General features: G+C 71.7%; 215 protein-coding genes, 1 tRNA gene, 1 pseudogene and 1 riboswitch (2 of these 218 running past the window's edge). Of the genes and pseudogenes, 75 read left to right on the top strand and 142 right to left on the bottom strand.

Annotated features, from left to right (window positions below; genetic code table 11):
* The 8 genes from allB to ACNKF0_RS04540 form a co-directional block, all read right to left on the bottom strand.
* Positions 1–1,123 carry the 5' portion of an allantoinase AllB gene (gene allB, locus ACNKF0_RS04575; RefSeq protein ID WP_416956145.1) on the bottom strand. 215 nt of this gene lie to the left of the window's left edge, so only the first 1,123 of its 1,338 coding nucleotides appear in the window; the start codon lies at positions 1,121–1,123; the stop codon falls past the left edge of the window.
* A 2-nt stretch (positions 1,124–1,125) separates the two neighbouring features.
* Positions 1,126–1,446 carry a hydroxyisourate hydrolase gene (uraH, locus tag ACNKF0_RS04570; RefSeq protein WP_416956143.1) on the bottom strand — a complete coding sequence of 107 codons (321 nt, stop codon included), beginning with the start codon at positions 1,444–1,446 and terminating at the stop codon, positions 1,126–1,128.
* Positions 1,446–1,964 carry a 2-oxo-4-hydroxy-4-carboxy-5-ureidoimidazoline decarboxylase gene (gene uraD, locus ACNKF0_RS04565; RefSeq protein WP_416956140.1) on the bottom strand — a complete coding sequence of 173 codons (519 nt, stop codon included), beginning with the start codon at positions 1,962–1,964 and terminating at the stop codon, positions 1,446–1,448. The genes uraH and uraD overlap by 1 nt, the downstream gene beginning before the upstream one ends.
* Positions 1,961–2,815, bottom strand: a complete 855-nt coding sequence (pucL, locus tag ACNKF0_RS04560; RefSeq protein WP_416956138.1) for a factor-independent urate hydroxylase — start codon at positions 2,813–2,815, stop codon at positions 1,961–1,963. The genes uraD and pucL overlap by 4 nt, the downstream gene beginning before the upstream one ends.
* A 3-nt stretch (positions 2,816–2,818) precedes the next feature.
* Complete coding sequence (locus ACNKF0_RS04555) at positions 2,819–4,072, bottom strand: DUF6986 family protein (protein WP_416956136.1); 1,254 nt, start codon at positions 4,070–4,072, stop codon at positions 2,819–2,821.
* Positions 4,073–4,092: 20 nt separating this feature from the next.
* Positions 4,093–4,413, bottom strand: a complete 321-nt coding sequence (locus tag ACNKF0_RS04550) for a hypothetical protein (RefSeq protein ID WP_416956134.1) — start codon at positions 4,411–4,413, stop codon at positions 4,093–4,095.
* 11 nt (positions 4,414–4,424) lie between these two features.
* Positions 4,425–6,137 (bottom strand): sodium:solute symporter family protein, encoded by a 1,713-nt coding sequence (locus ACNKF0_RS04545; protein WP_416956132.1) that lies wholly within the window; start codon positions 6,135–6,137, stop codon positions 4,425–4,427.
* 90 nt (positions 6,138–6,227) lie between these two features.
* The gene (locus ACNKF0_RS04540) at positions 6,228–6,611 is read right to left on the bottom strand and encodes a glyoxalase (RefSeq protein ID WP_416956130.1); all 384 of its coding nucleotides are present in this window, start codon (positions 6,609–6,611) and stop codon (positions 6,228–6,230) included.
* A 513-nt stretch (positions 6,612–7,124) separates the two neighbouring features.
* Between ACNKF0_RS04540 and ACNKF0_RS04535 the strand changes: the two genes are divergently transcribed.
* Positions 7,125–8,369, top strand: a complete 1,245-nt coding sequence (locus ACNKF0_RS04535; protein ID WP_416956128.1) for a hypothetical protein — start codon at positions 7,125–7,127, stop codon at positions 8,367–8,369.
* Between the two features lie 72 nt (positions 8,370–8,441).
* On the opposite strand, the gene guaA is transcribed toward ACNKF0_RS04535, so the two are convergent.
* The 3 genes from guaA to ACNKF0_RS04520 form a co-directional block, all read right to left on the bottom strand.
* Complete coding sequence (gene guaA / locus ACNKF0_RS04530) at positions 8,442–10,019, bottom strand: glutamine-hydrolyzing GMP synthase (RefSeq protein ID WP_416956125.1); 1,578 nt, start codon at positions 10,017–10,019, stop codon at positions 8,442–8,444.
* A 246-nt stretch (positions 10,020–10,265) separates the two neighbouring features.
* On the bottom strand, positions 10,266–12,002 hold the full coding sequence (locus ACNKF0_RS04525; RefSeq protein ID WP_416956122.1) for a GMC oxidoreductase: 1,737 nt from the start codon (positions 12,000–12,002) through the stop codon (positions 10,266–10,268).
* Positions 11,999–13,615: a succinic semialdehyde dehydrogenase gene (locus ACNKF0_RS04520; RefSeq protein WP_416956120.1), complete on the bottom strand. Its 1,617-nt coding sequence runs from the start codon at positions 13,613–13,615 to the stop codon at positions 11,999–12,001. Before ACNKF0_RS04520 ends, ACNKF0_RS04525 begins: the two co-directional genes overlap by 4 nt.
* Positions 13,616–13,737: 122 nt before the next feature.
* Between ACNKF0_RS04520 and ACNKF0_RS04515 the strand changes: the two genes are divergently transcribed.
* Positions 13,738–14,265, top strand: a complete 528-nt coding sequence (locus tag ACNKF0_RS04515) for a hypothetical protein (RefSeq protein ID WP_416956118.1) — start codon at positions 13,738–13,740, stop codon at positions 14,263–14,265.
* On the opposite strand, the gene ACNKF0_RS04510 is transcribed toward ACNKF0_RS04515, so the two are convergent.
* The 4 genes from ACNKF0_RS04510 to ACNKF0_RS04495 form a co-directional block, all read right to left on the bottom strand.
* The gene (locus tag ACNKF0_RS04510) at positions 14,262–15,974 is read right to left on the bottom strand and encodes a glycerol-3-phosphate dehydrogenase/oxidase (protein WP_416956116.1); all 1,713 of its coding nucleotides are present in this window, start codon (positions 15,972–15,974) and stop codon (positions 14,262–14,264) included. The genes ACNKF0_RS04515 and ACNKF0_RS04510 overlap by 4 nt on opposite strands.
* Positions 15,975–16,018: 44 nt before the next feature.
* Positions 16,019–17,128, bottom strand: a complete 1,110-nt coding sequence (locus ACNKF0_RS04505) for a GuaB3 family IMP dehydrogenase-related protein (RefSeq protein ID WP_416956114.1) — start codon at positions 17,126–17,128, stop codon at positions 16,019–16,021.
* A 94-nt stretch (positions 17,129–17,222) separates the two neighbouring features.
* Positions 17,223–17,930: a TetR/AcrR family transcriptional regulator gene (locus ACNKF0_RS04500; RefSeq protein ID WP_416956112.1), complete on the bottom strand. Its 708-nt coding sequence runs from the start codon at positions 17,928–17,930 to the stop codon at positions 17,223–17,225.
* Positions 17,931–17,955: 25 nt separating this feature from the next.
* Positions 17,956–19,791: an NAD(P)-binding domain-containing protein gene (locus ACNKF0_RS04495; protein ID WP_416956109.1), complete on the bottom strand. Its 1,836-nt coding sequence runs from the start codon at positions 19,789–19,791 to the stop codon at positions 17,956–17,958.
* Positions 19,792–19,895: 104 nt separating this feature from the next.
* Between ACNKF0_RS04495 and ACNKF0_RS04490 the strand changes: the two genes are divergently transcribed.
* Both ACNKF0_RS04490 and ACNKF0_RS04485 read left to right on the top strand, forming a co-directional pair.
* Complete coding sequence (locus ACNKF0_RS04490) at positions 19,896–21,116, top strand: GAF domain-containing protein (RefSeq protein WP_416956107.1); 1,221 nt, start codon at positions 19,896–19,898, stop codon at positions 21,114–21,116.
* A 147-nt stretch (positions 21,117–21,263) separates the two neighbouring features.
* A complete protein-coding gene (locus tag ACNKF0_RS04485; protein WP_416956105.1) occupies positions 21,264–22,907 on the top strand; it encodes a CHAP domain-containing protein in 1,644 nt (547 codons plus the stop codon).
* A gap of 10 nt (positions 22,908–22,917) precedes the next feature.
* Here the strand turns inward: ACNKF0_RS04485 and guaB are convergent, their stop codons facing one another.
* Positions 22,918–24,420, bottom strand: a complete 1,503-nt coding sequence (guaB, locus tag ACNKF0_RS04480; protein WP_416956103.1) for an IMP dehydrogenase — start codon at positions 24,418–24,420, stop codon at positions 22,918–22,920.
* Between the two features lie 136 nt (positions 24,421–24,556).
* On the opposite strand from guaB, the gene ACNKF0_RS04475 reads away from it, so the two are divergent.
* Both ACNKF0_RS04475 and ACNKF0_RS04470 read left to right on the top strand, forming a co-directional pair.
* Positions 24,557–25,078, top strand: coding sequence for a SigE family RNA polymerase sigma factor (locus ACNKF0_RS04475; RefSeq protein WP_416956101.1), 522 nt, complete (start codon positions 24,557–24,559; stop codon positions 25,076–25,078).
* Entirely contained in the window at positions 25,072–26,442 is a 1,371-nt protein-coding gene (locus tag ACNKF0_RS04470; RefSeq protein WP_416956099.1) for a hypothetical protein, read from the top strand. The genes ACNKF0_RS04475 and ACNKF0_RS04470 overlap by 7 nt, the downstream gene beginning before the upstream one ends.
* Before the next feature lie 10 nt (positions 26,443–26,452).
* Here the strand turns inward: ACNKF0_RS04470 and ACNKF0_RS04465 are convergent, their stop codons facing one another.
* From ACNKF0_RS04465 to groES, 3 genes are all read right to left on the bottom strand, one after another.
* Positions 26,453–27,322: a GNAT family N-acetyltransferase gene (locus tag ACNKF0_RS04465; RefSeq protein ID WP_416956097.1), complete on the bottom strand. Its 870-nt coding sequence runs from the start codon at positions 27,320–27,322 to the stop codon at positions 26,453–26,455.
* Between the two features lie 148 nt (positions 27,323–27,470).
* Positions 27,471–29,093, bottom strand: coding sequence for a chaperonin GroEL (groL, locus tag ACNKF0_RS04460; protein ID WP_299922535.1), 1,623 nt, complete (start codon positions 29,091–29,093; stop codon positions 27,471–27,473).
* Between the two features lie 80 nt (positions 29,094–29,173).
* On the bottom strand, positions 29,174–29,467 hold the full coding sequence (gene groES / locus ACNKF0_RS04455; protein WP_056605525.1) for a co-chaperone GroES: 294 nt from the start codon (positions 29,465–29,467) through the stop codon (positions 29,174–29,176).
* 189 nt (positions 29,468–29,656) lie between these two features.
* Here groES and ACNKF0_RS04450 point away from each other — a divergent pair, with 189 nt between their 5' ends.
* Complete coding sequence (locus ACNKF0_RS04450) at positions 29,657–30,847, top strand: THUMP-like domain-containing protein (RefSeq protein WP_416956094.1); 1,191 nt, start codon at positions 29,657–29,659, stop codon at positions 30,845–30,847.
* A gap of 13 nt (positions 30,848–30,860) precedes the next feature.
* On the opposite strand, the gene ACNKF0_RS04445 is transcribed toward ACNKF0_RS04450, so the two are convergent.
* The gene (locus tag ACNKF0_RS04445) at positions 30,861–32,645 is read right to left on the bottom strand and encodes a glycoside hydrolase family 3 N-terminal domain-containing protein (RefSeq protein ID WP_416956092.1); all 1,785 of its coding nucleotides are present in this window, start codon (positions 32,643–32,645) and stop codon (positions 30,861–30,863) included.
* Between the two features lie 249 nt (positions 32,646–32,894).
* Between ACNKF0_RS04445 and ACNKF0_RS04440 the strand changes: the two genes are divergently transcribed.
* On the top strand, positions 32,895–34,289 hold the full coding sequence (locus tag ACNKF0_RS04440) for a uracil-xanthine permease family protein (protein ID WP_416956090.1): 1,395 nt from the start codon (positions 32,895–32,897) through the stop codon (positions 34,287–34,289).
* 65 nt (positions 34,290–34,354) lie between these two features.
* Here the strand turns inward: ACNKF0_RS04440 and ACNKF0_RS04435 are convergent, their stop codons facing one another.
* Together ACNKF0_RS04435 and ACNKF0_RS04430 are read right to left on the bottom strand one after the other, a co-directional pair.
* Positions 34,355–34,981 (bottom strand): MBL fold metallo-hydrolase, encoded by a 627-nt coding sequence (locus ACNKF0_RS04435; RefSeq protein ID WP_416956088.1) that lies wholly within the window; start codon positions 34,979–34,981, stop codon positions 34,355–34,357.
* The gene (locus tag ACNKF0_RS04430) at positions 34,978–36,096 is read right to left on the bottom strand and encodes an S-(hydroxymethyl)mycothiol dehydrogenase (protein WP_416956086.1); all 1,119 of its coding nucleotides are present in this window, start codon (positions 36,094–36,096) and stop codon (positions 34,978–34,980) included. Before ACNKF0_RS04430 ends, ACNKF0_RS04435 begins: the two co-directional genes overlap by 4 nt.
* Before the next feature lie 135 nt (positions 36,097–36,231).
* Between ACNKF0_RS04430 and ACNKF0_RS04425 the strand changes: the two genes are divergently transcribed.
* Positions 36,232–36,789, top strand: a complete 558-nt coding sequence (locus tag ACNKF0_RS04425; RefSeq protein WP_416956084.1) for a SigE family RNA polymerase sigma factor — start codon at positions 36,232–36,234, stop codon at positions 36,787–36,789.
* The gene (locus ACNKF0_RS04420) at positions 36,786–38,024 is read left to right on the top strand and encodes a hypothetical protein (protein WP_416956082.1); all 1,239 of its coding nucleotides are present in this window, start codon (positions 36,786–36,788) and stop codon (positions 38,022–38,024) included. The genes ACNKF0_RS04425 and ACNKF0_RS04420 overlap by 4 nt, the downstream gene beginning before the upstream one ends.
* A 6-nt stretch (positions 38,025–38,030) precedes the next feature.
* On the opposite strand, the gene ACNKF0_RS04415 is transcribed toward ACNKF0_RS04420, so the two are convergent.
* Positions 38,031–38,690 (bottom strand): hypothetical protein, encoded by a 660-nt coding sequence (locus ACNKF0_RS04415; protein WP_416956080.1) that lies wholly within the window; start codon positions 38,688–38,690, stop codon positions 38,031–38,033.
* A 118-nt stretch (positions 38,691–38,808) separates the two neighbouring features.
* Between ACNKF0_RS04415 and ACNKF0_RS04410 the strand changes: the two genes are divergently transcribed.
* The gene (locus tag ACNKF0_RS04410; protein WP_416956078.1) at positions 38,809–39,255 is read left to right on the top strand and encodes a hypothetical protein; all 447 of its coding nucleotides are present in this window, start codon (positions 38,809–38,811) and stop codon (positions 39,253–39,255) included.
* Positions 39,255–40,841, top strand: a complete 1,587-nt coding sequence (locus ACNKF0_RS04405; RefSeq protein WP_416956076.1) for a hypothetical protein — start codon at positions 39,255–39,257, stop codon at positions 40,839–40,841. Before ACNKF0_RS04410 ends, ACNKF0_RS04405 begins: the two co-directional genes overlap by 1 nt.
* 73 nt (positions 40,842–40,914) lie before the next feature.
* Here ACNKF0_RS04405 and tsaD read toward each other — a convergent pair whose 3' ends face one another.
* The 9 genes from tsaD to glmS are packed head-to-tail and all read right to left on the bottom strand — an operon-like array spanning position 40,915 to position 49,800.
* Positions 40,915–41,961: a tRNA (adenosine(37)-N6)-threonylcarbamoyltransferase complex transferase subunit TsaD gene (gene tsaD / locus ACNKF0_RS04400; RefSeq protein ID WP_416956074.1), complete on the bottom strand. Its 1,047-nt coding sequence runs from the start codon at positions 41,959–41,961 to the stop codon at positions 40,915–40,917.
* Positions 41,954–42,409 (bottom strand): GNAT family N-acetyltransferase, encoded by a 456-nt coding sequence (locus tag ACNKF0_RS04395; protein WP_299922564.1) that lies wholly within the window; start codon positions 42,407–42,409, stop codon positions 41,954–41,956. Before ACNKF0_RS04395 ends, tsaD begins: the two co-directional genes overlap by 8 nt.
* Positions 42,406–43,044 (bottom strand): tRNA (adenosine(37)-N6)-threonylcarbamoyltransferase complex dimerization subunit type 1 TsaB, encoded by a 639-nt coding sequence (tsaB, locus tag ACNKF0_RS04390; RefSeq protein WP_416956072.1) that lies wholly within the window; start codon positions 43,042–43,044, stop codon positions 42,406–42,408. Before tsaB ends, ACNKF0_RS04395 begins: the two co-directional genes overlap by 4 nt.
* Before the next feature lie 10 nt (positions 43,045–43,054).
* Positions 43,055–43,945, bottom strand: a complete 891-nt coding sequence (tsaE, locus tag ACNKF0_RS04385) for a tRNA (adenosine(37)-N6)-threonylcarbamoyltransferase complex ATPase subunit type 1 TsaE (protein WP_416956070.1) — start codon at positions 43,943–43,945, stop codon at positions 43,055–43,057.
* Positions 43,942–45,009, bottom strand: coding sequence for an alpha/beta fold hydrolase (locus tag ACNKF0_RS04380; RefSeq protein ID WP_299922570.1), 1,068 nt, complete (start codon positions 45,007–45,009; stop codon positions 43,942–43,944). Before ACNKF0_RS04380 ends, tsaE begins: the two co-directional genes overlap by 4 nt.
* Positions 45,006–46,175: an alanine racemase gene (gene alr, locus ACNKF0_RS04375; protein WP_416956067.1), complete on the bottom strand. Its 1,170-nt coding sequence runs from the start codon at positions 46,173–46,175 to the stop codon at positions 45,006–45,008. Before alr ends, ACNKF0_RS04380 begins: the two co-directional genes overlap by 4 nt.
* Positions 46,176–46,183: 8 nt before the next feature.
* Positions 46,184–47,584 (bottom strand): NAD(P)H-hydrate dehydratase, encoded by a 1,401-nt coding sequence (locus ACNKF0_RS04370; RefSeq protein WP_416956065.1) that lies wholly within the window; start codon positions 47,582–47,584, stop codon positions 46,184–46,186.
* A 3-nt stretch (positions 47,585–47,587) separates the two neighbouring features.
* The gene (locus tag ACNKF0_RS04365) at positions 47,588–47,941 is read right to left on the bottom strand and encodes a holo-ACP synthase (protein WP_416956063.1); all 354 of its coding nucleotides are present in this window, start codon (positions 47,939–47,941) and stop codon (positions 47,588–47,590) included.
* Between the two features lie 14 nt (positions 47,942–47,955).
* Positions 47,956–49,800 carry a glutamine--fructose-6-phosphate transaminase (isomerizing) gene (gene glmS, locus ACNKF0_RS04360; protein WP_416956061.1) on the bottom strand — a complete coding sequence of 615 codons (1,845 nt, stop codon included), beginning with the start codon at positions 49,798–49,800 and terminating at the stop codon, positions 47,956–47,958.
* Positions 49,801–49,865: 65 nt separating this feature from the next.
* On the opposite strand from glmS, the gene coaA reads away from it, so the two are divergent.
* Entirely contained in the window at positions 49,866–50,834 is a 969-nt protein-coding gene (coaA, locus tag ACNKF0_RS04355; RefSeq protein WP_416956059.1) for a type I pantothenate kinase, read from the top strand.
* 120 nt (positions 50,835–50,954) lie between these two features.
* Here the strand turns inward: coaA and ACNKF0_RS04350 are convergent, their stop codons facing one another.
* Together ACNKF0_RS04350 and ACNKF0_RS04345 are read right to left on the bottom strand one after the other, a co-directional pair.
* Positions 50,955–51,911 (bottom strand): hypothetical protein, encoded by a 957-nt coding sequence (locus ACNKF0_RS04350; protein WP_416956057.1) that lies wholly within the window; start codon positions 51,909–51,911, stop codon positions 50,955–50,957.
* Positions 51,912–52,185: 274 nt separating this feature from the next.
* Positions 52,186–53,178, bottom strand: a complete 993-nt coding sequence (locus ACNKF0_RS04345) for a GNAT family N-acetyltransferase (RefSeq protein WP_416956055.1) — start codon at positions 53,176–53,178, stop codon at positions 52,186–52,188.
* Between the two features lie 141 nt (positions 53,179–53,319).
* Between ACNKF0_RS04345 and ACNKF0_RS04340 the strand changes: the two genes are divergently transcribed.
* Positions 53,320–53,670 carry a hypothetical protein gene (locus ACNKF0_RS04340; protein ID WP_416956053.1) on the top strand — a complete coding sequence of 117 codons (351 nt, stop codon included), beginning with the start codon at positions 53,320–53,322 and terminating at the stop codon, positions 53,668–53,670.
* Here the strand turns inward: ACNKF0_RS04340 and ACNKF0_RS04335 are convergent.
* From ACNKF0_RS04335 to rplM, 4 genes are all read right to left on the bottom strand, one after another.
* Positions 53,667–54,197, bottom strand: coding sequence for a hypothetical protein (locus tag ACNKF0_RS04335; protein ID WP_416956051.1), 531 nt, complete (start codon positions 54,195–54,197; stop codon positions 53,667–53,669). The two genes, ACNKF0_RS04340 and ACNKF0_RS04335, sit on opposite strands and share 4 nt — an antisense overlap.
* Before the next feature lie 13 nt (positions 54,198–54,210).
* The gene (glmM, locus tag ACNKF0_RS04330; RefSeq protein ID WP_416956049.1) at positions 54,211–55,557 is read right to left on the bottom strand and encodes a phosphoglucosamine mutase; all 1,347 of its coding nucleotides are present in this window, start codon (positions 55,555–55,557) and stop codon (positions 54,211–54,213) included.
* 121 nt (positions 55,558–55,678) lie between these two features.
* Positions 55,679–56,179: a 30S ribosomal protein S9 gene (rpsI, locus tag ACNKF0_RS04325; protein ID WP_299922592.1), complete on the bottom strand. Its 501-nt coding sequence runs from the start codon at positions 56,177–56,179 to the stop codon at positions 55,679–55,681.
* Between the two features lie 14 nt (positions 56,180–56,193).
* Positions 56,194–56,637: a 50S ribosomal protein L13 gene (gene rplM / locus ACNKF0_RS04320; RefSeq protein WP_299922594.1), complete on the bottom strand. Its 444-nt coding sequence runs from the start codon at positions 56,635–56,637 to the stop codon at positions 56,194–56,196.
* 53 nt (positions 56,638–56,690) lie between these two features.
* Between rplM and ACNKF0_RS04315 the strand changes: the two are divergent.
* The 3 genes and pseudogenes from ACNKF0_RS04315 to ACNKF0_RS04305 all read left to right on the top strand — a co-directional run.
* A pseudogene (locus ACNKF0_RS04315) lies at positions 56,691–57,359 on the top strand (FAD-dependent oxidoreductase); the annotation flags it as partial.
* A gap of 62 nt (positions 57,360–57,421) precedes the next feature.
* Positions 57,422–58,222 carry an NAD(P)/FAD-dependent oxidoreductase gene (locus ACNKF0_RS04310; protein ID WP_416956046.1) on the top strand — a complete coding sequence of 267 codons (801 nt, stop codon included), beginning with the start codon at positions 57,422–57,424 and terminating at the stop codon, positions 58,220–58,222.
* A gap of 137 nt (positions 58,223–58,359) precedes the next feature.
* Positions 58,360–59,664 (top strand): citrate synthase, encoded by a 1,305-nt coding sequence (locus tag ACNKF0_RS04305; RefSeq protein WP_416956044.1) that lies wholly within the window; start codon positions 58,360–58,362, stop codon positions 59,662–59,664.
* A gap of 64 nt (positions 59,665–59,728) precedes the next feature.
* Here the strand turns inward: ACNKF0_RS04305 and pulA are convergent, their stop codons facing one another.
* Complete coding sequence (gene pulA, locus ACNKF0_RS04300) at positions 59,729–65,428, bottom strand: pullulanase-type alpha-1,6-glucosidase (protein WP_416956042.1); 5,700 nt, start codon at positions 65,426–65,428, stop codon at positions 59,729–59,731.
* Positions 65,429–65,720: 292 nt separating this feature from the next.
* Here pulA and ACNKF0_RS04295 point away from each other — a divergent pair, with 292 nt between their 5' ends.
* The 9 genes from ACNKF0_RS04295 to ACNKF0_RS04255 all read left to right on the top strand — a co-directional run bounded on the left by ACNKF0_RS04295 (position 65,721) and on the right by ACNKF0_RS04255 (position 76,209).
* The gene (locus tag ACNKF0_RS04295; RefSeq protein WP_416956040.1) at positions 65,721–68,000 is read left to right on the top strand and encodes an ATP-binding protein; all 2,280 of its coding nucleotides are present in this window, start codon (positions 65,721–65,723) and stop codon (positions 67,998–68,000) included.
* 164 nt (positions 68,001–68,164) lie between these two features.
* Entirely contained in the window at positions 68,165–68,875 is a 711-nt protein-coding gene (locus ACNKF0_RS04290; protein WP_416956038.1) for a hypothetical protein, read from the top strand.
* A gap of 13 nt (positions 68,876–68,888) precedes the next feature.
* Entirely contained in the window at positions 68,889–69,410 is a 522-nt protein-coding gene (locus tag ACNKF0_RS04285) for a SigE family RNA polymerase sigma factor (RefSeq protein WP_416956036.1), read from the top strand.
* 13 nt (positions 69,411–69,423) lie between these two features.
* Positions 69,424–69,951 carry a GNAT family N-acetyltransferase gene (locus ACNKF0_RS04280; protein WP_416956034.1) on the top strand — a complete coding sequence of 176 codons (528 nt, stop codon included), beginning with the start codon at positions 69,424–69,426 and terminating at the stop codon, positions 69,949–69,951.
* Positions 69,952–70,039: 88 nt separating this feature from the next.
* Positions 70,040–71,338, top strand: coding sequence for a S1C family serine protease (locus tag ACNKF0_RS04275; RefSeq protein WP_416956031.1), 1,299 nt, complete (start codon positions 70,040–70,042; stop codon positions 71,336–71,338).
* A 136-nt stretch (positions 71,339–71,474) separates the two neighbouring features.
* On the top strand, positions 71,475–72,626 hold the full coding sequence (locus ACNKF0_RS04270) for an acyl-CoA dehydrogenase family protein (protein ID WP_416956029.1): 1,152 nt from the start codon (positions 71,475–71,477) through the stop codon (positions 72,624–72,626).
* A gap of 10 nt (positions 72,627–72,636) precedes the next feature.
* On the top strand, positions 72,637–73,773 hold the full coding sequence (locus ACNKF0_RS04265) for an acyl-CoA dehydrogenase family protein (protein WP_416956027.1): 1,137 nt from the start codon (positions 72,637–72,639) through the stop codon (positions 73,771–73,773).
* Positions 73,773–74,945 (top strand): acyl-CoA dehydrogenase family protein, encoded by a 1,173-nt coding sequence (locus ACNKF0_RS04260; protein ID WP_416956025.1) that lies wholly within the window; start codon positions 73,773–73,775, stop codon positions 74,943–74,945. The genes ACNKF0_RS04265 and ACNKF0_RS04260 overlap by 1 nt, the downstream gene beginning before the upstream one ends.
* Positions 74,946–74,970: 25 nt before the next feature.
* On the top strand, positions 74,971–76,209 hold the full coding sequence (locus ACNKF0_RS04255; protein WP_416956023.1) for a WD40 repeat domain-containing protein: 1,239 nt from the start codon (positions 74,971–74,973) through the stop codon (positions 76,207–76,209).
* A 3-nt stretch (positions 76,210–76,212) separates the two neighbouring features.
* On the opposite strand, the gene ACNKF0_RS04250 is transcribed toward ACNKF0_RS04255, so the two are convergent.
* The 4 genes from ACNKF0_RS04250 to ACNKF0_RS04235 form a co-directional block, all read right to left on the bottom strand.
* Entirely contained in the window at positions 76,213–77,481 is a 1,269-nt protein-coding gene (locus ACNKF0_RS04250; protein ID WP_416956021.1) for a glycosyltransferase, read from the bottom strand.
* Complete coding sequence (locus tag ACNKF0_RS04245; protein ID WP_416956019.1) at positions 77,478–78,509, bottom strand: hypothetical protein; 1,032 nt, start codon at positions 78,507–78,509, stop codon at positions 77,478–77,480. Before ACNKF0_RS04245 ends, ACNKF0_RS04250 begins: the two co-directional genes overlap by 4 nt.
* 91 nt (positions 78,510–78,600) lie before the next feature.
* Positions 78,601–79,629, bottom strand: a complete 1,029-nt coding sequence (locus tag ACNKF0_RS04240) for a GNAT family N-acetyltransferase (protein ID WP_416956017.1) — start codon at positions 79,627–79,629, stop codon at positions 78,601–78,603.
* Positions 79,626–81,305 carry an ABC-F family ATP-binding cassette domain-containing protein gene (locus ACNKF0_RS04235; protein WP_416956015.1) on the bottom strand — a complete coding sequence of 560 codons (1,680 nt, stop codon included), beginning with the start codon at positions 81,303–81,305 and terminating at the stop codon, positions 79,626–79,628. Before ACNKF0_RS04235 ends, ACNKF0_RS04240 begins: the two co-directional genes overlap by 4 nt.
* Positions 81,306–81,413: 108 nt before the next feature.
* Between ACNKF0_RS04235 and ACNKF0_RS04230 the strand changes: the two genes are divergently transcribed.
* Complete coding sequence (locus ACNKF0_RS04230) at positions 81,414–82,685, top strand: Nramp family divalent metal transporter (protein WP_416956012.1); 1,272 nt, start codon at positions 81,414–81,416, stop codon at positions 82,683–82,685.
* Positions 82,686–82,688: 3 nt separating this feature from the next.
* Here ACNKF0_RS04230 and ACNKF0_RS04225 read toward each other — a convergent pair whose 3' ends face one another.
* From ACNKF0_RS04225 to mgrA, 3 genes are read right to left on the bottom strand one after another with little or no spacing between them, the layout of a single operon-like run.
* Complete coding sequence (locus ACNKF0_RS04225) at positions 82,689–83,423, bottom strand: N-acetyltransferase (RefSeq protein ID WP_416956011.1); 735 nt, start codon at positions 83,421–83,423, stop codon at positions 82,689–82,691.
* Positions 83,424–83,465: 42 nt separating this feature from the next.
* Positions 83,466–84,842 carry an FAD-dependent oxidoreductase gene (locus ACNKF0_RS04220; protein WP_416956009.1) on the bottom strand — a complete coding sequence of 459 codons (1,377 nt, stop codon included), beginning with the start codon at positions 84,840–84,842 and terminating at the stop codon, positions 83,466–83,468.
* Entirely contained in the window at positions 84,839–85,873 is a 1,035-nt protein-coding gene (mgrA, locus tag ACNKF0_RS04215) for an L-glyceraldehyde 3-phosphate reductase (protein WP_416956006.1), read from the bottom strand. Before mgrA ends, ACNKF0_RS04220 begins: the two co-directional genes overlap by 4 nt.
* A 98-nt stretch (positions 85,874–85,971) precedes the next feature.
* On the opposite strand from mgrA, the gene ACNKF0_RS04210 reads away from it, so the two are divergent.
* The 3 genes from ACNKF0_RS04210 to ACNKF0_RS04200 are packed head-to-tail and all read left to right on the top strand — an operon-like array spanning position 85,972 to position 88,995.
* Positions 85,972–87,234, top strand: coding sequence for a cytochrome P450 (locus ACNKF0_RS04210; RefSeq protein WP_416956004.1), 1,263 nt, complete (start codon positions 85,972–85,974; stop codon positions 87,232–87,234).
* A gap of 30 nt (positions 87,235–87,264) precedes the next feature.
* On the top strand, positions 87,265–87,984 hold the full coding sequence (locus tag ACNKF0_RS04205) for a class E sortase (protein ID WP_416956002.1): 720 nt from the start codon (positions 87,265–87,267) through the stop codon (positions 87,982–87,984).
* Positions 87,985–88,044: 60 nt separating this feature from the next.
* A complete protein-coding gene (locus ACNKF0_RS04200) occupies positions 88,045–88,995 on the top strand; it encodes an aminoglycoside phosphotransferase family protein (protein WP_416956000.1) in 951 nt (316 codons plus the stop codon).
* On the opposite strand, the gene ACNKF0_RS04195 is transcribed toward ACNKF0_RS04200, so the two are convergent.
* Together ACNKF0_RS04195 and truA are read right to left on the bottom strand one after the other, a co-directional pair.
* Positions 88,992–89,600: a class I SAM-dependent methyltransferase gene (locus tag ACNKF0_RS04195; protein WP_416955998.1), complete on the bottom strand. Its 609-nt coding sequence runs from the start codon at positions 89,598–89,600 to the stop codon at positions 88,992–88,994. The genes ACNKF0_RS04200 and ACNKF0_RS04195 overlap by 4 nt on opposite strands.
* The gene (gene truA, locus ACNKF0_RS04190; RefSeq protein ID WP_416955996.1) at positions 89,593–90,429 is read right to left on the bottom strand and encodes a tRNA pseudouridine(38-40) synthase TruA; all 837 of its coding nucleotides are present in this window, start codon (positions 90,427–90,429) and stop codon (positions 89,593–89,595) included. The genes ACNKF0_RS04195 and truA overlap by 8 nt, the downstream gene beginning before the upstream one ends.
* Before the next feature lie 127 nt (positions 90,430–90,556).
* Between truA and ACNKF0_RS04185 the strand changes: the two genes are divergently transcribed.
* Genes ACNKF0_RS04185 through ACNKF0_RS04165 form a run of 5 tightly spaced genes read left to right on the top strand, consistent with a single transcriptional unit; the run spans position 90,557 to position 93,588 of the window.
* On the top strand, positions 90,557–90,919 hold the full coding sequence (locus ACNKF0_RS04185; protein WP_416955995.1) for an ArsR/SmtB family transcription factor: 363 nt from the start codon (positions 90,557–90,559) through the stop codon (positions 90,917–90,919).
* Positions 90,916–91,437, top strand: coding sequence for an SRPBCC domain-containing protein (locus ACNKF0_RS04180; RefSeq protein ID WP_299922650.1), 522 nt, complete (start codon positions 90,916–90,918; stop codon positions 91,435–91,437). The genes ACNKF0_RS04185 and ACNKF0_RS04180 overlap by 4 nt, the downstream gene beginning before the upstream one ends.
* Positions 91,437–92,015, top strand: coding sequence for a maleylpyruvate isomerase family mycothiol-dependent enzyme (locus tag ACNKF0_RS04175; RefSeq protein ID WP_416955992.1), 579 nt, complete (start codon positions 91,437–91,439; stop codon positions 92,013–92,015). The genes ACNKF0_RS04180 and ACNKF0_RS04175 overlap by 1 nt, the downstream gene beginning before the upstream one ends.
* On the top strand, positions 92,012–92,611 hold the full coding sequence (locus ACNKF0_RS04170) for a dihydrofolate reductase family protein (RefSeq protein ID WP_416955990.1): 600 nt from the start codon (positions 92,012–92,014) through the stop codon (positions 92,609–92,611). Before ACNKF0_RS04175 ends, ACNKF0_RS04170 begins: the two co-directional genes overlap by 4 nt.
* 20 nt (positions 92,612–92,631) lie before the next feature.
* Positions 92,632–93,588: a ketopantoate reductase family protein gene (locus ACNKF0_RS04165; protein WP_416955988.1), complete on the top strand. Its 957-nt coding sequence runs from the start codon at positions 92,632–92,634 to the stop codon at positions 93,586–93,588.
* Positions 93,589–94,020: 432 nt separating this feature from the next.
* Here ACNKF0_RS04165 and rplQ read toward each other — a convergent pair whose 3' ends face one another.
* From rplQ to ACNKF0_RS04110, 11 genes are all read right to left on the bottom strand, one after another.
* Positions 94,021–94,623: a 50S ribosomal protein L17 gene (gene rplQ, locus ACNKF0_RS04160; RefSeq protein ID WP_416955986.1), complete on the bottom strand. Its 603-nt coding sequence runs from the start codon at positions 94,621–94,623 to the stop codon at positions 94,021–94,023.
* 113 nt (positions 94,624–94,736) lie between these two features.
* Positions 94,737–95,753 (bottom strand): DNA-directed RNA polymerase subunit alpha, encoded by a 1,017-nt coding sequence (locus tag ACNKF0_RS04155; protein WP_299922660.1) that lies wholly within the window; start codon positions 95,751–95,753, stop codon positions 94,737–94,739.
* 125 nt (positions 95,754–95,878) lie between these two features.
* Entirely contained in the window at positions 95,879–96,487 is a 609-nt protein-coding gene (gene rpsD / locus ACNKF0_RS04150) for a 30S ribosomal protein S4 (RefSeq protein ID WP_299922661.1), read from the bottom strand.
* A gap of 28 nt (positions 96,488–96,515) precedes the next feature.
* Entirely contained in the window at positions 96,516–96,911 is a 396-nt protein-coding gene (gene rpsK / locus ACNKF0_RS04145) for a 30S ribosomal protein S11 (RefSeq protein WP_056906616.1), read from the bottom strand.
* A gap of 82 nt (positions 96,912–96,993) precedes the next feature.
* Positions 96,994–97,368, bottom strand: a complete 375-nt coding sequence (gene rpsM, locus ACNKF0_RS04140) for a 30S ribosomal protein S13 (RefSeq protein WP_172262137.1) — start codon at positions 97,366–97,368, stop codon at positions 96,994–96,996.
* A 164-nt stretch (positions 97,369–97,532) separates the two neighbouring features.
* Positions 97,533–97,646: a 50S ribosomal protein L36 gene (gene rpmJ, locus ACNKF0_RS04135; protein ID WP_004008316.1), complete on the bottom strand. Its 114-nt coding sequence runs from the start codon at positions 97,644–97,646 to the stop codon at positions 97,533–97,535.
* 30 nt (positions 97,647–97,676) lie between these two features.
* Positions 97,677–97,898 (bottom strand): translation initiation factor IF-1, encoded by a 222-nt coding sequence (infA, locus tag ACNKF0_RS04130; protein WP_056599768.1) that lies wholly within the window; start codon positions 97,896–97,898, stop codon positions 97,677–97,679.
* 220 nt (positions 97,899–98,118) lie between these two features.
* Positions 98,119–100,584: a transglutaminase-like domain-containing protein gene (locus tag ACNKF0_RS04125; RefSeq protein ID WP_416955981.1), complete on the bottom strand. Its 2,466-nt coding sequence runs from the start codon at positions 100,582–100,584 to the stop codon at positions 98,119–98,121.
* Positions 100,581–101,762 (bottom strand): DUF58 domain-containing protein, encoded by a 1,182-nt coding sequence (locus tag ACNKF0_RS04120; protein ID WP_416955979.1) that lies wholly within the window; start codon positions 101,760–101,762, stop codon positions 100,581–100,583. Before ACNKF0_RS04120 ends, ACNKF0_RS04125 begins: the two co-directional genes overlap by 4 nt.
* Before the next feature lie 7 nt (positions 101,763–101,769).
* On the bottom strand, positions 101,770–102,741 hold the full coding sequence (locus ACNKF0_RS04115) for an AAA family ATPase (protein WP_416955977.1): 972 nt from the start codon (positions 102,739–102,741) through the stop codon (positions 101,770–101,772).
* A gap of 46 nt (positions 102,742–102,787) precedes the next feature.
* The gene (locus ACNKF0_RS04110; protein ID WP_416955975.1) at positions 102,788–109,057 is read right to left on the bottom strand and encodes an Ig-like domain-containing protein; all 6,270 of its coding nucleotides are present in this window, start codon (positions 109,055–109,057) and stop codon (positions 102,788–102,790) included.
* Between the two features lie 206 nt (positions 109,058–109,263).
* Between ACNKF0_RS04110 and ACNKF0_RS04105 the strand changes: the two genes are divergently transcribed.
* Positions 109,264–110,403, top strand: coding sequence for an FHA domain-containing protein (locus ACNKF0_RS04105; RefSeq protein ID WP_416955973.1), 1,140 nt, complete (start codon positions 109,264–109,266; stop codon positions 110,401–110,403).
* Complete coding sequence (locus tag ACNKF0_RS04100; RefSeq protein WP_416955971.1) at positions 110,400–111,863, top strand: protein kinase domain-containing protein; 1,464 nt, start codon at positions 110,400–110,402, stop codon at positions 111,861–111,863. The genes ACNKF0_RS04105 and ACNKF0_RS04100 overlap by 4 nt, the downstream gene beginning before the upstream one ends.
* A 27-nt stretch (positions 111,864–111,890) precedes the next feature.
* On the opposite strand, the gene ACNKF0_RS04095 is transcribed toward ACNKF0_RS04100, so the two are convergent.
* From ACNKF0_RS04095 to rpsJ, 25 genes are all read right to left on the bottom strand, one after another.
* Entirely contained in the window at positions 111,891–112,922 is a 1,032-nt protein-coding gene (locus tag ACNKF0_RS04095; RefSeq protein ID WP_416955969.1) for a TerC family protein, read from the bottom strand.
* A gap of 216 nt (positions 112,923–113,138) precedes the next feature.
* A complete protein-coding gene (map, locus tag ACNKF0_RS04090; protein ID WP_416958419.1) occupies positions 113,139–113,909 on the bottom strand; it encodes a type I methionyl aminopeptidase in 771 nt (256 codons plus the stop codon).
* Positions 113,910–113,979: 70 nt separating this feature from the next.
* The gene (locus tag ACNKF0_RS04085; protein WP_416955967.1) at positions 113,980–114,555 is read right to left on the bottom strand and encodes an adenylate kinase; all 576 of its coding nucleotides are present in this window, start codon (positions 114,553–114,555) and stop codon (positions 113,980–113,982) included.
* Positions 114,556–115,851 carry a preprotein translocase subunit SecY gene (secY, locus tag ACNKF0_RS04080; protein WP_416955965.1) on the bottom strand — a complete coding sequence of 432 codons (1,296 nt, stop codon included), beginning with the start codon at positions 115,849–115,851 and terminating at the stop codon, positions 114,556–114,558.
* Between the two features lie 206 nt (positions 115,852–116,057).
* Complete coding sequence (gene rplO / locus ACNKF0_RS04075; protein ID WP_299922687.1) at positions 116,058–116,498, bottom strand: 50S ribosomal protein L15; 441 nt, start codon at positions 116,496–116,498, stop codon at positions 116,058–116,060.
* A gap of 1 nt (position 116,499) precedes the next feature.
* Entirely contained in the window at positions 116,500–116,682 is a 183-nt protein-coding gene (rpmD, locus tag ACNKF0_RS04070) for a 50S ribosomal protein L30 (protein ID WP_056599717.1), read from the bottom strand.
* The gene (rpsE, locus tag ACNKF0_RS04065; RefSeq protein WP_299922690.1) at positions 116,682–117,299 is read right to left on the bottom strand and encodes a 30S ribosomal protein S5; all 618 of its coding nucleotides are present in this window, start codon (positions 117,297–117,299) and stop codon (positions 116,682–116,684) included. The genes rpmD and rpsE overlap by 1 nt, the downstream gene beginning before the upstream one ends.
* 46 nt (positions 117,300–117,345) lie before the next feature.
* A complete protein-coding gene (gene rplR, locus ACNKF0_RS04060; protein ID WP_299922692.1) occupies positions 117,346–117,729 on the bottom strand; it encodes a 50S ribosomal protein L18 in 384 nt (127 codons plus the stop codon).
* Between the two features lies 1 nt (position 117,730).
* Entirely contained in the window at positions 117,731–118,273 is a 543-nt protein-coding gene (rplF, locus tag ACNKF0_RS04055) for a 50S ribosomal protein L6 (protein WP_254182544.1), read from the bottom strand.
* Between the two features lie 34 nt (positions 118,274–118,307).
* Positions 118,308–118,727 carry a 30S ribosomal protein S8 gene (gene rpsH, locus ACNKF0_RS04050; protein ID WP_172262165.1) on the bottom strand — a complete coding sequence of 140 codons (420 nt, stop codon included), beginning with the start codon at positions 118,725–118,727 and terminating at the stop codon, positions 118,308–118,310.
* A 69-nt stretch (positions 118,728–118,796) separates the two neighbouring features.
* On the bottom strand, positions 118,797–118,982 hold the full coding sequence (locus ACNKF0_RS04045; protein ID WP_011757321.1) for a type Z 30S ribosomal protein S14: 186 nt from the start codon (positions 118,980–118,982) through the stop codon (positions 118,797–118,799).
* Between the two features lies 1 nt (position 118,983).
* Positions 118,984–119,550 (bottom strand): 50S ribosomal protein L5, encoded by a 567-nt coding sequence (rplE, locus tag ACNKF0_RS04040; RefSeq protein ID WP_191278207.1) that lies wholly within the window; start codon positions 119,548–119,550, stop codon positions 118,984–118,986.
* Between the two features lies 1 nt (position 119,551).
* Positions 119,552–119,905 (bottom strand): 50S ribosomal protein L24, encoded by a 354-nt coding sequence (gene rplX / locus ACNKF0_RS04035; RefSeq protein WP_216659223.1) that lies wholly within the window; start codon positions 119,903–119,905, stop codon positions 119,552–119,554.
* A 3-nt stretch (positions 119,906–119,908) separates the two neighbouring features.
* Complete coding sequence (gene rplN / locus ACNKF0_RS04030) at positions 119,909–120,277, bottom strand: 50S ribosomal protein L14 (protein ID WP_299922704.1); 369 nt, start codon at positions 120,275–120,277, stop codon at positions 119,909–119,911.
* Between the two features lie 103 nt (positions 120,278–120,380).
* Entirely contained in the window at positions 120,381–120,665 is a 285-nt protein-coding gene (gene rpsQ / locus ACNKF0_RS04025; RefSeq protein ID WP_210439927.1) for a 30S ribosomal protein S17, read from the bottom strand.
* Positions 120,662–120,904, bottom strand: coding sequence for a 50S ribosomal protein L29 (gene rpmC, locus ACNKF0_RS04020; protein WP_206054509.1), 243 nt, complete (start codon positions 120,902–120,904; stop codon positions 120,662–120,664). Before rpmC ends, rpsQ begins: the two co-directional genes overlap by 4 nt.
* Positions 120,904–121,323 carry a 50S ribosomal protein L16 gene (rplP, locus tag ACNKF0_RS04015; protein ID WP_210650189.1) on the bottom strand — a complete coding sequence of 140 codons (420 nt, stop codon included), beginning with the start codon at positions 121,321–121,323 and terminating at the stop codon, positions 120,904–120,906. Before rplP ends, rpmC begins: the two co-directional genes overlap by 1 nt.
* A 3-nt stretch (positions 121,324–121,326) precedes the next feature.
* Positions 121,327–122,130, bottom strand: a complete 804-nt coding sequence (gene rpsC, locus ACNKF0_RS04010; RefSeq protein ID WP_299922711.1) for a 30S ribosomal protein S3 — start codon at positions 122,128–122,130, stop codon at positions 121,327–121,329.
* Positions 122,130–122,573, bottom strand: coding sequence for a 50S ribosomal protein L22 (gene rplV / locus ACNKF0_RS04005; protein WP_299922713.1), 444 nt, complete (start codon positions 122,571–122,573; stop codon positions 122,130–122,132). Before rplV ends, rpsC begins: the two co-directional genes overlap by 1 nt.
* Positions 122,570–122,851 carry a 30S ribosomal protein S19 gene (gene rpsS / locus ACNKF0_RS04000; RefSeq protein ID WP_090969263.1) on the bottom strand — a complete coding sequence of 94 codons (282 nt, stop codon included), beginning with the start codon at positions 122,849–122,851 and terminating at the stop codon, positions 122,570–122,572. The genes rplV and rpsS overlap by 4 nt, the downstream gene beginning before the upstream one ends.
* 5 nt (positions 122,852–122,856) lie before the next feature.
* Positions 122,857–123,693, bottom strand: coding sequence for a 50S ribosomal protein L2 (rplB, locus tag ACNKF0_RS03995; protein WP_299922718.1), 837 nt, complete (start codon positions 123,691–123,693; stop codon positions 122,857–122,859).
* A gap of 25 nt (positions 123,694–123,718) precedes the next feature.
* Positions 123,719–124,024: a 50S ribosomal protein L23 gene (rplW, locus tag ACNKF0_RS03990; protein ID WP_186342465.1), complete on the bottom strand. Its 306-nt coding sequence runs from the start codon at positions 124,022–124,024 to the stop codon at positions 123,719–123,721.
* Positions 124,021–124,893: a 50S ribosomal protein L4 gene (gene rplD, locus ACNKF0_RS03985; protein ID WP_416955956.1), complete on the bottom strand. Its 873-nt coding sequence runs from the start codon at positions 124,891–124,893 to the stop codon at positions 124,021–124,023. The genes rplW and rplD overlap by 4 nt, the downstream gene beginning before the upstream one ends.
* Positions 124,894–124,895: 2 nt before the next feature.
* Positions 124,896–125,573 carry a 50S ribosomal protein L3 gene (gene rplC / locus ACNKF0_RS03980; protein WP_299922725.1) on the bottom strand — a complete coding sequence of 226 codons (678 nt, stop codon included), beginning with the start codon at positions 125,571–125,573 and terminating at the stop codon, positions 124,896–124,898.
* A 9-nt stretch (positions 125,574–125,582) separates the two neighbouring features.
* Positions 125,583–125,891: a 30S ribosomal protein S10 gene (gene rpsJ, locus ACNKF0_RS03975; RefSeq protein ID WP_008360994.1), complete on the bottom strand. Its 309-nt coding sequence runs from the start codon at positions 125,889–125,891 to the stop codon at positions 125,583–125,585.
* 436 nt (positions 125,892–126,327) lie between these two features.
* Here rpsJ and ACNKF0_RS03970 point away from each other — a divergent pair, with 436 nt between their 5' ends.
* A complete protein-coding gene (locus tag ACNKF0_RS03970) occupies positions 126,328–126,735 on the top strand; it encodes a hypothetical protein (RefSeq protein WP_416955953.1) in 408 nt (135 codons plus the stop codon).
* Here ACNKF0_RS03970 and trmB read toward each other — a convergent pair.
* From trmB to ACNKF0_RS03955, 3 genes are read right to left on the bottom strand one after another with little or no spacing between them, the layout of a single operon-like run.
* Entirely contained in the window at positions 126,711–127,451 is a 741-nt protein-coding gene (gene trmB, locus ACNKF0_RS03965; protein WP_416955951.1) for a tRNA (guanine(46)-N(7))-methyltransferase TrmB, read from the bottom strand. The two genes, ACNKF0_RS03970 and trmB, sit on opposite strands and share 25 nt — an antisense overlap.
* Before the next feature lie 43 nt (positions 127,452–127,494).
* Positions 127,495–128,874: an aspartate aminotransferase family protein gene (locus ACNKF0_RS03960; protein WP_416955949.1), complete on the bottom strand. Its 1,380-nt coding sequence runs from the start codon at positions 128,872–128,874 to the stop codon at positions 127,495–127,497.
* Entirely contained in the window at positions 128,871–129,329 is a 459-nt protein-coding gene (locus ACNKF0_RS03955) for an Lrp/AsnC family transcriptional regulator (protein WP_299922733.1), read from the bottom strand. Before ACNKF0_RS03955 ends, ACNKF0_RS03960 begins: the two co-directional genes overlap by 4 nt.
* Positions 129,330–129,523: 194 nt before the next feature.
* Between ACNKF0_RS03955 and ACNKF0_RS03950 the strand changes: the two genes are divergently transcribed.
* The 12 genes from ACNKF0_RS03950 to ACNKF0_RS03895 are packed head-to-tail and all read left to right on the top strand — an operon-like array spanning position 129,524 to position 142,155.
* A complete protein-coding gene (locus ACNKF0_RS03950) occupies positions 129,524–130,969 on the top strand; it encodes a gamma-aminobutyraldehyde dehydrogenase (RefSeq protein ID WP_416955947.1) in 1,446 nt (481 codons plus the stop codon).
* Positions 130,970–131,004: 35 nt separating this feature from the next.
* Positions 131,005–132,255, top strand: coding sequence for an ABC transporter substrate-binding protein (locus tag ACNKF0_RS03945; protein WP_416955945.1), 1,251 nt, complete (start codon positions 131,005–131,007; stop codon positions 132,253–132,255).
* A gap of 1 nt (position 132,256) precedes the next feature.
* Positions 132,257–133,363 (top strand): ABC transporter ATP-binding protein, encoded by a 1,107-nt coding sequence (locus ACNKF0_RS03940; RefSeq protein WP_416955943.1) that lies wholly within the window; start codon positions 132,257–132,259, stop codon positions 133,361–133,363.
* Positions 133,360–134,271: an ABC transporter permease gene (locus tag ACNKF0_RS03935; RefSeq protein WP_416955941.1), complete on the top strand. Its 912-nt coding sequence runs from the start codon at positions 133,360–133,362 to the stop codon at positions 134,269–134,271. Before ACNKF0_RS03940 ends, ACNKF0_RS03935 begins: the two co-directional genes overlap by 4 nt.
* 10 nt (positions 134,272–134,281) lie before the next feature.
* A complete protein-coding gene (locus ACNKF0_RS03930; RefSeq protein ID WP_416955939.1) occupies positions 134,282–135,157 on the top strand; it encodes an ABC transporter permease in 876 nt (291 codons plus the stop codon).
* A gap of 51 nt (positions 135,158–135,208) precedes the next feature.
* Positions 135,209–136,585, top strand: a complete 1,377-nt coding sequence (locus ACNKF0_RS03925) for a saccharopine dehydrogenase family protein (RefSeq protein ID WP_416955937.1) — start codon at positions 135,209–135,211, stop codon at positions 136,583–136,585.
* Complete coding sequence (gabT, locus tag ACNKF0_RS03920; RefSeq protein ID WP_416955935.1) at positions 136,585–137,946, top strand: 4-aminobutyrate--2-oxoglutarate transaminase; 1,362 nt, start codon at positions 136,585–136,587, stop codon at positions 137,944–137,946. The genes ACNKF0_RS03925 and gabT overlap by 1 nt, the downstream gene beginning before the upstream one ends.
* Positions 137,946–139,400, top strand: coding sequence for an NAD-dependent succinate-semialdehyde dehydrogenase (locus ACNKF0_RS03915; RefSeq protein WP_416955933.1), 1,455 nt, complete (start codon positions 137,946–137,948; stop codon positions 139,398–139,400). Before gabT ends, ACNKF0_RS03915 begins: the two co-directional genes overlap by 1 nt.
* 10 nt (positions 139,401–139,410) lie before the next feature.
* Positions 139,411–140,772: a transaminase gene (locus tag ACNKF0_RS03910; RefSeq protein ID WP_416955931.1), complete on the top strand. Its 1,362-nt coding sequence runs from the start codon at positions 139,411–139,413 to the stop codon at positions 140,770–140,772.
* Complete coding sequence (locus ACNKF0_RS03905) at positions 140,769–141,245, top strand: helix-turn-helix domain-containing protein (RefSeq protein ID WP_416955929.1); 477 nt, start codon at positions 140,769–140,771, stop codon at positions 141,243–141,245. Before ACNKF0_RS03910 ends, ACNKF0_RS03905 begins: the two co-directional genes overlap by 4 nt.
* Positions 141,246–141,254: 9 nt before the next feature.
* On the top strand, positions 141,255–141,698 hold the full coding sequence (locus tag ACNKF0_RS03900; protein WP_416955927.1) for a VOC family protein: 444 nt from the start codon (positions 141,255–141,257) through the stop codon (positions 141,696–141,698).
* Between the two features lie 31 nt (positions 141,699–141,729).
* Positions 141,730–142,155, top strand: coding sequence for a hypothetical protein (locus ACNKF0_RS03895; protein WP_416955925.1), 426 nt, complete (start codon positions 141,730–141,732; stop codon positions 142,153–142,155).
* An 8-nt stretch (positions 142,156–142,163) separates the two neighbouring features.
* Here the strand turns inward: ACNKF0_RS03895 and ACNKF0_RS03890 are convergent, their stop codons facing one another.
* From ACNKF0_RS03890 to ACNKF0_RS03855, 8 genes are all read right to left on the bottom strand, one after another.
* Positions 142,164–142,754, bottom strand: a complete 591-nt coding sequence (locus tag ACNKF0_RS03890) for a mismatch-specific DNA-glycosylase (RefSeq protein WP_416955923.1) — start codon at positions 142,752–142,754, stop codon at positions 142,164–142,166.
* A gap of 106 nt (positions 142,755–142,860) precedes the next feature.
* Positions 142,861–144,054: an elongation factor Tu gene (gene tuf / locus ACNKF0_RS03885; RefSeq protein WP_416955921.1), complete on the bottom strand. Its 1,194-nt coding sequence runs from the start codon at positions 144,052–144,054 to the stop codon at positions 142,861–142,863.
* Between the two features lie 89 nt (positions 144,055–144,143).
* The gene (gene fusA / locus ACNKF0_RS03880) at positions 144,144–146,210 is read right to left on the bottom strand and encodes an elongation factor G (protein ID WP_416958417.1); all 2,067 of its coding nucleotides are present in this window, start codon (positions 146,208–146,210) and stop codon (positions 144,144–144,146) included.
* Positions 146,211–146,350: 140 nt separating this feature from the next.
* Positions 146,351–146,821: a 30S ribosomal protein S7 gene (rpsG, locus tag ACNKF0_RS03875; protein ID WP_135838828.1), complete on the bottom strand. Its 471-nt coding sequence runs from the start codon at positions 146,819–146,821 to the stop codon at positions 146,351–146,353.
* Positions 146,821–147,192, bottom strand: coding sequence for a 30S ribosomal protein S12 (gene rpsL / locus ACNKF0_RS03870; RefSeq protein ID WP_056906817.1), 372 nt, complete (start codon positions 147,190–147,192; stop codon positions 146,821–146,823). Before rpsL ends, rpsG begins: the two co-directional genes overlap by 1 nt.
* Positions 147,193–147,390: 198 nt before the next feature.
* Complete coding sequence (locus ACNKF0_RS03865; protein WP_416955918.1) at positions 147,391–148,608, bottom strand: MFS transporter; 1,218 nt, start codon at positions 148,606–148,608, stop codon at positions 147,391–147,393.
* Positions 148,609–148,703: 95 nt separating this feature from the next.
* Positions 148,704–149,147 (bottom strand): MarR family winged helix-turn-helix transcriptional regulator, encoded by a 444-nt coding sequence (locus tag ACNKF0_RS03860; protein ID WP_299922773.1) that lies wholly within the window; start codon positions 149,145–149,147, stop codon positions 148,704–148,706.
* Positions 149,148–149,344: 197 nt separating this feature from the next.
* Positions 149,345–150,832 (bottom strand): NCS2 family permease, encoded by a 1,488-nt coding sequence (locus tag ACNKF0_RS03855; protein ID WP_416955916.1) that lies wholly within the window; start codon positions 150,830–150,832, stop codon positions 149,345–149,347.
* 69 nt (positions 150,833–150,901) lie between these two features.
* Between ACNKF0_RS03855 and ACNKF0_RS03850 the strand changes: the two genes are divergently transcribed.
* A complete protein-coding gene (locus tag ACNKF0_RS03850; RefSeq protein WP_254182517.1) occupies positions 150,902–151,189 on the top strand; it encodes a DUF2530 domain-containing protein in 288 nt (95 codons plus the stop codon).
* Positions 151,186–151,797, top strand: coding sequence for a class I SAM-dependent methyltransferase (locus ACNKF0_RS03845; RefSeq protein ID WP_416955913.1), 612 nt, complete (start codon positions 151,186–151,188; stop codon positions 151,795–151,797). The genes ACNKF0_RS03850 and ACNKF0_RS03845 overlap by 4 nt, the downstream gene beginning before the upstream one ends.
* 12 nt (positions 151,798–151,809) lie before the next feature.
* Here ACNKF0_RS03845 and ACNKF0_RS03840 read toward each other — a convergent pair whose 3' ends face one another.
* Complete coding sequence (locus ACNKF0_RS03840) at positions 151,810–152,604, bottom strand: DUF3027 domain-containing protein (RefSeq protein WP_416955911.1); 795 nt, start codon at positions 152,602–152,604, stop codon at positions 151,810–151,812.
* A 111-nt stretch (positions 152,605–152,715) separates the two neighbouring features.
* Between ACNKF0_RS03840 and ACNKF0_RS03835 the strand changes: the two genes are divergently transcribed.
* Positions 152,716–154,164 (top strand): MFS transporter, encoded by a 1,449-nt coding sequence (locus ACNKF0_RS03835; RefSeq protein WP_416955910.1) that lies wholly within the window; start codon positions 152,716–152,718, stop codon positions 154,162–154,164.
* Positions 154,165–154,203: 39 nt separating this feature from the next.
* Here the strand turns inward: ACNKF0_RS03835 and ACNKF0_RS03830 are convergent, their stop codons facing one another.
* Positions 154,204–154,599: a cold-shock protein gene (locus ACNKF0_RS03830; protein WP_299922787.1), complete on the bottom strand. Its 396-nt coding sequence runs from the start codon at positions 154,597–154,599 to the stop codon at positions 154,204–154,206.
* A gap of 201 nt (positions 154,600–154,800) precedes the next feature.
* Here ACNKF0_RS03830 and ACNKF0_RS03825 point away from each other — a divergent pair, with 201 nt between their 5' ends.
* Positions 154,801–156,915, top strand: coding sequence for a S8 family serine peptidase (locus ACNKF0_RS03825; protein ID WP_416955907.1), 2,115 nt, complete (start codon positions 154,801–154,803; stop codon positions 156,913–156,915).
* Between the two features lie 22 nt (positions 156,916–156,937).
* Here the strand turns inward: ACNKF0_RS03825 and ACNKF0_RS03820 are convergent, their stop codons facing one another.
* Genes ACNKF0_RS03820 through ACNKF0_RS03810 form a run of 3 tightly spaced genes read right to left on the bottom strand, consistent with a single transcriptional unit; the run spans position 156,938 to position 160,063 of the window.
* Positions 156,938–158,080: an RDD family protein gene (locus ACNKF0_RS03820; RefSeq protein ID WP_416955905.1), complete on the bottom strand. Its 1,143-nt coding sequence runs from the start codon at positions 158,078–158,080 to the stop codon at positions 156,938–156,940.
* A gap of 43 nt (positions 158,081–158,123) precedes the next feature.
* Positions 158,124–159,251: an FHA domain-containing protein gene (locus ACNKF0_RS03815; protein ID WP_416955903.1), complete on the bottom strand. Its 1,128-nt coding sequence runs from the start codon at positions 159,249–159,251 to the stop codon at positions 158,124–158,126.
* On the bottom strand, positions 159,248–160,063 hold the full coding sequence (locus ACNKF0_RS03810; RefSeq protein ID WP_416955901.1) for a PP2C family protein-serine/threonine phosphatase: 816 nt from the start codon (positions 160,061–160,063) through the stop codon (positions 159,248–159,250). Before ACNKF0_RS03810 ends, ACNKF0_RS03815 begins: the two co-directional genes overlap by 4 nt.
* 332 nt (positions 160,064–160,395) lie before the next feature.
* Here ACNKF0_RS03810 and ACNKF0_RS03805 point away from each other — a divergent pair, with 332 nt between their 5' ends.
* The 3 genes from ACNKF0_RS03805 to ACNKF0_RS03795 all read left to right on the top strand — a co-directional run bounded on the left by ACNKF0_RS03805 (position 160,396) and on the right by ACNKF0_RS03795 (position 164,715).
* A complete protein-coding gene (locus ACNKF0_RS03805) occupies positions 160,396–162,399 on the top strand; it encodes a helicase-associated domain-containing protein (RefSeq protein ID WP_416955899.1) in 2,004 nt (667 codons plus the stop codon).
* A gap of 103 nt (positions 162,400–162,502) precedes the next feature.
* On the top strand, positions 162,503–163,069 hold the full coding sequence (locus ACNKF0_RS03800) for a CGNR zinc finger domain-containing protein (RefSeq protein ID WP_416955897.1): 567 nt from the start codon (positions 162,503–162,505) through the stop codon (positions 163,067–163,069).
* Positions 163,066–164,715: a DNA repair helicase XPB gene (locus ACNKF0_RS03795; RefSeq protein ID WP_416955895.1), complete on the top strand. Its 1,650-nt coding sequence runs from the start codon at positions 163,066–163,068 to the stop codon at positions 164,713–164,715. Before ACNKF0_RS03800 ends, ACNKF0_RS03795 begins: the two co-directional genes overlap by 4 nt.
* Positions 164,716–164,787: 72 nt before the next feature.
* Here ACNKF0_RS03795 and ACNKF0_RS03790 read toward each other — a convergent pair whose 3' ends face one another.
* Positions 164,788–165,828, bottom strand: a complete 1,041-nt coding sequence (locus ACNKF0_RS03790; protein ID WP_416955893.1) for an NAD(P)-dependent alcohol dehydrogenase — start codon at positions 165,826–165,828, stop codon at positions 164,788–164,790.
* A gap of 48 nt (positions 165,829–165,876) precedes the next feature.
* Positions 165,877–166,347: a MerR family transcriptional regulator gene (locus tag ACNKF0_RS03785; RefSeq protein ID WP_416955891.1), complete on the bottom strand. Its 471-nt coding sequence runs from the start codon at positions 166,345–166,347 to the stop codon at positions 165,877–165,879.
* A gap of 93 nt (positions 166,348–166,440) precedes the next feature.
* On the opposite strand from ACNKF0_RS03785, the gene ACNKF0_RS03780 reads away from it, so the two are divergent.
* Positions 166,441–167,889, top strand: coding sequence for an oxygenase MpaB family protein (locus ACNKF0_RS03780; protein WP_416955889.1), 1,449 nt, complete (start codon positions 166,441–166,443; stop codon positions 167,887–167,889).
* Between the two features lie 6 nt (positions 167,890–167,895).
* Here the strand turns inward: ACNKF0_RS03780 and ACNKF0_RS03775 are convergent, their stop codons facing one another.
* On the bottom strand, positions 167,896–168,618 hold the full coding sequence (locus ACNKF0_RS03775; RefSeq protein WP_416955887.1) for a GntR family transcriptional regulator: 723 nt from the start codon (positions 168,616–168,618) through the stop codon (positions 167,896–167,898).
* A gap of 118 nt (positions 168,619–168,736) precedes the next feature.
* On the opposite strand from ACNKF0_RS03775, the gene ACNKF0_RS03770 reads away from it, so the two are divergent.
* Complete coding sequence (locus ACNKF0_RS03770) at positions 168,737–169,348, top strand: alpha-ketoglutarate-dependent dioxygenase AlkB (protein ID WP_416955885.1); 612 nt, start codon at positions 168,737–168,739, stop codon at positions 169,346–169,348.
* Between the two features lie 11 nt (positions 169,349–169,359).
* Here ACNKF0_RS03770 and ACNKF0_RS03765 read toward each other — a convergent pair whose 3' ends face one another.
* From ACNKF0_RS03765 to ACNKF0_RS03735, 7 genes are all read right to left on the bottom strand, one after another.
* A complete protein-coding gene (locus ACNKF0_RS03765) occupies positions 169,360–170,055 on the bottom strand; it encodes an SRPBCC family protein (protein WP_416955883.1) in 696 nt (231 codons plus the stop codon).
* The gene (locus ACNKF0_RS03760) at positions 170,056–170,901 is read right to left on the bottom strand and encodes an FAD binding domain-containing protein (protein WP_416955881.1); all 846 of its coding nucleotides are present in this window, start codon (positions 170,899–170,901) and stop codon (positions 170,056–170,058) included.
* Entirely contained in the window at positions 170,898–173,360 is a 2,463-nt protein-coding gene (locus tag ACNKF0_RS03755; protein WP_416955880.1) for a xanthine dehydrogenase family protein molybdopterin-binding subunit, read from the bottom strand. Before ACNKF0_RS03755 ends, ACNKF0_RS03760 begins: the two co-directional genes overlap by 4 nt.
* Positions 173,357–173,842 (bottom strand): (2Fe-2S)-binding protein, encoded by a 486-nt coding sequence (locus ACNKF0_RS03750; RefSeq protein ID WP_416955878.1) that lies wholly within the window; start codon positions 173,840–173,842, stop codon positions 173,357–173,359. The genes ACNKF0_RS03755 and ACNKF0_RS03750 overlap by 4 nt, the downstream gene beginning before the upstream one ends.
* Positions 173,843–173,969: 127 nt before the next feature.
* Positions 173,970–175,034, bottom strand: a complete 1,065-nt coding sequence (locus ACNKF0_RS03745; protein WP_416955876.1) for a ScyD/ScyE family protein — start codon at positions 175,032–175,034, stop codon at positions 173,970–173,972.
* Positions 175,035–175,147: 113 nt separating this feature from the next.
* Complete coding sequence (locus ACNKF0_RS03740) at positions 175,148–176,365, bottom strand: transcriptional regulator (protein ID WP_416955874.1); 1,218 nt, start codon at positions 176,363–176,365, stop codon at positions 175,148–175,150.
* Positions 176,366–176,490: 125 nt separating this feature from the next.
* Complete coding sequence (locus ACNKF0_RS03735) at positions 176,491–177,405, bottom strand: hypothetical protein (protein ID WP_416955872.1); 915 nt, start codon at positions 177,403–177,405, stop codon at positions 176,491–176,493.
* A gap of 278 nt (positions 177,406–177,683) precedes the next feature.
* Here ACNKF0_RS03735 and ACNKF0_RS03730 point away from each other — a divergent pair, with 278 nt between their 5' ends.
* Positions 177,684–179,153 carry a DUF222 domain-containing protein gene (locus ACNKF0_RS03730; protein ID WP_416955870.1) on the top strand — a complete coding sequence of 490 codons (1,470 nt, stop codon included), beginning with the start codon at positions 177,684–177,686 and terminating at the stop codon, positions 179,151–179,153.
* 82 nt (positions 179,154–179,235) lie between these two features.
* Here ACNKF0_RS03730 and ACNKF0_RS03725 read toward each other — a convergent pair whose 3' ends face one another.
* From ACNKF0_RS03725 to ACNKF0_RS03700, 6 genes are read right to left on the bottom strand one after another with little or no spacing between them, the layout of a single operon-like run.
* Positions 179,236–179,637: a PIG-L deacetylase family protein gene (locus ACNKF0_RS03725; RefSeq protein WP_416955868.1), complete on the bottom strand. Its 402-nt coding sequence runs from the start codon at positions 179,635–179,637 to the stop codon at positions 179,236–179,238.
* Positions 179,634–179,957, bottom strand: coding sequence for a PIG-L deacetylase family protein (locus tag ACNKF0_RS03720; protein WP_416955866.1), 324 nt, complete (start codon positions 179,955–179,957; stop codon positions 179,634–179,636). Before ACNKF0_RS03720 ends, ACNKF0_RS03725 begins: the two co-directional genes overlap by 4 nt.
* Before the next feature lie 50 nt (positions 179,958–180,007).
* The gene (locus tag ACNKF0_RS03715; protein ID WP_416955864.1) at positions 180,008–181,141 is read right to left on the bottom strand and encodes an XdhC family protein; all 1,134 of its coding nucleotides are present in this window, start codon (positions 181,139–181,141) and stop codon (positions 180,008–180,010) included.
* Complete coding sequence (locus ACNKF0_RS03710) at positions 181,134–182,261, bottom strand: vWA domain-containing protein (RefSeq protein ID WP_416955862.1); 1,128 nt, start codon at positions 182,259–182,261, stop codon at positions 181,134–181,136. The genes ACNKF0_RS03715 and ACNKF0_RS03710 overlap by 8 nt, the downstream gene beginning before the upstream one ends.
* Entirely contained in the window at positions 182,258–183,136 is an 879-nt protein-coding gene (locus ACNKF0_RS03705; protein WP_416955860.1) for an AAA family ATPase, read from the bottom strand. The genes ACNKF0_RS03710 and ACNKF0_RS03705 overlap by 4 nt, the downstream gene beginning before the upstream one ends.
* 41 nt (positions 183,137–183,177) lie before the next feature.
* Complete coding sequence (locus ACNKF0_RS03700) at positions 183,178–183,723, bottom strand: nucleotidyltransferase family protein (RefSeq protein WP_299922845.1); 546 nt, start codon at positions 183,721–183,723, stop codon at positions 183,178–183,180.
* 155 nt (positions 183,724–183,878) lie between these two features.
* Here ACNKF0_RS03700 and ACNKF0_RS03695 point away from each other — a divergent pair, with 155 nt between their 5' ends.
* Positions 183,879–184,634 carry a DsbA family protein gene (locus ACNKF0_RS03695; RefSeq protein ID WP_416955858.1) on the top strand — a complete coding sequence of 252 codons (756 nt, stop codon included), beginning with the start codon at positions 183,879–183,881 and terminating at the stop codon, positions 184,632–184,634.
* Positions 184,631–185,278, top strand: a complete 648-nt coding sequence (locus ACNKF0_RS03690; protein ID WP_299922849.1) for a vitamin K epoxide reductase family protein — start codon at positions 184,631–184,633, stop codon at positions 185,276–185,278. Before ACNKF0_RS03695 ends, ACNKF0_RS03690 begins: the two co-directional genes overlap by 4 nt.
* Positions 185,279–185,306: 28 nt before the next feature.
* Here the strand turns inward: ACNKF0_RS03690 and ACNKF0_RS03685 are convergent, their stop codons facing one another.
* Genes ACNKF0_RS03685 through ACNKF0_RS03660 form a run of 6 tightly spaced genes read right to left on the bottom strand, consistent with a single transcriptional unit; the run spans position 185,307 to position 192,876 of the window.
* Positions 185,307–185,651: a cupin domain-containing protein gene (locus ACNKF0_RS03685; RefSeq protein WP_299922851.1), complete on the bottom strand. Its 345-nt coding sequence runs from the start codon at positions 185,649–185,651 to the stop codon at positions 185,307–185,309.
* Positions 185,648–186,067, bottom strand: a complete 420-nt coding sequence (locus tag ACNKF0_RS03680; RefSeq protein ID WP_416955856.1) for a hypothetical protein — start codon at positions 186,065–186,067, stop codon at positions 185,648–185,650. Before ACNKF0_RS03680 ends, ACNKF0_RS03685 begins: the two co-directional genes overlap by 4 nt.
* On the bottom strand, positions 186,064–186,795 hold the full coding sequence (gene narI / locus ACNKF0_RS03675) for a respiratory nitrate reductase subunit gamma (RefSeq protein ID WP_299922855.1): 732 nt from the start codon (positions 186,793–186,795) through the stop codon (positions 186,064–186,066). Before narI ends, ACNKF0_RS03680 begins: the two co-directional genes overlap by 4 nt.
* On the bottom strand, positions 186,792–187,490 hold the full coding sequence (gene narJ, locus ACNKF0_RS03670; RefSeq protein WP_416955854.1) for a nitrate reductase molybdenum cofactor assembly chaperone: 699 nt from the start codon (positions 187,488–187,490) through the stop codon (positions 186,792–186,794). Before narJ ends, narI begins: the two co-directional genes overlap by 4 nt.
* Complete coding sequence (gene narH, locus ACNKF0_RS03665; RefSeq protein WP_416955852.1) at positions 187,490–189,154, bottom strand: nitrate reductase subunit beta; 1,665 nt, start codon at positions 189,152–189,154, stop codon at positions 187,490–187,492. Before narH ends, narJ begins: the two co-directional genes overlap by 1 nt.
* A 23-nt stretch (positions 189,155–189,177) precedes the next feature.
* Positions 189,178–192,876, bottom strand: coding sequence for a nitrate reductase subunit alpha (locus ACNKF0_RS03660; protein ID WP_416955850.1), 3,699 nt, complete (start codon positions 192,874–192,876; stop codon positions 189,178–189,180).
* A gap of 215 nt (positions 192,877–193,091) precedes the next feature.
* Between ACNKF0_RS03660 and ACNKF0_RS03655 the strand changes: the two genes are divergently transcribed.
* Positions 193,092–194,450 carry an MFS transporter gene (locus ACNKF0_RS03655; protein ID WP_416955848.1) on the top strand — a complete coding sequence of 453 codons (1,359 nt, stop codon included), beginning with the start codon at positions 193,092–193,094 and terminating at the stop codon, positions 194,448–194,450.
* Positions 194,447–195,844: an MFS transporter gene (locus tag ACNKF0_RS03650; RefSeq protein WP_416955846.1), complete on the top strand. Its 1,398-nt coding sequence runs from the start codon at positions 194,447–194,449 to the stop codon at positions 195,842–195,844. Before ACNKF0_RS03655 ends, ACNKF0_RS03650 begins: the two co-directional genes overlap by 4 nt.
* Positions 195,845–195,857: 13 nt before the next feature.
* On the opposite strand, the gene ACNKF0_RS03645 is transcribed toward ACNKF0_RS03650, so the two are convergent.
* The 9 genes from ACNKF0_RS03645 to ACNKF0_RS03605 all read right to left on the bottom strand — a co-directional run bounded on the left by ACNKF0_RS03645 (position 195,858) and on the right by ACNKF0_RS03605 (position 205,777).
* Positions 195,858–196,358: a hypothetical protein gene (locus tag ACNKF0_RS03645; protein WP_416955844.1), complete on the bottom strand. Its 501-nt coding sequence runs from the start codon at positions 196,356–196,358 to the stop codon at positions 195,858–195,860.
* Between the two features lie 85 nt (positions 196,359–196,443).
* Positions 196,444–197,244, bottom strand: coding sequence for a hypothetical protein (locus ACNKF0_RS03640; RefSeq protein ID WP_416955842.1), 801 nt, complete (start codon positions 197,242–197,244; stop codon positions 196,444–196,446).
* A 240-nt stretch (positions 197,245–197,484) separates the two neighbouring features.
* On the bottom strand, positions 197,485–199,017 hold the full coding sequence (locus ACNKF0_RS03635; RefSeq protein ID WP_416955840.1) for a hypothetical protein: 1,533 nt from the start codon (positions 199,015–199,017) through the stop codon (positions 197,485–197,487).
* A gap of 189 nt (positions 199,018–199,206) precedes the next feature.
* Positions 199,207–200,835 (bottom strand): chaperonin GroEL, encoded by a 1,629-nt coding sequence (gene groL, locus ACNKF0_RS03630; RefSeq protein ID WP_299922874.1) that lies wholly within the window; start codon positions 200,833–200,835, stop codon positions 199,207–199,209.
* 218 nt (positions 200,836–201,053) lie between these two features.
* Positions 201,054–202,583 (bottom strand): pilus assembly protein TadG-related protein, encoded by a 1,530-nt coding sequence (locus tag ACNKF0_RS03625; protein WP_416955838.1) that lies wholly within the window; start codon positions 202,581–202,583, stop codon positions 201,054–201,056.
* Positions 202,583–203,008, bottom strand: coding sequence for a TadE family protein (locus tag ACNKF0_RS03620; RefSeq protein WP_299922878.1), 426 nt, complete (start codon positions 203,006–203,008; stop codon positions 202,583–202,585). The genes ACNKF0_RS03625 and ACNKF0_RS03620 overlap by 1 nt, the downstream gene beginning before the upstream one ends.
* A 199-nt stretch (positions 203,009–203,207) precedes the next feature.
* Positions 203,208–204,074 (bottom strand): ATP-grasp domain-containing protein, encoded by an 867-nt coding sequence (locus ACNKF0_RS03615; RefSeq protein ID WP_416955836.1) that lies wholly within the window; start codon positions 204,072–204,074, stop codon positions 203,208–203,210.
* Positions 204,071–204,928 carry a hypothetical protein gene (locus ACNKF0_RS03610; protein ID WP_416955834.1) on the bottom strand — a complete coding sequence of 286 codons (858 nt, stop codon included), beginning with the start codon at positions 204,926–204,928 and terminating at the stop codon, positions 204,071–204,073. Before ACNKF0_RS03610 ends, ACNKF0_RS03615 begins: the two co-directional genes overlap by 4 nt.
* A 9-nt stretch (positions 204,929–204,937) precedes the next feature.
* A complete protein-coding gene (locus ACNKF0_RS03605) occupies positions 204,938–205,777 on the bottom strand; it encodes an SGNH/GDSL hydrolase family protein (RefSeq protein WP_416955832.1) in 840 nt (279 codons plus the stop codon).
* Positions 205,778–205,901: 124 nt separating this feature from the next.
* On the opposite strand from ACNKF0_RS03605, the gene ACNKF0_RS03600 reads away from it, so the two are divergent.
* Entirely contained in the window at positions 205,902–207,131 is a 1,230-nt protein-coding gene (locus ACNKF0_RS03600) for a DUF2157 domain-containing protein (protein ID WP_416955830.1), read from the top strand.
* Entirely contained in the window at positions 207,128–207,625 is a 498-nt protein-coding gene (locus tag ACNKF0_RS03595) for a GDYXXLXY domain-containing protein (protein ID WP_416955828.1), read from the top strand. Before ACNKF0_RS03600 ends, ACNKF0_RS03595 begins: the two co-directional genes overlap by 4 nt.
* 18 nt (positions 207,626–207,643) lie before the next feature.
* On the opposite strand, the gene ACNKF0_RS03590 is transcribed toward ACNKF0_RS03595, so the two are convergent.
* The 5 genes from ACNKF0_RS03590 to ACNKF0_RS03570 form a co-directional block, all read right to left on the bottom strand.
* Positions 207,644–207,919 (bottom strand): MoaD/ThiS family protein, encoded by a 276-nt coding sequence (locus ACNKF0_RS03590; RefSeq protein WP_299922890.1) that lies wholly within the window; start codon positions 207,917–207,919, stop codon positions 207,644–207,646.
* A 136-nt stretch (positions 207,920–208,055) separates the two neighbouring features.
* Positions 208,056–209,336 carry a threonine synthase gene (thrC, locus tag ACNKF0_RS03585; protein WP_416955825.1) on the bottom strand — a complete coding sequence of 427 codons (1,281 nt, stop codon included), beginning with the start codon at positions 209,334–209,336 and terminating at the stop codon, positions 208,056–208,058.
* 10 nt (positions 209,337–209,346) lie between these two features.
* A riboswitch (SAM riboswitch) is annotated at positions 209,347–209,486 on the bottom strand.
* 76 nt (positions 209,487–209,562) lie between these two features.
* Positions 209,563–210,393: a trehalose-phosphatase gene (gene otsB, locus ACNKF0_RS03580; RefSeq protein ID WP_416955823.1), complete on the bottom strand. Its 831-nt coding sequence runs from the start codon at positions 210,391–210,393 to the stop codon at positions 209,563–209,565.
* A gap of 59 nt (positions 210,394–210,452) precedes the next feature.
* Complete coding sequence (locus ACNKF0_RS03575) at positions 210,453–210,998, bottom strand: LytR C-terminal domain-containing protein (RefSeq protein WP_416955821.1); 546 nt, start codon at positions 210,996–210,998, stop codon at positions 210,453–210,455.
* A 65-nt stretch (positions 210,999–211,063) separates the two neighbouring features.
* Positions 211,064–211,357 (bottom strand): DUF3263 domain-containing protein, encoded by a 294-nt coding sequence (locus tag ACNKF0_RS03570; RefSeq protein ID WP_299922899.1) that lies wholly within the window; start codon positions 211,355–211,357, stop codon positions 211,064–211,066.
* Positions 211,358–211,540: 183 nt separating this feature from the next.
* On the opposite strand from ACNKF0_RS03570, the gene ACNKF0_RS03565 reads away from it, so the two are divergent.
* Positions 211,541–212,983, top strand: a complete 1,443-nt coding sequence (locus tag ACNKF0_RS03565; protein ID WP_416955818.1) for an alpha,alpha-trehalose-phosphate synthase (UDP-forming) — start codon at positions 211,541–211,543, stop codon at positions 212,981–212,983.
* Here the strand turns inward: ACNKF0_RS03565 and ACNKF0_RS03560 are convergent, their stop codons facing one another.
* The 4 genes from ACNKF0_RS03560 to ACNKF0_RS03545 are packed head-to-tail and all read right to left on the bottom strand — an operon-like array spanning position 212,984 to position 216,641.
* Entirely contained in the window at positions 212,984–214,555 is a 1,572-nt protein-coding gene (locus tag ACNKF0_RS03560; protein WP_416955816.1) for a glutamate synthase-related protein, read from the bottom strand. It abuts the gene before it with no gap.
* A gap of 60 nt (positions 214,556–214,615) precedes the next feature.
* Complete coding sequence (locus tag ACNKF0_RS03555) at positions 214,616–215,335, bottom strand: anti-sigma factor domain-containing protein (protein WP_416955814.1); 720 nt, start codon at positions 215,333–215,335, stop codon at positions 214,616–214,618.
* Entirely contained in the window at positions 215,322–215,963 is a 642-nt protein-coding gene (locus ACNKF0_RS03550) for an RNA polymerase sigma factor (RefSeq protein ID WP_416955812.1), read from the bottom strand. Before ACNKF0_RS03550 ends, ACNKF0_RS03555 begins: the two co-directional genes overlap by 14 nt.
* Before the next feature lie 39 nt (positions 215,964–216,002).
* Positions 216,003–216,641 (bottom strand): fasciclin domain-containing protein, encoded by a 639-nt coding sequence (locus ACNKF0_RS03545; protein ID WP_416955810.1) that lies wholly within the window; start codon positions 216,639–216,641, stop codon positions 216,003–216,005.
* A 126-nt stretch (positions 216,642–216,767) separates the two neighbouring features.
* Between ACNKF0_RS03545 and ACNKF0_RS03540 the strand changes: the two genes are divergently transcribed.
* From ACNKF0_RS03540 to pdxY, 6 genes are all read left to right on the top strand, one after another.
* On the top strand, positions 216,768–218,021 hold the full coding sequence (locus ACNKF0_RS03540; protein ID WP_416955808.1) for an alpha/beta fold hydrolase: 1,254 nt from the start codon (positions 216,768–216,770) through the stop codon (positions 218,019–218,021).
* Positions 218,018–219,367 (top strand): MFS transporter, encoded by a 1,350-nt coding sequence (locus tag ACNKF0_RS03535; protein WP_416955806.1) that lies wholly within the window; start codon positions 218,018–218,020, stop codon positions 219,365–219,367. The genes ACNKF0_RS03540 and ACNKF0_RS03535 overlap by 4 nt, the downstream gene beginning before the upstream one ends.
* Positions 219,364–220,800, top strand: coding sequence for a pyridoxal phosphate-dependent decarboxylase family protein (locus tag ACNKF0_RS03530; RefSeq protein WP_416955804.1), 1,437 nt, complete (start codon positions 219,364–219,366; stop codon positions 220,798–220,800). Before ACNKF0_RS03535 ends, ACNKF0_RS03530 begins: the two co-directional genes overlap by 4 nt.
* Complete coding sequence (locus ACNKF0_RS03525; RefSeq protein WP_416955802.1) at positions 220,797–221,507, top strand: uracil-DNA glycosylase; 711 nt, start codon at positions 220,797–220,799, stop codon at positions 221,505–221,507. Before ACNKF0_RS03530 ends, ACNKF0_RS03525 begins: the two co-directional genes overlap by 4 nt.
* 72 nt (positions 221,508–221,579) lie before the next feature.
* On the top strand, positions 221,580–222,353 hold the full coding sequence (locus ACNKF0_RS03520; RefSeq protein ID WP_416955800.1) for a dioxygenase: 774 nt from the start codon (positions 221,580–221,582) through the stop codon (positions 222,351–222,353).
* A 9-nt stretch (positions 222,354–222,362) separates the two neighbouring features.
* Positions 222,363–223,226, top strand: coding sequence for a pyridoxal kinase PdxY (gene pdxY / locus ACNKF0_RS03515; RefSeq protein ID WP_416955798.1), 864 nt, complete (start codon positions 222,363–222,365; stop codon positions 223,224–223,226).
* On the opposite strand, the gene ACNKF0_RS03510 is transcribed toward pdxY, so the two are convergent.
* Both ACNKF0_RS03510 and ACNKF0_RS03505 read right to left on the bottom strand, forming a co-directional pair.
* A complete protein-coding gene (locus tag ACNKF0_RS03510; protein WP_416955796.1) occupies positions 223,223–223,624 on the bottom strand; it encodes an HNH endonuclease in 402 nt (133 codons plus the stop codon). The genes pdxY and ACNKF0_RS03510 overlap by 4 nt on opposite strands.
* Before the next feature lie 29 nt (positions 223,625–223,653).
* Positions 223,654–223,728: transfer RNA gene (locus tag ACNKF0_RS03505), tRNA-Thr, on the bottom strand.
* A 49-nt stretch (positions 223,729–223,777) separates the two neighbouring features.
* Here ACNKF0_RS03505 and ACNKF0_RS03500 point away from each other — a divergent pair.
* Both ACNKF0_RS03500 and ACNKF0_RS03495 read left to right on the top strand, forming a co-directional pair.
* Positions 223,778–225,622, top strand: a complete 1,845-nt coding sequence (locus ACNKF0_RS03500) for a glycoside hydrolase family 13 protein (protein ID WP_416955794.1) — start codon at positions 223,778–223,780, stop codon at positions 225,620–225,622.
* Positions 225,623–225,638: 16 nt separating this feature from the next.
* Positions 225,639–225,847 carry the start of a DUF4032 domain-containing protein gene (locus tag ACNKF0_RS03495; protein ID WP_416955792.1) on the top strand. It continues 1,000 nt past the right edge of the window, so 209 of the gene's 1,209 nt are visible here — the first part of the coding sequence; the start codon lies at positions 225,639–225,641; the stop codon falls past the right edge of the window.

The following is a 225,847-nucleotide window of genomic DNA, read 5'->3' as shown; positions in this document are numbered from 1 at the left end:
TGCCGGCCAGGCCCACCCGGCGGGCAGGCGCCGTGGCCATCCAGCGCACCACGTCGGCGAGGGGTACGCCGCGCTCGCGGGCGCCCGTCCAGACGACCGGCAGGCCGAGCTGGAGGGAGGCGATGCCGCCCCAGGCGTCGGCGAAGTCGCCGGTGTCGCGGTGCTTGAGGTCGGCGGTGCACGGCGAGTGGTCGGAGACGACGAGGTCGATGTCGCCGTCGCCCAGCGCCTGCCACAGGGCGTCGCGGTTGGTGGCGTCGCGGATCGGGGGGCAGCACTTGAGCTCGGTGGCGCCGTCGGCGACGGTCGCGGCGTCGAAGTGGAGGTAGTGCGGGCAGGTCTCCACGGAGACGTCGACGCCGTCGGCCCGCGCGGCCCGCAGGGCCGGCACCGCGCCGGAGGCGCTCAGGTGCACCACGTGGGCACGCCCGCCGGTGCGGCGGGCGGCGTCGATGACCAGCGAGACGGCCCGCTCCTCGGCGGCGTCCGGCCGGCTCTCCAGGAAGCCTCGGTAGGCCGTGCCGTGGGCACACTCGGTGATCTCGTCGCCGTCCTCGGCGTGCACGATCATCAACGAGCCGATCCGGGCGGTCTCGGCCATCGCGGTGGCGAAGTCGGCCGCGGCCAGGTGCGGGAACTCCTCGACCCCGGAGTCGAGCAGGAAGCACTTGAAACCGAGGACGCCGGCCTCGTGGAGCGGAGCCAGGTCGGCGACGTTGCCGGGGACAGCGCCGCCCCAGAAGCCGACGTCCACCCACACCTGGTCGACCGCGACGCGACGCTTCTCCTCCAGCGCCGCGACCGTCGTGGTGGGCGGGACGCTGTTGAGCGGCATGTCGACGATCGTGGTGACGCCGCCGGCGGCCGCGGCCCGGGTGGCGCTGGCGAAGCCCTCCCAGTCGGTGCGCCCCGGCTCGTTGACGTGGACGTGGGTGTCGACCAGCCCCGGCAGCAGCACCTCGTCGTCGGCGAGCTCGACGACCTCCGGCGCCGCGAGATCGTCGTACGCCGCCAGCGCGACGACGCGACCTTCGCGAATGCCGACCGCGACGGCTTGCTCCGTGCCGTCGACGACCGCGCGAGCGGCACGGACGACGGTGTCGAGATCCGTCGCGGGTGCCACGCTCAGCTGCCCCGGTAGGTCGAGTAGCCGAACGGGCTCAGCAGGAGCGGCACGTGGTGGTGCCGGTCGTCGACGACGCTGAACACGACGACGACCTCGGGGTAGAAGGCGGTCCGGTCCTGCGCGGCGAACCACGCCCCGGTGTCGAAGCGCAGGACGTGGTCCTCGGCGACCAGGTCGGCGGCGAGGTCGCCGACCCGGCCGTCGGTGTCGGTGACGGCCTCGGCGAGGACGCTCCCGTCCGCGGACTCGAGGGTGACGCGCAGCCCCGCGGCCGGCCGTCCGGTCGCGGTGTCGAGGACGTGGGTGCTCAGCGACGCCATCAGGACCCTCCCTCCCCTCTCGTCTCCCCCATCAGCTCCCGCATCCGCAGGACGGCGATCTGGGTCAGCTGGTCGATCGTGGCGGCGCGCTCGAGGTCGTCGCTGTTGTCGAGGCGCTGCTGCAGGTGCTCGAGGATGTCGTGCCCGTCGCGGCCCGCCGCCCGGACGATGAAGACGCGACCGAAGCGCTCCTCGTAGGCGCGGTTGCCCTCGGCGAGCCTCCGGGCGAGGTCGGCGTCGTCATGGTCGACGCCGGACTGCTCGCGCGCGGAGTGGTCGGCGTCGTGCAACGCTGCGTCGGCAAGCTCGCCGATGCGGGGGTGCCGGGCCAGCGCCTGCGTGAGGTCCTCGTCGGAGATGGTCGCCGACGCGGCGACCATCGCGGCCTCGACGTCGCCGAGGGTGTCGTACGGCCTGCCGGCGACGACCCGGTCGGCCCACCGCGGCGCGTCGAGACAGGTCAGCAGCAGCCGCCGGGCCTCGTCGTCGCTCGCGGCGTCGAAGCGGGAGACGCTCACGGCTCCTCCCGCATGACGGTCGCCTCGATCAGCCCGTAGGGCCGGTCCGCGGCGATGAACACCTCGCCCGCGTTGTCGAGCCCGAAGGGCTCGAGGTCGACGAGGAAGTGGTGCTTGTTGGGGGCCTCGAAGGAGATCCGGTCGATCTCGTCGTGCGCCTCGAGCACCGCGCGGCCCATCGCGTAGAGCGTCTCCTGCAGGGCGCGGCTGTAGGTCGTCGCGAAGGTCGCCAGGAGCCTTGCGCGCACCGCGTCCCAGGTGGTGTTCCAGTCGACGTCGTCGACGCGAGAGAAGCGCCAGTCGGCCTTCAGCGCGGTCGCCAGGACGCGGTCGTCGGCGTCGGCGAGCGTCGTGTACTCGTCGCGCAGGAAGCCCGTGAACTCCGAGCCGGTCGACTTCAGCACCACCAGGTCGCGCAGCCCGGAGGTGACCACCGGTCCCGCCGACGTCACCTCGACCACCGTGGTGCGCACCTCGCCGCCACGCCGCACGAAGGCGTGGTCGTGACCGAAGCCGTTGACGGGGATCCGGTCCCACGCGTGCTCCTCGACCCGCACCACGGCTCCCTCCGCGGCCGGCGTGGCCTCGAGCAGGCGGCTGCCGAGCGCGATCGCGTAGTCCTCGGGCGAGCTGACACCGTGCTTCTTCGCGTAGGCGAACGCCGTGTTCTTCTGCGTGTCGGTGGGCAGCACGTGCGACTGGTCGCCGTCGGTGTGCGCCGCCGCGAAGTCGCCGTGGAGCGACGTCGACACGGTGAGGTCGCGGATCTGGTGGCGCTCGGTGTCGCGCACGATGCGCACCACGCGCGTCTCCGCCTTGCCGTAGCGGTTCGGTCCAAGAACGATCCCCATGCCTCAGCCTTCCTCTCGGGTGCGGTGCGCCAGCCCGGCGAGCCGGTGCGGGTCGAGCCCGGTGCCCTCGCCCACCTCGTCCTGCGACAGGGCGCCGCAGTCGGTCCCCCGCAGCAGGAAGTCGGCGAGCGCGCGGGCGGTCGCCGGCTCGTCGAGGACGCCGGAGTCGCGGCGCTCGACGTAGGTGCGCAGCCGATCCGCCGCGGCTGCGAGCCCGTCGCGGTAGAACCCGAACGTGGCCGCGAACCGGGTGGGCAGCTGCGCCGGGTGCAGGTCCCACCCCTGGTAGTAGCCACGCGCGAGCGAGCGCCGCACGAGCCGCAGGTGGTTGGCCCACGCGGCCTCGACCTCGTCGGCACCCCCGACCGGCAGCAGGTTGGTGGATCCGTCGGAGAGGCGTACGCCGGTGCCGGCGGCGGCGGCCTGCATGACCGCCTTGGCGTGGTCGGCGACGGGGTGCTCGAGGCTCTGGTGGGCCGCGGCGATGCCGCAGGAGGCGGAGTAGTCGTAGGTGCCGTAGTGGAGGCCGGTGCAGCGGCCGGCCGAGGCGTGCACCATCCGCGCGACGAGCGCGCTGCCGTCGGGGCCCAGGATCGACTGCGGGGTCTCGACCTGGATCTCGAAGCGCAGGGCCCCGTCGGCGAGGCCCAGCTCGCGCTCCAGTCGCGTGGCCACGTGGACGAGCGCCTCGACCTGCTCGACGGCGGTCACCTTCGGGAGCGTGACGACGAAGGTCGGCGGCAGTGGGCCGTCCTCGACCAGCCCGGCGACGAAGAGGGTCAGGGTGCGCACGCCTCGGGCCCGGGTCGGGGCCTCGCACCCCTTGAACCGGATGCCGGTGAAGGGCGCGGCCGTCCCGGCGTCGAGGGCCGCCCGCAGGTCGCGCGCCGCACGTCGTACGTCGTCGTCCTCCTCGTCGTCGGGCCGGGTGCCGTAGCCGTCCTCGAAGTCGATGCGGAGGTCCTCGACGGGCTCGCGCTCGAGCTTCGCGCGCACCAGCGACAGCAGGTCGCGATCACCGTCGAGGAGCGCGAGCAGGCGGTCCTCGTGCCGGCCCACCGCGTCGAGCGCGGCCGCGCCGTGGTCGCCGACCAGGCCCGGGTGGAAGCGGTCGGCCGGGACGTACACGGTGTGGACGGGCTGACGCCCGGCGCGCTCACCCGGGTAGTGGGCCGCGAGCGCGGCGTCGACGTCCGCGAGGCGCGCGTCGAGCTCGCTCGCGAGACCACCGACGAGGTGGTCGAGGTCCGGGCGCATGTCGGCACCCTAGACCCGGGTCAGTGGGACGGGGGGCGCTTCCGCTGCGGGGCCGGGCGGGTCGGGTCGTCGTCGGGCCGGTCGAAGTTCTCCGGCACGACGATGGGCCGCAGCCGCGCCCAGCCGATGAAGACGGCGGCGACCACGATCAGCGCCAGCCCGGTCCACAGGTTGGCGTTGATGCCCCCGGTCTTGTCCGGCTCGTGCTCGCCCAGGAGCCCGGCGAGCACGAGGATCACGCCGTAGATGCCCATGAGGGCGCCGATGATGTTGCGGATGTCGAACGCGCCGGCCTTGTGCGGAGCGGCTGAGGTGTCGGACGTGCCGGACGTGTCGGTCATGGTGGCCCCTCTCAGAAGGCGAAGTTGAGGATGATGACCATCGCGAGCGAGATGCCGGCGAGCGGGAGCGTGCGGCGCCACCAGGGGTACGACGCCTCGTTGGGGTCGGTGCGCTCCTCGCGCGGCGTCTCGGAGTAGACCAGGCCCCTGAGCTCGGAGGCGGGCTTGGGCTTGGTCACCAGGGAGACCACGACGCTCAGCACGATGTCGACCACGAAGGCGACCGACGCCGCGAGGAAGGCCACCCCCTGGCCGGACAGCTCGAAGACACCGGCCGCCGCGGTGCGGTCGACCGCGACGGCCGACAGGGTGCCGGCCACGAGTCCCACCCAGCCGGCCGTCGGGGTCATCCGCTTCCAGAACATGCCCAGGATGAAGGTCGCGAACAGCGGTGCGTTGAAGAACCCGAACAGCGTCTGGAGGTAGTTCATGACGTTGTCGTAGCCGAGCGCGATCTGGGCGGTGAAGATCGCGACGACCGTCGCGCCCACGGTGGCGATCCGGCCGATCCGCAGGTAGTAGTCGTCGGAGTGGTCCTTGCGGATGTAGCGCTGCCACAGGTCGTAGGAGAAGACCGTGTTGAAGGCGGAGATGTTGGCCGCCATCCCGGCCATGAAGGCCGCGAGCAGGCCGGCGATCGCGAGGCCGAGCAGCCCGTTGGGCAGGACGTCGCGCATCAGGAGCAGCAGCGCGTCGTTGTAGGCGACGCCCTCCCCGGACGCGCCGCCCTCGGGGCTGCCGCCGTTCTTGAGGTCGATCATCTCCTTCACCAGGACGGCGGAGATCATGCCCGGCACGATGACGATGAAGGGGATGAACATCTTGGGGAAGGAGCCGATGATCGGCGTCTTGCGGGCCGAGGAGATGGAGTCGGAGGCCATCGCCCGCTGCACCTCGACGAAGTTGGTCGTCCAGTAGCCGAAGGACAGCACGAAGCCGAGCCCGAAGACGATGCCGATGACCGACAGGAGCGGGGAGTCGAAGCCGGAGAGCGCCTGGCCCGGCCAGGCGTTGAGCTGTTGGTCCGCTGGCGGCGCCTCGGACGCGGACGACGCCCCGGCAGACGCGGCGGTGATCTTGTCGGTCAGTCCGTCCCAGCCACCGACGCGGTGCAGGCCGATCAGCGTGAGCGGGACCAGGGAGGCCACGATGACGAAGAACTGCAGCACCTCGTTGTAGATCGCCGCGCTCAGTCCGCCGAGGGTGATGTAGGAGAGGACCACGACGCCAGCCACGATCAGCGCGATCCAGATCTCCCAGCCGAGCAGGGCACGTACGATCCCCGCCAGCAGCGCGAGGTTGACACCCGCGATCAGCAGCTGCGCGACCGCAAAGCTGATCGCGTTGACGAGGTGCGCGCCCGTCCCGAACCGTCGGAACATGAACTCCGGCACGGAGCGCACCTTCGAGCCGTAGTAGAACGGCATCATCACGACGCCGAGGAACAGCATCGCCGGGACCGCGCCGACCCAGAAGTAGTGGAACGTCGGCAGGCCGAGCTCGGCACCGTTGGCCGACATGCCCATGATCTCGACGGCCCCGAGGTTGGCGGAGATGAAGGCGAGACCGGTCACCCAGGCGGGGAGCGAACGACCCGAGAGGAAGAAGTCGATCGAGTCCGACACCGACCGCCGGGCCATCACGCCGATGCCGAGCACGAAGCCGAAGTAGATCGCGACCAGCAGGTAGTCCAGCCAGGTCGCGTTGATCAGGGTTTCGGACACGCGTTCCTCCCGAGCGTCAGCGGTGATTCAGTTGGGGCCACCGAGAAACCTAGACCCGGGCGACGGCGGGCGCGACCACCCCTCGGGAGGTCAGTCGCCGACGACGACCTCCACCTCCAAGCCCTCGGAGCTCTCCAGGTAGAGCGCGACGTGCTGCTCGCCACCGGCGTGCGGGTAGCGGTCGGCGTACATCTCGTGCCAGCCGTGCTCGGTCGACTCCGCCCGCATCCGGTCGAGATCGGCCCGGGTGCCGACCGTGAGCGCGAGGTGGTTGACGCCCGGCCGCAGCCGATCGTGCTCGCCGTGCTGGTGGGGCGAGTGCTCCATGAACAGGTAGGTGCCGTCGGGGTGCACCCACGACAACACTCCCTTCTCGCGCCGCCAGTCACACCACGCGAACAGCCACCCCCACTCCCCCTCCGCGGTGGCCACCTCGTCGATCCACAGGTCCAGGTGGTGCAACGCGCGCGACATGGGGACAAGACAACGGGAGTACGGCCGCCAATGGGGCCAGTGCGAGCTCAAGCCTCGGTAGATCAAGCGTGAGCACAACAAGCCTCGAAACAAGGCATTGCGGACTAAAGGAGTCACCGCGAACTTGGGACTCCGCCGTCTTCTGTCGCGCGATAGAGGTGTGTTGCCCAGCCACGTCGCACCCCCTCCCGATAGTGGATGAGCACTTGCAGCTGGCCGGGTAGGGAGACGGCGATTGTGTTGCTGAACCCATGCTGGCAGTCCCCCTGGCCCGGGAGGACTGGGAGTGGTGAGACTCCCTGTTGCCAGTAGCCAGCCAGGGTGGGGTGGCGCATGCTGTGACCGAACCGCCCCAGGGCGCCTCCGCGAACGGCATGGAACCTTGAGCTAAGCAATTCAGCTCGCAACTGTCACAACTGTGCGATTATCGGCCCGCTCGTGTCGCGATTACATCGCGCAACGCCTGCACAATGGAAGGGAATTGCTTTGTCCTCAGATTGGCTTGAGCAATGGATGGAAACAAACAACGTCCTGTCACGTCGTGATGCCGAGCGCGTGCTGGCCGATCCGCGGCAGCGCGCCGCTATCGTTGAACACCTCACTACAGTCAACGAAACCCAGGTGCCGACCCTGGACCGTCACTCAATCCTTGCCGGCAGTGTCCTCGACTTGTCCGGGCCGCCAATCTCGTGCCCGGGGGCCGAATGCATGAAGTTGCAGGTTGATGTTCTTTTTAAACGCGTATGGCACTACTTCGATCAGGTCGTGATCGTCGGTCCCTCCGCAAGCAGAATCCTAAGCGACTATCAACGAGACCCCAATTATGCCCAGTTTAGGATTCTGGAGTATGTGGACCTTTTGAGTCATCTAAAGGCTATCGGCGCTTCGGACTTATTGGTATTCATGGATAAGCCAGTTCCAAGCGGTGCCCACGAACTTCATGACTGGCTGGACGACCTCGGCTTGCAGCATGTAACTGAGACTGCCGACGCAATGGTCGAACGAATCGCCCATGAGTATACAATTCACCGCGAGGGGCTTAACGGTGAACCGCTAGTTCGACTGTCGCATCCTTGGTGGGAGTCGAGTCAGGTGCTGCCAGTCGACGTCGACGCTGAGATCACCGACGAGATGTTGCACGAAGCGGCGAGCGCAGTGGTCGGTAGCAACCTGTTCATGGGAGTGGCCGATGTCGCAGCAGCCCGGCGATTGGGCGTGCCGCTTGCCGCGTCAGCAGCCCTGCAGGATGAATTGGTACATCAAGCGCCGGACCCGGAGATACAGGCGGGGCTGGTCGCATTCCACCTCGAGTTACCATATTTGGAGGGGGTCTCAACTAAGGAGCTTCTCCAAATCCGAACCGACGAATGGACGTACTTCGAGCAATTCAGAAACTCGATCAGACTGGCAGTTCGCGAGCGAGTCCAGGCAGGGGCCGTCGAGAACCCTTCGCAAGTGGCAGCCGAAATACACGAAGACGTCATTCAGGTCGACATCGCTCGCATAATCAGCCGACTGGCCGCCGCTGAGCGTGCTTGGAGTCGGAAGACAGGCGCGTCAGTAGTGGTGGGTGCGGTTACAACGACGGTCGGACTCTTGACTGCTGCCCCTCTGGTCATCGGAGCTGGGGTCGCCACCATGGCGGGTTCTGCAGCGCTGCCCATGACGAAGTACTTCGAGGACAAGCAACAGGTTGAACTAGAGGACATGTACTTCCTCTGGCGGCTGTCGAAGCACGACCGGAGACATGCGTCCTGAGTCCTGCCTAGGGCACTTGGCACGCGAAAGATGCGCTCCTGACACCGGCCATCTATCGAGGTATGCGGAAGCTCACTCCCACTCGATGGTGCCCGGAGGCTTGGAGGTGATGTCGAGGGTGACCCGGTTGATCTCCTCGACCTCGTTGGTGATCCGCGTGGAGATGCCCTCCATCACCTCGTAGGGCAGGCGGGCCCAGTCGGCGGTCATCGCGTCCTCGGAGGTGACCGGACGGATCACGACGGGGTGGCCGTAGGTGCGGCCGTCGCCCTGGACGCCGACGGAGCGGACGTCGGCGAGGAGCACGACCGGCATCTGCCAGATGTCGCGGTCGAGGCCGGCGCGGGTGAGCTCCTGGCGGGCGATGGCGTCGGCGCGGCGCAGGATGTCGAGGCGGTCGGCCGTGACCTCGCCGATGATCCGGATGCCCAGGCCCGGGCCGGGAAACGGCTGGCGCCACACCATCTCCGCCGGCAGGCCGAGCTGCTCGCCGACGAGGCGGACCTCGTCCTTGAACAGGGTGCGGAGCGGCTCCACGAGTGCGAACTCGAGGTCCTCGGGCAGGCCGCCGACGTTGTGGTGCGACTTGATGTTGGAGGTGCCGGCACCGCCGCCGGACTCCACGACGTCGGGGTAGAGCGTGCCCTGCACGAGGAAGCCCACCTTGTCGCCGTGCTCGGCCGCCTCGCCGAGCACCTGCACCTCGGCTGCCTCGAAGGCGCGGATGAACTCGCGACCGATGATCTTGCGCTTCTCCTCCGGGTCGGTGACCCCGGCGAGGGCGGACAGGAACGTCTCGCGCGCGTCGTAGACGTGGAGGTTGACGGCGGTCGCGGCGACGAAGTCGCGCTCGACCTGCTCGGCCTCGCCCTCGCGGAGCAGGCCGTGGTCGACGAAGACGCAGTGGAGGCGGTCGCCGATGGCGCGCTGCACGATGGCGGCCGCCACGGCGGAGTCGACGCCGCCGGACAGGCCGCAGATCGCCAGGCCGCTGTCGCCGATCTGCTCGCGGACGCGCTCGATCTGCTCCTCGGCGATGTTGAGCATGGTCCACGTCTGGCGCGCGCCGGCGATGTGGTGCAGGAAGTGCTCGAGCACCTTCTGGCCGTGCTCGGAGTGCAGGACCTCCGGGTGCCACTGGACGCCGGCGAGGCCGCGGCCCACGTCCTCGAAGGCGGCGACCGGGGTGTCCTCGGTGGAGGCGAGCACGGTGAAGCCCTCGGGTGCCCGCGCGACGGAGTCTCCGTGCGACATCCAGACCTTGTGCTCGGCCGGGAGGCCCTCGAGGAGGGTGCCCGGCTCGGAGACCACGACCGGCGTACGTCCGTACTCGCGCGCGCCGGTGTGGGCGACCTCGCCGCCGAGGCCCTTGGCCATCAGCTGGAAGCCGTAGCACATGCCGAAGACCGGCACCCCGGCCGTGAAGACACCGGAGTCGATGCCCGGGGCGCCCTCGGCGTAGACGCTCGACGGGCCGCCGGACAGGATGATCGCCTTCGGCTTGCGCGCGAGCATCTCTGCCACCGGCATGGTGTGCGGAACGATCTCGGAGTAGACCCGCGCCTCGCGGACGCGCCGCGCGATCAGCTGGGCGTACTGCGCCCCGAAGTCGACGACGAGGACCAGGTCGTGCTCTCCAGGCTGCGTCACGCGCCGAGTCTATCGACGTACGCCCCCGAGTCGGGACGGGGCCGAGACGCGGCCAAGACGCGGTCCGAAATCGCCCCAGGGCCCGATCGGGGAGGGAGGGTGATCGGGCCCTGGGGCTTTGGCTCCCAGCCACTGCGAGCAGCGACGGGACGAGAGACCCGGCCCTTGGGAGGGAGCATGACTGCCGGGTCCCTCACCCGGCCCAACGATGTCTCCGAGAGGTGGTTACGGCCCGATCGGGTGTTTTCAGCTCACGCCGACGATGGGCAGGCGCAGTGCTCCCGGCGCGGCCTCCGGGACGGCGGGGTTCTTCGGCGCCACCGGGGTGAGCCGGCGGTAGGCCGAGCCGAGCGCCGGGCGCGGGTCGGCCTCGCCCTTGTTGGGCCAGAACGACATCGCGCGCTCCGCCTGTGCGGTGATCGTGAGCGACGGGTTGACCCCGAGGTTCGCCGACACCGCCGAGCCGTCGACCACGTGCAGGCCGTCGTAGCCGTAGAGGCGCTGGTAGGGGTCCACGACACCGGTCGCGGGCGAGTCGCCGATGGCGCAGCCGCCGATGAAGTGCGCCGTCAACGGCATCCCGAGCGGCTCGCCGATCGCGCCGTAGGCCCGACGGGCGCCCATGATCCGCGCCAGCCGGCGTACGGCGTCGTAGGCAGGTGCGATGTAGGTGGGGTTGGGGGCGCCGTGGCCCTGGGTCGACGACAGGTAGCCGAAGCCGCCGCGCTTGCGCCACACCGTGGTGATCGAGTTGTCGAGCGTCTGCATGACGAGGGCGACCACGGTGCGACGCGACCACGTGTCGAGCGAGTAGAGGTCGCGCAGCCCGTCGCGCTGGCGCCACAGCTCCTTGCCCCACGTGCGCCACCGCTTCTCGCCGAGCACCTCGTCGACGAGCACGGTCGCCATCAGCGGCATCACGTTGCGACCGCGGCCGTAGCGGACGGGCTCGACGTGCGTGTGCTCGTCGGGGTGGAAGCTCGAGGTGATCGCGACGCCGTCCGTCCAGTCGACGGCGTCGTCGTTGGCGGTGGCCCAGAGGATGGCTTCGGAGTTGGTGCGCGTGAGGACGCCGAGCCGGTCGGAGATCCCGGGCAGCGAGCCCTCGGCCTTGAGGCGGTGCAGCAGGCGCTGCGTGCCGATCGCGGCGGCGGAGAACACGACGTGGTCGGCGGTGAAGGTCCTGACCGCTCGCCGGCGCGACAGCTTGGCCTTGGTCCAGCGGGCCGTGACCTCGTACCCGCCCCCGGCGCGGGGTCGTACGTCGGTGACGGTGGTCAGCGGGTGCACGACCGCGCCGTTGCCCTCGGCGAGGTGGAGGTAGTTCTTGACCAGGGTGTTCTTCGCGTTGTGCCGGCAGCCGGTCATGCACGAGCCGCAGTTGATGCAGGTGGACCGCTCCGGCCCGGCGCCGCCGAAGAACGGGTCGGGCACCGTTTCACCCTCGGCCTGCCCGGGCTCCCCGAAGAAGACGCCCACGGGCGTCGGCACGAACGTGTGGCCGACCCCCATCTCGTCGGCGACCTTCTTCATCGCCACGTCGGCGGGCGTGGTCCTGGCGTACGTCGTGACCCCCAGCATCCGCTTGGCCTGGTCGTAGTAGGGCGCCAGCTCGGACCTCCAGTCCGTGATGTGCGACCACTGCGGGTCCTGGAAGAAGGGCTCCGGGGGCTCGTAGAGGGTGTTGGCGTAGTTGAGGGAGCCGCCGCCCACACCGGCGCCGGCGAGGATGAAGCAGTCGTGGACGATGTCGATGCGCTGGATGCCGTAGAGACCGGCCTCCGGGCGGAAGAGGAACTTCTTCACGTCGCCGCCGTGCTCCGGCAGCTCGTCGTCGGCGAAGCGGGCCCCCGCCTCGAGCACCCCGACCGAGTAGCCCTTCTCGGTCAGCCGCAGGGCCGTGACCGAGCCGCCGAAGCCCGACCCCACGACGAGGACGTCGTAGTGCGTGGCCTCGGGGGCGGTTTGCGGGGTGGACCTCATGCCAGGCCCAGCTTGTTCATCAGCCGCAGCGCCCCGGTCATGACCTTGGCGTTGGTCTCCTCCGACATCCCGAACATGGGCGCGATCGGCATGAGTCGCTGCGTGGCGACGGACTGTGCCTCGGTGTAGCGGTGGATGCCCTCGGCGCCCTGGCGGCGGCCGAGGCCGGACTCGCGCATGCCCCCCATCGGGGCGCCCAGCGAGCCGAACGTCGCGCCGTAGGCCTCGTTGACGTTGACGGTGCCGCACCTGATGCGACGTGCGAGCGCGCGACCGCGCGCAGCGTCGCGGGTCCAGACCGAGGCGTTGAGACCGTAGCTGCCGTCATTGGCGCGCTCGACCGCCTCGTCCTCGCTGTGGAACCGGTAGAGCGAGACGACCGGGCCAAAGGTCTCCTTGCCGAAGCACTCCATGTCGGCCGAGACGCCCTCGAGGATCGTGGGCTCGAAGACGAAGGGGCCGAGGTCGGGACGGTGCCGGCCGCCGGTGAGCACGCGCGCACCCTTGGCGACGGCGTCCTCGACGTGACGGGTCACCGTGTCGAGCTGGGCCTGGGAGATCAGCGAGCCGATGTCGACCGACCAGTCCTGGCTGGCGCCGAGGGTCATCGCCTGCGTGCGCGAGACGAAGGCGTCGACGAAGCGGTCGTAGACCTGGTCGGCGACGAAGAGGCGCTCCATCGACACGCACAGCTGGCCGGCGTTGGAGAAGACCGCGCGGGTGGCACCCTCGGCGGCCCGCTGGACGTCGGCGTCGCGGAGCACGAGCATCGGGTTCTTGCCACCGAGCTCGAGGGAGCAGCCGATGAGCCGCTCGGCGCACCCCCGCGCGATGAGCCGGCCGGTGGCGGTCGAGCCGGTGAAGCAGACGTAGTCGGCGTGGGCGACGATCGCGCCGCCCACCTCGGGACCGGGGCCGGCGACGACCTGCCACGTCTCGGCCGGGATGCCCGCCTCCTCGAGGAGCTGCGCGGCGAGCAGCGCCGTCAGCACGGTCTGGGCGTCGGGCTTGGACACCACGGCGTTGCCGGCCAGCAGCGCCGGGATGCCGTCGCAGAGCGCCATCGAGAGGGGGTAGTTCCAGGGCGAGATGATGCCGACGACGCCCTTCGGCACCCGGTTGACCTCGGCCCGGGTGAGCACCGGGAACATGCCGCCGACCCGCCGGGTGTCGAGGTGCTCGTGGGCGGTGCGGGCGTAGTAGCGCGCCGTGAGCGCGAGGTGCGCGACCTCGAGGTACGCGTCCTTGCGGGCCTTGCCCGACTCCCACACCACCAGGTCGATGAGCTCCTGCTGCCGGTCGAGCAGCAGGTCGTGCAGGCGGAGCAGCGCCGCGGCCCGGTCGTCGACGGAGGTGGCCGCCCACGACACCTGGGCGCGGCGGGCCCGGGTGAACGCCTCGGCGACGTCGGCGGGACTCGACTGGGGGACGTGCGCGAGCGGCGTGCCGCCGATCGGCGACGCCACGGCGACCGTGTCCCCGGTGGTGCTGACGAGGCGCCGCGTGAGGCTGGCGACGTAGGCCCGGTCGAGGCCGTAGGCCGCGGTCGCGTCGTGCTCGGGGTCCGCGGGCCCGTCGGTGATGGGACCTGAGGCGGGGGTCTGCTCACTCATTCGTGCAGCGTAGGTCGCGGTCGACGCCGTTGCTACCGGTTGGTCACTTCGTCCCAGCATTCGACATATCGTCCATATTTGTCCAACGGCGTCCGGGCGCCCGCTGCGTCTAGGCTCGCCGCATGACGACGCCGGTGCCCGCCTCCGCGCCCTTCGCCCTGTCCACCCGCATCCTGGCCGGCTCGCTCATGGGCGCCCTGGTCGTGATCGGGGTCGCCCTGACGGTGGTGCTGCCCGCACCGGACGCGTTCCCCCTCCTGCCGCTGGCGGTGCAGGTGCTGGCCGGCGTCGCCGCGCACCTGCTGCTCGAGACCGTCGGCTACCGCACCCCGGCCCTGGCCGCGGACCTCTCCGACGACGAGGCGGCCGCGCAGGCCCGTACCCGCTGGCAGGCGCTGATGATCATGCGGTTCGCCATCGCGGAGTTCATCGCGATCGCCTCGGTCGCCGCCGCGTTCGTGCTGCCCGACGGCAGCATCCTCACCTACCTCGGCGGCGCCGCCGTCTCGCTGGTCCTGATGGTGGTGCACGTGTGGCCGGGTGCCCGACCGGTCGGCAAGGTCGCCGACGCGCTGGAGGCCGGCGGCAAGCGCTCCGGCCTGCGCGAGGCCTTCGGCCTGTCGGCGCCGGGTCCGATCCAGCGGCTCTAGACGATGTCGGGGGCCCGGACCCGCGCCTCGTCGGCCTCCTGGTCGGTCGGCATGAGCTGGCTCTGCCGCTCGGCCTCGACGCGTCGCAGGTAGTGATCGACCTCGTCCGTGAGCTGCGCCTCGTCCCAGCCCAGCGCCTCGGCCATCAGCTCGGCTGCCGGCCTGGCGGCGGCGATCCCGCGGTCGAAGGTCTCGATCGACACGCGCGTACGCCTGGCCAGCACGTCGTCGAGGTGGCGCGCGCCCTCGTGGGTGACGGCGTAGAGCACCTCGGCGCGCAGGTAGTGCTCGGCCCCGGGCAGGGGCTCGCCGAGATCGGGACGACGGTGGATCAGGGCGAGCAGCTCGTCGACGAGCCCGCCGTAGCGACCGAGCAGGTGGTCGATCATCCCGATCTCGAGGCCGGACGCGCGGCTGAGCGCGACCCGCTGGTTGGTGCGCGCCTCGTGGCCCCACGCCCCCATCAGCGGCACCCGGTCGGTGATCGAGGCGGGGGTGGCGTCGAAGTCACGGATCGCGTGGTCGACGGCGTCGCGCGCCATGACGCGGTACGTCGTCAGCTTGCCGCCGGCGACCAGCACGAGGCCGGGCACGGGGTTGGCGACGGTGTGCTCGCGGGAGAGCTTGGTGGTCTCCCCCATGTCGCCCTCCTTGCGCATCGGCTTGAGGAGCGGGCGGAGGCCGGCGTAGACCCCCACCACGTCACGGTGGTCGAGCGGGTCCTTGAGGAGCCGGTTGGCGTGCTCGAGCACGTAGTCGATGTCGGTCTTGCTGGCGGCGGGGTGGGCCAGGTCGAGGTCCCAGGCCGTGTCGGTCGTGCCGATGATCCAGAACTGGTCCCACGGGATCACGAACAGCACGGACTTCTCGGTCTTGGTGATGAAGCCGCACTCGGACCGGATCCGGTCCTTGGGCACGACGACGTGGATGCCCTTGCTGGCGTCGACGTCGAGCTGCGCCTCGCCGCCCACCAGGTCCTGCACCTCGTCGGTCCACACGCCGGCCGCGTTGATGACGACGCGGGCTCGGATCTCGAGGTCGCGCTGGCCCTCGAGGTCGCGGGCCCGTACGCCGACGACGCGGTCGCCCTCGCGCAGGAAGCCGGTCACCTTGGTCCGGGTCGCCACGTGGGCGCCGTTGTTGGCGGCAGTGCGGGCGATGGTCATCACCAGCCGGGCGTCGTCGACCTGGCAGTCGTAGTAGCGGATCGCGCCGTGGAGGTCGTCGGTGCGGATGTCGGGTGCCATCCGGGCGAGCTGCTTGCGGAAGACGTGCTTGTGCTTCGGCACGCCCATGTCGTACTTGCCCGTCATCGCCATCGTGTCGTAGAGCGCGACGCCGGCACCGACGTAGGGGCGCTCCCACGCGTGCTCGAGCGGGTAGAGGAACGGCACGGGCCGGACCAGGTGCGGCGCGAGCCGGGTGAGCAGCAGGCCGCGCTCCTCCAGCGCCTCCTTGACCAGCGCGAAGTCGAACATCTCCAGGTAGCGCAGTCCGCCGTGCACCAGCTTCGACGAGCGCGAGGAGGTGCCGGAGGCGAGGTCACGCTGCTCGACGAGGCCCACCTTGAGGCCGCGCGTGACCGCGTCGAGCGCGGCGCCCACGCCGACGATGCCGCCGCCGACGACCAGCACGTCGAGCTCGCCGGACCCCAGCTGCTGGAGCGCGTCGGCGCGCTGGTCGGCATCGAGGGCCTTGGCGAGCGTCATGCGGTCAGTGTCTCAGGGGCGCCCCAGCCCGGACCGGCCGAGGATCAGTGCTGGACGACGACCTCGATGCGCTGGAACTCCTTGAGCTCGGTGTAGCCCGTGGTCGCCATGGCGCGACGCAGGGCGCCGACGAGGTTCATCGTGCCGTCGGCGGTGCGCGAGGGACCGAACATGATCTCCTCCAGCGACCCGACCGGCTCGAAGCCGACCCGCTGGCCGCGCGGGAGCTCGGCGTGCGTCGCCTCGCTCCCCCAGTGGAAGCCCCGGCCCGGGGCCTCGCTGGCACGGGCGAGCGGCGAGCCGATCATCACCGCGTCGGCACCGCACGCGATGGCCTTGGCGATGTCGCCCGAGCTGCCGATGGAGCCGTCGGCGATGACGTGGACGTAGCGGCCGCCGGACTCGTCGAGGTAGTCACGGCGGGCGGCGGCCACGTCGGCGACCGCGCTCGCCATCGGCACGGCGACGCCGAGGACCGTACGGGTGGTGTGGGCGGCCCCGCCGCCGAAGCCGACGAGCACACCGGCGGCGCCGGTGCGCATGAGGTGGAGCGCGGCCTGGTAGGTCGCACAGCCGCCCACGATGACGGGGACGTCCAGCTCGTAGATGAACTCCTTGAGGTTGAGCGGCTCGGCGTTGCTGCTCACGTGCTCGGCGCTGACGGTCGTGCCGCGGATGACGAACATGTCGACCCCTGCGTCGACGACGGCCTTCACGTGCTCCTTGGTGCGCTGTGGCGACAGCGACCCGGCCACGGTGACACCGGCGGCGCGCACCTCCTTGAGGCGCGCGGTGATCAGCTCGGGCTTGATCGGCTCGGTGTAGATCTCCTGCATCCGGCGGGTGGCGTCGGCGCCCTGGAGTCCGGCCACCTCCTCCAGCAGGCCGGTCGGGTCGTCGTAGCGCGTCCAGAGGCCCTCGAGGTTGAGCACCCCGAGGCCACCCATCTGCCCCAGGGCGATCGCCGTCGAGGGAGACATGACGGAGTCCATCGGCGCGGCCAGCACGGGGATGTCGAAGCGGTAGGCGTCGATCTGCCAGGCGGTGCTGACCTCCTCCGGGTCGCGGGTGCGCCGGGAGGGCACGATCGCGATGTCGTCGAAGGAGTAGGCGCGGCGACCGCGCTTGGCACGGCCGATGTCGATCTCGCTCATGACTGGCAGCCTATCGGCGAGCAGCAGGCCCGGCCGGGCCCCCACCCGACCGGACCTTCTGGACCCGGGATCCATACCCCACGTTTGGATCCGATCAGATGGTACCCAATTCTGGGGCGGGTGGCACACTTCCGCCGATCGAGCTGCTGGGAGGTCCGCCGGTCGGTCCGTCGGTCGCCCCGTCGATGGCCGTGCGCAGCGACCGGCGCAGCCACGCGGCGTACCGCTCGACCGTCCAGCCGCGGTGCTGCGCGAGCGTCAGGTAGGTCTCCGCGCGGGTCAGCAGGTAGACCTCGTCGACGGCGTCCGGCGCCGGCTCCCCCCGCGCGAGCAGCCGCACGACGTCCTCGCACACCGCCGCGTGGCCGAGGTGCGCGCCGCGGACGAGCTCGCGCAGGTCCGGGTCCTGCTCGGCGCCGTGCCCCAGCACCGACACCAGCGGACCCATCGGTACGACGATGCTGCAGGCGAGCTCGACGAACCGGTCGACCCGCACCTCGACGTCGGGCTCTTCGTCGAGCCGCAGGGCGGCGAAGGCCTCCAGCAGCCCGCCGCGGCGCCCGAACCCGGCGGACCGGAAGGCCGCCATGAAGACACCGGCCTTGGTGCCGAAGGTCTTGGTCACCAGCTCGACGGACACCTCCGACTCGGCAGCGACCAGGGCGAGGGTGGTACCGCTCCAGCCCCGCTCGGCGAACAGCCGCGCGGCCACCTCGGCGACGTGGATCCGTCGTCGCTCGGCGGCCGCGCGGCGCCCGCTGGCGTCGTACGAGCGGCGCTCCGGGGCGGCGTCCTGCTCCACCCCGCGAGCCTAGGTGACCCGGGTGCTACCCGATGTGGTGGACCTCCTGGAGCCCGTGGACGGGCGTCTCGATCCCCTCGTGGCGCGCCTTGAGCTGCAGCGCGAGGTAGAGGGAGTAGTGCCGCGACTGGTGGAGGTTGCCGCCGTGCATCCAGAGGTTGTCGACCTGCGTCGGCTTCCACATGTTGCGCTGCTCGCCCTCCCACGGGCCGGGGTCCTTGGTCGTCTCCGACCCGAGTCCCCAGCACTTGCCCAGCCGGTCCGCCGTCTCCTGGTCGACCAGGTCGGCCACCCAGCCGTTCATCGAGTTGTAGCCGGTGGCGAGGACGACCACGTCGGCAGGAAGCGTCGTCCCGTCCTCGAGCACGACCGCGTCCTCGGTGAGGTGGTCGACCTGGCCCTGCACGAGCTTCACGTCACCGTTGGCGACGAGCTCGGCGGCACCGACGTCGATGTAGTAGCCCGAGCCGCGGCGGAGGTACTTCATGAACAGCCCCGAGCCGTCGTCGCCCCAGTCGTGGCGGAACCCGGACGCCTCGAGCCGCTCGTAGAAGTCCTTGTCCTTCTCGGCCATCGCCTCGTAGGCGGGGATCTGGAAGGTGTGCAGGATCCGGTACGGCAGCGAGGCGAAGATGAGGTCGGCCTTCTCGGTCGTCACGCCCGCGGCCAGCGCGCGCTCGGAGTAGAGGTCGCCGAGCCCGAGCTCCATCAGGCTGTCGCTCTTGACGATGTGGGTGGACGAGCGCTGCACCATCGTCACGTCGGCGTCGTGCTCCCACAGCGCGCCGCAGATGTCGAAGGAGGAGTTGTTGCTCCCGATCACGACGGCCTTCTTGCCGGCGTACGCGTCGGGGCCGGGGTGGGCGGACGAGTGGTGCACGTCGCCGCGGAAGACGTCCGTGCCGGGCAGGTCGGGGATGCGCGGCTTGCCGCTCATCCCGGTGGCGAAGACCAGCTGGGTCGGCCGGAGCGTGAGCGGCTTGCCCTCGCGCTCGACCTCGACCGTCCACTGCTGCGTCTCGTCCGACCAGGTCGCACTGGTGGCGACGGTGCTCGACCAGTAGGGCACCTCCATGATCGACACGTAGGACTCGAGCCAGTCGCCGATCTTGTCCTTGGGCGCGAAGACCGGCCAGTTGTCGGGGAACTTCAGGTAGGGCAGGTGGTCGTACCAGACCGGGTCGTGCAGGCAGAGCGACTTGTAGCGGTTGCGCCACTGGTCGCCTGGACGCGGGTGCTTGTCGATGACCAGGCTGGGCACGCCCAGCTGGCGGAGGCGGGCGCCGAGCGCGATCCCGCCCTGGCCGCCGCCGACGACGAGGACGTACGGCTGCGTCGTGCTGCCGAGGCTCTCGGCCTCCGCCTGACGCCGCTCCTGCCACGTGACCCGGTCCTTGGTCGCGCCGTGGTGGGTGCCCATCGGTCGGTGGGTGCCGCGCGGCTCCTCGTGGCCCTTGAGCTCGTAGAGCGCCGTCAGCAGCGTCCACGCCCGGTCGTCGCCGTCCTCCTGGGTCAGGCGGAGCAGGCCGTTGCCCCGACCCACCGCGGTCTCGAAGCCGATCCACGCCGTCACGACGCCGTCGGCCTCGTCGGGAGGCTCGGTGGTCGCCATGCCCGACGGGGCGACCCGCGCCCCGACGTCGGCCACGAGCCCGGCCACCTGGTCGTGACCCTCGAAGGTCTTGATGTTCCAGGTGAAGGCCACCAGGTCGCGCCAGTAGCAGTCGGTCGCGAACAGCCCGGCCGCCGCCTCGCCGTCTCCGGCGGACACTGCGGCCTCGAAGCGGGCGAGCCACGCGTCGACGCGTGCCTGCGGGTCTCTCGAGTCGCTGGCGGTCTCGGGTTCCAGGGTCTGGGTCATCGTCTCTCCTTCGCCTACGCTGGTGTGACCGAGCACACACCTCGTACGCCGGGTGGCGACAGGGTTGCGAGACGTTGCAACGGGCCCGGCCCGGAGGGACACCCATGACCGACCGCGAGCTGCACCGCAGCCGTGAGGCTGCGATGTCCGGTGGCGCGCACGGACCGCGGGCCCGCACCGAGATCGCGGCCTCGTGGCGACGCGTGGCCGCCACCGGCCTCGACCCGGGCGCGGGCGCCGAGATCCCGCCGCTCGTCGAGCTCGAGCTGGAGCGACGCCGTGCCGCGAGCGGCCTGGCCGACCTGGTGCCCCGCCTCGCCGAGTCGCTCGCACCTGTCGTCGACGCCGGGCAGCTGGTGGTCGTGGCCGACGCCGAGGGGCGGGTGCTGTGGCGCCTGGGCAGCAGCGCGGTGCGGCGGATGGCCGACGGCCTCGGGTTCGTCGGCGGCTCCGCGTGGACCGAGGCCAACGTCGGCACCAACGCGATCGGCACCGCCCTCGTCCTGGGCACCGCCGTCCACGTGCAGGGGCCCGAGCACTTCGTCGAGTCGCACACACGGTGGGGCTGCGCCGCGGCGCCGCTCGTCGACCCGTGGACCGGTCGCACCCTCGGCGTGCTCGACGTCAGCGGCCCGAGCCGCGGCATGCACCCCGCCGAGCTCGCGCTCGTGCAGCTGGCGGCGCAGATGACCTCGTCCGAGCTGGTCGCCAGGCACCGCGCCGACCTCGACCGACTGCGGGCACGCGCGGCTCCCCTGCTGGCCGGGCTGAGCGGTGACGCCCTCGCCATCGACCACGCCGGGCACCTGGCTGCCGCGATCGGCAGCCGCAGCCCCGACCGGGTGGCGCTGCCCGATCGCCTCGTCGCCGGCCGGGTGTGGCTTCCCACGCTCGGACACGCCACCGCGGAGCCGCTCGACGGCGGCTGGCTGCTGCGCCTCGAGGGCGACGAGCGGGCCGAGCCGTCGACGTCGTCGCTGGTGCTCGAGCTCGACGGGGACCCCCGCCTGCGGGTCACCGGCTCCAGCGGCTCGTGGTCGCGCAGCCTGTCGCCGCGGCACGCCGAGATCCTGCTGTCGCTGCTGACCTCCGGCGCGGAGGGGCGGACGGCGACCCAGCTCTCCGAGGACCTGTTCGCCGACCCCGGCCGCACCGTCACGGTCCGTGCCGAGATGTCGCGGCTGCGCCGCCTCGCGGGGAGCCTCCTGCTCTCCGCGCCCTACCGCCTGGCGCCCGGTCTGTCGACGGAGGTCCGCGGCGACCGGATCTCGGCGATGCCACGCTCCTCCGCACCGGTCGTACGCCGGTGGCGCGCCGACGTGTGAGCGTTCGGCAACGGCTCGTGCACGGCTCGGCAAAGACGGTCACGCACCCCTGACGCCCTGCCTACCGTCGTGCAGGTGGGGAGACGAGGGAGCAGAAGGCTCGCGCGCGCTGTCGCGGCGACCTGCCTGGCCAGTGGGGTGCTGGGTGTGGGCACCGCGGCAGCGCACGCGGCCGACGACTACCCGTGGGCCTGGCAGGGCCAGTGCCCGATCGTCCCGCAGGCGCCGATCGAGGAGCCCGCGCCGGCTCCCCCGCCCGCTCCCGAGCCCGGCCAGCAGCCCGGACAACCCGGCCAGCCGGGCCAGCCGGGCGAGTCACCGGCGCCCGTCGTCGAGCCCCCGCCGCCTCCGCCGCCGGTCCTGGACCCGGTCTCCGGCCACCTCTACGACCCGCGCGGGCCGCGGCCGACGTGTGCCCGCAACGTCTGGTCGATCAACGGCTCGATCGGCGACCCGTGGGGCTTCGTGCTCCGCAACTGCACCAGCTTCGTCTCCTGGCGCCTGCACGAGCGCAACGGCCTCGCGGGCTTCGCCAACCACTACCGGGGCGAGCACTGGGGCAATGCCAACCGCTGGGACGACGTGGCGCGCCGGCTGGGCTACCGGGTGGACTCCGTGCCCGCCATCGGTGCCGTCGCGCAGACCGACGCGGGGCGCGTCGGCCACGTGGCGTGGGTGAGCGCGATCGGCCCCGGGACCGTGACGATCGAGGAGTACAACCACGCCTCGCCCGGCGGCTACGGCACCCGCACGGTCCCGGTCGGCGAGTTCCGCTACCTGCACCTCGCCGACGTCGCTCCCTCGCCGCTGGTCGGCTCGGACCGGCCCGTCGTCGCGGTGTCCGACGACCGCGGCGGGTCGTGGACCGCGCGCGTCGACGACAGCGGCACGCTGCTCGTGGCCGCCCCCGGCCGACCGGCCCGCGTCGCCGGCACCCGGGGCGCCTTCACATCCTTGGTCGCGCCGGCGCTGAGCCTCGACCACCGCGGGCGGCCGTGGGTCGCCGCCACGACACGTGACGGTGGGGTCCTGGTCGGTACGACGCGTCGCGGGCGCCTCGTCCTGCGCCCGGTCGGCACCTCGGCCCCGACCGCGAGCCCCGCGCTCGCCCCGTCTCGCACCCGCCGACCGGTGCTCGCGACGGTCTCGGCGGACGGCACGCTCCTCACCCGGCGCCTCACCCGCGCGGGTCGCTGGAGTCGTCCCGACCGCGTCGGACGGCCGGCGTCCTGGTCGACCCACACCGCGCCCGTGCTCGGCACGGACGCGACCGGCCGTACGTGGCTGGTCGCGGTCGGCGCACGGGGCGCGACCTTCGCCCAATCGCTCGAGCGCGGTCGCCTGCAGCGGCTGGCCGGACCGACGGCGTCGCCCACCTCGACGCCCGCGCTCACCACCGCCGGTGACGGCACCACGCGGCTGCACCAGGTGAGCGCGACGGGACGCCTCGTCGTACGCACCCTCGCCGGTCGTCGGTGGACCCGGCCCGCTGCGCTCGCCGGGCAGTGGTCGCCGTACGCCTCACCGGCCGTGGGTGAGGCCGGTGGCGGCCTGCACGTGGTGGCCACCGACCGCACCGGTGCCGTCGTGGTGCGGAGCGCGGTGCCCGGCCAGCCCTCGCGCCTGCCGGTGCGCGTGCGCGCCCCGCGTGACCTCACCCGCTCGCCCGGTCTGGTGATGCGTCGCGGGGCCGGCCTGTTCGTGGTGACGCGCTCCGGACCACGCCTGCTGGCCCGCCCGACGCCGGCCGTCGTCGACCCGCTGCCGGCCCGGAGCAGCTCCGCTCCCTGAGGAGCGCGGGTCAGCTGCCGCTGTAGTTGGGCGCCTCGACGGTCATCTGCACGCCGTGGGGGTGGCTCTCCTTGAGCGAGGCCGACGTGATCCGGACGAACCGGCCCTTGTCCTGCAGCTCGGGGATGGTGCGGGCGCCGACGTAGAACATCGACTGGTTGAGCCCGCCGACGAGCTGGTGCGCGACCGCGGACAGCGGCCCGCGGTAGGCGACCTGGCCCTCGATGCCCTCGGGCACGATCTTGTCGTCGCTGGCGACCTCGGCCTGGAAGTACCGGTCCTTGGAGTAGGACTTCTTGCCGCGGCTGCTCATCGCGGCGAGCGAGCCCATGCCGCGGTAGGACTTGAACTGCTTGCCGTTGACGAACACGACGTCGCCCGGCGACTCCTCGCAGCCGGCGAGCATCGAGCCCACCATCACCGCGTCGGCTCCGGCGACGAGGGCCTTGGCGATCTCTCCGGAGTGCTTCATGCCGCCGTCGGCGATCAGCGGGACGCCGGCCGGCTTGGTGGCCAGCGACGCCTCGTAGACCGCGGTCACCTGCGGCACGCCCACGCCCGTGACGACGCGGGTGGTGCAGATCGAGCCAGGCCCCACGCCCACCTTGACGGCGTCGGCGCCCGCGTCGACGAACGCCTGCGCGCCCTCGCGGGTCGCGACGTTGCCGCCGATGACCTGCACGTGCTTCGTCGCCGGGTCGGACTTGAGCCGGCGGACCATGTCGAGCAGGAGGTGCACGTGGCCGTGGGCGGTGTCGGCGACGAGCACGTCGACGCCGGCCTCGACCAGCGTGGTCGCGCGCTCCCACGCGTCGCCGAAGTAGCCGATGGCCGCACCGACCAGCAGCCGGCCGTCGGCGTCGTAGGACGCGTGCGGGAACTGCTCGCCCTTGACGAAGTCCTTCACGGTGATCAGGCCGCTGAGCCGGCCCTCAGCGTCGACGAGCGGCAGGCGCTCGCGCTTGTGGGCGCGCAGGAGGGTGGTGGCCTCGTCGCGGGAGATCCCGACGTGCCCGGTGATCAGGCCGTCGCGGGTCATCACCTCGTCGACCTTGGTGGTCGCCCACTCCGCGACGGGGGTGAAGCGCAGGTCGCGGTTGGTGATGATGCCGAGCAGGTGGTCGTCGAGGTCGACGACCGGCAGGCCGGAGACGCGGTACTCACCGCACAGCCGGTCGAGCTCCTCCAGCGTCGCGTCGGGGCCGATGGTGACGGGGTTGGAGATGATCCCGGTCTGGGTGCGCTTGACCAGGTCGACCTGGCGGGCCTGGTCCTCGATGGAGAGGTTGCGGTGCAGGACGCCGATGCCGCCCTCGCGGGCCATGGCGATCGCCATCCGCGCCTCGGTCACGGTGTCCATGGCCGCGCTGATGAGCGGGACCCGGATCGAGATCTCGCGGGTCAGGCGGGTGGTGGTGTCGATGTCGCTCGGGGCGAGGTCGGACTCCCCCGGCAGCAGCAGCACGTCGTCGTAGGTGAGGCCGAGCGCAGCGAACTTCTCCGGGATCTCCACGCGGCCATTCTACGGTGCGGCGGCAGGGCGCCCGGCCCGGGTGACCCGGCTGGTCCAGGGGTGGTCGAGGATTGCCGGGACGCACGTGCAACCTCCCGGCGGCATCACTGCGTTCAGACGGACATGGAGCAGAACAGTGCGTGACGAGGCGGCGTTCGTGGAGTTCGCCGCGTCGTCGCGAGCACACCTCCGGCGCACCGCCTACCTGATGTGCGGCGACTGGGAGCGGGCCTCGGACTTCGTCCAGGAGGGCCTGATCCGGGTGTACGTCCGGTGGCCGCGGCTGGAGCGCAACGGCGGCGAGCTCGCCTACGCCCGCAAGGCCGTGATGAGCGCGTGCCTCGACCACGCCAGGCGGCGGTCCAGCACCGAGCGGCCGCAGGAGGCCGACCCCACGACGGCCAGCGGCGAGGACGTCGCCACCGCCGTGGCGACCCGGGAGACGTTGATGTCCGCGCTGGCCGACCTCGCACCGCGGCAGCGCGCGTGCGTGGTGCTGCGCTACTTCGAGGACCTCTCGGTCGCGGAGACGGCCGCCCTGCTGAGGTGCACCGAGGGCACCGTGAAGAGCCAGACCTCGCGTGCGCTGTTCTCACTCCGGTCCGTGTTGAGCGACTCGCCGACCAGCGAGCAGTCCGAGGGAGCGGTGTCATGGTGAACGAGCTGCGCGAGCTGATGCGGGAGGCCTCGGCCAGCCCGCCCCACGACCGTACGGACATGAGGGCCGTGCTCGGCCGAGGTCGGCGCCGGGTACGCGTCCGGCGCGCGGCGGTCGTCGCGGGAACGTCGCTCGCAGCGGGCGCCATCGCGCTCGGGTCGGTCGCCTGGCTCGACCCCGCGCCGGCCGACCTCGCGGCAGCCGGCGTCCCCCGTCCGGTGGGGCCGACCGTCCGCCTCACCGACGCCGGGCCGGCCGTCGAGGGCCAGGACTACCGCGAGCTGGCGGCGTACACCAACGAGGACCTCGACGCCGACAACGGACAGTACTTCGACGGGGTCACCGACGACGGCCTCGTCCTCTTCCGGGACGGTCCGCGGTCCACCCAGCTCTACCCGCGATTCGCGCTCATGGACCCCGGGACCGGTGAGAAGGACTGGCTGCCGGAGGCGCGCGAGATCGGCCAGAGCCAGCTGTGGGCCGTCGAGCTCAGCGAGCAACGGCTCGTGCTGGTCGGCCCCGGCGAGCCAGCGGAGTCCGGTGACGACGGGGCGATGGCGCTCACAGCACACGTCTTCGACCGTGCGAGCGACACCTGGAGCACGTTACGCTGGACCGGCCTCCCCGCGATCGACGGCCCGTGGGGCGTCCGGATCGGCCCGGACGGTCGCCTCTACGTGCCGGCGCTCGCGACCCGTGGCGAGGTCCCCGAGGGCGGCTGGCCGATGGGCCCCGGCGGTGAGGCAGACGACGCTGATGCGGAGGGCGACACGTACGACCTGTGGTCGGCGTCGCTGACCCACGTGCGCGACGTGCGCGACGAGGGCCTTCGGGTGGGCGCGTTCGCCTTCACCGAGGACGCGATGGTGTGGACCGACTCCGCCAACGGCGCCGCTGGTCGGGTGCACGTGCGCGACCTCGCCACCGGCGACGAGACGTCCTTCGACCCCGCGCTCGGCGAGCGGTGCAACCTCCTCGACTTCAGCGCGGACGGCGATCGCATCGCCATGTCGCAGTACTGCGGCACCTATGAGGGCGGCGTGCGCGACGACCGCGTCCAGGTCGTCACGACGGACGGCGACCAGGTCATGACCGTCCAGGACAACGGGGTCGAGGGCGGTCAGCTGGTTGCGGGTGGCGACTTCCTGACCATGACCGCGTACGACAGGGCCACCGGAGGCACCTACCTCTACGACTTCGAGGAGGGACGGCTGCTGCGGGTCAGCGAGGGCATGTCGTCGTGGACGGTCGCCCACGGGCCCGCACCCGGCGACCGGTTCCTCTGGACCACGCCGGCCGGAGACTCCGCGCTCGGCTTCGGGAGCGAGGGCGCGACCGGCCACCTCGGCGAGATCATCCGCTGACCCCAAGAACCTAGGCTCGTGCGAGCCTCCGCACCGGGATCCGCACGGTGAGGTCGTCGCTGCCCATCCGGATCCGTCCGCGCAGGCCCGTGCCGAGGACGAGAGGCAGCACGGCCGGATTGTCCGCCGCGGTCCGTACGACGATCTCGTCGGCCTCGGAGGTCCGCGCCGCCCGCGCGGTCTCCAGGAGCAGCCGCGACCCGATCCTGCGGCGCCGCCAGGCCGGGTCGACCCCCAGGTCGACGTGCCAGGCGCCCTCGTCGTCGACCACCCAGGTGGCCTGGCCGACGACGACGCCCGCGACGACGGCGCGCACCTCGCCCTCGTGCACCTCGAGGACCGGCTCCTGGTCGGCCGACAGGTCCTGCGGGCCGGGCGCCGGGGTCGCCGCCGCGGCAGCGAGCACGTCCGCCACGAGCTCGGCGAGCGCCCTGCCGCGGGCGTGCTCCGCGGCCGTGAACGGCGCCGTGCGCCGCAGCTGGACCACGACGTCGCCGATCTCGAGGTCCATGCCGTCCATCAACGGCGAGAGCCCCGCGGCGTCCCGGTCGGCCTCGGCGTCGAAGAGCTGCGCCACGACGTCGGGGAAGGTGGCCGGCTCGGCGAGGATGCTCCGCGCCGCCAGGACGTAGCGGGTCGGTTGGTCGGCCAGAGCGGCCTCGGTGCACGGGAGCACGCTCACGCGGGTGGCGCCCGACCGCTCGACGAGGTCGGCGAGGTCGGCGAGCCCCCAGTCGCCCGGCGTACGGAGCACGAGCTCGTCCGTCACGCGGTCCACGCCGGGGAAGACCTGGAGGCCCAGGATGTTCACGCCAGCCGCCCCGCAGGCGGTGGTCAGCTCGGCCAGGGCACCGGGACGGTCGTCCAGGGTCGTCCGCACTCTCCACAACATGTGCCGATGGTGCCCGGGCGATGTTTCGAACGGTGGTGCGAGGTGTGACGCGCGCGTCACATGGCGACGGCCCGCCCCGCCCCCGCCGAAGTGGCGGAGCGCGGAGCGGGCCGTACGGACCTGGTGGAGCGGCCGGTCAGTGGCCGTGGCCGTGACCGTGGCCGGCGGCGGCCGCCGGCTCCTCCTCCTCGGGCTTGTCCACGACGAGCGTCTCCGTCGTGAGCAGCATCGCGGCGATGGACGTCGCGTTGACGAGCGCCGAGCGGGTGACCTTGACCGGGTCGAGGACGCCCTGGGCGACCAGGTCGCCGTACTCCTCGGTGGCGGCGTTGTAGCCGTTGCCGACGCCGAGCTCGCGGACCTTGGAGGTCACGACGTAGCCGTTGACGCCGCCGTTCTCGGCGATCCAGCGCAGCGGCTCGTCGGCGGCCTTGCGGACCACGCGGACACCGGCGGCCTCGTCACCGGTCAGGCCGAGGTTGTCCTCGAGCACCGACACGGCGTGGATGAGCGCGGAGCCACCGCCGGGGACGATGCCCTCCTCGATCGCGGCACGCGTCGCGGAGACGGCGTCCTCGATGCGGTGCTTCTTCTCCTTGAGCTCCACCTCGGTGGCGGCGCCGACCTTGATCACGCAGACACCGCCGGCGAGCTTGGCGAGGCGCTCCTGGAGCTTCTCGCGGTCCCAGTCGGAGTCGGTGTTCTCGATCTCGGCCTTGATCTGGTTGACGCGGCCATCGACAGCCGTGCTGTCGCCGGCGCCGTCCACGATCGTGGTGTGGTCCTTGGTGATGACCACGCGGCGCGCCTGGCCCAGGACCTCGAGGCCCACCTGGTCGAGCTTGAGGCCGACCTCGGGGGCGACGACCTGACCACCGGTCAGGGTCGCGATGTCCTGCATCATCGCCTTGCGGCGGTCACCGAAGGCCGGGGCCTTGACGGCGGCGACGTTGAAGGTGCCACGGATCTTGTTGACCACGAGCGTCGAGAGCGCCTCGCCGTCGACGTCCTCAGCGAGGATGAAGAGCGGCTTGCCGGTCGCGATGACCTTCTCCAGGACCGGGAGGAGCTCCTGGATCGAGGAGATCTTGCCCTGGTGGAGAAGGATGTAGGGGTCGTCGAGGACGGCCTCCATCGACTCCGGGTCGCTGACGAAGTAGGCCGAGATGTAGCCCTTGTCGAACTGCATGCCCTCGGTGAACTCGAGCTCGGTGCCCATGGTGTTGGACTCCTCGACCGTGATCACGCCGTCCTTGCCGACCTTGTCGAAGGCCTCGGCGAGCAGGTCGCCGATGTGGCTGTCGCGGCTCGAGATCGTCGCGACGGACGCCATGTCCTCGCGGGACTCGACCTCGCGGGCCGCCTCGCGCAGGGCGTCGCCGACGGCCTCGGCCGCCGCGTCCATGCCGCGCTTGAGACCCATCGGGTTGGCACCGGCCGCGACGGCGCGCAGGCCCTCGTGGACCATGGCCTGCGCCAGGACGGTGGCGGTGGTGGTGCCGTCACCAGCGATGTCGTTGGTCTTGGTGGCCACCTCCTTGGTGAGCTGGGCACCGAGGTTCTCGAACGGGTCGTCGAGCTCGATCTCGCGAGCGACGGTCACTCCGTCGTTGGTGATGGTGGGGGCGCCCCACTTCTTGTCGAGGACGACGTAGCGGCCCTTGGGGCCGAGCGTCACCTTGACGGCGTTGGCGAGGGCGTCGACGCCGCGCTCGAGCGCGCGGCGGGCGTTCTCGTCGAACTCCAGGATCTTGGGCATTGCTGTGCTCCTCTAGGGGTGTTCGGGGCCGAACGGCACGGATCCCGGCTGGCGCGAGGCCAGCCGGGATGCCAGGTGCGTCAGGAGACGACGGCGAGGATGTCGCGGGCAGACAGGATGAGGTACTCCTGGCCGGCGTACTTGACCTCGGTGCCGCCGTACTTGCTGTAGATGACCTTGTCGCCCACGGCGACGTCGAGCGGGACGCGGTTGCCGTTGTCGTCGATGCGACCGGGACCGATCGCCACGACCTCGCCCTCCTGGGGCTTCTCCTTGGCGGTGTCCGGGATGACCAGGCCGGAGGCGGTGGTCTGCTCGGCTTCGAGCGTCTGGACGACGATGCGGTCCTCGAGGGGCTTGATGTTGACCGACACTTCGGATCAACCTCCACTTTCTCGTACGAGAGATCTTCAGGACGTGGGCTCGTGATCCGGCGGCACGCCGTCGCGGGGGTCGTGCCAGGCTCACGAGCGCTGGCGCTCTCGGGGTGAGAGTGCCAGAGCAGACGCTAGCACTCTGCCCGATCGAGTGCTAGCGGGAGCCGCCGCTGACAGGATGGCGGCGTGGAGATCGAGACGCTGGACTGGCTGCGCACGGCCGAGGGCGCCCGCCTGCTCGCGGCCGCCGACCGGGCTTGGGCGGACCACCCGGGCGACCCGGTGCGGGTCGCGGGCGACGTACGCCGGGTCGAGCCCGACGCGGAGAAGGCCGCGGCCGCCACCACGCAGGCCCAGCTGCGGGCGAAGGCCGTGGTGAAGTTCGGCGAGGCCGCCCACCTGATGTTCTTCACCCCCGACGCGCTCGAGCAGGCGACGCGGGCGCGGGTCGCTGACCACCGGGCCGCCCGGCTCGCCGCCGCGATCCCCGGCGGCAGCGTCATCGACCTCGGCTGTGGGATCGGCGGCGACCTCGTCGCCTTCGCCCGGGCCGGGCTCGTCGCAGGCGGGGTCGACCTCGATCCCGTCCGCGCGGCGATGGCACGCGCGAACCTCGAGGTGCTGGGGCTCCCCGGCGCCGCGCAGGTGGGTGACGCGACGACCGTCGACCCGCGCGCGTTCGACGCCGCCTTCGCCGACCCGGCACGTCGGGGTGGTCGGGGGCGGGTCTTCGACGTGGAGGGCTGGACGCCGCCGTGGCCGTGGGTGCTGGACCTGCTGGCCCGCCGGTCGCTGGTCAAGGTCGCGCCCGGCATCGGTCACGACCTGGTCCCGGTCGGCGTCGAGGCGGAGTGGGTCAGCGACGGCGGTGACGTCAAGGAGGCGGTGCTCTGGTCCCCCGACCTTGCGACCACCGACCGCCGCGCCACCGTGATCGGCGAGCACGGTCTCGCCACCCTCACCGACGAGGACTCCCCCGCCGACGGGGAGGCGGGGACCGAGGTCCGCGAGGTCGGGGCCTACCTCTACGAGCCCGACGGCGCCGTGATCCGCGCCGGCCTGGTGACCGCGGTCGCCGCCGGCGTGGGTGGCGGCCTGGTCGACCCCCACATCGCCTACGTCACCAGCGACGCCTCGTTCCGTACGCCGTTCGCGCGGGGATACCGCGTCGTCGAGCACCTGCCCTACCGCGAGAAGCAGCTCCGTGCGGCCCTCCACGAGCGCGGGATCGGTCGCCTGACGATCAAGAAGCGCGGGGTGCAGGTCGTCCCCGAGGAGCTGCGCAAGCGGCTGTCGCTGCGGGGGGACAACGAGGCGACACTGGTGCTCACCCGGGTGTCGGGGCAGGGGACGGCCCTGCTCGTCCAGCCGTTCTGACCGGCGCCTCTCGTCAGCAGCCGGGGCGTGCGACGCCCGCCACGGTCACGGGCAGCCGACCCGGCGCTGCGGCCTGTCCGGTCAGCACCTCGACCAGCACCTGCATCGCGGCGGGGGTGTCCCCGAAGGTGGCGATCCGGGTCGGAGCGGCCACCCGGCCCAGCACCCACGGGCTGTCGGTGGCCACGGCGACCTGACCGTCGACCGGCGCGTCCTTGAACCCGGTGAAACCGACCTGCGTGCCCGCGGCGAGCCTGGCCTCCTCGCCGGCGTTCCACGCGTCGAGACGCCGTTCGCGGCGGGCCTCGGACCTCTCCCAGGCGCGCACGCGGCTCTCGTAGGCGCGCTTGCGCTCCTTCTTCCGCCTCTCGGGTCGCGGCTTCGCGTCGGTGAGGGTCGCCGGTGCTGCGCGGCGCGCCAGCACCGTGATCCCGGCCGCCTGGGCCGCAGGGGTGAAGGTCCCCACCGCGCCCGGGTCGCCGTAGGCGTGCACGACGTCGCCGACCAGCCGTCCCGAGCACGCTCCGTCGGTGACGGTCACGGCGGCGGCGGACAGCCGTCGCGAGGCGGCCGGCGCCGAACCGCGGGCCTTCCCTGGACCGGAGAGGTGGGTCAGCAGCGCGATCTGCCGCGCGGCCGCCTGCTCGAGGCGCCGTCGGGGCAGGTCGCCGCGGCGCACGGCGCGGACCAGCGCCGCCCGTGCGACGGCGGGCGACGGGGGCATGAGCAGGACGTCCGAACCGGCGCGCAGGGCCTGCACCGCCGTCCGCCCGGGGTCGCGGCCGCGGGTGACCGCCGCCATCTCGAGCGAGTCGGTCACCACGAGTCCCTCGAAACCGAGCTCATCGCGCAGCAGGCCCGTGACGACCTTGCGCGACAGCGACGACGGCACCCGGGGGTCGATGGCGCGGACGTCGAGGTGTCCGACCATCACCGCCGGGAGCCCCGCCTCGACACCGCGGGCGAACGGGACGAGGTCGGACGCCTCGAGCTCCGCCCTCGTCCTGGTCTGCACGGGCAGGGTCAGGTGGCTGTCGGCCGGCACGGACCCGTGTCCCGGGAAGTGCTTGATCACGGGCAGCACGCCGGCCTGGATGAAGCCGGTGGCCGCGGCGACGACGTGCTCGGCGACGACGCCGGGCCGCGACGAGGCTGACCGCGAGCCGATCGTCGGGTCGCCGGGGCCCGAGGTGACGTCGGCGTCGGGCGCGAAGTCGACCGTGAAGCCGAGCCCGCGCAGCTCGCCCGCCCCAGCGGCGTACGTCGCCTGCGTCAGGCCGGGGTCGTTCGCGGCGCCGGTGCTCATGAAGGTGGGGAAGCGGGTCGCCGCTCCCCGCAACCGCTCGACCACGCCGCCCTCCTGGTCGACGCCGAGGAAGAGCGGCCACTTCCGGGGCACCTGACGGGTGAGGGTCCGGTTGACGGCCCTGACCTGGTCGGCCGAGGCGACGTTGGCGCTGAAGGCGATGACCCCGCCGAGGTGCAGGTCGCGGACCATCCGCACCGGGGCCCGGGTGCCTTGCCAGTCGGCGACGATGACCTGTCCGGCGAGGTCCGGCAGCGCCATCCGACCGACGATCCGCGCCGCCCGGTCCAGCTCGTCCCGGGCGGGCCCCCAGCCCTCCGCCAGCCCGAGCTCCTCCGACGGCGTCGGCGGGACGGTGGGCGTGCTGGTCGCCGCGGGGCTCTCGGCCGACCGGGCATCGCCGCCATCGTCGTCACCGCTGCTGCCCGTGCACGCCGCGAGCGAGGCCACCAGCGCGAGGGTCACGAGCAGCGAGGTCGGACGGGGCGGCACCACGCCATGGTGGCACGGACGCCCGGCCCGCTCGTCGGGGAGACGCCCCCGGGAGATCACGGAATCCGCGGGGCGACCCACAGGCGATCCACGAGTGATCAACGTGCAACCCACAGGCGACCCACGGGCGACCCCTGACCGCGTCGGCAGACCTTCACACCTGGCGGGGCCGATCGTGTCAACTTGTTGCGTGGCCCGGGTCGGAGGGCTCTTGTGAGGATCTGCGGAACCCCTTGGGAGAGGAACACCATGACCTCCGACCGATCACCCCGCACCGAGCCGTCGACGCTGCCGGCCCACGTGAAGTACGACATCGACGAGATGCCTCCTGTCGGGGAGGCGATACTGCTCGCGCTCCAGCACGTGATGGTGATGATGGCGAGCAACGTCACCATCCCGATCATCCTGGCCACCGCCATCGGGGCGACGACCGGGGAGACCGTCTTCCTCGTCCAGGTCGCGCTGTTCGCCGCCGGTCTCACCACGCTGATCCAGACGATCGGCATCGGTCCGGTGGGCGCGCGGCTGCCGGTGGTGCAGGGCACGAGCTTCGGCTTCCTCGTGGTGTCGATCCCGCTGGCACGGGACTACGGGCTCGCAGCGGTGCTCGGCGGCGCGCTCTTCGCCGGCTTCGTGAAGTTCGCACTGGGCTTCAGCCTGAGGTGGCTGCGCAACCTGTTCCCTCCCCTGGTCAGCGGCATCGTGGTGCTGGTCATCGGTATCGGCCTGCTGCCGACCGGCATGCTCCTCTTCGCTGGCGGCAACGGCGCGGAGGACTTCGGCTCCTGGGAGAACCTCGGCCTGGCCAGCCTCGTCCTCGTGGTGCTGCTGCTCGCCTACCGCTTCGGCCGCGGGATCATCGCCTCGGCCTCCGTGCTGGTCAGCCTGGTGGTCGGCTACCTCGTCGCGATCGCGCTCGGGAAGGTCGACTTCACCCCCGTGGCGGACGCGTCGTGGTTCGCCTTCCCGACCCCGCTCGAGTTCGGAATGGACTTCCCGGCAGCGGCCTTCATCGCCATGGGCGCGATGGCGATCGCGGTCTCGATCGAGACGATCGGCGACCTGTCGGCCATCACCAAGGCAGGCGCCGGACGCGAGGTGACCGACCGCGAGCTCGCCGGTGGCGTCATGGGCGACGGGGCAGCCACCAGCATCGCCGCCCTGTTCTCCGCGCTCCCCAACACCACCTTCGGGCAGAACGTGGGCCTGGTGGCCCTCACCGGCGTGATGAGCCGCCACGTCGTCTCCATCTGCGCCGGTTTCCTCATCGCCCTGGGCCTCGTGCCCAAGCTGGCCGCGGTCATCACCGTGATGCCCGCCGCGGTGCTGGGCGGGGCGGCGGTCGTCATGTTCGGCATGTTGCTCGGGGCCGGCATCCAGCTGCTCTCCGAGTGCCGCCTGGACCGTCACGACCTGATCGTGATCGCCGCGTCCATCGGCGTGGGCCAGGGCTTCGCGGCCGTTCCCGCCGCGGCCGAGGTCATGCCCGAGTCGCTCCGGGTGCTGATGATCTCGGGCATCCTGCCTGCCGCGCTCATCGCGGTCGTGCTCAACCTCGCCCGTCCGGCACCCGAGGTCGGGGCCGCGTTCGTCGACGTGGACACCGCCCTTCCCGAGACCGTGCGCCGGCCCGACCGGCAGTAGGCACCCGGGCAGCAGGCAGCGGCTGAGCCGCCCGGCGTCGTACGCGCCGGGCGGCTCAGGGCGGCTCAGACCGAGAGGCCCTCGCGCTCGGCACCGATGGTGGTGTCGGGGCCGTGCCCGGTGTGCACGACGGTCTCGTCGGGCAGCTCGAGCAGGCGACGACGGATGGAGTCCACGATCACGTCGGAGTCGGAGTAGGAGCGACCCGTCGCACCCGGCCCACCCTGGAACAACGTGTCACCGGTGAAGACGCAGCCGAGGTCGTGGACGTAGAGGCACACCGCACCCGGCGCGTGGCCCGGGGTGTGGATGACCGTCACGGCCGCACCACCGATGGTGAGCGTCTGGCCGTCGGACAGGTCGACGTCCCACAGCTCGGCGCCCTCCTCGTCGCCACCGTGGGTCAGCTCCCACAGCGGCCGGTCGTCGGGGTGCAGCAGGATCGGCGCACCCGTACGACGACGCAGCTCGGGCGCCACGCGTACGTGGTCGTCGTGCGCGTGCGTGCACACGATCGCCTTCACCGTCCGGCCCGCGACGAGTCGGAGGATCGCGTCGACGTCGTGGGGGGCGTCGACGACCAGGCACTGCTCGTCGTCGCCGATCACCCACACGTTGTTGTCGACCTCGTGGGTCTCCCCGTCCAGGGAGAAGGTGCCCGAGACGACGGCGTGGTCGACCCGCGCGCTCACAGGACGACCACCGATCGCAGCACGTCGCCGTGGTGCATCTTCTCGAACGCGGCCTCGACGTCGCCGATGCCGATCTCCTCGGTGACGAAGGCGTCGAGGTCCAGCCGACCCTGCTGGTAGAGGTCGACCAGCATCGGGAAGTCGCGCGAGGGCAGGCAGTCGCCGTACCAGCTCGACTTGAGCGACCCACCGCGACCGAACACGTCGATGAGCGGGATGTCGGGCATCTTCATCTCCGGCGTGGGCACCCCCACCAGGACGACGGTCCCGGCCAGGTCACGCGCGTAGAACGCCTGCTTCCACGTCTCCGGGCGACCGACGGCGTCGATCACCACGTCCGCGCCACCCTCGTGACCCGTCCCGTCCGGCGGCGGCGTCAGCGACCGGATCGCCTCGACCGCGTCGACCTCCTTCGAGTTCACCGTGTGGGTGGCACCCAGCGTGCGGGCCTGCTCGAGCTTCCGGTCGTCGATGTCGACGGCGATGATCTTCGAGGCTCCCGCCAGCGCGGCGCCGGCGATCGCGGCGGCACCGACGCCGCCGCAGCCGATCACGGCGACCGTCGAGCCACGCCCGACATTGCCGGTGTTGATCGCCGCACCCAGACCGGCCATCACGCCGCAGCCGAGGAGACCCACGGCCGCGGCCCGGGCCGACGGGTCGACCTTCGTGCACTGGCCGGCGGCGACCAGCGTCTTCTCCGCGAAGGCGCCGATGCCCAGCGCCGGCGACAGCTCGGTGCCGGCCAGGTCGCCCTCCGCGAGCGTCATCTTCTGGGTGGCGTTGTGGGTCGCGAAGCAGTACCACGGCTCACCCCGGTCGCACGCCCGGCAGTTGCCGCACACCGCGCGCCAGTTCAGCACCACGAAGTCGCCGGGAGCCACCGACGTCACGTCGGGGCCGACCGACTCGACCACGCCCGCGGCCTCGTGGCCGAGCAGGAACGGGAAGTCGTCGTTGATGCCGCCCTCGCGGTAGTGGAGGTCGGTGTGGCACACCCCGCAGGCCTGGATCTTGACCACCGCCTCGCCCGGGCCGGGATCGGGGACGTTGATCGTGGTGAGCTGCACCGGCTCGCCCTTCGCGAGCGCGACGACGGCCTGGACCTGCTGCATGTGTGTGCCTCCTGTGGGTCGGGTCGACGAGAGCCTTGCAACGTCGACCAAACAGATGCAACCACCTCCCGGTCGGTCGCGTCCTCATCCCGACACGCCACGCACGACGGCACGAGGACCACGGGGAGGTGCAGGGTGACCACGACACTCGTGGACATGGGTTCGCAGGGTGCAGGATCCGCCAAGGACGCCGACTTCTCGGCGTACATGTCGGCGCGCCAGCCGGCGCTCTACCGGACGGCGTACCTCCTGGCCGGCGACCACGCCGCAGCCGAGGACCTGCTCCAGACGGCCTTCGCCAAGCTCTACCTCTCCTGGGACCGGATCCGCGACCGCGAGGCGCTCGACGGCTACGTCCGCCGGATCATGGTCAACGAGAACAACTCGCTGTGGCGGCGGGCGTGGAAGCGGCGCGAGCACGCGACCGACACGATGCCCGAGACCGGGGCGCTCGACACGTACGACGACGGGATGGGCGGCGAGCTGTGGTCGTTCGTCCAGACCCTGCCGCCCAAGCAGCGCTCGGTCGTGGTGCTGCGCTACTACGAGCAGCTGAGCGAGGCCGAGATCGCCGACGTGCTCGGGATCTCCGTCGGCACCGTCAAGTCCCAGGCCAGCCGCGCGCTGGCCGCGCTGCGGGCCCGTGCGCCGCAGTCCCTCCACCCCCACCAGCCCGGAGACGATGCACGATGAGCCGAACTCCTCTCGAGGACCAGGTGCACGACGCGCTCCACCGCACCGCCGCACCCCTGCAGCGCGCACCCTTCACCGTCACCGACGTCCGGACCCGCGCCCGCCGCATCCAGCGCCGACGCACCGCCGTCGCCGGAGCCGCCGTCGCCGTCGTCCTCGCGATCGCGATCCCGGTCGGCGCGAGCATGGTCGGGCCCACTCCTCGCAGCGACGTCCCGCCCGCGACGCAGCCGCCGGCGCCCCGGATCACCGGGACGGTGCGCATCGACCCGCTCAGCGCACCGACGGGTCCCGACCTCGCCGTGCCCCTCATCAACGTCGACGACCCGAGCCTGGTCGTCGGCGGCGAGACCATCGACCTGCCGCGGCGCTACGACCAGCTGACGCCGTACGTCGAGGGCTGGATCGGCACCGCCCCCACTGACGACGGCGGCGGGCGCTCCGTGCAGGTCCTCGACCCCGACTTCCGGGTCCTCGACGCGGTCGCGCCGGCCAGCCCCATGGCCGTGTCGGCCGACGGCTCCCGCATCGCCTGGGCGAACCATGACGGGGTGCGCTGGACGCTCGTCGACCGGGACCGCGACGGGGACCGCGCGGAACGAACGACCTCCCTCGCACCCGGCCCCGCGGACGCCCGGGTCCGACCCGTCGGCTTCCTGCCCGGCGAGGCGATCCTCGTGGCCACGACCGATCCCGACACAGGTCAGGAGTCGGCGCTCGTCGTCACCCCCGACGGCAGCACCGCGCCGCTCTCCGCCGCCCTGGGAGTGGGCTCGTCGTCCGAGGTCACCGGCCTCTTCTCCGTCCAGACGGAGTTCACCGGAGACGGCTCCTGCTGGGAGGTCCGCGACGCCGGCGCAGACGGCGCCGAGGTCTGGCGGACGTGCGACTACTCGCTCCTGGGCTTCAGCCCGGACGGCCGGCACCTGCTCGGCTTCACCGACTACCTGACGCCAGAGGGCTCCCCCACGCTGGCGGTCCTCGACGCCGCGACCGGCGAACGGGTGGTCGACTTCGAGGTGGTCGGCTCCCGCACCGACGTCGTCGGCATCAACCCCGAGGTCGCGTGGGAGGACGCCACCACGGTCGTGGCCACGCTGGTGACCGGCGGGCGGCAGTACGTCGTACGCCTCGGGCTCGACGGCACGGTCGAGCGGGTCGGCGGCGAGGCGGTCGACCTCCGTCCGGGTCAGGTCGCGCTCAAGCTCGCCGCCCCCGGCGTCACCTCGGGCTGAGGAGGCTCACAAGCGCATCCGCGGGCTGGAGTAGCTCGCGACGACCGACTGGAGCAGCTCCTGCTGCACCTCGTCCGGCACCTTGGGGTCGAAGTTCAGCTGGACCTTCGTGACGTGGTTGTCCTCCCAGAGCGTGACGGCGTGCATCTCGTAGAACTTGTCCCTCGCCGTGTAGTAGCCGGAGGTGAGCCCGCCCATCAGGACGTCGTCCTGCTTCTCGTAGTTCGGCGGCTCCTGCCCGCGCTTCCAGAAGTACCTCTCGGCCTGCTTGGGCGTCAGCACGTCGCCACCCGTCGGGGACACGCTGAGCAGCGCGCCCCCGCTCTTCCCGTCCACGCGCCCGAGAGCGGTGTCGACGACCACGGAGTCGAAGGTCTGCTGCCACCCCTTGGGCACGTTGACCCGGATGTCGTCGACCTCGAGCCGCGGCCCGGACGCAGGCTCGACCGTCTCGGCCTCGGGGACGAGCAGCGGCTGGGTCGGGCTCGGGGTCAGGGTGTCCGTGGGGTCGTCGCTCGGGGACGTCGACGACGTCTCGGTCCCGGACGGGTCGGTCCCCCCGCCGTCGCTCCCGCACGCGCCCAGCGCCAGCACGGTCATGATCGAGACCGCCACCGCCGCGGTTCCGCGTCCGCCCATCGTCGTACCCCCGAGTCGTCGTCGCACGCCCAGACGGTAGCGGACCGCACCTGTTCCCCCGCTTTTCGCCGGGGGGCGAGGGCGTCTGTGAAAATGCCTCCGACAACGACGTTTCACCGCCGGGCACGGCGGGAATGGGGGACGCATGCTGACCGCTGCCGACGTAGGACTCGTGACCAACGTGATGAAGGGCATCAACGCGCCCGAGAGCCTCATCCAGAGGATCACCGCGCTGCTCACCAGCAACTCCGACGGACTCGTCGGCACGGAGGTCATGCCGGTCGGGACCGGTCACTTCGGCGGCTCCACCACCGGTCACCGACTGGGCGTCAACGCCCAGATGGCGCACCAGGAGGCCGTGGACGAGTTCCGGAAGCTCGCCGACTCCCTGCGCACCTACAGCGACGCCATCAAGCTCTGGGCCGACGAGGTCCGTGACGTCGACGGCAGCACCAACGCCGAGATGACGATGCGTGCGGCCGCGCTCGCCCAGGTCACCGACCACATCGACCAGGCGCGCGACCAGTCCTCGAGCACCACCATGGGTGACGGCCAGTACACCGAGCCCCCTGCCGCTGGGGACGGTGCCTGATGACCGACGGAGTCGAGCGCGCACGGCTGCGCACCTACCTCACCGGCGCCCAGCACGAGACGACCGACATGGCCGGGGACAACTGGAGGCAGTGCGGCTACCTCCTCGCCGAGACCGCCGCGGCGCTGCGCAAGGGAGCGTCCCAGATCCGCGACGGTGAGGGCGAGGGCCAGGACGGCGGGCTGTCGGGGATGATGGCCGACACCCTGCTGGCGGCCTTCGAGGCGTCCTCCACGAGCATGGAGGACAAGGGCACCCGTCTCGTCGGCGGAGGCGACGCCCTCAAGGACACGGCTCGCGTGATGAGCAACGCCAAGACCGCCGAGGCGGGCATGGCCGACCTCCAGCAGCCGCCGGCCTACACGGCGCCGACCCCGATGCCGGGCGTCCAGCCCACGCCGCAGGAGATCCAGGCCGAGGCCAACAAGCGGCAGGCAGCCAACCAGGAGATGGCGGCCTACAACACCGCCCGCGCGCAGCAGGAGGCCGCGGCCGCGCAGTGGACGCAGAAGCTCGACGCCGTCTTCCTCGGGTCGATCCCGCCGATGCAGGCGATCCACGGACAGCCCGACCCGACCGAGCCGCCGCCGTCCGTGCCGAGCAGCCCGACCGGCCCGTCGCTGCCGACGACGCCTTCCACCCCGGGCACGCCCAGCACCCCCGTCTCGACGCCTCCGAAGGATCCGACGGTGGGCAGGGAGCCGCAGTTCGACCTGGACAGGGACCCGCAGTTCGACCTGGACAGGGACCCGCAGTTCGACCTGGACAGGGATCCGGACCAGGACCCCGAGAGGCCCGAGAGGCCCGACCCGGTCGACCCGGAGAGGCCCGACCCGATCGACCCGCAGCCTCCGCGCCACCCGATCACCACGCCCACCCACCCGACACACCCGACCGAGGTCCAGGGCCCCACCAGCACGGTGACGGGCTCGTCGCAGAGCGGTGTCACCTACACCCCCTCCGCGGGTCAGGCTCCCGGTGCGGTGTCGACGGGCGGCGCAGCCGGCGGCGTGAACGCTGCGGCGATGGGCGCCGCAGGTGCCGCCGGCGGTGCCAGCGGCATGGCGGGCGGCATCCGTGCCGGCTCCGCTCCTGCCCCGACCGGCGGCTCTCCTGCCCGTCCGATCGGCGCGACCGGTCGCAGCGGCAGCGCGGGTGCGCTCTCGCGTCCCGCCGGTTCGACGGGCTCGGCCGCAGGGCGCGGCGCGTCGGCGGGCTCGCCCGCGCCTGCCCGCGGCGCGGGCTCGGCCTCGGCGCGTGGCGCGTCGGCGGGCTCGCCCGCCTCTGCCCGCGGCGCGGGGTCGGCCTCCGCCCGCGGTGCCGGTGCAGCAGGTGCCCGTGGCGCCGGCTCGGCAGGTGCGCGCGGTGCCGGTGCAGCAGGTGCCCGTGGCGCCGGCTCGGCCGGTGGTCGCGGCGCGGCCCAGGGCTCCGGCCGCGGATCGAGCGGTGCCCGCGGCGGTGCCGGCGGGGCCTCGGGTCGCGGCGGCCGCAAGGGTGAGCGTGACCAGACGACCGACCGCGACAGCCTCGTCTACGAGCAGGACTGGCTCGGTGACGACGACGTCGCCCCCGGAGTCCTCGACTGAGCGTCGTCTCGTTCGAGCGTTCGTGATGCAGGCCCCCGCTCTCGGGCGGGGGCCTTCCTCATCTCCGAGGCCGTCAGGCGACGACGGTCGTGATCGGCTGGGACGAGTCGGCCGGCAGGTCGAGCAGGGACGGCGTACGACCTCGGGCGACGAGCTCGGCCCCGAGGGCGGCGACCATGGCGCCGTTGTCGGTGCACAGGCCCGGCCGCGGGACGCGCACCCGGATGCCCTGCGCCGAGGCCCGCTCCTCGGCCATCGCGCGCAGCCGGCTGTTGGCGGCCACGCCGCCCCCGATGAGGATGTCCTCGATCCCGCGGCTCGTGGCTGCGTCGATCGCCTTGCGGGTCAGCACGTCACAGACCGCCTCCTGGAAGGACGCGGCGACGTCGGCGACGTCGATGGTGACGCCCTCACGCTGCTGCGTCTCGACCCAGCGGGCGACGGCGGTCTTGAGACCGGAGAACGAGAAGTCGAAGCGGTGCCGCTCGAGGTCGCGGCGGCTCGTGAGACCACGCGGGAAGTCGATGGCGACGCTGTTGCCGCTGCGCGCCTGCTTGTCGATGTGGGGTCCGCCGGGGAACGGCAGGCCGAGCAGCCGGGCGACCTTGTCGAAGGCCTCCCCCGCCGCGTCGTCGATGGTCGAACCCATGGGCTCGACGCCGACCGTGACGTCGGTGACCTCCAGCAGGCTCGAGTGGCCGCCGGAGACGAGCATGGCCAGGCACGGCTCGGGCAACGGGCCGTGCTCGAGCTGGTCGACCGCGACGTGGGCGGCGAGGTGGTTCACGCCGTAGATCGGCTTGCCCAGGCCGAGCGCCAGGGCCTTGGCGCTGGCCACGCCCACCAGCAGCGCGCCGGCCAGACCGGGGCCGCTGGTGACGGCGACGGCGTCGATGTCGCTCAGGGCGATGCCGGCCGTCTCCGCGGCACGCTCGATCGTCGGGACCATCGCCTCGAGGTGGGCGCGGCTGGCGACCTCGGGCACCACGCCGCCGAAGCGGGCGTGCTCCTCGACGCTGCTCGCGACCGTGTCGGCCAGGAGGGTGTGGCCGCGGACGATGCCGACCCCCGTCTCGTCGCAGGAGGTCTCGATCCCGAGGACCAGCGGCTCGTCAGTCATGGGCCGTCGCCGTGTGCTCGCGGGCGGCGCCCGGCAGCCAGCGGCACATCACCAGCGCCTCCGACCCGTCGCGGTAGTAGTGCGGGCGCACGTCGATGACGCTGAACTGCCGCGCCACGTAGAACCCGAGCGCGGAGGAGTTCGTCACGCTCACCTCCAGCAGCATCCGCGAGGCGCCCTCGGTGTCGACGAGCAGCTCGTCGAGCAGGCGCGAGGCGATGCCCGTGCGGCGCGCGTCCGGACGTACGCCGATGCGGAGCAGGTCGACGATGTCGCCCGCGGTCATCGTGACGGCATAGCCGGAGAGGTCGTCGGCGACGACGAAGCGACGCCCGAGTCCCTCGATCTCCTGGCGGATCAGCGCCTCGTTCCACGCGTCGGGGCCGAAGAGCTCCTGCTCGAGGGCGCTCAGGGCGGGGAGGTCGGCGAGCGTGGCGGGACGGATCAAGACACGGTCTTTCTGGGTGTGCCGGCGACCGCGTCGGGGCGCCGCAGGTAGAGGGGCTCGGGGTCCAGCAATTCTACGAGCTCGGCCGTGACGCCCGCAGCCAGCCAGCCCGCGCCCGGGCGGACGGGGGCGATCGCGTGCGGGAACGCCTCGGGGTAGAGCTCGGGCCCGGCGCCGGCCACGGGCGCGTCGGTCGCGACCTCGGCCGGACGCGTGACGACCGGGCCCTCGAGCCGTCGGCCGTCGGCGTCGTAGGAGGCCAGGTAGACCTCCTTGCGCCGGGCGTCGGTGGCGACGAGGAAGCTGCCGGGGGTCGTGCGCCTGCTGACGACCTCGAGGGCGACGGCGTCGAGGGAGCAGACCCCGTAGACGGGGATGTCGAGCACGAACCCGAGGGTGCGGGCCGTCACCACGCCGACCCGGAGTCCGGTGAACGGCCCCGGGCCGACCCCGACGGCGACGGCCGTGAGGTCCTGTCGTACGACGCCGGCCTCCTCCATGGCGCGGGCGATGAGCGGCGCGAGGTGCTCGCCGTGCTTCATCGGCTGCTCGGACGAGTGCTCGACGACCACCCGCTCGCCGTCGTGGAGGGCGACGGAGACCAGCGGGGTCGCGGTGTCGAAGGCGAGGAGCACGGCGTCGAGGCTACTGGCCGACGATCCAGCGCAGCGAAACCCGCCGCGGGTCGAGCTCGTCGGTGGCCGGCGCGTCGCCGACGGTGCGCTCGATGACGACCTCGAGGCGCGAGTCGGCCAGGCCCTCGGCCAGTCCCGCGCCCCACTCCACCACGGTCACGGCCGAGTCGAGGGAGGCGTCGAGATCGAGGTCGTCGAGCTCGTCGAGCCCGCCGAGCCGGTAGGCGTCGACGTGCACGAGGTCGGGCCCCTCGCCCAGGGCCGGGTGCACGCGGGCGATCACGAACGTCGGTGAGGTCACGCCGCCGCGCACGCCAAGGCCCTCGCCGAGGCCTTGGGTGAAGGTCGTCTTGCCGGCGCCCAGCTCACCCGTGAGCACCACCAGGTCACCGGCGACGAGGCCGGAGCCCACGCGGGCGCCGAGCGCGCGCATCGTCTCGGCGTCGGGGGCGTCGAACGTCGTGCCGAGCCACCGCGCGAGCTCGACGTAGGGGCTCGTGCCACCGGTGACGACGAAGTCGTGCGCCTCCCAGAAGGCGACGGTGCCGGGCAGCTCCTCGCGGGCGACGACGCGCACCGCCGAGCGCCCGGTGGCCGCCTCCACGGCCGCGTCCACCAGCGCGGAGGCCACTCCCCTGCCCTGCGCCGCGGGTGTCACGCCGAAGCGGCGCAGCACCAGCGCGTCGGGCGTGGGGTCGAGGACGACGCAGCCCACCGGCTTCCCGTCGAGGACGGCGAGCAGGCCGCCCCGCCGGGCCAGCAGCCGCCGGACGGAGTCGAGGTCCTCGCCGAGCGCATCGGCCGGCGGGTCCAGGACCGGCCGGGCGCCGAACGCCTCCTGCACCACCGCGAGGACGTCGGCGGCCGCCTCGGGACCGATCCGGCGTACGACGACGCTCACAGCAGGCCCTGGCCCTGGGCGAGGGAGATCAGGTCGTCGAGCTCGGCGGTGACCTGCTTGTGCCGCTCGAGCAGCACCATGTGGCCCGCGCCCTCGCACTCCAGCAGGCTCGAGCCCGGGATCCGGCTGTGCAGCTTGCGGCTGTGCCCGATGGAGGTGATCTTGTCCTCGGTCCCGCAGATGATCGACGTCGGCACGCGACCGAGCGGCTCGAGGTGGTCGAAGTGGTCGAGGGTCGCGAAGGCGGGGTAGAAGTCGGCGACCACCGCGAACGGCGTCGCGTCGAGCATCGAGAAGACGAACTCGACGTGCGAGGCGGGGACAGGGTCGGTGCCGAACGCGTAGCGGTCGGTGACGACGTCGGCGACGGCGTGGCCCCACCCGCGAGCGAGGTCGACGATCCTGTGGCCGCGGTCGAGGGTGCGCACGGCCCGACCGAGGAAGCGGCCGCCGAGGCCGAGGGGCAGCATCGGGAACAGGATGCGGCCCGGGTCGAGGCCGCCGGCCGTGGTGGACATCAGGGCAGCACCGACCACCGTGTCGCCGAACAGCTCGGGGTAGTGCTCGGCAAGCGAGATGACGCTCATCCCGCCCATCGAGTGACCGACGACGACGCAGCGTCCGGGGACCGTGTGCTCGATGACGCGGCGCAGGTCGTGACCGAGCTGCTCGAGCGTGCAGTGCTCCTCGTCGGAGCGCGCGGAGCGCCCGTGGCTGCGCTGGTCGTAGAAGACCGTGCGGACCTGGCCGCGGTAGGCGGCACGCTGGAAGTGCCAGGAGTCGAGGTTGAGCGAGTAGCCGTGCACGAAGACGACCGTCAGGTCGTCGTCGGTCGCGGGCACCCCGCCGAAGTCCTCGGGCTCGTCGATCTCGACGTGCAGGTCGACCGCGTCGTCGGCGACGACCACCCGCGGCGCGCTGTGGAGCTCGCCGAACCCCACCTCCTCGCCGGCGACACGGTTGCCGATGACGCGGTTCTGGCGCGCGATGCCCACGGCGCCGGCAGCAGCGGCCAGGCCGGCTGCGCCCACGACGGTGCCGAAGATGCGGCCCTTGATGCTCAACGGGTGGTCCTCACGGAGTCCTCGGTGTCGGTATCGGTGTCGGTGTCGACGTGGCGGCGGGTCAGCCGCCCGCCGACCCGGGTCACGATCTCGTAGCTGATCGTGTCGACGGCGTCGGCCCAGTCCTGGGCGGTGGGCTCGCCGAGGTCGCCCGGGCCGAAGAGGACGACCTCGGTCCCGGCCGGCGGCAGCTCACCGTGGAGCTCGACGACGAGCTGGTCCATGCACACCCGCCCGCGGATCGGTCGCTGCGAGTCGTCGACCCAGACGTGGGCGGTGTTGCCCGCGGCCCGTGGGACACCCTCGCCGTAGCCGACCGGCACGACGCCGACGGTGGTGTCCTCGTCGGCGTACCAGGTGTGCCCGTAGGAGACGCCCTCCCCGGCCTGCACGACCTTGCTCATCACCAGGCGTGCGCGCACGGTCATGGCGGGCCGCAGGCCGACGCGGGGGCTGGTGCCGGGCGCCGGGTCGAGGCCGTAGGTCGCGATGCCGCAGCGGACGAGGTCGAAGTGCGACGAGGGCCGCAGGAGCGTCGCGGCGGAGTTGGCGAGGTGGGTGACGTCGGGATCGAGCCCGGCCGCGTCGGCCAGGGCAAGCGCCTCGCGGAAGGCCGCCTCCTGGGCGTCGTTGGCCGGGTGGGCGGGCTCGTCGCTGGCGGCGAAGTGGGACCAGATGCCGGTGACGGTGATCCGCCCCTGCCGCTCGAGGTCTCTCGCGACCGCGAAGAGGTGCTCCCACTCCGAGCGGGACGCTCCCCCGCGGGAGAGGCCGGTGTCGACCTTGAGCTGCACCCGGGCGGGGCCGACCGCGGCGATCTCCTCGAGCTCGGCCACGGAGTAGGCGGTCAGCTCGATCCCGGCCGCGACCGCGGCGGCGAAGTCGTCGCCGGGGGCGCTCAGCCAGCAGAGCAGGTGGCCGTGGTCGCCGGCGGCCCGCAGGAGGAGTGCCTCCTCGATGGTGGCCACCCCGAGCCAGTCGGCGCCGGCGTCGCGGGCGGCGGCGGCCACCTCGACCATGCCGTGCCCGTAGCCGTCGGCCTTGACGACCGCCATCAGCTGGACGGGACCGTCGACGCTCACGAGGTCCTTGAGGATGCGGACGTTGTGCCGCACGGCAGCGAGGTCGACCACGATCTCGGCGCGTGCGGGGCCGGGATCGCTCATGCGTGCGATCATCCCAAACCTCTGAGCGTGTCGCGCACCAGCCGCGGGATCTGGACCGCGACCCGGCCCGCGGTCAGCGGTCCACCACCGGCCGCCTGGGTGGCGGCAGCCCCGTGCAGCCACGACCCGACGGACGCGGCGTCGTAGGGCGTGAGCCCCGCTGCCAGCAGGGCGCCGACCAGTCCGGCGAGCACGTCGCCGGCGCCGGCGGTGGCCAGCCACGGCACCCCGGTGGTGGTCACGCGCACCCGTCCGTCGGGGTCCGCGACGAGCGTGTGGTGGCCCTTGAGCAGCACGACGCAGCCGAAGCGCTCCGCCGCGGCGCGGGCGTGTGCCAGCGGCGAGGCCTCGACCTCCTCGCGCTCAGCCCCGAGCATCGCGGCCAGCTCGCCGGCGTGGGGGGTCAGCACGCAGCCGGGGACCGGGCCGTCCACGTGGCGCAGGGCGTCGGCATCGACAACGACGGGTACGTCGTCGGCGCGGGCCTCGGCGAGCATCGCGCCGGCGTCGTCACCGCCGCCGGGGCCCACCACCCAGGCCTGGACCCGGCCGGCGCCGACCACCTCGGGGTGCGCACTGCGGACGGTGTCGGCGATCGCCTCCGGACCTACGTAGCGCACCATCCCGGCCAGGCCGCCGTTGGCTCCCGCCACGGCGAGCAGCGCAGCGCCCGGGTAGGTGCCCGAGCCTGCGCGGACGCCGACGACACCGCGGGTGTACTTGTGGGCGACGTCGTCGGGTCGCGGCAGCAGGTCACGCACGTCGGCGGGCTGGAGCGCCTCGACGGCCGGCGGGCCGAGGTCGGTGGCGTCGAGGCCCAGGTCGACGAGGTGCACGGCGCCGCTGGCGAGGGCCGCGGGGTCGACGAGGTGGGCGACCTTGTGGGTGCCGAAGGTGACCGTCAGGTCGGCGCGGACGTGCGGTCCGTCGACGGTGCCGCCGTCGACGTCGACTCCGGACGGCACGTCGACCGCCACCACGGGTACCTCGGGGAACCGCTCCAGCGCCGCGACCGCGTCGGGGCGGAGTCCGGGGCGACCGCCGATGCCGACGATGCCGTCGACCAGCACGTCCGGCTCGGAGGACAGGGCATCGAGGTCACGGACTGCGCGCCCTCCGGCACGCTCGAGCGCGGCGAGGCCGGCCGGGTGCACGCGATCAGCGAGGAGCAGCGCCTCGACCGCGGCGCCCCGGGCAGCGAGTCGCGCACCCGCCCACAGCGCGTCACCGCCGTTGTCGCCGGGTCCGACGAGCAGCAGCACCCGCCGGCCGTAGCCACCACCGAGCAGGTCGAGCACCGCGGCGGCCAGGCCTGCGGCGGCGCGCTGCATCAGGGCGCCCTCGGACAGGCGGGCCATCACGGCCGCCTCGGCTCGGCGTACGTCCTCGACGAGGTGCGCGCGCAGCATGGCCTAGGACTCCAGGACCACGACGGCGGAGGCGATGCCGGCGTCGTGGGACAGGGACACGTGGACGTGGGCGACCCCCAGCGCATCCGCGCGGGCGGCCACCGTCCCGCGGATCTCGAACCGCGGACGCCCGGTCTCCTCCGAGACGATCTCGGCGTCGTGCCACGCCATCCCGACGGGCGCCCCGAGCGCCTTGGCCATCGCCTCCTTCGCAGCGAAGCGCGCAGCCAGTGAGGCCGGTGGGCGCGACGCCTCGTCGTCGGTGAACAGCCGCCCTCGCAGGGACGGGGTGCGCTCGAGGGCCTGGACGAAGCGGTCGATGTCGACCACGTCGATGCCGACGCCGATGACCGGCATGTGCTTCGCCGGCCTTACTCGACCGTGACGGACTTGGCGAGGTTGCGCGGCTGGTCGACGTCGTGGCCGAGCTGGGTGGCCAGCTCGCACGCGAACAGCTGCAGCGGCACGACGGCGACGAGGGGCTGCAGCAGCACCGGCACCCGGGGCAGCGTGATCAGCTCGTCGGCGTACGGCTCGATCGTCGTGTCGCCCTCCTCGGCCAGGCACAGGGTGCGCGCGCCGCGGGCCCGCACCTCCTGGATGCCGCTGAGCATCTTGTCGTGGAGCTGGTCACGTCCGCGGGGCGGCACCACGCACAGGATCGGCAACCCCTCCTCCACCAGGGCGATGGGCCCGTGCTTGAGCTCGCCGGCCGCGAAGCCCTCGGCGTGGAGGTAGGCGATCTCCTTGAGCTTCAGCGCGCCCTCGAGCGCCACCGGGTAGCCGGCGTGACGGCCGAGGAAGAGCACCGAGCGGTTGTCGACGTGGTCGCGCGCGAGGGCGTACACCTGCTCGGCCTTGCCGAGGACCGTCTCGACGTGCCCGGGCATCTCCTCGAGCTGGTCCATGACCTCGGCGATCTCGTCGCCGTAGCGGGTGCCCTTGACCTGCGCGAGGTAGAGCGCGAGGAGGTAGCAGGCGACGAGCTGGGTGAGGAAGCCCTTGGTGGACGCCACGCCGATCTCGGGCCCGGCATGCGTGTAGATCACGCCGTCGGACTCGCGCGGGATCGTCGAGCCGTTGGTGTTGCAGATGGCGAGCACCTTCGAGCGCTGCACCCGGGCGTGGCGGATCGCCTGCAGGGTGTCGGCGGTCTCGCCGGACTGGCTGATCGCCACGACGAGCGTCGAGGCGGTGAGGATGGGGTCGCGGTAGCGGAACTCGCTGGCGAGCTCGACCTCCACCGGGATGCGGCACCAGTGCTCGATGGCGTACTTGGCCACCATGCCGGCGTAGAACGACGTACCGGCAGCGATGATGATGATCTTGTCGATGTCGCGCAGGTCCTGGTCGGACAGGCGCATCTCGTCGAGCTGCAGCAGGCCGTCGGTGCCGCGGCGACCGAGCAGCGAGTCGGCGACGGCGCGCGGCTGCTCGAAGATCTCCTTGCGCATGAACCAGTCGTGACCGTCCTTCTCGGCGGCCGAGAGGTCCCAGTCGACGTGGTAGCGCCGGCCCTCGGCGGGCGTGCCGTCGAAGCCCGAGACGCTGACGCCCTCGCGGGTGATGGTGACGACCTGGTCCTGGTCGAGCTCCATCGCCTCGCGGGTGTGCTCTATGAAGGCCGCGACGTCGGAGCCGAGGAAGTTCTCGCCCTCGCCGATGCCGACCACGAGGGGTGAGTTGCGGCGGGCCGCGACGACCCGGTCCGGGTCCTGCGAGTCGACGGCGACGAGCGTGAAGGCGCCCTCGAGGCCGCGGCAGACGTTCTGCATAGCGACCGTCAGGTCGACGCCGGTCTCGAGCTGCTCCTCGAGCAGGTGGGCGGCGATCTCGGTGTCGGTGTCGGAGGCCATCTCGACGCCCTCGGACTCCAGGCGGGCGCGCAGCTCGGCGAAGTTCTCGATGATGCCGTTGTGCACCAGCGCCACCCGGCGCGCGCGGCCGAGGTGGGGGTGGGCGTTGCGGTCGGTCGGCGGGCCGTGGGTGGCCCAGCGGGTGTGGCCGATGCCGGTGGTGACCTGTGGCAGCGGGGAGTCGGCGATGGCCTTCTCGAGGTTGGCCAGCTTGCCGGCGCGCTTGTCCGACACGATCGTGCCGCCGTCGACGAGGGCGATGCCGGCGGAGTCGTATCCGCGGTACTCCAGGCGCCTGAGGCCTTCGATCACGACGCCTTCAGCCGGTTTGGCACCTACGTACCCGACGATTCCACACATGGCCGGGGAGTCTATCGGCAGGCCGCTGCACGGCTGCGCCCCCGTGCGGTGCCACAATCGCACCCATGTCCGAGGTCGCACCGCCCTCCAACGGTGGCGAGACCTCCCCCTACGTCGAGCTCGAGCGGGCGGCGTGGGCGCAGCTGGCCGGCACGGCCGAGACGACGCTGACGCGCGACGAGGTCGCCCGGCTCCGGGGCCTCGGCGACCAGCTCGACCTGCGGGAGATCGAGCAGGTCTACCTCCCGCTCTCCCGCCTGCTGAGCCTCTACGTCGCGGCCAACTCCCGGCTCCACCGCGAGCAGGAGGAGTTCCTGCACCGCGTCACCCCGCCGCGTACGCCGTTCGTGATCGGCCTCGCGGGCTCCGTCGCGGTCGGCAAGTCGACCACCGCGCGCGTCCTGCAGCAGATGCTCGCCCACTGGCCCGAGCACCCCAACGTCGCCCTGGTGACGACCGACGGCTTCCTGCTGCCCAACGCCGAGCTCGAGCGCCGCGGCATCCTGCACCGCAAGGGCTTCCCGGAGTCCTACGACCGCCGGGCGCTGCTCAAGTTCGTCATCGACATCAAGTCGGGCCGCGACGAGGTCGAGGCGCCGATCTACTCGCACCTCGTCTACGACGTCCTCCCCGACGAGAAGGTCGTGGTCAAGCGCCCGGACATCGTGATCGTCGAGGGCCTCAACGTCCTCCAGCCCGCCCGCATGCGCGACGACGGTCGCACCGGCCTCGCGGTCAGCGACTTCTTCGACTTCTCCGTCTACGTCGACGCCGCGCTGACCGACATCAAGCGCTGGTACGTCGACCGCTTCCTGCGCCTGCGCGAGACCGCCTTCCGCGACCCGGCGTCGTACTTCCGCAAGTACGCCGCACTCTCCCACGACGAGGCCGTCGACCAGGCCACCCGCATCTGGGACTCCATCAACGAGCCCAACCTCGTGCAGAACGTCGCCCCCACCCGTTCCCGCGCCAACCTGGTCCTCCGCAAGGACGCCGACCACTCCGTGCGCTACGTGCGCCTGCGCAAGCTCTGAGCCCCGGCCCCGGGACGTCATGGAAATCCGGTCGTCCCCTCCACCACCACCCATGACGTCCGCGTCGACGTCATGGCGCCCGGTCGTCCCCGCAGCCGCCACCCATGACGTACGACGTCGTCACGCCGCGCCGCACCACCCGCCGGCGCGGAGCCCGCGGTCGATCTGGTCGAAGAACTCGTCGGCGGCGACCCGCAAGCCGAGGAGGGGAAGCCGGAGAACGGTCGCACGACCGAGACTGACCTCGTTCTGGCGAAGCGCGTCAGGGACCACCGAGGTCGCCCAGGAGTGGTGGATGCCGTCGATCTCGACGACCAGGCCGAAGTCGTCCCAGATGACGTCGAGGTAGTAGCGGCCGTCCTTGCCCCTGCGCACGCGCTGACGGCTGGGCTCGGGGAGACCGCGACGACGACACTGTCTCGCGAAGTCGAGCTCTCCGAGTGACCGGACGCCCCCGATGAGATCAGTCACGACGGCGTGCATCAGGCGGCGGCGACGATCCCGCCGGACGGTCAACAGTGCCCGACCGATGAGTTCGGGCGTCGTCATCCCTTGCTGCACGGGCATGGTCAGCAGGAGCGCCGCCTGCTTGTCGCTCGCCGCCCACATCGCCGCCCGGACTGCGGCGACCGGCACGCGGGTGCGCGGCACTCCTGTCACCACGCGCTCGGCGGCGGACCAGCGCCGCGTCCGGCGGATGTCGAGGCCCGTCGCCCGCAGCGGCTTCACCCCACGCGGCACGGAGACCCGGAGCACCGAGACCCGGTAGTTCTGCAGCCCCGACGCGACCAGCGACGCCTCGCCGTCGAGCATTGCCCGGTCGCCTCCTTCGAAGACGGCTGCCCACTGCCGGCCCCGCGCGGACACCTCCCCGGTGTGCACGCAAACAGACCGGGTCCAGACCCGTTGCCAGCGGCGCGCGGCGATCTGTGCCCGAAGCTCGCCACGGGTCAGCCCCGCGGCGTACGCCTGCGCACGCGAGACGACGCCTCCTTGCGTGTCAGCGAGGTCGGACACCGCGTCGAGGATGTTGCGGCGGTCCTGCACGGTGTGGCGCTTGTTCTCCTTCGTCTCCATCGGACGAGCGTGCGCGTGATGGCCGGCAACGGGCACCCAGGCAGGAGCCGGCCTGTGGACGGAGCACTGCCTCGCCTGCCTGTGGACACTGCACGGCTCGTCACCCGTGGCGCTCAGGCACGGATGCGCGGGCACCAGCGCGTGACGTCATGGCGCCCGGTCGCCCCGACCGCACGCCGCCATGACGTTGTCGTACGACGTCATGGCGCCCGGTGGGCCCAGCAGCCATCCGCCATGACGTCACGCACCCGCGAGCCCATGACGTCCAGCGGGGTCACAGCCGCTTCTGCAGCTCCAGGAGCGTCTCGATCGTGTGGTAGCCCAGCGCCTCGTTGACGGCGTTCATCCGGGTGTTCACCTCGGCGTTGGAGGTGTCGACCGTGACCAGGTCGGGGTACGTCGCCACCGCGAGGTCGTGGGTCGCGAGCTTCAGGGCCAGCCCGAGCCGCCTGCCGCGGTGGGCCGGGTCGACGAGGGTGATGCCGACCTGGGCGTGCGCCCGGTCGGTGTCGTTGACGCGGATGTCCGACACCCCCGCGACCGAGCCGTCGGGGGCGAGCGCCATCGCGGTGTGCACGTGCCGACCGACCGACACCTGGAGCCGCTCGGCCTCGCGGATGCGCTCCGGCGTCCACTCCGATGCCCGGAGGTCGAGCTCACCCAGCGGGATCTCGGAGAACAGCATTCCGAGCAGCCGGCCGAAGGATGCCAGGTGCTCCTCGGGGCAGACGGTGTCGAACGTGATGATCCGGTAGCCGTCGGTCGTCGGCGCCCGAGCCGCCAGCGACTCGCGACGACCGAGGTAGTCGACGACGGCCAGCTCCTTGATCGACTCGCGGCTCGCCACGTCGAAGTCCCGCGCGTCGGCGAACGCCTCCGCCGGTGCGGTTCCCCCGGGCGGCAGGTAGGCCTCCCCGGTCACGGTGGTGCGACCGTGCCCGCGCGCGAGGACCTCGATCTCCGCGAGCAATGCCGACCCGATGCCCTGTCGGCGGCGCGCGGCGTCCACGTATACCGCCGCACCCGCGAGGTGCAGGTTGTCCTGCTGGGTGAGGATCGCCATCCCGGCCCCGACCATCACACGGCCGTCGATCGCCCCCAGCAGGGTGGTCGAGCGCTCGGGGTTCTCCGCCTGCAGCCCGATGCGGCTCTGCGCCCACAACGGCCACGGCGTGCCGGGTCGATCGGCGGTGGCAGCGTGCCCGACCTCCCACCACGCCCGCAACGCCGCTTCGTTGCGCGGGTTGATCTGCTCGATGTCGACCACGCGGTGACTGTAGCCGCGCACCCCTGCCCGCGCACGCCGATATCTGAGGACGGGGTGAACGTCCGGTCGGGCCGTCGACGTCCGCGACGTCCTCAGATAACGGGGTGCGTGACCGGCTCCTGCTTTGGCAGGGTCACCGGCATGACGACCGCCTCGCCCCTTCGCGACCGACTGCGAGCCGCGATGCTCGACGCCCGGCGGGCCCGGGACGCCGAGACCACCTCGACGCTGCGGACCGCCCTCGCGGCGCTCGAGAACGCCGAGGCAGTGCCCGCCGGTGCGCGCGCCGGCGCGCTCGAGGACGCACCGGTCGGCGCCGGGGCCACCGAGGCGGAGCGGCGGCAGCTCACCGACGCCGACGAGCTGGCCGTCCTCGACGCCGAGATCACCTCGCTCCTCGAGGCCGGACGGGCGTACGCCTGCTCGGTCCCCGAGCGCGCGGCCGCCGCCCGCAGGGCGGCGCAGACGTTGACGGGCCTGCGCGGCGACTAGCGGCGCGAGGCGCGCCGAAGCCGCGCCGCCTCGATCCGGTCGGCCTCGCGGACCGCCGACCTCGCCATCACCCGCCCCCGCCAACGCACGATCGCCCCGATCACGAGGACGAAGGCAGGCAGGCCGATCCCCAGCCAGAGCCAGGTGGCGAGCGGTGAGCTCGTCTCCACCGACGAGCCGTCCGGCGAGACCCACAACGTCCAGGTGTCACCGACCTCACGTTGCGGGGGCCCTGAGCGACGGAACGTCGCGGTCCGCACGACGCCGCCCTCGGACCAGCGCAGCTCGTAGGAGGTCAGGGTGCGGTCGTCCTCCCCAGGGCGGGGGCCCTCACGCACGGCGACGACCGTCGTCTCCTCCTGATCGGTCCCGCCCAGCAGGTGAGCGCGCGTGCCCGGCATCAGGACGACCAGCACCGCGGCGAGCACCAGCCCGATCCCGACCCCGAAGACGACGTCACCAGGTGAGAGCCACCCGCGCTGCTGGGGCTCAGCCTCGTCGAAGCCGGGTCGTGGGTCGGCGGTCACAGCAGGTCGCTGCCTACAGCGCCAGCTGGCGGCGTACGACGTCGGCGAGCCGCGAGGCGACGCCCTCGGCCTCGTCCTCGGTGGGCGCCTCGACCATCACCCGCACGATCGGCTCGGTGCCCGAGGGGCGCAGCAGGATGCGGCCCCGCTCCCCCAGCACGGCCTCCTCCTCCGCGACGGCCGCCGCCAGCACGGCGTCCTCGTCGGCGCGGGACTTGTCGACGCCGGACACGTTGAGGAGCACCTGCGGGAGCCGCGTCATCACGGAGGCGAGGTCGGCCAGCGACCGACCGGTGGTGGCCATCCGCTCCATCACGTGCAGCGTGGTGAGGATGCCGTCGCCCGTCGTGGCGTGGTCGCTGAGGATGACGTGGCCGGACTGCTCGCCGCCGAGGTTGTAGCCGGAGACCTTCATCGCCTCGAGGACGTAGCGGTCGCCGACCTTGGTCTGGCGCACCCCGACGCCGCCCGCGCGCATCGCGTGGACGAAGCCGAGGTTGCTCATCACGGTCGCGACGACCGTGTCCTTGGCCAGCCGCCCCTGCTCGAGCAGCGAGAGGGACAGGATCGCGAGGATCTGGTCGCCGTCGACGACGTTGCCCTCGGCGTCGACCGCGAGGCAGCGGTCGGCGTCGCCGTCGAGTGCGAAGCCGGCGTGGGCCCCGTGCTCGACGACGGCCTTCTGCAGGTCGCCGAGGTGGGTGGACCCGCAGTCGTCGTTGATGTTGAGGCCGTCGGGGTCGGCGTGGATCGCGATCACGGTCGCGCCGGCGTCCTCGAGCGCGCGCGGGCCGGCGGCGTGTGCGGCGCCCTCGGCGCAGTCGAGGACGACCTTGAGGCCCACCAGGGGGTGGCTGATCGTGCTCTCGAGGTGGGCGGCGTACTCCTCCACCGCGCTCTCGTAGACCTCGACCCGGCCGACGGCGCCGCCGGTGGGGCGCTCCCACGGCTCGCCCATGCGGCGCTCGATGGCGATCTCGATCGCGTCGTCGAGCTTGTGGCCGCCCCGGGCGAGGAACTTGATCCCGTTGTCGGGCATCGGGTTGTGCGACGCCGAGAGCATCACGCCGAGGTCGGCGCCGAGCCGGTCGGTCATGTAGGCCACGCCGGGCGTCGGCAGCACGCCCAGCAGGAGCACGTCGACCCCGGCCGAGGCGAGGCCCGCGACGACCGCGGCCTCGAGGAACTGCCCGGAGATGCGGGTGTCACGGCCCACCACGGCGAGAGGACGGTGCCCCTCGAACTCGCCGCGGTCGGCCAGGACGTGTGCGGCGCAGACCGAGAGGTCGAGGGCCAGCTCGGCGGTGAGATCGGCGTTGGCCAGGCCCCGGACGCCGTCCGTGCCGAAGAGTCGCGTCATGGCCCGGGAGCCTACGGGTCGCGCCCGCCCGCCGCAGAAACGAGGTCTGCCGGACGCGGGTGCAGATGCGACGAGGCCCGCACCGTCCGACGACGGTGCGGGCCTCGAGGTGCAGGCTGGGTCAGCGCTTGCTGAACTGCGAGGCCTTGCGGGCCTTCTTGAGACCGGCCTTCTTGCGCTCGACGACGCGGGCGTCGCGGGTGAGCAGACCGGCCTTCTTGAGCGCCGGGCGGTTGGCGTCGGTGTCGATCCCGTTGAGGGAGCGCGCCACGCCGAGGCGCAGGGCACCGGCCTGGCCGGCGATGCCGCCGCCGTGGATGCGGGCGATCACGTCGAAGCGACCCTCGAGCTGCAGCTCGACGAACGGCTCGTTGGCGATCTGCTGGTGCAGCTTGTTGGGGAAGTAGCTGTCCATCGAGCGGCCGTTGATGGTCCACTCGCCGGTGCCCGGGACGATGCGCACGCGGGCGACGGCCTCCTTGCGGCGGCCGGTGGCCGCGCCGGGGGCGATGGTGGCCGGACGGGCCGGGGTGTCGGCCGAGGCGTCGCTCTCGGACGTGTAGGAAACGCCCTCGGCGTTGGCCTCGAAGGTCTCCTCGACCTCGGTGGTGTTCTCAGTCATCTGTGAGTCCTCAGTCACTGGGAGATCTGCGAGATCTCGAACGGGGTGGCCTGCTGGGCCAGGTGCGGGTGGTCGGGGCCGGAGTAGACCTTGAGCTTCTTCAGCACCTGGCGACCGAGCTTGTTCTTCGGGAGCATGCCCCACACAGCGCCCTCGATGGCCTTGCGGGCGTCCTTCTCCAAGAGCTCACCGAAGGGGGTGGCCGAGAGGCCGCCCGGGAAGCCGGAGTGGCGGTAGGCCATCTTGGTGGTCTTCTTCGACCCCGAGAGCGACACCTTCGAGGCGTTCACGATGATGACGAAGTCGCCCATGTCCATGTGGGGGGCGAAGGTCGGCTTGTGCTTGCCGCGGAGGAGGTTGGCGGTCTGGACGGCGAGGCGGCCCAGGACCACGTCGGTGGCGTCGATGACGTGCCACTCACGCTGGATGTCAGCGGGCTTGGGGCTGTACGTGCGCACGGCGGTATCCCGTTCTGGTTCGTTGGTCCCGGCCCTCGGACGAGGGCCGACTGGTGCTGCTGCGGCTTCTGACGAACACGGCCCGGATCGCTCCCCGGCTCCGCTGGGAGACTGGGGATGACGTCCGGATCTGCACCCGGTCCCTGAGGGATCGGGCGCGGCAGGAGTCGCGACCAGCAAGACTACGGCTCACGCGCGAGAGGGGTCAAAACGAGGAGCGGGCCGCCGGAGCGCGGTCGCGTGAGCACAATGGCCCCGTGCGCAACGGCGGCGTCTCCTTCTGGTGGCAGCAGGTCGGGCTGCCCACTCCCACCGACCGGCTCGAGGGTGACACGTCGTGCGACGTGGTGGTCGTCGGCGGCGGGCTCACCGGGCTGTGGACGGCGTACTACCTCGTCGAGGCCGATCCCGACCTCGACGTCCGGGTCGTCGAGGCGGAGTTCGCCGGCTTCGGTGCCTCGGGTCGCAACGGCGGGTGGCTCTCGAGCGAGCTCGCCGGGAGCGCGCGGACGTACGCCGCGGTGGCGGGCGAGGACGGCGTACGTCGGCTGCGTGACGCGCTGCGCGGCACGGTCGACGAGGTCGTCGGCGTGGCCGCGCGTGAGGGCATCGAGGCCGACATCGTCCGCAGCGGCGTGCTGACCGTCGCGCGGTCGGAGGCGCAGCGCCGGCGCCTCGGCGGCGAGCTCACCGCGGCCCAGGTGGCCGAGCGGATCCGGGTGGCCGGCGCCGTGTCGGGCCACCTCGACCCCGACTGCGCGCGGGTGCAGCCCGCGAAGGCCTGGTGGCCGGCGTCGCCCGCGTCGTGCGAAAGCGCGGCGTACGCATCCACGAGGGCACCCGCGCCACGGCGGTCTCCCCCGGCACGGTCGTCACCGAGCGCGGCACCCTGCGCGCCCCGGTGGTGCTGCGCTGCCTGGAGGGCTTCACCGCCGGGCTCGCCGGGCACCGGCGCGACTGGCTGCCGATGAACTCCGCGATCGTGGTCACCGCGCCGCTCACCGCCTCGCAGTGGCGCGAGATCGGGTGGGAGGGCGAGGAGCTGCTCGGCGACGAGGCGCACGCCTACTGCTACGCCCAGCGCACCGCCGACGGCCGCATCGCGATGGGTGGACGCGGCGTGCCCTACCGCTTCGGCTCGCGGACCGACGTCGACGGCCGCACCCAGGACCGGACCGTCGAGCAGCTGCGCTCCACGCTGACGACCCTCTTCCCCTCGCTGGCCGGCGTGCGGCTCGACCACGCCTGGTGCGGGGTGCTGGGCGTGCCGCGCGACTGGAGCGCCAGCGTGGCCTACGACCCCGCGACAGGCCTCGGCCATGCCGGCGGCTACGTCGGCTCGGGCCTCACCGCCACCAACCTGGCCGGTCGGACGCTGCGCGACCTGGTGCTCGGCCACGACATCGAGCTGACCCGGCTGCCGTGGACCGGGCACCGGGTCCGGAGGTGGGAGCCGGAGCCGCTGAGGTGGGCCGGCGTGCACGCGCTGTACGGCCTCTACCGTGCCGCCGACCGTCGCGAGGACGCCGGCCTGGCACGCACCAGCCGCATCGCCCGGGTGGCCCACCGCGTCGCCGGACGGTGACGCCGTCCGGTGCCGCCGGACGTCCCACTGCTGGACACCTGATTCGCGGTCGTCACGCGCTCCGGTCTAGGTTGAGGGGACCCCACAGACGTACACAAGACGCTCGAAACGCATCGAGCGCAGAGACAGGAGCCGACGTGACCGACGTTGCGGCCAAGGATTCCCTGACTGTCACCGACAACCGGACCGGTCAGACGTACGACATCGCGATCACCGACAACACGATCGCCGCGAAGGACCTCGGACAGATCCGCCTCGATGAGGAGCAGCCCGGTCTCGCGACCTACGACCCCGGGTTCGTCAACACCGCCTCGTGCCGCTCGTCGGTGACCTACATCGACGGCGACAAGGGCATCCTGGAGTACCGCGGGTACCCCATCGAGCAGCTCGCGGAGAAGTCCAACTTCCTCGAGGTGGCCTACCTCCTCATCCACGGTGAGCTGCCCACCAAGGAGCAGTACGACACCTGGGTGCACGAGATCACCTACCACACGTTCGTGCACGAGAACGTGAAGTCGTTCATGCAGGGCTTCCGCTACGACGCCCACCCGATGGGCATGCTGATGGCCTCCGTCGGCGCGCTGTCGACGTTCTACCCCGACGCCCGCAACATCAGCGACGCCGACAACCGGCACATGCAGATCGTGCGGATGATCGCGAAGATGCCGACCCTCGGCGCCTGGGCGTTCCGCCACGCGCAGGGCAAGCCCTACGTGTACCCCGACAACGACCTGGGCTACACCGCCAACTTCCTCTCGATGCTCTTCAAGATGAGCGAGTCGAAGTTCGAGGCCGACGAGCGCCTGGTGAAGGCCCTCGACGTGCTCTTCATCCTCCACGCCGACCACGAGCAGAACTGCTCGACCAATGCGGTCCGCTCGGTCGGCTCCTCGCAGGTCGACCCCTACTCCGCCGTCTCGGCGGGCGTGGGCGCGCTCTACGGACCGCTCCACGGTGGTGCGAACGAGGCCGTGCTGCGGATGCTCAAGCGCATCGGCAGCAAGGAGAACATCCCCGCCTTCATCGACGGCGTGAAGGACGGCAACGAGCGCCTGATGGGCTTCGGGCACCGGGTCTACAAGAACTACGACCCGCGCGCGAAGATCATCAAGAAGTCCGCCGAGGACGTCTTCGAGGTCACGGGCACCAACCCGCTCCTCGACATCGCGCTCGAGCTGGAGAAGATCGCGCTCGAGGACGAGTACTTCGTCAAGCGCAAGCTCTACCCCAACGTGGACTTCTACTCGGGCCTGATCTACGAGGCCTTCCAGTTCCCGCCGGAGATGTTCACCGTGCTCTTCGCCATCGGCCGTACGCCGGGCTGGCTGGCGCAGTGGTCGGAGCTGGTGCAGGACAAGGACCAGAAGATCGCGCGTCCCAAGCAGATCTACACCGGCGACCGCGAGCTGACCTTCACCGCGGCGGCCGAGCGCTGGAGCTGAGCCCCCGCACCACCGTCGTACGACAGGACGCCCCCGGCCTCGCGGCCGGGGGCGTCCGTGCGTCTCAGCGCTCGAAGACCGCCGTCGTCCGTGCCGGCACCGTCACCTCGTCGGCCCCGGCCGTGCTCCCCTTCACCACCGCGTCGGAGCCCGAGGCCTGCACGTCGTGCAGCGACCAGCCCGCGCCGGCACCGGTGACCGTGGTCGCCTGCGGGGTGGCGTTGAAGACCACCAGCACGCCGTCGCGGTCGGCGTCGGCGTCCGCGCCCACGGTGTCGTCGACCAGCATCGCGATCACGCCCGGCTCGGTGTCGAGGAAGGACACCTTGGCCTGGATGGCGTCGAGGTCACCGAGACGGAAGAGCCGCGACGACGTGCGGATGCGCAGCAGGTCCTGGGCGCGGGCGTGTGCCTCGTCCATCGCCGCCGGGGTGGGGTCGAGCGCCGCGTCGGCGAGCAGCGGGCGCATGAAGTCCCACTTGGCCTCGTTGTCCACCCGCAGCGGCAGCCCCGAGCCGAACGTGTTGTCGCGACGCTGCCAGTCGACCCGGTTGAACCAGTCGCCCGAGTCGTAGGAGTTGCGGTCCAGGCTCTTGGAGCGGAGCAGGTCGGTGCCGGCGTGCCAGAAGACCACGCCCTGCGAGAGCGCGACCGTCGAGAGCGAGACGGTGTTCATCCGCACCCGGTCCTCCATCGAGGTGCCCTGCGGCAGCTTGAGGGCGAGGGAGTCGAAGAGCGTCTCGTTGTCGTGGGCGTCGACGTAGGTCACCGTCTCGGCCGGGTCGGCGGCGTAGCCCGCGGGCTGCCCGTTGTAGTCGACCTCGGAGCCCACGACCTCCTCGCCGGTCGACGACGACCGGAAGCGGAAGTCGGCCAGGTTGCCGGCCAGGCCGAGCTTGACGAGGTCCTCGAGGTGCAGCAGCTCCTCGCGCTGCTCGTCGGCCGAGCCGTTGACGGCGGCACCGTTGGGATCGGTGAAGAGCCCGGATCCGAAGCCCTGCACCCGCGGGTCCTCGTCGAAGGGCCCGCCCCCGCGCACGGCGTCGCGCAGGCGGTCACTGAAGGAGCCGATGCCCGATCCGGCGAGGTTGCGCTGCGTGGCCTGCGTGAAGCGGGCGTCATCGGCGACCTCGCCGAAGTTCCAGCCCTCGCCATAGAGGTAGACGGCCTTGCCGTCCACGCCGTCGCGCTTGACCGTGAGGCCGTCGAGCGCGGCCCGCAGGCGGGTCATGTTCTCCAGCGAGTGGTGCCCCATCAGGTCGAAGCGGAAGCCGTTGACCTTGTAGTCCCGCGCCCAGGTGAGCACGGAGTCGATCATCAGCTTCTCCATCATCCGGTGCTCGGTCGCGGTGTTGGAGCAGCACGTGGAGGTCTCCACGGCGCCCGACGCGTCGAGCCGGTGGTAGTAGCCGGGCACGATCCGGTCGAGCACCGACTTCGGGTCCTGGCCGCTCGCGGCGGTGTGGTTGTAGACCACGTCCATCACGACCTGGAGACCGGAGGCGTTGAGTCCCTGCACCATCCGGCGGAACTCGACGGTGCGTCGGGGGCCCTCGGGATCGGTGCTGTAGGAGCCCTCGGGGGTCGTGTAGTGCAGGGGGTCGTACCCCCAGTTGAAGCCGTCCTTCGTGCGCACCGCGTCGACGCACTCCTGCTGCTCGGTGGAGTCCGGCGGGAGCGAGGCCAGGTCGCAGGCCGGGGTCTGCTGGGCCGAGCGGCGCTCCTCGATGGTGGCGATGTCGAAGGCCGGCAGCAGGTGGACCGTGTTGAGGCCTGCGTCGGCGAGCCGACGCAGGTGACGCATGCCGGCGGAGTCGTCGCGGGTGAACGCGAGGTAGGTGCCGCGCTCGGCGGCGGGCACGGTCTCGTCACCGATGGAGAAGTCGCGCACGTGCAGCTCGTAGACGTTGCGGTCCTCGGGCTGCGCGACCACCGGCGGCGTGGTGCGCGCCCAGCCTGCCGGCGCCAGCGCCGGGTCGGCGAGGTCGACGAGCAGCGAGCGCTCGGAGTTGGTCGTCAGCGCCACGGAGTAGGGGTCGGTCACCCGGTTGGTGACCACCGCGCCCGCGGCCGGCGACCAGACCGTCACCTCGAAGGCGTAGGCCGCGCCCTTCCACGAGGCGGGTCCCGACACCGTCCAGGTGCCGTCGCGCCGGCGGTCCATGGCGACGCGCCGTCCGGCGACCACGGCCACGACGTCCTGCGCGGTGGGTGCCCACAGGGCCAGGGTGGGCCGGTTGCCGCGCCAGGTGGGCCCGAGGTCGGCCTCGGCCGCGTCGGCGTAGACGTCGTCGAGGACGCCCGGCACCTGCACGCCGGTGGCGTCGTGCAGCGTCCCGCCCGGGTCGTACGACGCGACCGCCAGCTGCCCGGTGAGGATCTCGGGCACCTTGCGCACAGCGGCCCGGTCGAGGCGGAAGGCCTCGTGGCCGGCGAGGTGGGGGAAGTCGGCGAGGACGTCGTCGGGCAGGCCTGCGGGGTCGTGGGCGAGCGGCACGCTCGAGCCGCCGGTGACGGCCTCGGCGTCGACGCCGAGGTCGCCGGCCTGCGACCAGTGCAGGCGGTAGCGACGGCTCGCTGCGTCGGGGACGTCCCAGGCGACGAGGTCGTCGCGCAGCCACTTCGCCTTCGCCTTCGAGAGCTCCGGTGCGGCGCCGGCGGCGCGGCTGGACACGGTGAGCCGATGGGTCGCCACGTCGTAAGTGAAGACCATCTCGACCCCCGTCGCGGGGACGTCGAAGGCGATGTCGGCGCCGCCTGCCGCGCCACCGTCGCCGTAGTTCTCGTCCCACGACAGGCCGTGGGCGACCTTGGTGGCGTAGCTGCCGGCGGGCAGGGCGGTCGTGGTGAACGTGAAGGTGCCGTCACCGTCGGGGTCCTTCAGCCAGCCGCGCATGCAGTCGGGAGCCCAGTCACCGGCGCAGCCCAGCTCCGACTGCATGCTGCCGGCCAGCGTGACGACGGGTGAGTTGGCGTCGGTGGTGACCCAGTGCGAGCCGTGCTCGTAGTAGAAGGCCACGTCGCGCGGCGCGTCGAGCACCAGCGGGACGTCACCGCCGCCGGGGGCGCCACCCGCGCCGTAGTTCTCGTCCCACGACCCGTCGATGGCGGCCTTGTAGGCGTAGTCACCGGCCGGCAGGGAGACGGTCCGCTTCCACACCAGGTCCTGCGGGTCCAGCGACAGCTGCGCCTCGGCGCAGTCGGGCTGCCAGTCCCCCGGGCAGCCGATCTCGGCGTTGTGGCTGCCCGGCATCGAGACCGCGCCCGGCTGGGTGACCGGTCCGCCGGTGCCCCCGCCGCCGGGCGTCGGCTCGGCCTCGGGGTCGCCGACGACGGCGTAGGTCGAGGCGACGGACAGGTTGCCGCTGCTGTCGCGGAGCACCGCGCGGTACTCGACCAGCGACCCCTTCGCGAGCGCCCGCACGTCGTGGAAGACGCGGTAGGGGGCGTTGTCGTCGGTGCCGAGCGTGGTCCACGCCTCCGCACCGACCGGCCGCCAGGCCAGGGTGACCTGGTTGAACCCGCCGTCGGGGACGCCGACCGTGATCGGCGCCCGCCCGCCGACGGTGCCGCCGGCCGAGGGCTTCTGGAACTGCACCGCCGGCGCCTCCGCGCGTCCGGGCAGCCTGCCCGCCGCGCGCCACACCACGGCCGACAGCGGCGGGACGGTGATCGTCGTACGCCCCTCGGCGTCGGTGCGCAGCGACGACCTCACCGCCGGCCACACCTGCCTGAAGGTGCTGCGACGCATCTCGGTGCCGACGGTGACCGTCTTGGCGGTGGTCGCGTTGTTGAGGGCCACCAGGTGCTCGCGGCGCTCGTCGGCGTCGATCCGGCTGAAGGCGAAGATGCCGGCGTCGCTCGAGGCGTAGCGGTGCAGCTGCGCGCCGTCGGCCAGCGCGGGGTGGTCCTCGCGCAGGTCCGCGAGGCCGCGGATCGTGCGGTAGAGCGGGTGGGACGTGTCGTAGTTGGCCTGCGCGGTCGTGGCGTCGGTGCCGATGAGGTCGTTGTCGTTGTAGGACGCGACCTTGCTGGGGAACATGTCCTCGCGGGCGTCCTTGTCGCCGCCGTCGCCGACGAAGCCCTGCTCGTCGCCGTAGTAGACGACGGGCTGGCCGCGGGTGAGGAACATCAGCGCGTGGGCGAGCCGGTCGCGCTCGAGCTCGGAGCCGGTGCCCTTCAGGAAGGTGCCGATCCGGCCCATGTCGTGGTTGCCGAGGAAGGTCGGTGACGCGTAGGCATTGGAGTCGGCGTCGGTGTACCAGTCGTCGGCGGCGTAGAAGTCGCGCAGCCGCGTCGTGGCACCGCCCTTGGCGAAGCCCGTGCCGACCGACTGGAAGCCGAAGTCGAGCGTGGCGTCGAGGCGCCCCTCGGTGCTGAAGGTCGACAGGTAGGCCGGGTCCGCGTCGTAGACCTCGCCGAAGGCGAAGAAGTCGTCGTTGCCGACCGACGCGGCGTGCTCGCGGATGGCGGGGGCGAACTCCTGCCAGAACTCCATGTTGACGTGCTTGGCGGTGTCGATGCGGAAGCCGTCGATGCCGAGGTCGACCCAGGCCTCGTAGATGTCGGTCATCCCGTCCACGACGTCGGGCTGCTCGGTGAAGAGGTCGTCGAGCCCGACGAAGTCGCCGTAGGTGGAGGACTCGCCGGCGAAGGTGGAGTCACCCCGGTTGTGGTAGTTGGTCGGGTCGTTGAGCCAGGCCGGGACCTTGACCGTGCGGTCGGCCTCGGACCGGAAGACCGGCGTGTAGGGGAAGGACGTGGCGGCGTCGAGCTCGGGGAAGTCGGGCGAGCCCACGACGTCGCGGTCGTCGAACTCGTTCCCGGCCGCGTCGCGGTAGGGCTCGTCCTCCTTGGAGACGTAGCCGTACTGCTTCTCCTCGTAGTCGATGACGTCAGCGGTGTGGTTGGTGATGATGTCGAAGAAGACCTTGATGCCCCGCCCGTGGGCCTCGTCGATGAACGCCTCGAGCTCGGCGTTGGTGCCGAAGTGGGGGTCGATCTGCGTGAAGTCGGTGACCCAGTACCCGTGGTAGCCCGCACTCGCGTCGGCGCCGGCGCCCTGGACGGGCCGGTTCTTGAAGCTGGGGGTCAGCCAGATGGCGGTGGTGCCCAGGTCGGCGATGTAGTCCAGCCGGTCGGACAGGCCCTGGACGTCGCCACCGTGGAAGAAGCCCTTGTCCGTCGGGTCGAGCCCGGTGGTGAGCCGGTCGCCGGAGAGGCCGCCCGTGTCGTTGGTCGGGTCGCCGTTGGCGAACCGGTCGGCCATGACGAAGTAGAAGCTCTCGCGCGTCAGGGGACCGCGCAGCGAGGTGCCGGCGAGCTCCCGGTCGACCTTGGTCGGCTTGGCGGAGGGCTGCTCGGCCGGGGCCACGGCGATCCGGTGGGACGCGTCGTCGTACGTGAAGCGCAGGCGCGCGGGGTGCTCGAGCACGAGCGGCAGGTCCGGACCGCCGGCAGCGCCTCCGGCACCGTAGTTCTCCTGCCACGACCCGTTGACCGCGACCTTGTAGGCGTAGGTGCCGGCAGGCACCTCGGCGAGGAGCTCCCACGACCCGTCGGGCAGGCGCTCGAGACCCGAGGCCTCGCACGCCGGCGCCCAGTCCTCCGGGCAGCCGACCTCGTCCTGAAGGCTGCCGACGAGGGTGACGGTCGCCGGTGGTTCGGCCCGGTGGTCCGCCGCTGCGGGCGCGACGGGGGCGAGGGCGGCCACGACCGTGGCCAGGCCGGCGCGGGTGAGGACGGCGGGGGACGGACGACGCACGATGGGCTCCCGAGACGGTGCAGACCCCGGCCGCGGATGGCCGGGTGGCGCCGGTCACACTAGGGTCGGCGTGAGAGAACTTGCAACACCTGCAAGATCTTTCAGCGGTCCCCCGCGTGGGAACGGCCGGTTCTTGCAGAACCGGCTCTCCGGAGCCCGTCGCAGTCCACCCCTCCGATCGTGCGTGCCGCGGCTCGCGGATCACTACACTCGCCACCACTCGGGGGACGAGACGGCGCGACGCGGTCACGGAGGTGACGTGGCGACACGGGGGAACGGCACTCTCGGCGGGATGCTGCGTGCCCTGCGCGAGGACGCGGGGCTCTCGCAGGAGGAGCTGGCGGAGCGCGCCGGGCTCAGTCCGCACGCCATCAGCGCCCTGGAGCGGGGCACCCGCACCCGGCCCTACCCGCACACGCTCCGCTCGCTCGCCGCCGCGCTCGAGCTGACCGAGGACCAGCGCACCGAGCTGCTCGCGGCCGTCCCGCCGAGGTCACCGCGCCCCGCCACCGACGCGCCGGTGCGCACCCGCGAGCTCCCCGTGCCCGCCACCCCCCTGCTCGGCCGTGACGACGACGTCGGCCGCGTCGCGGACCTCCTGCGGACCAGCCGCCTGGTCACCCTGAGCGGTCCCGGCGGGGTCGGCAAGACCCGCCTGGCCCTGGCCGCCGCGGCACAGGTCCGCGACCGCTACGCCGACGGCGTACGCCTCGTCGAGCTCGCCCCGCTCCTCGAGCCCGAGCAGGTGCTGACGGCGGTCGCCGACGCTGTCGACGCCCCGCGGGACCCGTCCCGCACGGTCGGCGACGACATCGTCGCCCGCCTGCGCGGCCAGCACCTCCTGCTCGTCCTGGACAACGTGGAGCACCTGCTCGACGCGGCCCCCGACGTCGCCGCGCTCGTCGAGGCGGTGCCCGACCTGTCCGTGCTGACGACCAGCCGCGCGCCGCTGCGGGTGCGGGGCGAGACCGAGTACGCCGTGGACCCGCTCGAGGTCGTGGACCTCCCGGACGGCTCGCCCTCCCCCGCCGCACTGCTGCTGCTCGACCGCGCGCAGCGGGTCAACCCCGGCTGGGGCGCCGGCCCGTCCGACGCCGCAGCGGTCACCGCCACGTGCGAGCGACTGGCCGGGCTGCCGCTGGCCCTCGAGCCTGCCGCGGCGCGGGCGCGCCTGCTCGACCCGGCCGCGCTGCTCGACCGGCTCGACACCGCGCTGCAGACCGGCCCGCGCGACCTCCCGCCCCGCCAGCGCACGATGCGCGCCACCCTCGACTGGAGCCAGGGGCTGCTCGACGCGCCCGCACGCCGGCTGCTGCGGCTGATGGGCGTCTTCGTCGGCGGCACGACCCTGGCCGACCTCGAGGCCGTCGCGTCCCGCGCGGGGATCGCGGAGCACGAGGTGGTGACCAGCCTCGAGGAGCTGGTGGAGCACTCGCTCGTCCTCGCCGACGGCTCGGGACGCCTGCGCATGCTGGAGCCGGTCGCCCAGTACGCCCGCGACCTGCTGCGGGAGGCGGGCGAGTGGCAGGAGGCGGCGCGGGCCCACGCGGCTCACTACCTCACGGTTGCCGAGACCAACCACTCGAGCTATCGCGACGGGGGCCAGGTCGCGGCGCTCAACCGCATCGACCTCGAGCACGCCAACCTCATGGCGGCCGCCGAGCGCTCGCTGGCGGGCGGTGACATCGAGACCCCGGCCCGGATGGCATGGGAGCTGTGGCTCTACTGGTGGCTGCGCGGCGGCCACGACCACGGCCGGCGGTTCGCGGAGACCGCCCTCCAGCACGCCGCGGACCTGCCCGACGACGTGCACGCCCGCGCTGCGCTCGCCGCCGCCACGATGGCCTTCGCCATGGACGACGTCACAGCGGCCGGCGGATGGTGGGCACGCTCCCGTGAGCGCGCCGGCGACGACCCGGCGATCCTCTCCAACGCCGTGGCGGGCGAGGGCCTGGTGGCTCTCGTCGAAGGCGACCTCGCTCGGGCCCGCGACCGTTTCGAGACGGCCAGGCACCATGCGGAGGTCGCCGGCCCCGAGGTCCAGTGGACCTGGGGGTTGACGCACGTCTGGCTGGGGACCGTGGCACTCCTCGAAGGTGACGCGGACGAGGCCGTCCGGCTCATCGAGGCCGGCCTGGACTCGGCGAGGAGCAGGGAGGACCGGCTGTCGTCCTACATCGCGCTCTACAACCTCTTCCAGGTCGAGCTCGCACGCGGCGACCACGACGCCGCCCGCCGCCACCTCGAGGAGGGCACCCGGCTGTCCCTGGAGACCGGCGACCAGGCCAACCTCGCCTACCTCCTCGACGCGGGTGCGGTGCTCGCCGCCGCCTCCGACCAGCACGCACGCGTGCCGCTGCTGCTCGGCGCCGCCCAGGCGATCCGCGAGGCCCAGGGGGCGGCCGGATACGGCTACTACCGGCCCGACCCGGCCGCCATCACCGCGGCGGCCGACGACGCGCGGTCGCACCTCGGTGCCGACCGCTACGACGACGCCCTCGACACCGGACGCGGGTTCTCCACCCTGCAGGCGGCCGGCATGCTGCGCGACCCCGGACGGCCCTCGGGCTGACCCGGGCCGCACCTGACCCGCTCGGACCCCGTACACCGCTCGTACACCTGCGGCTGTCCGTGGCCCGCCGGCGTCGTACGCCTCGATGGTGGTCGCACGGCACACACCCGTGCCCATCCACCTGAAGTCACTGAGGCCACGCGAGGCCACCCGAGGAGCCGCACATGAGCACCACGCTCGACCCGTCCACCGCGTCCGGTCCGCACCGCGACGCCAGCACCGGCGCACCGACCCGGCCACCCGGCCGCGGGTGGATGCGCGCCGGCCTCGGCGCCGGCCTCGCCGGGATCGCCTCCGTCGTGGCCAGCACCACGGTGGACGCGGTGTACGAGCCAGACAACCTGGGCGACGCCGAGGCCATCGCGGAGGCGATGGCCGACCTCGTGCCGCAGGTCCTGGTCTTCCACACCGCGACCATGGTGTCGTGCGCCCTGCTGGTGGTGTTCGCCGCGGGCCTGCACCGGCACCTGCAGCGGCGCACGCACCCCGACAGCATCGTGCCCGGCGTGGCGGCGATCGGTGTCGTGCTGGTGTGCGTCGCCCAGCTGATGGGCGCCGGCCTGACGACCGAGTTCGCCTTCGCCTTCGCCGCGCCCGAGGACGCCTACGTCCCCGAGACGGTCGTCTTCTTCGGGCACTGGATCGGCACGATCCCGTGGCTGTGGGGCGGCATCGGCCTCACGGCGCTCGCCATGGTGAGCGCGACCTTCCGGCAGGGCGCGTTCCCGCGCTGGGTCGGCTGGACCAGCCTCGTGCTCGGCGGGCTGACCACGCTGTTCCTGGTCAGCCCCGTGCAGTACATGGCCGGCATGACCGGCCCGATCTGGCTGGTCGTGGTCTCGGCGGCGCTCCTGCGCTCGGTGCGCCGGGCCTGACGTGCCACCCGTCGTGCCGGACGAGTCGGTCCCCGACTTCGCGTCGTACGTCGCCGCGCGGCGGCCCGCCCTGCTCCGCTGGGCGCGCGCCGTCGCCGGCGACCCGCACAGCGCGGAGGACCTGCTCCAGGACTCACTCGTCCGGGTGCTTCCCCGGTGGGACGGTCTCCGCGAGGGGGCGGCGGCGGACGCCTACGTCCGACGCACCATCACCCGCCAGTACGTCAGCTGGCAGCGACAGCCGTGGCGGCGCGACGAGGTCGCCTCGGCCACCGTCCCGGAGTCCGTGCGGGCTCCGCGGCAGGACGTGACGGTCGAGCCGGCCGCACGGCTCTGGGACCTCGTCCTGGCGCTCCCACCCCAGCAACGCGCCGCGGTCGCCCTGCGCTACTACGAGCAGCTGAGCGTCGCCGAGACGGCCGCGGTCCTCGGCTGCTCGACCGGCACCGTCAAGTCCAACACCAGCCGCGGCCTCGCGGCGCTCCGCCGGCTCGCGTCCCACCCGGGCAGCAGCCCGACGACCACCACCCCCTGAGAGAGGACCTCCCATGTCGACCCCGTCCACGACCCCCGCCCGTCCGGCCTGGCTGCCCGCCGACTTCCGCCACCCGGCCAGGGTCGAGGTCCCCTTCGGGCACCACCTGCGACCGATCCGCGCCGAGGACACCGACCTCGACATGGTCGCCGTCATGGGCTCGCGCGAGCGGCTCTGGAGCATCTACGGCGAGGCCTGGGGATGGCCCCCCGCCGACATGACCCACGAGGCCGACCGCGCCGACCTCGCCCGCCACGCAGCGGAGATGGAGACCCACGAGTCCTTCAACTACGCGCTCCTCGACACCGACGAGACGGCGTTGCTGGGGTGCGTCTACATCGACCCGCCGGAGAAGCCGGAGGCCGACGCCGAGATCTCGTGGTGGGTCGTGGACGAGTGCGTGGGCACCGAGCTGGAGGCCGCCCTCGACGAGCTCGTCCCCCGCTGGATCGCCACGGAGTGGCCGCTGGAGCGGCCCCGCTACGTCGGCCGTGACCTCAGCTGGGCCGAGTGGCTGGCCCTCCCCGACCTGCCCCGTTGAGGGTCGTGCCGTGATCCGCGGCGAGGTCTCTGCACCTTCCCAGCGCGTTCTCAGCGCGTCCACAGGGTCCCGACGCATGGTGGTAGACATGAGCGACGGACAGACCCCCCAGCACGGCGGCCAGCACCACCCCCGGCCGACCCAGGACAACCCCTACGAGCGGGCCTCCGCCGGGTGGACCGGAGCCGGCCCGCAGCCCGCGCCCGGGGCACCCACCGGACATCCCGGGTTCCCGGCCCAGCAGCCCACCCAGACGCCCCCGCGCGGGCGGTCCGGGCGGGGACGGGCCGGACTGGCCGCCGCCGTCGTCGCCACCTCCCTGCTGGTCGGCGGAGGAGCCGGCATCGGCGGCGCCGCCTGGTGGGACGCGACCCAGGACGGCTCGAGCGGCTCGTCGCAGGAGAGCCCGGTGTCGACCTCGCAGGTGTCGTCGCAGCCGGACACGCCCCCGGCCGACGGGTCGGTGGAGTCGGTGGCCCAGAAGGTGCTGCCCAGCGTCGTGAAGATCGACGTCACGACCGCCGAGGGTGCCGGGTCCGGCTCCGGCATCATCCTCACCGCCGACGGCACGATCCTGACCAACAACCACGTGGTGGAGGGAGCCGAGGGAGGCACCGTCACGGTGTCCTTCGACGACGGCACCAGCGCCGAGGCCGAGGTCCTCGGCACCGACCCGCTCACCGACACCGCCGTCATCAAGGCCCAGGGCGTCTCCGACCTCACCCCGGCCACGATCGGCAAGTCGGCCAACCTCGGCGTCGGCGAGGGCGTCGTCGCCGTCGGCTCGCCGTTCGGCCTCGACGCGACCGTCACCAGCGGCATCGTCAGCGCGCTCGACCGTCCGGTCAACGTCGGCTCCGACGACCAGGGCAACTCCACGACGTACCCCGCGATCCAGACCGACGCCGCCATCAACCCCGGCAACTCCGGTGGCCCGCTCGTCGACATGACCGGTGCGGTCGTCGGCATCAACTCCTCGATCCGCACCGCCGCGTCGCAGTCGCCCTACGGCCAGGCGCAGGGCGGCTCGATCGGGCTCGGGTTCGCGATCCCCATCGACGAGGTGATGCCGATCGTCGACCAGATGGCGGCCGGCGAGACCCCGACGCACGCCCGCCTCGGCATCCAGGTCGGCGACCCGCGGACCGGCGACCCCGCAGGCGCGGTGGTGAGCGAGGTGACGCCCGGCTCGACCGCGGACGAGGCCGGGCTCACGGCGGGCAGCGTGATCACCCAGGTCGACGACCAGCGGATCACCGGTGCCGACTCCCTCGTCGCGACGATCCGCTCCTACCGCCCCGGCGACTCCGTGACCGTCACCTGGACGAGCGGCGGCGACGAGCAGAGCGCGGACCTCGTCCTCGACTCCGACGCCACCCAGGGCTGACCCGCTCGCCCACCCCGGCGTCGGCAACGGGTCGACGACGACACTCCCGTCCCCACTGGTGGGGGCGGGAGTGCGTGCATGGACCCGTTACCGGGCGACGGACATGATGGGGCCAGCCGTCGACCCGAGGAGTCACATGCAGCTCGAGCTCAGCCCCGCCGACGCGGAGTTCCGGACGAGGATGCGGGAGTTCTTCACCACCCGGGTGCCGCAGGAGATCCGCGACACCGTCCTCGAGGGCAGGCACCTCACCAAGGACCAGATCGTCGAGGCCCAGCGGACGCTCAACGCCGAGGGCCTCGCCGTGCCGCACTGGCCGGTCGAGTGGGGCGGCCAGGACTGGACCGAGCTCCAGCGGCACCTCTGGCACGAGGAGATGCAGCGCGCGGGCGTGCCGATCCCGCTGGCGTTCAACGCCTCCATGATCGGGCCGGTCATCGCCCACTTCGGGACGCAGGAGCAGAAGGAACGCTTCCTCCCCGCCACGGCCAACCTCGACATCTGGTGGTCGCAGGGGTTCTCCGAGCCCGACGCCGGCTCCGACCTCGCGAGCCTGCGCACGACCGCGGTCCGCGACGGCGACGACTGGGTCGTCAACGGCCAGAAGACCTGGACGACGCTGGGCCAGCACGGCGACTGGATCTTCACCCTGGTGCGCACCGACCCGGAGGTGAAGAAGCAGGCCGGCATCTCGATGCTCCTCATCGACATGACCACCCCCGGGGTCGAGGTGCGGCCGATCGAGCTGATCGACGGCGGCCACGAGGTCAACGAGGTGTGGTTCACCGACGTCCGGGTGCCGGGCGACCTGCTGGTCGGCGAGCTCAACGGCGGCTGGACCATCGCCAAGTTCCTCCTCGGCAACGAGCGCGTCGGCGTCGCACCGGTGGGCGCGACCAAGCGCGCCCTCGCCGGGCTCAAGCGGTCGGCGGCCGCGCAGATGGACGACCCGCTCGTCCGGGCCCGTGTCGCCGAGCTCGAGACCGCGCTGCTGGCGCTCGAGCTCACCGCGCTGCGGGTGGTCGCGCACTCCTCGGACGGCGCGCCGCACCCGGCCTCCTCGGTCCTCAAGCTGCGGGGCACCGAGCTCCAGCAGGCGGTCAGCGAGCTCGCGCTCGACCTCGCCGGGCCTGCGTCACTCGCCGCCCACGCGGGCGACGACTCGCCCCAGGAGGGCTGGGCGCGCCGTGCGGCGCCGACCTACCTCAACCTGCGCAAGGCCTCCATCTACGGCGGGTCCAACGAGATCCAGCGCCAGATCATCAGCCGCACGATCCTGGGACTCTGAGGGGGACGACGTGGACTTCACCTACGACGACGAGCAGCAGGCGCTGCGCGAGGCCGTCCGCGGCCTGCTCGCGACGGCGTACGCCGACCACGAGGCGCGGCGCCGCACGGTGGCCGACGACCCGGGCTTCGACAGGGCCCTGTGGGGGCGCCTGGCCGAGATGGGCGTCCTCGGGCTGCCCTTCAGCGAGGCCGACGGCGGCGTCGGCGCCGGTCCGGTCGAGATCGGGATCGTGTGCCAGGAGCTGGGCCGCGTGCTCGCACCCGAGCCCTACCTGTCCGGGGTCGTCCACGCCGGAGGCCTGGTGGCCGCGGTCGGGACGGCGGCGCAGAAGGCCGACCTGCTGGGGCGCCTCAGCGCCGGCGAGGTCCTGCTCGCCGCGGCCGACACCTCCCCCGGCGACCGCTGGACCTCGGACGCCGACGGCGTACGTGCCTCGGTGGCCGACGGCACCTGGACCCTCGACGGCGTCGCCGACCCGGTCATGGGCGGCGCGTCCGCCGACCACCTCGTCGTCACGGCAGCGCTGCCCGACGGTGGCACGGGCGTCTTCGTCGTGGACGCGACCGCGGCGTCGGTGACCGGCTACGCAGCCGCCGACCTGACCCGGGCAGCCACGGTCCGCTTCGAGGGCAGTGAGGCCACTCCGCTGGGCGAGCCCGGCCGCGACCTGTCGGCCAGCATCGCCACGATCAGCGACCTGACCCGCATCATGGGCGCCAACCAGGCGCTCGGCGTGATGCAGAGCCAGGTCCGCGCGACGACCGACTACCTCAAGAGCCGCAAACAGTTCGGGGTCACCCTCAACACCTTCCAGGCGCTCACGTTCCGCGCTGCCGACATGTACGTCTCGCTCGAGCTCGCCCACAGCACCGTCGACTGGGCGACCATGACCATCGCGGGCGGCGACCGCGAGGTCGTGGCCGACGCCGCCGACCGCGTCGGGCTCCAGGTCGGCCGGGCGGCGCGCCACATCGGGCAGGAGGCGATCCAGCTGCACGGCGGCATCGGCATGACCGCGGAGTACGCCGTCGGCGTGGGGACCGCGCACCTCACGGTGCTCGAGCAGTGGCTCGGCAACGCCGGGCACCACCTCGGCCGGCTGTCCGCGCGCGTCACCGACCACGAGCTGGTGGACGCGGTCTGATGGACCTCTCGCTCACCGACGAGCAGCAGGCCTTCCGCGACCTCGCCCGCGACTTCCTCGAGCGGGAGGCCGTCCCGCACCGGATGCGGTGGGACCACGACGAGTCCGTCGACCTGGCGATCGTGCCGAAGATGGCCGAGCTGGGGTTCTTCGGGCTCACCATCCCCGAGGAGTACGGCGGCGTGGGTGGCGACTACGTCACCTACTCCCTCGCGATGGAGGAGCTCGGCCGGGCCGACTCCGCGCTGCGCGGCATCGTGTCGGTGAGCAGCGGCCTGGTCGGCAAGTCGATCCTCGACCACGGCTCCGAGGAGCAGAAGCAGGAGTGGCTGCCCCGGCTCACCTCCGCGACGGCGCTCGGGTGCTTCGGGCTCACCGAGCCGGGCACCGGGTCCGACGCGGGCAACCTCACCTCCCGGGCGGTCCGCGACCCTTCGACAGGCTCAGGACAGGCGGCCGACTGGGTGATCGACGGCCAGAAGCTCTTCATCACCAACGGCACGTGGGCCGACGTGGCCCTCGTCTTCGCGCGCACGAGCGACGACGGCCCGCGGGGCGTGACCGCGTTCCTCGTCCCGACCGACTCTCCCGGGTTCGAGGCCCGCGAGGTGCGCCACAAGCTCGGGCTGCGCGGCCAGGCCACCGCCGAGCTGTTCCTGTCCGGCGTACGCGTCCCGGACTCGGCCCGGCTCGGCGAGGTCGGCCAGGGCTTCAAGATCGCGATGGGCTCCCTCGACAAGGGCCGTCTCGCCGTCGCCTCGGGCTGCGTCGGGATCGTGCAGGGCTGCCTCGAGACGTCGGTGGCGTACGCCACGGAGCGCACGCAGTTCGGCAAGCCGATCGCGTCCTTCCAGCTCGTGCAGGACCTCATCGCCGGCATCTCGCTCGACGCCGACGCCGCGCGGCTGCTGGCCTGGCGGTGCGCCGACCTCATCGACCGGGGCCAGCCCTTCGGGGTCGCTGCCTCCAAGGCCAAGCTCTTCGCCTCGGAGGCTGCCGTGCGCGCCGCGAACAACGCGATCCAGGTGCACGGCGGGGCGGGCTACGTCGACGACTTCCCGGTCGCGAAGTACCTGCGGGACGCACGGGTGATGACGCTCTACGAGGGCACGTCGCAGATCCAGAAGCTCATCATCGGCCGCGCCGAGACGGGCATCAGCGCCTTCGGCTGACGCCGTACGCCCCTAGACTCCGGGCGTGCGCCAGGCAGCCGTAGTGCCTCCCGTCGTCGGCCTGGCCGTCGCTGCGCTCGTCGTCGTCCTCACCGGCCAGGGCGGCAGCCCGACGACCGTCGCCGCACCCGCGGTGCCGGCGGAGATGGCGGGCTACTCGCACCTGACCGGCTCGGTCTCGTCGTCACCACCGGGGCCAGTCGTCGCGCTGTGGCAGCACGGCTACGGCGTCGAGTTCCTCGACTTCCCGCAGGCGGTCGTGCTCGGGTCCGGTGGCGACGCCTACCGCCGCGTCGACGTGGCCGAGGAGCGGGCGGGCGGCGAGACCCAGGGCGACCCGGCGCCGATGCTGCTGTCGCCCGACGGCACCCGGGTGGCGGTCGGCGACCACGACATGGACCGCCCCGACGTGGTCGTCGTCGACCTGAGCACCGGCGACACCACCCGCCACCCGCTCCCCACCGGGCGCAGCGTCGTCCCGGTGGCCTGGTCCGCGGACGGTCGGACGCTCGCGAGCCTGGTCTCCGACGAGGCGACGAACCCCTACTCCGGAGGCCGGATCACCGGCGACATCGCCCTGCTCGACCTCCCCGACGACGCGGCCGAGGTGCTGGAGCTCGACAGGTCGTCCACCGGGGCGGCGTTCTCGCCCGACGGCTCGGAGCTCGCGGTCGACCAGTCGGGCGTGGTCACCGTCGTGGACCTGCAGGACGGTGCCGAGCGCAGCCTCGAGGTCGACGGGGTGCTGGCGGGTCCCGCCGCCTGGTCCCCCGACGGCCGGCTGCTCGCGGTCACGACGACGAAGCCGGTACAGGCACCGCCGGGTGTGGAGGCTCCCGGCATCCCGACCGGGCTGGCCTTCGTCGACGCGACCGGGAGCGCCGGCGACGTGCCCGACTCCCTTCCGCTCGACCTCACCGGTCCGGGGCGCGTCCTGGGCTGGTCCGGCCCGGACGGGGTGCTCACCGTGCTCGCCGTCGAGGGCACCGACACGTGCTGCGGGGACGACCAGCAGACCCTCTCCGTGGTCCCGCTCGACGGCACCGAGCCGCGCACCCTGATGCGGATGTCGGACCTGACGTCCTTCGGCGTTGGTCGCTTCCAGCTGGCCGCGTCCGTCGCCGCCTCGCTCGAGGTCGTCACCCCCGACGACGTCGACCGGGGTCCGTGGCCGTGGCCGCTCCGTGGCGTGCTCGCCGTCGCGGCCGGCCTCCTGGCGTGGGCGCTCGCGCGCGCCGTGCTGCGCCGCACGCGTCGTTCGTAGCCGTCAGGCCCAGCCCCCGAGCCACGCCGCCAGCGTGACGTCCTCGGTCCACGGCCGCAGCGTCGCGTCGAGCGGCGGGCCTGCGGTCGCGAGGTCGGGGCGCCCCCACCGCTCGGCCCGACGGTGCAGGCGCAAGTCCTGCAGCTCGGCGTTACCGGCCGCGACCTCGCGGGAGCCCGGGCCCCCGTCGAGGCCTTCGAGGATCGACGTCCACGCAGCGACGTCGCCGAACAGGCCCTGGCGCACCTCGAGGTGGAGCCGTGCCGCTGCCGGCACGTCCTCGTCGGCCGGCACCACCCGGGGGTCGTCGCCCACCAGGTCGCGCTGCCGCTCCGTGAGTCGTACGACGGTGCGCGGCAGCGCGGCCAGCAGCGAGTCGACGCTCACCAGCAGCTCCGCATCACCCAGGGTCGGGGCGAGGGTGACGACCAGGTCGGCCGGACCGCGCGTCAGTCCGCGCCAGGTGGTGCCGGGCGCGGACGTGCGATCGGCGACGGCCACGGTCTCGGCGAGGAGTGCGCCCGGGTCCGCCTCACGGGCTCCCGCGTCCGGTCCGTCGTGCCAGGCGACGGCGTCGCGGCGGTGCGCCACCAGACCGCCGGCGGTCCAGGAGCGGTGGGCGAAGTCCCAGTCCTCGCCGCCGTATGCGGAGAAGGTCTCGTCGAAGCCACCGACCTCGTCGTACCACCAGCGGCTGCACGCGAGGACGGCGCTGATGACGAAGCGGTGGCTGGTGTGGTCGGCGTCCAGCAGGTCGCGGCTGTCGGCGTACGCGTCGCGGAGCCAGGCCGGCTCGGGCAGCTCCAGCGGTGGCGCGACCTCCTCGATCGCCCCGTCCGGCGCGGTGCCGGCGAGGTCGGCGTGCCGGCGGCGTCCCACGACCAGCGCCTCGGGCAGGGCCTCGGGCAGGGCGACCATGCGCTCGACGAAGTGCGGCTCGGGGACGGTGTCGGCGTCGAGCAGCACCAGCACCTCGCCGGTGCTCGCCGCGACGCCGAGGTTGCGGGCGGCTGCCGCCCGGAAGCCGTCGTCGTGCTGCCGGACCACGCGCACCCCGGGCGGGACCTCGGGCGCCCGGTGCGACCCGTCGTCGGTGACGATCACCTCGTCCGGCAGCCGGGTCTGGCGGCGAAGTGCCGCGAGCGTGCGGTCGAGCTCGTCCTGCTGCTCGAAGTGGGTGACCACGACCGACACCCGCCGCCGGGGCGCACCGTCGGGCGCGAGGTCCCAGCGGTTGCCCGGCACCGAGGTGCCCCAGGGCGGCGCGGTCATCCGACCGACGCCCACCACGCGCGGTAGGCCGCGGCCGTGTCCTCGATCCGCGGACCGAGGTCGGCGTCGGGAGCGGTCCACGTCGACGTCGGTCGGCGCAGCACGGCGTCGAGGCGCGGGACGAGGGTGGAGTCGTCGAAGAGGCTGAGGGTGCCGGGACGGAGCGCGGCCATCTCGCGGGCGTAGGAGCCGTCGCGCACGAGGGGGCGCCGACCGGCGGCGATCCAGGAGTTGAGGCTGCCCGACGCGGAGACGTTGCGGTGCGCCGTCACCCCGACCGCCACGCCGCGGAGCGCGCGGACCAGGTCGTCCTCCGGGACGCGGCCGGTGACCTCCACCGGCACTCCCCTGTCCCGGGCCGTGCGGACCAGCCCGTCGACCTCGTCGGCGTGGCCCGGCGCAGCGTCGCCGAGGATCCGCACCGAGGCCATGGTTCCGGCCCGTCGCAGCGCGGCGACCGCGCGGACGACCTGGCGGTGGCCCTTGCCGGGGTAGACGAAGCCGAAGACGCCGACCACCGGCTCCGGGTCGACGGCTCCGCCCGCCGCAGCGGACGGAGCGGGTCGACCGGGTCGGCCGGGCGCGACGGGCACCGGCAGCGGGATGACGGTCCCGCGGGCCCCGGTGGCGCTCCAGCGGTCGACGAGCGCGTGCTCGTGCCACGAGTTGGTGGCCCATGCGTGGCTCGCGCGCACGATGCGTCCGTACGCCTCGGCACGCGCGGCGAACACGGGGCCGTCGGTGGGCTGTGGGACGTCGTGCAGGGTCACCGTCAGGCGCACCCGCCGGGCGAGCCGCTCCACCGTGTCCGCTGCCTCTCCCGGCTCGCGGCCCAGCAGCCGGTCGGTCAGGTGCAGGTGCACCGCCGCCCCGGGCACCAGCAGGGCGACGTCGCGGACCACGGGCGCCCGGGCAGCGCCGGCCACCTCGCCGGCGTATCGGGTGACCCCGTGCGTGTCGGGGCCGAGGAGCAGGTGGTGCGGCGCGGCGAGGTCCGTGTCGTGGAGGTGGGAGGCGGGCCTGAGCACCCGATCATCCTCATCGACGTTGGACAGACCCGTGCTCCCCCCAAGGCATGGGGCGCGGCCACACGGGCGTGAGCGTGCGCACGCTGCGGGGTCAGGTCGCGGCGAGCTTCTTCTGGAAGTCGCCCAGGCGGGCGACCGGACGGAAGCCGAGCGTCTCGTTGACGCCGATCATGTGGCTGTTGACCTCGGCGTTGTAGGTCGTCAGCCGGGTGATGTCGGGCCGCTCGCGCTGCAGCAGGCGGAGGTTGGCGACCTTGACCGCGACCCCGAGCCGGTGGCCCCGGTGGGCGCGACGCACGAGGGTGCCCCACTGGTAGGCATGACCCGTCTCGTGGGCGGTCGTGGCGAGGTCGGAGTAGGCGACCACCTCCCCCGAGGACGACAGCGCGACGGTGTTGTACTTCGTGCGCCCCTGCCGCGCGACCGTCTCCTCACGCTCGCGCACGGCTTCGGTGCTGACCGCCTCCGGCTCGAGCTCGAGGTCGCCCGTGGGTGCCTCGGTGGCCAGGATCGACGTGATCTCGGCCCATCCCTGCAGCAGGTCGTCTGGCACCGGACCGCTCCACGAGCGGAGCGTGTACGCCGCGTGGGAGCCGGCCGCGTCGTCGGCGAGCCCGGCGAGCAGGACGTCGTCGACCGGCAGCCGGAGCTCGCGCTGCACCTCGGACAGGGCGAGCTCGTACCCACGTGCCCGGGCGAACTCCGGCCCGGAGGCCCCGTCGCCCGCGGACCCGGCGTCGTACGGCCACGACGACAGGCCGGTGAGCACGCGACGGCCGCGCGCGCGGGCCTCGTCCTCGAGCAGCCTGAGCAGGGCCGTGCCGGTGCCCCGGCGCCGGTGGGTGGGCAGCACGTGGACGTCGAGCTCGGCCAGCTCGACGTTGTCGAGCAGCGGGGTGCGCAGCCACCCCGCTCCGACCGTCGTCCCGCCCGCGACGGCCGACCAGGCACCCGATCGGCTGTGGCTGCCGTCGGCCTGCATCGTCGCCCGCAGCTCCTCCAGCTGCCACGGCGTCGCCACCTCACCCAGCTCGTGGCGCGCCGAGGCCTCGTACACGTGGTGCCAGGCGGCGAAGGCGGTGTCGTCGTTCGGGGCGACCGGCAGGATCTCGAGGCTCATCGGGCGCGGGACACCCGGCCCTCGTCCCAGACCGGGCCGTCGGACTCGTAGACCTCGCCGTCGGCGCCGTAGACCAGGAACCGGTCGAAGCCGCGGGCGAACCATCGGTCGTGCGTCACCGCCAGCACGGTGCCGTCGAAGGCCTCGAGACCCGCCTCGAGCGCCTCGGCGGACTGCACGTCGAGGTTGTCGGTGGGCTCGTCGAGCAGCAGGAGCGTGGCCCCCGACAGCTCGAGCAGCAGGATCTGGAACCGCGCCTGCTGACCGCCACTGAGCGAGTCGAACCGCTGCTCGCCGGCGTGCGCGAGCTCGTAGCGGTCGAGCACCCGGCTGGCGGCCTCGCGCCCCATGCCGTCGCGGTGGTCATCGCCGCGGTGCAGGATCTCCAGCAGCGTGCGCCCGACCAGCTCGGGGTGCTCGTGGGTCTGCACGAACCAGCCCGGCCGCACCCGCGCCCCCAGCTTGGCGCTGCCGGTGTGCGCGACCGGCGCAGGCGGTACGCCGACGGGCTGGTGCTCGACGTCGGGGTCGCTGCCGCCGGCGGCGAGGAGCCGCAGGAAGTGCGACTTGCCGGAGCCGTTGGAGCCCAGCACGGCCACCCGCTCGCCGTACCAGACCTCGAGGTCGAACGGCTTCATGAGGTGGGTCAGCTCGAGGTCGGTGCACACCACCGCCCGCTTGCCCGTACGCCCGCCCTTGAGCCGCATCTTCACCTGCTGCTCGCGCGGCTGCTCGGTGGGCGGACCGGCGTCCTCGAACTTCTTCAGCCGGGTCTGCGCCGCCTGGTAGCGGCTGGCCATGTCGGAGTTGTAGGCCGCCTTCTGCTTGTACATCAGCATCTGGGCGCGCAGCTTGGCGTACTCCTCGTCCCAGCGGCGGCGCAGCTCCTCGAAGCGCTCGAACCGCTCGGCCCGCGCCTGGTGGTAGCTCGCGAAGCCGCCGGGGTGGGTCCACACCAGGTTGCCCGCACTGCCGAGCTCGACGGTGACGATGCGGGTGGCGGTGTTGTCGAGCAGCTCGCGGTCGTGGCTGATGAACAGGATGGTCTTGGGCGACTCCCGGATGCGCTCCTCGAGCCAGATCTTGCCGGGCACGTCGAGGTAGTTGTCCGGCTCGTCGAGCAGCAGCACCTGGTCGGGCCCCTGCAGCAGGTACTCCAGCACCAGCCGCTTCTGCTCACCACCTGACAGCGTGGTGAGCGCGCGGTACTTCGCGCGGTCGAAGGGCATCCCCATCGCCGCGGTGGTGACCTTGTCCCACACCACCTCGAGGTCGTAGCCGCCGACGTCGCCGTAGTGCCCCAGCGCCTCGGCGTACGCCATCTGCACCGGCTCGCTGTCGTCGTCCATCAGCCGCAGCTCCTGCGCCGCGACCTCCTGCGACCAGCGGCGTACGTCGGCGGGCGCGACCGACAGCAGCAGGTCGGCGACCGTCTCGTCGGCGCCCCCGTGACCGACGAACTGGCGCATCACCCCGAGCCCGCCCGAGCGCGTGACCACACCGGCGTGCGGCTTGAGGTCTCCGGTGACGATCCGCAGCAACGTGGTCTTGCCGGCGCCGTTGGCGCCGACCAGCGCGACCTTCTGCCCGTCGCCGACCCGGAAGCTGACGTCGTCGAGCAGCACCCGCCCGTCCGGCAGCTCGTAGCGCACTCCGGCGACATCCACATGACCCACGGCCGCATTCTCGCAAGCCACCCGTCCCGCCGTCGCGTGGATATCCCCCGCTCGTGCGCGGAGACGTGACGGGCGCAGCTGGTCCAGACCACCGTTAGGGTGCTGGCCATGGCTGACACGACCTCCACCGGCTCGACGAGCTCGACCGAGCAGACCACCGCCCCCCGTTGGCGGATCATCGGCCCCGGGCTCGTCGTCGCCGCGACCGGCGTCGGGGCGGCCGACCTCGTCGCGACGCTGATCGCGGGGCAGAAGTTCGGCTACACGCTGCTGTGGTGCGTGGTCGTGGGCTGCCTGATGAAGATCGTGCTCGTCGAGGGCGCCGGTCGCTACTCGCTCTCCACCGGACGCACGATCTTCGAGGGCTGGCGCTCGCTGGGCGCCTGGACGACGTGGTACTTCGCGCCCTACATCGTGATCTGGGGCTTCGTCTACGGCGCCGCCGCGATGGCCGGCACCGGCCTCGCGCTGGCCGGCCTGACCGGCGCCCTGTCGGTCACCTGGTGGGGCATCCTCTCCGGCCTGCTCGGCCTGGTGCTCGTGTGGACCGGGCGCTACAGCGTGTTCGAGAAGGTGCTCGCGGCGCTGGTGGGGATCATGTTCGTCACGATGGTGGGCGCCGCGCTGCTGACCGTGCCCAACCTCGGCGAGGTGCTCACCGGCCTGGCGCCGAGGATCCCCGAGGACGGGCTGGTCAACACCCTGGCCCTCGCCGGCGGTGTCGGCGGCACCATCACCCTCGCCGCCTACGGCTACTGGCTGCGCGAGAAGGGGTGGAACACCCCGGCCTACATGCGGGTCATGCGCATCGACAACACCGTCGCCTACGTCGTCACCGGCATCTTCGTCCTGGCCACCCTCGTGGTCGGCGCCGAGCTGCTCTACTCCACCAGCGTGGCCATCGAGTCCGGCGACGCGGGCCTCCTCGACCTCGGCGTGGTGCTGCAGGAGCGCTACGGCGACTGGGCCGGCAAGCTCTTCCTGGTCGGCTTCTGGGCCGCCGCGATGTCGTCGCTGGTCGGCGTCTGGAACGGCGTCAGCCTGATGTTCGCCGACTTCATGACCAACGTGACCGGCGGCGAGGAGAAGGACGCCCGCGCCGGCGGGAAGTGGTACAGGGTCTACATCCTCTGGCTGACGTTCCCGCCGATGGTGATGATGTTCCTCGGCAAGCCCGTGTGGCTGATCCTCGCCTACGGCGTCCTCGGCGCGTTCTTCATGCCGTTCCTCGCGATCACCCTGCTGTGGCTGCTCAACACCGACCGCACGCCCGCCGAGTGGCGCAACAAGCTGCACTCCAACGTGCTCATGGCGATCATCGCGCTCGCCTTCGTCGCGCTGTGCGTCAACGAGGTCCGCAAGCTCGTCAGCGGCGCCTGAGGGTCACGCGCCGGTGGGGTGCCTGACCCAGACGTTGGGCTCGACGTAGGTCGCCGTGCCGTGCTCGGCGTCGCACATCACTGGCGCCAACGCCCCTGGTACGACGACGGGGCCGGTCGTGTCGAACGCCAGCCCGGTCCACTCCCGCCACTCCTCGACCGTGCCGGGGATGACCATGGAGCGCGGCGCCACCCGGTCGATCCGACCGCCCGCCCGGACGTGCACGCGCAGCCACGGGTCGGTGGGCAGCCCGTCGTCGCGGGTGCGAGCGGCGTACGCCGTCATCGACTCGTGCACGTCGCTCTTGCCGTTGGGGCGCACGGGCGCGAGCAGCTCGGAGAAGCCGAGCCGGCCGGCGTTGTCACGCAGCGCGGCGACGATCCGGCCCGACAGCCCGGTGCCCTGCAGGCCGGGCTCGATGGCGATCTCGACCGCGGAGACGGCGTTGGGCTCCTCGCCCCACAGCGCGGTCAGCAGGCCGCTGCGGATCGCGAAGTCCCACCCCGCGTCGGGCAGCTCGTCGTCGTCGAGCCGGAAGGGCACGGAGTGCGCCTTGGCGACCTGGCGCCCTGACGCGTCGAGGCAGACGAGCACGAACTCGGCGAAGTGCTCCAGCGAGGCGTAGTAGCCGTTGCCGATGGGGTCGTGCTTCATGAATTCCGGCCACGACGTCTCCATGTCCCAGAAGGTGTCCATGAGGTCCGGCCGCTCGGCGAGGGTGACGATCTCGACGTCCATGTCGTCATCCTGACCGACCCGGACGGCCGACGCCCGCCTTTTTCAGAGCCGCTCGGCCACCCGCCGCGCCGCGATCTGCAGGACCTCCCACGTCGTGGCGAACGGCGGGGCGTAGGAGAGGTCCATCCAGGCGAGGTCGTCGACGGATCCGCCCGCCCACAGCACCGCGGCCGCGGTGTCGATGCGCTTGCCCGCGCCGTGCCCACCGACGACCTGCACGCCGAGCAGCCGGCGGGTCGTGCGGTCGGCCATCACCCAGATCGCGATCGGCTCGGCCTCGGGCATGTAGCCAGCGGCCGTCGAACCCTCGGTGACGAGGGTGACCGGGTCGAAGCCGGCGCTCGCCGCGTCGGCGCGGGACAGTCCCGTGCGGGCGATCTCGAGGTGCACCTCGCCCGAGGAGAAGCGCGTGATCGACGTGTCGACCATCCCGTCGAACGACAGGTCGCCACCCGCCAGGCTGTCGCCGAGCGCCCGCCCGTGCTTGGTCGCGTGGGTGCCGAGCGGTCGGAAGACCCACTGGTCGTCGATGCGGCGGCGCACCTCGCAGCAGTCCCCGGCCGCCCAGACGTGGTCGGCCACCCGCCCGTAGGGGTCGGGCCGCAACGCCCCGTCCTCGGTCATCTCCAGTCCGCTGCCCGCCAGGAACTGGGTGGCCGGCTTGACGCCGACCGCCACCACGACGAGGTCGGCCTCCCGCGAGCCGCCTTCCCAGTGCACCCCGGTCACCCGGTCGCCGTCGAGCTCGAGACCGGTGACCTCGGCGCCGAGCACCAGCTCCACCCCCGCATCGACCAGCCCGGTGTTGACCCGGTCGGACATCTCGTCCTCGAGCATCCCCATGCCGCGCGTGCGGGTCAGGACGGTGACACCGAACCCCTGCTCGAGTGCCGCCTCCGCGACCTCGACGCCCACATAACCCGCACCCACGACCACCACGTGCGCGCCCGGTCCGACGCGCGCGAAGCTGCGCACCCACGCGGCGCCGTCGTCGAGGGTCTTGACCACGCCCACCCCGTCGTACGACGTCCCCTCGGGGCGCAGCGCCCAGTCGGGCACGACCGCCGGGGCACCGGTGGCGACGACCAGGTCGTCGTAGTCCAGCACCTCCCCCGCGGCCGTCGTCACCGTGTGCGCCGCCAGGTCGACCGCGACGGCCTCGGTCCCGAGGCGCAGGTCGATGCCGGCTTCGCGGTGCTCGTCGGCGGTGCGGGCCACCAGGTCGTCACCGCTGCCGACGTCTCCGGCCATCCAGTAGGGGATCCCGCAGGCGCTGTAGGACGTGTGCATCCCGCGGTCGAGCACGGTGACCGCCAGGTCGCGACCCAGCCGCCCAGCCGTACGGAGGGCCTGGTGGGCCGCCGACATCCCGGCGGCATCGGCGCCGACGACCACCACGCGCCTGAGGGCCGGGCTCATTCCTCGATCTGCTTCGCCCAGAGGTTGACTCCCGAGTCGACGGCGTACCGGTCGATCTCGGCGAGCTCGGCCTCCGTCAGCGGCGTCGCGTCGAGTGCGTCGAGGTTGGTGTCGAGCTGCTCCACGCTGGAGGCCCCGATCACCGCGCTCGTCACGCGGTCGTCGCGGAGCACCCACTGGAGCGCCAGCTGGGCGAGCTTCTGCCCGCGCCCCTCGGCGATCGCGTTGAGCGACCGCACGCGCCCGAGCGTCTCGTCGTCGAGGCCGGTGATGGTGGAGCCGTCGCGGGCCGCACGGGAGTCCTCCGGGACGCCGGCGAGGTAGCGGTCGGTGAGCAGTCCCTGGGCGAGCGCGGTGAAGGCGATGCAGCCCATCCCCTGCTCCTCGAGCTCGTCGAGCAGCCCGCCCTCGATCCAGCGGTTGAGCATCGAGTAGGACGGCTGGTGGATGAGCAGCGGCGTGCCGAGCTCGCGTGCGACGGTGGCTGCCTCGCGCGTGCGCTCCGGGGAGTACGACGAGATGCCGGCGTAGAGCGCGCGCCCGGACCGCACCGCGGTGTCCAGCGCCATCATCGTCTCCTCGACGGGCGTGTCCGCGTCGAAGCGGTGGCTGTAGAAGATGTCGACGTAGTCGAGCCCCATCCGCGCGAGCGACTGGTCGAGGGAGGCCAGGACGTACTTCCGCGAGCCGCCGCCCTGGCCGTAGGGGCCCGGCCACATGTCGTAGCCCGCCTTGGTCGAGATGACGAGCTCGTCGCGGTAGGGCGCGAAGTCGTCGGCGAGGTAGCGGCCGATGTTCTCCTCCGCGCGGCCGTAGGGCGGGCCGTAGTTGTTGGCGAGGTCGAAGTGGGTGACCCCGCGGTCGAACGCCCGTCGCAGGATCGCGCGCTGCGTCTCCTCAGGACGGTCGGTGCCGAAGTTCTGCCACAGCCCGAGGGACAGGGCCGGCAGCCGGAGGCCGCTGCGGCCGGTCCGCCGGTAGTGCATCCCGGTCGTGTCGTCGTACCTGTCGGGGGCTGCTTCGTAGGCCATGCCCCACATCCTGCACGGTCGGTCATCGGGGACGCCCCCGGGCTGGACCGGGGCGATACCGGATGGCCCCAGGCACGCACCCGGCGTGTACTGGACGCATGACCTCCTCGCTGCGCGGGACCGCCTTCCGGCTCGCGCTGTCGACCGCACGGCGGGTGCCCTACGTGCGCCGCGTGCCGGCGGGGATCCGGTTCCCGCTCGAGCGCGACGGGGTCGACCCGGTCGCCCGGCTGGCGACGACACGCGAACGCGGTGACGTGGTGCGCCTCGCGAGCCTGTTGGGCACCCGGGTCTGGCTGGTCACGGGGTACGGCCCGGCGCGGGCCGTGCTGGCCGACTCCGGCTCGTTCGCCAACGACGTGCGCGACATCATCGGCCGTCAGGACCGATCGCCGGCCGAGCGGATCGGTGGGCTCGGGATGACCGACCAGCCCGACCACGGACGCCTGCGCGGTGTGCTCACGCCCTGGTTCACCCGCCGCAGGATGGCCGAGCTCCAGGACGACATCGACCGCGTCGTCGCTGCCGCGCTCGACGACATGGCCGCCCACGGACCGGTGGTCGACCTCGTCGAGCGGTTCGGCTTCCGGGTCCCCTTCGGGGTCATCTGCGACCTGCTCGGCATGCCCGAGGTCGACCGCGACGAGTTCCGGCGGCACGGCGCTGCCCGCTTCGACCTCCGCGACGCGGGCAGCGGCATCTTCGACACCGCCGCCGGCACCCGGCAGTTCCTCATCGACCTGGTCGCGTCCGAGCGCCGCTCCCCGCACCTGCCGGACGGGTTGATCGCCCGGATGGTCGCCGACCACGGCTCCGACTTCGACGACGTCGAGCTGGGCGGCCTGGCCGACGGGGTCTTCCTCGGCGGCTACGAGACCAGCGCCAGCATGCTCTCGCTCGGCACCTGGGTGCTGCTCCAGCACCCGGCAGCGTGGGCGACCCTGCAGCGAGGCGAGCCCGCCGAGGTCGACCGGGTGGTCGAGGAGCTGCTGCGCTTCGTGTGCCCCGTGCAGATGGCGTTCCCTCGGATCGCACGCCACCAGGTCACGGTCGGCGACCAGGTCGTCCAGCAGGGCGACATCGTCCTCGTCTCGCTGACCGGGGCCGAGCGCGACCCTGCCCACCGCGTCGCCCCCGAGCAGTTCGACCCGACCTCCGCCGTCGCTGGCACGCTCGCCTTCGGCCACGGGCTGCACCGGTGCGTCGGCGCGGAGCTGGCCCGGATGGAGCTGCGCACCGCCCTCGTCGCACTGGCGCGTCGCTTCCCCGACCTCGCGCTCGCCTGCGACCCCACCGACCTGCGGTTCACCGAGCTGGCCATCGTCCACGGAGTCGCAGGCCTGCCGGTCCGGCTCGGGTGAGGCCCACCACCCGCTGCGTACGGTGGAACGGTGGTCCGGAGCGTCGTCGCCCTCCTCGCCGCGGCCGTCGTCGCGGTGGTGTCGGGCTGCTCGGCCGAGGGCGCGCGACGTACGACGAGCGAGCCTGCCCGGACGCCGACCGGCACACCCACCAGCCCACCCAGCAGCCCACCCAGCGCGACGCCGTCCTCCCCACCCGCCGAGCAGCCGACCCCGCCCGTCGAGAGGACGACACCCGAGCCGCGCCGCTCGTTCGTCACCATCCCCGCGATCGGCCTGCGCGACTTCCCGGTGGTGCGCTACCGCGGGTCACCCGACGACGCCCCCGGGACCGCCCTGCAGAACGCCGGCGAGATGGCCTCGCCCCGCGGACCCCGCGGCGGCACGGGGCCCGGCGAGGTCGGCAACTACATCGTCACCGGGCACCGGCTGACCGGGACCGCTCCCCTGCGCAACTCGCCCTCGCTGGACCGCGGTGACCGGATCCTGGTCCGCACCGGCGACACCGTCCACGTCTACGAGGTACGGCGCACCCGCTGGACGTCGTTCCGACAGCCGGCCTCCCTCCGCGCCCAGCGCGCCGAGGTGCCCGGCCGGCCTGCCGCGGACGCGACGAGGCCGATGATCACGCTGTCCACGTGCGCCACGCTCGAGGACCACGCCGCCGGCAACTACTGGTCCGACGAGTTCGACAACCCCGAGCACCGCATCGACAAGATCGGCGTCCTCGTCGCGACGCGGCCGGCCTGACGACCGGTCCGCCCGGAATGGCGTTGCCGGCGCGGCACGGACCGGGGTTGGATGCCCGCCATGCCGACCACACCTGCCACGCCCGGGCTCAGCGACCGGTGGCGCGACCCCGGCTTCCTCGACGCCGCCCACACCTGGATCGCCGACCGACTGAGCGAGCGCGACCGCGCCGCCGTCGGGGCGATCGAGCAGCACCACGTCACCGACTGGTCGACGGTCATGCGGGTGCCGACGGAGGACGGACCGGTGTGGTTCAAGGCCAACGACGAGAGCATGCGCCACGAGGCGGCCGTGACGGCACTGGTCGCGCCCCGCTCGGCCGGGCGGGTGCCGACGCCGCTGGCCGGGGATCCGCGCACCGGCTGGCTGCTGCTCGCGGACGCCGGCCCCCGCCTGCGCGACGTCATCCCCGTCGAGCGCAGCCTCGAGCGGTGGCACGACGTGCTGGAGGCCTACGCCCGGATCCAGGTCGCGTGCGAGGACGAGGTCGACGCGCTCCTGGCAGCCGGGCTCCCCGACCGGCGGCTCACCACGCTGCCCGAGGCGTACGACGACCTCCTCGCGGGCCTCGACGACACGGACCCGCGCCTGCCGGACGCAGACGCGATCGCCGACCTGTGCGAGCGGCTGGCCGCGTTCGGGATCGAGGAGACCGTCCAGCACGACGACCTCCACGACGGTCAGGTCTTCCTCGGCAACGGCGTGCACCAGGTGCTCGACTGGGGTGACGCCTGCGTCTCCCATCCCTTCTTCACCCTCGCGGTCACGCTGGAAGGCGTGGTGGCGTGGGGTGTCGACGACGAGGAGGGGTCCGAGGACGTCGAGCCCTACCGGGCGTCCTACCTCCGCCCCTACGCCGAGCGCTACCCGCTGACGGACGCCGACCTCCGCGAGGCGGCGCGGGTCGCCATGCGCCTGGGCTGGATCTGCCGCGCGGTCAACGGCCACCTGCCGCAGGACCCCGGCCACACCCGCACCCGGCTGCGGATGTTCCTGGACGGCGGAGCCTAGACGGGCGGCTCGGCCCGCCGGGTCTCCAGCACGCGGAAGCCCTTGCTGCTGGCGAGGCGCTCGGTCGGCCAGCCCTGCTCGGTCAGCCACCGATGGAGGGAGTCGGCGCCGAGGTTCTTGCCGACGACGCTGACCATCCGGCCGCCGGGGGCCAGACGGGGCAACCAGGTGAGGAGCAGCTCGTGGAGCGCCTCCTTGCCGATGCGGATCGGCGGGTTGGACCAGATCTCGTCGAAGACCTGGTTGCCCGGCACCTGCTCGGGCAGGCAGGCCACGAAGCGCGAGTCGAGGCCGGCCGCACGGGCGTTGTCGTTGGCGAGCAGCAGCGCGCGCTCGTTGACGTCGACACCGGTGACGTTGGCCAGCGGCACCGCCTTCGCGATCGCCAGGCCGATCACGCCGTAGCCGCAGCCCAGGTCGAGGAACTGGCCCTGCACGGGCGGCTCGAGCTCCTTGAAGAGCACGGCGGTCGCGTGGTCGAGGTGGCCGCGGCTGAAGACACCCGACCCGGTGTCGAACGTCAGGGCGTGGCCCCACAGGTCGGCGGTGAAGCTCTCCCGCTCGAAGGGCACGCCGGGGTCGGCGGTGAAGTAGTGCTCAGGCATCGATCGCCTCTCGTCGGGCTCGTGCGCGCTCAGCCTGGGCGGCCAGCTCGTCGTCGTCGGGATAGCCGACCTCCTCCAGCGTGAGGCCGTGGGCGTGCACCACACGCACCCCCTGGTCGCGTCGCCGCCCGGCCATCACCTCGGCCGGCCAGCCGACGGGCTGCCGTCCCTCCCCGACCGCGATGAGGCAGCCGACCAGCGCGCGCACCATGTTGTGGCAGAAGGCGTCGGCGCGGACAGTGCCGACGACGAGGCCGGCGTCGTCGCGGCGCCAGTCGAGGTCGAGCAGGGTGCGGACGGTGGTCGCCCCCTCCCGCTGCTTGCAGAAGGAGGCGAAGTCGCGGAGGCCGAGCAGCGGCGCGGACGCCTCGTTCATCGCGTCGAGGTCGAGGCGCCGGCCCCAGGTCAACAGGTGGCCGCGCACGAGCGGGTCGGCGAGCTCCTGGGCGTCGGCGATGCGGTAGGCGTAGCGCCGCCAGGTCGCCGAGAACCGGGCGTCGAACCCGTCGGGCGCCTCGCCCATCCGGCGTACCCGCACGTCCGGCGGCAGGATCCCGTCGACGCGCCGCGCCAGGGCCTGCGCCGGGGGGTCCTGGGAGCGTCCGGCGGAGGCGGCCAGCAGGTCGTCGGCGACGTCCACGTGCGCCACCTGCCCGCGCGCGTGCACGCCGGCATCGGTGCGACCGGCCACGGTCACCCGCACCTCCGGCACCCGCAGCGCGGTGGCCAGCGCGGCTTCGAGCGTCCCCTGGACCGTACGACGCCCCGGCTGGGCGGCCCAGCCGGAGAAGTCGGCGCCGTCGTAGGCACAGTCGATCCGCAGGCGCACGACAGCGATCCTAGGCGTCGACCGCGCCCGCCCCGATCCCGGCCGACCTTTGTCAACCACATGGTTGACAACTGCTGCCGCCGCAGCCTACCTTCTATTCAACCAATCAGTTGAAGAAGGGTGCTCCGTGACCGACCAGCTCTCCCGTGTCTTCGCCGCACTGGCCGACCCGACCCGGCGCGACATGGTCGCCCGCCTCACCGAGGGCGACCACTCCGTCAACGACCTGGCGGCGCCCTACGACGTGAGCCTGCAGGCCGTCTCGAAGCACCTCAAGGTGCTCGAGGACGCCGGCCTGGTGACGCGGACGCGGGAGGCCCAGCGACGTCCGGTGCACCTGGAAGCCGAGGTGTTCGACCTCATGACGAAGTGGATCGAGCGCTACCGCCGACAGGCCGAGGAACGCTTCGGGCGCCTCGACGCCGTGCTCGCGCGGATGCAGGACGACGACCCGAGCTCCACCCACCCGCAGGAAGGAACCGCATCATGACCACCGTGCAGAGCAACGACGCTGCCACCCGCTACCCCGAGGCCGCCATCGAGGCCGACCCGACCGTGCCGGCCATCCACATCTGGCGCGACTTCGCCGCGACACCCGCCCAGCTGTTCCGGGCCCACACCGACCGCGATCTCTTCGCCCAGTGGAGCGGCCCGAGCAGCGTCGGCGCCGAGATCACCGAGTGGGACGCGCGCGAGGGCGGCTGCTGGCGCTACACCGCCCGCGGCCTCGAGGGCCGCGACGAGTTCGAGACGTCCTTCCACGGGTGCTTCCACACCGTGCGCGAGGACCGCCTCGTCCAGACCTTCACCTGGGACGGCATGCCCGACGCCGTCGCGCTGGAGACGATGACCTTCGAGGACCTCGGCGACGGCCGCACCCGGCTCCACGCCTTCAGCCTGTGCGACTCCTTCGAGGCACGCGACGGCTGGCTGAGCAGCGGCATGGAGGTCGGCGTCCACGACGGCTACGCCGCCATCGACCGGATGCTCGCCGAGGGCACCCTCTGATGGCCCTCCCCGACGACCCGGCGGACCGCCACGCGGCGGTCGCCGGGGGCTTCGGGCGACTGGTGGCGCAGACGACCGACTGGTCGGCGCCCGCCCCGGTCGACGGGTGGACGGCTCGCGACGTCGTCGGCCACCTCGTCGGCTGGTTCCCGCCCTTCCTGGCAGGCGGCGGAGTCGACCTGCCCGCCGGACCCTCCGCGGACGACGACCCGGTCGCCGCGTGGCGGCACCATGCCGACGCCGTGCAGGCCCTCGTCGAGGAGCGGGGCCAGGAACCGTTCACCCATCCCCGCGCCGGCAGCCACCGGCTCGCCGACGCGGTCGACCGCTTCTACACCGCCGACGTCTTCATGCACTCGTGGGACCTCGCCCGCGCCGGCGGCCATGAGCCGGGGCTCGACGAGGACTACGCCGGCCGGCTGCTGGAGGGGATGCGCCCGATCGAGCAGCTGCTCCGCGACTCCGGGCAGTACGGCCCTGCGGTCCCCGTGCCGGACGACGCGCCCGTCGTCGACCGGCTCATGGGCTTCGTCGGTCGCGATCCCTCCTGGCGCGCCGGCACCGGAGGCACCCCATGAGCACCGTGGTGATGAACAACGTGGTCTCGGTGGACGGCTTCATCGCCGACCTGCACGACGATCCGGGCCCCCTGTTCGAGTGGTACTTCAACGGCGACCGGGCGCTGGACGCCCAGGACATGGCCGACCCGGCGCCCGGCGGACTGCGGGTGTCGCAGACGTCGTACGACTACGTCCGCCCCGTGTGGGACTCCATCGGCTGCATGGTGATCGGGCGCCACCTGTTCGACATCACCAACGGCTGGGAGGGGCGTCCCCCGACTGGTGACCACGTGGTCGTGGTGTCGCACCGCCCTAAGCCCGAGGGCTGGCACCCGGAGGCGTCGTACCACTTCGTCGACGACGTGACCACGGCGATCGCCACCGCGCGTGAGCTGGCCGGCAACCGGACGGTGTCCGTCGCCGCGGGCGACGTGGGCGGACAGGCCCTCGCCCTCGGTCTCGTCGACGAGGTGGCCATGGACGTCGTGCCGGTGGTCTTCGGCACCGGCAAGCGCTACTTCGGCGCGGTCGAGACCCAGCACCTCCTCGACGACCCGGAGGTCGTCGTCCAGGGCGACCGCGTCCTCCACCTCCGGTTCCGCGTGCGCCGCTGACCCCTCGTAGGGTCGAGGACATGAGGTACGTCGTCTACGGTGCTGGCGCCGTCGGTGGAGTCATCGGCGGCACGCTCGCCCGGGCCGGCCATGCGGTGACGCTGGTGGCCCGGGGCGCCCACCTCGAGGCCATCAGGGCGGAGGGCCTGGTGCTCGACGCGGGTGACGGCCGCCACCGCATCGACGCCCCGGCCACCGACACGGCGGCCGAGGTCCGGTGGACCGACGACACCGTCGTGCTGCTGGCGGTGAAGTCCCACCAGGCGACCGCCGCCCTCGCCGACCTCCGCGCCCACGCCCCTGCCGACGTACCCGTGGTGTGCGCCACCAACGGCATCGCCACCGAAGTTGCCGCGCTGCGCCTGTTCGCGAGGACGTACGCCGTCTGCGTGATGCTCCCGGCGACCCACCTCGAGCCCGGCGTGGTGGTGGCGTCGTGCCACCCGACGCCGGCGATCCTCGACATCGGCCGCTTCCCCGGTGGCACCGACGCCACCACCGCTGCCGTGGCCGCAGACCTCCGCGCCGCAGGGATCGCGTCGGAGGAGCGCGTCGACATCATGGCGATGAAGCGCCGCAAGCTCGTGATGAACCTCGGCAACGGGGTCGACGCGTCCTTCGCCCAGGGCGACGCTGCCGACGAGCTCGCCGAGCGGGCCCAGGCCGAGGGCGAGCGGGTGCTGGCCGCGGCCGGCCTGACCGTCGTCACGGCCGAGGAGGACCGGGAGCGGCGCGGCTCGACCCTGCAGCGCCGGCCGGACCTCGAGCGTCGCGGCGGCTCCACCTGGCAGAGCCTCACCCGCGGCACCGGCGACTCCGAGATCGACTACCTCGCGGGGGAGGTCGTGCTCCAGGGCCGGCTGCACGGCGTCCCCACGCCGGTCAACGACGCCGTGGTCGCGGCCACCCGCCACCTCGCCGCCACCGGCGGCGCCCCCCGCAGCCTCGACGCCGCCGGGGTCCTCGCCCGCCTCTGAGCCCACCGAGCGGTGCGTGAGACACCTTCTCGGCCTGCAGGACCTGCACCACTCACCGCCAGGACGACCAGCGGTGCGTGAGCCGCCTTCCGCGCGCCCGGAACGTGGCTGGGCCACCGCTCCCCCGCGTGTCGTCGTACGCCGCCCCCGCGGGCGGTGCGTGAGACACCTTCTCGGCCGGCAGAACGTGCACCACTCACCGCCAGGACGACGAGCGGTGCGTGAGCCACCTTTCGCGCGCCCGGAACGTGGCTGGGCCACCGCTCCCCCGCGTGTCGTCGTACGCCGCGCCCGCGGGCGGTGCGCCACCCACATCCCCAGCTCCCAGAACGTGGCTGGGCCACCGCCCGACCAAGGGTTGTCGTACGCCGCCCCGGACGCACGAAGGCCCGCCACCCCAGCGGGGTGACGGGCCTAAGTGAGGACCTGGGATCAGGCCTTGGGCTCGTCCGACTCCTCGGCAGCCTCAGCGGCGGCCTCGTGCTCGGCGGCAGCAGCCTCGTGCTCCTCGGCGGCAGCCTCGTGTGCCTCGGCAGCAGCCTCGTGCTCAGCGGCCGCGGCCTCGTGCTCCTCGGCCGAAGCGGTCTCGGCGGTGGTGTCCTCGACCGGCTCGTCGGCGGCGGGCGCCGGAGCGGCAGCAGCCGACGTCTTCTTGGTCGAGGGCGCCTTCGGGTTGTAGGCCTCGGTCACCAGCTCGATGACCGCCATGGGGGCGTTGTCGCCCTTGCGGGGGCCGATCTTGGTGATGCGGGTGTAGCCACCGGGACGCTCGGCGAAGGTCGGCGCGATCTCGGTGAACAGCGTGTGCACGACCGACTTGTCGCGGACGGTCTTGAGGACCTCACGACGGTTGTGCAGGTCGCCGCGCTTGGCCTTGGTGATCAGCTTTTCCGCGACCGGGCGCAGGAGGCGCGCGCGGGTCTCGGTGGTGGTGATCCGGCCGTGCTCGAACAGGGCGGTGGCCAGGTTCGACAGCATCAGGCGCTGGTGGGCGGGGCTGCCGCCGAGGCGGGGGCCCTTCTTGGGCTTGGGCATGTGGTGCCTTCCTTCTCTCGGGCCGTGTCAGGTACCCGGGTAGACGACCGGCCCAGTCGTGTCGGCTGGGCCCGGTCGGTTTGGTGGTACGACCCCGCGGCGGGGTCGGGAGATCAGAGCTGCTCGTCCTCGATGAACGCGTCGTCGTCATCGTCGCCGTAGGCGGCGAGGGCGGCGTGCGGGTCGAAGCCGGGCGCGCTGTCCTTGAGCGAGAGGCCCATCTCGACGAGCTTGGCCTTCACCTCGTCGATGGACTTCGCGCCGAAGTTGCGGATGTCGAGCAGGTCCTGCTCCGAGCGCGAGATGAGCTCGCCCACGGTGTGGATGCCCTCGCGCTTGAGGCAGTTGTAGCTGCGGACCGTGAGCTGCAGGTCCTCGACCGGCAGGGCCAGGTCGGCGGCCAACTGCTCGTCGACGGGCGACGGGCCGATGTCGATGCCCTCGGCCTCGACGTTGAGCTCACGGGCCAGGCCGAACAGCTCGACGAGCGTCTTGCCGGCCGAGGCGATCGCGTCGCGGGGACGGATCGACTGCTTGGTCTCGACGTCGATGACGAGCTTGTCGAAGTCGGTGCGCTGCTCGACACGGGTGGCCTCGACCTTGTAGGTCACCTTCATGACGGGGCTGTAGATCGAGTCGACCGGCATCCGGCCGATCTCGTTGTCGGCGCCCTTGTTCTGCACGGACGAGACGTAGCCGCGGCCGCGCTCGACGACGAGCTCCATCTCCAGCTTGCCCTTGTCGGACAGCGTGGCGATCTTGAGGTCGGGGTTGTGCACCTCGACGCCGGCGGGCGGGGTGATGTCGGCGGCGGTGACGTCACCGGCGCCCGACTTGCGCAGGTACATCACGACCGGCTCGTCGTGCTCGGAGGAGACGACGATGCCCTTGAGGTTGAGGATGATCTCGGTCATGTCCTCGGTGACGCCCTCGATGGTCGAGAACTCGTGGAGCACCGAGTCGACCTTGATGCTGGTGACGGAGGCACCCGGGATGGAGCTGAGGAGCGTACGACGCAGCGAGTTGCCGAGCGTGTAGCCGAAGCCGGGCTCGAGGGGCTCGATGACGAACCGCGAACGGAACTCGTCGACGGTCTCTTCCGTGAGGGTAGGGCGCTGAGCGATAAGCACGGAGTTTTTCCTTTCCGGATCCACCCACTATTTGACGGACCCGAACCTGATGAGGTTGGCGGAGAAGAAGGAATGGGACGAGCTGAGCCGGTGGTCGCCCGCCGAGGGCGACCACCGGCGGTGGATCACTTCTTGGAGTAGAACTCCACGATCAGCTGCTCCTGGACCGGGACGTCGATCTGCGCCCGGACCGGGACCTGGTGGATCAGGACGCGCATCCGCGACGGGATGACCTCCATCCAGGCGGGGGTGACGCGCTCGCCGTGGGTCTCGCGGGCCACGATGAGCGGGGTCAGCTCGAGCGACTTCTCGCGCACGTCGATGATGTCGTGGTCGGTGACCTGGTAGGACGGGATGTCGACCTTCTTGCCGTTGACCAGGAAGTGGCCGTGCACGACGAGCTGGCGGGCCTGACGACGCGTGCGGGCGAACCCGGCGCGGTAGACCACGTTGTCGAGGCGGCACTCGAGGAGCTGCAGGAGGTTGTCGCCGGTCTTGCCCTGGCGACGGCTGGCCTCCTTGTAGTAGCGGACGAACTGCTTCTCCATCACGCCGTAGGTGAAGCGCGCCTTCTGCTTCTCACGGAGCTGCAGCAGGTACTCGGACTCCTTGATGCGACCGCGGCCGTGCTGGCCGGGGGCGTAGGGACGCTTCTCGAAGGCAGCGTCGCCGCCGACGAGGTCGACACCGAGACGGCGCGACTTGCGGGTCATGGGACCGGTGTAGCGGGCCATGTGTCAGTCTCTCTTTCTCAGTCTCGGGTCAGACGCGGCGGCGCTTGGGCGGCCGGCATCCGTTGTGCGGGGTGGGCGTGACGTCCTGGATGGTGCCGACCTCGAGGCCGATGGCACCCAGTGACCGGATGGCGGTCTCACGACCCGAGCCCGGGCCCTTGACGAAGACGTCGATCTTCTTCATGCCGTGGTCCATGGCGCGACGGCCGGCGGCCTCGGCAGCCATCTGGGCGGCGAAGGGGGTGGACTTGCGCGAGCCCTTGAAGCCGACGGTGCCGGCAGAGGCCCACGAGATCACCGCACCGGTCGGGTCGGTGATCGTGACGATGGTGTTGTTGAACGTGCTCTTGATGTGGGCTTCGCCCTGAGCGACGTTCTTCTTCTCCTTGCGGCGCACCTTGGTCGCGCGGCTCTTGGGAGGCATTCAGTAACTCCTGATGAGGTCTGGTCTGGAAGCTTGCGTAGGGACTGAAGTGATCAGCGCTGCACCCGATGAGGGGCGCAGATCACTTCGCCTTCTTCTTGCCGGCGACGGTGCGCTTGGGACCCTTGCGGGTGCGCGCGTTGGTCTTGGTGCGCTGACCGCGGACCGGGAGGCCCATGCGGTGGCGGCGACCCTGGTAGCTGCCGATCTCGATCTTGCGGCGGATGTCCGCCTGGACCTCACGGCGGAGGTCACCCTCGATCTTGAAGTTGGCTTCGATCTCGTCGCGAAGCTTGACCAGCTCCTCGTCACCGAGCGTGTGAACGCGAGCGTTCGGGTCGACGCCGGTGGTCTCGAGCAGCTGCTGGGCGCGGGTACGGCCGATGCCGTAGATGTAGGTGAGAGCGACCTCGATGCGCTTGTCGCGCGGGAGGTCAACACCAACGAGGCGTGCCATGTGGCGGTTCCTTGTCTGTTCTCGCATCGGTTTCGGTTCGTGTCGCGTCCCATCCCGCCTCGGGTGGGCTCCGGCCGGTGCTCCGGAGGTGACTTCGACTCAGGCGGTGCCCGGTCTAGCGATCACGTTGTGGGGTGGTGCAGGTGGTGCAGGTGCTGCTGGTCTCAGCCTTGCCGCTGCTTGTGGCGCGGGTTCTCGCAGATGACCATGACCCGACCGTGACGGCGGATGACCTTGCACTTGTCACAGATGGGCTTGACGCTGGGGTTGACCTTCATGTCAACGATCCTTGCTACTCGGCTGGCTGGTTACTTGTAGCGGTAGACGATGCGACCCCGCGTGAGGTCGTACGGCGAGAGCTCCACCACGACCCGGTCCTCGGGGAGGATCCGGATGTAGTGCTGTCGCATCTTGCCGCTGATGTGCGCGAGCACCTTGTGCCCGTTGGCCAGCTCCACGCGGAACATGGCATTGGGAAGGGCCTCCACGACGGTGCCCTCGATCTCGATCACGCCTTCTTTCTTCGGCATGTCCTCCACAATCTGTTGCAGTGCTGGATCAAAATGCTGGTGTCTACCGTGGCCCGGGAACCGCCCGGCACGCTGCTGCGCAGGTGGCCGGTGGACCTCGTGAGGCGGTCCGGGGAGCCTCTTCCCCGGGCACGCGTGCAGCCGTCTGGGACGATCGCACGAGATTCCGGCAGCCGCGAGGCGCCACGAAACACAGCCCACGTTGGGCCGACGCACCAGTTTAGTCAGGCGTGCGTCGAGAACGCCAATCACCGAGGCCGCGCAGGCGCTGGGTCACCGCCGCGACACGCCCGGGCGCGGGGGCGGGATCCTCGACCGGGGCCGGCGCCGCGTCGCGCGTGGGCGCGGACGTCGTACGCCGCAGGGAGCGGAGGCTGATGGCAGCGCGGACCCGCTGCCACCGGCCGACGTCGTGCGACATCGCCCGGCGCTCGGCGTCGACCGACTCCCAGTAGGTGCTCGCCGCACCCACCTCGGGCACGCTCGGGCCGAAGACGAAGCTGTCGGCCCGGCGGGCCAGCGCACCGGCCTGCCCGGACACGATCCCGACCGACTGCTCGCGGCGGGTGACGGTCGGGCCCAGCGGCACGGGCTGACCGAGGTCGCGGGCGTGGTCCACGAGCTCGCGCCAGGCACCGACGAAACGCGCCGAGGGCGAGGCCGCGCTGCGCCGACGGTGCCGACGGAACGCCTTGAGCCCGACGACGGCGGCCAGCAGCAGCGCGGCCACGAGCAACGGCACCCCGACGTACGTCAGCACGATGCCGACCCACGCGGGGAGCCCCGGGATCAGGCTCTCCTCGTCTTCCTCGGCCTTCTTCTTCTTGCGGGTGGCCTTGCGCTCCTTGAGGTCGGCGTCGCTCTGCTCACCCGCGTCCGAGGGCGGCGGGATCGGGTTGGGCGGCGGGATGACCGTCCCGGACATCGGCGTGTTGGTCTCCGGCACCTGGTCGGCCGGCGGCGTGTCCGACATGAACATCTCGGTCGGCAGGGTCTTCCACGACCCGTCGGCGGCGCGGAGCTCGACCCACGCCGCGACCTCCTTGCCGGTGACCCGACCGCCCTCCGGCACGACGGCGCCCAGCACGACACGGGCCGGCACGCCGATGTCGTTGGCGATCAGTGCCATCGTCGCGGCGTACTGCTCGTCGTTGCCGACGATCTGCGGCGCGTTGACGAACTCGTCGGACAGCCGCCAGGCGCTGTGGCCGGCGACGTAGATGCGCTCGGTGCGACCGATGCCGTCGGAGTACTTGCCCTCCGAGCGGAGGTGCTCGGCCGCGGCCAGCACGCGGTCCATCGGGTCGGTGCCGGCCTCCTCGCTCCACTTCTCGGCCGGGCCCTGGATGAACGCCGCGCCCGCCGGCAGCGGCGTCAGGTCGGCCGACCCGACGGTCTCGTCGGTGAGCTCGTCGTCGGGAGCGACGGCGGTGAAGGAGTAGCGGTCGCCGGGCTGCATCCCGGTCGGGACGACGGCGGTCGAGGTGGCGAGGTTGTAGCGGAACACCTCGGCCTTGGCACGAGCGTCACCGGTCTCGAAGGCCATCGACCGGAGCGCGCCCACGGTGGGCAGCCACACCCCGCTCCACCCCTCGCCGAGGGTGACGCTCGCCTCGACCTCCGTGCCCCGGACCGGGTTGTCGATCGTGGACGAGACACGCTGGAAGGAGTCGTCGGCAGGGCCCGGCAGGGCGTTGTCGGTGGCGCCCCACACCATCCCGTCGTAGCGGTCCATGGCCGCGAACCGCACCCGGGTCCCGACCGGGACGCCGTCGATGTCCAGCAACGTCTTGTCGTAGACGTTGGCGGGGTTGGGCTCGCCCTTGAGGTCGACGTACTTGCGGAAGCCGGCGAGCGGGGAGGGGTAGCGGCCGATGTCGAAGGGCGGCTCCACCCAGGAGCGGGCCACGGCACGGCGGGAGTCGTCGGCGACGAACAGCGCGCTCACCGGGTGCGCGAGGAGCGCCGCGAGACCCAGCATCACGACCACGCCGACACCGCGGACGTACGACGTGCTGCCCCCGTGGACGGTGGCGCTCGCCCGGCGGGCCCGGACCGCCAGCCAGCCGAGGGCGAGCGCGGTGAAGACGGCGCCCTGCAGGACGAGGGACTGGGGGTGCCGCACCCCGAGCAGGATCGCCGCGGAGAGGACGACGGTCATCCCCGCAACCGGCAGCAGTGCCGCGAGCCAGGCCCGACGCACCGGCTGGTGGGCGAGCGCGGTGCCGACCAGTCCGGCGACCATGCCCGCCAGCCACGGCAGCACCAGCAGCGGGCCGTCGCCGTCGACGGGCGGCAGCGTGGTCAGCAGGTCCTTCCAGCCGAAGATCGCCTGGTCCGCGACGCGGGCGAGGGTCGATGCCCCGGGGAGGGTGTAGGTGTCGCCCAGCGAGCGCAGGCAGAGCGGTCCCCCGAGCAGGAAGAACAGCACGAGGCAGATCACGACCGCGGAGATGACCGGCCAGCCCGCGGCGCGGGTCAGGTGGGTGACCACGACTGCGAGCACGGCGCCGAGCAGGCCGACCACGAGGTAGGCCGAACCGGTGAACGAGGACCCGAAGGCCGACAGCGCGACCGCGGCCAGCGCGAGAGCGAAGCCCATGTCGACCCACGAGTCGCGGTCGGGCACCAGGGCGCTGCGGCGCACGCGCGTGCGGGTGCCCGTGGCCGACGTGTCCGGTCTCATCGGACGCTCCACCGGAGGAGACCGCCGAGGTCTTCCTTGGCGGCGAGGTGGAGCACCGGGAGACCGCCCGTCTCGGTGACGCGGCTGGTGCCGTGGGGGTCGACCACGATGCCGAAGCGACGCACCTCGGGCGGGAAGGCCGCGGACGAACGCAGCAGGTCGGTGAACGGCGACTCGCTGCCGCCGATGAAGAAGGCGAGGCTGGTGTCGGGCGCCAGCATGGTGGCCTGGCGACCCGACTCCACCAGGCCGCGGTCCCCGAAGTCGGCGCGGCAGACGGCGTCGAGGGCGAGGTGGCCGTCGGCGCCCGAGGACGCGTGCGTGCCGCACACGAACGACACGTCGAACTCGTCGAGCACCGCTCGCACCGCGATGGAGGCTGCCACCGCCATCGCGGTCTCGAAGTCGTCGGGGTCGGACCAGGCCTCGAGCCGGTCGTCGACGACGATCGTGGCGTGGCTGCGGCGGGTGTCGAGGTACTGCCGCACGAGCAGGGCCGACTCGCCGGTCGAGGCCATCACCTTCGCCGACGACCGCCAGTGGATGTGGCGCAGGTCGTCACCCGGGACGTACTCGCGCAACGCGTGGAAGGCGAGGTCGCTCTGGCTGACGGCGTCGGTCGAGACTCCCTCGAGGTCGCGCATCAGGCCTGCGCCCAGGGACTCCATCGGGACGAGGTGCGGGCGCACGAGCACCTCACGCACCGGCGTCCAGACCACGTCGCGGGAGAAGATGCCGACCGGGTCGCCCCGTCGGGTCATCGCCGGCCCGACGGCGATCACGCCGCGGCGCTCGGTGCGGATGGTGAACGACTCCTCGTGGGCCGCGCCGGGCGCGAGCGAGCTGATGCCGTAGCGGTGGACCGCCGACCCGACCGGGACCTCGAGCGTCGTCGGGACCAGGCGGGAGGAGGCGCGGTTGACGACCTGGACGCCGGCCGCGACCGACTCCCCCGCCGCCACCCGCTCGGGCTGCAGGCGCAGGTCGACCGTCACGGACGTCCGGCCGAGGAGGAAGGGCAGCGCGAGCACCGTCAGCACCAGGCACCCCGTGCCCAGCACCGCCAGCTCGCGCCACTGGGCGAACACGGCGACCAGGAGCGCGCCCAGGCCGAGGCCGAGGACCAACCAGCCGATCGGCTTGATGACCTCGAGCGCGTGGTTCAACCGCTGCCTCATCGACGCGTCAGGCCCCTACGCGGTCGGTCGGCGGCGCGACGGCGTCGAGCAGGCGCGAGATGACGGTCTGTACGTCGACACCGCTGAACTGCGCCTCGGCGTCGAGCAGCAGCCGGTGCGAGAGCACCGGCTCGGCGAGGTCCTTGATGTCGTCGGGGACCACGTGGTCACGACCGTCGGCGGCGGCCCACGTCTTCGCGACGCGGACGAACGCCAGGCAGCCGCGCGCCGACAGCCCGAGCTTGACGTGCGGCTGGCGGCGCGACTCCTCGGCCAGCTCGGCGACGTAGCCGATGACCGCGGGGTCGACGTAGACCTCGTCCGCCAGGCCGCTCATCTGCGCGATCGTGGCGGCGGTGATGACCGGCGTGACCAGGGCGGCGCGGTCACGGACGGCCGCGTTGTTGAGCAGCTCGACGGTCGCCTGACGGTCGGGGTAGCCGATCGAGGACTTCATCAGGAAGCGGTCGAGCTGGGCCTCGGGCAGCCGGTAGGTGCCGGCCTGCTCGATGGGGTTCTGCGTGGCGATGACGAGGAACGGCCGGCCGACGGGGTGCGCGACGCCGTCGACGGTGACGCGCCCCTCCTCCATCACCTCGAGCAGCGCCGACTGCGTCTTGGGCGAGGCACGGTTGATCTCGTCGGCCAGCACGATGGTGTGGAAGATCGGGCCCGGGTGGAACTCGAACGTGCCCTTGTGCTGGTCGTAGACCGTGACGCCGGTGACATCGGAGGGCAGCAGGTCCGGCGTGAACTGGATGCGGGCGTGGCTGCCCTGCACCGTGTTGGCCAGCGCCCGGGCCAGCATCGTCTTGCCGGTGCCAGGGAAGTCCTCGAGCAGGATGTGCCCCTCCGAGAGCAGGCAGGTCAGCGCGAGCCGGACGACGTGGCGCTTGCCGAGAACGGCCTTCTCCATGTTGTCGGTGAGCTGGTCGAAGGTCGACCTGAACCACTCGGCCTGTTCGTGGCTGATCGTCAAGAGGTGCTCCTGGTGGTGTGGGGCGGATCGGGCGTGCGGGGCGGCGCTAGGGGAACGTCGTGTCGAAGACGACCCTGCCCAGCCCGTTGGCGAAGGTGCAGTTGCCCACGACGCGTTCGCCGGACGCGTAGTAGGACTTGACCTGTCCGGAGAAGTCGCCCGAGCCGCTCTCGGAGCGACGGGGCCAGAACTTGTCGAAGTCGCAGCGCCAGTTCGTCGCCGTGCCCTCCGCGAACCTGAGGGTGAGCACGGCCAGGGCGCACGAGTCGGCGGTGCACTTCGGCTCGCCGAACTCGGCGCACGCCGGCATCCCCTCGGTGTCGTCCTGGCAGCGGTCACCACGGCTGATGCTGACCGTCGGTGCAGGCGGGGGCGCCGAGGTCGCGCGGTTCGACCCCGTGTCCTCGCCCCGTCCGCCGGGCGCGTCGTCGCCGACCGCCACGAAGATCTCCTGCTCCTGGGCCCAGTTCTCGGTGCTGAACGCGGGCGTGGTGAAGCTGAACGCGCCGACCCCCGTGGGCCGGAAGCGCTGGGTGCCGGTGCTCCCGCCGCCCTTGTTGCGGATCTCGTACTCCACGACCGCAGGGTCGCCGTTGCTGGTGCCGGAGATCACCCACTGGATGGACTTGCCGTTGACGACGGGCTGGATGGAGCCGAGTGCGTCGTCGAGGCGGCCGAAGCTCTGGACGTTCTGCACGCCGCTCAGTGTGCAGCCGGCCGGAGCCCTCTCGTTGCAGACCCGGAGCTGGACGGAGTAGGCCTGCTCGTTGCTGAAGGTCGAGATCCGCTGGGTGTGGGTGCCGGTCTGCTGCGGGATCGACTGCACGACCTGACCGGCCACGAGGAAGTCCACCCGGCTGGTGTTGCCGCGCGAGTCGGGGACCGTGTACCGGACCTCGGCCTCCTGGCTGGTGCCCGTGGGGTAGACGTCGAACGCACCCCAGGCCGCCGGGCGGCCCACGGCCTCGATGGAGGTGCCCGCGCTGGGCGTCGAGCGCTTGCCGGGCTGCTCCCCGGGCTGGTTGGCGGCGACGACCGTGTAGGTGTAGGTGCGGCCGTCGTAGGGCACGCCCGTGTGGGTGCAGGTCAGCGAGGCGAGCCGCTGGCAGCCGGGCACCGTCCCCGAGGACACGCCGTTGGTGTAGCTGACGGTGTAGACCGTCGGGCCGGGGCCCTCGGCGGGCACCGCCTGCCAGTTGACCCGGATGCTCGTCTGGTTGGCACCCGCCTCCAGGTCGGCCACCACCGGCGCTGCCGGGGCGGGCGGCGTGCCGAGGGGCTGCATCGGCGCGGAGGTGCGGGACAGCGAGTAGCCGACCTGGTTCTGGGCCTTGATCGTGAAGTCGTAGAGCCGGTTGTTGTCCAGGCCCGTCGCGACGAAGGTCGTCGTGCCTCCTGCGACGACCGAAGGCCCACCGCCCGGCCAGGTGATCGTGTAGTCGAGGATCCTCGAGGTGTTGGTGGACGGCTTGTCCCACGCGATGGAGATCTGGCCGTTGTCGCGACCGGTCATGCGGATGTTCTGCACCCGGCCCGGCTGGGTGTCGGCCCGCGCGGAGCGGGACAGGTTGCTCCACTCGCTGCCGCCCACGCGGTTCACCGCCTGGACGCGGAAGCTGTAGTTCCCGCCCGTCTTGAGCTTGCGGAACACGCACTCGTTGGTGTCGCACCGCTGCTTGGTGCCGGACCCCTCCTCGCGCACCACGTAGTGGGTGACGGGAGCACCACCGTCGTCGTCGGGGGGCGCCCACCCCATCTTGATGGTGCCGACCTCGTCGGACAGCGGGTAGGGGCGCGGCTCGCCGGGAGCCGACGGCGTACCGATGACCCGGAACTGGATCCGGCCCTCGGCCCGCCGCGAGGACGGCGGATCGCCGTCGGAGACGTCACTGACGACCAGCCGGAAGCTCGCCTCGGCTCCGCGGGTGTCGCGGTCGGCCGTCAGCGTCAGCCGGCTGCCGTTGACGGCGGCCCGCACACCGGGCGTCCCGGTGTTCTGCACGGTCACGATCCTGGGGTCGGGGTTGGCCACCCCTGCCTCGAGGTAGGCGCCGATGTCGAAGGAACGGCTCTGCCCTGCCTCCATCGTCTCGACCCGGATCGGCGACAGGGTCGGCGGCGGGGCCTGGGCCAGCCGGAAGCGCACGTCCTGCGGGTTGCTGTCACCCGCGCGCACGGTGAGGACGGCCTCGCCGCCCTCCGTCGCGTCGTCCGAGGCCGTGACCGCGACGACCGACCCCTGGGGGGCGCCGACGTCCACACCGTCGACGGTCTGGCTCCACTCCGCGGTGAAGTCGAGGCCGACGGCGTCGCGGGGGTCGACGGTGAAGACCTTGCAGTAGCTCGCGATGTCGAGGGCGTAGCGCTGACCGGCCGACATCGGGATGACGTTGGCGGGGCACTCCAGCGACGGGGTGTCGTCGCCGACCACCACCGGGATCGAGAGCACGGCGGTCACGCCGTCGTCGGTCGTCGTGGCGTCCTCGTTGCCGCTCGCGTCGGTCGCGGTGGTGACCTCCACGAGCACGGAGCCCGGACCCTGGAAGCCCACCGGCGCCGACAGCGAGAAGCGGTTGTCCCCGTCCGGGCCGACGGTGAGGGCGGCGGGCGAGGCGGACCAGGAGCGACGGCCGGACGCGAGGCGGACCTTGCCCCCGTCAGGGGCAGCGATGTAGTCGGAGACCTTGCCGGTGGTGCTGGAGCCGGAGTCGAGCTCGATGAGCGAGCCGGGCAGGACGTAGGGCAGGCCGTCGCCCGTGGGCGGGATGTAGACCGAGGCGGCCGCGGTCGCCCCGTCGGCGTCGCGGACCTCGAAGGGCAGCACCTTCGGCGCCTCACCGCGGTCGGCCCGCACCTGCACGCCGTCGACCACCCGGGCCGACGGGTCGCCCGACACGTCGACCACCTCGAGGTCCTCGGCTGAGCCGTCGGGGTCGTAGGCGCCCTCGAGGACGTCGACGACGACGCTCCCGCTGTCGTCGGCCCGGCCGAAGGCGTCGTAGACGATCGGCGGGTTGTCGTAGTCGTCCGCGGTGGTCAGCGTCATGGTCGCGCGCGACTCGTCGATGCCGTTGGTGACCCGGTAGACGAGCACCGTCGGCGGCGCCTTGGCGGACTCGGGTGCCGGCACCGTCACCAGGTTGGTCTCGGGGTCGAGGCGGGCGGCCTCCGGGCCGTCGAGGATCTCCACCTCCACCGAGTCGCCTGCGGCGATGAAGTCGTTGGCGAGCGGGTCGAACGTGGCTGTACGTCCCGGCTCGACCGTGAGCCGGTCCTCGACCGCCAGCGGCGGCTGGGGCTGCCCGGGCTCGACGACCGCCACGCGGACCGTGCCGGTCGCGAAGGCGCCCTGGGAGTCGACGACGGAGTAGGTGAACTCGTCGGTGCCGACGGTGCGGGGGTAGGCCTCGTACTCCAGGAAGTTGCCGCCGACCGCCTCGATCCGGCCCAGTCGCGGGGCGGACGTGATGCCGGTGACCGTGACGGGGTCGCCGTTGCGGTCGACACCGACGCCGGGCACGCGCACCTTCACGGTGTCGCCGGAGACCACGCGGCCCTCGAGGGTCGGCGGCTCAGGCGCGTCGTTGGGCTCGTCGGCCGGCACCACGGTCACCTTGAGGGTGCCGTCGGCCCGCTTGCCCTCGAGGTTCTGGGCGACGTAGGTGACGGTGTAGGTGTCGCGCTCGACCACCTTCTCGGGCGCGACGTAGCGGACCACCCGTCCGGACACGAAGGCCTTGCCCACGTCACCGGTGACGTCGATGGGCGCGACGACGTCGAGCTGGCCCGGGGTGTCGCTGCTCGACAGGTCGTTGAGCAGGGTGAGGCGGTCGCCGGCCGGGGACACGTCGTTGTCGAGCACCGGCGCCGCGACGACGCCGCCGGCTCGGACCACGACCTTGTCGGAGACCGTGACGGGGGTGTTGTCCGCCGGCGCCGGGCGCTGGGTGACCACCACCTCGCCCCGGACGGCGGAGCTGGTGCCGTTGCTGATGGTGTAGGAGACGGTCTGCGTCACGGGTGCGAGGTCGGGGCCTGCTGCCGAGATGCGCAGCCACCGTCCGTCGACGATCGCCACGTCGAGCTGACCGGCCCGGTCGCCGACGGCCCGCTGGACCACGAGCAGCCCGCCCGCCGGGTCGAGGTCGTTGGCCAGCACGTCCACGATCCCCGGTGCCTGCCCGTAGACGGTGAGGGTGTCGGGCATGGCGATGGGTTCGGCCGCGCGCTTGGGCCGTGCCCGCACGTCGACCCGGATCGTCCCCTGGTCGAGGGGCGCGTTGCCGAAGGCCGCGTCATAGCTGAGGAAGTAGGTCCCGGCACGCTCACCGGTGAAGGTCAGCTGGCCGGAGTCGAGGTCGGAGACGACCTCGACGCCGGGCTGCCGGGGCACCTTGCCGCCCAGCGAGAGCTCGGCGTCGGTGGCGTTGGGGTCCGACCCGGGCAGGTCGTTGAGCAGGGGCCGGATCTTGATCGGCTTGCCGACCTCGCCGCGTACGACGTCGGGCTCGGCCTGCGGGGCGTAGGCCTTCTGGTCCTTGGGCGCCTGGACCTGGAAGCTCATCGACTTCGTCACGGGTGCGGAGCGCCCGTCGGTGACGGCGAACTCCACGCGGACCAGCTGCGGTCCGTCGGCCGCGCCGGACGGGGCGGTGAAGCGGATGCGGCCGTCGGCGGTGGTGCGGGCAGCGGCACCCGTCTGCTCGCCACCCACGGCCGTCGCGGAGTCCAGGAGCAGGGTGTCGCCGTCCCGGTCGTCGCGCCAGTCCGCGAGCACGGGTACGGCGAGCTCGCCCCGGTGAGGCACCTTGTAGGTCGGCTTCTTCCAGCCCTCGCGCAGCGTGGGCTGCTCGTTCTGCTCGGTCCCACGCACCTCGACGTCGACGGAGGCGTTGGCCGAGACGCCGTTGCGGCCGTCGTCGATGAAGTAGTCGAACCGGGCGGGGCGGGCGTCCTCGGGCATCTGGAGGACGAGCGTCTGGCCGTCGGGGCTGATCTCGACGCGCGCGCCGCCGGACGGCTGGTCCACGTCGACGATGCTCAGCAGCCGACCGGCGGGGGCGGAGTCGTTGTCGAGCGGGTGGAGCACGGTCGTACGACCGGCGCGGACGCCGTAGGAGTCGGGCTTGGCGCGCGGCGGTCGGCTGTCGGCGTCGCTCTGGTTCTCGTTCTCGTCGTCGTCGTCCTTGTTCTTCTTCTTCGACGTGAAGGCTTCCCAGTTGTCGATGCGGACGGGCTTGTCCTGCTGCACGTCCCAGACGTTGCCGCTGTTGGCGTCGTTGAGGACGATCTCGCCGCGGTTGACCCGGAACGCGAGGTTGGTCGCGTTGCCGCCGAGGTCCTTCTCGTTGACGTCCTGCGACCCGCACTGCACGGCGAGCGCTCCGAGCCCGCCGGACCAGGCGCCGAAGACGCACGCGCCGAGGCGGACCGGCTCGACGGGCGTGCCGGAGCTGTCGGAGACGGTGGTGACGTCGCCGGAGTCGAGGTCGACGCTCAGGAGCCCGTCGGGCGCCCCGACCAGCACCGCGTCGTAGGCCGGCCCCGGCTGCTGCAGCCGGCTCCCCGGCGGCACGGACACGATGGCCCCGTCGACGACGCCGAGGACTCCTGCGTCGGCATCGAGGGTGACGACGCGGTCGCCGACGGTGGTGACGTCGGAGACCTGACCGGCGTCACCGGACAGGTCCCGCGCGCGCGGCTTGCGGAACCCCGTGTCGGTGGGGGCCATCGTCGTGACGGTGGCCTCCTCGGTGGACGTCACCACCACCGTCCCCGTCTGGCTGACGGTCAGGGCCGCACCCTCGCCCACTTCGGCGAGCGGCTTCGCCTGCCGGTCGACGGCGCTCACCACCGGCTTGCCGAGCTGGTCGTCGTAGCGCACCGCCCACACCTCGCCGGTCTCGGCGTCCGCCGTCGCGAGCGTGCCGCCGGCCATCGCGACGTCACCGGAGACCGGGACCGCCGCGGAGCCGCCGTCCTGGGCCTCGAGCCGGCTGGTCTCGATGACCTGCCCGCGGCTGGTCCCGGCGTCGAGGGTGACGACGGCCGCACCGTCCTGGACGACGTCGAGGCGGGCCTTGCCGTTGTCGCCCGGCACCACGCCGTCGAGCTGGTTGATCGGCTTGTTGAGCCGGCCGGACCAGCCCTTCTTGCCGTTGACGACCCACACCCCGCCGTCGTTGAGCTCGGCCTCGTGCTTCTTGTAGCCCTCGGCGGAGACGGCGTAGACGATGACGGCGGTCGCTGCGATCGCCAGCGCGACGCCGGAGGCGATGCCCGCCCGGTGTCGACGCAGAGCAGTCACACGTGCCACGCGAGTCCCCCTTGGCCCCACGGATGAGGTACGCCCGCCGCACTCACCCAGGCAGGAGCGTATGTATGTCTCAGACGTTCGGACAAGTTTCCGACAAATCCCGACCATGTGCGCGGGACAGGCGTGATGGGTGATGATGGAACCGTGGGCGTGTACGAGGGGAGCCGACGTTGATCGTGGAAGCGCGGTACGCCAGTGGGTCTGGCGTGCTCGTCGGCAGCGGCGCGCACTGGGTGCTGCTGACCGACCCCGGTGACGAGCGGGTCGTCCAGGAGATCTGGGAGGCCCTCGCGCTGACCGCGCCGTCGGAGGCGAGCGCCGCCGAGCGGGTGCTGGCGATCGCCGAGAAGGCGTTCGAGGGCGATCCGCCCGGCCTGGCCCTCGTCGACTTCACCTCCGGCGCCTCGACGACCGTGTCCCGCGGCGCCGGGCACGTGCGCCTCGCCGGACCGGCACGGGTGCTCAGCCTCGACGCCGGCGCCGACCCCGACGGCCTCGCGAGCACCAGGCGCCTCGTGGGCGGGGTCGTCGCCGCAGACCGGGTCGAGCTCACGCCCGTCTCGGCCCGCACCGCCCCGGTGCACCGCGCCCAGGAGACCTCGCCGCCCGCGACTGCCGCCCTCATCGACGGCATCCCCGACGCCATCCTGGCCGCCAAGGGTCCCGACGGCCCTCCCCCGCGCACCCGCGTACGCCGTCCGGTCGAGGACACCGGCTCCCTGGTCGACACCTCCGAGCCCGACCCGCTGATGATGCAGCGGATCGAGGAGGGGGCACACACCACGATCCGGCCTCCGTCGGCTCCGGCGTCGGCTCCCGAGCCCGACGACCATGACGGCGCCACGTCACTGCGACCGGCCCACCTCACCCACAGCACGACCCCCACGGTGCTCGCCGTCAGCTGCCCGCTGGGCCACCTGACCCCACCGATCTCGCCGCAGTGTCGGGTGTGCCACCAGCGGGTCGCGCCGCAGGAGCCACGGCGGGTGGACCGGCCGTCGCTGGGGGGCCTGCGCCTCCCGACCGGCGAGGTCGTCCCCCTCGACCGGGGCGTGATCCTGGGCCGCAAGCCCGCGCCCGCCCAGGGCAGCACCGACTGGCCGCACCTCGTCCACCTGCCCTCCGACCACTCCTTCGTGTCGAGGCAGCACCTGCAGCTCGAGCTCGACGGGTGGGACGTGATCGCCCGCGACCTCGACAGCCGCGGGGGCACCACGATCGCTCCCCCGGGTCGCGACCCGGAGCGGATGAAGCCCGGCGACGCCTACGTGCTCGAACCCGGCACGGTGCTCGACATGGCCCACGTCTACAGCGTCCGCTACGAGTCGGGGGCGGTCGCCCGGTGAGCGCACCTGTCATCCCGGGGTTCGCGTTCGTCGAGCACCTGGGCAGCGGCGGCTTCGCCGACGTCTTCCTCTACGAGCAGCAGTGGCCGCGCCAGCGCGTCGCGGTCAAGGTCGTCCGTCCTGACGTCCCGCTGACCGACCGCGAGAAGTACCTGTTCACGGCCGAGGCCAACGCCATGGCACGCCTCGCCGACCACCCCTACATCGTCTCGGTGATCACGGCCGGGGTCACGGCCGAGGGCGGCCGCCCGTTCCTCGTGATGCGCTACTGCCCCCCGCCCGACCTCGGCGTGCGGGTCCGCGCCAACCCGATGGCCCCGGTGGACGCGGTCTCCACCGGCATCAAGCTCGCGAGCGCGATCGAGACCGCGCACCGCTCGGGGATCCTGCACCGCGACATCAAGCCCAGCAACGTCCTCGTGACGACCTACCACGAGCCTGCGCTGACCGACTTCGGCATCGCCGGCCACATCGCCGACGTCGAGGGCGACAGCGACGTGCGCATCTCCTACCCCTGGTCGCCGCCCGAGCTCCTCGACGGCCGGTCCAACGGGTCGGTGGCCTCCGACGTCTACTCCCTCGGCGCGACGATCTGGCACCTGCTCGTGGGCAGGTCCCCCTTCTCGATCCCGTCGGGCGACAACTCGACCCGCGCCCTGAGCGCCCGCATCCTGCACGCCGCTCCCCCGGCCACCCAGCGCCCCGACGTCCCGCCCGCGCTCGACCGGCTCCTGCAGCAGTGCCTCGCCAAGCGTCCCGAGCACCGTCCGGCGAGCGCCCTCGAGCTCGCCCGCGCGCTCCAGCGCATCGAGTCGGCGGCCGGCTGGGCGCGCACGGCCGTCGCCGTGGAGGGCGACCGGCCCGACGCGTCCGTCAGCGTCGGTGAGGCACCCGCCGCATCGGGCCCGCCCGGCTCGTTCGGGTCCTCCGGGCCGGCGGGGTCGACGGCTCCTGCCGAGGACGCGACGGCGATGAAGCCGGTCACGGTGATCTCGGCGAGCGGCCCGCGGCGGATCGCGGCCCAGGACCCCTCACCGCTCGCCCCGGACGGCGAGGAGGAGCGCGCCGGCGTGCCGGGCCTGGTCTGGGCCGGCGTCGGTGTCGCGGTCCTCGCGCTGCTGGTCGGCTTCCTCGTCCTCGGCGGCAACGACCGGGCCGAGGACCCCGGCGTGGTGGTCCCGACGGAGTCCCAGACGCCGGGCGACGTGGTCCCCGACGTCCTCACCGAGGCGGTCGCGCTCACCGGCAGCCGTACGCCTCGCGGCGTGCTGTTCGAGTGGCGCCCGCCCGTGCCGGTGGAGGACGGCGACTCGTTCAGCTGGCACCGGGACGACACCGACGAGTACGGCAGCACGTCCCGCAGGCGCCTGCTCGTGCGCACCGACGACCCGGTGTGCCTCGACGTGCGGATGACCCGCGGATCGGACAACTCGCCCAGCGCGAGCCAGTGCGTGTCCTGACCCGCGGGTCCCGACGTCAGGCGGTCGTCAGTCGTCGTCCCAGTCGCGGCGCGGGCCGGTGGCCGCGTCCTGCTTCTCGGCGGACATGCGGCTCGAGGCCCACAGCGACAGCACCGCGGTGATCGCCAGCGTGGCCACGATGACCACGAGCGAGAGCCAGATCGGGATCTCCAGCCAGGCGTAGTCGAGGGGCTCGCCGCCGTTGATGAACGGCAGCTCGTTCTCGTGCAGGGCGTGGAAGAAGAGCTTGACGCCGATGAACGCCAGCAGGAACGCGAGGCCGTAGGAGAGGTAGACCAGGCGCTGCAGGAGGCCGCCGATCAGGAAGTAGAGCTGGCGCAGACCCATCAGCGCGAAGATGTTCGCGGTCAGCACCAGGTAGGGCTCCTTGGTGATGCCGAAGATCGCCGGGATCGAGTCCAGCGCGAACAGCAGGTCGGTGGTGCCGAGAGTGAGGATCACGATGAACATCGGCGTGATCATCTTCTTCGCGTTCTCACCGCTGACCAGCAGCTTCTTGCCGTGCCACTCCGACGTGGCCGGGAAGCGCCGCTCGACGAACGCGACGAGCTTGTTCTCCTCGAACTCGTCGTCCTCGTCCTCGGCCCCTTCCTTGGCGAGCTTGACGGCCGTGTAGATCAAGAAGATGCCGAACAGGTAGAAGACCCAGCTGAACTGCTCGATCGCCGCGGCGCCGACACCGATGAAGATCGCCCGCATGACCAGCGCCATCACGATGCCGATCATCAGGGCGTACTGCTGCAGCTCCTTGGGCACGGCGAACTTCGCCATGATGATGATGAAGATGAAGAGGTTGTCGATGGACAGGGAGTACTCCACCAACCAGCCGGAGAAGAACTCCAGACCGTGCTGGTGATCCCAGGTGACCCACACACCGATGCCGAACAGGATCGCCATCCCGACGTAGATCGAGAGGTAGGTCGCACACTCCTTCATGCTCGGCTCGTGCGGCCTCCGCCCGACGATGACGAGGTCGAAGGTGAAGATCACGATCGTGACGGCGAAGGTCGCGATCCAGACCCAGGTGGGTACGTCCACGCTGTTGCTCCTAGGGATGAGGCGAGATCGGTGTCCGCGCAGCGCGCGGACGCCAGAGGTCTCTTCCGCTCGCACGCCCAGGAGGACCTGGGCGACGAACCAGTGGCACCGGGCGCCGCTCGCGCGGACGCCGTACTGACGACACCACTGCCGAGGAATACTCCCCTCCAACCGCGTCAGTCTGTCATGCGGCTCGGGGAGGGAGTGAAATCGACGTCAGCGTCCGCCGAATGGGACGCCGAGCGCGGACAGCCGGTCATGCCCGCCGTCGACCGCCGTGAGCACCCAGGCGCCCTGCGGCGTGACGGTGAACGTGTGCTCGAAGTGGGCGGCGAACGACCCGTCCACGGTCGCGACGGTCCACTCGTCCTCGAGCAGGTCGGTGTGCTTGCTGCCCAGCGTGACCATCGGCTCCACGGCGAGCGCGAGGCCCTCGACGATGGACGGACCGCGGCCGCGTCGGCCGACGTTGGGCACGTTGGGTGGCATGTGCATCTCCGTGCCGATGCCGTGGCCGGTGTAGTCCTCCAGGACGCCGTAGCGGCCCTGCGAGCGGACGTAGGTCTCGACGGCGTGGCTGATGTCGCTCACCCGGCCGCCGAGCCGCGCAGCGGCCATGCCGCGCCACAGCGACTCCTCGGTCACCCGCAGCAGCTCGGTCACGTCGTCGGACACCTCGCCCACCGGGACGGTGATCGCAGCGTCGCCGTGCCAGCCCTCGACGATCGCGCCGCAGTCGATCGAGATGACGTCACCCTCGGCCAGCGTGCGCGGGCCCGGGATGCCGTGCACCACCTCGTCGTTGACCGAGGCGCAGATCGTCGCCGGGAACGGCGGGTGGCTGTAGCCCTTGAAGGACGGCACGCCCCCGTGGTCGCGGATGTTGGTCTCGGCCAGCGTGTCGAGCTCGAGGGTGGTGACCCCCGGCCGGACGGCGGCACGGAGCAGCTCGAGGGTCTCCCCCACGAGCCGTCCCGCCACACGCATAAGGTCGATCTGCTCGGGGGTCTTGATCTCGATCCCCCGGTCCCGGAACGCCACCGCGCTGCGCCGGCCGTCAGCTCTGGGGTACGACGTCGAGCGCGTCGAAGATGCGGGTCGTCACCTCGTCGACCTCGCCCATCCCGTCGACCTCGACGAGGATCCCGCGCTCGCGGTAGACGCCGATGAGGGGCTCGGTCTGCTCGGCGTAGACCTCCTGGCGGCGGCGGATGACCTCTTCGGTGTCGTCGGCGCGGCCATCGGTCTGCGCCCGCTGCAGCAGGCGCTGCACGAGCTCCTCGGCGTCGACCGTCAGCACGACGACGGCGTCGAGCTGGTGGCCGGTGAACGCGATCATCCCGTCGAGCTCGGTGACCTGGGCCAGGGTCCGCGGGTAGCCGTCGAGCAGGAAGCCGGACGCGGCGTCGGCCTCGTCGATGCGGTTGCGCACCATCAGGTTGGTGACCTCGTCGGGGACGTACTCGCCGGCGTCCATGAAGCGCTTGGCCTCGATGCCGAGCGGCGTGCCCTGGGACACGTTGGCGCGGAAGATGTCGCCGGTGGAGATCGCCGGGATGCCGAAGTGGTCGGCCACGAACCGGGCCTGGGTGCCCTTGCCCGCCCCCGGCGGGCCCATCAGGATCAGTCTCATCTACTTAAGGAATCCTTCGTAGTTGCGCTGCTGGAGCTGGCTCTCGATCTGCTTCACGGTGTCGAGTGCCACGCCGACCATGATGAGGATGGACGTGCCGCCGAACGGGAAGTTCTGGTTGGCCTGGATCATCGCGAAGGCGACGAGCGGGACCAGCGAGATCAGACCGAGGTAGAGCGCTCCAGGGAACGTGATGCGGGACAAGACGTAGGACAGGTAGTCCTCGGTCGGCTTGCCCGCCCGGATCCCGGGGATGAAGCCGCCGTACTTCTTCATGTTGTCCGCCACCTCGACGGGGTTGAAGGTGATCGAGACGTAGAAGTACGTGAAGAAGATGATCAGCAGGAAGTACGTCGCCATGTAGAGCGGGTGGTCACCGTTGACGAAGTAGGTCCCGATGAAGTCGAGCACGGGGTTCTGGCTCTCGGGGTTGAACTGCACCGCCATCGCCGGGAGGTAGAGCAGCGACGAGGCGAAGATGACCGGGATGATGCCGGCCTGGTTCACCTTGAGCGGGATGTAGGTGGAGTTGCCACCGAACATCTTGCGCCCGACCATCCGGCGGGCGTACTGCACCGGGATGCGGCGCTGCGCCTGCTCGATGAAGATGACGCCGGCGACGAGGATCAGGCCGATCACCATGACGATGGCGAAGGTGACCCAGCCCTGCGAGGTCTGCACGCTCCACAGGGACGCCGGGAAGGTGGCGACGACCTGGGTGAAGATCAGGATCGACATGCCGTTGCCGATGCCGCGGTCGGTGATGAGCTCACCGAGCCACATGATCACCGCGGTGCCGGCGGTCATGGTGACGACCATGACCAGGAACGTCGCGGTGCCGTCGTCGTGCAGCAGGTCGCGGGTGCAGCCCTGGAGCAGCGCCCCGCTGCGGGCGAGGGCCACGATGCCGGTGGCCTGCAGCACGGCAAGGCCGAGCGTCAGGTAGCGGGTGTACTGGGTGATCTTCGTCTGACCGGCCTGGCCCTCCTTCTTCAGCGCCTCGAGCCGTGGGATCACCACGACGAGCAGCTGCAGGATGATGGAGGCCGTGATGTAGGGCATGATCCCCAGCGCGAAGATGGTGAGCTGAAGCAGCGCACCACCCGAGAAGAGGTTGATCAGGCTGTAGAGGCCGCCCTCTTCGAGCTGGTCGATGCACGCCTGGACGTTGGCGACGTGCACACCCGGGGTGGGCACCTGGGAGCCGAGCCGAAAGATCGTGATGATCAGCAGGACGAAGAGCAGCTTGCGCCGCAGGTCCGGAGTCCGGAAAGCGTTGGCGAACGCGCCTAGCACTGGTTCCTCTTTCGTATGGGTGCCCAGCCAGGATCGGCGGGCGGACGAGACACCCTCGCCGTCGTACGGCGGAGGGCCCGGGGAAGCCTAACAGTCGGGGTTCGGCCCGCTTCCTCCCCGCTGACGACCAAGGGGAGAACGACGAAGGCCCGGCCGACAGTTCCCACTGTGGGCCAGGCCTTCACCGGATGAGCGAGATCGCAGCCTCAGGCCACGGTCGCGGTGCCGCCGGCAGCCTCGATCTTCTCCTTGGCGGAGCTCGAGAACGCGTCGGCGCTGATCTGGACGGCGACCGAGATGTCGCCCTGGCCCAGGACCTTGACGGGCTGGTTCTTGCGAACCGCGCCCTTGGCGACGAGGTCCTCGACCGTCACGGTGCCACCCTCGGGGAAGAGCTCCCCGAGGCGGTCGAGGTTGACGACCTGGAACTCGACGCGGAAGGGGTTCTTGAAGCCCTTCAGCTTGGGCAGGCGCATGTGGATCGGCATCTGGCCACCCTCGAAGGCAGCAGGCACCTGGTAGCGCGCCTTGGTGCCCTTGGTGCCGCGGCCGGCCGTCTTGCCCTTGGAGCCCTCACCGCGACCCACACGGGTCTTGGCGGTCTTGGCGCCCGGAGCGGGACGCAAGTGGTGCAGCTTGAGCGTCATGTCACTCCACCTCCTCGAACGTCACCAGGTGACGGACAGTGTTGATCATGCCCCGGATCTCCGGGCGGTCTTCCTTCACGACGACGTCGCCGATCCGCTTGAGACCGAGCGAGCGCAGCGTCTCGCGCTGGTTGGCCTTCAGGCCGACCAGTCCGCGCTTCTGCTGGACCTTGAGCTGTGCCATCAGGACTGCACCCCCGCGGTCTCGGTCTGGCCCTCGGCGCGCGCCTTGAGCAGCGCGGCGGGGGTCACGTCCTCGACGCGCATGCCACGGCGAGCAGCCACGGCCTCGGGCTCCTCGAGCATCCGCAGCGCCTCGACGGTCGCGTGGACGATGTTGATCTGGTTGGACGAGCCGAGCGACTTGCTCAGGACGTCGTGGATGCCGGCGCACTCGAGCACCGCGCGCACCGGGCCACCGGCGATGACGCCGGTACCGGGAGCGGCGGGACGCAGCAGGACGACGCCCGCGGCCTTCTCGCCCTGGACCGGGTGCGGGATGGTGCCCTGGATGCGGGGGACCTTGAAGAAGTGCTTCTTGGCCTCCTCGACACCCTTGGCGATCGCGGCAGGGACTTCCTTCGCCTTGCCGTAGCCGACGCCGACCAGGCCTTCACCGTCGCCGACGATCACGAGGGCGGTGAAGCTGAAGCGACGACCACCCTTCACGACCTTGGCGACACGGTTGATCGCCACGACTCGCTCGATGTAGACAGACTTCTCGGCCTGGCCACGACCGTTGTCGCGTCCGCGACGGTCGCCCGAGCCACCGCTGCGCTGTCCGCGCTGGGCTCCGCTCATGAGATGTGCTCCATATCTAAGTTCTCTCTCTGGTCGCGTGAGGCGATCAGAAGGACAATCCGCCCTCGCGGGCGGCATCGGCGAGGGCCGCGATGCGGCCGTGGTACTTGTTGCCGGCCCGGTCGAAGACGACGTCCTCGATACCGGCGGCCTTGGCACGTGACGCCACCAGCTCGCCGACGAGCTTGGCCTTGGCGGTCTTGTCGCCCTCGGTGCCACGGACGTCGGCCTCCATGGTGGAGGCGTAGGCCAGGGTGGCGCCCTGCAGGTCGTCGACGACCTGCACCGACAGGTGCTTGGCCGACTTCGTGACCACCAGGCGCGGACGCTCGGCGGTCCCGTTGATCCGCTTGCGACCACGCGCCTGACGGCGCAGGCGCGCCCGGACGCGGTTGGCGGTGTGCTTGTTGTTGCTCAGCGAGATCGCCATGTCACTTACCGGCCTTTCCGACCTTGCGGCGGATGTGCTCGCCGGCGTAGCGCACGCCCTTGCCCTTGTAGGGCTCGGGCTTGCGGAGCTTGCGGATCTTGGCCGCAACCTCTCCGACGAGCTGCTTGTCGATGCCGACGACGCCGAGCTTGGTCGGGCCTTCGGTGGTGAAGGTGATGCCCTCGGGGGCGTCGAAGATGATCGGGTGCGAGTAGCCGAGCTGGAACTCGAGCTGGGTCGGACCCTTGGGCAGGACGCGGTAGCCCACGCCCACGATCTCGAGCTTCTTCTCGTAGCCCTCGGTGACGCCCACCACCATGTTGTTGATGAGCGTGCGGGTCAGGCCGTGGAGCGAGCGGCTGTTGCGCTCGTCGTCGGGACGCTGAACCTCGAGGACGCCGTCCTCGCCCTTGGCGACCGTGATCGGCGCGGCGATGGTGTGCGACAGGGTGCCCTTGGGGCCCTTGACGGTCACCAGCGACTCATCGATCGCGACGTCGACACCGGACGGGACCGCGATGGGGAGCTTGCCAATGCGCGACATGCTTCTCTCTCTTCCTGGTCTCAGATGGTCCGGGTCACCAGACGTAGGCGAGGACTTCGCCGCCCACGCCCTTCTGGTTCGCCTGGCGGTCGGTGAGCAGGCCCTGCGACGTCGAGATGATCGCGACGCCGAGGCCACCGAGGACCTTGGGCAGGTTGGTGCTCTTGGCGTAGACGCGCAGGCCGGGCTTGCTGATGCGGCGAACACCCGCGATGGAGCGCTCCCGGTTGCGGCCGTACTTGAGGGTCACGGTCAGCGTCTTGCCGACCGAGGGCTCGCCCTCGGCGGTGACGTTGTCGGCGACGTCGTAGGAGGTGATGTAACCCTCCTGCTTGAGGATCTCCGCGAGGCCGGCCTTCATCTTGCTGTAGGGCATCGACACCACGTCGTGGTACGCCTGGTTGGCGTTGCGCAGACGCGTGAGCATGTCTGCGATCGGGTCAGTCATCGTCATGATGTGGTTCTTTCTCGTCGTGGTTTCCCGCAGCTCACGGCCGCGGGACCTTCAACGTGTGTGAGGTGATTACCAGGAGGACTTGGTGACGCCGGGGAGCTCGCCGCGGTGGGCCATCTCCCGCAGGCAGATCCGGCACAGGCCGAACTTGCGGTAGACGGCCTTCGGGCGACCGCAGCGCTGGCAGCGGGTGTAGCCGCGGACAGCGAACTTCGGCTTGCGGGCGGCCTTGACCTTGAGGGCAGTCTTCGCCATGTCAGTTCTCCTTGAACGGGAACCCGAGCTGCTTCAGCAGCGCGCGGCCCTCGTCGTCGTTGGTGGCCGTGGTGACGACCGTGATGTCCATGCCGCGCGACCGGTCGATCTTGTCCTGGTTGATCTCGTGGAACATGACCTGCTCGGTCAGACCGAAGGTGTAGTTGCCACGCCCGTCGAACTGCTTGGGCGAGAGACCGCGGAAGTCGCGGATGCGGGGCAGCGCCAGGGACAGCAGGCGGTCGAGGAACTCCCACATGCGGTCGCCGCGCAGCGTGACGTGGGCGCCGATCGGCATGCCCTCGCGCAGCTTGAACTGCGCGATCGACTTACGCGCCTTGGTCACGGCCGGCTTCTGGCCGGTGATCGCGGTCAGGTCGCGGATCGCGCCCTCGATGAGCTTGGAGTCACGCGCAGCCTCGCCGACGCCCATGTTGACCACGATCTTGGTCAGGCCGGGCACCTGCATGATGTTGGCGATGTCGAACTCGGAGCGCAGGGCGGGGACGATCTCCTCGCGGTAGCGCGCCTTGAGACGGGGAATCTCAGTGGTCTGGGTCTCGGCCATCTCAGATCTCCTTGCCGGACTTGCGGGACACGCGGACCGACCGGGTCGCGGCGTAGGTCGAGCCGTCGGGACGGCGCTTGGTGACCTCGTCGCGGCGGAAGCCGACGCGCGTGACGCCGTCACCCTCGACCAGCATCACGTTGGAGACGTGGATGGGGGCCTCGCGGGTGATGATGCCGCCGGTGGTGTTGGTCTGCTGAACGGACTTGGTGTGGCGCTTGACGAGGTTGACTCCCTCGACGATCACCCGGTCCTCCTCGCGGAGCACCGAGATGACCTTGCCCTGGGCACCCTTGTCCTTGCCAGCGATCACCTTGACGGTGTCGCCCTTCTTGATGTTCATGTTCTTACCCATCTCTCACAACACCTCCGGGGCGAGCGAGATGATCTTCATGAAGCGCTTCTCGCGCAGCTCGCGGCCGACGGGGCCGAAGATGCGCGTGCCACGGGGCTCGCCGTCGCTCTTGAGGATGACGGCAGCGTTCTCGTCGAAGCGGATGTAGGAACCGTCGGCGCGGCGACGCTCCTTGACGGTGCGCACGACCACGGCCTTGACGACGTCGCCCTTCTTGACGTTGCCACCGGGGATCGCGTCCTTGACGGTGGCGACGATGACGTCACCGATGCCGGCGTAGCGACGCCCAGAGCCACCGAGAACACGGATGCAGAGGATCTCCTTCGCACCGGTGTTGTCGGCGACCTTGAGTCGCGACTCCTGCTGGATCATTGATTTCTCCTGGTTGTCGAGCTGGTTCTCGCCCTCTCAACGGAGAGCGAGCCTGGCCGAACTGATATGTGGAAACTTGTGCTCGAGGCCGCGGGGCCTCAGGTCACTTGGCCTTCTCCAGCACCTCGACGAGGCGCCAGCGCTTGGTGGCCGACAGCGGACGGGTCTCCATGATGAGGACCCGGTCGCCGATGCCGCACTGGTTGGTCTCGTCGTGCGCCTTCAGACGCGACGTCTTGCGCAGGACCTTGCCGTAGAGGGCGTGCTTCACGCGGTCCTCGACGGCGACGACGATGGTCTTGTCCATCTTGTCGCTGACGACGAGGCCCTCACGGACCTTGCGCTGGTTGCGCTCGTCGGCCGACTGGGTCGCAGTGTTCTCGCTCATGCCTTCGCCTCTTCGTTGGTGCCCGGGGTGGTACGGATGCCGAGCTCGCGCTCGCGGACCACGGTGTAGATGCGGGCGATGTCCTTCTTGACCACGCGCAGGCGGCCGTTGCTCTCGAGCTGGCCGGTCGCGGCCTGGAAGCGCAGGTTGAACAGCTCCTCCTTGGCCTCGCGCAGCTTGGCCTCGAGGGCGGTTGCGTCGAGCTCGTCGAGCTCGTGTGCGTTGAGCTTGGTAGCCATCAGAATTCACCGGCCTCACGGGAGATGAACCGGCACTTCATCGGGAGCTTGTGCATCGCGCGGCGCATGGCCTCACGAGCAGTCACCTCGTCGACACCGGAAAGTTCGAACATGACGCGGCCGGGCTTGACGTTCGCCACCCACCACTCGGGCGAGCCCTTGCCGGAACCCATGCGGGTCTCGGCGGGCTTCTTGGTCAGGGGACGGTCCGGGTAGATGTTGATCCAGACCTTTCCGCCACGCTTGATGTGACGGGTCATGGCGATACGGGCCGACTCGATCTGTCGGTTGGTCACGTAGTGACCCTCGACAGCCTGGATCCCGAAGTCACCGAAGGCGAGCGACGTGCCGCCCTTGGCGGCGCCGCGACGCTTGGGGTGGTGCTGCTTGCGGTGCTTGACACGACGGGGCATCAACATGGCTCAGGCCTCCGTTCCTGCGCTCGGTGCCGCCTCGGCCGGAGCCTCGGTGGACTCGGCGCGAGGTGCGCGGTCGCCGCGCGAGCCACGGCTCGGGCGCTCGCCACCACGGGTGTTGGGACGACCGCCGCGACCCGGAGCACCGGCGCGGGCGGCCTGCTGGGCCTGGCGCTCGGCACGGGTGCCGGCGACCTCGCCCTTGTAGATCCAGACCTTCACGCCGATGCGGCCGAAGGTGGTCTTGGCCTCGTAGAAGCCGTAGTCGATGTCGGCGCGGAGCGTGTGCAGGGGCACGCGGCCCTCGCGGTAGAACTCCGTGCGCGACATCTCGGCACCGTTGAGGCGACCCGAGCACTGGATCCGGATGCCCTTGGCACCGGAGCGCATCGAGGTCTGCATGGCCTTGCGCATGGCGCGGCGGAACTGCACGCGGCCGGCGAGCTGCTCGGCAACGCCCTGGGCGACCAGCTGCGCGTCGATCTCGGGCTGCTTCACCTCGAGGATGTTGAGCTGCACCTGCTTGCCGGTGAGCTTCTCGAGCTCGCCGCGGATGCGGTCGGCCTCCGCGCCGCGGCGACCGATGACGATGCCCGGGCGGGCGGTGTGGATGTCCACCCGCACGCGGTCACGGGTGCGCTCGATCTCGACCTTGGAGATGCCCGCCCGCTCCATGCCCTTGGAGAGCAGCTTGCGGATGGCGACGTCCTCACCGACGTACGACTTGTAGAGCTTGTCGGCGTACCAACGGCTCTTGTGGTCGGTGGAGATGCCCAGGCGGAAGCCGTTCGGGTTGATCTTCTGACCCATCAGGCACCCCTTCCGTTCTTGTTGGCGCGGCCGTTCTTCGTGGCCAGCGCGTCGGCCGGCTGCACCGCGAGGGTGATGTGGCTGGTGCGCTTGTTGATGCGGGTCGCACGGCCCTGGGCACGGGGACGCCAACGCTTCATCGTCGGGCCCTCGTCGACCATGGCGACGGAGAGCACGAGGTCGGCCCGGTTGAGGCCCTCGGTGGTCTCCGCGTTGGCGATCGCGCTCTCCAGCACCTTGTAGACGGTCTCGGAGGCGGCCTGCGGCGCGAACTGCAGCAGGGTCAGGGCCTCGTCGACCTGGAGGCCGCGGACCATGTCGACGACACGGCGGGCCTTCATCGGGGTGATCCGCACGTAGCGTGCGCTCGCATAGGCGCCCGGCTGGTCGCCGAGCAGCGTGCTGCGGCGCGCACTGGTGCGGCTGCGCTCGGTGGTGCTCATCGACGGCGTCCCTTCCGGTCTTCCTTGACGTGCCCGCGGTAGGTGCGGGTGGGGGCGAACTCCCCGAGCTTGTGGCCGACCATGGAGTCGGTCACGAAGACCGGGACGTGCTTGCGACCGTCGTGCACGGCGATGGTGTGGCCGATCATGTCGGGCACGATCATCGACCGGCGCGACCAGGTCTTGATGACGTTGTGGCTGCCCTTCTCGTTCTCGGCGTCCACCTTCTTCTGAAGGTGGTCGTCGACGAAGGGGCCCTTCTTGAGGCTGCGAGGCATGTCGGTTACTTCCTACCCTTGCCGGACTTGCGACGACGGATGATCTGGGAGTCGCTGGCCTTGCGCTTGCGCGTGCGGCCCTCGGGCTTGCCCCAGGGGGAGACGGGGTGGCGACCACCGGACGTCTTGCCCTCACCACCACCGTGCGGGTGGTCCACCGGGTTCATGACGACACCGCGGACGGTCGGGCGGACGCCCTTCCACCGCATGCGGCCGGCCTTGCCCCAGTTGATGTTGGACTGCTCGGCGTTGCCGACCTCACCGATCGTGGCGCGGCAGCGCACGTCGACGAAGCGCATCTCGCCCGAGGGCATGCGCAGCGTGGCGCGGCTCCCCTCACGGGCGACCAGCTGGGCGGAGTTGCCGGCCGAGCGGGCGATCTTCGCGCCGCCGCCCGGACGCATCTCCACGCAGTGGATGGTCGTACCGACCGGGATGTTGCGCAGCGGCAGGTTGTTGCCGGGCTTGATGTCGGCGTTGGGGCCGGACTCCACCGGGGTGCCCTGGGTCAGACCCTTGGGCGCGACGATGTAGCGCTTCTCGCCGTCGGCGTAGTGCAGCAGCGCGATGCGAGCGGTGCGGTTGGGGTCGTACTCGATGTGAGCGACCTTGGCCGGGACGCCGTCCTTGTCGTAGCGACGGAAGTCGATGATGCGGTAGGCGCGCTTGTGACCGCCACCCTTGTGCCGGGTGGTGATGCGGCCCTGGTTGTTGCGACCGCCGTTCTTGGGCAGCGGGCGCGTCAGCGACTTCTCGGGCGTGGACCGGGTGATCTCGACGAAGTCGGCCACCGACGAGCCACGACGGCCCGGGGTGGTCGGCTTGTACTTGCGGATAGCCATATCAGTTTCCTAGTCAGGAGCCCGGTCAGGAGACCGGACCTCCGAAGATGTCGATGCGGTGACCCTCGGCGAGGCTGACGATCGCGCGCTTGGTGTTGGGCCGCTTGCCCAGGCCGTAGCGGGTGCGACGCGTCTTGCCCTGGCGGTTGATCGTGTTGACCGAGGTGACCTTGACGTCGAAGACCTTCTCGACCGCGATCTTGATCTCGGTCTTGTTGGCGTCCGGGTGGACGATGAAGGTGTACTTGTTGGCGTCGAGCAGGCCGTAGCTCTTCTCCGACACGACCGGGGCGATCAGGACGTCGCGGTGGTCCTTGTGCAGGGTGCTCACTTGTCGCTCTCCTTCTGGTCGGCACGGGTCAGACCGGCGGCCTCCGCGTCCTCGGCGGACTTGAACCAGAAGTCGCCACCGGAGACGTCGTAGGCGGCGTCGCCCTCGACGAGGTAGGTGCCGGACTGCAGGCCCTGGACCTCGTAGCCCTTCGGGTTCTTGCCGCTCTTGAGCGGGGCCTTCGCACCGGCGGGGAGCGCCGGCTCGTCGGTGGCCTGCTCGGTCGCGACGGGCGCGGCCGACTCGGACTTCGCGGTGGAGGCGCCAGCGACGCTGGTGCCGTTCACGAAGGCGTCGTAGGCACCCTTGGTGAAGACCACGTCGTCAGCGGCGACCACGTCGTAGGTGTTGAGCTGGTCGACGGCGACGATGTGGACCTCGGGCGCGTTGCGCAGCGAGAGCCAGGTGAGGGCGTCGGAGCGCTCGAGCACCACGAGGTAGCCCACGCGGTCGGTCAGCGACGTCAGCGCGGCGATCGCGGCCTTGGTGGAGGGCTTGTCGCCCGACACCAGACCGTCGACCACGTGCACGCGGCCGTTGCGGGCCCGGTCGGAGAGGGCACCGCGCAGGGCGGCGGCCTTCATCTTCTTGGGGGTGCGCTGGGAGTAGTCGCGCGGCTGCGGGCCGTGGACGGTGCCACCGCCGGCGAACTGCGGGGCGCGGGTCGAGCCCTGGCGGGCGCGGCCGGTGCCCTTCTGCTTGTAGGGCTTGCGGCCACCGCCGCGGACCTCGCCGCGGGTCTTGGTGGCGTGCGTGCCCTGGCGTGCAGCAGCCTGCTGCGCCACGACGACCTGGTGGATCAGGGGGATGTTGACCTCGACGTCGAAGATCTCGGCGGGGAGGTCCACCTTGACGGTGTTGACAGCCATGCTCAGGCCTCCTTGCCAGTAGCGGCGGAGTTCTTGGCGGCCGAGCGAAGGACGACGAGACCGTTCTTGGGGCCGGGAACGGCGCCCTTGACCAGGATCAGGCCCTTGTCGGCGTCGACGGCGTGCACCGTCAGGTTCTGGGTGGTGACCGTGTCGGTACCCATGCGGCCCGACATGCGGGTGCCCTTGAACACGCGACCCGGGGTGGCGCAGGCGCCGATGGAACCGGGCTTGCGGTGGTTGCGGTGCGCACCGTGCGAGGCGGAGACGCCGGAGAAGCCGTGACGCTTCATGGTTCCGGCGAAGCCCTTGCCCTTGCTGGTGCCGGTGACGTCGATCTCCTCGCCGGCGGCGAAGGTCTCGACGGTCAGCTCCTGGCCCACGGTGTAGCTCGCGGCGTCGGCCGTGCGGATCTCCGCGACGTGGCGACGCGGCGTGACGCCGGCCTTGGTGAAGTGACCGGCCTCGGGCGAGTTGACCTTGCGGGCCTCGATCTCGCCGAAGCCGACCTGGATGGCGTTGTAGCCGTCCACCTCGGGCTGGCGGACCTGGGTCACGACGTTGGTCGCGGCCGCGATCACGGTGACGGGGACGACCTTGTTGTTCTCGTCCCAGAGCTGGGTCATGCCGAGCTTGGTGCCCAGCAGCCCCTTCACGTTGCGTTCGAAAGTCTTAGCCATGTCGTCGCCTCAGAGCTTGATCTCGATGTCGACACCGGCAGGCAGATCGAGACGCATCAGCGAGTCGACGGTCTTCGGCGTCGGGTCGATGATGTCGATCAGGCGCTTGTGCGTGCGCATCTCGAAGTGCTCGCGGGAGTCCTTGTACTTGTGGGGCGAACGGATGACGCAGTACACGTTCTTCTCGGTCGGCAGCGGCACAGGGCCGGCGACCTTCGCACCCGTACGGGTGACGGTGTCCACGATCTTCCGCGCCGAGGTGTCGATCACCTCGTGGTCATAGGCCTTGAGCCTGATGCGGATCTTCTGTCCCGCCATAGGTCCCTGTCCTCTTCGATCTCGTACGCCTGGTCTGGTTTCGGCTCTCCGCCCCTGGTGGGCGGGTGCCGCCTGTCTCTCCTCCACCCTCCGACCCCCGCGGTCGGGCGTGTCGCGCTGCCAACTGAAACTGATCTGGCTCGTGACACGACCCCGAGGGGAAGCGGTGATGCTCTGGGTGGCACCCGACGGTTGTCGGATCTGGTCGGGTCTCCGATCACCATGTGACCTGGTGCGGTGCACGCAGACGACTGGCTCGATCAAGGAGACGCGATTCAGAAGTCAAGGTGTGTGCCGCACCCCGGCGACCCGCCGGAGCAACCGGAACATCTTGACAGACCGGACGCGCCCACGCCAAATCGCACACGTCGGACCGGCCGGCGGCCCGGGCCGAAGGCCTCTTGCCGCGCCCCGGAGGCCGACCTACCGTCGACGGATGGCCGGCCCGGTCGCGCTCCTGCTCTGCACCCTGATGCTGGGTGCGGCGGTGGGGCTGGCCCTCTACCAGGCCGAGCTGGGCCGGGTGGTGCGCGGCGTACGCACCCGCCTCTCCCCTCCCCCGGCCAGGCCGTCGGCCCCGTCGATCGAGCAGCTCGCGGCGTCCCTGCGGCGGGTGCGGCGCGAGGTCGTCTCCCCCGTGCCCGGGACCCCGATGGCGCGCCGGCGCGGCACCGTGGCGGCGTACGACGACCTGCTGGCGCTGGCGGCACGCGCGCTCGGGGTGCCGGACCTGCTGACCGGCATGCGCGAGGGCGCCGACCGCGACCCCGAGCGGCTGCGCCTCGAGCACCTCCTCCGCGACGCCGGCCTGGTGCTCGATCAACCGCGGTCGGACCGCCGGTAGCAGAAGTCGGCGATGTCGCGGCCGACGTCGCGGCCCTTCCGCTCGAAGCGGGTGACCGGCCGCTCGTCCCACCGCTCGACGCGGCCGCCCTCGAGGGTCGGCTCCGCGTCGAGGACCTCGCGCATCTGGTCGGCGTAGTCCCCCCAGTCGGTGGCCAGTCGCCACGCGCCACCGGGCACCAGTCGCGACGAGGCGAGCGCGGCGTTGGCGGGGTTCACCAGCCGCCGCTTGCGGTGCTTGGTCTTGCGCCACGGGTCGGGGAAGAAGGTCCAGAGCTCGGCGAGGCTGGCCGGGCCGAGGAGGTTCTCGAGGGTCCAGACGGCGTCGACGGAGCAGAAGCGCACGTTGTCGGCGCCTGCCTCCGCGACGCGCCACAGCGAGTCGGCGATACCGGGGAGCCACACCTCGAGCCCGAGCACGTTGTGGTCGGGGCGCGCGGCAGCGAGCACCGACGTGGCCTCACCGATGCCCGGCCCGATCTCGACGATCAGGGGCGCCTCGCGACCGAACCACTCCGTGAGCGAGAACCCCGGGCGGTCGACGGCCTCCTCGGGGATCACCCAGTCGGCGTGGTGGGCGGCCCACGACTCGGCCTGGCGCGGCGTGAAGCGGCTGCCCCGCCGCGAGTAGGTGAGCACCTCCCGCATCCGGCGCCCGTCCGCGGTGAGCTTGTGGTGCGGGCGGGCGGGGCGTACGACGTCGTTCACGAGGTCCATCCTCCCCGCTCCCCCGGGTCGGACGCACATCTGCGCCGACGGGTCAGAGGTGCTCGAGCGCGCCCGTGAGCACCGAGCGCAGCCGCTGCTCGATGTCGTCGAACTCGGGCTGGCCGATGATGAGCGGCGGCGCGAGCTGGATCACCGGGTCGCCGCGGTCGTCGGCCCGGCAGTAGAGGCCGGCCTCCCACAGCGCACCGGAGAGGTAGCCGCGCAGCAGCCGCTCGGACTCCGCGTCGTCGAACGTCTCCTTGGTCTCGCGGTCCTTGACCAGCTCGATGCCGTAGAAGTAGCCGTGCCCGCGCACGTCGCCGACGATCGGGATGTCGAGCAGCTTCTCCAGGGTCGCGCGGAACGCGGGGGCGTTCTGCTGGACGTGGTCGGTGAGGCCCTCCCGCTCGAAGATGTCGAGGTTGGCCATCGCCACCGCCGACGACACCGGGTGGCCGCCGAAGGTGTAGCCGTGCGCGTAGGCCGTCGCGCCCTGCTTGAAGGGCTCGAACAGGCGGTCGCTGGCGATCATCGCGCCGATGGGCGAGTAGCCCGAGGTCATGCCCTTGGCGCAGGTGATGATGTCGGGCTGGTAGCCGAACTCGGTCGCACCGAACATCTCCCCCACCCGGCCGAACGCACAGATCACCTCGTCGGAGACGAGCAGGACGTCGTACTCGTCGCAGATCTCGCGGACCCGCTCGAAGTAGCCGGGCGGCGGCGGGAAGCAGCCGCCGGCGTTCTGGACCGGCTCGAGGAACACGGCCGCCACGGTGTCGGGGCCCTCGAACTCGATGGCCTCGGCGATCCGGTCGGCGGCCCAGCGGCCGAACGCCTTCTCGTCGTCGCCGACATACTCGGGACGCCGGTAGAAGTTGGTGTTGGGCACCTTGTGGGCACCCGGGACCAGCGGCTCGAACATCTCCTTCAGCGGCGGGATGCCCGTGATGGACAGCGCGCCCTGCGGGGTGCCGTGGTAGGCGACGGCACGGGAGATGACCTTGTGCTTGTTGGGCCTGCCGGTGAGCTTGTAGTACTGCTTGGCGAGCTTCCAGGCCGACTCGACCGCCTCGCCGCCGCCGGTGGTGAAGAAGACGCGGTTGAGGTCGCCGGGGGCCATCGCCGCGATCCGGTCGGCGAGCTCGACGGCACGTGGGTGCGCGAAGGACCAGAGCGGGAAGAACGCGAGCTCCTTGGCCTGCCTCGCGGCCGCCTCGGCGAGCTCCTCGCGGCCGTGGCCGACCTGGACGACGAACAGGCCGGCGAGGCCGTCGATGTACTCGCGTCCGTGGCTGTCCCAGATCTTGTGCCCCTCGCCCCGCACGATCAGCGGCATCTCGCCGCCGTTCTCGTAGGTCGAGTGCCGCGTGAAGTGCAACCAGAGGTGGTCGCGCCCGGCGGCCTGGTAGTCGAACGACTGGTCGATGCTCATCGTGTACCCCAGTTGTAGTGCTGCTTGTTGAGCTTGAGGTAGACGAACGTCTCCGAGGAGACGACGCCCTCGAGCTCTCGGACCTGACGGATGACGTCGAGCAGGTGCGGGTCGTCCTCGCACACCACCTCGACGAGGAGGTCGAAGCTGCCCGCGGTGGTGACCACGTAGTCGACCTCGGGCACGGCGGCGAGCCGGTCGCCCACCTTCATCGGGTCGCCCTCGGTGCGGACCCCGATCATGGCCTGGCGCGTGAAGCCGACCTGCGTGGGATCGGTGACCGCGACGACCTGCATCACCTCGGAGTCCAGCAGCTTCTGGACCCGCGCGCGGGCCGCGGCCTCGGAGAGGCCCACCGCCTTCGCGATGGCGGCGTACGAGATCCGGCCGTCCTCCTGGAGCAGCTCGATGATGCGCTTGGCGGTCGCGTCGAGCCGCACGGTCCCCTCACCCACGCCCGTCCCCGCTTCGCTCGCTCATGGCGCCCATCGTGGTGCCCGAACCGGCGGTCCGCAAGTCATCGAGCGCGGAATCCGCATTTCGCGGCTGTTAATTCTGCGATTCCCGCACAATCTTCGGCAACAACTATGGCGATGGTCGCCCCACCCGTCCTAGTCTCCCCTCACTGCACCCGACCGGGAGGACCCCCGTGACCAGCCCACGCACGCTGCGCAACTTCATCGGTGGCACGTACGTCGACGGCGGCGCCGGCGCCACGAGCGACGTCGTCGACCCGACGACCGGCCAGGTGGTCGCCCACGCCCCCGTCAGCGGCGCGGAGGAGGTCGACGCGGCCTACGAGGCGGCCGGGCGGGCCTTCGGCGAGTGGGGTCGTACGACGCCCTCCGAGCGGCAGCAGGCGCTCCTGGGCATCGCCGACGCCATCGAGTCGCACGCCGAGGAGCTGATCGCCCTCGAGTCGGCCAACACCGGCAAGATCAAGGCGCTCACCGCGAGCGAGGAGATCCCGCCGATGGTGGACCAGCTGCGCTTCTTCGCCGGCGCGGCGCGGGTGCTGGAGGGCAAGGCCGCGGGCGAGTACCTGGCCGGCCACACCTCGTGGATCCGGCGCGAGCCGATCGGCGTCGTCGGCCAGGTGACGCCGTGGAACTACCCGCTCCTCATGGCGGTGTGGAAGATCGGCCCGGCCCTGGCGGCCGGCAACACCGTGGTCCTCAAGCCGAGCGACACCACGCCGGAGAGCACCCTGCGGCTGGCCGAGATCGCCGCGGAGCACCTGCCCGCGGGCACGCTCAACGTGGTGACCGGCGACCGCGAGACCGGACGCCTCCTCGTCGAGCACCCCACGCCGGGACTGGTGGCGATCACCGGCTCCGTCCGAGCCGGGGCCGAGGTCGCGGCGAGCGCCGCACCCCAGGTCAAGCGGGTGCACCTCGAGCTGGGCGGCAAGGCGCCGGTCGTGGTCTTCGACGACGCCGACATCGAGGCCGCCGTCGAGGGCATCGCGATCGCCGGCTACTTCAACGCCGGACAGGACTGCACCGCGGCCACGCGGGTCCTCGTCGCCCCGGGCATCCACGACGACTTCGTCGCCGCGCTCGCCGACTACGCGAAGGGGTCGGCCCCGGTGGGTCTGCCCGACGACGAGGACGCCCTCTTCGGCCCCGTCAACAACGCGACCCAGCTGGCCCGGGTGAGCGGGTTCATCGAGAACCTGCCGGCCCACGCCACCGTGTCCGCCGGCGGCAACCGGCGTACGGACCTCGGCGACGGCTACTTCCTCGAGCCGACCGTCCTCTCCGGGCTGCGGCAGGACGACGAGGCGATCCAGAACGAGATCTTCGGCCCCGTCATCACGGTGCAGCGCTTCACCGACGAGGAGGAGGCGGTCCGCTGGGCCAACGGCGTCGACTACGGCCTCGCGTCGTCGGTGTGGACCAGGGACTTCGGCCGGGCGATGCGCATGTCGAAGGCGCTCGACTTCGGGTGCGTGTGGATCAACACCCACATCCCCCTCGTCGCGGAGATGCCGCACGGTGGCTACAAGAAGTCCGGCTACGGCAAGGACCTCTCGATGTACGGCTTCGAGGACTACACCCGCATCAAGCACGTCATGGCCAACATCGAGATCTAGAGGGCGAGAGCCGAGCGACGCGAGGAGATGCACTGATGACACCCATCCCGAGGCGGCGGCGACCTCTGTCCCCGCCGGCCGCTGCGCTGACGGCTGCCGCCGGCGGCGGACTGAGTCGTCGGGCCCTGCTCGGCACCGGCGTCGCCGCCGGCGCCGGCCTGGCGCTCAGCGGGTGCGCCCCGCCCGAGCCGCCGGCGGCGGGCGGGCTCGCCGCCCTCGACCTGCCCACCGACGTCTCCGACACCGAGAAGACCCTCAAGTGGGCCAACTGGACGGCCTACCTCGACATGAACGGCAAGGAGACGACGTCCCCGACCCTGGACGCGTTCCGGGAGCAGAGCGGCCTCGACGTCGGCTACTTCGAGGAGATCGACGACAACGACTCCTACTACGCCAAGGTCGGCCCCCAGCTGCGTGCCGGCCAGGACATCGACCGCGACATCATCACCCTGACCGACTGGATGGCGGCCCGGCTCATCCGCGACCAGGTGGTCCAGCCGCTGGAGCTCATCCAGATGCCCAACGTGGTCAACAACCTCCTGCAGCCGCTCAAGGACGCCTCCTTCGACCCCGGCCGGCTCCACTCGATCACGTGGCAGAGCGGCTTCGCGGGCATCGGCTACAACCGGGAGAAGGTCGGTCGTGAGCTCAAGTCGCTCGACGACCTGTGGACCGACGACCTCAAGGGCAAGATCGTGGTGCTCTCGGAGTTCCGAGACACGGCCGGCCTGGTCATGCAGTCCCAGGGCGTCGACATCGAGAGCGACTGGGGCCAGGCGGAGTTCGAGAAGGCGCTCGACTTCATCGAGCAGAAGATCGACGAGGGCTACATCCGCAAGGTGAAGGGCAACTCCTACATGGAGGACCTCACCAGCGGCAACGCGGTCGCGGGCATCACGTGGAGCGGCGACATCTTCGTCCTCGCCTACGACACCGAGGACCCCAGCTGGACCTTCACCCTGCCCGAGTCGGGCGGCACGCTGTGGTCGGACAACATGATGGTCCCCATCACCTCGACGCACCGCAGGAACGCCCAGCGGCTGATGGACTACTACTACGACCCGGCCGTCGCGGCGCAGGTGGCCGCCTGGGTCAACTACGTGTGCCCCGTCGAGGGCGCCCAGGCCGAGATGGAGAAGATCGACCCCGAGCTCGCCGAGAGCCCGTGGATCTTCCCCACCGCCGACTTCATCGCCGACAACAACGTCCAGCAGTTCCGGGTGCTCGACGCGGACGAGGACATCCTGTACGCCGACCTGTGGTCCACGAAGGTGATGGGGAACTGACATGGCCGGATTCCGCGAGGCGCGAGGCGACCTCCAGCTCGAGAGCGTGACCAAGACCTTCGGCGACTTCACCGCCGTCGACGACATCGACCTGACCGTCCCGCGCGGCTCGTTCTTCGCGCTGCTCGGGCCCTCGGGCTGCGGCAAGACCACCACCCTGCGGATGGTCGCCGGCCTCGAGCAGCCCACCGCCGGGCGGGTGCGGATCGGCGACACCGACCTCACCGGGTCGCGGCCATATGAGCGGCCGGTCAACACCGTCTTCCAGTCCTACGCGCTCTTTCCCCACCTGACCATCCACGACAACGTCGCGTTCGGGCCGAAGCGTCGCAAGGACAAGGACGCGGCGCAGCGGGCCGAGGACGCCCTCGAGCTGGTGCAGATGACGTCCTTCGCGGCCCGCAAGCCCGCGCAGCTCTCCGGCGGGCAGCAGCAGCGCGTGGCGCTGGCTCGGGCGCTGGTCAACCACCCCGAGGTGCTGCTGCTCGACGAGCCGCTCGGCGCCCTCGACCTCAAGCTGCGACGCGAGATGCAGGTCGAGCTCAAGCGCATCCAGACCGAGGTGGGCCTGACCTTCATCCACGTCACCCACGACCAGGAGGAGGCCATGACCATGGCCGACACGGTCGCGGTGATGAACAGGGGCCGCATCGAGCAGCTCGGCCCTCCCGCCGAGCTCTACGACCTCCCCCGCACGCGGTTCGTGGCCAACTTCCTCGGCCAGGCCAACACCGGGGTCGGCACGATCGAGGGTCGCGACGGCGACCACCTGGTGGCCGACGTCCTCGGCACCAAGGTCAAGGTCCTCGAGGCGCGCTCGCAGGTGCACGACGGCGAGATGCTGTTCGGCGTACGTCCCGAGAAGGTGACCGTCTCGCGGAAGCAGCCCGACGGCGTCGGCAACGACGTGAAGGGCGTGGTGCGCGACGTCTCGTTCCTCGGGGTGGCGACCAGCTACCTCGTCGACATGCCCAGCGGCACCACGTGGAGCTGCTACGAGCAGAACCTCGACGTCGAGCCGCTCGACCTCCGACCCGGTGACGAGGTCTGGCTGACCTGGAACCCCGGTCACGCGTTCGGGGTGCCGGTGGAGGAGATCGCCGTATGAGCGCCCTGGCCCACGTGGCCGGCGACCCGGCGGCGGCTCCGGCTCCCCCGGCGCCGGAGACGAGGAAGCGCGGCTGGACGGCGTACCTCCTGCTGTTGCCGGGCGTGCTGTGGCTCGGCGTCTTCTTCATCCTGCCGCTCGTGCAGCTGGCGTCGGTCAGCCTGCAGAGCCGCTACCCGGGCTTCCCCGGCTACTACTACCGCGACCTGAACTTCGAGAACTACGTCAGCGCCCTGACCGACTACGCGCCGCACTTCGCGCGCTCGTTCCTCTACGCCGGCCTGGCGACGTTCTTCGCCTTCGTCGTGGCCTACCCGCTGGCCTACGCGATGGCGTTCAAGGTCGGCCGCTGGCGCAACCTGATGCTGATCTGCGTCATCGCGCCGTTCTTCACCTCGTTCATCCTGCGCACGTTCGCCTGGTCGCAGATCCTCGCCGACGAGGGTCCCGTCGCGGCGGTGCTCAACTTCCTGCACCTGCTGCCCGGCGGCAACATCATCAACACGCCGCTGGCCGTGATCGCCGGTCTCACCTACAACTTCCTGCCGTTCATGGTGCTGCCGATCTACGCCTCGCTCGAGCGGGCCGACCCGCGGGTGATCGAGGCGGGGGGCGACCTCTACGCCAACGGCTTCACGACCTTCCGCACGGTGACCCTGCCCATGTCGATGCCCGGCGTGCTCGCCGGGACGCTGCTGACGTTCATCCCGGCGGCCGGTGACTTCGTCAACATGGAGCTGCTCGGTCCCCAGCGCGGGAAGATGGTCGGCAACGTCATCAACGACCAGTTCCTCGCCGTCCCGGGCGGATACCCGGTGGCCGCGGCCCTGTCGTTCACGCTCATGGCCGCGATCCTGGTGATGGTCTTCCTCTACGTACGCCGCTTCGGCACCGAGGAGCTGGTGTGACGTGGCCACGATGACTCCCCCGACGACGACGCCGGCCCCGACGGCCGACCGCTCGCCCGCCTACCGGCCCTCGAGCGCCAAGCGGGTCCAGCTGTGGCTGGCCAACCACTTCGCGGTCCTCACGGCCGTCCTGGTGCTCCTCTACCTCTTCCTGCCCGTCGCCTACACGTTCGCCTTCTCCTTCAACGACCACGGCAAGACCAACATCGTGTGGCAGGGCTTCACCTGGGTGCACTGGCAGGACCCCTGCGGCGTGCCGGGTGTCTGCGAGTCGCTGGTCACCTCGCTGCAGGTCGGCGTGATCTCCACCGTCGTCGCCACGGTCCTCGGCACGCTCATGGCGCTGGCCATGGTCCGCTACCGCTTCCGCGGCAAGGCCGCGAGCAACCTGCTGATCTTCGTGCCGATGGCCACGCCCGAGATCGTCATGGGTGCGGCGCTGCTGACGATCTTCGTGCAGGGCTTCGCCAACATCGGCATCAACCTCGGCTTCACGACCATCGTCTTCGCCCACATCATGTTCTGCCTGAGCTTCGTGGTCGTCACCGTCAGGGCCCGCATCCAGTCCCTCGACCCCCGGATCGAGGAGGCCGCGCAGGACCTCTACGCAAGCCCGATGCAGACCTTCTGGAAGGTCACCTTCCCGCTGATCCTGCCCGGCATCGCGGGCGCCGCGATGCTCGCCTTCTCGCTGTCCTTCGACGACTTCATCATCACGAACTTCGTCTCCGGCAACGAGGCGACGTTCCCGAAGTTCGTCTACGTCGCCTCCCGCCGGGGCATCCCGGCCGAGGCCAACGTCATCGGCTTCTCGATGTTCGTGATCGCCGTGCTCCTCGTCGTGGGTGCGCAGGTCGTGAGCTCGCTCCGGGCCTCCACGAAGTGACCCCCTGCCCCGCACACCACCCTGACCGACCTGACAGAGAAGAGACGACGAGTGCCTGAGCCGATGCGTGTGCTGATGGTCGGGGCCGGCGGGGTCGGTGACGCCGCGGCCCGGATCGCGGTGGAGCGCGACTTCTTCGAGGCCTGGGTGGTGGCCGACTACGACCTCGCCCGGGCCGAGCGGACCGTCGCCGCTGCGCGCGGGCGCCAAGACAGTCGGGGATCGTCGGGCGAGGAGCGCTTCACCGCCGCGCAGGTCGACGCCTCCGACGCCGAGGCGGTGACGGCGCTCGCCCGGCAGGTCCGCGCCACCCACGTCTTCAACGCGGTGGACCCCCGCTTCGTGATGCCGATCTTCACCGGCGCGCTGGCCGCCGACGCCGACTACCTCGACATGGCGATGAGCCTGTCGGTGCGCCACCCCGACGCCCCCTACGAGGAGGTCGGGGTCAAGCTCGGCGACGAGCAGTTCGCCCGGGCCGGCGAGTGGGAGGCCGCCGGCCGCCTCGCGCTGCTCGGCATCGGCGTCGAGCCGGGGCTCTCCGACGTGTTCGCGCGCTACGCCGCCGACGAGCTCTTCGACCACATCGACGAGCTCGGCACCCGCGACGGCGCCAACCTCGTCATCCGCGACGACGACGGCAACGAGGTCTTCGCGCCCGGCTTCTCGATGTGGACGATCATCGAGGAGTGCCTCAACCCGCCGGTCGTGTGGGAGCGGGAGCGGGCCGGCGGCGACCTCGAGAAGGGGTTCTTCACCCTGCCGCCCTTCTCCGAGCCCGAGGTCTTCGACTTCCCCGAGGGGATCGGACCGGTCGAGTGCGTCCACGTCGAGCACGAGGAGGTCCTCCTGATGCCGCGCTGGGTCGAGGCCGACCGGGTCACCTTCAAGTACGGCCTGGGCGAGGAGATGATCGCGATCCTCCGCACCCTCCACACGCTCGGCCTGGACTCGACCGAGCCCGTCTCGGTCAAGGGCGTGGAGGTCTCGCCCCGCGACGTGGTCGCGGCCTGCCTGCCCGACCCCACGACGATCGGTCCGCGGATGGAGGGCAAGACCTGCGCCGGTCTCTTCGTGACCGGCACCGGCAAGGACGGCGCGCCGCGATCGACCTACCTCTACCACGTCGTGGACAACGCCGACTCCATGCGCGACTACGGCGCCCAGTGCGTGGTCTGGCAGACCGCGATCAACCCCGTCGTCGCGCTGGAGCTGCTCGCCGACGGGACCTGGTCGGGCAGCGGCGTCCTCGGCCCCGAGGCGCTGCCTCCGAAGCCCTTCCTCGACCTCCTCGCCGCACCCAAGCCCGACGGGTACGGATCCCCGTGGGGCCTCCAGGACAGAACACCCCACGACGTTCTTCTCCCCCGCTCCGCTCCTCCGAACAACGCCGCAGGGACCCCGAAGGACCGGACCAAGGACCACTGATGACCCTCTCCCAGCAACGCATCCTCGCCACCGAGATCCCCGGCCCGCGCTCGCAGGCCCTCCAGGCCCGCAAGGTCGCGGCCGTGTCGGCCGGCGTCGGCACGACCCTGCCGGTCTACGTCGAGCAGGCGGGCGGCGGGATCCTCCGCGACGTCGACGGCAACCAGCTCATCGACTTCGGCTCGGGCATCGCCGTCACCACGGTCGGCAACGCCGCCCCGCGGGTGGTCGAGGCGGTGCAGCGGCAGGTCGCCGACTTCACCCACACCTGCTTCATGGTCACGCCCTACGAGGAGTACGTCGCGGTCTGCGAGAAGCTGGCAGATCTCACTCCCGGCGAGCACGAGAAGCGCTCGGCGCTCTTCAACTCGGGCGCCGAGGCCGTCGAGAACGCGGTGAAGGTCGCGCGCCACCACACCGGTCGCGACGCGATCGTGGTGTTCGACCACGCCTACCACGGCCGCACCAACCTGACCATGGCGCTGACCGCGAAGAACATGCCCTACAAGCACCGCTTCGGGCCGTTCGCCGGCGAGGTCTACCGCGCCCCGATGGCCTACCCCTACCGCTGGCCCGGCGGCGCGGACGCCTGTGCCGAGGAGGCCTTCGACGCCTTCGTCGCCACCGTGCACACGCAGGTGGGCGAGGCGAACTGCGCGGCCGTGCTCATCGAGCCGATCCAGGGCGAGGGTGGCTTCATCGTCCCGCCCCCGGGCTGGCTGCCGCGGGTCGCCGAGTGGTGTCGCGAGCAGGGCATCCTGCTCATCGCCGACGAGATCCAGACCGGCTTCGCGCGCACCGGCGACTGGTTCGCCTGCGACCACGAGGGCGTCGTGCCCGACCTGGTGACCACGGCGAAGGGCATGGCCGGCGGCCTGCCGCTCGCCGCCGTGACCGGTCGCGCGGAGGTGATGGACTCCGTCCACGTCGGCGGTCTGGGCGGCACCTACGGCGGGAACCCGGTCGCCTGCGCGGCCGCGCTCGCCGCGATCGAGACCATGGAGGCCGAGGACCTGCCGGCCCGGGCGCGGCAGGTCGAGGCCGCCTTCCTGCCCCGGCTCCGCGCACTCGCCGAGCGGCACCCCGACCGGGTGGGCGACATCCGCGGGCGGGGCGCCATGCTGGCGGTCGAGCTGGTCAGCGACGGCCCGGGACGTACGCCGGACCCGGCGCTCGCCGCGGCCGTCCACCGGGCCTGCTCCGCGGACGGGCTGGTCACGCTCACCTGCGGCACCTTCGGCAACGTGTTCCGGTTCCTGCCGCCGCTCGCGATCGGGGACGACCTGCTCGCCGAGGGGCTCGACGTCTTCGAGGCCGCCTTCGACGCGGCGGTCGACGGCACCAGTGGCAAGGTGGGGTGATGGCTGACAACACCGTGCTCGAGACCGTCCCGACCCGGCTGCTCATCGGCGGAGCGTGGGTCGATGCCACCGGCGGCGGCACCTTCGAGGTGCACAACCCTGCCGACGCCGGCGTCCTGACCCGGGTGGCCGACGCGACCCCCGCCGACGGCGAGCGCGCGCTGGCCGCCGCTGCAGCCGCCCAGCAGGAGTGGCGCGCCACGGAGCCGCGCGCTCGCGGCGAGATCCTGCGCAAGGCCTTCGAGCTGCTGACCGAGCGTGCCGACGACTTCGCCCGGCTGATGACCCTCGAGATGGGCAAGACGCTCGCCGAGGCGAAGGGCGAGGTGACCTACGGCGCCGAGTTCTTCCGGTGGTTCTCCGAGGAGGCCGTGCGCATCCACGGGCGCTACTCCCCCGCGCCCTCCGGCAGCACCCGGCTGATCACCATGAAGGGCCCCGTCGGCCCGACCCTGATGATCACGCCCTGGAACTTCCCGCTCGCCATGGGGACGCGCAAGATCGGTCCGGCCATCGCCGCCGGGTGCACCATGGTGGTCAAGCCCGCCGCCGAGACGCCGCTGACGATGCTCGCCCTCGCCGCGCTCCTCGAGGAGGTCGGCCTGCCGGCCGGCGTGCTCAACGTCATCACCACCACCGACTCCGGCGGGGTCTGCGAGCCCATCATCACCGACCCCCGCCTGCGCAAGCTCACCTTCACCGGGTCGACGGCGGTGGGCAAGAAGCTCGTCGCCCAGGCCTCCGACCAGCTCCTGCGGGTCTCGATGGAGCTCGGCGGCAACGCCCCCTTCCTCGTCTTCGAGGACGCCGACCTCGACGCCGCGGTGGACGGCGCGATGCTCGCCAAGATGCGCAACATCGGCGAGGCGTGCACCTCGGCCAACCGGTTCCTGGTGCACGAGTCGGTCGCCGAGGAGTTCTCCCGCCGGTTCGCCGAGCGGATGGGCGCACTGAGGGTCGGTGACGGCACCCAGGACGGTGTCGACGTCGGACCGCTGATCACCGACAAGGCACGGGCGGGTGTCCACGAGCTGGTCGACGATGCCGTGTCCGCCGGGGCCCGTGCGCTCGTCGGCGGCGAGGTCCCCGCGGGGGCGGGTCACTTCTACCCGCCGACCGTGCTGGTCGACGTACCCCCGAGCGCCCGGGTGTTCCGCGAGGAGATCTTCGGCCCCGTTGCCCCGGTCTCGACCTTCGCCGACGAGGAGGAGGCGCTGCAGCGGGCCAACGACACCGAGTACGGCCTCGTCGCCTACGTCTTCACCCGCGACCACGCCCGCGTGCTTCGGGTCAGCGAGGCGCTGGAGTTCGGGATGGTCGGCGTCAACACCGGCATCGTGTCCAACCCGGCGGCCCCCTTCGGCGGCGTGAAGCACTCCGGCTTCGGCCGCGAGGGCGGCTTCGAGGGCATCGAGGAGTACCTCGAGACCAAGTACGTCGGCAGCGCGCTGTGAGCCGCCGACCTTGACCACCATCGACCGCGGGCGGCTGGCGGCGCTGCACGCCGAGGAGGAGCAGCGCTTCGTCGACCTGCACCCGACCTCGGCGCGACTGGCGTCGGAGGCCGGCGAGCACCTGCTCGCCGGCGTCCCGATGCCGTGGATGACGCGGTGGCCGGGGTCGTTCCCGCTGTTCGTGGAGTCGGCCGCAGGCGGTCGTTTCACCGACGTCGACGGCCTGGCCTACGTCGACCTGTGCCTCGGCGACACCGGGTCGATGACCGGTCACTGCCTGCCGGCCGTCGCCGACGCCGTGCGGGAGCGCACCGAGCGCGGCATCACCACGATGCTGCCCTCGACGGACGCCGCCTGGGTCGCCGGCGAGCTGAGCCGACGCTTCGGGCTTCCCCGCTGGCAGATGGCGATGACGGCCACCGACGCCAACCGCTTCGTGCTCCGCTTCGCCCGCCACCTCACCGGACGGCCCCGGATCGCGGTGATGGACTGGTGCTACCACGGCACGGTCGACGAGACGCTCGGCGTCCTCGAGCACGGCCGCGCGGGTGACCGGGTCGTCCCGCGGCCGGGTGCGCTCGGCCCGCAGGTCGACGTGGCCCGGACGACCGCCGTGGTCCCGTTCAACGACCTCGACGCGCTGGACACCCGGCTCGCCGAGGGTGACGTCGCCTGCCTGCTGATGGAGCCGGCGCTGACCAACATCGGGATCGTGCTGCCCGACGACGGCTACCTCGCGGCGGTCCGCGAGGTCACCCGGCGCCACGGGGTGCTGCTCGTCAACGACGAGACCCACACCATCTGCGCCGGTCCGGGCGGAGCCACCGCGGCCTGGGACCTCGAGCCCGACCTCGTGGTCATCGGCAAGCCGATCGGTGGTGGCATCCCCGTCGCGGCCTACGGCATGACCGAGGAGGTCGCCGCCCGCCTCGAGGGCCCGATGCTCGGTCACGACATCGACGTCGCCGGCGTCGGCGGCACCCTGTCGGGGTCGGCGCTGGCCATGGCCGCCGTGCGGGCGACGCTCTCCACCGCCCTGCGGCAGGAGGACTTCGAGGTCTCCATGCCCCTGGCCGAGCAGTTCACCGACGGCATCCGCGACGTCATCGCCGAGCACGACCTGCCCTGGCACGTGCAGCGGCTCGGCTGTCGTGCGGAGTACTGGTTCTGCCCGCCCCCGCGCACCGGCGCGGAGGCCGCGGCGGCCGTCGACGAGGAGCTCGACGCGTTCTTCCACCTCTGGACCGTCAACCGCGGGGTGCTGCTGGCGCCCTTCCACAACATGTCGCTGTTCTCGCCGTTCCACGACCGGACCGACGTCGACGCGCACACCTCGGCGTTCCGCGGCGCGGTGGAGGCGCTGCTCGGATGACCACCCGCCCGACCGGGCAGCGCCGCGTCCCCGGCGACGTGCTGGTGCACCTGCGCCGCACGCGCGACCACCTCGACCGGCACTTCGCCGAGCCCTTCGACCTCGACCACCTCGCCGGCCTCGCCGGGATGAGCCGCTTCCACTTCCTGCGGTCGTTCGCGCTGACGTACGGCGTGACGCCGGCGGCGTACCTCTCCCAGCGACGCGTCGAGCGGGCCCAGGACCTGCTGCGCGCGGCGAACCTGACCGTGACCGAGGTGTGCCACGCAGTGGGCTACAGCAGCCTGGGCTCGTTCAGCGCGCGGTTCCGGGCGATCGTCGGGGAGAGCCCGAGCGACTTCCAGCGGCGCTACGCGTCCGCGGGCAACCCGCGCATCCCCGGGTGCTACGTCTTCATGGCCGGGCTCGTCGAGAAGCGCGACGCGGAGAGCACCGCAACGCAGGAGAAGCACGGCGACACCGGACGTTCCTAGGCTCGTCGCATGATCACCAACATCTCCCTGCTGTCCGTCTGGGTGAAGGACATCGACGAGTCCCTCGCCTTCTACACCGACGTGCTCGGCTTCGAGGTCGGCGACGACCTCCAGCTCGGGCCCGACTTCCGCTGGTGCACGGTCGTGCACCCGAAACAGCCCGAGGTCCACCTCCACCTCACCACGCCCAGCGGTCCCCTCCCCGACTACCTCATCGAGGCGATGAGGCGCGCCCAGGACGAGGGCGGGCTGCCCGGGGTCGGGCTGAACGTCGACGACTGCCGGGCGACCTACGAGGACCTCCGGGCCAAGGGCGTGGAGTTCCTGCAGGAGCCCGAGGAGCGGCCCTACGGCGTCGAGGCCCTGATGCGCGACAACTCCGGCAACTGGATGGTCCTGGTCGAGAAGCGCGACTACGTCCCCGAGGACTTCGAGGGCGTCGACATGGGCTGACGCCCGGCTCCGCCCGGCGTACCGTGGACGGATGAGGAGCTGGCTCGCGACCGTCGGCGTGCTGCTGCTGGCCCTCGTGGTGCTCCGGGTGGCCTGCGCGGCCCTCCGCGGCGACCTGGGCGAGTGGCGCAGCGCCCGCGCTCTCGGGCGGGTCGCGCAGCGGGCACGGCGTCTCAGGCACGGGGCCGAGGTGGTCCCGGTCGGCCGGCCGGTCGAGCAGGTGGCCGCCGACCTGCGCCGGCTCCACGCCGCCTTCCACCGCGGCGGGATGCGTTTCGCGAAGTACGAGGGCTGCCGGCTCGCCTACGACCGGGTGCTCGGCGAGGCCGCCGACATCGCGGGCTGCCCGCACCTGCTGGCGGTCCTGCCTCCCGGGGAGGAGCTCGACCACGAGCGTGAGCGGGTGGAGTGGCTGCTCGTCCACCACGGCCTGCTCCCGCCGCCGTACGCCGTCTGACCCGGGTCTCAGGACCCAGGCGTGCGCTCGAGCACCCCGGCGGCCCGGGCCGCCTCGGCGTAGGCCGCGGCGAGCGTGTCCACGGTGTCGTGCGCGTTGAGCCCCGAAGGGTTGGGCACCACGAACACGCGCGAGCTGCCCCAGCGTCCGGGCTGCTCCCCGACCTTCGCGCCACGCTGGCCGAACGCCGTGCGGTAGGCGGTGACACCGGCGACGGCCACGACGGACGGGCTCCGCTCGCCCACGAGTGCGCGAAGACGCTCCCCGCCGGCGCGCAGCTCCTCGGTCGTGAGCTCGTCGGCCCGCGCGGTGGCCCGCGGCACCACGTTGGTGATGCCGATCCCCCGCCGGCGCAGCTCGTCGCGGTCCTCGTCGGTCATCCCGGCCGACGGGTCGATCCGCCTCGGGACGATCCCGGCCCGCAGCAGCGCGGGGTAGAAGCGGTTGCCCGGGCGGGCGAAATGGCTCTGGGTCGCGGCGGTCCACAGCCCCGGGTTGATGCCGACGAACAACAACCGGAGCGGCTGGTCGTCGGCCGGGAGGAGGTCCGGGACCTCGACGTCGCGGAACGACTCCAGCTCCGCCCTGGTGAACCCCATGACCCCATCCTGCCGGGCCGGACCCACGACGGACGCACGAGACCCCGCCTCCCTTGCGGGAGACGGGGTCTCGGGTGCTGCGGTGCCGGTCAGCGACCGGCGGTGATCACTTGGTGATCTTGACGACGCGGCCCGCGCCGACGGTGCGGCCGCCCTCGCGGATGGCGAAGCGCAGGCCCTCGTCCATCGCGATGGGCTGGATGAGCTCGACCGACATCTCGGTGTTGTCACCCGGCATGACCATCTCGGTGCCCTCGGGCAGGGTCACAACACCGGTCACGTCAGTCGTACGGAAGTAGAACTGGGGACGGTAGTTGTTGAAGAACGGCGTGTGACGGCCGCCCTCGTCCTTGCTGAGGATGTAGACGGAGGCCTCGAAGTTGGTGTGCGGGGTGGTCGTGCCCGGCTTGATCACGACCATGCCGCGCTCGACGTCCTCGCGCTTCGTGCCACGGAGGAGCAGACCGACGTTCTCGCCCGCCTGGCCCTCGTCGAGGAGCTTGCGGAACATCTCGACACCGGTGACGGTGCTCTTCTGCGAGCCCTCGCGGATGCCGATGATCTCGACCTCCTCGTTGACCTTGACGATGCCGCGCTCGATGCGACCGGTGATGACGGTGCCACGACCGGTGATCGTGAAGACGTCCTCGACGGGCATGAGGAAGGGCTTGTCGGTCTCGCGCTCGGGGGTCGGGATGTAGTCGTCCACGGCCTGCATGAGCTCGGCGATCGAGTCGCCCCACTTGGCGTCACCGTTGAGGGCCGGGAAGGCCGCCACGCGCACGACGGGGATGTCGTCGCCCGGGAACTCGTACTCGGAGAGGAGCTCGCGCACCTCCATCTCGACGAGCTCGATGAGCTCCTCGTCGTCGACCATGTCGCACTTGTTGAGCGCCACGACCAGGGCGGGCACGCCGACCTGGCGGGCGAGCAGCACGTGCTCGCGGGTCTGCGGCATCGGGCCGTCGGTGGCGGCGACCACGAGGATCGCGCCGTCCATCTGAGCCGCGCCGGTGATCATGTTCTTGATGTAGTCGGCGTGACCGGGGCAGTCGACGTGCGCGTAGTGACGCACCTCGGTCTGGTACTCGACGTGCGCGATCGAGATCGTGATGCCGCGCTGGCGCTCCTCGGGAGCCTTGTCGATCTGGTCGAACGCCGAAGCCTCGTTGAGGTCCGGGTGCTTGTCGTGCAACACCTTGGTGATCGCCGCGGTCAGCGTCGTCTTGCCGTGGTCGATGTGACCGATGGTGCCGATGTTGACGTGCGGCTTGGTCCGCTCGAACTTCGCCTTAGCCACTGGGGCTCCTCCTGATTGTTGTTCTCTGCGTGTGAGAGTTGGTGACTCGTGGGTGTGGGTGGTGCTGGTGCCGAGGATCCGAGGCGCGATTACTCGCCGCGGACCTTCTTGATGATCTCGTCGGCGATGTTCGTGGGAACCTCGGCGTACGAGTCGAACTCCATCGAGTACGACGCCTGACCAGAGGTCTTGGACCTCAGGTCGCCAACGTACCCGAACATCTCGGACAGCGGCACGAGGGCGCTCACGACCATGTCGCCGTGACGCTCCTCCTGCGCCTGGATCTGGCCGCGGCGCGAGTTGATGTCGCCGATGACCGTGCCGAGGAAGCTCTCGGGGGTGGTCACCTCGACGGCGAACATCGGCTCGAGCAGCACCGGCTTGGCCTTGCGTGCGGCCTCCTTGAAGGCCTGGTTGCCGGCGATCTTGAACGCGAGCTCGGACGAGTCGACGTCGTGGTAGGCGCCGTCCTCGAGCGAGAACTTCACGTCGACCATGGGGTAGCCGGCGAGCACGCCGAACTCCATGGCCTCCTGGCCACCCTGGTCGACCGAGGGGATGTACTCCTTCGGGACGCGACCACCGGTGACGTTGTTGACGAACTCGTAGCCCGCGCCGACGCCGGTCTCGGGGTCGATGTTCGGCCCCAGGTTGACGACGACCTTCGCGAACTGGCCGGAGCCACCCGTCTGCTTCTTGTGGGTGTAGGAGTGCTTCTCGACCGTGTTGCGGACGGTCTCGCGGTAGGCGACCTGCGGCTTGCCGACCGTCGCCTCGACGCGGAACTCGCGCTTCATGCGGTCGACGAGGATCTCCAGGTGGAGCTCGCCCATGCCGGCGATGATCGTCTGCCCGGTCTCCTCGTCGGCCTTGACCGTGAAGGTCGGGTCCTCGTCGGAGAGACGCTGGATGGCGGTACCGAGCTTCTCCTGGTCACCCTTGGTCTTGGGCTCGATCGCGACCTCGATCACCGGGGCCGGGAACGTCATCGACTCGAGCACGACCTGGTTGTTCGGGTCGCTCAGGGTGTGGCCGGTCTTGGTGTCCTTGAGGCCCATGACGGCCACGATCTGGCCGGCGCCGACCGACGCGATCTCCTCACGCTTGTTGGCGTGCATCTGGTAGACCTTGCCGATCCGCTCCTTGCGGCCGTTGACCGAGTTGACCACGGTCGAGCCGGCCTCGAGCTTGCCCGAGTAGACGCGGACGTAGATCAGCTTGCCCAGGTGCGGGTCGGAAGCGATCTTGTAGGCCAGGCCGGAGAACGGCTCGTCGTCGGAGGGCTTGCGGGAGATGGCCTCCTCCTCGTCGCGCGGCGAGTGACCGACGATGGCGTCGATGTCGAGCGGCGAGGGGAGGTACTTGACGACCGCGTCGAGCAGGGGCTGGACGCCCTTGTTCTTGAAGGCGGTGCCGCAGAGGACCGGGTTGACCTTGTCGGCCAGCGTGGCGCGACGGATCGCGGCCTCGAGCTCCTCGACGGTGAAGTTCTCGTCACCCTCCTCGAGGTACTTCTCCATGATGTCGTCGTCGGCCTCGGCGAGCGTCTCGATGAACTTCTCGCGGTACTCCGCGGCCTGCTCGGCGAGGTCGGCCGGGATCTCCTCGACGTCGTAGTCCTCACCCATCTTGGTCTCGCCGCGCCAGGTGAGGGCACGCATGCCGACCAGGTCGACGACACCGAGGAAGTCGGACTCCGCGCCGATCGGCAGCTGGAGCACGAGCGGGGTGGAGTTGAGGCGCTCGACCATCATGTCGACGCAGCGGAAGAAGTCCGCGCCGGTGCGGTCGAGCTTGTTGACGAAGCACATGCGGGGGACGGAGTACTTGTTGGCCTGGCGCCACACCGTCATGGTCTGCGGCTCGACACCGGCAACACCGTCGAAGACCGCCACGGCGCCGTCGAGGACGCGCAGCGAGCGCTCGACCTCGGCGGTGAAGTCCACGTGGCCGGGGGTGTCGATGATGTTGATCTGGTGGTTCTTCCACCAGCAGGTCGTCGCGGCCGACGTGATGGTGATGCCGCGCTCCTGCTCCTGCTCCATCCAGTCCATCGTGGCGCCACCCTCGTGGACCTCACCGATCTTGTAGGTGATGCCGGTGTAGAAGAGGATGCGCTCGGTGGTGGTGGTCTTGCCGGCGTCGATGTGCGCCATGATGCCGATGTTGCGGACCTTGTTGAGGTCGGTGGTGATGTCGACAGCCACTGTTGTGTCTCAGTCCCTCGGAAGTTGGTGGGAGCTCGTGGGGTGAGGGGCCGTACGACGCGCGCTGCGGGTCATACGGCCCCTCGCCGTCACCAGCGGTAGTGGGCGAAGGCCTTGTTGGACTCGGCCATCTTGTGGGTGTCCTCGCGCTTCTTCACAGCGGCACCGAGGCCGTTGCTCGCGTCGAGGATCTCGTTCATCAGACGCTCGGCCATGGTCTTCTCACGGCGGTCGGCGGCGTAGCCCACGAGCCAGCGCAGGGCCAGCGTGGTGGAGCGGTTGGCCTTGACCTCGACGGGGACCTGGTAGGTCGCGCCGCCGACGCGGCGGGACTTGACCTCGATGGCCGGCTTGACGTTGTCCATCGCGCGCTTGAGCGTGACGACCGGGTCGGTGCCGGTCTTCTCGCGGCAGCCCTCGAGTGCGGTGTAGACGATGCGCTGCGCCACAGCCTTCTTGCCGTCCTGCAGGACCTTGCTCACGAGCTGGGTGACCAGCTGGGAACCGTAGACCGGGTCGACGACGAGGGGGCGCTTGGGAGCGGGACCCTTGCGAGGCATTACTTCTCCTTCTTCGCGCCGTAGCGGCTGCGGGCCTGCTTGCGGTTCTTGACACCCTGGGTGTCGAGCGAGCCGCGGATGATCTTGTAGCGGACACCGGGAAGGTCCTTCACACGGCCGCCGCGGACGAGCACGATCGAGTGCTCCTGCAGGTTGTGACCGACACCCGGGATGTAGGCGGTGACCTCGACGCCACTGCTCAGGCGCACGCGGGCGACCTTGCGGAGGGCGGAGTTCGGCTTCTTCGGGGTGGTCGTGTAGACGCGGGTGCAGACGCCTCGGCGCTGCGGGGATCCCTTCAGGGCAGGCGTCTTGTTCTTGGACACCTTGTCCTGGCGGCCCTTGCGGACCAGCTGGTTGATGGTGGGCACCTGGTGGTTCCCTCTCTCTGTCTGCTCATCACGGTCCGACGCGGTGCCGGACTCGGGTGTCGTGCGCTGCTGCATGTGCCTGTTGCGAATACCGTGGCCAGCCGGGGCGCGGCCTGGAACGCCGCGAAGTCCGAGCATGGGCATGGGTCTGGACGTGCCAGACACGAAGATTGAGGCTACTCGGGCGCCACGGCAGGGTCAAAATGCCGCTGGCACCGCCCGGACGCCCGGTTCGACGACCTGCCGCTCCCGCTCGCGCCGCGTGCGGTCGAGCCGGAGGTAGAGCGCTGCCGAGAGCGCCACACCGGCGATCGTGAGCAGCCCGCCGCCCAGCAGCGTCCAGCGGGCGCCGTACTCCTGGCCGATCCAGCCGATGACGGGCGCACCGACCGGGGTGCCGCCCATGAAGATCATCAGGTAGAGGGCCATCACGCGACCGCGCACGCCGGCGTCGGTGTTCAGCTGCATGTAGGTGTTGGCGCTGGTGATGAAGGTCAGGGCGGTGAGGCCGGTGACCGGCGCGAGCAGCGCGAAGGTGAGGTAGGAGGGCATCAGCCCGGCCAGCATCACCGAGGCACCGAAGGCCAGGGCGGCCCCCACGACGAGGCGCTGGCGCACGTGGCTGCGGCGGGCGGCGAGCAGCGCGCCGGCGAGGGAGCCGACGGCCAGGAACGAGCCGAGCAGCCCGAACTCCTCCGGCCCCTTGCCGAACACCTCGGTGGCCATCAGGGCCGAGGTGATCTGGAAGTTGAGGCCGAAGGTGCCGGCGAAGAACACCAGCCCGAGGACGAGCAGCAGGTCGGGGCGGGCCCGGACGTAGGCCACGCCCTCGCGGATCGCGCCGGGTCCGCGGTCGGCGGGCGCCGCGGCGTCGATCCGGCTGGCGTCGAGGTGGCGCAGCGACCAGATCGGGGCGGCGTACGACACCGCGTTGAGCAGGATGACCCACCCGGTGGCCACCGCTCCCCCGCCGAAGGCGGCGATGAGGACGCCGGCCAGGCCGGGGCCGACGAGGCGGGCGGCGTTGAAGCTGGCGGAGTTGAGGCCGACGGCGTTGGTCAGATCGACCGGGTCGACGAGCTCGGAGACGAAGGACTGGCGAGCCGGCGCGTCGAAGGCCGACGCGGAGCCGAGGAGGAAGGCCAGGACGTAGACGTGCCAGACCTCGGCGACGCCGGTGACGGCGAGGATGCCGAGGACGGCAGCGGGCAGCGCCATGCCGAGGTTGGTGAGCTGCAGCAGCCGCTGCTTGGGCATGCGGTCGGCGATCAGGCCGGCGAACGGCGTCAGCAGCAGGAACGGCAGGAACTGGAGCCCGGTCGTGATGCCCAGCGCGGTGGCGCCGGACCCGACGGCGAGCTCGAGCACCAGCCAGTCCTGGGCGACGCGCTGCATCCAGGTGCCGGTGTTGGACACGACCCCGCCGGCTGCGTAGCGGCGGTAGTTCGGGTTGGAGAGGGAGCGGAACGTGGGACTCGTGGTGACTCCTCAGTCGGTCATGGGTCAGGTGGTCAGTCGGCGACGGCGAGCCGGGCCAGGATCGGGGCCGCGTCGCGGAGGGTGGCGCGCTCGGCGGGCGTGAGCTCGCTCAGGCGCCGGGACAGCCAGGCGTCGCGGCGCTGGCGGTCGGCCAGCACGGCGGCGCGGCCGGCGTCGGTGAGGGAGACGACGACCTGGCGGCCGTCGGTCTCGTGGGGGCGCCGCTCGACGTAGCCGTCGGCCTCGAGGCAGTTGACGGTGCGGGTCATCGACGGCGGCTGGACGCGCTCGGCGCGGGCCAGGTCGCCGACGGTCTGCTCGCCCGTCCGGACCAGCAGCCCCAGCACGACCATCTGCGGGATGCTCAGGTCGTTGTCGGGGTGGCGCTCGGAGACGAGGCGGCGGCGCAGGCGCATGACACCGGCCCGGAGCTCGGAGGCGAGCCCGGCGTCGGTACGGAGGTCGGCGGTCGGCATGTCGTTAGCGTAACTCATTACCTGTGCTAACCATTCCGTCGGCCTCGCGCACCGCCGGGGAGTCCCCGCTCATGCGGGGAGTCCGTCACCTGGAGGCCGTTGCAACCCCCACCAAGTGGCAGAGTCCCCGCTCGAGCGGGGACTCTGCCGAGGAGGTCCGGGCGAAACGCGGGCCGGGGCCGCGGTGACTCAGGCGGTCAGGAGAGCCAGCCGCTGATCGGCGTGTAGGCGAAGTAGACGACGAACAGGGCCGCGACGACCCACATGAGCGGGTGGACCTCGCGGGTCTTGCCGACGACGACCTTGATGAAGACGTACGCCACGAAGCCGGCGCCGATGCCGACCGAGATCGAGTAGGTGAACGGCATGAGGACGACGGTGAGGAAGGCCGGGATGGCCACCTCGAGGTCGCGCCAGTCGATCTCGGTGACCTGCTGCATCATCAGGAAGCCCACGAGCACCAGCGCCGGGACGGCCGCCTCCGAGGGGATGGCCGCGACGAGGGGCGTGAAGAAGGTGGCCAGCAGGAACAGCGCGCCGGTGACGACGGACGCCAGACCCGTGCGGGCGCCCTCGCCGACGCCCGAGGCGCTCTCGATGTAGGACGTGTTGGACGAGACGCCGGCGGCACCGCCGGCGATCGCGGCGACGGAGTCGACGACCAGGATGCGCTGGGCGCCCGGCGGGGTGCCCTCCTCGTCGTTGAGGCCGGCCTCGGCGCCGATCGCCGTCATCGTGCCCATCGTGTCGAAGAAGTCGGCCAGCAGCAGCGAGAAGACGAGGAGCAGGGCAGCCAGCACGCCGGTGCCGGCGCTGCCGAAGGCGCCGAAGAGGTCGACCTCGCCCAGGGTGTCGAAGGACGGCAGGCCGACGACGTCGCCGCTGAGCGTCGGCACGCTGAGCGACCAGCCCTTGGGGTTGTCGGCCGAAGCCGCACCCAGGCCGGCGATGGCCTCGACGACCACGGCGACGACGGTGGTGACGAGGATCGAGATGAGGATCGCGCCGCGCACCTTGCGCACCCAGAGGGCGACCATGAGCGCCAGGCCCAGGCAGAACACGAGCACCGGCCAGCCGCCGAGGTGGCCGTCCGCACCGAGCTGGACCGGCACGGTGGTCTGGAAGGCGTCGGGGATGCGGGTCACGACGCGGGCGTCGACGAAGCCGATGAGGGCGATGAAGAGGCCGATGCCGACCGAGATGGCGACCTTGAGCTGCTGGGGCACGGCGTGGAACACGGCCTTGCGGAATCCGGTGAGCACCAGCAGCAGGATGATGATGCCCTCGAGGACGACGAGCCCCATCGCCGCGCCCCACGTGGACTGCCGGGCGATGGTGTTGGCGACGAACGCGTTGAGCCCCAGGCCGGTGGCCAGCGCGAGCGGGAAGTTGGCGAACCCGCCCATGGCGATGGTCAGCACGCCGGCGACCAGCGCCGTGCCGGCGGCGATGGCCGGGATGCCGCTGCCGGGCTCGGCGCCGCCGCCGAGGAAGGCGCCCGTCGAGTCGGGCACGAAACCGAGGATGAGCGGGTTGAGCACGATGATGTAGGCCATCGTCAAGAAGGTGACGACGCCTCCGCGGACCTCCTGGCCGACGGTCGAGCCGCGCTGGCTGATCCGGAAGTAGCCGTCGAGGCCGGAGCCCTGCGGTCGCTGTCGCTGTGTCTGCGTCTGGTCGCTCACAGGACCGCAGTGTGGCACGACTGCGCCACGCCCGTGTTTCGCGTCTTCCCCCGCGTGTAGCGTGAGCGCGTGGACCTGGGCGACGAGCAGCCGACGCAGCACGAGATCGGGCGCCGCACCTACATCGTGGCGCAGGTCGAGCCGCTCGACGTCGACGGTGTCCGCACCACGGAGGTCGGCACCGCCCTGTGGTTGCTGGGCTTCCTCGGTCTGCTGCCGTTCTGGGGCGCACTCGAGGACAGCGGCCGCACCTGGTGGCTGTGGACCTGCCTCGCCGGCTTCGGCCTGGGCCTGTGCGGCCTGGAGTACTGCCGCCGCCGGCGCAAGGAGCGGGCCTCGCAGCAGGCCGTCCGATGAGCACCCCGACGAGCCGGGCGAAGACGCGCTGGGAGCTCGCCGGCCCGGCCAACCTGGGCTACGGCCGGCACTTCGCCGACCTGGTCGACCGGGGCGCCGACGTGGCGGGCGAGGCCCGGCTCGCCGACGCGCTCGTGCCCCGCGGTGCCCGCGTCATCGACATCGGCTCGGGCATGGGTCGCGTCGCTGCCGCGCTGGTGGACCAGGGACACGACGTCGTCGCGACCGAGCCCGACCCCGCGCTGCGGGCCCAGTCACGGGCGACGTACGCCGACCTCGAGGTCCTCCCCCACGACGCGCTGGCCCTCGACCCGGCGGAGGTCGGCACGTTCGACCTCGCGGTGCTCGTCGGCAACGTGATGGTCTTCCTCGCCGAGGGCACCGAGCGGTCGGTGCTGGCACGCGTGGGCGAGCTGCTCGTCCCGACCGGGCGGGCGCTGGTCGGCTTCCACCTGCAGCCGGTCAAGGCCGGCAGCCGCACCTACCCCGCCGACGAGTTCGTCGCCGACGCGGAGTCGGTGGGCCTGCGGGTGGTGCACCGGTTCGGCAGCTACGAGCTGCACGAGCCCGTCGACGACTACGCCGTGTGGGTGCTGGCGAGGGACTAGCCCGGGCGGGTCCTAGAAGGTCTCGAGCTCGTCCTCGACGAGGGTGTCGAACACGTGGTCCGGGAGCGGGAGCGGCTGCTGCTTGCGCGCGAGCTTGACCTCCGAGTGGGCGCCGCAGCCGTGGTCGAGGGCGACCACGCGACCGTCGTCGTTGGCGTTGCCGTTGGCACAGACCCCGAAGCGGGTCGAGAGCGAGCCGTTGAGCCGTACCAGGAAGCCGCATGACCAGCAGGTGTCCGGGGCGCTCTTCGCCAGCGGCGCGTCGGGACCACCAGGTCCGGCCTGCCAGCGCTCGGCCGCCATGTCGATGCCCTCGCGGCTCAGGGTGCGCACGCGACCCAGGCCGAGGTCCTCGGCCACCTGTCGCACCTGCGCCCGGGCATCGCCGTCGAGCGGCGTGTCGAGCGGGTCGTCGCCGACCAGGTAGGTCGGGACCAGCCGGACGTCCTCGTCCTCGACGGGAAGCAGGTCGCCGGGCGAGAGGTCACCGGGCTGGAGCCGCTCCTTGTAGGGCACCCAGTCGGGCGCCACGATGGCCTCCTCGCCGGGCAGCAGGACCACCTCGTTGACGGTGAGGTCCTTGCCGCGCTTGGCCCGCGTCATCGTGACCGACCAGTACCAGCCCGGGTAGCCCCGGCGGGAACAGGCGAAGTGGTGGGTGACGACGCGCTCACCCTCCGCGCGCGCGCCGAGGTGCTCGCCGAGGTCCGCCGGCTCGGCGACCTCGAGGACGACGCTGCGCGCCAGCTCCACGGCCTTGGCGAGGACCGAGTCGGGCTTGCCGGCACGAGTGGGGAGAGCGATCACCTGCGCATCATGGCAAATGGTCGGTGGCCCTGTCCCGTCGGGGACCCTCGGCGAGACCGGACCTCCGGGTGTCGGCGGCGGAGGTGGAGGCGGTAGGTCAAGATGGTGCTCGTGACCTCCGACCGTCCCGATCCCGCCCCGGGGCCGCAGTCGGGACCGCAGTCGGGGCGGTCCGAGACGGCCACCGACGCGCCCCGCGCGGGTGCCGCCGCGCCCCCCTCGGGCACCGTACGACGCTCGCTCTCGGGTGCGGCGCGGGGAGCCCGGGCCGCGGGCCGCGGCGCGGGGACCGCCGGGCACTACGCGGTCACCCAGGCGCGGCGGGCCACCCGCGCGGAGGGGGCCGGCGACTCGGGTCTCTCCCGCCTGATCGAGCTCCACGCCTTCAACGCCGCCGGCGACGCCGCCGTCGCCATCTCGCTCGCCGGCACTCTCTTCTTCCAGGTCCCGACCGGGGAGGCGCGCGGCCAGGTCGCGCTCTTCCTCGGCCTGACGATGCTGCCCTTCGCGATCGTCGCGCCGCTCATCGGCCCGTTCCTCGACCGCTTCAGCCACGGTCGACGGTGGGCCGTCGGCGCGACCATGGCGATCCGCTGCTTCCTGTGCTGGGTGCTGGCGACGGCGGTGGTCAGCGAGTCCGACTGGCTGTTCCCCGCCGCACTGGGGTGCCTCGTCGCCTCGAAGGCGTACGGCGTCACGCGCGCCGCCGCGGTCCCCCGGCTGCTGCCGCCCGACCTGACCCTGGTCAAGGCCAACGCCAGGGTGTCGCTGGCCGGCGTGGTGGGGGCGGGCCTGTCCGCGCCGCTCGCGATCCTCGCCTCGACCTTCGGCCCGGAGTGGTCCCTGCGCTACGGGTTCCTGGTCTTCGTGCTCGCGACGATCTGGGCCATCCGGTTGCCCGAGAAGGTCGATGCCAGCCGGGGCGAGGGCGAGATGGTGCTCACCGGCCCGACCGAGGCGGGGCGCACCGGGCGACGCCCGCGCACCCGCATCCCCGGGGACGTGGCGTTCGCGCTGCGCGCCAACTGCGGGCCACGGTGGCTCTCGGGGTTCCTGACGATGTTCATGGCGTTCCTGCTGCGCGACAACCCGATCGGTGACATGCGACCCGAGGTGCTGCTCGGGCTCGTGATCGGCGCAGCGGGTCTCGGCAACACCCTCGGCATCACGATCGGGTCGCTGCTCAGACGCCTCAACCCGGCCGTGACGGTGGTGCTCGCCCTGCTGGCCGACGCCGTGGTCGCGACCCTGGCCGCGGTGTTCTACGGACTCGTCACCCTGGTGCTGCTCGGCCTGACGGCAGGGCTGGCGCAGGCCCTGGCCAAGCTGTCGCTCGACTCGACGATCCAGCGCGACGTCCCCAGCCGCATCCAGGCCAGCGCGTTCGCCCGCTCCGACACCACCCTGCAGCTGGCCTGGGTCATCGGCGGTTTCGTCGGGATCGCGATGCCGCTGATGCCACAGCTCGGCCTCGGCATCGCCGCCGGCGTGCTGGGCCTCTGGGCGTCGTTCGTGCTGTTCAGCCGCTCAGGCCGGGCGTCGCGACCGGCCCGCACCTGACGTCGTACGACGCGTGGCGCGGGCTGGGCCGGAGTCGCCTCAGACGTCGAGCTCGTCGGCCAGGGCGCGCAGCACCTTGGCCGTGCCGCGCGCGGCTGCGCGCTCGGGGTGCCGGCCCCGGCGGTAGGTCTCCTCGACACCCTCGAGCATCTTGATGAGGTCCTCGACGATGGTCACCATCGCCTCCGGCTGCTTGCGCTGGGCGTTGCGCTGGTTGCGTGCGACCGAGGCCGGAGCGTCGATGACGCGCACCTGCAGGGCCTGGTCGCCGCGGCGGCCCTGGGCGATGCCGAACTCCACCTTGGTGCCGGCCTTGAGCGTGGCCGTGCCCTCGGGCAGCGCGTCGGCGTGGACGTAGACGTCCGGGCCGTCCTCCTGCGACAGGAAGCCGAAGCCCTTCTCCGCGTCGTACCACTTCACCTTGCCACTCGGCACGGTCCACCCCACTCAGCTCTGCGCTCGGCGCCGCGTGGAACCACGCGGCGGGCACAGGATAGGGGGCCGCACCGCGCGCGGACCAACCGGTTGTCACCCGGGGGGCTTTGATCTGGTGACACCCCTGCTGGGACCATGGGAGGCTCGGGGGTCCCACCGCGGGGGCGGGGGGCGACACGGACGACCAAGCGGGAGAGACACGTGCGCACACGACGGACGAGACGGTTGCTCGGTTGCGGCGCGCTCGCGCTCGCCCTGGGCCTGTCCGTGGCGCCGGGCGCCGCGACCGCCGACGACGCCCCTGCGGCCGCTGCTCCGGGTGACCTCGTCCTCGTGACGCTGACCGGCGCCGGCACCTCCGCCGGTCGCGCGGAGGCGCCCGAGCTGCTGGCGGAGCAGGACGCCGTCCTCGCCGCCGTCGGCGCGGGCGAGCCCGTCTACCGCTGGACCACGGCGCTGAACGGGTTCGCCGCCCGGCTGACCGCCGACCAGCTGGCCACCCTCGACGACCAGCCCGACGTCACCTCGATCGAGGTCGACTCGATCCGCCCGCTGGCGGGACGCCCGTCGCTGGCCGCCGTCCGCGGCGCCGCCGCCAGCCCCCGCCTGCGCGGCGGGGCCGGCGTGGTGATCGGCGTCGTCGACTCGGGGATCGCGCCGGAGTCACCCGCGTTCGCCGAGGTCCCGGGCCTCGGGGCGGACCCGGAGGCGTTCGCCGGTGCGTGCGTGGAGGGCGACGGCTGGACCCCCGAGGACTGCACGCGCAAGATCGTCGGCGCCCGCTGGTACGTCGACGGCTTCGGCGCCGAGCGGGTGAGGTCGTCGGAGTCGCTGTCCCCCCGCGACGCCCTCGGCCACGGCACGCAGGTCTCCTCGGTCGCCGCCGGCAACGCCGGTGTCAGCGTCCGGGTCGACGACCGCGACGCGGGCTTCTTCGGCGGCGTGGCACCGCAGGCTCGGATCGCCGCCTACAAGGCCTGCTGGGGCGCACCCGACCCCGCCGACGACGGCTGCTCGACCGCTGACGTCGTCTCGGCGGTCGACGCCGCGGTCGCCGACGGCGTCGACGTCCTGAGCCTCGCCCTCTCCGGTGGCGAGCGCATCGACACCCTGCAGCTGGCGCTCCTCGGCGCGGCCGAGGCCGACGTGGTCGTCATCGGCGCCTCCGGCAACGCGGGCAGGTCGGCCTATGCGGCCCACGCGGGTCCGTGGGTCACGACGGTCGGCGCCGCCGTCGGCCGCATGTCGCGGGCCCGTGTCTCCCTCCCGGGCGGCCGGTCGTGGGCGGGCGGCGGACGCCCCTCGGAGGTGAGGGGCCGCGCCGTGCTCGCGCAGGACGCGGCGGCGCCGGGGGCGTCGCGACGCGCGGCCGCGCAGTGCCGGCTCGAGGCCCTCGACTCACGCCTGGTCGCGGACCGGGTGGTGGTCTGCCGGCGCGGGGCGATCGGGCGCATCGACAAGTCCGAGGCCGTCGCGCAGGCGGGCGGCCGCGCCATGGTCCTGGTCAACCGTCGTCCCGGCTCGGTCACCGCCGACCTCCACTCCGTGCCGACCGTCCACCTGTCGGCGTCCGCCGGTCGGTCGTTCAGCCGTTGGGTGTCCCGACACCCCGACGCGCGGGTCACGGTGTCGCGCGTCGCCGGCGACCCCGGCACCCGGCGTACGGCCCGGTGGAGCGCCGCGGGCGACCCGCGCGGGATCACGGTCAAGCCCGACGCCGTGGCCGACGGCGACGCCGTGCTGGGCGCCCTGCCGGGGTCCACCGGCCGCACGTGGGGCGTCTTCAGCGGCAGCTCCGCGGCGACGGCACACGCCAGCGGGCTCGCGGCGCTGGTCCTCGGCGAGCACCCGGAGTGGTCCGCCTCCGTCGTCCGGTCGCTCCTGGTGACGTCGGCCCGGCCGGTTCCCGGCTCCTCCGTCCTGGAGCAGGGGTCGGGCGCCCTCCCGACCCGGGCGCCGACCGCGCACCTCGCCCTCGACGTCGCTCCCGAGGAGTGGCGCCGCGCCGTGCGCCGCCACCGTCTGGCGCGCCTCAACACGAGCTCGCTCCTGATGCCCGCGCGGCAGCGCCGCGCGGTGCGCACGGTGACCAACATCGGCACCCGTCCGGAGTACTTCTCTGTCACCGCTCGCGGCTTCACCTCGCACCGCGTGCGCGTGCAGCCGCTGGCCGTACGCCTCGCGCCCGGCGAGTCGGCCGACTTCACCGTCACGGTGTCCGGGCCCACCGCGCCCGGCCGCCTCGACGACGGCATGCTGGTCTGGCTCGGCGCCCGCGGAGGCGTCACCCGCGTGCCGGTCGCCCTGACCCGCTGACGCCGCCGGAGGGCCGCCGTCCTCAGCCCTCCCGCGAGACGACCATCTCGCGATCGCCGTAGACGACCTTGTCGCCGTCGACCAGCGCCGCGGGCTTGCCCGGGGCGAGCTGGCGCGAGACACCCTGGCGCACCAGGACGGTGCCGTTGGTCGAGCCGCGGTCCATCACCACGATCGTCCCGTCGGGCGCGGGACCGAACTGGGCGTGCGTCTTGGAGACCGACATGTCGGCCGAGGCCAGCGGGATCAGGTGGGCGACCTGCTCGCCGGCCCGGGCCTCGGGACGGCGACCGACCAGCGCGAGGCCGGCGATCACGAAGCTCTCGCCGTTGTCGAAGTGCACCCGCCAGCGCGGCGGCGCCATCGGCGTCCCCGGCGCCGGATGGGGACGCACCGGTGGGGCGGGCAGGCGGTGCGACGGCGGCTGGGACGGCGGCGCCGGCGTCTGAGCCGGCGGGGACGACCACTGCTGGGCGGGCACGGGCTGCGGCTGCGCGGGCTGGTGCTGCATGGGCTGCGGGTGTGCGGGCTGGTGCACGGGGGCGGGAGCCGGGGCCGGAGCGGGCGCGGGGCGTGCGAGGTCGGCGGGAAGCGGCTGGCGGCGCATGGAGTGCTCGGAGCGCTCGGGCGTCCTGACCTGCTCGACAGGTGGAGCCGGCACGAGCCGCATGGCGGTGAGGTTGACGATGTGGCGCGGGGCGTCGTCGGCAGCGGTGTCGGCGACCTCGACGACGGGACGTACGTCGACCACGACGGTGTGGGCGAGGTGGTCGTGCCAGCCGCGACGCTGGCGGCCGCGGTCCTCCACGGCCGTCCACGCCAGGGTGGCCACGCCGATGCCGAAGGTGGGCAGTCCGGCCACGCCGAGCACGAGCGAGCGCAGCAGGGCCGGGCCGACCCCGATGGGGGTGCCCGTGCCGTGGTGCACCACCCGCAGCCCCGAGACGGCCTTGCCGGGCGACGTGCCGCTGACGCCCTGCACGACGGCCAGCACGAGCCAGATCACGACCGTCGCACCGGCGACGGCGCCGACGACGGTCCACAGGTCGTCGGAGACGAACAGGGCGGTCGCGACGCCGACGGCGGCGATGAGGCTCCAGGCGAGGAGCCGGTCGACGGCGAAGGCGGCGAAGCGTCGTTCGAGCTCGGCGACGGGATAGGTCATGGACTGGGGGTGCTGGGTCACGGCTGGTCTCGGTGGGCGCTGGTCAGGGGTTGGTGACCTGGATGGTGACACCGTCGCCGAGGTCGAGGACCGCGCCGGGGATCAGGCTGACGGCGATGCCGGGCTTGAGCTCCTCGGGGTCGAGACCGGGCTGGGCCAGGACGGTGCCGTTGGTGGAACCGAGGTCGGTGGCGATGGCGGCGCCGTGGTCGGCGCCCGCTCCGGGCCGGATCTCGAGGTGGGTGGAGGAGATCTCCTGGTGGGGACTGGGCACCGTCACCACGTGCGGCTGGTCGTGGGAGGCGAAGCGGCGTGCCTCGGGCGCGCGACCCACGAGCACGGTGCGGTCGACGGACACCACGTCACCGGTGGAGAAGACGAGCGAGGCGACCGGCTGCGCGACCACGTCGGGGGCGATCTCCTGCCCGGGGATGGGCGGACGCTCGAAGTCGGAGACCGGGCCGCCCACCTGGGTCTGGCCGTCGCGGTCGGCCCAGTCGTCCTCGACGGCCGGGGTCTCGCCCGTCGGCGTGGGGTCGTCCTCGGGCGAGCCGAACTGCATCGGCGCTGCCGGGGGCACCGGCACAGGCGCCTGCGCCTCCTCCGGGCTGGGCGCGAGCTCCGGCTCCGGCTCCGGCTCGCGCTCTGCAGCGGGGTCGGGACCGACGGCGTCGGTGGAGTCGTCGACCGGGGGCTCCTCGGCAGCGGGCTCGGGCGCCACGGGCTCGTCGGCGACGGACGCGGACGGCGTACCGAACTCGACGACCGAGACCCGGGCCAGGCCCGGGGTGAGGTGGCGGTCGGCGGAGCCCTCACCGGTCAGGGTCACCCGGACGCTCGAGACGCCCACCAGGACCTGCTCGGCCCAGGTGGTGCCGGGCGCGGCGCTGAGGACCTCCTCGCCTCCGGCCGAGGAGACGGTCGCCGTCGGCGCACCCCGCACGATCAGGCGGGTCGCGTCGTCGTCGTGGGAGACGAGGGCGAAGTGGTCGAGGGTGGACAGCCCGCCCGCGAGGAGGGCGTCGAGCAGCGCATCGACCCCGGCACCGGAGTCGGCGAGGTCCCACAGCGTGGCCACCCGGCCGCGCTGGCTGCCCGGCAGCAGGACGGTCGCCCGGTCACCGACCACGGCGTACCAGTCCCCCGGCGCGAACCTCGCCTCAGTGCTCACAGTCGTCCCCCCAGCTTCGATTCGAGACTCTCCAGCTGGCGCCGGGAGTCATAGGTCGCGTCCTTCACCAATCCCACCACATCGACGACGACCGCCGTGGCGTTGTCACGCCCGCCGGCGGCCACCGCTGCGCGCACCAGCGCGTCGGCGGCGTCGCGCGGGTCGGCGACCGACTCGAGGATCTCCTCGATCTCCCTGTCCTCGATCATCCCGGTCACGCCGTCGCTGCAGAGCAGGAGGCGCTCGACCGAGCCGAGGGGCAGGAGGAAGAAGTCGGGCTGGATGCCCTCGGGGCTGCCGAGCGCCCGCGTGATGACGTGCCTCTCCGGGTGGACCGCGGCCTCCTCGGCCGTGATGTGGCCGGCGTCGATCAGCTCCTGGACCACGGAGTGGTCCACGCTCACCTGCTCGAGGCGGCGCTCGACGATGCGGTAGATGCGCGAGTCGCCGAGGTTGGCCAGGAGCCACTTGGTGGCACCGTCGTCGACGACCAGGACCGCCACCACCGCGGTGGTGCCGGCGTGCCAGCCGGGGTGCAGCGCGCGATGGGCGTCGCCGTAGTCGACGATGCGCGCCTGCGCACGGGCGAAGGCGTCGGCGACGAGCTCGGCGCCGCGCCGCGGGTCGTAGGACTCGGCGAGGCGCTGGAACTCCTCCACGACCATCTGGCTGGCGACGTCGCCGCCGGAGTGGCCGCCCATGCCGTCGGCCACGACGAAGACGGGAGGCGCGACGAGGTAGGAGTCCTCGTTGACCTTGCGCACCAGTCCGACGTCCGTCGACGCCCCGTGGTGCAGATCAACGTCCAGCATGTCGGCCCTCTTCGCCCCGTGTCGAGATGTGGGGCCGCGGTGCCGGCCCGGCGAGTAGCGTAAGAGGGATGTCCAGTTCAGCGCGGACGACACCCGCACGCACCCTTGCCGACCAGCTGCGCAGCTGGCCGGACGATCGGCTCGTGGCGCTGCTCAGGGCCCGTCCAGACCTCGCCACACCCGCCCCTCAGGATTCCTCGCAGCTGGCCTCGCGGGCTGCCACACGGTCGTCGATCCATCGCGCCCTCGACGGGCTCGACCGCCTGGAGCTTTCCGTGCTTGATGCCCTCCTGGTTGCAGGTCAAACCACTTCGGCCGACCTGATCTCGATCGTGCGTGCCGACGAGGCGCGTACGGCAGCCGCCCTGCAGCGGCTGCTCGACCTGGCCCTGGCCTGGGAGGCCCCGGGCGGTGTGCGGGCGCTCACCGGCGTGGCCGACGCGATGCGGGGCATGCCGGGCCTGGTCAGCGGCCTGCGACCCTCCAGCCCCGAGCCCGCGAGCCCCGACGAGGTGGCGGCGCGGATCGCCGAGCTCACCCCGGCCGCGACCGCGCTGCTGCGCCACGTGGACGACCACGGCGGCGAGGGCACGACCGGCTCGGCGAGACGCACCGTGTCACCGGCCGAGGCCCGGTCGCCGGCCGAGGAGCTGATCAGCAGGCGCCTGCTCGTGCCCCGCGAGGGTGACGCCGTCGTGCTGCCGGGCGAGGTGGGTCTCGCCCTGCGCGGTGGCCGTACGACCCGGGAGCCGGTCGACGAGGTGCCGCCCCTGGCGACGTCGTCGCGCGACGTCTCGCTCGTCGCCCGGACCGCCGCGGGCGCGGCCTTCGACGTCGTACGCCGCGTGGAGCTGCTGCTCGACCACTGGGGCGTGCAGCCGCCGAGCGTCCTGCGCAGCGGCGGGCTCGCCGTCCGCGACCTGAAGGCAGTGGCCCGCGAGCTGCACGTCGACGAGCCGGGGGCTGCCCTGGTCGTCGAGGTCGCGCTGACCGCGGGGCTCGTCGCCGAGGCGGCCGACAGCAACGGCACCCCCTCCTGGTTGCCCACCGACGACTTCGACGTCTGGTCGGGCCTGCCGCTCGCCGAGCGGTGGACCCGTCTGGTGGGCGGGTGGCTGGCCAGCAGCCGGGTTCCCTCGCTGGTGGGGTCGCGCGACCCGGCCGGCAAGGCCTGGAACGCGCTCGCGCCCGAGCTCTCCAGCGGGCTCGCCGAGGAGGCCCGGCGGCTCGCGTTGCAAGTGCTGGCCGAGGTGCCCGAGGGCGAGGTGCTCGCGGTCGGAACGGGCATCGCGTCGCTCGTGCAGCGCCTCTCCTGGCTGCGTCCGCGCCGACCGACGGTCTTCGCCGACCTGGTCACCGCCGCGCTGTCGGAGGCCGCCGTGCTCGGGGTCACCGGCGCCGGGGGCCTGCCGCCCAGCGGACGCTCCGTGGCGCTCGGTGACCTGCCGGCGGCCGCCGAGGCGATCGACCCGCACCTCCCCCGCCCGGTCGACCACGTCCTCCTCCAGGCCGACCTCACGGCCGTCGCCCCGGGTCCGCTCGAGACCGAGGTGGCCCGCCGCCTGCACCTGCTCGCCGACGTGGAGTCCCGCGGCGGCGCGACGGTCTACCGCTTCACCTCCGGGTCGCTGCGCCGCGGCTTCGACGCAGGGTGGTCGAGCGGCGAGGTGCGCGACTTCCTCACCTCGGTCTCGCACACGCCGGTGCCCCAGCCGCTCGAGTTCCTGGTCGACGACGTCGCCCGCACCTTCGGCACGGTGCGGGTCGGGCACGCCGAGGCGTTCCTGCGCGCGGACGACGAGGCGGCCCTGGCCGCCCTCGTGCACGACCCGCGTGGGCGGAGCCTGGGCCTGCGCCTGCTCGCGCCGACGGTGGCGATCGCCACCTCGCCCCTCGACGTCCTGCTGCCGCGGCTCCGCGAGCCTGGGCCCCCCCCGGTGGAGGCGGCCGACGGCACCGTCCGCGTGAGCCGCCCCGACCTCCAGCGCGCCCGCACCCGTCGCGGCCGCCGGCCCGCCGGTGCGGTGGAGGCGCGGCAGGCAGCGCAGGTCCAAGCCGTGGCGACGGCCATCCGCGCCGGCGACCGGGCCGAGTCGTCGCGGCCCGCGAGCGCCGAGGCGACGACCACGCCCTCCGGCGCGCTGGCCGCCCTGCGCGAGGCCATCGAGGCAGGGAGCACGGTGGTCATCGGCTACGTCGACAACCACGGCACGACCGGCGAGCGGGTCGTCGACCCGCGCCGTCTCGACGGCGGTCGGCTCTCGGCGTACGACCACCGTGCCGACGACGTCCGGGAGTTCGCCGTGCACCGCATCACACGCGTGCGCCACGCCTGATCACCCCACGACGTTCTCCTCCTCCGCTCCGCTCCCCCGGACAACGCCGCAGGGACCCCGACACGCTGATCACCCCACGAGGCAGCCTCCGTAGACTCGGACGATGGACTTCATCCGGTACGCCGAGCGCGCGGCCGCGCTCGTCAACGCCGACCTGCCCGACGAGGAGGCGCTGCGCGAGCACCTCGCCGACCGCTCCTGGCTGCACCGTTCGGTGGTCGGGGCCGACGTGGACTCCGTCCGGACGTTCCAGGACGAGCTGCGGCCCGTCTTCGAGGCCTCCGACGTCGACGACGTGGCGCTCGTGGTCAGCTCGCTCAACGACCTGCTCGCCGAGCACCCCGTCACGCCGATGATCTCCGACCACGACCCCGACAACCTCCACATGCACGTGGCCAACCAGGCTGCGTCGGTCGCCGAGCTGCTGGTCGGCGAGGCGCTGATGGGGCTCGCCAACCTCGTGTGCGACCTCGGCGCGACCCGGCTCGGCATCTGCTCGGAGCCCCGCTGCGACCACGTCTTCGTCGACACCTCCCCCAACCAGTCGCGCCGCTACTGCTCCGACCGGTGCTCCTCGCGCGCCAACGTCGCGGCCTTCCGCGCCCGGCGCCGGGCCGAGCAGGTGGGCGACGACCCGGCCGCGGGCCGGGCCGAGGCGGCCACGCGATGAACGACGGCCCCCTCATCGTCCAGTCGGACAAGACGCTGCTGCTCGAGGTCGACCACCCCTCGGCCGCCGAGGCCCGCAAGGCGATCGCGCCCTTCGCCGAGCTCGAACGCTCCCCGGAGCACATCCACACCTACCGCCTCACGCCGCTGGGGCTCTGGAACGCCCGCGCCGCGGGGCACGACGCCGAGCAGGTCGTCGACGCCCTGCTGACCTGGTCGCGATACGCCGTGCCGCACGCGCTCCTCGTGGACGTCGCCGAGACGATGGGCCGCTACGGCCGGCTGCGGCTGGAGAAGCACCCCGTCCACGGACTGGTGCTGTCCTCCACCGACCGCCCGGTGCTCGAGGAGGTGCTCCGCGCCAAGAAGGTGGCCGGGATGATCGGCGCGCGGATCGACGACGACTCGGTCGTGGTCCACCCCAGCGAGCGCGGCAACCTCAAGCAGGCGCTGCTCAAGCTCGGCTGGCCGGCCGAGGACTTCGCGGGCTACGTCGACGGCGAGGCGCACGACATCGACCTCGCCGAGGAGGGCTGGACGCTGCGCCCCTACCAGCGCGAGGCCGCCGAGTCGTTCTGGGACGGCGGGTCCGGCGTCGTCGTGCTCCCCTGTGGGGCCGGCAAGACCATCGTCGGTGCCGCGGCGATGTCCCACGCCCGCGCGACCACGCTCATCCTCGTGACCAACACCGTCAGCGCGCGGCAGTGGAAGGACGAGCTCGTCGCGCGCACCTCGTTGACCGAGGACGAGATCGGCGAGTACTCCGGTGCCGTCAAGGAGGTCCGTCCCGTCACGATCGCGACCTACCAGGTGCTGACGACGAAGCGGAAGGGCGTCTACCCGCACCTCGAGCTGCTCGACGCCCGCGACTGGGGGCTCATCGTCTACGACGAGGTGCACCTCCTGCCGGCCCCGATCTTCCGGATGACCGCCGACCTGCAGGCCCGGCGCCGACTCGGGCTCACCGCCACCCTCGTGCGCGAGGACGGGCGTGAGGGCGAGGTCTTCTCCCTCATCGGCCCCAAGCGCTACGACGCCCCGTGGAAGGACATCGAGGCGCAGGGCTACATCGCGCCCGCCGACTGCGTCGAGGTGCGGGTCAGCCTTCCCGACGGCGAGCGGCTCGCCTACGCCACGAGCGACCCCGACACCCGCTACCGCCTCGCCTCGTGCACCCACGCCAAGATCGACGTCGTACGACGCCTCGTGCAGCAGCACGCCGGGCAGCCGACCCTGGTGATCGGGCAGTACATCGACCAGCTCGACGAGATCGCCGAGCTGCTCGACGCCCCGGTCATCAAGGGCGAGACCCCGGTCAGGGAGCGGCAGCGGCTGTTCAACGCGTTCCGCTCCGGCGAGATCGGGCTGCTGGTGGTCAGCAAGGTCGCCAACTTCTCCGTCGACCTGCCGTCGGCCGAGGTGGCCATCCAGGTCAGCGGGTCGTTCGGCTCGCGCCAGGAGGAGGCCCAGCGCCTCGGGCGACTGCTGCGGCCGAAGACGGAGGGCCGCAGCGCGCACTTCTACACGATCGTCTCGCGCGACACCGTCGACGCCGACTTCGCCCAGAACCGGCAGCGGTTCCTCGCCGAGCAGGGCTACGCCTACCGCATCGTCGACGCCGGGGACCTGTCCGCCGAGTCGAGCTGAGCCGGGCACACGTAGAACAGTGGAGCCCGCGGCCGTACCTACCGGCCGCGGGCTCCACTGTCGACGCCTCGATCAGACGAGGGTGCTCGTGTCGATCACGAAGCGGTAGCGCACGTCGGAGGCCAGCACCCGCTCGTACGCCTCGTTGACCTGGTCGGCGCCGATCACCTCGATCTCGGAGACGATGCCGTGCTCGGCGCAGAAGTCGAGCATCTCCTGGGTCTCGGCGATGCCACCGATCATCGAGCCGGCGAACGAGCGCCGGCCGCCGATGAGGGAGAACGCGTTGACCGGCAGCGGCTCCGGCGGGGCGCCGACGTTGACCAGGGTGCCGTTGACGGCGAGGAGGCCGAGGTAGGCGTTCACGTCGATCTTCGCACTGACCGTGTTGATGACCAGGTCGAAGGAGTCGGCGAGGGCCTCGAACGTGTCGGGGTCGCTGGTGGCGAAGTAGTGGTCGGCGCCCAGACGGAGGCCGTCCTCCTGCTTCTTCAGCGACTGCGACAGCACGGTGACCTCGGCGCCCATGGCGTGGGCGATCTTGACGGCCATGTGGCCCAGGCCGCCGAGCCCTACGACGGCGACCTTCTTGCCGGGGCCGGCCTGCCAGTGCTTGAGCGGGGAGTACGTCGTGATGCCGGCGCACAGCAGCGGCGCGGCGGCAGCGGCGTCGAGGCTCTCGGGGACCGAGAGGACGTAGTCGGCATCGACGACCACGTGGGTGGAGTAGCCGCCCTGGGTGGTGGTGCCGTCGCGGTCGGTGGCGGCGTACGTACCGACCATGCCCTGGCGGCAGTACTGCTCGTCGCCGGCCTTGCAGTTGTCGCACTCCCCGCACGAGTTGACCATGCAGCCGACGCCGACGCGGTCGCCCACCTGGTGGCGGGTCACGCCCTTGCCGACCTCGGTCACGGTGCCGACGATCTCGTGGCCGGGCACGACGGGGAAGGGCTGCGGGCCCCAGTCGCCGTTGACGGTGTGGATGTCGGAGTGGCAGATGCCGGCGTACTCGATCGCGATGAGCACGTCGTGGGCGCCGACCTCGCGGCGCTCGATGGTGGTGGGGGCCAGCGGCTCGCCGGCCGAGGGGGCTGCGTAGGCGTTCACGCGCATGTGGGGGTGTTCCGTCCTTCTGTGGGGTGTGCTGACCGGGGTGGCCGGTCAGTGGATCGGGTCGTGCGTGACCGCGCGGAGCTCGTCGGCGAGCGCCCGCGCCTGGTCGGCGACCTGCTCGCTGCGCGCCGTGTCCCCGTCCCGGACCGCCTGCCAGTACGCGATCTTGAGGTCCACGTAGCGCTGGCGGAGCACCAGCGCCCGCGCCTCGGTCGTGAGGCGCTCCTGCTGGTCGCGCAGGAGCCGCTCCTGGTCGGCGGCCGCGTCCGCCCCGAGCCGGTTGTTGGCCATGTAGAGGCGCATGTCGCCGACCGACATGCCGGTCGCGGCGAGGCACGAGACCCACATCAGCTGGTCGAGGTCCTCGTCGTCGTAGACGCGGTGCCCGCTGCTGGCGCCACGGCTGATCGGGGAGATGACCCCGATCTGCTCGTAGTAGCGCAGCGTGCTGGCCGGCAGGCCGGTGAGGGCTGCCGCCTCCTTGATGGAGTAGCTGCGAGGGAGGGCGTGGCTGGTCACGTCATCGACCGTAGGAACTTCGAGTACTCGAAGTCAAAGAACCGGCAGCCACGCGGTCCGGGCCGCTTCAGGTCCTTGGCTAGCCTCGGCGACGTGACCCTCCGTGACCGCCTCGGCGCCGAGCTGTTCAGCAAGGTGGCCGGCCCCGACGGCCCCCGCAACCGGCAGCGCGTCCACGGCACCCCCGGACCGCGGTGGTTCGAGCCCGACTCCCCCATCGCCCGCGTGCACGGCGACGCCTCGATGTTCGTCGGCGGCATCCGCGCGGTCATGCTGCAGTCGCTGCACCCCGCCGCGATGCAGGGCGTGGCCGACCACTCGGGCTACCGCGGTGACATGTGGGGGCGGCTCGCGCAGGTCTCCACCTACATCGCGATGACGACCTTCGGTGCCGAGCAGGATGCCCTGCAGATCATCCGCGCCGTGCAACGTGCCCACGAGTCGGTGACCGGCACGATGCCCGACGGGACGCCGTACGCCGCCTCGGACCCGCACCTGCTCGGCTGGGTCCACGCCGCGGAGATCGACAGCTTCCTCGTCGCCCACGACCGCTACGGCCACCGACCCTTGGTCGGACCGGAGCGTGACCAGTACGTCGCCCAGACCGCCGTCGCCGCCGAGCACCTCGGCGTGATCGGTGCGCCGCGCTCCGAGGACGACCTGCACGCGACGTTGGCGGCGTACGAGCCCGAGCTGCGCGGCACGCCGGCCGCCCAGGAGGCCATCCGCTTCCTGCTGCTGCACCCCGACCTGCCGCTGGCCGCGCGCCCGGGCTACCTCGCGCTGGCCTCGGCCGCCATCGGACTGCTGCCCGCCGACGCACGTCGTGAGCCTGCGGCTGCCGCCCGTGCCGCCGGTGACCAACCGGGTCCTCGGCGCGGCGGCCACCCGGACGATCCGCTGGGCGATGGCGTCGGGCCACGCCGAGGCCCGCGAGCTGCAGCAGGCGACCCAGCAGTGAGCCTCGCCGAGCGCTGGCCGCTGGTCGACCACCACGCGCTCCGCGACGAGCTGCTCACTGCCTGGGACCGCCCGGGCTACCACGACCTGCGCCACCTCGAGGAGGTGCTCGACCGGCTCGCCGTGCTCACGGCAGCGGGAGTCGGGTTCGACCCGACCACGGTCGGGCTCGCGGCGTGGTTCCACGACGCGGTCTACGACGGGGCGGCCGACGACGAGGAGCGGTCGGCACGGTGGGCCGAGCGCGCCCTCCCTGCGGCGTACGCCGACGAGGTGGCGCGACTGGTCCGCATGACCGCCCACCACCGCCCTGCCGACGACGACACCTCAGGTGCTGCGCTCAGCGACGCCGACCTGGGCATCCTCGCCGCACCTCAAGAGCGCTACGACGCCTACGCCGGCGGGGTGCGGGAGGACTTCGCACACGTCAGCGACGACGACTTCCGGGCCGGTCGCGCGGCGGTGCTGCGCGAGCTCGCCGTCCGGCCGCGCCTCTTCAGCACCCCCGAGGCCCGGGAGCTCTGGGAGGTCGCGGCGCGTGCCAACCTGCGACGCGAGCTGGACGCGCTCGGCGGCGACTGAGGCGGGTCAGTGGTCGTTGAGCTGGAGGTAGACCGTGAAGCGGTCGTGCCGGTAGCAGGTGCGCGAGACCTCGACGATCCGGCCGTCGGAGACCGCTCGGCGGGCGTGGCGCAGCACCGGGTCGCCCTCGGCGACCTCGAGGATCGCCGCCTCGTCGGCGCTCGCCCGGTCGGCACTGATGGAGTCCTCGACCTCGGTGGGGCGCAGGCCGCGTGATGCGAGGGCCTCGTAGAGGCTGGTGGGCGTGCCGTGCTGCAGGAAGCCCGGCAGCAGGACCTCGTTGAGGTAGGCGTCCTCGACGCACACGATGGCCTGGTCGGCCCGACGCAGGCGACGCCAGTGGAGCACGGGGTCACCGGGCGAGATGTCCAGCGCCCTCGCGACCCCGGGGCCGGCCTGCTCGACGCGAGCCAGGAGCGTCTGCGACTCCGGCAGCATCCCGCGGCGGCGGATCTCCTCGGTGAACGAGGTGAGGCGGCCGGAGGTCCGGGGCGGCTGGGCGACGAAGGTGCCGCGGCCGGGGATCCGCTCGAGGAGGCCCTCCGCCACGAGCGCGTCGAGTGCCTGCCGTACGGTCATCCGTGCCACGCCGAAGCGCGCCACGAGCTCGCGCTCCGAGGGGGCTGCCGAGCCCGGTGGTTGCGAGTCGATCAGGCCCCGGACGTGCTCACGGACCTGCACGTGCTTCAGCGCCCGCTGGCGCGGGACGACGAGCTCCACCGGTTCCATACCCCTGAGGGTAGGTCCGGACTGGACCAGAGTCTTCTAGTTGACCAATACTGCGGCAAAGCCTTGATCATTTCTTGATGTTCGAACGGGTGTTCGACAGATCGGCTATCATGGCCGCGTGGACTTCCAGACGTCCCTCTTCGCCGATGACACCACGGATGCCGTGGCCCTGTCCCCTGAGCGTCGCCGCCTCTCGCACGGAGCGTGGGTCGACGTCCAGCGCGACTGGCTCCGCGACCCCGACGCCGTCTTCTCCGCCCTCGTCGAACGCGTCCCGTGGCGGGCGGAGCGACGCGAGATGTACGACGCCGTGGTCGACGTGCCCCGGTTGGTGCACACCTACCTCGCCGACCACCCGTTGCCGCATCCAGCCCTGACCGAGGCCAGGAGCACGCTGAGCGAGCACTACCTCCCCGAGCTGGGCGAGCCGTTCGTGACCGCCGGTTGCTGCTACTACCGCGACGGACGCGACTCCGTCGCCTGGCACGGCGACACCATCGGCCGGGGCCGCACCGCCGACACCATGGTCGCCATCGTGAGCGTCGGAGACCCGCGCCGGCTGCTGCTGCGACCGCGCGACGGGGGTGGGTCCATCGCCCTCACGATGGGCCACGGCGACCTCGTCGTGATGGGTGGGTCGTGCCAGCGCACCTGGGAGCACGCCGTGCCGAAGGTCGCCCACTCCGGACCGCGGATCTCGGTCCAGTTCCGCCCGCTCAACGTCTTCTGACCGCGACCCCTTCACCGCCTCCGCAGCAGCCGCCACAGCAGGACGAGGACGACGAGGCCCGCGAGCCCCTGGCGCCAGTAGGACTTCGCCAGCACCGGGAGCACGGCGCTGCCGAGGTCGAGCGCCTCGGGCTCACGCGGCGGAGCGGCGGGCCTGGCCCGCGGAGGCGGTTGCGCCGCCTCCGGCGGTCGCGCCGCCGGCGGTGCCGACGCAGGCTCGACCGCCTCCGGGATCTCGACCGCCTCTGCCGCCTCCGGGGCCTCCGGGGCGGTCAGTCGCTCCTCGAGGCAGCTGACGAACTGCCCGAGCAGCTTGTCGGAGACGTCCTGCATCACCCCGCGCCCGAACTGTGCGGGCTTGCCGGTGATCGCGAGGTCGGTCGCCACCGAGACGTCGGTCGAGCCACCGGCGTCGGTCATCGAGACGGTGACCTTCGCGCCCGCAGTGCCGTTGCCGCGCTTGTCCTTGCCCTTGGCGTCGACGACGAAGCGGTGCGCCTCGGCGTCCTTCTCGACGAACGTGCCGGAGCCGTTGTACTGCAGCGCGATCGGTCCGAGCTTGACCTTCACCGACCCGGAGAAGGAGTCCTCGTCGGCCTCGGTCACCTGCGCACCGGGGAAGCACTCGGCGACCGAGGCGATGTCGTTGAAGTGCGCCCAGGTCTCCTCGACGCCGATCGGGACGGTGAAGTTGTGGCTCAGCTCCATCTACGCACCCGCCGCCTTCAGCACGGCCCGCCCGGTCAGCACCCGCGCGAGGTGCTGGCGGTAGTCGGCGGCGCCGTTGAGGTCCGAGGGCGGGTTGGTGCCGTCCGACGCCAGGTCCGCGGCAGCACGTACGCCGTCCTCCGTCGCGCTGACCCCCGCGAGGGCCTGCTCGGTCGCGGTCGCCCGCAGCGGGGTCGAGCCCATGTTGGTCAGCCCCACCCGGGCCTCGTCGATCGAGCCCCTCACGGTCGCGGCGACGGCCACGATCGGCCACTGGTGCGCCACTCGCACGAACTTCTCGTAGTGCGCGCCCCAGCCGGTGTGCTTGGGGATGCGCACCTCGGTGAGGATCTCGTCGTCGCCGATCGCGGTCTCGAAGAGGTCGACGAAGAAGTCCGCCGCCTCGACCGTGCGCGTGCCGCCGGGTCCGGCGATCACGAACTGCGCGCCGAGCGCCAGTGCCGGGGCGCCGAGGTCACCGGCCGGGTCGGCGTGCGCGAGGGCGCCGCCGAAGGTGCCGCGATGCCGGATCTGCGAGTCCGCGACCTCCGCCGCGGCCTTCGACAGCAGCAGCGCGTGCTCCTTGACCAGGCTGTCGTCGCGCACGTCGTGGTGGGTGGTCATCGCGCCGATCACGAGGGCGTCCCCGTCGTCACGGATGCCCCGCAGCGAGGCGATGCCGCCGAGGTCGATGACGACCTCAGGTGCGTTGAGCCGCATCCGCAGGACCGGCAGCAGGCTCTGGCCGCCGGCCAGGATCTTCGCGTCGTCCCCGTGCTCGCTGAGGGCGGCCAGGGCCTCCTCGACCGACGCCGGGGCGAGGTAGTCGAACTCCACCGGGATCACTGGCCCGCTCCTTCGTCCTGGTTGAGGGCGCCTTCTTCGAAGTGCGGCATCGCCGCCTGGGGTGTCGGTGCGTCACCGTCGTGGGCGTGGATCGCGCGCCACACCCGCTCCGGGGTGCACGGCATCTGGATGTCGTTGACGCCCAGGTGTCGTACGGCGTCGACGACGGCGTTGACGACCGCCGGCGTGGACGCGATGGTGCCGGCCTCGCCGACACCCTTGGTGCCCAGCGAGTTGGTCGTGCAGATGCTCGGTTCGTCGGTGTGGACGACGTCGAAGGAGATCGTGTCGGCCGCGGTCGGGAGCAGGTAGTCGACGAACGAGCCGCTCACGAGCGTGCCGGACTCGTCGTGGACGGCCTCCTCCCACAGCGCCTGGGCGATGCCCTGCACCAGCCCGCCGTGCACCTGCCCGGCGACGATGAGCGGGTTGATGATCGTGCCGATGTCGTCGCAGCAGGTGTACTTGCGCATCTTCACCGCGCCGGTCTCGGTGTCGACCTCCATCGCGCACAGGTGGGTGCCGTGGGGGTAGTTGAAGTTCACCGGGTCGTAGGTCGCGTCGGCGTCGAGGCTCAGCTCCATGCCCTCGGGGTAGTCGTGGCCGGCGAAGGTCGCCGTCGCCAGCTCCTGGATCGCCTTGCCCTGGTCGGTGCCGCGGACGGTGAACCGCCCACCGGAGTACTCGAGGTCGTCGGCGTTGGCCTCGAGCAGGTGCGCGGCGAGCACCTTGGCCTTGTCGATCACCTTGTCGACGGCCTTGACCAGTGCCTCACCACCGACGACCAGCGACCGCGAGCCGTAGGTGTCGAGGCCCTTCGGGGCCACCTGGGTGTCGCCGTGCAGCACCTCGACGTCCTCGAACGGGACGCCGAGCCGGTCCGCCACGATCTGGCTGAACGCGGTCTCGTGGCCCTGGCCGTGGGCGCTGGCACCGGTGACGACCTCGACCTTGCCGAGGGGGGTCATCCGCACGCTGGCGTTCTCCCAGCCGCCGGCGCCGTAGTCGAGGCTGCCGAGGACCCGGCTGGGCGCCAGGCCGCACATCTCGGTGAAGGTCGAGACGCCGATGCCCAGCTGGACGCGGTCGCCGCGCTCGCGGCGCTCTGCCTGCTCGCGCCGCAGCTCGTCGTAGCCGAAGGACTTCTTGGCCTTCGCGGTCGCCGCCTCGTAGTTGCCCGTGTCGTACTCCAACCCCGCCACCGTGGTGAACGGGAACTCCTCGTGGGTGATCCAGTTGCGCTCGCGGATCTCGAGCGGGTCGACGCCCACCTCCGCGGCGAGCTCGTCCATCAGCCGCTCGATGGCGTACGTCGCCTCGGGCCGGCCGGCGCCGCGGTAGGCGTCGGTGAAGGTGGTGTTGGTGAGGACGGTCTGGCACTCGAAGCGGTAGGCCGGGAACTTGTAGATCGCGTTGAACATGAAGGCGCCGAGGACCGGTACGCCGCCGCCGACGATCGCGACGTAGGCGCCGAGGTCGGCGTCGAGGTGCACCTTGAGCGCGGTGACCTTGCCGTCCTTGTCGGCAGCCAGGGTGAGCGTCTGGACCTGGTCGCGGCCGTGGTGGGCCGCCATGAGGCTCTCGCTGCGGGTCTCGGTGTACTTCACCGGCTTCATCAGCCGACGGGCCACGGCCCAGGCGATCCACTCCTCCGGGGTCGCCTGGAGCTTGCCGCCGAAACCACCACCGACGTCGGGGGCGATGACCCGGATCTTGCTCTCGGGCACGCCGGTGGTGGCCGCCAGGGCGAACCTCAGGATGTGCGGGATCTGGGTCGCCGACCACATCGTGAGCTGCTCTCCGGTCGGGTCGACGACGACGCTGCGCGGCTCCATGAAGGCAGGGATGAGCCGTTGCTGGCGGTACTCGCGCTCGATGACGATGCCGCCGTTGCGCGCCTCCTCGATGGCCGCCTCGACCTCCCCGCCGGTGCCGGCGTCCTGGGAGTCGAAGACCCACAGCGCGGACTTGTTCGTGCCGAGGTCGGGGTGCGCGAGGACCTCGTCCTCGAGGGCCTTCTTGATCCCGACGACGGCCGGCAGCTCGTCGTACTCCACGTCGACGAGCTCGGCCGCGTCGCGCGCCGCGGCGGCGCTGCGGGCGACGACCACGGCGACGATCTCGCCGGCGAAGGCGACCCGGTCGGCGGGCATCGGCGAGTGGCCGGGGGTCTTCTGGTCGGGCGTGATGGGCCAGGCGTTGATGCACACGCCGAGCTCCTCGCCGAAGTCCTTGCCGCTCAGCACCGTGACGACGTTCTTCGAGGCCCTGGCAGCCTCGGTGTCGACGGAGGTGATGGTGGCGTGGGCGAAGGGGCTGCGGACCATCGCGAGGTGCAGCATCCCCGGCAGGGTGATGTTGTCGGTCCAGCGCGTACGGCCGGTGATCAGCCGCTGGTCCTCCTTGCGGCGGCGGTCCTTGCCGATCTCGGCAGCCGGGCGGTCCTGGGTGGCGGTCATGACGTCGCCCCCGCTGAGGTCTGCTCGGCGGCGTGGAGGACGCTCTTGACGATGTTGTGGTAGCCGGTGCAGCGGCAGAGGTTGCCCTCCATGCCGAGCCGCACCTCCTCCTCGCTCGGGTGCGGGTTCTCCGCGAGCAGGTCGACGGCCTGCATGATCATCCCCGGCGTGCAGAAGCCGCACTGGAGGCCGTGGCACTCGCGGAAGGACTCCTGCACCGGGTGCAGCTCGCCCTCCGCCGCGTCGGCGAGGCCCTCGATGGTGGTCACCGTGCGGCCGTTGGCCTGCACCGCGAGCACGTTGCACGACTTCACGCTCGTGCCGTCGAGGTGGACCGTGCACGCTCCACAGTTGGAGGTGTCACAGCCGATCACGGTCCCGGTCTTGCCGAGCTTCTCCCTCAGGTACTGCACCAGCAGCATCCGGGGCTCGACGTCGTCGGAGACCGAGGCCCCGTCGACGGTGAGTTCGATCTTGGTCATGCGCGCCTCCGTGCGTGTGAGGTGGATCACTCGACGCCGACGCTAGGCCGGGCCGGTTGGCCGCCGGTTGGTCGGTCCGCGCCGGTCCACACCGGTCGCCGCCACCCCACACGCACGGAGGTCTGGCTCAGTAGCGCAGCACGACGCCCTTCGGCTTCTGCGACAGCACCTGCGCGCTGACGAAGAGGTCACCGTCGGCCCACTCGACCGCGGCGGGCATCATCACCTCGGCGTACGGCTTGGCCGTCGTGCGACCGGCCTTGATGCGCGAGACCTGGCCGCCGAAGAGCTGCGCGACGTAGACGTCGCCGTTGTCCGCGACCGCGACACCCGTGGCACCGGCGAAGCCGGAGGCGACCTCACGGACCTTGCCGGTCTTGATCTTCACCTTGACCAGTCGGCCCTGGGCACCGGTGCTGCCGTCCTCCGGACCGCCGGGAAGCAGGGTGACGTAGAGCCAGCCGCCCTTGCCCACCTCGACGTCGGTCGGCACCGGCTCGAAGTTGAACGTCTTGCCGACGGTGCAGGCGGGCAGCTTGTTGGCGGCTGCCGCCTCCGCGGTGACGACCACGGGCACCGGGGGCAGGACCGCGAGGGTCTTGACCTTGCCGTTGGGCTTGACCGACACGATCGTGTTGCCGGCGGCGTCGGCGACGTAGGTGATGCCCTTGTGCACGGTCGAGCCGTAGGGGTGCGACTCCACGATGCCCGGGTAGGACGCGGGCACCTCCGGCGGCATCTGCGCCGCGCAGGCGGCGTCCAGACCGCCCTCGAAGCCGTAGGTGACGCCGGCGTCGGGGTTGCGGTCGGCCTCGAACGTCGACAGGTCGGCGACCTTCTTCGGCTTGCCACCCGGTCGCATCGACCACAGCGCGGTCTTCGCGCCCTTGGTCGTGGCGAAGCGGACCGTCCCGCCCGCCTCCGACAGGGCGCCGACCTCGGTGCCCTTCTTGGCGGCGTAGACCACCTCGGGCTTGGCGCCCGGCGCGATCGCGGTCAGCAGCCCGGCGAAGTTCTGGGCGACGTAGGCGGTGCCGTTGCCGGCGACGACCATGCTGAGCGGCGAGACCAGCTTCTTCGCCACCGTCGTCGGTTCGGGTGCCGTGGAGGCACTCGCGGCGGGGCTGCCCAGGAGGCTCCCCGTGAGCGCGACGACGGCTCCTGCCGCCATCGCTCGTCGTGTTGCGGCCATGCTTGCTCCCTCGTACGTGGCCGCACCCCCCGGTGCGGCGCCTCGACGCAGGATCGTGCACCGCTAGGCGAGCGGTCCACTGCATTTAATCGATCTACCCACAATGGGAGGGGTCAGCGCAGGCTGGCGAGCCTCCCCTTCAGGAGGGGCGCGACCGGGTGGTGCACTGGCAGCGCTGCCAGGCACGCCTCCACGACGGCGGTGTCGTAGGGGGCCAGCTCGCTGTAGCGCAGCACCGCGTCGGCGTCCGGGCGCGCCAGCAGGGCCTCGCGCACGCTGACCGCGAGGTAGTCGCCCATCTGCACCAGTGCGGGCGAGTCGGTGCCGGGGAGGAGGTCGCCGCCGTAGGCGCGCACGGCGGCCCGGACGTCACCTCGGCGGAGCAGCCGCTGCACCTCCTCGACGTCGGTGGTCACGGGCATGGTGAGGCGGTAGGGACGGGAGGAGAGCTGCCCCGACAGGGCCGCGCGCAGGTGCGACACCTCCGCCTTCAGGGTCGAGGTGGTCACCGACGCGTCGCCGTAGAGCAGCGCGTGGAGGTGCTCGACCGACAGACCGGAGGGGTGGAGGGCCAGCAGGGCGAGGATCTCGGTCTGCCGCCGGTTGAGGAGCAGCCGCTGCCCGTCGAGCCACACCTGCGCGGTGCCCAGCAGGGTCAGGGTGAGGCCGGGCTCGGCCGGCGCCACGTCGCCCGCCAGCGTCGTACGACGATCAGCCGGGAGCGCCCCCTCGATGAGACGCGCCATCACGCGCGCGGTGGCGAGCCCGATGGGGTGCGTGCGGTCCCAGGTCGTCGACAGGTCGATCACGCCGAGGGACCGGCCGGTCACCGGGTCGAAGACCGGGGCTGCCCAGCACACCCAGTTGTGCACCACCTCGGCGTAGTGCTCGGCGCCGAAGACCATCGAGGGAGTCCCGGTCCTGCCGGCGATGGCCAGCGCGTTGGTGCCGACGCTCTGCTCGTCCCACCGGCCCCCGGGGACGAAGTTCACGCTCTCGGCCTTGCGTCGCATGACGCGGCCTCCGTAGGTCCAGAGGATCCGGGTCTGGTCGTCGGTCACCGCCACGACGAGATCACCGTCCTCAGCGGTGCGCCGCAGCTCGTCCTGGACCCGGGACACCGCGGTCTGCAACGGCGAGGCGGCCCAGAAGTCGGCCGTGTCGCCCTCGTCGTCGAGCGGCGCCTGGGTCACCCCGGGCGAGACGACGCCCGACAGCTCCCAGCTGCTGAGGATCTCGGGACGCACGGCCTCGGCGTCACCGGCCTCGACGAAGCGCGTCCAGGCGCGGACGGCGTCCACGCGTCGGGCGTGCAGGTCATCGCTGTTCATGGCGGCTCCCGGTCGGTCGCCGCCAACCTAGCCCGAGTGTGATGAGCGCAACAGCGAATCCGCCAGCAGGTCGACCGGAGGTCGCCCGCTGATCGGGTCACGGCGCAGCGGTCGCGCCGGTCTGCTCAGCGGACGCGTGCGAAGGTGGCGACGATGCCCGGGTGGTCGGTGACCAGCTTCCGATAGGACTGGAACGAGTGGATGCGGAAGCGCGAGTCGCGCTCGCCCATCACGTAGTCGATCCCCGATCCACCCTTGCGGCCCGTGTAGTTGGTCTCCAGGCGCAGGGGCCGGGTGATCCGCCCCTTGACGAGGTGGTCGGTGGTGTCCCGGTTCTCGGTGACGTTGCAGTCGCACATCGCGACGAACTGGTGCGCCTCGGGAGTGTCCGCGGCGATGGAGCGGATCCGGCTGGCCATCCGCCACATCGCCTCGACACCGCGACGGTTGGCGTAGTTGGGCCCGCCCGAGCGGCGGTTGTGCAGGTGGTTGGGCAGGTGGAAGCTCAGGGCCCGGATCGTGTGACCGGTCTTCCGGTGCGTGAGCACCGCCGCCACGCCGTACTGGTCATGCGCGATGCGGCCGGAGTGGCGCCGCCAGGTCGTGCCGGTCAGGAGCGGGGCCCAGGTCTGCTCGAGGTCCCACACGTCCTTGTCGAAGGCGATCGGGTTGTCGTCGATGCCGGTCGGGCCCTTCGGCATCAGCAGGGTCCACGACTTCGGCAGGGACGCGCGCAGCGCCGGCCGGCTGAAGAGCCGCTCCTGGAACCCGATGACCGAGGCGTCGCCGTCGAGCACCTGCCCGATGTCGTGCCGCATCCCGGCGACGCGCATGCCCTTCTTCAGGTTCAGCGTCGCCACGCCGAACTTCGCGCCCGAGGTGAAGGCCGCCCGCTTCTGCTCCTGCTTCTGCTCAGGCGCCTGCTGGCGCGCCTGGGCCGGCGAACCGCCGAGCGCCAGGCCGGAGAGGATCAGGACCGCCACGGCGACGAGAGCGATCGGTCGGACGAGGGCACGGGGCAGCACTGCAGGAAGAAACATCCCGAAGAAGGTAGGTGAGGCACGCCGTCATGACCAACTCGGCGCCGCGGCGGCGGTCCAGCGTCCGCTGGTCAAGGAGGGACGAAGTCCCGTCTGGAGACCCGCCCGCTCCGTTGGTCGAGGAGGGACGAAGTCCCGTCACGAGACCCGCCCACCGCCGTTGGTCGAGGAGGGACGGAGTCCCGTCACGAGACCCGGGAACGCCGTGCCGGCCGCGCGTCCACAGGCCCGGATCGCGCCGGGTGCGAGTGTCGTACCTCTTCTCTAAAATCGAACACATGAGCGAAGCGCTGGCGGACCGGGTGACAGGTGGGGTGGACGACCTCACTGCTGCCGATCTGCTGCGCGTGATCCGCGAGCGTCGCGCCGTCGAGAACCAGGCAGCCGCGGACCAGCTGATCCTCGCTGCGCAGTGGGCAGACCTGCATCCGCCGGAGTCGATCCACGACGCCGCCACCTTCTCCGTACCGTCTGCCGGTCAGGAGCACGAGGAGCCCATCGCCGGTGAGGGATGCCCGTTGGTGGCCGAGTTCTGCATCGCGGAGCTCGGCGGCGTGCTCGGAGTCTCGACGGTCGCGGCGAAGAAGCTCATCGGGCAGGCCCTCGAGCTGCGGCACCGCCTCCCGCGGTTGTGGGCGCAGGTCCACGCCGGACGGGTGCCGGCGTGGAAGGCCCGCGCCGTCGCGGAGACCACCATCCACTCCTCACCCGCACTGACGAAGGAGGCGGCCGGGTTCGTCGACGCGCAGGTCGCCGCCGTCGCGGGGAAGGTGGGCCCCGCCCAGCTCGACCGGCTCGTCGCCGAGGCGATCAAGCGGTTCAACCTCGCCGCACCCGACCCGGCCGCCGACCCGGAGGACGGCTGGCTCCATGTCGACCCCCGCCACGTCACGATCGACACCCAGGAGGTCCACTTCGCCGGCACCATGCGCCTCGAAGCCGAGATCGACATGGCTGATGCGATCGACCTCGACCGGGTCCTGGCCCAGGGCGCCGCGACCCAGGCCGCGCTCGGGTCCACCGAGTCGCTCAACGTGCGCCGCGCCAAGGCCCTCGGCGACCTCGCCCGCACCCAGACCGCCCTCGACCTCCACACGCAAGGCCCCACTGACGCAGCAGCGGCGAAGACCGAGGACGGCCTGCCGGTCGCACGCGAGGTCGTCCTCCACGCCCACTTCAACGCCCACTTCGACGACAACTTCGACGACAACTTCGACGCCTCAACAGCCGGCGAACAGACCGTGTTCGGTCCCACCGGACGGCTCGAGGAACGCCAACGGCTCGTGCTCCTCGACCAGGTCCGCTCCTGGTGCTCCGACACGCGCACCAAGATCACGATCAAGCCCGTCATCGACCTCAACACCCAGCTGGCCACCGACGCCTACGAGATCCCGGACCGAATCCGCGAACAGGTCATCCTCAGAGACAAGACCTGCGTGTTCCCGCGATGCACCCGACCCGCCCGACGCTGCGACATCGACCACGTCATCCCCCACGACCCCAACGCCGAAGCAGAGGGCAGACCCCAGCCCGGGCCCACCCAGACCGACAACCTCGCCGCCCTGTGCCGCGGTCACCACCGCTTGAAGACCTTCACCGCCTGGCGCTACGACATGGTCGCACCCGGCATCTACGAGTGGACGTCCCCGCACGGGCACCGCTACCGCCGCGACCACCACGGCACCACCGCGATCGAACCGCCCGAAACGACGGGCCCACCCAGCGTCCCGCGTCCGCGCCGACCATGACCCCGCCCCGCACCCCGCCACCCACCCGGTGACGGGGCCACAGGCACGTGTCCACTCCACCGACGAGCTGGTCGTGCCTGCCTCAGGCCAGTGGGCGGCGGATGAACCACTCGGTCGACAGGAGTTGCTCGCGGTCCACCGGTGACAAGCGGGCGATGAGCCCCGGAAGAGCACCTCGGTCGACCTCAGAACGGTGGGCCAGGATGGCCGCCACCTTCTGGTCCAACCAGGGTGAGACGTCCACTCGGTCCGTGACCTCTTCGTCCAGAGTGGCGTTCAAGGCTCTTCGGGCACCGACGATCTCCCTGACCGCCTGAACCGACGAACGCGGGTGAGTCGCCAAGTACACGGTGCTCGGCGCCCAGGGAGGGCCCGCATCGGGATACGCGTCCAGGCCGGCTGCTTCGGCGGCCCGCACCGTCACGCGATGGGTGTGCACATGATCGGGATGGCCGGTCAGACCGCCAAGGGCGTCGAACGTCACCGCGCTTCCGGACGGAACTCGCGGATCTCAGCCACCAGGCGGTGCACGGCTTCGTCCATCGGCACGTCGCACCAGCGGGGCCTGCCCGGGGCAGAGTCCGGGACCTTGGCGTCGGCGTACCCGAGCATCCTCGGCTCGCCCGCCCCGAGGACGCGCAGCGCATCGGCCAGCTCGGCTGCTCGCTGCGTGGTCGGAGCCCACGTTGCAGTGACGACGGCAGTCCGCGCCCCTGCCGCGGCATGCTGAGCCAGGACGCCGCCCGCGGCCAGCGACTCGTCATCGGGGTGCCCGAACACGGCAAGCAGGCTCGACAGCTCCACGAGATCAGCCTCCCTGACGGAACCCGGATCGCCCCAGCATGGGAATCGCGTCAGTCGTCGTGGTGGATGCGTCCCTGCGTGCTGGCCAGCCGCTCCCCCGAGCCACCCCACTGACGCGCGACGATCTCCGCGGCGATCGACACGGCGGTCTCCTCGGGCGTCCGGGCGCCGAGGTCGAGGCCGATCGGGGACGACAGGAGGGCCAGCTCCGCCTCCCCCAGCCCCGCCTCGACGAGCCGCTCCAGCCGCTCGTCGTGCGTACGACGCGAGCCCATGGCACCGATGTAGCCGGGTCGTACGTCCTCGTCGAGGCGCAGCGCGACCTCGAGCAGCGGTACGTCGAACTTCGGGTCGTGGGTGAGGACCGCCAGGACCGTGCGTCGGTCGATGCGGCCGGCGTCGAGCTCGGCCTGCAGGTAGCGGTGGGGCCAGTCGACGACCACCTCGTCGGCACCGGGGAACCGCGACGTCGTGGCGAAGACAGGACGGGCGTCGCACACCGTCACGTGGTAGCCCAGGAAGGACCCGACCTTGGCGACGGCGGCCGCGAAGTCGATGGCACCGAAGACGAGCATCCGCGGCTTCGGTGCGAAGCCCCAGACGAAGACCCGCATCCCCTCGCCGCGCCGCTCACCGTCCGGGCCGTAGGTCAACGTGGCGTTGGTGCCCGCCGCCAGCAGGCCGAGGGCGTCGTCGTGCACCGCGGCGTCCGCGCGCGGCGAGCCGAGGCTGCCCTGGGCAGGGACCTCGGGCCGCACCACCATCCGGCGCCCCACCCACGTGGGGTCCGGGTGCTCGATCACGGTCGCCAGGGCCACCGGCCGGCCGGCCTCGATGTCGGCGGCCACCTCCCCCAGCTCGGGGAAGGTCTTGCGCGAGACCCGCTCGACGAAGACGTCGAGGATGCCCCCGCAGGTGAGCCCGACCGCGAACGCGTCGTCGTCGGAGACGCCGTAGCGCTCCAGCACGGGCTCGCCCGAGGCGACGACGGACTGCGCGAGGTCGTAGACCGCACCCTCCACGCAGCCTCCCGACACGGAGCCGACGGCGGTGTCGTCGGGTCCCACCAGCATCGAGGCGCCGGAGGGACGCGGGGCGGAGCGGAAGGTCGCCACGACCGTGCCGACGCCGATGGTCTCGCCGGCCTCCCACCACTGCATCAGCTCGGGCAGCACGTCACGCACGCGCGATCACCTCCGTGAGGTCGGCGAAGGTCGCCAGCGAGTGGCCGGCGAGGAAGTCGTCGCAGTGCGGCAGCGCTGCCACCACCCCGCCCTGCAGCGGCTCGTAGCCCGCCTTGCCGCGGTGGGGGTTGACCCACACCACCCGGTGCGCGATGCGCTGCAGCCGCTCCATCTGCTCGCCGAGCAGCCCGGCATCACCGCGCTCCCAGCCGTCGCTGAAGACGACGACCACCGCGCCGCGCGCCATCCCGCGCTGGCCCCACCGGTCGAGGAAGACCCGCAGCGTCTCGCCGAGCCGGGTGCCGCCGGACCAGTCGGGCACGACCTCCCCGGCCGCGACGATGGCACGGTCGGCGTCGGGCGTGGTGAGCGCGCGGGTCACGTGGGTCAGCCGGGTGCCGAGGGTGAAGGTCTCGACGGTGCCGCCGGAGGTGCGCGCCGAACGGGTCAGCCGGTGGGCCAGGCGCAGCAGCGCGTCGGCGTACGCCGTCATGGACCCGCTGACGTCGACGAGCAGCACCACGCGGCGGGGACGGGTGCCGCGCCGGCGCCACGCGATCCGGCCGGGCTCACCGAGGTGGCGCAGCGAGTTGCGCAGGGTGCGCGAGGCGTCGAGCTCGCCGCGGTGCCACCGACGGTGGCGTGCCGTACGACGTACGGGCGGGTGCAGCGAGAGCCGGACGAACATCGCCGCGAGACGCCGCCTCTCCGCCGCGTCGAGGGAGGCGACGTCGCGGTGCTGGAGCACCTCCGCCTCCGACGCCATCGCCCGGACCACGTCCTCCTCCTCGGTCTCCCCGGCCCCGCCGGCGCCCTCGACCTCGGGGAGCAGGTGCGCGGTCGACGGACGCGAGGCCTCGCGCTGCTGGGCGCGGGGCAGCCCGTCGCGTGGGTCGAACCACGCCGCGAAGACCTGGTCGTAGCGGGCGAGGTCGTCGGGTGAGCCGCAGAGGGTGGCGCGTCCGGCCCAGTAGGTGGCCTGTCGGTCGTCGGCACCGACGGTCGCCACCGCCGCGAGGAACCCGTGGGCGCGGTCCTGCGTCACGGCGACGCCCGCGGCCCGGAGCGCGCGGGTGAAGCCGAGGAGCACCTCGTCGGCCTCGTGGAGGACGTCGTTCATCGCGACAACATCCGGTCGAGCGCGGCGCGCACGCGGTCGGCGTCCTCGCGATACTTCAGCAGGGCGCCGAGGGTGCTGGCCGCCGACGCCAGGTCGAGGTCGGTGGTGCCGAGGTAGGTCAGGGCACGGGCCCAGTCGAGCGTCTCCGCGACGCCGGGCGGCTTGAGCAGGTCGTCGCGAGCACGCAGCTGCTGGACCAGCCCCACCACCTGGCGGGCCAGGGTCTCGCTGACCTCAGGGGCGCGCGAGCGGACGATCTGCACCTCCCGGTCGAGGCCGGGGTGGTCGATCCAGTGGTAGAGGCAGCGCCGCTTCAGCGCGTCGTGCAGCTCGCGGGTGCGGTTGGACGTGAGCACCACCAGCGGAGGTTCGGGCGCGGTGACCGTGCCGAACTCGGGGATGGTGACCTGCCACGTCGAGAGCACCTCGAGCAGGAAGGCCTCGAACTCGTCGTCGGCGCGGTCCACCTCGTCGACCAGCAGCACGGCCGGCGCCTGGCGCAGCGCGGCGAGCACCGGTCGCGCGAGCAGGAAGCGCTCGTCGTACAGGCTCTTCTCGGCCTCGTCGGAGTCGACGTCGCCGGCAGCCTCGAGGGCGCGCAGGTGCAGGATCTGGCGCGGGAAGTCCCAGTCGTAGAGGGCCTGGCTGGCGTCGATCCCCTCGTAGCACTGCAGCCGGACCAGGGGCAGGTCGAGGCTCTGCGCGAGCGCCTCGGCGAGCGCCGTCTTGCCGGTGCCCGGCTCGCCCTCGAGGAGCAGCGGGCGCTGCATCCGGGCGGCGAGGAAGACGACGGTCGCCAGCTCGTCGTCGGAGAGGTAGCCGGTCGCGCCCAGCCGGGCCGCGACGTCGGCGGCGGAGTCCATCCCGTGCACCATGGGACTCAGGCTACGACCCCGCACGTTGGCCGGACGTTGGGTCAGCGGTGGTCCACGTCGGCGCCGGTCGCGAGGTCGCCGCACTCGACCAGCTCGACGTCGTGCGCAGCGAGGTAGTCACGCGCGCCGCGGTCGCCGGTCGCGGTCGCCACGACGCCCGCCCAGTGGTCGCGACCGAGCAGGACCGGGTGCCCCGACACCCCGTCGTACGCCGCCCGCGCCAGCGTCGTGCGCCCGTGCGCGGCGTCGAGCACCCGGTCCACGACGGCGGCGTCGACGTCGGGGAGGTCGACCAGCGAGACGAGGACGCTGTCGTGGTCGGTGCGGGTCAGCGCGTCGAGCCCTGCGCGCAGCGAGGCACCCATCCCCTCGGCCCAGTCGTCGGCGCGGATCCGGGACACCGACATCGGCAGCAGCGCGGACGCCCGGCGTGCCTCGGCCCCCAGCACCACCACGATCTCCTCGCAGGGGCGCAGCGCCTGCACCGCGCGCAGCAGCCACGAGGTGCCGTCGGCGTCGCGGGCCAGCGCCTTGGGCCCGCCGAAGCGGCTCCCCTCTCCGGCAGCCAGCAGCAGTCCGACGGTCACCCGGGCAGCATCCCCGACCGGTGGGGTGTTCACAACCACCTCCGGCGGCCGGTCGGGACCTTGGGCCCGCGATCTCGGGCCGTTGGGCCACGGCGCCCACGGTGCCACACCCGGAGGCTGGAGGCAGACCGCCGTCCACCCACGCAAGGACCCGCATGAGCACGCGCACGCAGCCGCCGACCCCGCCGACCCGGCCTACCCGACGGGGCACGTCCCAGCCGCCCGCCGCCCGCTACCGCGTCGCCCGGTGGGTGGGCGTCGGGGTCCTCGTCGCACTGGTGGTCGCCGTCATCGCGGTCGTGCTCCGCGACCCGGCCACGACGGACCCGGCTCCCGGCGGGGGCGACGGCGCGGTCGTCGCGCCCAGCGGGCTGGGAGCGGACGGCTCGATCCTCATCGGGGACGGGCCGGTCACCGTCACGATCTACTTCGACTACCTGTGCCCGGCGTGCGGCGCGTTCGAGGAGGCGAACGGCGAGACGCTCGAGCAGCTGCTCGAGGCCGAGGACGTCACGGTGGACCTCCGACCCATCTCCTTCCTGGACCGACTCTCGGAGGGCACCGAGTACTCCACCCGTTCCGCGAACGCCCTGGCGACGGTGGTCGACTCCGCACCCGATCACGCCTGGTCCTTCCACCGGGCGCTGTACGCCCACCAGCCGCCCGAGGGCGCCGAGGGCCTGACCGACGAGCAGCTGGCGAGCATCGCCCGCGACGTCAGCGTGCCGGTGCAGGTGACGGAGCTCTTCGCCGAGCGCCGTCACGAGGCGTGGGTGGCCGAGCAGACCGCCCAGGCGTTCGACAGCGGCGTCACGGGGACGCCCACGATCCTGGTCGACGGCGAGCCGTTCACCGGTGACCCGTACCAGCCCGGCTCGCTGGCGGCCGTCGTCGAGCGGGCGGCGCCGTGACCGCGCAGGCGACGCGGAGCGGCGTCGTGGGCGGGACGTCGGGACGGGCAACCGCCCCGTCACGGATCCGCGGGTCCTGGCTCGCGATGCTCTTCTGGTCGGCGGCCAGCCTCACCGCTGCCTTCGTGCTGGCCACGGAGGCCGTCACCCTCGCCGGCGACCAGGAGGCGACCTTCGGCTGCGACATCAATGCCGTTGTCAGCTGCGGCACCGTGGGCAGCTCCTGGCAGGCGTCGGTCTTCGGCTTCCCCAACGCGTTCTTGGGCCTGGTCACCGAGCCGGTGGTGCTGACCATCGCCGCCGCCGGGCTCGCCGGCGTACGCCTCCCACGCTGGATGATGCTGACCGCACAGGTGGGCTACACCCTCGGTCTCGCCCTGGCCTACTGGTTGCTCTACCAGGCGATCTTCCACATCGGCGCGGTGTGCCCGTGGTGCCTGCTGGTCACGGTGGCCACCACCTTCGTGTTCGTGGAGATGACCCGCATCAACGTGCTGGAAGGTCACCTGCCCCTCCCACGAAGGGCACGCCGGTTCGCCGAGGAGCTCATCCACCACCGGCTCGACCTGCTGGCCACCGCGGTGTGGCTGTGCGGGGTCCTGCTTCTCCTCGTCACGCGGTACGGCAGCGCCCTGCTCGGCTGACCCGCCCGCCCGGCCGGCCGTCGGGCGCTCAGGCTCCCGGCACGCCGTGCAGGCCGACGGTCAGGAGCACGGCCGCGTCCTCGAGCGCCTCGAGGTCATGCCGGGTCGGCGGGATCTCGACGTGGTCGCCCGCCTCGCCGTCCCAGGTCTCCTCGCCCGCGTGCAGCCTGACCCTGCCGCGCAGCACCTGCAGGGTCGCCTCACCGGGGCTTTCGTGCTCACCGAGCCGGCGTTGCGCGGCGAGGGCGATGAGCGTCTGGCGCAGCACGCGCCCCTGTCCGCCGTGGAGGGTGTGGGCGCTGCGTCCGGCGCTGCTGCGGCGGGCCTCCGCGAGATGCTCGTCCGCCAGTGCCGTCAGCGAGGTGGTGTTCATCGTCGTCCTCCGAGGTTCGTCGTGGCTGCCGCGGCACGTGCCGCGACGTCGGTGTCGGAGCAGAAGCCCGACCCGGAGCGCTTGAGGCAGAGCAGGCCGAGGAGGGTGTGCTCAGCGTCCACCACGGCCAGCCGACGCAGTCCGGTGCCGGCGAGCTCGTCCCGTAACCGGGCCGCGTCGGCATCCGGCCCGACGGTCCGCCCGGACAGGGTCGACCACCACAGCGCCGGCCCTTCCTCGGGCGCACCCGGCGGCAGGTCCGCGCGGGTCAGCGTCCCCCGCAGCGTCCGCCCCTCGGTGAGGAGCAGGAGGTGGACGTGGCCGTCTGCCAACGCCGACCGTGCCTCGTCGACCGAGACCCTGACCGGCAGGGTCTTCGGGAGGGTGATCATCTGGTCGCGGACCAGTGCCGTCACCGCGGGACCTGGTCCCAGCCGCGGCGGGGTGCCGCACTGCCGAGCGAGCGGTCGTCACGTGAGCGGTAGACGACGTAGGGACGCGTCAGGTAGCCGACGGGAGCCGAGAACACGTGCACCAGCCGGGTGAAGGGCCACAGCGCGAAGAGGCCGAAGGCGACGAGGGCGTGCAGCTGGAAACCGATCGGCGCCTCAGCCATCAGGTCGGCGTCGGGCTGGAAGGCGAGGAACGAGCGGTACCAGACCGACACGCCCTCGCGGTAGTTGTACTCCCCGCCGAGGCTGAAGATCGAGCCCGCGATGGTGTTCCACATCCCGAGCACGATGGCCGCGCCGAGGAAGGCGTACATCACCTTGTCCATGACGGTGGTGGCGGAGAAGACCGGCCCGACCGTGCGCCGGCGATAGATGAGGATGGTCATGCCGACCAGGGCCACCACCCCGGCGATGAGGCCACCGATCACCGCGACGTAGTGGTAGAGGTGGTCGTCGACCCCGACGGCCTCGGTCCAGGAGCGCGGGACCAGCAGCCCGATGACGTGGCCGCCCACGACGCCGAGCATGCCGAAGTGGAACAGCGGCGAGCCGAGCCGGAGCAACCGGTCCTCGTAGAGCTGGGAGGACCTGGTGGTCCAGCCGAACTTGTCGTAGCGGTAGCGCCACAGGTGCCCGACGACGAAGACCGCGAGGCACAGGTAGGGGACGATGACCCAGAGGAAGACGTTCATCGTGGGGCTCCTACGGGGATGGTGGCGGTCGAGATGAGGGCGGGGCCGGACAGGGCCGGGTCGGCGCCGTAGCCGGACAGGCCGACCTCCTCGGCGGGCGGGCCCTGCTCGACGAGACGGCGTACGGCGTCGGCGTCCTCACCCTTGAGCTCGGGCAGGGTGGCGCAGATCGCCAGCAGCGCGGCGGCCCACGGGGAGCCGACGGAGCCGTCGTCGTTGCGCCATCCGGTGAGGGCAAGACGCAGCATCTCCACCCCGGCGCGGTGGTCGTTGAGCAGCCGCCACGCGATGTCGGTGTCGACCGTCGCCCCGAACTGGAGCACGGCGCACAGGTGGTCGGGCAGCTCTCCGAGCTCCTCGGCCCACTCCACCCTGCCCTCGCGGTAGGCCTCCTTGAACTGCACGAGCGCCGCGCCCCGCCTGCGGGTGTCGCCATAGGCGAAGTAGGTCAGGTAGAGCGCGCACTTGCGCGTGTGGTCGAAGGTGGCGACGTAGTCCTGCTGGGCCTCGGCGAGCGGCACCCGGCGCAGGTGATCGAAGAGCCCGGCGAGGTGCGGGTGCTCGGGGGTCAGCGCCTCGAGGTCGTCGAGCGAGGCGATCAGCTCCTCGGTCGGGTAGTCCAGGAGGGCCGAGCAGACCCCCCAGACGCGCGCGGCGTCCTCGTTCGGCGTGGAGGCAGCCCTGCGACGGAACATCACGCGCCACCCCCGTCTCCGCGTGGTGGGAACATCCCCTCGGGAGTCCCCTTGCCGTCCCAGTTGAGGAGGTTCACCCGGCTGGACTTGTCGTCGGGTGCGGCGAGCGTGTCGGAGGTCTGCCGGTCCTGGAGCATCCGGAAGTTCTCCACCGCCACGGGCGTCGGGTAGCCCGCGCCCTCGCCCAGCAGTGCCTGGTCGTAGTACGAACCAGCCGCGTCGAAGTCGACCGAGCACTCGGTCGCCAGCTCCTCCAGCGCGTGCGCCTGCTCGGCGTGGGCCGGCGGGATCACGTAGCGGTCGGCGTACTTGGCGATCGCCAGCAGGCGGAACATCTCGTACATCTCCTCCTCCGTCATTCCGACGGCAGCGGGGATGTTCGCATCGGGCTCGCGCCCGAGGTTGATGTCACGCATGTAGGAGCGCATCGCGGCGAGCTTCTTCAAGACGCCGTTGACCGGCTCGACATCGCCCGCCGTGAAGAGGTTGGCGAGGTACTCGACCGGGATCCGCAGCGCGTCGATCGCGGCGAACAGGTTGCCCCGGTCCTCGGCGTCCTCACCGGTCTCCTTGACGACGTCGACCACGGGCGACAACGGCGGGATGTACCAGACCATCGGCATCGTGCGGTACTCCGGATGCAGCGGCAAGGCGACCTTGTAGTCGGTGATCAACCGGAGCACGGGCGACTTCTTCGCCGCCTCGATCCAGTCGGCCTCGATGCCTGCGGCGAGGGCCGCTCGCTCGACCTCGGGGTCGCGGGGGTCGAGGAACACTCTGCGCTGCGCTTCATAGAGGTCGTGGTCGTCCTCGACCGACGCAGCCTCGAGGACCGCGTCTGCGTCGTAGAGCATGAGCCCGATGTAGCGCAGCCGGCCCACGCAGGTCTCCGAGCACACTGTCGGGATGCCGACCTCGATCCGCGGGTAGCAGAAGGTGCACTTCTCGGCCTTGCCGGTCTTGTGGTTGAAGTAGACCTTCTTGTAGGGGCATCCCGAGACGCACATGCGCCAACCGCGGCAGCGGTCCTGGTCCACGAGCACGATGCCGTCCTCGGCGCGCTTGTAGATCGCGCCGGAGGGGCACGACGCCGCGCAGGAGGGGTTGAGGCAGTGCTCGCAGATGCGCGGCAGGTAGAACATGAAGGTCTCTTCGAACTCGAGCTTGACCTTGTCCTCGATGCCCTTGAGCATCACGTCACGCGCGGCGTGCTCCTGCGAGCCGCCGAGGTCGTCGTCCCAGTTGGCCGACCACTCGACGTTCATGTCCTTGCCGGAGATCAGGCTCTTGGGCCGGGCCACTGGGAAGGTGTCGGTCTGCGGGGAGCTGGTGAGCGTCTCGTAGTCGTAGGTCCACGGCTCGTAGTAGTCGTCGATCGAGGGCAGCTTGGGGTTGGAGAAGATGGTGAGGAGCTTCTTCAGCCGCCCACCGGCCCGGAGCGCCAGCCGCCCGTTGGGCTTGCGGATCCATCCGCCCTGCCACTCGTCCTGGTCCTCGTAGGTCCGGGGGTAGCCGAGGCCCGGCCGGGTCTCGACGTTGTTGAACCAGACGTACTCCATCCCGGTGCGGTTGGTCCACGCCTGCTTGCAGGTCACCGAGCAGGTGTGGCACCCGATGCACTTGTCGAGGTTCATCACCATGGCCATCTGAGCCATCACGCGCATGTTGTGTCGTCTCCTCTTCCGGCTCAGTACTCGACCGGCGCGGTCCGCTTGCGGATCATCGTCACTTCGTCCCGGTTGTTGCCGATCGGACCGATGTAGTTGAAGAAGTAGGCGAGCTGGGCGTAGCCGCCGACGATGTGGTTGGGCTTGAGCAGCACGCGGGTGAGGCTGTTGTGGATGCCCCCGCGCTTCCGGTCACGCTCGGTCAGCGGCACGTCGATCAGCCGGTCCTGCGCGTGGTGCATGTAGACGGTGCCCTCGGGCATCCGGTGGCTGACGATGGCCCGGGCCGCTACGACGCCGTTGCGGTTGACCATCTCGATCCAGTCGTTGTCCTTGATCCCGACCTTGGCGGCGTCGCGGTCGGAGACCCACACCGACTGGCCACCCCGCGACAGCGAGAGCATGAACAGGTTGTCCTGGTACTCCGAGTGGATCGACCACTTGTTGTGCGGCGTGAGGTAGCGGACCGAGACGCCGAGCTCGTTCTGCTCGCCGATCGGCGCCTCCCCGAAGAGCTCGGTCATGTTGAGCGGCGGCCGGTAGACCGGCAGCGCCTCACCCATGCCGAGGAACCAGTCGTGGTCGACGTAGAACTGCTGGCGACCGGTCAGGGTGTGGAACGGCTTCTTCCGCTCGATGTTGATGGTGAACGGGCTGTAGCGCCGGCCTCCGGACTCCGATCCCGACCACTCCGGCGAGGTGATCACCGGCACCGGCTGGACCTGGGTGTCGGCGAAGGTGATCTGCTTGCCCTCGTGCTCGGCGGCAAGGTCGTGCAGCTGCATGCCGGTGCGCTTCTCCAGGAACTTGAAGCCCTGGGTGGCCAGGTGGCCGTTGGAGACCCCGGCCAGGTGGAGCATCGCGTCGGCCATCTGGACGTCGGTCTCGACCTTGGGCTGGCCGTCCCCGGCGCCGCCGTGGACCACCCCGTTGCGGGTGCGCAGGATGTCGACCTCGCGCTTGACGTCGTAGGCGACGCCCTTGGTGAGCATCCCGACCTTCTCCAGGAGCGGGCCGATCGAGGTCATCTTGTCGAAGATCGCGGTGTAGTCGCGCTCCGCGACCGCGATCACCGGCATCGTCTTGCCCGGCACCGGGTCGACCTCGCCGAGCTTCCAGTCCTTGACCACGCCGTGCTCGGAGGCCATCGCCTCCGGCGTGTCGTGCCACAGCGGCTTGGCGATGACGTCCTTGCGGGTGCCGAGGTGGTCGACAGCGAGCTCGGAGAACTTCTTCGCGATCACCTTCCACGCGTCCCAGTCCGACTTCGTCTGCCACGGCGGCGCGATCGCCGGGTTGAACGAATGGACGAAGGGGTGCATGTCGGTGGTGGAGAGATCGTGCTTCTCGTACCAGGTCGCGGCCGGCAGCACGACGTCGCTGAAGATCGTCGACGACGTCATCCGGAAGTCGATCGTCATCAGCAGGTCGAGCCGACCCTCGGCCGCCTTCTCCGCCCACACGACGTCCTTCGGGCGCTGGTCCGGCGGCGCCTCCACCGCGGTGGCGGCCGAGTCGGTGCCCAGCAGGTGGCGCAGGAAGTACTCGTTGCCCTTGGCCGAGGAGCCGAGCAGGTTCGAGCGCCACAGCGACAGCACGCGCGGGTGGTTGTCCTCGTGCTCGGGGTCCTCGACGGCGAACCGGAGGCTGCCCTCCTTGAGCTGCTGGGCGACGTACGCCGGAGCCTCCATGCCCGCCGCCTCGGCGTCGTCGGCCAGCTGCAGGCTGCTGCGGTCGAACGTGGGGTACGACGGCGACCACCCGAGCCGGACCGACTGGGCCAGCAGGTCCATCATCGTCCTCCCGGCGAAGACGCCCGTGCCGGAGTCGAGGTCGTCGGCGCTGAAGCCGTCGTAGCGGTACTGCGAGGTGTTCACGTACCAGTAGGCGGTCTGGTTCATGTGGCGCGGCGGCCGGTGCCAGTCGAGCGCGAAGGCCATGTGCTGGAAGCCCATGATCGGGCGGATCTTCTCCTGCCCGACGTAGTGGGCCCAGCCTCCGCCGTTGCGGCCCTGCGTACCGGTGATCGTGGTGAGCAGGAGGATCGCGCGGTAGATCTGGTCGGAGTGGAACCAGTGGTTGACCCCGGCGCCCAGCAGGATCATGCCGCGACCGTCGGTGTCGATGGCGTTCTGCGCCCACTCCCGCGCGAGGCGGGTGACCTGGCTGGCCGGGACGCCGGTGTGCTGCTCCTGCCACGCGGGCGTGGCGGGGACGGCGGGGTCGTCGTAGCCGCGGGGGTCCGACTCGCTGGCGCGCGGCCACACCCCCGGCAGGCCGTCGCGGGCGACGCCGTACTGCGCGAGGAGCAGGTCCAGCACGGTGGTGACCACGCGCTCGCCCACGCGGGCGACGGGCACGCCGCGGCGCTCGTGGACGACCTTGCCGTCGGCCGCGTCGAAGCGCGGCAGCTCGACCTCGACGGACTCGCGGGTCCCGCCCTGGTGGTCGCGGTACATGCTGAGCGCGGGGTCGATGTCGCCGAGCTCGAGGTTCCACTTGCCCAGGCCCTCGTCGCCGAAGCGGTCGCCGATGGAGCCGTGCGGGATGCGCACCTCGCCGGTGGCGGCGTCGATGACGGCCGGCTTCCACATGGCGTTCTCGCTGTCCCCGCCGAGGTCGCCTTCGACGAGGAACTTGCCGGGACGGTAGGCCCCGGAGGCGTCCGGCTCGAGGCAGACGAGGTGTGGCAGGTCGGTGTACTGCTTGTTGTAGGACTCGAAGAACGGCGTGCTCGCGTCAGCGAAGAACTCCTTGAGCACGACGTGCCCCATCGCCATCGCCAGCGCACCGTCGGTGCCGGGCGCCGGGCTCACCCACTCGTCGGCGAACTTCACGTTCTCGGCGTAGTCGGGCGCCACGGCGATGACCTTCTGCCCGCGGTAGCGCGCCTCGGTCATCCAGTGGGCGTCGGGCGTGCGGGTCATCGGGACGTTGGAGCCCCACATCATCAGGTAGCCGGCATCCCACCAGTCCCCCGACTCCGGGACGTCGGTCTGGTCGCCGAACATCTGCGGCGAGGCATTCGGCAGGTCGGCGTACCAGTCGTAGAAGGAGAGCATCGGGGCGCCGATGAGCTCGAGGAAGCGCGCGCCCGAGGTGTAGGAGACCGGCGACATCGCGGGGATCGGTGAGAAGCCGGCGATCCGGTCGGGACCCCACCGCTTGACGGTGTAGACGTGCGCCGCGGCAATGATCTCGACGACCTCGTCCCACGTCGCGCGCACCAGCCCACCCTTGCCGCGAGCCTTCTTGTAGACCCGCGCCTTCTCCTCGTCCTGGACGATGGATCCCCAGGCCACGACCGGGTCGCCGTACTGCTGCTTGGCGGCGCGGTACATCTCGAGCAGCACGCCGCGGACGTAGGGGTAGCGCACCCGGGTCGGGCTGTAGGTGTACCAGCTGAACGCGGCGCCGCGCGGGCACCCGCGCGGCTCGTACTCCGGGCGGTCGGCACCGGCACTGGGGTAGTCGGTCTGCTGCGCCTCCCAGGTGATGATCCCGTCCTTGACGTAGACCTTCCACGAGCAGGAGCCGGTGCAGTTGACCCCGTGCGTGGAGCGCACCACCTTGTCGTGGCTCCAGCGGTCGCGGTAGAAGACGTCGCCCTCGCGGCCGCCCTTCTTGTGCAGGGTCCGCTGGTCCTCGCTCACCTCCGCCTTGGTGAAGAACCGGCGGCTGCCGATCAGTGCCGACGTCAGGGAGCTTTCGTGGGGCATGGTGGAGATCCTCCGGGCAGGGTCGAGGCGGTCGGCGATTTCGACCCTAGACACCGCACCCGCCCCACCGCCACCATCTGGGGGAGCGAGCAGCACAAGGTCACCAATGAAAGGACTTTGGTCCCGACTTGGTCCTCCGGCCGTGCACAAGGGCCGCCCCATCCACCACAGTCGTCCTGGCGGGCCGCGCAGGGCGGCCCCACGGAGGAGTCGAGATGAGCGAGCCCCAGACCGGTCGCAGCCGGGTCCTCTGGCTGTCCACGGTGGCGTTCACACTGATGTTCGCGGTCTGGCTGATGTTCGGCATCCTCGGCAAGCCCATCCAGGAGGAGTTCGGCCTCTCCGAGGTGCAGCTGTCGTGGATCGTGGCGGCTGCCGCCCTCAACGGCTCGCTCTGGCGGCTGCCCGCTGGCATGGTCACCGACCGCATCGGCGGTCGCAAGGTGATGACCTTCCTCCTGCTCGCGACGGCCGTGCCTGCCTACCTCGTCTCCCGCGTCGAGTCCTACGGCGCGCTGCTCGTGCTGGCGTTCCTCGTCGGCTTCGCCGGGAACGCCTTCTCGTCGGGCATCGCGTGGAACTCCGCATGGCAGCCCCGCGAGCACCAGGGCTTCGCCCTCGGCGTGTTCGGCGCCGGCAACGTCGGCGCTTCGGTCACCAAGTTCATCGGCCCGCCGCTCATCGCCGCCACCGCGGGGGTGACCTACTTCGGCTTCATCGAAGGCGGGTGGCGGCTCGTGCCCGTGGTGTACGCCGTGCTGCTGGTGGTCATGGCCGCCCTGCTGTGGTTCGGCACACCGAGCCACGACCTCGCGCCCGGCACCGGGCAGCCTCTGCGCCACCAGCTGCGTCCGCTGCGCAGCGTGCGCGTGTGGCGCTTCAGCCTCTACTACGTCGCCGTGTTCGGCGCGTACGTCGCGCTCGCCGCCTGGTTGCCCACCTACTACATGGACAACTTCGACGTCTCGTTGCAGACGGCTGCCCTGCTGACGGCGACGTACATCTTCCCGGCCAGCCTCCTGCGGCCCTACGGCGGACACCTGTCCGACCGCTTCGGTGCCCGCCGCGTCATGTACTGGACGTTCGGCGCCATGCTGCTGGTGACCGGGATCTTGATGATGCCCAACGGGCACATCGTGATCAACCACCCCGACGGGTCGCAGAGCGAGCACCTGGCCTACAGCATCGGGCTGGCGCCGTTCGCGGTGCTCGTGTTCCTCCTCGGGTGCGCGATGGGAGTCGGCAAGGCGGCGGTCTTCAAGCACATCCCCGAGTACTTTCCCGACAACGTGGGCGCGGTCGGCGGCCTCGTCGGGATGCTCGGCGGCCTGGGCGGGTTCTTCCTGCCCCCGCTCTTCGCCTACACGAAGGCCTGGTCGGGCTTCCCCTCGAGCACGTTCTTCGTCCTGTTCGTGCTCACCCTCACCTGCGCGGCCTGGATGCACTGGACCGTGGTCCACATGCTGCACACCCAGTCCCCCGAGCTGGCAGGGCGGCTCGAGAACCCCAACGACGACCGCCGGCCCGGGCTGGGCGTGGCGCACGACCGACTGCCTGAGGAGGCACGCGCATGACCACCGACGCACAGCCGCGCAGGAGCGGCGAGTGGCTGGAGTCCTGGGACCCCGAGAACGAGGAGACGTGGGACGAGCGCCTGGCGTGGCGGACCCTGTGGCTCACCACGTTCGCCCTGTTCCTCGCCTTCGTCGCGTGGTTCCTGCCGAGCGCACTCATCCCCAAGCTCAACCCGCTGGGCTACAGCTTCAGCACCACCCAGCTCTACTGGATGGCCGCCATGCCGGGCCTCTCTGCGGGCCTGTTCCGGCTCCTGTGGATGGTCCTGCCCCCGATCATGGGCACCCGGAAGATGGTGGCCCTGACCTCCCTGCTGCTGGTCTTCTCGACCCTCGGGTGGGGCGTACGCGTCCAGGAACCCACCGCGCCCTACTGGGAGCTGATGGTGCTCGCCTTCCTGGCCGGCATCGGCGGAGGCGCGTTCTCCGGCTTCATGCCGAGCACCTCCTACTTCTTCCCGAAGCGGAAGCAGGGAACGGCGCTCGGCCTCCAGGCCGGGCTCGGCAACTTCGGCGTCTCCGCGGTCCAGCTGCTCACGCCCTACCTCATCGGCTTCTCGTGGCTGGCGTTCTTCGGATCGACGCAGACGATCTCGATGCCGGGCAAGGCGCCCCAGGACGTCTGGTACCAGAACGCCGCCTTCGTCTGGATCCCGCTCATGGTCCTCGCCGCGATCCTCGCCTGGACGATGCTCAAGTCCGTGCCGATCAAGGCCAACATCCGCCAGCAGTTCGACATCTTCGGCAACGTCGACACCTGGCTCATGACGCTGCTCTACATCATGACCTTCGGGACCTTCTCCGGACTGGCGGCCCAGTTCGGCCTGCTGATGGCCGACCTCTACGGCATCAGCAACCCCGACATCGTCCAGGGGACAGGTGCCGCGGCGACCGTTCTCATCGAGGGCTACGAGGTCCCCGACGTGGTGAAGTTCGTCTTCCTCGGTCCCCTCGTCGGTGCCGGCGCGCGCGTGCTGTTCGCGCCCCTCACCGACCGTACGGGCGGCGCGATCTGGACCCTGGTGTCCGGTGTCGGACTGATCATCTCCATAGCCTTCACCATCCCTGCGCTGACGCCCGACACCACGTCGGCTGCGACCCTGGAAGCCGGGTTCGACCAGTTCCTGTGGGGCATGCTCGCGATCTTCCTCTTCGCCGGCATCGGCAACGCATCGACGTTCAAGCAGATGCCGATGATCTTCGAGAAGCGGCAGGCCGGTGGCGTCATCGGCTGGACCGCAGCGATCGCCGCCTTCGGCCCGTTCTTCTTCGGGATCGGCGTCACGACGCTCGGCCCGACGACCTTCTACGCCATCGGGATCGCGTGGGCCGCCATGTGCGTGGCCATCACCTGGGTCCGCTACGCCCGGAAGGGAGCACCGAAGCCCGGGTGACGCGCACAGGCCGTCAGGCCGGGAACGCCTCGGTGTACATCGCCTCGAGCTCGGGGTCGGTCTCCGCGGTGAAGCCGCACAGGGTGACCCGGTCGCCGTCGGCGCTGACGAGGTAGGTCTGGCCCTCCTGGAAGTCGACGGCCATCAGGAGGTCGTCGAGACTCCTGCTGGGCGCCTCGACGGTGACCGTCGACGCGTCCCCGCCGGCGTACCACTGCTCCACCTCGAGGGTGGCGGTCCCGTCCTCGACCGAGGTGACGGTGCCCTCGAAGGCGGTGTCGAAGGTGGACAGCACCTCCGCGGACGGCATCGCGCACTTGCCCGCCGTCGACCCGTCGGCAACGAGGGCAAGGGTCTCGCTGGAACCCGTCGCGGACGGGCTCTCGCTGGTGGACGGCTCCGTGGTGGCCGCGGTGTCGTCCTCGGACCCGCAAGCGGAGAGGACGAGGACGAGGGTCGCCGCGAGGGCGGGGAGCAGGCGGACGGTGCGGAATCGGTCATCGTGTCGGCTCATGGCAGGCATCCCTTCGTCAGGCGTGAGGAGCGGCCTCGCTCCTGTGCAGGTGGGACGGGACGCGCGTCGAGCGGGTTCCCGTGGATCATCGACCGTCGTCCTCGTCCTCCTCCTCGACGCGGCGCTTGATGCGTCCGAGGCCGGGGATCTTGCCGAGGATCTCGTTGAGCTCCCGGGAGACGTCGAGGAGGTCGTGCAGGTCGGGGGCCACCGACCCCAGGGTCGCCAGGACGGGCAGGATGTCGCGCTCGAACTGCTCGGTCACCGCGGGGAGGTGGTCCACGAGGGTCACCAGCGCGGCCACCTCGTCGGGGTGCGTCGTGTCGGCGAGCGTCTGCAGCGTCGGCTGGAGCTTGGTCAGGGACGGCTCCAACGCGTCGAGCAGCCCGCCGGCCCGGCCCGCCTGCACGGCAGCGCCGTCGACCACGGCATCCACCCGCTCGATCTCCGCCGCCGCGGCGTCGACCACGGTGCCCACCCTGGCCACCTCGGTGGTCGCTGCGTCCACGACCGTGCCCACACGCCCGACCTCGGCGGTCGCGGCGTCCACGACCCCGCCCACCCTGGCCACCTCGACGGTCGCTGCGTCCACGACCGTGCCCACCTTCGCCACCTCCGACGTTGCCGCGTCCACGACCGCGCCCACGCGGGCCACCTCGGCGGTAGCTGCATCGACGACCGTCCCCACGCGCCCTACCTCGGCGGTCGCTGCGTCGGCGACCACCTCGACGCGGTCGACGATGGCGGACGCCCGGACGAGGAGGACCTCGGCCTGGTCGAGCAGCGCCAACATGCGCGGCACCGCACCGAGGAGTGCCTCGACCTGCTCTGTCCCCCGCTCGAGGGCTGACATCACGTCACGGGGTCCGGGCACGGGCAGGCGCATGCGCCATTCCTACCAGCGGCTCCCCGAGGCAGCCCTTGCGGCGGGCGCGGTGGCTCCCCGCGAGGGGTACGCCACCGAGCCCGCCAACGCACGTGCGGCGGTAGTGGCCGTCGAAGCCGCGTTCCGGGGACCACATCCGCAGCACGTGCGGTGCCCCGGACCTCCGCCGTCGACCTTGGTCGGAAAATGAGTGCAGGGCCCCCGCCGGAGCGGAGGCCCTGCTCATGGTGCTGGTCGGGATCAGTTGGCGCTGGTGGTCAGCGGCAGCGCGAACTGGTTGACCGTCGGCCCGCTGGCCGGCAGTCCGAGGTCCGCGGCAGCCATCGTGCGCAACAACCAGCCGCCGTTCTGGCCCGAGCTCGGACCACAGTCGGGGTTGTCGATCGACTGCGAGGTGAAGGCGACCGAGGCCGAGTAGCCGTTGGTGACGGAGCTCGGCACCATCCACGCGTTCCGGCTCAGGCTGAAGACTGCCGTCTTCGCCAGCATGGTCTGGCTCTGGCTGCCACCCCAACCGTCGTTCAGGTACGCCTGACCGTTGGCCGTGCTGGCACAAGGCTGGGTGTAGTAGATCTGCCCCGGGTAGGTCACGCCGTCCCAGCCGGTCGAGAGCAGGTAGCCCTCGGTGGTCACGAAGCTGACGCCGTACATGTCCATGGACACGACCTTGCCGAGCGAGGCGTTGTTGCCGTCGCGCAGCGTCAGCCCGCCTCCGGCGGGACCCGCCGGACCGGTGGCGCCGGTCGCGCCGGTGTCGCCCTTGGGTCCGGTGGCGCCGACGGGGCCCTGAGGGCCGGCCGGTCCCACGGGGCCGACGGGTCCGGTTGCTCCGGCGGGTCCGACCGGGCCGGTTGCCCCGACGGCACCGGCCGCACCGGTGGAACCAGTGGCGCCCGCCGCTCCTGTGGCGCCCGTCTCGCCGGTCTCGCCCTGGTCGCCCTGGTCACCCTTGGGACCGATCGGGCCGCGGAGGTTGACCACGGGCGCCCAGCCGTTCGCCGTCTTCTCGTAGGCGTCCCACGACGTCGTGTCGAGGTACCAGTCTCCGACGGCGCCGGTCCCCGCGGAGGGCGCACCTGCGCCGCGCAGCCACGCGCTGCCGGCCGCGCCGGTGTCACCCTTGGCACCCGTCGCGCCGGTGTCACCCCGATCACCCTTGGCTCCGGTGTCACCCTTCTCGCCCGTGTCGCCCTTCGCGCCGGCGGCACCCGTGGCGCCGGTCAGGCCGGTGTCGCCCCGGTCGCCCTTGGCTCCGGTGTCACCCTTCTCGCCCGTGTCGCCCTTCGCGCCGGCGGCACCCGTGGCGCCCGTCGCGCCGGTGTCGCCCTTGGCACCCGTCGCGCCGGTCGCGCCGGTCGCGCCGGTCGAGCCGGTGTCACCCTTCGCGCCCTGGGGACCGACGGCTCCGGGAGCACCGGTGGCGCCCATGATGTTCACGCGGAACTCCCAGCCGCGCGGGGTGTTCTTGTACGCGTCGCCGGTGGCGGTGTCGAGGTACCAGCTGTTGGTGGAGCCGTCCTTCGCGGCCGGGGCTCCCACGCCGGAGTTCCAGCTCGTGCGGAGGCTCTTGACCGCCGCGGTGCTGAGCTGTCGCTTGCCGAGAGAGCGATCGGCGATGTCAGCGCCGGTGACGGACTTGTCCTTGATGTCCTTGCCGGTGATCAGTGCCCCGGCCGTGGCGCCTCCCACGCCGGCCGAGACCACCAGGGCACCGGCGACGAGCAGGGCTGAGACGGAGCGCCCCTTCGGGCGCGCAGGCAGGAACGAAGGCACGATGGGTGAACCCCTCAGAGTCACGAGCGCCACCTCGGTGGTGGCGCGACACCGGGAGCCTAGGGACTGCCGGAGCCGGTGTCCGGCGAACACCGCAATCACCCGTAAGGGTGTACTGAACGCGACAAGGCCCCCGCCGGAGCGGGGGCCTTGTCGGTGGTGCTGTGGATCAGATGGAGCTGACTGGACTCAGAAGTCCATGCCGCCCATGCCACCCATGTCGCCGCCGGGCATGGCCGGCGCCTTCTCGGGCTTGTCGGCCACGACGGCCTCGGTGGTGAGGAACAGCGCGGCGATCGACGCGGCGTTCTGCAGCGCCGAGCGGGTGACCTTGGCCGGGTCGATGATGCCCTCGGCGATCATGTCGACGTAGTCACCGGTCGCAGCGTTGAGGCCGTGACCGGCCTCCAGGTTGGCGACCTTCTCCGCAACGACGCCGCCCTCGAGGCCGGCGTTGACAGCGATCTGCTTGAGCGGGGCGGAGGTCGCGACGCGCACGATGTTGGCGCCGGTCGCCTCGTCACCCGACAGGTCGAGCTTGTCGAACGCGGTGGCAGCAGCCTGGACGAGCGCCACGCCGCCGCCGGCGACGATGCCCTCCTCGACCGCAGCCTTGGCGTTGCGGACGGCGTCCTCGATGCGGTGCTTGCGCTCCTTGAGCTCGACCTCGGTGGCCGCGCCGACCTTGATGACGGCCACGCCGCCGGCCAGCTTGGCGAGGCGCTCCTGGAGCTTCTCGCGGTCGTAGTCGGAGTCCGACTTCTCGATCTCGGCACGGATCTGGTTGACCCGGCCCTCGATCTGACCTTGGTCGCCCGCGCCCTCGACGATGGTGGTCTCGTCCTTGGTGATGACGACCTTGCGGGCCTGGCCGAGGAGCTCGATGCCGGCCGACTCGAGCTTGAGGCCGACCTCCTCGGAGATGACCTGGCCACCGGTGAGGATGGCGATGTCCTGCAGCATGGCCTTGCGGCGGTCACCGAAGCCGGGGGCCTTGACGGCGACCGACTTGAAGGTGCCCTTGATCTTGTTGACGACCAGGGTCGACAGCGCCTCGCCGTCGACGTCCTCGGCGATGATCAGCAGCGGCTTGCCGGACTGCATGACCTTCTCCAGCAGCGGGAGGAGGTCCTTGACCGTGGAGACCTTGGAGTTGGCGATGAGGATGTAGGGGTCCTCCAGCACCGCCTCCATGCGCTCGAGGTCGGTGGCGAAGTAGGCCGAGATGTAGCCCTTGTCGAAGCGCATGCCCTCGGTCAGCTCGAGGTCCAGCCCGAAGGTGTTGGACTCCTCGACGGTGATGACGCCTTCCTTGCCGACCTTGTCCATCGCCTCGGCGATGATCTCGCCGACGGTGGTGTCAGCGGCGGAGATCGACGCGGTGGAGGCGATCTGCTCCTTGGTCTCGACGTCCTTGGCCATGGCGAGCAGCTGCTCGGACACGGCGGCGACGGCGGCCTCGATGCCGCGCTTGAGACCCATCGGGTTGGCGCCGGCCGCGACGTTGCGCAGGCCCTCGCGGACCATGGCCTGGGCCAGGACGGTGGCCGTCGTCGTGCCGTCACCGGCGACGTCGTCGGTCTTCTTGGCGACCTCCTTGACCAGCTCGGCGCCGATCTTCTCGTAGGGGTCCTCCAGCTCGATCTCCTTGGCGATCGAGACGCCGTCGTTGGTGATCGTGGGGGCGCCCCACTTCTTCTCCAGGACGACGTTGCGGCCCTTGGGGCCGAGGGTGACCTTGACGGCGTCGGCGAGGGTGTTCATGCCCCGCTCGAGGCCGCGGCGGGCCTCCTCGTTGAAAGCAATCAGCTTGGCCATATCGCGTGCGATTCCTATCGACGTGAGTCTGTGTGTCGACACCAGGCAGGCTGCCCGCGACGGACGATCCCGCTCGGCCGGCGATCCATTCCCGCCGGCGTCGGGGACCTCAGCGTCACCTGGGTCGTTTGTCACTCTCGTGATGAGAGTGCCAGCGTCATGTTTAGCACTCGCACCCCGAGAGTGCAAACGTCAGGTCAGGCTCGTGCAGCCGCCGCTCAGGGCAGCTTCACCAGGCGTACGCCGCTCGAGACCTGTGCCACCGCCGTCTTGAAGATGTCGGCGAGCTCGCTCCCCTGAGCCGCGCAGAAGTAGTAGTCCTTGTCGGTGTTCTCCTCGACGCGAGATGCGGTCGTCGTGCACGGGCTGGCCTCGCTCGGGACACCCGAGTCGGCTGGCGACGCTGCTTCCGCCAGCGCGTCACGGGTCCACGTGCCTGTCGAGGAGCCGTCGGAGCAGTTGGCCGACGTGGCCTCGCCGAACCCGATCGTGATGACCAGGACGTCCTGCTCCTTCGCGTTCTCCGCCACGTCCACGAGCTTCTGGCACCCGTTCTGCCCCTTGGACCAGCCTGCGTTCTGGCGCCCGGAAGCGACGTCGCCGGAGTCGCTGAGACTGGTCGAGCCGCCCTCGAAGACCTCGAACGGGCGACCGTCGGTCTCGAAGACGATCACCTTGCGCACCGTCCCAGGCCGCGCCGGCATCCCCGCGAGATTGTTCTCCGACGAGTAGAGCAGCTTGCGCGCTGCCCCTTTCATTGCCGACGCCAGGTGCGTGCCGTAGTAGGGGTCCGACGACCCGTTGCCCGGATCTCCCCATGCACCCTTGGCACACGTCAGACCGCGCACGACGGGATCCCCGGTGTTGGTGCGCTTGCCCGAGCCGGTCCCCGAGACGTAGTTGTTGCTGAAGTTGGTGGCCACCCAGACCCCGGCCTTCATGCCGTCCTCGATCTCACCGGTGGTGACGCGACGCGGCGGCGGGCCGGGCTTGGTGGGGCAACCGGTGCTGGGGACGGACTTGTTGATGGTGCCGAGGGCGACGTAGTGCATGGTCGGGTCCATCGTCAGCAGCGTGTCCTTGATGGCGTCCATCATCGTGTTGCGGTTGTCGTTGGACATGCTGGGCGTCCGGTCCGCCATGAACACCACGTCCAGAGGATTGGGCGAGTCCTGCCCGCACGACCCCTTGCAGGCGGCCGACGCCACGGATCCGGTCGACCCCTCGCTCTTGCCGAAGACGTTGGCGAAGCCGAAGGGCACGTCCTTCTCGGCCACCACCTCGACGGTGTTGCAGGTGGTCGTGAGGCTCGGCGCGCACGGGATCTTGCAGATCTTGGTGTTGCACCGCAGGTCCGGATACTTGGACGTCGTGAAGGGCGCCGTCCCGGGGTTGCACGTGCTGGGGATCTGGTCGACACGCACGCTCGCGGAGGCCCCGGTCGAGGCGACCACGCACCACAGCCGGATGCGCGGGTTCTGCTCGGTGAAGTCGATGCGCAGGTCGGGGTCGTTGGTCAGCGCCATCTCGCGGGCGGCGTCCATCGCGGCGTCGCCGCTGGCCGGCATGGTGAAGGCGCCGGCGTGGGCCGCCGCGTCGACGGCGTCGTGCAGCTTCTGACGTTCCATCGCGAGCATCGCGATGTCGATGCCGATCGCCGCCACCCCGAAGATGACGACGGAGAGGATGACCGTCATCAGGGCGACGGCCCCGTCCTCGTCGCGGCGCCGCGACCAGGGGCGGCGCATCACTCGATCCTCATGCGGTTGGTCTTCGCGAGGTGGAAGTCCCCGCCGCCGCCCACGAGGTCGCCGATGGGCGTGATCCAGTCGTGGGTGAAGTCGACGGTGACCTCGGCGACGCCGCCGCTCTCCTGACCCGCGTCCCAGCTGGTGCACGTCGTGCTGTCCTGCTTCTTGCACGCGACGGTGATCGTGAACGTGCCCCCGAGGTCCGACATCCCGCGGGTCACCGCGGACCGGATCTCCGACTCGGTGGCCCCCAGGCTCGCCTCCCGCACGCCTTCGCGGGCCGCATTGTTGACGATCGCGTAGCGGTTGATGGCGAACCCGAAGTCGATGATCCCGAAGAGGACGACGAGCAGGACCGGCACGACGAGTGCGAACTCCACCGCCGCCGCACCGCGATCCCCGCGTGGGCGTGTTCTGGGCATGACTATTTCCTCCCGCAGGTGCGACGCGGGAGAAGGCTCCCGCCGCCGCGAAGGTTGTGACGGTGATCCGGCACGGATGACGGATCACCGGTCCCACCCGCACCCCCCAGCGCAGGCAAGACAAGGGCAACCTAACCGGAGGGGGGCACGCTCCACCCCCCGGAGCGGGATTTGTTTGCCGAGCGGTCTAGACCGGCGGTCAGGCGCGAGCGGCGAGCCGGGCAGCGACGAGGTCGGCGAACGGCTCGGCGTTGGCCGGCGACACGTCCAGGTAGAGCCCCGGCTCGATCAGCTCGAGCTCGCTGACGACCCAGTCGCCGTCCCAGCGCAGGAGGTCGACGCGGAGGTAGTCCAACGGTCGGTCGAAGCGCCCGGCCATCGCGTCGTACGCCGTCATCACCAGGTCGCCCACGTCGCCGGTCGCGACGGCGCGCACCTGGCCACCGAACTCCTCGTTGACCCGTACGTCGCCCTCCCCCGGCAGCTTGTCGAAGCGCTGCCCGAGCCTGCCGTCGAGGACGTAGACCGACGACTCCCCGTGGGTGCGGATCGACTCGACGAGCGGCTGCACGACCCAGGGCCCGTCGACCTCGGGGTAGTCGGGGTGGCTGCGGACCGGCCGGCCCAGGCGCGGGTCGTCGGGATCGGTGACCACGAGGAGTCCTGCTCCGCCGGCACCCACGCGAGGCTTGACGACAGCCGTGCCGAAGTGGCGTACGCCGTCGGCCAGCTCGTCGCGGTCGTCGGCGAGAAGCGTCGGCACGACCGGCAGGTCGCCGAGCTCGGTGAGGTAGCGCTTGTCGTGGTTCCAGGCGAAGACGTCGGCGCCGTTGAGCAGGCGGGCCTGGTCGAGCGACGCCGTCCACGCGAGGAACTCGGCATGCCGGGTGACGTAGTCCCACGTGGAGCGTACGGCGACGAGGTCGGCGGCCGACCAGTCGACGGACGGGTCGTCCCAGCTGGCCCAGGCGAAGTCGATGCCACGGTCGCGGAGCACGGCGTCGAGGGCGCCCGCGCCGGGCTCCCCCTGCGGCAGGTCACCGCTGGTGGCGAGCAGGACCGTCATGACTCGTCGGGGTCACCCGAGCCGTCGGGCAGCTCGGAGGCGCCGTAGAGCTCGTGCGCGACGTTGTCGCGGTTGGTGCCCTCGCGGTTGTCGCCCTTCTCGATGATCACGAGGTTGTGGTAGCAGTGCACGGCGCGGACCCACTGGTCGGTGTAGGTGGGCTCATAGCCCTCGAGGAGGAACTCCTCGTGGTTGAGGCCGTCGACGAGGTCCTTGACGAGGTCCATCGACGTGCCGGGCGCCCGGGGGTCGAGCTGGCCTCCCCACGCCGGCCAGTAGGAGGTCTGGGTGTCCTCGATGCAGTAGATGGCGCCGTCGGGCAGCAGCGGGAACAGGATCCGGAAGGACTCGCGCACGTGGGCCGGGATGTGGCTGCCGTCGTCGATGACCACCAGCGGCGCGCCCTGCTCGTCGATGATCCGCTGCAGGACCTCGGGGTCGGTCTGGTCGCCGAGGTAGGTGTGGATGTGGCCCCGCGTGAGCCACGTCTTGTCCTCGATGTCGAGCCCGACGATGCGGGCCTTGGGGAAGAACCAGCGCCACATCTTCATCGAGGCCCCGCTCTTGCGGCGCTTCTTGTAGCCGCCGATCCCGAGCTCGAGGAGCGTGAAGGACTCGCCGCGCAGGTGCTGCAGGTGGCGCTCGTAGTGGGGGGTGTACTTGTGGACGCCCCACTTGTCGGTGCGGAACTCGATGGCCAGCTCGGTCAGGTTGCTGGCCAGCAACCGACGACGGCGCTCGGCCTTCGGGTCGAGCGGTTCGGGCTCGGCCGGCGCGGGCGACGCCTGCATCCTGCCGGCCTTCTTGGCAGCCTTCTTGACGGCCTGGCCGGCTCGTCGAGCGGTGGTGCGCACCCGGGAACCCTAGCCTGACCCGCCCACCCCGGGTGCGTGGTGCCCGAACGGCACGTCGGCCACGACACCGAGGGCCGCGAGCACCGAGGGGAGCATCGCCTTCGCGGTCCGCTTGTAGCCGTGGGCGCTCGGGTGGAAGCGGTCGAGGCTGAACATCTCGTCCGGGTTGGTGATGAAGAAGGGCCCCACCACGTGGGCCAGCGACACCACCCTCGCGCCCTGCTCGAGGGCGGCCGCCCGCTGGGCGTCCGCGAGCTGCCGGGAGGCCCGCGACCCGAGCGTCCGGAGGGGTTGCGGCACCGGTCGCAGCGCCCCGAGGTCCGGGCACGTGCCGACGACGACCTCGGCCCCACGGGCCCGCAGGTCGGCGACCGCCTCCGCCAGGTGGCGTACGGACTCCGCGACCGGCACCCGGTGGGTGACGTCGTTGCCGCCGACGACGATGACGGCCACGTCCGGGCGGTAGCCCGGAGGAAGCGAGGCGAGCTGCGCGCCGAGCATGCTGCTCTCGGAGCCCACCAGGGCGGCGGTCCGCAACCGCACCGACCTTCCGGCGTCGGCAGCGATGCCGCGCGCCAGTCGGCTGCCCAGGGTGTGCTTCGCCTTCTCCGCGCCGAGCCCCGCCGCGATCGAGTCGCCGAGCACCAGCAGGTCGACCGGCTCGCCGTACTTCCGCTTGTAGTGCCGGTCGGCGTCCGGGGCCTGCTCGCCGAGCGGCTTGCCGATCGCCCGCCGGGCCTGCGCGGCCTGCCGCTGCAGCAGCTCCCGGGCGCCGTACGCCGTTCCTCCCGCGACGCCGCCGAGGACGGCCAGCGCGACGCCGGCCCGGGTCAGGTGTGTGCTCCCCACGGCACATGTGAACCAGACGGACCTGAACGCCCGCGCAACCGCGGGCGTCCCGAGACCCAACGGCACCCCACAGATGGGTCGATGTACTCAGGACAGTCCCGCCACGGCGCGGGAGGGTGGAGGCATGACCGACACCTCGTCATCGTCACCGGCCGTCGTCACCCGCCCGGTCGCGCCGCAGCAGCTCGCCTGGCTGCGCACCGAGCTCGCCGACTGGACCTCGCAGGGGATCATCAGCGAGGAGCAGGCGACCCGCATCTCGTCGCGTTACCGCTCCGAGCACCACGCGCGCATCAGCGTGGGCCGGGTCCTGCTCTACCTGGGCGCCGGCTTCGTCGGCGTCGGACTGATCTGGCTGGTCGCCGCCAACCTCGACGAGCTCTCCCCCATCGCTCGCTTCGTGACGGTCGCGACCCTCTGGCTCGCCTTCCTGGTGGGCGGCGAGGTGCTGGCCGCCCGGCGCGCCTCCCCGCCGCTGGTCGGCGCCGCACGCCTCCTCGCCTCCCTCGGCGCCGGTGCGGTCCTGTTCCAGGCGGCCCAGTCGCTGCAGGTTCCCGCCTACGAGCCTCGCCTCGTCGGCCTCTGGTCGGCCGGGACCCTGCTCCACGGCTACCTGACCCGGTCGCACATGCCGTTCTTCGTCGGCCTGGTGACCGGCGTGGTGTGGTGGTTCTGGCAGCCGCTGTGGGACGCACCCAACGGCCTCACTGTGGTCCTCCTCCTCGGCGCCGGCGCCGTCCTGGCCTCGAGCCTGGCCGTGCTGCACGACGGGTGGATCGACTCCTACGCCTGGGCCTGGCGCACGGTGGGCGGCGGGATGGCGCTGCTGGCGCTCTTCGCCGCCGCGATCCCCGACATCGGCTCGGACGGCGTCCAGTGGACGCCCTGGCTGGTGGTCGCGCTCGTCGCCGCCGGCGTCGCAGCGCTGGCCGCCGTGCTCACCCGTCCGGGCCTGCGCGTGCTCGAGCCCCTCGGTGCCATCGTCGTGCTCGTCGTGGCCACCCTCATCGCGCTCTGGACCACCGGGACCGACACGTCCTCGGTGGACGCCGCCGACTGGGGACATGCGGCGGTCTCGGTCATCGCCTACGTCGTCCTCGCCGTCGGACTGGTCGCGCTCGGCACGGTCCGCGACCACCCGCCCCTCATCTGGATGGCGATGGTGGGGCTGGTGATCTTCACGACCTTCCAGAGCTTCGCGGTGTTCGCGCCGATCGTCACCGGTGCCTGGCTGTTCGTGGTGCTCGGCACCGTCTTCCTGGCGACCGGCTTCCTGTTCGACCGGGCCCGCCGACAGCTGGCACACGCCCTCGACAACGACTCCTCCACCGGAGCCGAAGGAGCAGCCCGATGAACCGCATCGCCGTCACCGGCATCGTCGCCGTCAGCCAGCTCGTCCTGGTCGGCGTGGGCGTCGCGCCGCAGCTCTCCGCCCGGATCGCGGGCGACGCCTACGTCGTGCGCGTGGCGCCCGTCGACCCGATCGACCCGTTCCGCGGCGCCTACGTCGCTCTCGACTACCCCGACCTCCGCCACAACACGTCGCAGTCCTTCGTGGAGCCGGGCCTCGGCGCCCTCGACGACGGCGAGTCCGGCGAGGTCTACGTCAGCCTGGTCGAGGAGGACGGGATCTGGGTGGCCGACGCGTGGTCCCGCACCCGGCCGGACGACGGTCCCTACCTCGCCTGCGACGACCGCTCGTGGCAGATCCGGTGCGGCATCGAGAGCTGGTTCCTGCCGCAGGACGAGGCGCGGGCGGTCGAGGACCAGCTGCGCGACGGAGCGGTCGCCGAGCTGCGGGTCGACGGGCGCGGCAACGCCGCCGTGGTCGACGTACGAGCCTCGTGACGGCCTGCAGCCAGGGCCTCAGCCGCCGGCGACTGCCGGGATCACCGAGATCTGGACGCCGTCAGGCGTCGCGGTCTGCAGCTCGTCGAGGAACCGGACGTCGTCGTTGCCGACGTAGACGTTGACGAAGCGGCGCAGCTGGCCCGCCTCGTCGAGGATCCGGCCCTTGATGCCCGAGTAGCTCGAGTCGAGGTCGTCGAGGACCGCCGCGAGGGTGTCGCCCTCGGCGCTCACCTCGGACTCGCCGCCGGTGTAGGTGCGCAGGATGGTGGGGATCCGTACCGAGACAGCCATGAGGTCTTCCTTCGTTCAGTGAGAATGTGAGCGTGCTCTGGTGAGTGTGGCTGCAAGGCGGAGGTACGCAGGCGACCTTTGAGCGGAGCGGGTCGTCACGTGCCGACAACGCAGCAGACACTCCACCAGAGTGCGCTCAGAGGACGTTGGACGCCACGAAGGCGTCGTAGGACGGGGCGATGGTGGCGGCGGGCCCGACGCGGTCGGAGACAGCGTCGAGGGTCTTGAGACCGTGGCCGGTGTTGATCACGACGGTCTCGAGCGAGGAGTCGAGCTGGCCGGTCTCGACGAGCTTCTTGAGCACGCCGACGGTCGTGCCGCCGGCGGTCTCGGTGAAGATGCCCTCCGTGCGCGCCAGCAGCACGATCGCCTCGCGCACCTCCTCGTCGGTGATGTCCTCGACCGCGCCGCCGGTGCGCCGGCAGATGTCGAGCACGTAGATGCCGTCCGCGGGGTTGCCGATGGCGAGGCTCTTGGCGATGGTGTCGGGCTTGACCGGGCGGATCGCGTCGGTCTCGGCCTTGTAGGCCACCGAGACCGGGGAGCAGCCGGCGGCCTGGGCGCCGTACACCTTGTAGGGCTTGTCCTCGACCAGACCGAGGGCGATCAGCTCCTGGAAGGCCTTGTCGACCTTGGTGAGCTGGGAGCCGGACGCGACGGGGATGACGATCTGGTCGGGCAGGCGCCAGCCGAGCTGCTCGGCGATCTCGTAGCCCAGCGTCTTGGAGCCCTCGGCGTAGAAGGGGCGCACGTTGACGTTGACGAACGCCCAGCCCTCCTCCTCACCGGCGATCTCGGAGGCGAGCTTGTTGACGTCGTCGTAGTTGCCGTCGACCGCGACGAGCTTCTCGGTGAAGACCGCCGAGTTGACCTTCTTGGGCGTCTCGAGGTTGCTCGGGATGAACACCACCGTGGGGATCCCTGCGCGCGCACCGGCCGCGGCGACGGCGTTGGCGAGGTTGCCCGTGGACGGGCAGGCGAAGACCTTGGCGCCGAGCTCACGGGCGGCGCTCAGCGCGCAGGCCACGACCCGGTCCTTGAAGGAGTTGGTGGGGTTGGTGGAGTCGTCCTTGACCCACAGCTTCTCGAGGCCGAGCTCGCGGGCGAGGTTCTTCGCCTCCAGCAGGCGCGTGAAGCCGGGCTCGGTGTTGGGGCTCTGCTCGATGTCGGTCGGGACCGGCAGCAGCGCCTTGTAGCGCCAGATGTTGCGCGGCCCGGCGGCGATCTCCTCGCGGGTCACGACGGGGAAGTCGTAGGACACCTCGAGGGGCCCGAAGCACTCCGGACAGGCGTACGACGGCCCCAGGGTGACCTCGTGCCCGCACTCGCGACAGGCGAGCGCTCGGGCGTTGCCGAAGGCCCCCTCGCGCAGCTGCTTCTTCGGCGTGGTGGTGGTGTCGTCCAGCAGGGTGCTCATGAAGTCCTCCTTCTCATCTGTCCCCGCGACTCTCGCTGGGGTCGGATTTGGCACCTGCTCCCGCGACTGCCGGCCGTGAGGCGGACAGGAGGCTCGCGGGTGGTTGCCGGGACTTCGTCGGGCCGTTCCCTCAGTCCCTCGTGATGAGCAGGCTCAGCCTAGGCAGGGCGTCTCACGATGCGCACATCGAGTCCACGATGTGGTCAGCGCGGGGTCCGTCGTACGGTCAGCGCCGCGCGGCGAGGCCGGACAGGAGCTCGACGACGCCAGGGGGGCCGTCCACGACGACGTCGGCGAGCCGGACGAGGTCGGGCTGCTCGGTGGAGGCGGAGCACACGACCAGGCCGGGCAGGCCCTCGGCGCGCAGCGAGCGGACCGCCTCGAAGGCCTCGACGTCACCGAGGTCGTCACCGCCGAAGATCACCCCGGTGGCCTCCTGCTCGGCGACGAAGGTCCGCAGCGACTGGCCCTTGTGCATGTCGCCCGAGCGGATCTCGATGACGTTGCGGCCGGGCTCGATCGTCAGGTGGTGGCGCTCGGCGAGCGCGGCGATGGGCTTGACCAGGCGCTCGAAGGCGCCGACCGGGTCGTCCATGCGGCGCGTGTGCACCGCGACGGCGAGACCCTTTTCCTCGACGAACGCCTCGGCGGCACCGGCGCCGCGCAGGACCGCGGGCAGCTCGCGCTCGAAGCTGGCCAGCCCGGCCGGGGGCCGCGGCGACCGGATCCGCTGCTCGGTCGCCGACCAGCGCTCGTTGCCGTACTGGCCGAAGACGAACAGCTCGGCACCACGGTCGAGCATCGCGTTGCCGAGCGCGTCGAGGTCGCCCATGGCGATGGCCTGGCGTGCCGGTCGGCCGGTGATCACCGCGACTGCTCGCACCACCTCGGCGAGCTCGAGGAGGGCTCCCGGGGCCGCCGGGTGGAGCCGGGCGGCCTCGGGGTCGTCGACGACCGGTGAAAGCGTGCCGTCGAAGTCGAGGCCCACGACGACTCCGTCGAGGACGTCGCGTACGGCGTCGTAGTGGGCGCGCGCGTCGTCGGAGGTGAACTCCATGGGGTCAACCCAACCACGGAAGGTCCGCGGATGCGGAGCCTGTCCGGGGCCGACTGGGATCAGCGCGGGGCGTCGGCCGTCAGGATGACGGTGAGCCGGTCGCGCTTCATCACGCCGACGGCCGGGGCGGTGCGCTTGATCCCCAGGTCGAGGGCGAGCTGCTTGCCGGCCGCCTTGAGCCGGGGCGGGAAGTAGACGGTGCTGGTGGGGATCAGGCCCTGCCAGTTGTCCTCGCCGACCACGGCCCAGCCGACACCGGTGGCCTTGGTGGCCGTCTCTGCGGCCAGGCCCCGGATGCCGGAGTTGTTGTAGACCTCGACGTAGACCTCGCCCCGCTCGAGCTGCGGCTTGGGCTTGGGCTTGGGCGTCTTCGTCGGGGTCGGGGCCGGCTCCGCGGTGGGGCTCGGCGTCTGGCCGGCGCTCGCGATCGTCGCGGTGTCGACACGGCGCTCGGTCGGCGCCTGGTCGCGGGTGGCGACGAAGGTGATCGAGGCCATCGCGACGGCGAGGACCGACAGCATCACGAGGGGGGACGGGAAGGCCACGCCGCGCTCGTCACGTCGACGGGGCGAGGTGGTGCGGCCGGTGCTGGGGAAGGAGGCCATGGGGAAGGTGACCAATCGTGAGTGGGCGGGCCGTGACGAAGGAGGCGGTCTCAGGTGTCGCGGTGTCAGACCTCGAAGCCGAGGCGGCGCGCCGAGCGCTGCCGCTGGCGGGAGGCACGCAGCCGGCGGAGGCGGCGTACGAGCAGGGGGTCGGCCTCGAGGGCCTCGGGGCGGTCGATCAGGGCGTTGAGGACCTGGTAGTAGCGGGTCGAGGACATGTCGAAGTTCTCGCGGACCGCCTGCTCCTTGGCGCCGGCGTACTTCCACCAGTGGCGCTCGAACTCCAGGATGTCGCGATCGCGCTGGCTGAGCCCGGCAGCAGTCTCCTGCCCGGCTGCGATGTGCTCGGCTGCGTCCATCGGACATCTCCTCCTCGACCCCACATCCACCCGTGACCGGGCGGACGGCATGAGTCTAGGCGACGAACGACAACGATGTCATTCGCCTCCGGCGAGTCGTCTGGACAAAACCCGCGGCGCTCTCGTGGGGCGGGACACCGCGGGGTGGTCTGCGACTCGCCGGCCGTCGCTAGGGTTGGCGACGTGAGTGGAGCTCCGCAGGCAGACCTCGTGATCGTGGCCAACCGGCTGCCCGTGGACCGGGTCGTCGCCCCCGACGGGACCGCGTCGTGGCGCACCTCCCCCGGCGGGCTGGTGACCGCCCTCGAGCCGGTGCTGCGCGCCAACGACGGGGCCTGGATCGGCTGGCCGGGCTCGGCCGACGACGAGGACTTCGAGCCGTTCGTGGAGGACGGGCTCTCCCTGGTCCCGGTGGCACTGAGCGCGCGTGAGGTCGAGGAGTTCTACGAGGGCTTCTCCAACGGCACGCTGTGGCCGCTCTACCACGACGTGATCGCCAAGCCGGAGTTCCACCGCGAGTGGTGGGACTCCTACGTCGCGGTCAACCGGCGCTTCGCCGACCGGGCCGCCGAGGTGGCGGCCGAGGGCGCGACCGTGTGGGTGCAGGACTACCAGCTCCAGCTCGTGCCCCAGATGCTGCGCGCCCAGCGCCCCGACCTGCGCATCGGCTTCTACCTCCACATCCCGTTCCCGCCGGCCGAGCTCTTCTCCCAGCTGCCGTGGCGCCGCCAGATCCTGGAGGGACTGCTCGGCGCGGACCTGATCGGCTTCCAGCTGCCCGGCGCCGCCGCCAACTTCGTACGCCTCGTGCGCAGCCGCGTCGGCCACAAGACGCACCGCGACACCATCTACCTGCCCGACGGCCGGCCGGTGAAGGCGACCGCGTTCCCCATCTCGATCGACACCGCCGGGTTCGAGGAGCTCGCCCGCTCGGAGGCGGTGACCGAGCGCGCCAAGGAGATCCGCGAGGCGCTCGGCAACCCGCGGCGGATCTTCCTGGGGGTCGACCGGCTCGACTACACCAAGGGCATCCACTCGCGGCTGCGTGCCTTCGGCGAGCTGGTGCGCGACGGCAAGCTCGACGTGGAGGACGCGGTCTTCGTGCAGGTCGCGACCCCCTCGCGCGAGCGGGTCGAGCAGTACCGCATCCTGCGCGACGAGATCGAGCTGCTCGTGGGCCGGATCAACGGCGACCACGGCCGGATCGGGCGACCGGCGATCTCCTACATGCACTCCTCCTACCCGCGCGAGGAGATGGCGGCGCTCTACCGCGCCGCCGACATCATGGTGGTGACGCCGTTCCGTGACGGGATGAACCTCGTCGCCAAGGAGTACGTCGCCTGCCGCTTTGACGACGACGGCGCGCTCGTGCTCTCGGAGTTCGCCGGCGCGGCCCAGGAGCTGCGCCAGGCCTGGCTGGTCAACCCCTACGACATCGACGGCATGAAGTCCGCGCTGCTCGACGCCTTCGCGGCGGACAAGAAGGAGACGTCGCGCCGGATGCGGGCGATGCGCAGGACCGTCGTCCAGCACGACGTGGCGAAGTGGGCCGCCGACTTCCTCCGCGAGCTCGAGGAGCTGCCCGAGCAGCACGACAAGACCGTCCGCCAGTCGCGCTCGGGCTAGTCAGGCCCGCGGGCTCGTCCCCTCGGCGGCGCCGTGGGTGGCGTCCTGGGCGACCATGATCTCCTCGACCTCCTTGACCAGCCGCGGGCCGAGCCGCTGCCACGCGGGGTCGTAGCCGTACGCGGTGCCGAGCCCGACCGCCGTACGGGTGCCGTCGAGGAGGTCGATGTCGCGCGGGCCGATGAGGCCGGGGTGGACGACACCGATCGCCTCGGACACCTTGAGCAGGTCGCGACGCAGCGAGCGGACGTAGTTGGCCGCGCGCACGCTCTTGAGCCCGACGTCGAGGCCGCGGGTGTAGCGGGGGTTCTGGGTGGCGATGCCGACCGGGCAGTGGTCGGTGTGGCACTTCTGGGCCTGGATGCACCCGATGGCCATCATCGCCTCGCGCCCGACGTTGACCATGTCGGCGCCGAGGGCGAAGGCCACGATCGCGTTCTCCGGGATGCCGAGCTTGCCGGCGCCGATGAACACCACGTCGTCGGTGAGCCCGGCCTCGGCAAAGCGTCGGTAGACCTCGGAGAAGGCGATGCGGAACGGGTAGGCGACCGAGTCGGCGAAGATCATCGGAGCCGCGCCGGTGCCGCCCTCGCCCCCGTCGATGTTGACGAAGTCGACACCCCGGCCGCCGCTCGACATGGCCTCGGTCAGCTCGTCCCACATCGTGAGGTTGCCGACCGCGGACTTGATGCCGACCGGCAGGCCGGTGGCCTGCGCCACGGACTCGACGAAGTCGAGCATCGAGTCGACGTCGCCGAAGACGTCGTGGCGGCTGGGCGAGGCGCAGTCCTCGCCCTCGGGGATACCGCGGATCTCGGCGATCTCGCGGCTGACCTTCTCCCCCGGCAGCATCCCGCCGAGCCCGGGCTTCGCGCCCTGGCTCAGCTTGACCTCGATGGCGCGCACCGGCGCCGACTGGACGAGGTCGACGAGCCTGGCCATGTCGAAGCGCCCGTGCTCGTCACGGCACCCGAAGTAGGACGTGCCGATCTGGAAGACGACGTCGCCACCGTGACGGTGGTGCGGCGACAGCGCGCCCTCACCGGTGTTCTGCAGGCACCCGGCCATGGCGGCGCCCTTGTTGAGCGCCTCGATGGCCTTGCCCGACAGGGAGCCGAAGCTCATCCCGGAGATGTTGACCACCGACCCCGGACGGAAGGCCTGCGCGCGACCGCGCGCCGCGCCCATGACCTTGGCGCACGGCAGCGCGATCTCCTCCTGGGCATGGGGCATGGTCGCGGCGCCGGGTCCGGTGAACGTGCGGTGCTTGATGATCGGGTAGCCCTCGACCCGCTCGACGTCGTTGTCGGTGCCGAAGCCGAAGTAGTTGTTCTCCAGCTTCGAGCTCGCGTAGACCCAGCGGCGCTGGTCACGGCTGAACGGCCGCTCCTCGTCGTTGCTGGTGACGATGTACTGCCGCAGCTCGGGCCCGAACCTCTCCAGGAAGAACCGGGCGTGCCCGATGATCGGGAAGTTGCGGATGATCGCGTGCTTCGTCTGGACCAGGTCGTGCACGGTCGTCGCAGCTGCTGCCGCGGCCGTGCCGCCGAGGACGGCGTACCTCCACTTCATGACCTGTTCCTAGTCGTCGCGCGACGCGTTGTCGAGGACGACCCGTCCCGATGGAGGGGATCAGGCGAGCTCGCCGCGGGCGATGCTCACCCCGGAGTGGGTGGGGTCGCCGTCGTCGGGCTCGACCGAGATGTCGACGATGCGGTAGCCCTCGTCGATGAGGTCCATGGGGACGGCGAACTCCCCCTCGTCGCCCGACGCCAGCAGGCCGATCGAGATCATCCGCTCGCCGTCGACGTTGATCAGCCACACCTCGTGCACGCCCGGCTCGTCGCCGAGCTCGCTGGCGCTGACCCGGATGGTGAAGGTGTCGTCGGTCTGCACGGCGCTCGCCTCGCCGCGCTCGGCGTCGCTGTCGAGGGCGGTGAGGGCGGTCGCGGCCACGACGGTGCCGGCGTCGCCGGGCGGTGGCACGGCCTCCGGGGCCTCCGTGGACCCGACGCCGATGCGCCCGAGCCCGACGCCGGCGAGGAGGGCGAGCGCCGCAGCCACGCCGGCGAGCCAGAGCGGCACGCCCCGACGGGCCGACGGCTCGGCGGCAGCAGGCCGGGCGAGCGGGGTCGGCGCATCGCCCGCGCGCACCTCGGCCAGAACCTGGTCGCGCAGCCCGGCAGGAGGCGGGACCAGGGCGTCGGCGCCCGCGCGGCGGCGTACGCCGGTGAACGCGGCGACCAGACCGGCGCACTCGGGGCAGGTCTCGGCGTGCTCGCGCACGTCGGCGGGACCGTCCGTGGGGTCGAGTGCGAGCCCCGCGAGCTGCTCGGGATCAGCGTGACTCATGGCGCACCCCCTCGAGCTGTTGGTGGAGCTTCATCAGGCCACGACGTACGTGGCTCTTCACGGTGCCGAGAGGGAGGCCGACCTTCTCGGCGATCTCGGCATGGCTGTGCTCCTCCCAGAAGGCGAGGAACATGATCGTGCGGCGCGGGTCCGGCAGCTCTTCGACTGCCTGGCGGACCACGAGTCGTTCGGCGACGTCGTCGTCGGCGGATTGGTGGTCCCCGTCGCGGGCACCCGGCAAGGACACCACGGCCGCGAGCCTGGCGGCGTCGCGGGCGCGGGCGGCGCGCACGTCGGCGACCTTGTGCCGCGCGATCCCGACGAGCCAGGCCGGCAGCGCAGCGGGGCTCGGGGTCAGCGTGTGGCGGCTGCGCCACGCCGCGACGAACACCTGCTGGGTGACCTCCTCGGCGTCGTGGGGGTCGTGCAGGGCACGCAGCGCGTAGGTGTGCACGAGGGCCGACCAGCGGTCGTAGACCTCCTCGAGGGCCGTCTCGTCGCCGGCGACGAGACGCGAGGCGAGCGCGAGGACGACCTGGTCCTGCTCGTCCTCGAACGACATCGCCTCGGTGACCACCGGGCCACCGTACCGGCGTGCCGCGCGGGCGGGGAACGGGATGATCGTCATCGTCGCTCCCCGCCCGTCAGGCGTCCGTCGAGCTGTTCCTCAGAGGTCGATCGGGCGGAGCACCCGGTCGATGCCGTGGGCGACCTGCTTGTTGCCCTTGTTGAGGTCGAGGGCCTTGAGCACGGCCTTCGGGTCACGGTCGTTCTTGTCACGGTCCTTGAGCGTGACGCTGACGCTCGGCTTCATCTTGACCTTGACCTTGATCTTCCCGCCCTGGGCGGTCGTGAGCTTGGCGCCGTCGGACTTGAGCACCTTGTTGCTCGTCAGGGTCGCGCCGGGCACGACGTGGTAGAGCAGGACGGTCTCGATGGTGTCGACACCCGCGAGGTCGACGAGCGCCTCGAAGATCTTCTTCTCGCTCTTGATGGTCTTGCCGGTCAGGTCCTCCGCGAGCAGGCGGAAGGCCTGGTCGGTCGGCGCGAAGACCGTCAGGCGCTTGCTCCCGTCAGCGAGGAGGGCGACCGGGGAGTCGGGCTTGGCGCCGACGATCGCCAGGGCGGCCTCGGTGACGATGTCGAAGTCGTTCTTGTTCTTGTCGAAGGTGTTGCCGTCCGAGGTGAGGAGAGCGGCGAGGCTGTCCTCACCGGCGGCCTTGGCGCTCGCGGCGGGGGCCGTGGCCTGCACCGCACCCAGGGCGAGGGCCGAGGCGGCGAGGATGGCGGGAACGCGACGCTTCATGGGGGATCCTTCCGTCGGGGGCGCCGGTTGGCGCCCGTCACCCTCTTCTCCGGCCCGACCCCGCCACTGGATGCACCCGCCCAGGATTTTTCTTCCACGTGGATTTGCGCCACGTAGATTTCATCCATGGACCTCATCCCCAAGCCCGACCAGGTGGTCGCCGCGGCCGGCAACGTCGCGCACACGCTGCTCTACGGCGGGCTGGCCGACCTGCGGCCGATGCCCCGCACGCTCATCGACGACGGCGAGCTGCGCGAGGTCTACCACTACCGCCCCGCCGCCGGCGTCGCCGAGACCGGTGACCCGGTCCTGCTCGTCACTCCCCTGGCGGCTCCCGCGCTCTGCTACGACCTGCGTCGCGGCTGCTCCCTCGTCGAGCACCTGGTGACGCAGGGGCGCCCGACCTACCTGCTGGAGTACGGCCAGGTCTCCTTCAAGAACCGGGCGCTGGGCATGGAGCACTGGGTCGACGAGGTGCTGCCCGAGGCCATCCGCAACGTCCACGAGCACGCAGGCGGGCGCGGGGTGCACCTCGTGGGTTGGAGCCTCGGCGGGATCTTCACCCTCCTCGTCGCCGCCGACCGGCAGGACCTGCCGATCGCCTCCATCACCGTGGTCGGCTCGCCGGTCGACGTGACGAAGGTGCCGCTCGTCGCGCCCGTGCGTCCGCTGCTCAACCTCACGCAGGGGACGGGGCTGGTCACCCGCGCCTACCGGGTCCTGGGCGGCGTACCGACCCCGCTCGTCAACTGGGCCTTCACCGCGGCCTCGGCGCAGAAGGTCCTCACCAAGCCGCTGGCGGTGCTGACCCACCTCGACGACACCGACTACCTCGCCCAGATGGAGGCCGTCACGCGGTTCATGTCCAACATGACGGCCTACCCGGGCCGCACCTTCGGGCAGCTCTACCACCGCTTCGTCAAGGGCAACGCGCTCGCCTCCGGCCGCATGGAGGTCGGTGACCGCACCATCGACCTCGCCGCGATCTCGGTGCCGACGCTGGTCTTCGCCGGCAACACCGACGGCATCGCCCCGCTCCCGGCCGTACGCGCCGTGGTGCCGCTGCTGTCCGGCTCGCCGCAGGTGCGCTTCGAGGTCGTGCCCGGCGGCCACCTCGGGATGCTGACCGGCCGGGCCGCCCGCGGGACGACCTGGACCGCCATCGACGAGTGGGTGGACGAGTGGTCGGGCGACCCGCTGCCGACGAAGCGGACGGCTGCGAAGAAGCCGGCCCCGAAGAAGGGCTCGCAGAAGAAGGGGGCGGCGAAGAAGGGCGCGGCGAAGGCGGCCGCCGCCGCTGAGGCCTCGGCCGGGTCGATCGGGTCGAACCCCTCGCGTCGCTACGGGTCGGCGAGCTCGCGCGCGCTGGGTGGACGGTGAGGACGGCGGTCGACGCCACACGCCTGCCGCTCGGCGTCCGCATCGGCTACGGCAGCGGGTCGGTGGCCACCGGCGCATTCGGCACAGTCCCGGGCCTGATGCTGCTGCCGTACCTCACCGACGAGCTCGGCATCGCCGCGCTGTGGGCCGGCGTCATCGTCTTCCTGCCGAAGGCCTGGGACGTGGTGCTCAACCCGGTCGCCGGACGGGTCAGCGACCGCACCGTCGACCCCGCCGGCCCCCGGCGGCCGTGGCTGGTGCGGGCCGGGCTGATGCTGGCCGGCGCCTTCGCGCTGATCTTCGCGGCGCCCGACCTCGACAGCCGGTGGCTCGAGGCCGGCTGGGTGCTCGTCTTCTTCGTGCTCGCGGCGTCGGCGTACGCGTTCTTCCAGGTGCCCTACGTCGCGATGCCGGCCGAGATCACCTCGTCCTACGACGAGCGCACGCGGTTGATGACGTGGCGCGTCGCGATCCTCGCGCTCACCATCATGGCGGCCGGAGCGACCGCGCCGCTGATCCGCGACGCGGTGGGCGGGCGCGACGGCTACCGCGTGATGGGCGTCGTGATGTCGGTGGTCATCCTGGTGGGCGTGCTGAGCGCTTGGTGGGGCACCCGGCGTGCGCCGATCGGCGCCGTGGGTGCCGGCGCGGGGTCGTTGGGTGAGCAGCTGCGCGTCGTCTCGCAGGCCCGCGACTTCCGGGTGCTGCTGACCACCTTCGTCCTGCAGGCGCTCGCGACCGGCTGCATGCTGGCCGGCGTCGCCTACGTCGCCGAGGACCTGCTGGGGAGCGCGACTGCTGCCACGATCCTGTTCGTCTGCTTCGTCGGCCCGGCACTCGTGCTGACCCCGCTGTGGGCGCGCTGGGGCGCGCGCGTCGGCAAGAAGCAGGGGTACGTCGCCGCGTCGCTGGTGCTCGCCGCGGGGGCCGCCCTGGCCGTGCTGGCGCGCGGCGGCAACGACGTCTGGACCTTCGTCGCGACCGGGCTCGTCGGTGTGGGCTACGCCGGCTGCCAGGTCTTCCCGATGGCCATGCTGCCAGACGTCGCCGCGGTCGACGCCGCCGTGACGGGAGAGAACCGGGCCGGCGTCTACACCGGGGTCTGGACCGCCGGCGAGACGCTCGGCCTGGCCGTGGGTCCGGCGGTCTTCGCCCTGGTGCTCGCGCTGGGCGGCTACCTGTCGAGCGAGGGGCGCGACATCACCCAGCCCGACTCGGCGTTGACGGCGATCGCGCTGGGGTTCTCCGTCGTCCCGGCGGTCCTGATCGTGGCGAGCCTGTGGTGGCTGCGCCAGTACGCCCTCGATCCCGCCGACGTGGCGGCCGTGGAAGGAACCGTCCAGTGACCGACACGATGCAGAGGCTCGCCGCCCTCCAGGCCCGGGACCTGCCGGTGCACGGGGGCCGCACCCTGGCCTACGTCTACGACTCCGGCGACCCCGAGGTGGACCGCGTCGCCCGCGAGGCGGTGGCCGCCTACGCCGCCTCCAACGCGCTCGACCCGACGGCGTTCCCCTCGCTGCTGCAGATGGAGAACGAGCTGGTCGGCTTCGCGTGCGGGCTGCTCGACGCGCCGGCCTCCGCGGTCGGGACGGTGACATCGGGCGGCACGGAGTCGATCCTGCTGGCGGTCCAAGGTGCGCGCGACAGCCGGCCCGACGTCGTACGACCCCGGATGGTGCTGCCGGCGACGGCCCACGCCGCGTTCCACAAGGCGGCGCACTACTTCGGGGTCGAGGCGGTCCTCGTGCCGGTGGGCCCGGACTTCCGGGCCGACGTCGCAGCGATGACCGCGGCGATCGACGACGACACCGTGCTGGTCGTCGCCAGCGCGCCGTCGTACGCGCACGGGGTCGTGGACCCGGTGACGGGGATCGCCGCGGCGGCCGCCGCGCGCGGGGTGCGCTGCCACGTCGACGCGTGCATCGGCGGGTGGGTGCTGCCGTACGCCGCCCGGCTGGGGCGCACGGTGCCGCCGTGGACGTTCGCCGTCGAGGGCGTCACGTCGATCTCAGTCGACACCCACAAGTACGCCTACGCGCCGAAGGGCACCTCCCTGCTGCTGCACCGCGACGCGGCGCTGCGCAAGCCGCAGTTCTTCGCCTCGGCGGCGTGGCCGGGCTACACGATGCTCAACGCCACGACGCAGTCGACCCGCTCCGGCGGTCCCGTCGCCGGCACCTGGGCCGTCGTCGAGCACATCGGCGACGCCGGCTACCTCGAGCTCGCGGACCGCGCCCTCACGGCGGTCGACGCGATCGTGGCGAGCATCTCGCGCGAGCCGGCGCTGCGGCTGGTGGTGCCACCCGACTCGACCCTGGTGACGTTGGCGACCGACGCGTCGTGCGACCCGTTCACGCTGACCGACGAGCTGGTGGCGCGCGGGTGGTACGTCCAGCCGCAGCTGTCCTTCGGTGACGACGGCCCGAGCATCCACCTGTCGGTGAGCGCCGGGACGCTGGCGCACGTCGAGGACTTCGCCTCGGCACTGTCGGAGGCTGTCGCGGCGGCGCAGGCGGCCGGCCCGGTCGAGGTGGACGCCGGTGTCGTGGCCTTCATCGAGGCGCTCGACCCGGCGACGCTCGGTGACGACGACTTCGACGGCCTGCTCGCCGCGTCGGGGCTCGTGGCTGCGTCGGACGACGGCGACCTCGAGCTGCCGAGTCGGATGGCGGAGGTCAACGCCATGCTCGACGTCGCGTCACCACGCATGCGCGAGGCTCTGCTCGTCGCCTTCCTCGACCGCCTGCAGCGGCCCGTCCGCAAGGACGCCCGATGAGCGCGCTCGCCGGACTGGTCGACAAGGGGCTGGTGGCCCCCGACTGGGCCGAGGCACTGGCCCCCGTCGACGACCGGATCGAGGCGATGGGCCGGTTCCTGCGCGAGGAGGTGGCCGCCGGGCGCGGCTACCAGCCGGCGGGCGACCTCGTGATGCGGGCGTTCCAGCGCCCGCTCGCCGACGTACGCGTCCTGGTCGTGGGGCAGGACCCCTACCCCAACCCCGCGCACCCGATCGGGCTGAGCTTCGCCGTCGAGCGCCACGTGTGGCCGCTGCCGCCGAGCCTGGTCAACATCTACGTCGAGCTCCGCGACGACCTCGGCATCGTCCCGCCGCGGCACGGCGACCTGTCGGCGTGGGCCGACCAGGGCGTGATGCTGCTCAACCGCACCCTGACGGTGCGCCCGGGCGACTCCAACAGCCACCAGGGCAAGGGCTGGGAGGCGGTCACCGAGCAGGCGATCACCGCGCTCGCCGACCGCGGCGGTCCTTGCGCGGCGATCCTGTGGGGCCGGCACGCCCAGAGGCTCAAGCCGCTGCTCGGCGAGGTGCCGTGCGTGGAGTCGGCGCACCCCTCGCCGCTCAGCGCGCGGCGCGGGTTCTTCGGGTCCCGGCCCTTCAGCACCGTCAACCGGTTGCTGGAGGACCAGGGTGCCGGGCCGGTCGACTGGACGCTTCCGGCGTACGACGACGTGCCGGCGCGGTAGTCCAGCGCCTGCAACCTCTTGCCACTGGACCACCGCCGGAATATAGTTGAAGCAACAACTATTGAGGATGTCATGAACGCTCCCATGCCGGCCCTGTACATCGGCCACGGTGCCCCGCCGCTGCTCGACGACCCGATCTGGTCCGGCCAGCTCGCGGCCTGGGCGAAGGGCCTGCCTCGCCCGAAGGCGATCCTCATCGTGTCGGCGCACTGGGAGTCGGCGCCCGTGAGCCTGACGGCCAGCGGCGCCCCGCTGGTCTACGACTTCGGTGGGTTCGCGCCGAAGTACTACGAGATGACCTACGAGACGCCCGACGCCACGGCGCTGGCCCAGCGCGTCGCGGCGATGATGCCCAGCGGCGAGCCGGTGCACCAGCACGTCTCGCGCGGCCTCGACCACGGCGCCTGGGTACCGCTGAAGATCATGTACCCCGAGGCCGACATCCCGGTGCTGCAGATGTCGCTCCCGACCGACGACCCGCAGCGCCTGATGAAGCTGGGCGAGCGGCTGCGCCCCCTGCGCGAGGAGGGCGTGCTGATCATCGGCTCCGGCTTCCTCACCCACGGCCTGCCCTTCCTCGAGGAGTTCCGCATCGAGGCCGCCGCCCCGGGCTGGTCGGTGGACTTCGACCTCTGGGCCGCCGACGCCCTCGCCCGCGGTGACGTCGACACGCTGTCGGCCTACCGGTCCAAGGCGCCCGGCATGCCGTACGCCCACCCGACCGTCGAGCACTACACGCCGCTGTTCGTGACCCTGGGCGCGGCGACGACCGCCGACGAGCCGGGCATCCAGGTCATCGACGGCTACTGGATGGGGCTCTCGAAGCGCTCGCTGCAGGTGGCCTAAGGTCGGTCCGTGCGCGTCCTCTCGATCCAGTCCCACGTCGCCTACGGCCACGTCGGCAACTCCGCGGCCGTCTTCCCGCTCCAGCGCCTCGGCCACGAGGTGTGGCCGGTGCTGACGGTGAACTTCTCCAACCACACCGGGTACGGCGCGTGGCGCGGGCCGTTGATCGCGGCCGCGGACGTCGCCGAGGTGATCACCGGCATCGGGGAGCGGGGCGCCTTCGCGACGTGTGACGCGATCCTGTCGGGCTACCAGGGCTCGCCGGAGATCGCCGACGTCATCGCTGACGCGGTCGCCCAGGTCAAGGCGGCCAATCCCGACGCGACCTACACCTGCGACCCGGTGATGGGCAACGCCACCTCGGGCTGCTTCGTCAACCCGGCGATCCCGCCGAAGTACCGCTCGACGGTGATCCCCGTCGCCGACGTGCTGACGCCCAACCAGTTCGAGCTCGGCTTCATCACCGACCGCGACGCCCTGAGCGGCCCGTCGTCGCTCGAGGACATCCTGGCGGCGGTGGACGAGGTGCGCGCCCTCGGTCCGTCGACCGTGCTGGTCACGTCGGTCGACCGCGAGGGGGCCGACGACGGCGTCATCGAGATGCTGGCCGTCACCGCCGACGGCGCCTGGCTGGTCACGACCCCCCGCCTGCCGATGAAGGCCAACGGGTCGGGTGACATCACGGCCGCGCTGTTCACCGCCCACCTGGCCACGACCGGCTCCCCCGCCGAGGCGCTCGCCCGCACGGCCTCGTCGGTCTTCGCCGTGCTGAAGGAGACGCTCGACTCCGGCGAGCGCGAGCTGCGCCTCGTCGCCGCCCAGGACGCGATCGCCTCCCCCGCGTGCGAGTTCGAGGTGCAGCAGGTCCGCTAGTAGGACTTGCCGTCGGCGTAGCGATGACGTCGCCAGGCCCGCCCGTTGCCACGGTTGCGCGCCTTGAACGTGGGTAGCTGGGAATCGCAGTTGGGGCACACCAAGCGAAGATTCTCGCGTCGGTTGTTGCTCGCGTCGCCGTCGACGTGGTCGAGGACGAACCTGAGCTCGATGCCGTTCCACGACGTGGGGCAACCGCAGATGGCGCAGGCGTGCTGCTGGTCCTCGAGCAGGTAGGTGCGGATGTAGTGCCCGATGTTGCTGGCGGTCTGTGCCACCCCCGTGGCGAGCCAGCGCTCGATGTTGCGCCTGCGCTCCATGGCGCGTTGGCAGCGGTTGCTGCAGAAGACCTTCTGGTGACGCTTGGTGAGGGTCGCGCCGCACCCGAGGCAGCTCATGTGACGACGGTAGGTCCAGGCACTGACAGTGGAGCCGCGTGAGAGATTCGAACTCTCGCAACCCAATTTACAAGATTGGTGCTCTACCCCTGAGCTAACGCGGCGTGCGCCCGAAGGCGCGGCGGCCATCCTAGGTGAGGAAGGATGGGGCCCGTGAGCCTCCTCGACGACCCCCACCACGACGGGTCCCCCCTCTACGTCTCCGACGAGGCACCCGAGCTCGGCGCGACCGTGATCGTCCGGGTCCGCACCAGCGCCGACGACCCGGTCGACGCGGTCTGGCTGCGCACGACGTACGACGCCGAGCCGGTCTTCCACCCGATGACCTCGACCACCACCGGCGACGTCGTCTGGTGGGGGGGCGAGCTGCCGGTGCACAACCCGGTGACGCACTACCGCTTCCTCCTCGTCCGGACCCGCGCCGACGGCGAGGGCGAGCAGGAGTGGCTGACCGGCGCCGGGCTGGTGGGCCACGACCTCCCCGACGCCACCGACTTCCGGATCGCCGCCCACCCGCCCGCGCCCGACTGGGGGCGCGACGGCGTCGTCTACCAGGTCTTTCCCGACCGATTCGCCCGCTCCGCCGCGGCCGACGAGCGCGAGGTGCCCGACTGGGCGCTGCCGGCCGAGTGGGACGACGAGGTGGTCTTCGAGGGCAGCGACCCGCGCACGCCCATGCAGCTCTACGGCGGTGACCTCGACGGCGTCACCGAGCACCTCGACCACGTCGCCGCGGTCGGCGCCGACATCGTCTACACGACGCCGGTCTTCCCCGGCGAGAGCAACCACCGCTACAACGCGACGACCTTCACCGAGGTCGACCCGCTGCTCGGCGGCAGCGAGGCGTACGCCAGGTTGAGCGCCGCCGTCCACGAGCGGGGCTGGCGGATCCTCGGCGACCTCACCACCAACCACACGGGTGACACCCACGAGTGGTTCCTCTCCGCGGTCGACGACCCCCGCGACCCGCACCGCTCGTTCTACTACTTCGACGACGACGGCACCTACGCCAACTGGATGGGCCACGGCACGCTGCCGAAGATCAACCACGCCAACCTCGACGTCCGCCACGCGATGGTCGACGGCCCCGACTCCGTCGTCGGCCGCTGGCTGCAGGCGCCCTACGACGTCGACGGGTGGCGCATCGACGTGGCCAACATGACCGGCCGCCTCGGCGCCATCGACGTGGCCCACGAGGTCGCCCGCACCGTGCGCGCCACCGCGGACGCCCTGCACGAGGACCCGTGGGTGATCGGCGAGCACAACCACGACGCGACCGGGGATGTCGACGGCGACGGCTGGCACGGCACGATGAACTACTCCGGCTTCTCCTGGCCGGTGTGGTCGTGGCTGCGCGACCCGGCCTCGCCCGCGCGTCCCTTCGGCCGCCCCGTGCCGGTCCCCCGCCGCGGTGGCGCGGCCGTCGTCGAGACGTTCCGGGCCTGGCAGGGGGCGCTCGGCTGGCGTGCCACCGCGTCGAGCTGGAACATCCTCGGCTCCCACGACTCGGCCCGCATCCGCACGCTCGTCGGTGGCGACGCCGCCGTCCACCGGGTCGCGGCGGGCCTGCAGTTCACGATGCCGGGCGTGCCGATGATCTTCGCCGGCGACGAGATCGGGCTCGAGGGCGTCAACGGCGAGGACGCCCGCCGCCCGATGCCGTGGCACCGCCGCGAGGAGTGGGACGTGCAGACGCTCACGACGTACGCCGACCTGGCCCGGCTGCGGCGCGAGCACCCGGCGCTGCGCCGGGGCGGGCTCCGCTGGGCGCACGTCGACGCCGACACCATCGCCTACCTGCGCGAGCACCCCGCCCAGACCGTGCTGGTCGTCGCCCGCCGCGCGGCGAGCAGCGCCTTCACCCTCCCCGGCACAGCGGGCCGCCACCTCTTCGGGTCCGAGCCGGGCGGCGCCGACCTGTCCACGGCGCCCGACGGCGTGGAGGTCGCGGCGACCTCGGGACCGCGGCTCGACATGTGGGAGCTCGGCACCCGGTAGCGAGTAGCGTGCGCCTATGGCCATGCGGATCGTTGCCAGCCGGCCGGACCCGGCCATCCTGCGCCTGCCCTGGCACCTGCCGCTGGAGGAGTGGCCCGACGACGTCGTCGTACCACTGCCCCGCGGCCTCTCGCGCCACATCGTGCGCATCGTGCGGCTGGGCAGCAGCGTCTACGCCGTCAAGGAGACCAACGACGACATCGCCTTCCGGGAGTACCGGATGCT

Origin of the sequence: Nocardioides sp. T5, assembly GCF_048161455.1 — a bacterium.
Lineage (GTDB): Bacteria > Actinomycetota > Actinomycetes > Propionibacteriales > Nocardioidaceae > Nocardioides.
Note: the sequence above shows the minus strand (reverse complement) of the source record. Positions and strands in the feature narration are given on the sequence as shown.

What these genes read in the sequence shown, in the direction of transcription:
- ACNKF0_RS03810 (WP_416955901.1), bottom strand. Translation starts at nt 160,063, where the DNA reads ATGCTGGACGTTGATCTGCACCACGGGGCGTCGACGGACGTCGGACTG.
- rpmC (WP_206054509.1), bottom strand. Translation starts at nt 120,904, where the DNA reads ATGGCTACCAAGCTCAACGCACACGAGCTCGACGAGCTCGACGCAACC.
- ACNKF0_RS03710 (WP_416955862.1), bottom strand. Translation starts at nt 182,261, where the DNA reads ATGAACGACGTCCTCCACGAGGCCGACGAGGTGCTCCTCGGCTTCACC.
- ACNKF0_RS03960 (WP_416955949.1), bottom strand. Translation starts at nt 128,874, where the DNA reads ATGAGCATCGACCAGTCGTTCGACTACCAGGCCGCCGGGCGCGACCAC.
- rplO (WP_299922687.1), bottom strand. Translation starts at nt 116,498, where the DNA reads ATGACGCTCAAGCTGCACCACTTGCGTCCCGCTCCGGGCGCCAAGACC.
- ACNKF0_RS04085 (WP_416955967.1), bottom strand. Translation starts at nt 114,555, where the DNA reads ATGAGACTGATCCTGATGGGCCCGCCGGGGGCGGGCAAGGGCACCCAG.
- mgrA (WP_416956006.1), bottom strand. Translation starts at nt 85,873, where the DNA reads ATGGCCTACGAAGCAGCCCCCGACAGGTACGACGACACGACCGGGATG.
- ACNKF0_RS03570 (WP_299922899.1), bottom strand. Translation starts at nt 211,357, where the DNA reads ATGGACGCAGCCGAGCACATCGCAGCCGGGCAGGAGACTGCTGCCGGG.
- ACNKF0_RS03860 (WP_299922773.1), bottom strand. Translation starts at nt 149,147, where the DNA reads ATGCCGACCGCCGACCTCCGTACCGACGCCGGGCTCGCCTCCGAGCTC.
- pucL (WP_416956138.1), bottom strand. Translation starts at nt 2,815, where the DNA reads ATGGGGATCGTTCTTGGACCGAACCGCTACGGCAAGGCGGAGACGCGC.
- ACNKF0_RS04370 (WP_416956065.1), bottom strand. Translation starts at nt 47,584, where the DNA reads ATGCTGCGCGCGCACCTCGTCGAGGACGTACGCCGAGCCGAGGCGGCC.
- rplN (WP_299922704.1), bottom strand. Translation starts at nt 120,277, where the DNA reads ATGATCCAGCAGGAGTCGCGACTCAAGGTCGCCGACAACACCGGTGCG.
- ACNKF0_RS03935 (WP_416955941.1), top strand. Translation starts at nt 133,360, where the DNA reads ATGAGCGCCCTGGCCCACGTGGCCGGCGACCCGGCGGCGGCTCCGGCT.
- rplV (WP_299922713.1), bottom strand. Translation starts at nt 122,573, where the DNA reads ATGAGCACCACCGAGCGCAGCCGCACCAGTGCGCGCCGCAGCACGCTG.
- ACNKF0_RS03685 (WP_299922851.1), bottom strand. Translation starts at nt 185,651, where the DNA reads ATGAACACCACCTCGCTGACGGCACTGGCGGACGAGCATCTCGCGGAG.
- rpsS (WP_090969263.1), bottom strand. Translation starts at nt 122,851, where the DNA reads ATGCCTCGCAGCCTCAAGAAGGGCCCCTTCGTCGACGACCACCTTCAG.
- ACNKF0_RS04280 (WP_416956034.1), top strand. Translation starts at nt 69,424, where the DNA reads ATGTCGACCCCGTCCACGACCCCCGCCCGTCCGGCCTGGCTGCCCGCC.
- groL (WP_299922874.1), bottom strand. Translation starts at nt 200,835, where the DNA reads ATGGCCAAGCTGATTGCTTTCAACGAGGAGGCCCGCCGCGGCCTCGAG.
- ACNKF0_RS04405 (WP_416956076.1), top strand. Translation starts at nt 39,255, where the DNA reads ATGACCGACGGAGTCGAGCGCGCACGGCTGCGCACCTACCTCACCGGC.
- ACNKF0_RS04125 (WP_416955981.1), bottom strand. Translation starts at nt 100,584, where the DNA reads ATGAGACCGGACACGTCGGCCACGGGCACCCGCACGCGCGTGCGCCGC.
- ACNKF0_RS04430 (WP_416956086.1), bottom strand. Translation starts at nt 36,096, where the DNA reads ATGCAGCAGGTCCAGGCCGTCGTCGCGCTCGCGAAGGGCGAGCCGGTG.
- ACNKF0_RS04170 (WP_416955990.1), top strand. Translation starts at nt 92,012, where the DNA reads ATGAGCACCGTGGTGATGAACAACGTGGTCTCGGTGGACGGCTTCATC.
- ACNKF0_RS04230 (WP_416956012.1), top strand. Translation starts at nt 81,414, where the DNA reads ATGGCTGACACGACCTCCACCGGCTCGACGAGCTCGACCGAGCAGACC.
- fusA (WP_416958417.1), bottom strand. Translation starts at nt 146,210, where the DNA reads ATGGCGCACATCGACGCCGGCAAGACCACCACCACCGAGCGCATCCTC.
- ACNKF0_RS03525 (WP_416955802.1), top strand. Translation starts at nt 220,797, where the DNA reads ATGAGCGCGCTCGCCGGACTGGTCGACAAGGGGCTGGTGGCCCCCGAC.
- glmS (WP_416956061.1), bottom strand. Translation starts at nt 49,800, where the DNA reads ATGTGTGGAATCGTCGGGTACGTAGGTGCCAAACCGGCTGAAGGCGTC.
- rpmD (WP_056599717.1), bottom strand. Translation starts at nt 116,682, where the DNA reads ATGGCACAGCTCAAGGTCCAGCAGAAGCGCGGACTGGTCGGCCTGAAG.
- ACNKF0_RS04290 (WP_416956038.1), top strand. Translation starts at nt 68,165, where the DNA reads ATGAGCACCACGCTCGACCCGTCCACCGCGTCCGGTCCGCACCGCGAC.
- rpsG (WP_135838828.1), bottom strand. Translation starts at nt 146,821, where the DNA reads ATGCCTCGCAAGGGTCCCGCTCCCAAGCGCCCCCTCGTCGTCGACCCG.
- rpmJ (WP_004008316.1), bottom strand. Translation starts at nt 97,646, where the DNA reads ATGAAGGTCAACCCCAGCGTCAAGCCCATCTGTGACAAGTGCAAGGTC.
- ACNKF0_RS03945 (WP_416955945.1), top strand. Translation starts at nt 131,005, where the DNA reads ATGACACCCATCCCGAGGCGGCGGCGACCTCTGTCCCCGCCGGCCGCT.
- rpsQ (WP_210439927.1), bottom strand. Translation starts at nt 120,665, where the DNA reads ATGAGCGAGAACACTGCGACCCAGTCGGCCGACGAGCGCAACCAGCGC.
- alr (WP_416956067.1), bottom strand. Translation starts at nt 46,175, where the DNA reads ATGAGCGATCCCGGCCCCGCACGCGCCGAGATCGTGGTCGACCTCGCT.
- ACNKF0_RS03510 (WP_416955796.1), bottom strand. Translation starts at nt 223,624, where the DNA reads ATGAGCTGCCTCGGGTGCGGCGCGACCCTCACCAAGCGTCACCAGAAG.
- ACNKF0_RS03775 (WP_416955887.1), bottom strand. Translation starts at nt 168,618, where the DNA reads ATGGAACCGGTGGAGCTCGTCGTCCCGCGCCAGCGGGCGCTGAAGCAC.
- rplX (WP_216659223.1), bottom strand. Translation starts at nt 119,905, where the DNA reads ATGGGTAAGAACATGAACATCAAGAAGGGCGACACCGTCAAGGTGATC.
- rplB (WP_299922718.1), bottom strand. Translation starts at nt 123,693, where the DNA reads ATGGCTATCCGCAAGTACAAGCCGACCACCCCGGGCCGTCGTGGCTCG.
- ACNKF0_RS03560 (WP_416955816.1), bottom strand. Translation starts at nt 214,555, where the DNA reads ATGAAGTGGAGGTACGCCGTCCTCGGCGGCACGGCCGCGGCAGCAGCT.
- ACNKF0_RS04490 (WP_416956107.1), top strand. Translation starts at nt 19,896, where the DNA reads ATGACCGACCGCGAGCTGCACCGCAGCCGTGAGGCTGCGATGTCCGGT.
- rplQ (WP_416955986.1), bottom strand. Translation starts at nt 94,623, where the DNA reads ATGCCCAAGCCCAAGAAGGGCCCCCGCCTCGGCGGCAGCCCCGCCCAC.
- ACNKF0_RS03545 (WP_416955810.1), bottom strand. Translation starts at nt 216,641, where the DNA reads ATGAAGCGTCGCGTTCCCGCCATCCTCGCCGCCTCGGCCCTCGCCCTG.
- rpsC (WP_299922711.1), bottom strand. Translation starts at nt 122,130, where the DNA reads ATGGGTCAGAAGATCAACCCGAACGGCTTCCGCCTGGGCATCTCCACC.
- ACNKF0_RS03930 (WP_416955939.1), top strand. Translation starts at nt 134,282, where the DNA reads ATGACTCCCCCGACGACGACGCCGGCCCCGACGGCCGACCGCTCGCCC.
- rpsJ (WP_008360994.1), bottom strand. Translation starts at nt 125,891, where the DNA reads ATGGCGGGACAGAAGATCCGCATCAGGCTCAAGGCCTATGACCACGAG.
- rpsD (WP_299922661.1), bottom strand. Translation starts at nt 96,487, where the DNA reads ATGGCCCGCTACACCGGTCCCATGACCCGCAAGTCGCGCCGTCTCGGT.
- groL (WP_299922535.1), bottom strand. Translation starts at nt 29,093, where the DNA reads ATGCCCAAGATCCTGGAGTTCGACGAGAACGCCCGCCGCGCGCTCGAG.
- ACNKF0_RS03755 (WP_416955880.1), bottom strand. Translation starts at nt 173,360, where the DNA reads ATGACCGCCACCCAGGACCGCCCGGCTGCCGAGATCGGCAAGGACCGC.
- ACNKF0_RS04515 (WP_416956118.1), top strand. Translation starts at nt 13,738, where the DNA reads ATGACGACGCCGGTGCCCGCCTCCGCGCCCTTCGCCCTGTCCACCCGC.
- ACNKF0_RS03730 (WP_416955870.1), top strand. Translation starts at nt 177,684, where the DNA reads ATGAGCGAAGCGCTGGCGGACCGGGTGACAGGTGGGGTGGACGACCTC.
- narI (WP_299922855.1), bottom strand. Translation starts at nt 186,795, where the DNA reads ATGAACGTCTTCCTCTGGGTCATCGTCCCCTACCTGTGCCTCGCGGTC.
- coaA (WP_416956059.1), top strand. Translation starts at nt 49,866, where the DNA reads ATGTCCGAGGTCGCACCGCCCTCCAACGGTGGCGAGACCTCCCCCTAC.
- ACNKF0_RS04350 (WP_416956057.1), bottom strand. Translation starts at nt 51,911, where the DNA reads ATGGAGACGAAGGAGAACAAGCGCCACACCGTGCAGGACCGCCGCAAC.
- ACNKF0_RS04440 (WP_416956090.1), top strand. Translation starts at nt 32,895, where the DNA reads ATGACCTCCGACCGATCACCCCGCACCGAGCCGTCGACGCTGCCGGCC.
- ACNKF0_RS03820 (WP_416955905.1), bottom strand. Translation starts at nt 158,080, where the DNA reads ATGACCTATCCCGTCGCCGAGCTCGAACGACGCTTCGCCGCCTTCGCC.
- ACNKF0_RS03655 (WP_416955848.1), top strand. Translation starts at nt 193,092, where the DNA reads ATGAGCGAGCCCCAGACCGGTCGCAGCCGGGTCCTCTGGCTGTCCACG.
- ACNKF0_RS03740 (WP_416955874.1), bottom strand. Translation starts at nt 176,365, where the DNA reads ATGAACAGCGATGACCTGCACGCCCGACGCGTGGACGCCGTCCGCGCC.
- ACNKF0_RS03800 (WP_416955897.1), top strand. Translation starts at nt 162,503, where the DNA reads ATGGACTTCATCCGGTACGCCGAGCGCGCGGCCGCGCTCGTCAACGCC.
- glmM (WP_416956049.1), bottom strand. Translation starts at nt 55,557, where the DNA reads ATGACGCGACTCTTCGGCACGGACGGCGTCCGGGGCCTGGCCAACGCC.
- ACNKF0_RS03915 (WP_416955933.1), top strand. Translation starts at nt 137,946, where the DNA reads ATGGCTGACAACACCGTGCTCGAGACCGTCCCGACCCGGCTGCTCATC.
- ACNKF0_RS04225 (WP_416956011.1), bottom strand. Translation starts at nt 83,423, where the DNA reads ATGGACGTCGAGATCGTCACCCTCGCCGAGCGGCCGGACCTCATGGAC.
- tsaD (WP_416956074.1), bottom strand. Translation starts at nt 41,961, where the DNA reads ATGACTGACGAGCCGCTGGTCCTCGGGATCGAGACCTCCTGCGACGAG.
- ACNKF0_RS04195 (WP_416955998.1), bottom strand. Translation starts at nt 89,600, where the DNA reads ATGCCTGAGCACTACTTCACCGCCGACCCCGGCGTGCCCTTCGAGCGG.
- rplR (WP_299922692.1), bottom strand. Translation starts at nt 117,729, where the DNA reads ATGGCGATCTCGCTGAGCAACAACAAGCACACCGCCAACCGCGTCCGG.
- ACNKF0_RS03575 (WP_416955821.1), bottom strand. Translation starts at nt 210,998, where the DNA reads ATGGCCTCCTTCCCCAGCACCGGCCGCACCACCTCGCCCCGTCGACGT.
- ACNKF0_RS03890 (WP_416955923.1), bottom strand. Translation starts at nt 142,754, where the DNA reads ATGGGGTTCACCAGGGCGGAGCTGGAGTCGTTCCGCGACGTCGAGGTC.
- ACNKF0_RS04495 (WP_416956109.1), bottom strand. Translation starts at nt 19,791, where the DNA reads ATGACCCAGACCCTGGAACCCGAGACCGCCAGCGACTCGAGAGACCCG.
- ACNKF0_RS04420 (WP_416956082.1), top strand. Translation starts at nt 36,786, where the DNA reads ATGAGCCGAACTCCTCTCGAGGACCAGGTGCACGACGCGCTCCACCGC.
- ACNKF0_RS03540 (WP_416955808.1), top strand. Translation starts at nt 216,768, where the DNA reads ATGGACCTCATCCCCAAGCCCGACCAGGTGGTCGCCGCGGCCGGCAAC.
- trmB (WP_416955951.1), bottom strand. Translation starts at nt 127,451, where the DNA reads ATGGACCTCGTGAACGACGTCGTACGCCCCGCCCGCCCGCACCACAAG.
- ACNKF0_RS03705 (WP_416955860.1), bottom strand. Translation starts at nt 183,136, where the DNA reads ATGGTGCACGGGATGGACTCCGCCGCCGACGTCGCGGCCCGGCTGGGC.
- ACNKF0_RS04275 (WP_416956031.1), top strand. Translation starts at nt 70,040, where the DNA reads ATGAGCGACGGACAGACCCCCCAGCACGGCGGCCAGCACCACCCCCGG.
- ACNKF0_RS04250 (WP_416956021.1), bottom strand. Translation starts at nt 77,481, where the DNA reads ATGACCGCGCCGCCCTGGGGCACCTCGGTGCCGGGCAACCGCTGGGAC.
- thrC (WP_416955825.1), bottom strand. Translation starts at nt 209,336, where the DNA reads ATGAGCACCCTGCTGGACGACACCACCACCACGCCGAAGAAGCAGCTG.
- ACNKF0_RS04540 (WP_416956130.1), bottom strand. Translation starts at nt 6,611, where the DNA reads ATGTCGCGCGCGTTGCACCACCTGGACCTGTGGATCGACGAGGTGGCC.
- ACNKF0_RS04550 (WP_416956134.1), bottom strand. Translation starts at nt 4,413, where the DNA reads ATGACCGACACGTCCGGCACGTCCGACACCTCAGCCGCTCCGCACAAG.
- rpsI (WP_299922592.1), bottom strand. Translation starts at nt 56,179, where the DNA reads ATGACTGAGAACACCACCGAGGTCGAGGAGACCTTCGAGGCCAACGCC.
- ACNKF0_RS03555 (WP_416955814.1), bottom strand. Translation starts at nt 215,335, where the DNA reads ATGAGTCACGCTGATCCCGAGCAGCTCGCGGGGCTCGCACTCGACCCC.
- otsB (WP_416955823.1), bottom strand. Translation starts at nt 210,393, where the DNA reads ATGGAGTTCACCTCCGACGACGCGCGCGCCCACTACGACGCCGTACGC.
- ACNKF0_RS04520 (WP_416956120.1), bottom strand. Translation starts at nt 13,615, where the DNA reads ATGAGTGAGCAGACCCCCGCCTCAGGTCCCATCACCGACGGGCCCGCG.
- ACNKF0_RS03625 (WP_416955838.1), bottom strand. Translation starts at nt 202,583, where the DNA reads ATGCGCCGCCCCTGGTCGCGGCGCCGCGACGAGGACGGGGCCGTCGCC.
- rplC (WP_299922725.1), bottom strand. Translation starts at nt 125,573, where the DNA reads ATGGCTAAGACTTTCGAACGCAACGTGAAGGGGCTGCTGGGCACCAAG.
- ACNKF0_RS04270 (WP_416956029.1), top strand. Translation starts at nt 71,475, where the DNA reads ATGCAGCTCGAGCTCAGCCCCGCCGACGCGGAGTTCCGGACGAGGATG.
- ACNKF0_RS04180 (WP_299922650.1), top strand. Translation starts at nt 90,916, where the DNA reads ATGACCACCGTGCAGAGCAACGACGCTGCCACCCGCTACCCCGAGGCC.
- ACNKF0_RS04045 (WP_011757321.1), bottom strand. Translation starts at nt 118,982, where the DNA reads ATGGCGAAGACTGCCCTCAAGGTCAAGGCCGCCCGCAAGCCGAAGTTC.
- ACNKF0_RS04200 (WP_416956000.1), top strand. Translation starts at nt 88,045, where the DNA reads ATGCCGACCACACCTGCCACGCCCGGGCTCAGCGACCGGTGGCGCGAC.
- ACNKF0_RS03660 (WP_416955850.1), bottom strand. Translation starts at nt 192,876, where the DNA reads ATGCCCCACGAAAGCTCCCTGACGTCGGCACTGATCGGCAGCCGCCGG.
- ACNKF0_RS03620 (WP_299922878.1), bottom strand. Translation starts at nt 203,008, where the DNA reads ATGCCCAGAACACGCCCACGCGGGGATCGCGGTGCGGCGGCGGTGGAG.
- ACNKF0_RS04535 (WP_416956128.1), top strand. Translation starts at nt 7,125, where the DNA reads ATGGAAACAAACAACGTCCTGTCACGTCGTGATGCCGAGCGCGTGCTG.
- rpsM (WP_172262137.1), bottom strand. Translation starts at nt 97,368, where the DNA reads ATGGCACGCCTCGTTGGTGTTGACCTCCCGCGCGACAAGCGCATCGAG.
- ACNKF0_RS03845 (WP_416955913.1), top strand. Translation starts at nt 151,186, where the DNA reads ATGAGCACCCCGACGAGCCGGGCGAAGACGCGCTGGGAGCTCGCCGGC.
- rplP (WP_210650189.1), bottom strand. Translation starts at nt 121,323, where the DNA reads ATGTTGATGCCCCGTCGTGTCAAGCACCGCAAGCAGCACCACCCCAAG.
- ACNKF0_RS03520 (WP_416955800.1), top strand. Translation starts at nt 221,580, where the DNA reads ATGAACGCTCCCATGCCGGCCCTGTACATCGGCCACGGTGCCCCGCCG.
- ACNKF0_RS03905 (WP_416955929.1), top strand. Translation starts at nt 140,769, where the DNA reads ATGACCACCCGCCCGACCGGGCAGCGCCGCGTCCCCGGCGACGTGCTG.
- ACNKF0_RS03750 (WP_416955878.1), bottom strand. Translation starts at nt 173,842, where the DNA reads ATGACCAAGATCGAACTCACCGTCGACGGGGCCTCGGTCTCCGACGAC.
- ACNKF0_RS03970 (WP_416955953.1), top strand. Translation starts at nt 126,328, where the DNA reads ATGGCCGGCCCGGTCGCGCTCCTGCTCTGCACCCTGATGCTGGGTGCG.
- ACNKF0_RS04510 (WP_416956116.1), bottom strand. Translation starts at nt 15,974, where the DNA reads ATGACGCTCGCCAAGGCCCTCGATGCCGACCAGCGCGCCGACGCGCTC.
- ACNKF0_RS03790 (WP_416955893.1), bottom strand. Translation starts at nt 165,828, where the DNA reads ATGCGCGTGAACGCCTACGCAGCCCCCTCGGCCGGCGAGCCGCTGGCC.
- ACNKF0_RS04505 (WP_416956114.1), bottom strand. Translation starts at nt 17,128, where the DNA reads ATGAGCGAGATCGACATCGGCCGTGCCAAGCGCGGTCGCCGCGCCTAC.
- ACNKF0_RS03795 (WP_416955895.1), top strand. Translation starts at nt 163,066, where the DNA reads ATGAACGACGGCCCCCTCATCGTCCAGTCGGACAAGACGCTGCTGCTC.
- ACNKF0_RS03735 (WP_416955872.1), bottom strand. Translation starts at nt 177,405, where the DNA reads ATGTTTCTTCCTGCAGTGCTGCCCCGTGCCCTCGTCCGACCGATCGCT.
- rplE (WP_191278207.1), bottom strand. Translation starts at nt 119,550, where the DNA reads ATGGCCGAGACCCAGACCACTGAGATTCCCCGTCTCAAGGCGCGCTAC.
- rplD (WP_416955956.1), bottom strand. Translation starts at nt 124,893, where the DNA reads ATGGCTGTCAACACCGTCAAGGTGGACCTCCCCGCCGAGATCTTCGAC.
- ACNKF0_RS03550 (WP_416955812.1), bottom strand. Translation starts at nt 215,963, where the DNA reads ATGACGATCATCCCGTTCCCCGCCCGCGCGGCACGCCGGTACGGTGGC.
- infA (WP_056599768.1), bottom strand. Translation starts at nt 97,898, where the DNA reads ATGCCGAAGAAAGAAGGCGTGATCGAGATCGAGGGCACCGTCGTGGAG.
- ACNKF0_RS04210 (WP_416956004.1), top strand. Translation starts at nt 85,972, where the DNA reads ATGACCTCCTCGCTGCGCGGGACCGCCTTCCGGCTCGCGCTGTCGACC.
- ACNKF0_RS03595 (WP_416955828.1), top strand. Translation starts at nt 207,128, where the DNA reads ATGAACCGCATCGCCGTCACCGGCATCGTCGCCGTCAGCCAGCTCGTC.
- ACNKF0_RS03590 (WP_299922890.1), bottom strand. Translation starts at nt 207,919, where the DNA reads ATGGCTGTCTCGGTACGGATCCCCACCATCCTGCGCACCTACACCGGC.
- ACNKF0_RS04365 (WP_416956063.1), bottom strand. Translation starts at nt 47,941, where the DNA reads ATGCCGGTCATCGGCGTCGGCATCGACGTGGTCGACATCGACCGCTTC.
- rpsK (WP_056906616.1), bottom strand. Translation starts at nt 96,911, where the DNA reads ATGCCTCCCAAGAGCCGCGCGACCAAGGTGCGCCGCAAGGAGAAGAAG.
- rpsE (WP_299922690.1), bottom strand. Translation starts at nt 117,299, where the DNA reads ATGAGCGGAGCCCAGCGCGGACAGCGCAGCGGTGGCTCGGGCGACCGT.
- narJ (WP_416955854.1), bottom strand. Translation starts at nt 187,490, where the DNA reads ATGTTCCGTCGCAGGGCTGCCTCCACGCCGAACGAGGACGCCGCGCGC.
- ACNKF0_RS04340 (WP_416956053.1), top strand. Translation starts at nt 53,320, where the DNA reads ATGACGACCGCCTCGCCCCTTCGCGACCGACTGCGAGCCGCGATGCTC.
- ACNKF0_RS03900 (WP_416955927.1), top strand. Translation starts at nt 141,255, where the DNA reads ATGATCACCAACATCTCCCTGCTGTCCGTCTGGGTGAAGGACATCGAC.
- ACNKF0_RS04220 (WP_416956009.1), bottom strand. Translation starts at nt 84,842, where the DNA reads ATGAGCCCGGCCCTCAGGCGCGTGGTGGTCGTCGGCGCCGATGCCGCC.
- gabT (WP_416955935.1), top strand. Translation starts at nt 136,585, where the DNA reads ATGACCCTCTCCCAGCAACGCATCCTCGCCACCGAGATCCCCGGCCCG.
- ACNKF0_RS04555 (WP_416956136.1), bottom strand. Translation starts at nt 4,072, where the DNA reads ATGCGCCCGGACCTCGACCACCTCGTCGGTGGTCTCGCGAGCGAGCTC.
- ACNKF0_RS04165 (WP_416955988.1), top strand. Translation starts at nt 92,632, where the DNA reads ATGAGGTACGTCGTCTACGGTGCTGGCGCCGTCGGTGGAGTCATCGGC.
- ACNKF0_RS03895 (WP_416955925.1), top strand. Translation starts at nt 141,730, where the DNA reads ATGAGGAGCTGGCTCGCGACCGTCGGCGTGCTGCTGCTGGCCCTCGTG.
- ACNKF0_RS04240 (WP_416956017.1), bottom strand. Translation starts at nt 79,629, where the DNA reads ATGAGCCTCGAGATCCTGCCGGTCGCCCCGAACGACGACACCGCCTTC.
- ACNKF0_RS04260 (WP_416956025.1), top strand. Translation starts at nt 73,773, where the DNA reads ATGGACCTCTCGCTCACCGACGAGCAGCAGGCCTTCCGCGACCTCGCC.
- ACNKF0_RS03650 (WP_416955846.1), top strand. Translation starts at nt 194,447, where the DNA reads ATGACCACCGACGCACAGCCGCGCAGGAGCGGCGAGTGGCTGGAGTCC.
- ACNKF0_RS03645 (WP_416955844.1), bottom strand. Translation starts at nt 196,358, where the DNA reads ATGAGCCGACACGATGACCGATTCCGCACCGTCCGCCTGCTCCCCGCC.
- ACNKF0_RS03940 (WP_416955943.1), top strand. Translation starts at nt 132,257, where the DNA reads ATGGCCGGATTCCGCGAGGCGCGAGGCGACCTCCAGCTCGAGAGCGTG.
- narH (WP_416955852.1), bottom strand. Translation starts at nt 189,154, where the DNA reads ATGCGCGTGATGGCTCAGATGGCCATGGTGATGAACCTCGACAAGTGC.
- ACNKF0_RS04470 (WP_416956099.1), top strand. Translation starts at nt 25,072, where the DNA reads ATGGTGAACGAGCTGCGCGAGCTGATGCGGGAGGCCTCGGCCAGCCCG.
- ACNKF0_RS03600 (WP_416955830.1), top strand. Translation starts at nt 205,902, where the DNA reads ATGACCGACACCTCGTCATCGTCACCGGCCGTCGTCACCCGCCCGGTC.
- ACNKF0_RS03640 (WP_416955842.1), bottom strand. Translation starts at nt 197,244, where the DNA reads ATGCGCCTGCCCGTGCCCGGACCCCGTGACGTGATGTCAGCCCTCGAG.
- ACNKF0_RS04295 (WP_416956040.1), top strand. Translation starts at nt 65,721, where the DNA reads ATGCTGCGTGCCCTGCGCGAGGACGCGGGGCTCTCGCAGGAGGAGCTG.
- ACNKF0_RS03745 (WP_416955876.1), bottom strand. Translation starts at nt 175,034, where the DNA reads ATGGCCGCAACACGACGAGCGATGGCGGCAGGAGCCGTCGTCGCGCTC.
- rpsH (WP_172262165.1), bottom strand. Translation starts at nt 118,727, where the DNA reads ATGACGATGACTGACCCGATCGCAGACATGCTCACGCGTCTGCGCAAC.
- ACNKF0_RS03695 (WP_416955858.1), top strand. Translation starts at nt 183,879, where the DNA reads ATGAGCACGCGCACGCAGCCGCCGACCCCGCCGACCCGGCCTACCCGA.
- ACNKF0_RS04120 (WP_416955979.1), bottom strand. Translation starts at nt 101,762, where the DNA reads ATGAGGCAGCGGTTGAACCACGCGCTCGAGGTCATCAAGCCGATCGGC.
- ACNKF0_RS04410 (WP_416956078.1), top strand. Translation starts at nt 38,809, where the DNA reads ATGCTGACCGCTGCCGACGTAGGACTCGTGACCAACGTGATGAAGGGC.
- ACNKF0_RS04175 (WP_416955992.1), top strand. Translation starts at nt 91,437, where the DNA reads ATGGCCCTCCCCGACGACCCGGCGGACCGCCACGCGGCGGTCGCCGGG.
- ACNKF0_RS04525 (WP_416956122.1), bottom strand. Translation starts at nt 12,002, where the DNA reads ATGAGGTCCACCCCGCAAACCGCCCCCGAGGCCACGCACTACGACGTC.
- map (WP_416958419.1), bottom strand. Translation starts at nt 113,909, where the DNA reads ATGCGTGTGGCGGGACGGCTCGTGGGGGAGACCCTCGAGCTGCTCCGT.
- ACNKF0_RS03765 (WP_416955883.1), bottom strand. Translation starts at nt 170,055, where the DNA reads ATGGAGCTGAGCCACAACTTCACCGTCCCGATCGGCGTCGAGGAGACC.
- rplF (WP_254182544.1), bottom strand. Translation starts at nt 118,273, where the DNA reads ATGTCGCGCATTGGCAAGCTCCCCATCGCGGTCCCGTCCGGTGTCGAC.
- uraH (WP_416956143.1), bottom strand. Translation starts at nt 1,446, where the DNA reads ATGGCGTCGCTGAGCACCCACGTCCTCGACACCGCGACCGGACGGCCG.
- ACNKF0_RS03615 (WP_416955836.1), bottom strand. Translation starts at nt 204,074, where the DNA reads ATGACGGTCCTGCTCGCCACCAGCGGTGACCTGCCGCAGGGGGAGCCC.